General features: G+C 43.3%; 163 protein-coding genes, 6 tRNA genes, 2 pseudogenes and 1 riboswitch (2 of these 172 running past the window's edge). Of the genes and pseudogenes, 87 read left to right on the top strand and 84 right to left on the bottom strand.

Translation table 11 applies throughout. The features are described 5' to 3' along the window. From BF9343_RS02865 to BF9343_RS02825, 9 genes are all read left to right on the top strand, one after another. Positions 1-4, top strand: the end of a protein-coding gene (locus tag BF9343_RS02865; protein WP_009291554.1) for a glycosyltransferase family 2 protein. It extends 1559 nt beyond the left edge of the window; the window shows 4 of its 1563 coding nt (coding positions 1560-1563); the start codon falls outside the window, past its left edge; it ends in the stop codon at positions 2-4. A 228-nt stretch (positions 5-232) separates the two neighbouring features. After that, positions 233-571: a hypothetical protein gene (locus tag BF9343_RS02860; RefSeq protein WP_010992117.1), complete on the top strand. Its 339-nt coding sequence runs from the start codon at positions 233-235 to the stop codon at positions 569-571. A gap of 85 nt (positions 572-656) precedes the next feature. Continuing rightward, on the top strand, positions 657-1376 hold the full coding sequence (locus BF9343_RS24150) for a CPBP family intramembrane glutamic endopeptidase (protein WP_010992116.1): 720 nt from the start codon (positions 657-659) through the stop codon (positions 1374-1376). Positions 1377-1620: 244 nt separating this feature from the next. Then, positions 1621-3792 (top strand): peptidase domain-containing ABC transporter, encoded by a 2172-nt coding sequence (locus tag BF9343_RS02850; protein ID WP_005810559.1) that lies wholly within the window; start codon positions 1621-1623, stop codon positions 3790-3792. An 11-nt stretch (positions 3793-3803) separates the two neighbouring features. Then, a complete protein-coding gene (locus BF9343_RS02845) occupies positions 3804-5117 on the top strand; it encodes an HlyD family secretion protein (RefSeq protein WP_009291553.1) in 1314 nt (437 codons plus the stop codon). A gap of 103 nt (positions 5118-5220) precedes the next feature. Next, positions 5221-6303: an efflux RND transporter periplasmic adaptor subunit gene (locus BF9343_RS02840; RefSeq protein WP_005784707.1), complete on the top strand. Its 1083-nt coding sequence runs from the start codon at positions 5221-5223 to the stop codon at positions 6301-6303. 14 nt (positions 6304-6317) lie between these two features. Continuing rightward, positions 6318-9353, top strand: a complete 3036-nt coding sequence (locus BF9343_RS02835) for an efflux RND transporter permease subunit (RefSeq protein ID WP_005784705.1) — start codon at positions 6318-6320, stop codon at positions 9351-9353. Next, positions 9350-10675, top strand: coding sequence for a TolC family protein (locus BF9343_RS02830; RefSeq protein WP_010992115.1), 1326 nt, complete (start codon positions 9350-9352; stop codon positions 10673-10675). The genes BF9343_RS02835 and BF9343_RS02830 overlap by 4 nt, the downstream gene beginning before the upstream one ends. Before the next feature lie 527 nt (positions 10676-11202). Then, the gene (locus tag BF9343_RS02825; protein WP_010992114.1) at positions 11203-12870 is read left to right on the top strand and encodes an amino acid permease; all 1668 of its coding nucleotides are present in this window, start codon (positions 11203-11205) and stop codon (positions 12868-12870) included. 92 nt (positions 12871-12962) lie between these two features. Here BF9343_RS02825 and BF9343_RS02820 read toward each other — a convergent pair whose 3' ends face one another. The 10 genes from BF9343_RS02820 to BF9343_RS02775 all read right to left on the bottom strand — a co-directional run bounded on the left by BF9343_RS02820 (position 12963) and on the right by BF9343_RS02775 (position 33883). Beyond that, the gene (locus BF9343_RS02820) at positions 12963-15119 is read right to left on the bottom strand and encodes an alpha-N-acetylglucosaminidase (RefSeq protein ID WP_008658446.1); all 2157 of its coding nucleotides are present in this window, start codon (positions 15117-15119) and stop codon (positions 12963-12965) included. 24 nt (positions 15120-15143) lie between these two features. Beyond that, positions 15144-16289 (bottom strand): acyltransferase, encoded by a 1146-nt coding sequence (locus BF9343_RS02815; protein WP_010992113.1) that lies wholly within the window; start codon positions 16287-16289, stop codon positions 15144-15146. A gap of 132 nt (positions 16290-16421) precedes the next feature. Beyond that, positions 16422-18068, bottom strand: coding sequence for a fumarate hydratase (locus tag BF9343_RS02810; protein WP_005813403.1), 1647 nt, complete (start codon positions 18066-18068; stop codon positions 16422-16424). A gap of 423 nt (positions 18069-18491) precedes the next feature. Continuing rightward, a complete protein-coding gene (locus BF9343_RS02805) occupies positions 18492-21005 on the bottom strand; it encodes a M1 family metallopeptidase (protein ID WP_041926166.1) in 2514 nt (837 codons plus the stop codon). A 29-nt stretch (positions 21006-21034) separates the two neighbouring features. After that, positions 21035-23026: a DUF4954 family protein gene (locus BF9343_RS02800; RefSeq protein WP_005796342.1), complete on the bottom strand. Its 1992-nt coding sequence runs from the start codon at positions 23024-23026 to the stop codon at positions 21035-21037. A 24-nt stretch (positions 23027-23050) separates the two neighbouring features. After that, positions 23051-24304: a GTPase HflX gene (gene hflX / locus BF9343_RS02795; RefSeq protein WP_005796343.1), complete on the bottom strand. Its 1254-nt coding sequence runs from the start codon at positions 24302-24304 to the stop codon at positions 23051-23053. 116 nt (positions 24305-24420) lie between these two features. Beyond that, a complete protein-coding gene (locus BF9343_RS02790; protein WP_005784686.1) occupies positions 24421-25815 on the bottom strand; it encodes a RagB/SusD family nutrient uptake outer membrane protein in 1395 nt (464 codons plus the stop codon). 34 nt (positions 25816-25849) lie between these two features. Then, on the bottom strand, positions 25850-28753 hold the full coding sequence (locus BF9343_RS02785) for a SusC/RagA family TonB-linked outer membrane protein (RefSeq protein ID WP_005792393.1): 2904 nt from the start codon (positions 28751-28753) through the stop codon (positions 25850-25852). A gap of 562 nt (positions 28754-29315) precedes the next feature. Further along, the gene (locus BF9343_RS02780; RefSeq protein WP_005796345.1) at positions 29316-30815 is read right to left on the bottom strand and encodes a RagB/SusD family nutrient uptake outer membrane protein; all 1500 of its coding nucleotides are present in this window, start codon (positions 30813-30815) and stop codon (positions 29316-29318) included. Positions 30816-30847: 32 nt separating this feature from the next. Next, positions 30848-33883: a SusC/RagA family TonB-linked outer membrane protein gene (locus BF9343_RS02775; RefSeq protein WP_010992111.1), complete on the bottom strand. Its 3036-nt coding sequence runs from the start codon at positions 33881-33883 to the stop codon at positions 30848-30850. A gap of 453 nt (positions 33884-34336) precedes the next feature. Here BF9343_RS02775 and BF9343_RS02770 point away from each other — a divergent pair, with 453 nt between their 5' ends. The 5 genes from BF9343_RS02770 (at position 34337) to BF9343_RS02750 (ending at position 45566) form a co-directional block, all read left to right on the top strand. Continuing rightward, positions 34337-35518: a Tsr0667 family tyrosine-type DNA invertase gene (locus BF9343_RS02770; RefSeq protein ID WP_005784676.1), complete on the top strand. Its 1182-nt coding sequence runs from the start codon at positions 34337-34339 to the stop codon at positions 35516-35518. A gap of 632 nt (positions 35519-36150) precedes the next feature. Further along, complete coding sequence (locus BF9343_RS02765) at positions 36151-38973, top strand: SusC/RagA family TonB-linked outer membrane protein (RefSeq protein ID WP_032528737.1); 2823 nt, start codon at positions 36151-36153, stop codon at positions 38971-38973. Between the two features lie 21 nt (positions 38974-38994). Beyond that, positions 38995-40497 carry a RagB/SusD family nutrient uptake outer membrane protein gene (locus BF9343_RS02760; protein WP_010992109.1) on the top strand — a complete coding sequence of 501 codons (1503 nt, stop codon included), beginning with the start codon at positions 38995-38997 and terminating at the stop codon, positions 40495-40497. 516 nt (positions 40498-41013) lie between these two features. After that, positions 41014-43959, top strand: a complete 2946-nt coding sequence (locus tag BF9343_RS02755) for a SusC/RagA family TonB-linked outer membrane protein (protein ID WP_032574916.1) — start codon at positions 41014-41016, stop codon at positions 43957-43959. 11 nt (positions 43960-43970) lie between these two features. Further along, positions 43971-45566 carry a SusD/RagB family nutrient-binding outer membrane lipoprotein gene (locus tag BF9343_RS02750; protein ID WP_010992107.1) on the top strand — a complete coding sequence of 532 codons (1596 nt, stop codon included), beginning with the start codon at positions 43971-43973 and terminating at the stop codon, positions 45564-45566. A 103-nt stretch (positions 45567-45669) separates the two neighbouring features. On the opposite strand, the gene BF9343_RS02745 is transcribed toward BF9343_RS02750, so the two are convergent. The 5 genes from BF9343_RS02745 to BF9343_RS02725 all read right to left on the bottom strand — a co-directional run bounded on the left by BF9343_RS02745 (position 45670) and on the right by BF9343_RS02725 (position 49579). Beyond that, the gene (locus BF9343_RS02745; protein ID WP_005778522.1) at positions 45670-46314 is read right to left on the bottom strand and encodes a MarC family protein; all 645 of its coding nucleotides are present in this window, start codon (positions 46312-46314) and stop codon (positions 45670-45672) included. 56 nt (positions 46315-46370) lie between these two features. Beyond that, positions 46371-47063, bottom strand: a complete 693-nt coding sequence (locus BF9343_RS02740; RefSeq protein ID WP_005784670.1) for a YjjG family noncanonical pyrimidine nucleotidase — start codon at positions 47061-47063, stop codon at positions 46371-46373. A gap of 89 nt (positions 47064-47152) precedes the next feature. Next, positions 47153-48010 (bottom strand): Cbp1 family collagen-binding glycoprotein adhesin, encoded by an 858-nt coding sequence (locus BF9343_RS02735; protein ID WP_005784668.1) that lies wholly within the window; start codon positions 48008-48010, stop codon positions 47153-47155. A gap of 35 nt (positions 48011-48045) precedes the next feature. Further along, positions 48046-48720: a 16S rRNA (cytidine(1402)-2'-O)-methyltransferase gene (gene rsmI / locus BF9343_RS02730; protein ID WP_005784666.1), complete on the bottom strand. Its 675-nt coding sequence runs from the start codon at positions 48718-48720 to the stop codon at positions 48046-48048. A 19-nt stretch (positions 48721-48739) separates the two neighbouring features. After that, positions 48740-49579: a hypothetical protein gene (locus BF9343_RS02725; protein ID WP_005784665.1), complete on the bottom strand. Its 840-nt coding sequence runs from the start codon at positions 49577-49579 to the stop codon at positions 48740-48742. A gap of 4 nt (positions 49580-49583) precedes the next feature. Between BF9343_RS02725 and BF9343_RS02720 the strand changes: the two genes are divergently transcribed. The 3 genes from BF9343_RS02720 (at position 49584) to BF9343_RS02710 (ending at position 51552) form a co-directional block, all read left to right on the top strand. After that, complete coding sequence (locus BF9343_RS02720; RefSeq protein ID WP_010992105.1) at positions 49584-50183, top strand: thymidine kinase; 600 nt, start codon at positions 49584-49586, stop codon at positions 50181-50183. 62 nt (positions 50184-50245) lie between these two features. Beyond that, positions 50246-51385 (top strand): AI-2E family transporter, encoded by a 1140-nt coding sequence (locus BF9343_RS02715; protein WP_008769365.1) that lies wholly within the window; start codon positions 50246-50248, stop codon positions 51383-51385. Positions 51386-51479: 94 nt separating this feature from the next. Next, a tRNA-Lys gene (locus BF9343_RS02710) sits at positions 51480-51552 on the top strand. A 430-nt stretch (positions 51553-51982) separates the two neighbouring features. Here BF9343_RS02710 and BF9343_RS02705 read toward each other — a convergent pair. After that, on the bottom strand, positions 51983-52990 hold the full coding sequence (locus BF9343_RS02705) for a helix-turn-helix transcriptional regulator (RefSeq protein ID WP_005813432.1): 1008 nt from the start codon (positions 52988-52990) through the stop codon (positions 51983-51985). Positions 52991-53172: 182 nt separating this feature from the next. On the opposite strand from BF9343_RS02705, the gene BF9343_RS21905 reads away from it, so the two are divergent. The 4 genes from BF9343_RS21905 (at position 53173) to BF9343_RS02690 (ending at position 57189) form a co-directional block, all read left to right on the top strand. Continuing rightward, the gene (locus tag BF9343_RS21905; protein ID WP_005796358.1) at positions 53173-53331 is read left to right on the top strand and encodes a hypothetical protein; all 159 of its coding nucleotides are present in this window, start codon (positions 53173-53175) and stop codon (positions 53329-53331) included. Continuing rightward, positions 53321-55660 carry a TonB-dependent receptor gene (locus tag BF9343_RS02700; RefSeq protein WP_005813433.1) on the top strand — a complete coding sequence of 780 codons (2340 nt, stop codon included), beginning with the start codon at positions 53321-53323 and terminating at the stop codon, positions 55658-55660. Before BF9343_RS21905 ends, BF9343_RS02700 begins: the two co-directional genes overlap by 11 nt. A gap of 33 nt (positions 55661-55693) precedes the next feature. Continuing rightward, the gene (locus tag BF9343_RS02695; RefSeq protein WP_005784605.1) at positions 55694-56917 is read left to right on the top strand and encodes an NHL repeat-containing protein; all 1224 of its coding nucleotides are present in this window, start codon (positions 55694-55696) and stop codon (positions 56915-56917) included. Positions 56918-57012: 95 nt separating this feature from the next. Next, positions 57013-57189 (top strand): DUF4250 domain-containing protein, encoded by a 177-nt coding sequence (locus BF9343_RS02690; RefSeq protein ID WP_005784603.1) that lies wholly within the window; start codon positions 57013-57015, stop codon positions 57187-57189. 195 nt (positions 57190-57384) lie between these two features. On the opposite strand, the gene BF9343_RS02685 is transcribed toward BF9343_RS02690, so the two are convergent. The 8 genes from BF9343_RS02685 to BF9343_RS02650 all read right to left on the bottom strand — a co-directional run bounded on the left by BF9343_RS02685 (position 57385) and on the right by BF9343_RS02650 (position 73933). Further along, positions 57385-58965 (bottom strand): glycoside hydrolase family 43 protein, encoded by a 1581-nt coding sequence (locus tag BF9343_RS02685; RefSeq protein ID WP_010992104.1) that lies wholly within the window; start codon positions 58963-58965, stop codon positions 57385-57387. Between the two features lie 11 nt (positions 58966-58976). Continuing rightward, positions 58977-61760, bottom strand: a complete 2784-nt coding sequence (locus BF9343_RS02680; protein WP_032560740.1) for a beta-galactosidase — start codon at positions 61758-61760, stop codon at positions 58977-58979. Positions 61761-61772: 12 nt separating this feature from the next. Further along, positions 61773-64700 carry a glycoside hydrolase family 2 TIM barrel-domain containing protein gene (locus tag BF9343_RS02675; protein ID WP_010992102.1) on the bottom strand — a complete coding sequence of 976 codons (2928 nt, stop codon included), beginning with the start codon at positions 64698-64700 and terminating at the stop codon, positions 61773-61775. Positions 64701-64718: 18 nt separating this feature from the next. Then, a complete protein-coding gene (locus BF9343_RS02670; protein ID WP_010992101.1) occupies positions 64719-66287 on the bottom strand; it encodes a RagB/SusD family nutrient uptake outer membrane protein in 1569 nt (522 codons plus the stop codon). Positions 66288-66299: 12 nt separating this feature from the next. Further along, positions 66300-69581: a TonB-dependent receptor gene (locus BF9343_RS02665; protein ID WP_010992100.1), complete on the bottom strand. Its 3282-nt coding sequence runs from the start codon at positions 69579-69581 to the stop codon at positions 66300-66302. Positions 69582-69676: 95 nt separating this feature from the next. Beyond that, complete coding sequence (locus tag BF9343_RS02660) at positions 69677-72280, bottom strand: glycosyl hydrolase family 95 catalytic domain-containing protein (RefSeq protein ID WP_010992099.1); 2604 nt, start codon at positions 72278-72280, stop codon at positions 69677-69679. Positions 72281-72285: 5 nt separating this feature from the next. Continuing rightward, on the bottom strand, positions 72286-73284 hold the full coding sequence (locus tag BF9343_RS02655) for a FecR family protein (protein ID WP_010992098.1): 999 nt from the start codon (positions 73282-73284) through the stop codon (positions 72286-72288). A 61-nt stretch (positions 73285-73345) separates the two neighbouring features. Then, the gene (locus tag BF9343_RS02650; protein ID WP_005801526.1) at positions 73346-73933 is read right to left on the bottom strand and encodes an RNA polymerase sigma-70 factor; all 588 of its coding nucleotides are present in this window, start codon (positions 73931-73933) and stop codon (positions 73346-73348) included. A gap of 127 nt (positions 73934-74060) precedes the next feature. On the opposite strand from BF9343_RS02650, the gene BF9343_RS02645 reads away from it, so the two are divergent. Further along, on the top strand, positions 74061-74300 hold the full coding sequence (locus BF9343_RS02645) for a hypothetical protein (RefSeq protein WP_010992097.1): 240 nt from the start codon (positions 74061-74063) through the stop codon (positions 74298-74300). 69 nt (positions 74301-74369) lie between these two features. Here the strand turns inward: BF9343_RS02645 and BF9343_RS02640 are convergent, their stop codons facing one another. Beyond that, positions 74370-75275 carry a mechanosensitive ion channel family protein gene (locus BF9343_RS02640; protein WP_010992096.1) on the bottom strand — a complete coding sequence of 302 codons (906 nt, stop codon included), beginning with the start codon at positions 75273-75275 and terminating at the stop codon, positions 74370-74372. 117 nt (positions 75276-75392) lie between these two features. Continuing rightward, positions 75393-75488, top strand: a riboswitch (TPP riboswitch). Here BF9343_RS02640 and BF9343_RS02635 point away from each other — a divergent pair. From BF9343_RS02635 to BF9343_RS02625, 3 genes are all read left to right on the top strand, one after another. Next, on the top strand, positions 75488-77707 hold the full coding sequence (locus BF9343_RS02635) for a TonB-dependent receptor (protein WP_005801528.1): 2220 nt from the start codon (positions 75488-75490) through the stop codon (positions 77705-77707). (Overlaps the previous riboswitch by 1 nt.) A 3-nt stretch (positions 77708-77710) precedes the next feature. Further along, positions 77711-78283 (top strand): nicotinamide riboside transporter PnuC, encoded by a 573-nt coding sequence (pnuC, locus tag BF9343_RS02630; RefSeq protein WP_005784555.1) that lies wholly within the window; start codon positions 77711-77713, stop codon positions 78281-78283. Continuing rightward, positions 78270-78893: a thiamine diphosphokinase gene (locus BF9343_RS02625; protein WP_010992095.1), complete on the top strand. Its 624-nt coding sequence runs from the start codon at positions 78270-78272 to the stop codon at positions 78891-78893. Before pnuC ends, BF9343_RS02625 begins: the two co-directional genes overlap by 14 nt. Here BF9343_RS02625 and BF9343_RS02620 read toward each other — a convergent pair. The 4 genes from BF9343_RS02620 to thrA form a co-directional block, all read right to left on the bottom strand. Continuing rightward, the gene (locus BF9343_RS02620) at positions 78847-79794 is read right to left on the bottom strand and encodes a DMT family transporter (protein ID WP_032496653.1); all 948 of its coding nucleotides are present in this window, start codon (positions 79792-79794) and stop codon (positions 78847-78849) included. The genes BF9343_RS02625 and BF9343_RS02620 overlap by 47 nt on opposite strands. Before the next feature lie 415 nt (positions 79795-80209). Next, complete coding sequence (gene thrC / locus BF9343_RS02610) at positions 80210-81511, bottom strand: threonine synthase (RefSeq protein ID WP_005784549.1); 1302 nt, start codon at positions 81509-81511, stop codon at positions 80210-80212. A gap of 146 nt (positions 81512-81657) precedes the next feature. Then, positions 81658-82869 carry a cofactor-independent phosphoglycerate mutase gene (locus tag BF9343_RS02605; RefSeq protein ID WP_005784547.1) on the bottom strand — a complete coding sequence of 404 codons (1212 nt, stop codon included), beginning with the start codon at positions 82867-82869 and terminating at the stop codon, positions 81658-81660. Between the two features lie 11 nt (positions 82870-82880). Beyond that, a complete protein-coding gene (gene thrA / locus BF9343_RS02600; RefSeq protein ID WP_005796412.1) occupies positions 82881-85316 on the bottom strand; it encodes a bifunctional aspartate kinase/homoserine dehydrogenase I in 2436 nt (811 codons plus the stop codon). A gap of 493 nt (positions 85317-85809) precedes the next feature. Here thrA and BF9343_RS02595 point away from each other — a divergent pair, with 493 nt between their 5' ends. The 6 genes from BF9343_RS02595 (at position 85810) to BF9343_RS02570 (ending at position 94047) form a co-directional block, all read left to right on the top strand. Beyond that, positions 85810-86859 carry an asparaginase gene (locus tag BF9343_RS02595; protein ID WP_008658388.1) on the top strand — a complete coding sequence of 350 codons (1050 nt, stop codon included), beginning with the start codon at positions 85810-85812 and terminating at the stop codon, positions 86857-86859. A gap of 657 nt (positions 86860-87516) precedes the next feature. Further along, positions 87517-88884: a DNA repair protein RadA gene (gene radA / locus BF9343_RS02590; RefSeq protein ID WP_005784538.1), complete on the top strand. Its 1368-nt coding sequence runs from the start codon at positions 87517-87519 to the stop codon at positions 88882-88884. A 55-nt stretch (positions 88885-88939) separates the two neighbouring features. Further along, positions 88940-89311, top strand: a complete 372-nt coding sequence (locus BF9343_RS02585) for a GxxExxY protein (protein ID WP_005784536.1) — start codon at positions 88940-88942, stop codon at positions 89309-89311. Positions 89312-89355: 44 nt separating this feature from the next. After that, positions 89356-90945, top strand: coding sequence for an NAD(P)/FAD-dependent oxidoreductase (locus BF9343_RS02580; RefSeq protein WP_005784534.1), 1590 nt, complete (start codon positions 89356-89358; stop codon positions 90943-90945). Positions 90946-90952: 7 nt separating this feature from the next. Next, positions 90953-91549, top strand: coding sequence for a response regulator transcription factor (locus BF9343_RS02575; RefSeq protein WP_011202071.1), 597 nt, complete (start codon positions 90953-90955; stop codon positions 91547-91549). Positions 91550-91659: 110 nt separating this feature from the next. Then, a complete protein-coding gene (locus BF9343_RS02570; protein WP_010992092.1) occupies positions 91660-94047 on the top strand; it encodes a TonB-dependent receptor in 2388 nt (795 codons plus the stop codon). 153 nt (positions 94048-94200) lie between these two features. Here the strand turns inward: BF9343_RS02570 and BF9343_RS02565 are convergent, their stop codons facing one another. Genes BF9343_RS02565 through metA form a run of 3 tightly spaced genes read right to left on the bottom strand, consistent with a single transcriptional unit; the run spans position 94201 to position 97912 of the window. Beyond that, positions 94201-95175 carry a hypothetical protein gene (locus BF9343_RS02565; protein WP_005784529.1) on the bottom strand — a complete coding sequence of 325 codons (975 nt, stop codon included), beginning with the start codon at positions 95173-95175 and terminating at the stop codon, positions 94201-94203. Further along, on the bottom strand, positions 95172-96998 hold the full coding sequence (locus BF9343_RS02560; RefSeq protein WP_005801536.1) for a peptidase U32 family protein: 1827 nt from the start codon (positions 96996-96998) through the stop codon (positions 95172-95174). The genes BF9343_RS02565 and BF9343_RS02560 overlap by 4 nt, the downstream gene beginning before the upstream one ends. After that, on the bottom strand, positions 96995-97912 hold the full coding sequence (metA, locus tag BF9343_RS02555; RefSeq protein ID WP_005784524.1) for a homoserine O-acetyltransferase MetA: 918 nt from the start codon (positions 97910-97912) through the stop codon (positions 96995-96997). Before metA ends, BF9343_RS02560 begins: the two co-directional genes overlap by 4 nt. Positions 97913-98071: 159 nt before the next feature. Between metA and BF9343_RS21890 the strand changes: the two genes are divergently transcribed. Next, complete coding sequence (locus BF9343_RS21890) at positions 98072-98242, top strand: DUF362 domain-containing protein (RefSeq protein WP_005784522.1); 171 nt, start codon at positions 98072-98074, stop codon at positions 98240-98242. Between the two features lie 82 nt (positions 98243-98324). Here the strand turns inward: BF9343_RS21890 and BF9343_RS02545 are convergent, their stop codons facing one another. The 5 genes from BF9343_RS02545 to BF9343_RS02525 all read right to left on the bottom strand — a co-directional run bounded on the left by BF9343_RS02545 (position 98325) and on the right by BF9343_RS02525 (position 106058). Then, on the bottom strand, positions 98325-101060 hold the full coding sequence (locus tag BF9343_RS02545) for a glycoside hydrolase family 78 protein (protein WP_010992091.1): 2736 nt from the start codon (positions 101058-101060) through the stop codon (positions 98325-98327). A 129-nt stretch (positions 101061-101189) separates the two neighbouring features. Next, positions 101190-102383: a pyridoxal phosphate-dependent aminotransferase gene (locus BF9343_RS02540; protein WP_005796424.1), complete on the bottom strand. Its 1194-nt coding sequence runs from the start codon at positions 102381-102383 to the stop codon at positions 101190-101192. An 82-nt stretch (positions 102384-102465) separates the two neighbouring features. Continuing rightward, positions 102466-103680 carry a bifunctional 3,4-dihydroxy-2-butanone-4-phosphate synthase/GTP cyclohydrolase II gene (locus tag BF9343_RS02535; protein ID WP_005784515.1) on the bottom strand — a complete coding sequence of 405 codons (1215 nt, stop codon included), beginning with the start codon at positions 103678-103680 and terminating at the stop codon, positions 102466-102468. 4 nt (positions 103681-103684) lie between these two features. Further along, positions 103685-105595, bottom strand: a complete 1911-nt coding sequence (locus tag BF9343_RS02530) for an LptF/LptG family permease (RefSeq protein ID WP_005784513.1) — start codon at positions 105593-105595, stop codon at positions 103685-103687. A gap of 76 nt (positions 105596-105671) precedes the next feature. Then, the gene (locus BF9343_RS02525; RefSeq protein ID WP_005784512.1) at positions 105672-106058 is read right to left on the bottom strand and encodes an START-like domain-containing protein; all 387 of its coding nucleotides are present in this window, start codon (positions 106056-106058) and stop codon (positions 105672-105674) included. 225 nt (positions 106059-106283) lie between these two features. Between BF9343_RS02525 and BF9343_RS02520 the strand changes: the two genes are divergently transcribed. Together BF9343_RS02520 and BF9343_RS02515 are read left to right on the top strand one after the other, a co-directional pair. Further along, positions 106284-106360: transfer RNA gene (locus BF9343_RS02520), tRNA-Met, on the top strand. Between the two features lie 573 nt (positions 106361-106933). Beyond that, on the top strand, positions 106934-107590 hold the full coding sequence (locus tag BF9343_RS02515; protein ID WP_010992090.1) for a lipocalin-like domain-containing protein: 657 nt from the start codon (positions 106934-106936) through the stop codon (positions 107588-107590). A 955-nt stretch (positions 107591-108545) separates the two neighbouring features. Here BF9343_RS02515 and BF9343_RS02510 read toward each other — a convergent pair. The 15 genes from BF9343_RS02510 to BF9343_RS02445 form a co-directional block, all read right to left on the bottom strand. Then, positions 108546-109301 carry a NigD1/NigD2 family lipoprotein gene (locus BF9343_RS02510; protein WP_010992089.1) on the bottom strand — a complete coding sequence of 252 codons (756 nt, stop codon included), beginning with the start codon at positions 109299-109301 and terminating at the stop codon, positions 108546-108548. A 105-nt stretch (positions 109302-109406) separates the two neighbouring features. Beyond that, positions 109407-112355 (bottom strand): glycosyl hydrolase 115 family protein, encoded by a 2949-nt coding sequence (locus BF9343_RS02505; protein WP_010992088.1) that lies wholly within the window; start codon positions 112353-112355, stop codon positions 109407-109409. A gap of 172 nt (positions 112356-112527) precedes the next feature. Next, a complete protein-coding gene (locus tag BF9343_RS02500; RefSeq protein ID WP_010992087.1) occupies positions 112528-114921 on the bottom strand; it encodes a hypothetical protein in 2394 nt (797 codons plus the stop codon). A gap of 123 nt (positions 114922-115044) precedes the next feature. Then, positions 115045-116532, bottom strand: coding sequence for a RagB/SusD family nutrient uptake outer membrane protein (locus BF9343_RS02495; protein ID WP_005784504.1), 1488 nt, complete (start codon positions 116530-116532; stop codon positions 115045-115047). 23 nt (positions 116533-116555) lie between these two features. Continuing rightward, positions 116556-119969 carry a TonB-dependent receptor gene (locus BF9343_RS02490; RefSeq protein WP_009291526.1) on the bottom strand — a complete coding sequence of 1138 codons (3414 nt, stop codon included), beginning with the start codon at positions 119967-119969 and terminating at the stop codon, positions 116556-116558. A gap of 118 nt (positions 119970-120087) precedes the next feature. Continuing rightward, positions 120088-121098 carry a FecR family protein gene (locus BF9343_RS02485; protein ID WP_010992086.1) on the bottom strand — a complete coding sequence of 337 codons (1011 nt, stop codon included), beginning with the start codon at positions 121096-121098 and terminating at the stop codon, positions 120088-120090. Between the two features lie 53 nt (positions 121099-121151). Next, positions 121152-121715: an RNA polymerase sigma-70 factor gene (locus tag BF9343_RS02480; RefSeq protein ID WP_005784499.1), complete on the bottom strand. Its 564-nt coding sequence runs from the start codon at positions 121713-121715 to the stop codon at positions 121152-121154. Between the two features lie 156 nt (positions 121716-121871). Continuing rightward, positions 121872-123311 (bottom strand): sensor histidine kinase, encoded by a 1440-nt coding sequence (locus tag BF9343_RS02475; protein ID WP_005784497.1) that lies wholly within the window; start codon positions 123309-123311, stop codon positions 121872-121874. Between the two features lie 28 nt (positions 123312-123339). Further along, positions 123340-124467, bottom strand: coding sequence for a sensor protein KdpD (locus BF9343_RS02470; RefSeq protein WP_005784495.1), 1128 nt, complete (start codon positions 124465-124467; stop codon positions 123340-123342). A 95-nt stretch (positions 124468-124562) separates the two neighbouring features. Next, entirely contained in the window at positions 124563-125312 is a 750-nt protein-coding gene (locus BF9343_RS02465) for a hypothetical protein (protein ID WP_010992085.1), read from the bottom strand. Between the two features lie 9 nt (positions 125313-125321). Next, on the bottom strand, positions 125322-125897 hold the full coding sequence (locus BF9343_RS02460; protein WP_010992084.1) for a K(+)-transporting ATPase subunit C: 576 nt from the start codon (positions 125895-125897) through the stop codon (positions 125322-125324). 11 nt (positions 125898-125908) lie between these two features. Next, a complete protein-coding gene (gene kdpB, locus BF9343_RS02455; protein WP_005784488.1) occupies positions 125909-127957 on the bottom strand; it encodes a potassium-transporting ATPase subunit KdpB in 2049 nt (682 codons plus the stop codon). A 21-nt stretch (positions 127958-127978) separates the two neighbouring features. Then, positions 127979-129685, bottom strand: a complete 1707-nt coding sequence (gene kdpA / locus BF9343_RS02450; protein ID WP_008658368.1) for a potassium-transporting ATPase subunit KdpA — start codon at positions 129683-129685, stop codon at positions 127979-127981. Positions 129686-129700: 15 nt separating this feature from the next. Beyond that, positions 129701-129781 (bottom strand): K(+)-transporting ATPase subunit F, encoded by an 81-nt coding sequence (gene kdpF / locus BF9343_RS24250; protein WP_077687938.1) that lies wholly within the window; start codon positions 129779-129781, stop codon positions 129701-129703. 344 nt (positions 129782-130125) lie between these two features. Further along, positions 130126-131469, bottom strand: coding sequence for a sigma-54-dependent transcriptional regulator (locus BF9343_RS02445; protein ID WP_005796447.1), 1344 nt, complete (start codon positions 131467-131469; stop codon positions 130126-130128). 304 nt (positions 131470-131773) lie between these two features. Here BF9343_RS02445 and BF9343_RS02440 point away from each other — a divergent pair, with 304 nt between their 5' ends. Further along, positions 131774-133138, top strand: coding sequence for an amino acid kinase family protein (locus BF9343_RS02440; RefSeq protein WP_041926165.1), 1365 nt, complete (start codon positions 131774-131776; stop codon positions 133136-133138). 108 nt (positions 133139-133246) lie between these two features. Here BF9343_RS02440 and BF9343_RS23570 read toward each other — a convergent pair whose 3' ends face one another. Next, positions 133247-133390 carry a hypothetical protein gene (locus BF9343_RS23570; protein ID WP_005784480.1) on the bottom strand — a complete coding sequence of 48 codons (144 nt, stop codon included), beginning with the start codon at positions 133388-133390 and terminating at the stop codon, positions 133247-133249. Positions 133391-133456: 66 nt separating this feature from the next. Between BF9343_RS23570 and BF9343_RS02435 the strand changes: the two genes are divergently transcribed. After that, positions 133457-135937 carry an FAD-dependent oxidoreductase gene (locus BF9343_RS02435; protein ID WP_010992082.1) on the top strand — a complete coding sequence of 827 codons (2481 nt, stop codon included), beginning with the start codon at positions 133457-133459 and terminating at the stop codon, positions 135935-135937. A 9-nt stretch (positions 135938-135946) separates the two neighbouring features. Further along, a complete protein-coding gene (locus BF9343_RS02430) occupies positions 135947-136297 on the top strand; it encodes a MarR family winged helix-turn-helix transcriptional regulator (RefSeq protein WP_005784476.1) in 351 nt (116 codons plus the stop codon). A 158-nt stretch (positions 136298-136455) separates the two neighbouring features. Here BF9343_RS02430 and BF9343_RS02425 read toward each other — a convergent pair whose 3' ends face one another. Then, positions 136456-137754, bottom strand: a complete 1299-nt coding sequence (locus BF9343_RS02425; RefSeq protein WP_032532633.1) for a S28 family serine protease — start codon at positions 137752-137754, stop codon at positions 136456-136458. Between the two features lie 177 nt (positions 137755-137931). Between BF9343_RS02425 and BF9343_RS02420 the strand changes: the two genes are divergently transcribed. Beyond that, positions 137932-138564 carry a DUF4136 domain-containing protein gene (locus BF9343_RS02420; RefSeq protein WP_005784472.1) on the top strand — a complete coding sequence of 211 codons (633 nt, stop codon included), beginning with the start codon at positions 137932-137934 and terminating at the stop codon, positions 138562-138564. Positions 138565-138581: 17 nt separating this feature from the next. After that, positions 138582-139208, top strand: a complete 627-nt coding sequence (locus tag BF9343_RS02415) for a porin family protein (protein ID WP_005784469.1) — start codon at positions 138582-138584, stop codon at positions 139206-139208. Between the two features lie 123 nt (positions 139209-139331). Here BF9343_RS02415 and BF9343_RS02410 read toward each other — a convergent pair whose 3' ends face one another. The 7 genes from BF9343_RS02410 to BF9343_RS02380 form a co-directional block, all read right to left on the bottom strand. After that, positions 139332-140792 (bottom strand): arylsulfatase, encoded by a 1461-nt coding sequence (locus BF9343_RS02410; RefSeq protein ID WP_005784467.1) that lies wholly within the window; start codon positions 140790-140792, stop codon positions 139332-139334. Between the two features lie 194 nt (positions 140793-140986). Continuing rightward, the gene (locus BF9343_RS02405; protein ID WP_005784466.1) at positions 140987-142957 is read right to left on the bottom strand and encodes a RagB/SusD family nutrient uptake outer membrane protein; all 1971 of its coding nucleotides are present in this window, start codon (positions 142955-142957) and stop codon (positions 140987-140989) included. Positions 142958-142972: 15 nt separating this feature from the next. Further along, positions 142973-146164, bottom strand: coding sequence for a SusC/RagA family TonB-linked outer membrane protein (locus BF9343_RS02400; protein ID WP_010992080.1), 3192 nt, complete (start codon positions 146162-146164; stop codon positions 142973-142975). Between the two features lie 616 nt (positions 146165-146780). Further along, positions 146781-149834, bottom strand: a complete 3054-nt coding sequence (locus BF9343_RS02395; RefSeq protein ID WP_041926297.1) for a glycoside hydrolase family 3 N-terminal domain-containing protein — start codon at positions 149832-149834, stop codon at positions 146781-146783. Between the two features lie 29 nt (positions 149835-149863). Continuing rightward, on the bottom strand, positions 149864-152854 hold the full coding sequence (locus BF9343_RS02390; protein WP_010992078.1) for a glycoside hydrolase family 3 N-terminal domain-containing protein: 2991 nt from the start codon (positions 152852-152854) through the stop codon (positions 149864-149866). A 67-nt stretch (positions 152855-152921) separates the two neighbouring features. Beyond that, on the bottom strand, positions 152922-153794 hold the full coding sequence (locus BF9343_RS02385; protein WP_005801566.1) for a bifunctional metallophosphatase/5'-nucleotidase: 873 nt from the start codon (positions 153792-153794) through the stop codon (positions 152922-152924). Between the two features lie 39 nt (positions 153795-153833). After that, the gene (locus tag BF9343_RS02380) at positions 153834-154622 is read right to left on the bottom strand and encodes a 5'-nucleotidase C-terminal domain-containing protein (protein ID WP_005784454.1); all 789 of its coding nucleotides are present in this window, start codon (positions 154620-154622) and stop codon (positions 153834-153836) included. Between the two features lie 156 nt (positions 154623-154778). Here BF9343_RS02380 and rplS point away from each other — a divergent pair, with 156 nt between their 5' ends. Beyond that, on the top strand, positions 154779-155132 hold the full coding sequence (rplS, locus tag BF9343_RS02375) for a 50S ribosomal protein L19 (RefSeq protein ID WP_005778830.1): 354 nt from the start codon (positions 154779-154781) through the stop codon (positions 155130-155132). A 754-nt stretch (positions 155133-155886) separates the two neighbouring features. Here rplS and BF9343_RS02370 read toward each other — a convergent pair. Further along, positions 155887-156867 carry an ROK family protein gene (locus tag BF9343_RS02370; protein ID WP_005784451.1) on the bottom strand — a complete coding sequence of 327 codons (981 nt, stop codon included), beginning with the start codon at positions 156865-156867 and terminating at the stop codon, positions 155887-155889. Positions 156868-157045: 178 nt separating this feature from the next. Between BF9343_RS02370 and BF9343_RS02365 the strand changes: the two genes are divergently transcribed. The 11 genes from BF9343_RS02365 (at position 157046) to BF9343_RS02315 (ending at position 174630) form a co-directional block, all read left to right on the top strand. Beyond that, entirely contained in the window at positions 157046-157762 is a 717-nt protein-coding gene (locus BF9343_RS02365) for an ABC transporter ATP-binding protein (RefSeq protein WP_010992077.1), read from the top strand. Between the two features lie 14 nt (positions 157763-157776). Continuing rightward, positions 157777-159036, top strand: coding sequence for an ABC transporter permease (locus tag BF9343_RS02360; RefSeq protein ID WP_005784445.1), 1260 nt, complete (start codon positions 157777-157779; stop codon positions 159034-159036). A gap of 2 nt (positions 159037-159038) precedes the next feature. Beyond that, positions 159039-160283, top strand: a complete 1245-nt coding sequence (locus tag BF9343_RS02355; RefSeq protein WP_005784442.1) for an ABC transporter permease — start codon at positions 159039-159041, stop codon at positions 160281-160283. A gap of 108 nt (positions 160284-160391) precedes the next feature. Continuing rightward, positions 160392-161492 (top strand): efflux RND transporter periplasmic adaptor subunit, encoded by a 1101-nt coding sequence (locus tag BF9343_RS02350; protein WP_010992075.1) that lies wholly within the window; start codon positions 160392-160394, stop codon positions 161490-161492. A 48-nt stretch (positions 161493-161540) separates the two neighbouring features. After that, a complete protein-coding gene (locus tag BF9343_RS02345) occupies positions 161541-162863 on the top strand; it encodes a TolC family protein (protein ID WP_005784436.1) in 1323 nt (440 codons plus the stop codon). A 445-nt stretch (positions 162864-163308) separates the two neighbouring features. After that, positions 163309-163869 carry an RNA polymerase sigma-70 factor gene (locus BF9343_RS02340; RefSeq protein ID WP_008769331.1) on the top strand — a complete coding sequence of 187 codons (561 nt, stop codon included), beginning with the start codon at positions 163309-163311 and terminating at the stop codon, positions 163867-163869. A gap of 93 nt (positions 163870-163962) precedes the next feature. Further along, positions 163963-164892: a FecR family protein gene (locus BF9343_RS02335; protein ID WP_010992071.1), complete on the top strand. Its 930-nt coding sequence runs from the start codon at positions 163963-163965 to the stop codon at positions 164890-164892. Between the two features lie 208 nt (positions 164893-165100). Next, a complete protein-coding gene (locus tag BF9343_RS02330) occupies positions 165101-168271 on the top strand; it encodes a TonB-dependent receptor (protein ID WP_005813506.1) in 3171 nt (1056 codons plus the stop codon). A gap of 16 nt (positions 168272-168287) precedes the next feature. Then, the gene (locus tag BF9343_RS02325; RefSeq protein WP_005796471.1) at positions 168288-170003 is read left to right on the top strand and encodes a RagB/SusD family nutrient uptake outer membrane protein; all 1716 of its coding nucleotides are present in this window, start codon (positions 168288-168290) and stop codon (positions 170001-170003) included. 107 nt (positions 170004-170110) lie between these two features. Next, positions 170111-172348, top strand: coding sequence for a glycoside hydrolase family 31 protein (locus BF9343_RS02320; protein WP_010992070.1), 2238 nt, complete (start codon positions 170111-170113; stop codon positions 172346-172348). Positions 172349-172461: 113 nt separating this feature from the next. Beyond that, a complete protein-coding gene (locus tag BF9343_RS02315) occupies positions 172462-174630 on the top strand; it encodes an alpha-galactosidase (RefSeq protein WP_010992069.1) in 2169 nt (722 codons plus the stop codon). A gap of 173 nt (positions 174631-174803) precedes the next feature. Here BF9343_RS02315 and BF9343_RS02310 read toward each other — a convergent pair whose 3' ends face one another. After that, the gene (locus BF9343_RS02310; protein ID WP_005813511.1) at positions 174804-175364 is read right to left on the bottom strand and encodes a hypothetical protein; all 561 of its coding nucleotides are present in this window, start codon (positions 175362-175364) and stop codon (positions 174804-174806) included. A gap of 78 nt (positions 175365-175442) precedes the next feature. After that, the gene (locus BF9343_RS02305) at positions 175443-176795 is read right to left on the bottom strand and encodes a MutS family DNA mismatch repair protein (RefSeq protein WP_032555764.1); all 1353 of its coding nucleotides are present in this window, start codon (positions 176793-176795) and stop codon (positions 175443-175445) included. Between the two features lie 61 nt (positions 176796-176856). Between BF9343_RS02305 and BF9343_RS02300 the strand changes: the two genes are divergently transcribed. Then, positions 176857-178779 (top strand): biosynthetic peptidoglycan transglycosylase, encoded by a 1923-nt coding sequence (locus BF9343_RS02300; RefSeq protein WP_010992068.1) that lies wholly within the window; start codon positions 176857-176859, stop codon positions 178777-178779. Positions 178780-178898: 119 nt separating this feature from the next. Here the strand turns inward: BF9343_RS02300 and BF9343_RS02295 are convergent, their stop codons facing one another. The 4 genes from BF9343_RS02295 to BF9343_RS02280 all read right to left on the bottom strand — a co-directional run bounded on the left by BF9343_RS02295 (position 178899) and on the right by BF9343_RS02280 (position 182050). Beyond that, positions 178899-179762 (bottom strand): hypothetical protein, encoded by an 864-nt coding sequence (locus tag BF9343_RS02295; RefSeq protein WP_005796482.1) that lies wholly within the window; start codon positions 179760-179762, stop codon positions 178899-178901. A gap of 9 nt (positions 179763-179771) precedes the next feature. Beyond that, positions 179772-180440 (bottom strand): DUF4476 domain-containing protein, encoded by a 669-nt coding sequence (locus tag BF9343_RS02290; RefSeq protein WP_010992067.1) that lies wholly within the window; start codon positions 180438-180440, stop codon positions 179772-179774. A gap of 14 nt (positions 180441-180454) precedes the next feature. Next, positions 180455-181108: a DUF4476 domain-containing protein gene (locus tag BF9343_RS02285; RefSeq protein WP_010992066.1), complete on the bottom strand. Its 654-nt coding sequence runs from the start codon at positions 181106-181108 to the stop codon at positions 180455-180457. A 102-nt stretch (positions 181109-181210) separates the two neighbouring features. Then, the gene (locus BF9343_RS02280; protein WP_005796486.1) at positions 181211-182050 is read right to left on the bottom strand and encodes a CvfB family protein; all 840 of its coding nucleotides are present in this window, start codon (positions 182048-182050) and stop codon (positions 181211-181213) included. A gap of 220 nt (positions 182051-182270) precedes the next feature. On the opposite strand from BF9343_RS02280, the gene BF9343_RS02275 reads away from it, so the two are divergent. Beyond that, on the top strand, positions 182271-183272 hold the full coding sequence (locus BF9343_RS02275) for a malate dehydrogenase (RefSeq protein WP_010992065.1): 1002 nt from the start codon (positions 182271-182273) through the stop codon (positions 183270-183272). Between the two features lie 91 nt (positions 183273-183363). Here BF9343_RS02275 and BF9343_RS02270 read toward each other — a convergent pair whose 3' ends face one another. Further along, a complete protein-coding gene (locus BF9343_RS02270) occupies positions 183364-184101 on the bottom strand; it encodes a potassium channel family protein (protein WP_005784407.1) in 738 nt (245 codons plus the stop codon). A gap of 216 nt (positions 184102-184317) precedes the next feature. On the opposite strand from BF9343_RS02270, the gene gadC reads away from it, so the two are divergent. Then, entirely contained in the window at positions 184318-185916 is a 1599-nt protein-coding gene (gene gadC, locus BF9343_RS02265; RefSeq protein WP_005796489.1) for a putative glutamine/gamma-aminobutyrate antiporter GadC, read from the top strand. A gap of 92 nt (positions 185917-186008) precedes the next feature. Here the strand turns inward: gadC and BF9343_RS02260 are convergent, their stop codons facing one another. After that, complete coding sequence (locus BF9343_RS02260; RefSeq protein ID WP_010992064.1) at positions 186009-187244, bottom strand: sensor histidine kinase; 1236 nt, start codon at positions 187242-187244, stop codon at positions 186009-186011. Positions 187245-187684: 440 nt separating this feature from the next. On the opposite strand from BF9343_RS02260, the gene BF9343_RS02255 reads away from it, so the two are divergent. The 11 genes from BF9343_RS02255 (at position 187685) to BF9343_RS02205 (ending at position 196094) form a co-directional block, all read left to right on the top strand. Further along, a tRNA-Phe gene (locus BF9343_RS02255) sits at positions 187685-187757 on the top strand. A gap of 12 nt (positions 187758-187769) precedes the next feature. Next, a tRNA-Pro gene (locus BF9343_RS02250) sits at positions 187770-187842 on the top strand. A 326-nt stretch (positions 187843-188168) separates the two neighbouring features. Beyond that, the gene (locus BF9343_RS02245) at positions 188169-188642 is read left to right on the top strand and encodes an arginine repressor (protein ID WP_005784402.1); all 474 of its coding nucleotides are present in this window, start codon (positions 188169-188171) and stop codon (positions 188640-188642) included. A gap of 33 nt (positions 188643-188675) precedes the next feature. Next, positions 188676-189254: a GNAT family N-acetyltransferase gene (locus BF9343_RS02240; RefSeq protein ID WP_005784400.1), complete on the top strand. Its 579-nt coding sequence runs from the start codon at positions 188676-188678 to the stop codon at positions 189252-189254. A 13-nt stretch (positions 189255-189267) separates the two neighbouring features. Continuing rightward, positions 189268-190473 carry an argininosuccinate synthase gene (locus BF9343_RS02235; RefSeq protein ID WP_010992063.1) on the top strand — a complete coding sequence of 402 codons (1206 nt, stop codon included), beginning with the start codon at positions 189268-189270 and terminating at the stop codon, positions 190471-190473. Next, positions 190470-191438: an N-acetyl-gamma-glutamyl-phosphate reductase gene (argC, locus tag BF9343_RS02230; RefSeq protein ID WP_005784397.1), complete on the top strand. Its 969-nt coding sequence runs from the start codon at positions 190470-190472 to the stop codon at positions 191436-191438. The genes BF9343_RS02235 and argC overlap by 4 nt, the downstream gene beginning before the upstream one ends. A gap of 9 nt (positions 191439-191447) precedes the next feature. Continuing rightward, a complete protein-coding gene (locus tag BF9343_RS02225) occupies positions 191448-192572 on the top strand; it encodes an aspartate aminotransferase family protein (RefSeq protein WP_010992062.1) in 1125 nt (374 codons plus the stop codon). A 112-nt stretch (positions 192573-192684) separates the two neighbouring features. Further along, on the top strand, positions 192685-193458 hold the full coding sequence (proC, locus tag BF9343_RS02220; RefSeq protein WP_005796496.1) for a pyrroline-5-carboxylate reductase: 774 nt from the start codon (positions 192685-192687) through the stop codon (positions 193456-193458). A 59-nt stretch (positions 193459-193517) separates the two neighbouring features. Beyond that, positions 193518-194072, top strand: coding sequence for a helix-turn-helix domain-containing protein (locus tag BF9343_RS02215; RefSeq protein WP_005784392.1), 555 nt, complete (start codon positions 193518-193520; stop codon positions 194070-194072). Between the two features lie 17 nt (positions 194073-194089). Continuing rightward, positions 194090-195745, top strand: a complete 1656-nt coding sequence (locus BF9343_RS02210) for an AMP-binding protein (protein ID WP_005784390.1) — start codon at positions 194090-194092, stop codon at positions 195743-195745. A 148-nt stretch (positions 195746-195893) separates the two neighbouring features. Beyond that, a complete protein-coding gene (locus BF9343_RS02205) occupies positions 195894-196094 on the top strand; it encodes a DUF2007-related protein (protein ID WP_005784389.1) in 201 nt (66 codons plus the stop codon). 139 nt (positions 196095-196233) lie between these two features. Here BF9343_RS02205 and BF9343_RS02200 read toward each other — a convergent pair whose 3' ends face one another. After that, a complete protein-coding gene (locus BF9343_RS02200) occupies positions 196234-198603 on the bottom strand; it encodes a glycosyl hydrolase family 95 catalytic domain-containing protein (RefSeq protein ID WP_041926164.1) in 2370 nt (789 codons plus the stop codon). 1081 nt (positions 198604-199684) lie between these two features. Here BF9343_RS02200 and BF9343_RS02195 point away from each other — a divergent pair. From BF9343_RS02195 to BF9343_RS02185, 3 genes are all read left to right on the top strand, one after another. After that, positions 199685-200479: a hypothetical protein gene (locus BF9343_RS02195; RefSeq protein ID WP_010992060.1), complete on the top strand. Its 795-nt coding sequence runs from the start codon at positions 199685-199687 to the stop codon at positions 200477-200479. 260 nt (positions 200480-200739) lie between these two features. Further along, positions 200740-200931, top strand: a complete 192-nt coding sequence (locus tag BF9343_RS02190; RefSeq protein ID WP_010992059.1) for a hypothetical protein — start codon at positions 200740-200742, stop codon at positions 200929-200931. After that, positions 200924-201820, top strand: a complete 897-nt coding sequence (locus BF9343_RS02185; protein ID WP_010992058.1) for a hypothetical protein — start codon at positions 200924-200926, stop codon at positions 201818-201820. The genes BF9343_RS02190 and BF9343_RS02185 overlap by 8 nt, the downstream gene beginning before the upstream one ends. Positions 201821-202064: 244 nt before the next feature. On the opposite strand, the gene BF9343_RS02180 is transcribed toward BF9343_RS02185, so the two are convergent. Then, complete coding sequence (locus BF9343_RS02180; RefSeq protein ID WP_010992057.1) at positions 202065-203207, bottom strand: hypothetical protein; 1143 nt, start codon at positions 203205-203207, stop codon at positions 202065-202067. 592 nt (positions 203208-203799) lie between these two features. Here BF9343_RS02180 and BF9343_RS21575 point away from each other — a divergent pair. Then, on the top strand, positions 203800-205125 hold the full coding sequence (locus BF9343_RS21575) for a GIY-YIG nuclease family protein (RefSeq protein ID WP_158236939.1): 1326 nt from the start codon (positions 203800-203802) through the stop codon (positions 205123-205125). 124 nt (positions 205126-205249) lie between these two features. Here the strand turns inward: BF9343_RS21575 and BF9343_RS21570 are convergent, their stop codons facing one another. The 3 genes from BF9343_RS21570 to BF9343_RS02160 all read right to left on the bottom strand — a co-directional run bounded on the left by BF9343_RS21570 (position 205250) and on the right by BF9343_RS02160 (position 208021). Next, entirely contained in the window at positions 205250-206671 is a 1422-nt protein-coding gene (locus tag BF9343_RS21570) for an energy transducer TonB (RefSeq protein WP_050757543.1), read from the bottom strand. A gap of 351 nt (positions 206672-207022) precedes the next feature. Further along, entirely contained in the window at positions 207023-207610 is a 588-nt protein-coding gene (locus tag BF9343_RS02165; RefSeq protein ID WP_010992052.1) for a tyrosine-type recombinase/integrase, read from the bottom strand. A 108-nt stretch (positions 207611-207718) separates the two neighbouring features. After that, entirely contained in the window at positions 207719-208021 is a 303-nt protein-coding gene (locus BF9343_RS02160; RefSeq protein ID WP_010992051.1) for a hypothetical protein, read from the bottom strand. Between the two features lie 171 nt (positions 208022-208192). Here BF9343_RS02160 and BF9343_RS02155 point away from each other — a divergent pair, with 171 nt between their 5' ends. From BF9343_RS02155 to BF9343_RS24245, 5 genes and pseudogenes are all read left to right on the top strand, one after another. Then, positions 208193-208483, top strand: a complete 291-nt coding sequence (locus BF9343_RS02155) for a helix-turn-helix domain-containing protein (RefSeq protein WP_005778918.1) — start codon at positions 208193-208195, stop codon at positions 208481-208483. A 248-nt stretch (positions 208484-208731) separates the two neighbouring features. Further along, positions 208732-209526: an AAA family ATPase gene (locus tag BF9343_RS02150; RefSeq protein ID WP_224223183.1), complete on the top strand. Its 795-nt coding sequence runs from the start codon at positions 208732-208734 to the stop codon at positions 209524-209526. Continuing rightward, positions 209523-209747, top strand: coding sequence for a helix-turn-helix domain-containing protein (locus BF9343_RS23865; protein ID WP_224223184.1), 225 nt, complete (start codon positions 209523-209525; stop codon positions 209745-209747). The genes BF9343_RS02150 and BF9343_RS23865 overlap by 4 nt, the downstream gene beginning before the upstream one ends. Before the next feature lie 92 nt (positions 209748-209839). Continuing rightward, complete coding sequence (locus BF9343_RS23565) at positions 209840-210001, top strand: hypothetical protein (protein WP_164088336.1); 162 nt, start codon at positions 209840-209842, stop codon at positions 209999-210001. After that, positions 209958-210779, top strand: a pseudogene (locus BF9343_RS24245) (recombinase family protein); the annotation flags it as partial. The gene BF9343_RS23565 and the pseudogene BF9343_RS24245, both read left to right, overlap by 44 nt. A gap of 805 nt (positions 210780-211584) precedes the next feature. Here BF9343_RS24245 and BF9343_RS02145 read toward each other — a convergent pair. The 7 genes from BF9343_RS02145 to prmC form a co-directional block, all read right to left on the bottom strand. Then, positions 211585-211668, bottom strand: a tRNA-Leu gene (locus tag BF9343_RS02145). A gap of 14 nt (positions 211669-211682) precedes the next feature. After that, positions 211683-211755: transfer RNA gene (locus BF9343_RS02140), tRNA-Gly, on the bottom strand. Between the two features lie 144 nt (positions 211756-211899). Continuing rightward, a complete protein-coding gene (gene argH / locus BF9343_RS02135; protein ID WP_010992049.1) occupies positions 211900-213243 on the bottom strand; it encodes an argininosuccinate lyase in 1344 nt (447 codons plus the stop codon). Positions 213244-213248: 5 nt separating this feature from the next. Beyond that, positions 213249-213659, bottom strand: coding sequence for an SRPBCC family protein (locus tag BF9343_RS02130; protein ID WP_005796501.1), 411 nt, complete (start codon positions 213657-213659; stop codon positions 213249-213251). A gap of 99 nt (positions 213660-213758) precedes the next feature. Next, positions 213759-214397: an orotate phosphoribosyltransferase gene (gene pyrE / locus BF9343_RS02125; RefSeq protein WP_005784381.1), complete on the bottom strand. Its 639-nt coding sequence runs from the start codon at positions 214395-214397 to the stop codon at positions 213759-213761. A gap of 95 nt (positions 214398-214492) precedes the next feature. Beyond that, positions 214493-214957, bottom strand: coding sequence for a regulatory protein RecX (locus BF9343_RS02120; RefSeq protein WP_005784379.1), 465 nt, complete (start codon positions 214955-214957; stop codon positions 214493-214495). Next, complete coding sequence (prmC, locus tag BF9343_RS02115) at positions 214954-215790, bottom strand: peptide chain release factor N(5)-glutamine methyltransferase (protein WP_010992048.1); 837 nt, start codon at positions 215788-215790, stop codon at positions 214954-214956. Before prmC ends, BF9343_RS02120 begins: the two co-directional genes overlap by 4 nt. 53 nt (positions 215791-215843) lie before the next feature. Between prmC and ribD the strand changes: the two genes are divergently transcribed. The 13 genes and pseudogenes from ribD (at position 215844) to BF9343_RS02050 (ending at position 229887) form a co-directional block, all read left to right on the top strand. Next, positions 215844-216884, top strand: coding sequence for a bifunctional diaminohydroxyphosphoribosylaminopyrimidine deaminase/5-amino-6-(5-phosphoribosylamino)uracil reductase RibD (gene ribD, locus BF9343_RS02110; RefSeq protein WP_041926163.1), 1041 nt, complete (start codon positions 215844-215846; stop codon positions 216882-216884). A 138-nt stretch (positions 216885-217022) separates the two neighbouring features. Further along, positions 217023-218381: a DUF6242 domain-containing protein gene (locus tag BF9343_RS02105; RefSeq protein ID WP_010992046.1), complete on the top strand. Its 1359-nt coding sequence runs from the start codon at positions 217023-217025 to the stop codon at positions 218379-218381. A gap of 4 nt (positions 218382-218385) precedes the next feature. Then, positions 218386-219120, top strand: coding sequence for an isoprenyl transferase (locus tag BF9343_RS02100; protein WP_005784372.1), 735 nt, complete (start codon positions 218386-218388; stop codon positions 219118-219120). Positions 219121-219143: 23 nt separating this feature from the next. After that, a pseudogene (locus tag BF9343_RS02095) lies at positions 219144-221779 on the top strand (BamA/OMP85 family outer membrane protein). 24 nt (positions 221780-221803) lie between these two features. Beyond that, positions 221804-222319 (top strand): OmpH family outer membrane protein, encoded by a 516-nt coding sequence (locus BF9343_RS02090; protein WP_005784368.1) that lies wholly within the window; start codon positions 221804-221806, stop codon positions 222317-222319. A 57-nt stretch (positions 222320-222376) separates the two neighbouring features. Then, positions 222377-222886, top strand: coding sequence for an OmpH family outer membrane protein (locus BF9343_RS02085; protein ID WP_005784365.1), 510 nt, complete (start codon positions 222377-222379; stop codon positions 222884-222886). Positions 222887-222988: 102 nt separating this feature from the next. Then, positions 222989-223831, top strand: a complete 843-nt coding sequence (murI, locus tag BF9343_RS02080) for a glutamate racemase (protein WP_005801598.1) — start codon at positions 222989-222991, stop codon at positions 223829-223831. 76 nt (positions 223832-223907) lie between these two features. Then, on the top strand, positions 223908-224144 hold the full coding sequence (locus tag BF9343_RS02075) for a DUF2007-related protein (protein WP_005784361.1): 237 nt from the start codon (positions 223908-223910) through the stop codon (positions 224142-224144). Between the two features lie 113 nt (positions 224145-224257). Further along, positions 224258-225340, top strand: a complete 1083-nt coding sequence (gene proB / locus BF9343_RS02070; protein ID WP_008769315.1) for a glutamate 5-kinase — start codon at positions 224258-224260, stop codon at positions 225338-225340. Positions 225341-225352: 12 nt separating this feature from the next. Continuing rightward, a complete protein-coding gene (locus BF9343_RS02065; RefSeq protein WP_010992045.1) occupies positions 225353-226600 on the top strand; it encodes a glutamate-5-semialdehyde dehydrogenase in 1248 nt (415 codons plus the stop codon). A 487-nt stretch (positions 226601-227087) separates the two neighbouring features. Beyond that, on the top strand, positions 227088-228110 hold the full coding sequence (locus BF9343_RS02060) for a L,D-transpeptidase (RefSeq protein WP_005784355.1): 1023 nt from the start codon (positions 227088-227090) through the stop codon (positions 228108-228110). A 38-nt stretch (positions 228111-228148) separates the two neighbouring features. Further along, on the top strand, positions 228149-228877 hold the full coding sequence (locus BF9343_RS02055) for a murein L,D-transpeptidase catalytic domain family protein (RefSeq protein WP_005784354.1): 729 nt from the start codon (positions 228149-228151) through the stop codon (positions 228875-228877). A gap of 53 nt (positions 228878-228930) precedes the next feature. Then, on the top strand, positions 228931-229887 hold the full coding sequence (locus tag BF9343_RS02050; RefSeq protein ID WP_005796520.1) for a Rossmann-fold NAD(P)-binding domain-containing protein: 957 nt from the start codon (positions 228931-228933) through the stop codon (positions 229885-229887). Positions 229888-229985: 98 nt separating this feature from the next. On the opposite strand, the gene BF9343_RS02045 is transcribed toward BF9343_RS02050, so the two are convergent. Both BF9343_RS02045 and BF9343_RS02040 read right to left on the bottom strand, forming a co-directional pair. Further along, positions 229986-230381, bottom strand: a complete 396-nt coding sequence (locus BF9343_RS02045) for a rhodanese-like domain-containing protein (protein ID WP_008658297.1) — start codon at positions 230379-230381, stop codon at positions 229986-229988. A 4-nt stretch (positions 230382-230385) separates the two neighbouring features. Further along, positions 230386-230686 carry the 3' portion of a NigD1/NigD2 family lipoprotein gene (locus BF9343_RS02040; RefSeq protein WP_010992044.1) on the bottom strand. The gene runs 395 nt beyond the window's last position, so only the last 301 of its 696 coding nucleotides appear in the window; its start codon lies off the right edge, out of view — the gene reads right to left on this strand; it ends in the stop codon at positions 230386-230388.

Genomic DNA, 230686 nt, shown 5'->3' with positions numbered 1-230686 from the left:
TTAAAAATATGTTTTCCCGTCATAAGGAAATAAATAATAAAATAAGAATAACTAAACATGTAAACACTGCTAATAAAAACAGAACATTGCAATGCAGATTAAGACAAAAGTTATGTTTATATCTGCCATGGTTTCCCTGACATACCATGCCGCCCAACAGGTCGAAAAGCAAAAAATACTGCTTCACGAAAAAGTCAAGAAACAACCAACGTCTTACTAATATTTTAACAATATGAAAAAACTGAATATAAATAAATTGAGTGAATATCCTGTAGTGAATATAGAAGAGCAGACTTCTCTTAAAGGAGGAGTTAGCCAAGATGAGTTTTTTAGAATGTTAGAGAATAACACTTGGCAAGGTGGTTATGTTGATGGTTATGGTTATGCAGCCCCGGCTGTAACAATCTATGGAACTTCTTGGAACGAAACCGGGAGATGGGATATAGACGGATGCCCGGCCTGCGGTAACGGATTAGGATATGATCAAACCAAGCCTAAGCCGGAACATGATATCGTGACGATTTGGACTCATTTCTTTTGCCATAAACACATTTATTATGGAAGCAAATAAATTTTCTCATAATTAACATTAACAGTTTGCAGATATTCTCTGAAGTTAAAATTGGGTTTATCTGCAAACAAAACTCAAAAAATACATGAAAAAAATCTATCTTTTTTTATCGTTCCTAATTGTCATACTTGCATATCCCTTAATTAGTCTTTTAACGGTATTAATTATTGGAAACTTAGTGCAAAATACAACTCCATGGATACGCCCCATGACGCTATTCAGTCTCGCTACATTTATCTTAATATTCAGAAAAAATATTCGATGTCATTCGTCTTTCAATAGGAGTCTTTCTTTGAAAACAATTCTTTCTGTTTGCATTTTAACTATATCCATGTGTATAGCTATAGGGATGATTACCCCAATTCCTCAAAACATATCATTGGCGAAACAAGAACTACTCAATTTTCCGAGATTCATATATAGTCTATTCTTAATCCCTATTTTAGAAGAATTATGCTTTAGAATCATTATTATCAATAAATTCAAAGGTAAAATGAATCAATGGATTATAATCACGGGAACAGCACTACTCTTTGGTATAATACATACGAGTAGTATCTATACAATGATTTCAATGGCATGCTTTGGGTTTATATTAGCCTATTTGTACGTTAAATCAGAAAATGGTTTCCTTCTTATACTGGTTCATTCTTTGTACAGTATTAGCGTCTACTGTTCATACAGTGTTTTTTGGTCCATTACATCAAGAGTTTTAAATTATGTATATAGTCCTATATATTACATTATAGTTGCTATTTCAATCATGTATATTATTTATTTTTTTCTTAAAAAGAAATACGTTTAAAGAAAGAACAAATACACATAAGCCAAGAACAAATTTAACTGTATATTAACTACTTTCTATTTAATAGGAGACAATATAAATTACAAAGATCATTATATAAATTATTATATCCATACTTATATTTAGGTATAAGAAAATTATATAACCCAGTTCCAAACTTTACCGAGAAAATAATCAGAAGGAATATTTATAAAAAAGGAAAAACCATCTGCAAATCTCGAAAAAGAAAATCCAAAGAACAACTATGAGAATAAACTTTCCATCTTACATTCAACATGACCAAATGGATTGTGGACCAGCCTGTCTGAAGATTATAGCCCAAAATTATGGCAAGAGATTTTCATTGAAATATTTGAGGGATCGCTGTTATGCAACTCGCGAAGGCGTATCATTGTTCGACATTGGCCGGGCAGCAGAAGAGATTGGTTTCCGAACACTGGCTATCAAAGTTACATTCGAAGATTTAATAGAGAAGATGCCATTGCCATTAATTGTACACTGGAAACAAAGTCATTTCGTAGTAGTCCATAAAATCACGAATAGAAAAGTTTATATATCAGATCCTGCACAAGGACTTACCCATTACAACCATAAAGAATTTAGGGAAGCGTGGGAGATGTGCAACGGACTTGGAACCATCATGATATTAGAAACGACTCCCGAATTTCACAACATGAACGAAATGGAAACCCGAGCCTCTTTCAGCCATTTTATGAAATATCTGAAACCTCATCACCGATATTTAGGACAAGTTATAGTAGGTATGGTTGCAGGGATATTGATCGGGCTACTTTCCCCTTTCATATCCCAATCCATTGTAGATTTCGGCATTGGGTCCGGTAATATCCAATTTGTGAACACCATGCTGATAGCAGGTATGATTTTGGCATTTAGTTCAATGGCATCTGACTTTATCCAAAGCCGCCTTATGCTGTATGTGTCAGAGCGGATTAACATGGGAATGGTCAGTGATTTCCTCCGCAAAACCATGAGTTTACCCATTACTTTTTTTGAGCGTAAAATGGTTAGCGACTTACTAACCCGAATAGATGACCACGGACGTATACAGTCATTTATCATGTCCACTTTTCTGGGAATCTTCATCAATATCCTACTCTTTGTCATCTACAGCCTGCTTATGCTCTATTACGAAAGTAATATGTTCCTTGTATTTATGATCGGTAACACAGTTTATACCGGATGGATATTTCTTTTTCTAAAGCAACGAAAGAAACTAGATAATCAACTATTCGGATGCAGGGCCACTAATCAGAACGATCTATTGGAATTATTAGAAAATGTGAACGAAATAAAGATAAATAATATCGCGAACAAACGAAGATGGAAATGGGAACTCAGCCGCTTTAAAATTTATGGTTTGCGGGTAAAAAACATGAATCTCGACCAGATAGAAGCGACCGGAGCCTCTTTTATCATCCATTTACAAGGGCTTTTTATTACTTATATTGCGGCTCTAAATGTAATAGAAGGAACAATGACGCTAGGTATGATGATGGCAGCTCAGTACATATTAGGGCAACTGAATGCCCCCATAAAAAGTATGATTGGTTATGTACATTCCCTACAATTTGCCCGCATCAGCCTTAAACGTGTAAACGAGGTCATTTGGGAAGAAGAACCAGAAATATCTGAATCAAAAGTTTCCATTCCTATAGAAAAAGGCATTAAGGTGAAAGATTTAGATTTTTACTACAACCCTAATTTAAACAAAGTATTAGACAATATAAATTTAGAGATACCGGAGGGAAAGATTACAGCTATCGTAGGGGAAAGCGGAAGCGGTAAAACCACTTTACTAAAATTGTTACTCAGGTTTTATAAACCAACAAATGGTGAAATTGAAGTCGGAGGAGTGCCATTAGATAATATCGATTTATATCGTTGGCGTAATAGTTGCGGTGCCGTATTACAAGATGGTAAACTTTTTAATGACACTATCTTATATAATATCACATTGGAAGATGAAGAAATGAACGTAAATCAAAAACAACTAGTGAAAGCGATTCAACTGGCAAACGCAGAAAATTTCATTAATGCTCGCCCTTTAAAGCTATACACTCCACTTGGAACTAATGGTTCAGGATTAAGTCAAGGGCAAAAGCAACGTATACTAATAGCTAGGGCGATATACAAAAACCCAGACTTCATATTCCTGGATGAAGCGACAAACTCTCTTGACACGAATAATGAAAAACAGATTTCCAAAAATTTGGAAACCATCTTAGAAGGAAAAACCGCCATTGTAATAGCGCACCGATTAAGTACTGTAAAAAATGCCCATAATATAGTGGTCATGGAAAAGGGAAAAATTGTGGAACAAGGGACTCATCAAGAACTTATAAATTTAAAAGGAATATATTACGACCTAATTTCTAGTCAATTAGAGATTGGATAAAATAATACATCATGTCAAAAATTCAGTTACGCCAAGTCTATAGAGACCAGTTGTACAACTATCGTCCTACGTGGATATTAAGATGGGGAATAACCATTTTCTTCGTTTTTCTTTTACTGGTTATTTCCGTTTCTGGATTTATAAGATATCCAGATATTGTACCTGCTACAGTTGAAATTACAACCATAAATCCGCCAGCAAATCTAATTTCCAAAGTAAATGGAAAAATAGAAATCATATTCACAGAAGAAGGAGAAAGTATAACAAAAGGACAAGTCCTTGCCATATTAGAGTCACCAGCACAATGGAAAGACATGAAAATTTTAGATCATTACATTACAGTCCTAGAAAACACAATTGGAAAAGATAGCCTTTCAGTAATTCCCGAACCCGATTTTTTGCGCAATGATCTTGAATTAGGAGAAGTACAGGGACGCTATGCTGATCTTAAGCTCAATTATACTGAGCTATACAATTTTCTACATTCCGGACTATTTGAAGAAGAAGTATTGTCATTACAAGAAAAAAAGCAGGCACAAAAGCAATTATTAGTACAAGAGAATAGAAAGAGAGAACTTTTAAAAACACAAATCAGACTTGCAGACAAAGAATATCAACGAGATTCCATTCTGTTTGTAAAGGAAGTCATTTCTGAAAGTGAAATAGAACAAAGACACCAAAACAGGCTTCAGTTCCAATCTTCACTTGTAGATATGGAAGTCAACATATTGAACATTAAATCCTCATTAAAACAACTACGCTCTGATCTAAAAAAAATAGAATTAAAGCATAACACCGACAGGCAGGAGCTAACAAATAAACTTCTACAAAGCACGCACTTATTAAAAGCGCAAACGGAAACTTGGAAACAAAATTATTTAATTACTACCCCTATAGATGGTAAAGTAAGTTTTACTACATATTGGAGTAAGAATCAAAACGTCAAATCAGGTGAGCTTATTTTTTCTGTTGTTCCCATTGATTCTATGACAACAAAAGCCAGACTACAATTTCCCATACAAAATTCGGGAAAGATAAAAGAAGGACAACAAGTCAACATCAAGTTACAAAATTATCCATATCAAGAGTTCGGAATGTTAGTGGGTCATCTATCCAAAATATCAGAAGTTCCTAATGAACTATTATATAGTGCAGACGTAGTTTTAGATAAAGGACTTATTACGTCTTACGGGAAAAGACTTCCTAAAGTGCAACAACTGAAAGGAGATGCTGAAATCCTAACAGACGATTTGAGTTTATTAATGCGTTTTTTCAATCCATTACGGGCCATTTTTGATCACAGATTAAGAAAACATAATCAATAAGACACCTTAACACAAAAAATAAATCTATATTTTAATTTTCCGATTAAACCTTTTCCCACCCTCTTAGTCTAACCTTAGAACAGACATATACTAATACTAAGACATGGATAAAAAGGTAAAATGGGGCATCGTCATCTTGGTTGGCGCCGGACTGATAGGTTGGGGAATTTACTCCCGACTTCCTAAAGCAAATGAAGAGTTGGCAGCAGCCGACAAAGTGATGACAGGCAAACAGATCAATAAAAGGGTTCTGAACGTAAACGCCAAAATCATAAAACCACAATTGCTGACAGACCAGATTCAAATCAGCGGTAGCTTGATGCCTGACGAGGAGGTGGATCTTTCTTTTGAGACTTCGGGAAAAATTGTTGAGATCAACTTTGACGAAGGAACAACCGTAAAGAAAGGACAACTACTGGCAAAAGTGAACGACCGGCAATTACAGGCCCAGTTGCAACGTCTTGTAGCTCAACTAAAACTTGCCGAAGACCGTGTGTTCCGCCAAAATGCTTTGCTCGAACGGGATGCCGTCAGTAAGGAAGCTTACGAGCAGGTAAAAACGGAACTGGCCACCCTGAATGCAGATATTGATTTGGTAAAAGCGAATATTGCCATGACCGAACTTCGCGCACCCTTCGACGGGGTGATCGGACTCCGGCAGGTCAGCGTCGGCTCTTATGCTTCACCTACTACCATCGTAGCCAAACTGACAAAAATCATTCCTCTGAAAATAGAGTTTTCCGTACCCGAGCGTTATGCCAGTCAGGTAAAAAAGGGAACTAACCTCAACTTCGAACTGGAAGGAAAGTTAAGCTCTTTCCCCGCAAAGGTATATGCCACCGAATCACGAATCGATCAGTCTACTCGTACACTGACCGTTCGTGCACTGTATGCTAACAGTAACGGGGCAATACTACCGGGACGTTACGCCAGCATCCAACTGAAAAAAGAAGAAATCCCGAATGCCATCGCCATCCCATCGGAGTCCATCGTACCTGAGATGGGTAAGGATAAAGTATTCCTCTATAAATCGGGTAAAGCCGAACCGGTAGAAATAACCGCAGGTATCCGTACCGAAGCTGAAGTACAAGTCATAAAGGGCCTACAAATGGGTGATACCATCATCACTTCGGGAACCCTTCAACTCCGTACAGGATTACCTGTCACACTGGATAATATCAATTAACTCCCGACCGCCTTATGAATATATCCGAATTAAGTATACGACGGCCAGTACTCTCAACGGTACTGACCATCATCATTTTGCTCTTTGGACTGATCGGGTACAACTACCTGGGTGTCCGGGAGTATCCATCCGTAGATAACCCTATTATTTCGGTGTCCTGCTCCTATCCGGGTGCAAATGCCGATGTCATCGAGAATCAGATCACCGAACCCCTGGAACAGAACATCAATGGTATTCCGGGCATCCGCTCACTCTCCAGTGTCAGTCAGCAGGGACAAAGCCGTATCACGGTAGAGTTTGAGCTTTCCGTCGACCTGGAAACAGCTGCCAATGACGTGCGTGACAAGGTATCACGCGCCCAACGTTATCTCCCGCGCGACTGCGACCCTCCTACCGTATCGAAAGCCGACGCCGATGCCACCCCTATCCTTATGGTGGCTTTGCAAAGCGACAAACGTTCTTTGCTGGAACTCAGTGAAATTGCCGACCTGACTGTAAAAGAACAGTTGCAAACGATCTCTGACGTAAGTAGTGTCTCCATTTGGGGAGAGAAACGATACTCCATGCGTTTATGGCTCGACCCCATCAAGATGTCCGGTTACGGGATCACTCCTATCGACGTGAAGAATGCGGTAGACAAAGAGAACGTGGAACTCCCTTCAGGTAGTATCGAAGGAAATACAACAGAACTTACCATCCGTACTTTGGGACTGATGCACACTGCAGAAGAGTTCAACAACCTGATCGTCAAAGAAGAGAACGACCGCATCATCCGTTTCAGTGATATCGGACGAGCCGAACTGGGCCCTGCCGACATCAAAAGCTACATGAAGATGAATGGTGTACCCATGGTGGGAATCGTTGTAATCCCCCAGCCGGGTGCCAACCATATAAAGATAGCCGATGCGGTATATGAACGCATGGAGAAGATGCAGAAGGACCTCCCGGAAGACGTGAAGTATTCTTACGGATTCGATAACACCAAATTCATCCGTGCCTCTATCAGCGAAGTGAAAGAAACCGTTTACGTAGCTTTCATCCTAGTTATCATTATTATCTTCCTTTTTCTGCGCGACTGGCGTGTTACGCTGGTTCCCTGCATCGTGATTCCGGTATCGTTGATCGGTGCTTTCTTCGTTATGTATCTGGCGGACTTCTCCATCAACGTGCTCTCCATGCTGGCTGTTGTGCTGGCAGTGGGTCTGGTGGTGGACGACGCTATCGTAATGACGGAAAACATCTATGTCCGCATTGAGAAAGGTATGCCTCCGAAAGAGGCCGGCATCGAAGGGGCTAAAGAGATTTTCTTCGCTGTCATCTCTACCACCATTACGCTGGTTGCCGTATTCTTCCCCATCGTCTTTATGGAGGGGATGACAGGACGACTGTTCCGTGAATTTAGTATTGTTATTTCCGGTTCGGTTATCATCTCCTCTTTTGCGGCTCTGACCTTTACTCCGATGCTAGCCACCAAGTTACTGGTAAAACGGGAGAAACAGAACTGGTTCTATCTGAAAACAGAACCTTTCTTCGAAGGAATGAACCGCCTCTACAGTCGTTCACTGGCTGTTTTCCTCCATAAACGTTGGATTGCCCTGCCTTTTGTAGCAATTACCATTGGCATCATTGCCTTCTTGTGGAATTACATCCCGGCAGAAATGGCTCCGTTGGAAGACCGTTCACAAATCAGTATCAATACCCGTGGAGCCGAAGGTGTGACCTATGAATACATCCGGGACTATACGGAAGACATCAATGACCTCGTAGACTCGATTGTACCGGATGCCGAATCGGTAACCGCCCGTGTATCGAGTGGTAGCGGTAATGTGCGCATCACGCTGAAAGACATGAAAGACCGTGACTACACCCAGATGGATGTAGCTGAAAAATTGTCGGCAGCAGTACAGAAAAAGACGATGGCGCGTTCATTCGTCCAGCAGTCATCTTCTTTTGGCGGACGGCGTGGCGGTATGCCCGTCCAATACGTATTGCAGGCCACTAATATCGAAAAGCTACAGGAAGTACTGCCCAAGTTCATGGCGAAGGTTTACGAGAACCCGGTATTCCAGATGGCAGACGTAGACCTGAAGTTCAGCAAACCGGAGGCACGTATCAATATCAATCGCGACAAAGCCAGCATCATGGGGGTAAGTACACGTAACATCGCACAGACCCTGCAATACGGTCTGAGCGGACAGCGAATGGGCTACTTCTATATGAACGGCAAGCAATATGAGATCTTAGGAGAAATCAACCGCCAGCAACGTAACACACCTGCCAATCTGAAATCGATCTACATTCGTAGTGACAAAGGAGATATGGTGCAATTGGACAACCTGATTGAACTGACCGGTGGCATCGCGCCTCCGAAACTGTATCGTTACAATCGTTTCGTTTCGGCCACTGTTTCCGCCGGACTGGCCGAAGGAAAAACCATCGGACAAGGATTGGACGAAATGGACAAGATAGCCAAAGAGACGCTGGACGACACGTTCCGCACAGCATTGACCGGTGATTCGAAAGAATATCGCGAGAGTTCTTCAAGTCTGATGTTTGCTTTTATTCTGGCCATTGTACTGATTTACCTGATCCTGGCAGCACAGTTCGAGAGTTTCAAAGACCCGCTGATCATTATGCTGACCGTCCCCCTGGCTATTGCAGGCGCATTGGTATTCATGTATTTTGGAGGTATCACAATGAACATCTTCAGCCAGATCGGCATTATTATGCTGATTGGACTGGTGGCTAAAAACGGTATCCTGATCGTAGAGTTTGCCAACCTGAAACAAGAAACGGGTGAGGATAAGATGACAGCCATCAAAGATGCGGCGTTACAACGCCTGCGTCCTATCCTGATGACAAGTGCTTCTACCATCCTGGGATTAATCCCGCTGGCTTTCGCCTCGGGTGAAGGTTGCAACCAACGTATCGCAATGGGTACGGCTGTAGTGGGAGGTATGTTGGTATCTACCCTGCTGACCATGTACATCGTACCTGCCATTTACAGTTATATTTCGACGAACCGAAGTAATAAATTAAAGCAAGAATGAAACAGATCGTCTTATCTATCATAGCATTGTGCTGTGCTCCTTTTGCCATGCAGGCACAGCAGCCACAAATATATACCCTGAAATCCTGCCTGGAGTATGGACTTCAGAATAACTACTCCCTGCAAATAGTCCGCAATGAAGAGCAAGTGAGCAGGAACAACGCCACCCCGGGCAACGCAGGCTATCTGCCGACACTCGATTTTACGGCAGGATACAAGGGGACAGTGGACAACACTAATACCAAGGTCCGGGCCACCGGAGAATCAGTAAAAGAAAACGGTGTCTTCGACCAAACCTTGAATGTGGGTCTGAACTTGAACTGGACCATCTTCGATGGCTTTAACATTACAGCCAATTACCAGAAACTGAAAGAGCTGCAACTACAGGGAGAAACCAATACCCGTATCGCCATCGAGGACCTGATAGCCAATCTGGCAGCCGAATATTACAACTATGTTCAGCAAAAAATCCGCTTGCAGAATTTCCGTTATGCGGTATCTTTGTCGAAAGAGCGCCTGCGAATCGTAGAAGAACGTTACCACATCGGTAACTTCTCCCGTCTGGACTATCAACAGGCAAAAGTGGACTTCAACGCCGACAGCGCCAAATACATGAAGCAACAGGAATTGCTGCATACCTCGCGCATCCAGTTAAACGAACTGATGGCCAACGAAGATGTGGATCAACCGCTCGTGATAGAAGACAGCATTATAAAAGTGAATGCCGGGCTTCGATTCGAAGAGTTGTGGAATGCTACCTTACTGACGAACGCGTCACTGTTGAAAGCTGAACAAAACAACACGCTCGCCATGCTGGACTATAAGAAAGTAAACTCGCGCAACTACCCTTACCTGAAGATGAATACCGGATACGGATATACCTTCAATAAGTACGATATTGCCGCTAATAGCCAAAGAGGTAATCTGGGAGCCAATTTGGGAGTAACGGTAGGCTTCAACATCTTCGATGGAAATCGCCGACGCGAAAAGAACAATGCACGCATTGCCATAAAAAATGCCCGCCTTCAACGTGAACAACTGGAACAAGGGCTTAAAGCAGACCTTAGCAATCTGTGGCAGGCCTACCAGAATAATCTGCAAATGCTGAAACTGGAACGACAGAATCTAGTAGCCGCCAAAGAGAATCACGAGATAGCTATGGAACGCTACATGCTAGGCAACCTTTCGGGTATCGAAATGCGGGAAGCGCAGAAAAGTTTGCTGGATGCCGAAGAACGCATACTTTCGGCTGAATACGATACCAAGTTATGTGAGATTTCACTTTTACAAATCAGTGGAAAGATCACGAAATACCTGGAATAGAATGGGAATATCCGAAGAATGGGTGGGATAAGCCACAAAAGTCTACACTCCTCCCCATACAAACATACGCCCCGTTGGTTTAAAGCCTAAGGCCTATCGGTTTAAAACCAAGCCCCCTTTCCTTTGAAACCAACGGGGCTTTGGTTTTAAAGGTATTTTCACGTTGGTACAATACTATCTATCAGCACATTGTGAGTGAGACATTCGCCAAAGCAGGCTCCTCGGTTCGCATCTTAATTACTGACAAAAAGAACTACAAATCCACTTCCGAGAGATGTGTCGAAACTCTTTTCACCACAGAGTAGCACAGAGTCTTTTTATGAATAATCAACAACTTAGAATCGGCTCAGTGTTACTCTGCGTCTTTTGTGGTGGGTTTTGACACCTCCTCAATCCCTAAAAGTGAACATCCTATGACCGTATGTGTTATGAATTAATTATCTTTGCAACTTCAAATAAATAGCTAAGTCTGGAAAAGAATTACCTATTCCAAATACAACCATAACCAGTAAAGAAAAAACAAGAAGATGGGATTATTCATAAAGAAACCCTTTGAAGCCCTATTGGCAGAGGCCAATGTGTCGGGCAGTAAATCATTAAAACGAGTATTAGGCCCCTGGAGTCTGGTAGCACTGGGCGTCGGTGTTATCATCGGAGCAGGACTCTTCTCAATCACCGGCACCGTAGCAGCGGGCTACACCGGACCGGCCATCACCCTTTCATTCGCCATAGCTGCACTAGGATGCTGCTTCGCAGGACTCTGCTACGCTGAGTTCGCTTCTATGATTCCGGTGGCAGGCAGTGCTTATACGTATTCATACGCCACCATGGGCGAACTGATAGCCTGGATCATCGGCTGGGATCTCGTTCTCGAATATACCGTAGCAGCCACTACCGTCAGTATCAGTTGGAGCCGATATCTCGTCGTCTTTCTTGAAGGACTCGATATACATCTGCCGCAAGCCCTGACCGCCTGCCCATGGGATGGGGGAATCGTCAATATCCCGGCGTTCCTGATCGTAGTGTTGATGAGCATCTTCCTGATTCGCGGAACAGAAGGCAGCTCCATCTTCAACGGCATCGTTGTATTTCTCAAAGTATCGGTGATCGCCATATTCGTTGTCCTGGGCTGGAAATATATCAATGCCGACAACTATACTCCATACATCCCCGCCAATACAGGTACACTTGGCGAATACGGTCTCTCGGGTGTCCTGCGTGGAGCCGCCATCGTTTTCTTTGCTTTCCTGGGATTCGATGCCGTCAGTACGGCTGCACAGGAAACAAAAAATCCGAAACGGAATATGCCGATCGGTATCCTGGTATCACTCTTGGTATGTACCGTACTTTATATGCTGTTTGCCCACGTAATGACAGGAGTAGCCCATTATACCGAATTTAGCGGCCAGCAGGGCATCGCACCGGTAGCCATTGCCATCGAACACATGGGACATGCCGATGCAACAGGCATCATTCACCCGGATTATCCGTGGCTGAACCGTGCCATCGTTCTTGCCATCCTGTTCGGCTATTGTTCGGTCATTATGGTTACTTTATTGGGGCAAAGCCGTGTTTTCCTGAGCATGAGCCATGACGGACTACTTCCCCCCTTCTTTTCACACATCAACGAGAAGTTCCGTACACCGGCGCGCAGCAACCTCCTGTTTATGCTGATAGTGGGCCTGCTAGCCGCATTTGTTCCGGCACGCCTGGCGGGAGAGATGACCAGCATCGGTACACTGATGGCTTTCACACTGGTATGCGCAGCCGTCCTCGTAGTGCGAAAGACCATGCCGAACATACCCCGTTCATTTAAAACTCCGTTTGTGCCTCTCGTCCCCATTCTGGGAATACTCACTTGTCTGTGCATGATGCTTTTCCTTCCAGCCGATACCTGGATACGATTAGTACTGTGGATGCTGATCGGACTGGACATCTATGTCGGCTACGGCATGAAACACAGTAAACTGGAACATGGTGTGAAAAATCGCCGGGGACAATCGGCATTGAACATGATCGGCATTGCACTGTCTCTGCTTTGTGTCATTACCGGCTTATGGCATCAGCAGACTGTAGGTTGGAATGAAAGTAAAGCATTGCTGATCATCTCGTTTGTTTTCGCATTTACGCATTGTGCATATTATATGATGCGGATATGGAAAGGGACAACAAAACAAACGAATGACAACGGTTAACTCTGAGGAAAGGAGGTATATAAAACTGTTTTCACCACAGATTACACAGATTATCAAAAACAATGACCTGTGTTATCTGTGGTAGAAAAGTCTTATTCAACCGCTTGCATCACCTGCTTCGCTACTTCAATGCAGTCTCCTTCCGCCTCGGCAGAATAGGGATTGGCAGCTTTCGTCCAAGGTTCCTCTATGGCATAGAAATCAATTTCCGCAGGGGTCTTTCCCTCTATCCGCTGAGAAAGAAAGTCGAAATATAGTTTCCAACGCATGTAATAGAAATCTTTCAGCAAGCCGTTCCACTCTTTGTGAGCATAGTCTCGGAGACCACCGTAATCGGCCGCGTTCCGGTTACCCCAGGTCGTAATCTGTACACGGGCATTCCATTCGTACAATTCCTTTTCTTCGGGTGTATCACCCAACGCACGCGCCTCTTCAATCCACTTTCCTACTCGAAACTCCGGACGGGTTCCCAACAGTTTATCCTGCAACAAAATCAGGTCGAGGAACTTTCCCGATGCCAGTGCAAAGAGTTGTTTATCACCTGCACGATAAGCGGCAGTCACAGCTTTCTGCATCAGACGTCCCTTCTCTGCCAGTGCCTGGCGGACAATATCTACCAGATCGTATTCAAAATTATTGTTACCTTTAAAGCGATCGGCTACGGAAACCATCAGGCGGGCAGCTTCTATCACCTCCTGCGGACGGTAGTAATCTTTCATTTCCGACCAGCTGGACACCTGGTACACATCTTCCGCCGGACGGGCACAAAATACAGATTCGTGTGTCCCCTGCTGGGTCAGGTTCTTCGGCGAGTTATAAATAGAGTTCGCCAGATTGGTCCAGGCAGCCTGTACCACCGGATCATCAACGCCATAACGGGCTTTTACATACTCCTTCAGCCACTCTTCCTTCGTGAACCGGTCGGGACGCCAAGGCAGCTCCATCACCAGCTCGTACATCACCGGATTGTTTTCAATCCCTTCAGGAGTCATTCCCACCCCTTTCAGCGTAGCGCTTGCATGCGGATCGGCTTTGGCAAGATAGAAGTTATCGATCACATTGTCCATCTTTCCGTGCAATCCCACATTGCCACCATAATTCAAAAGCATACAATAGATCCAATCGTGCTGCCCGTATCCGTTCTTGCGATACCACTCGGAAGTAGAATCTCCCCACTGCGGACGGCACTCACTGGTCAGGTCAAGTATCAGCAAATCTCCAGCTTTCAGGTTCTCAATCATCTTGGGACGCGGATTTGCCTGCCAGGCCTGAGCCACCCAGACAGCCTTCGGATTGGCCTTCTTCATAGCTTTCATCACTGCCTTACCGGCTGCATCGAGGTCGACACCTGCAGTGTTTCCCCCTTCGTGAAAGGGGTCCATAGAGTAAAAGTTAGCTTTGCCGTACAGTTTCTCAAGTTCTTTGTAGTAAAGAGAAGAAATCTCCTCGAAACGCGGATCACTCGGTTGCAGGAACGCCGGACGACGGTAGCCGCACCATGTTCCCGGGTCGGATACGTTCAGGCCGAGTTTCTCTTTCGCATTATGGGGTACCATACCGCAATAGCCCGGAAGCACCGGCTCTATACCGTATTCGCGCATACGCTTCAGGATCTTTTTTTGCAAAGCAATCTGCCGGGTATACCAGCTGTCGGGATTGGGACCACCCCAACCTTCCAAGTTATTCATCAGCCACCAGGCAAAAAATCCCGGACCCGAAATGAATTCATTGATCTCTGTCTTGGTATATCCCAACTTATCAAGTACATTGTGCCACACAGCCTCAGCTCCGGTCACCGCCAAAGGAATATTGATGCCGTGTAGAGCCATCCAGTCAATCTCTTTCTCCCATCGGTTCCAATCCCAGAAAGCCATAGAGTAAGAGAAAGTACAATAATTCAGGTCGTAGCGGTAGGGCAATGTTGTTTCCCTGCGTTCTTTCTTTGTCACCGGCGGAAGTACAGCCGGCAGTTTCGCCTGCATTCCGTTCCATGAGAGATGAATACCTGCGTAATACTTCAGATACCAATTCAGCCCGGTGGCAATGCTTACATAGTTATTTCCACGAATAACGACTTTATCACCTTTCTGGTCGAGTTCAAAGAAGTCGGCATCGGACTTCACCTGCTCGATAATAAACTTCTTCGAAGCTCCTTTGTCAATGCGCTCCAACAATCCGGTTACCGGAGAAGCCATTGCCCAAGAAGCGACACAAAGTAAAATTGTTAATAGTATTGATTTACGATTCATAAATAATATGCTTTAATTACAGTTTTATCCCATAATCCATTTCGCCTTCTTGCCCAGCACACGATAGACAGTCCACACAATCAGCCACGAAGCACCGAAGGCAAAAACAGACGCCACCGGTATCTGAATACCCAGAGGTACACCTAACGTACGTACCAACACTACGGAAGGGCCGGTAAAGAAATAGTGTATCATATAGATGCCGAAACCACACAAAGTGAGGTTGGCAAGTGCCTTCCTGATCCCCTCCGAATGGAAATTCACCTTCTTGCAAAGCATAAACACGGGAATGGTCATCATCACTACATTCAGGGAACAATAAGTGAAGAAGAGTTCGAGCATCTCGTCGCTAAACTCCGGCAAAGCCGTGATGTAGCGGAAGCCAAAGAAGGTAACGGCATATCCTATTACAAACATCGGCAGACCGATTGCCAGGATCTTACCCAAAGACCAGTCAAGGTTGCGCAGATAGTGTCCCAACAACAGATAGCCATTGAAACCGGCAAAGTAATAAAGCATGCCGAACGCATTCCATGAACAGGTTCCCCAAAGGTATTGTGCCACAAACTGGTTGTAGTATGGCAACAACAGAGTGACAGCCCATGCACCGAGAAACCACAGCTTCGCCTTATCGGATGCTTTCTCCACCCAGGCAGAAAAGACGGGGAGGTAAAGATACAGACCGATCAGCAGGTAAATATACCACATGTGTACATCTACTATGGAGAAATTAAAAGGAATCTGAGCAATGTAGTCCAAAGAGACAGGCAGCGACTGGCGCATCACTTCCTCGCCCGAATAAGGGAAAAAGTCGAGAATGACTTCCGGTTTGATGCCCAACACTCCGGTGATCCAGGGAAACAGATTGTAGATAACGGACCAGATCAGAAACGGCCACAGGACGCGCGGAATGCGTTTCTTATAAAAGACAGAGATCTCGCCGCGCACCGGAAGAAGCAGTGCTCCGGTAATCATCACGAACAGGGGGACGCAAGGACGAAGCAAGGCTCCGTAGATGGCACCCCAGAGTTTTATTTCGCCAATATTGGGCGGTGTGCCCGGATAAAAGTTAAAAGGGTCTGTGCAGTGACAACAGACAACGGTAAACATGGCTACGAAGCGGACAACGTCCAGCCAGACAATGTGTTGAGGATTCTTTTGTAGTTCCATCGGTGGTTCGTTTTACTGATAATGATCAAGGTATTTATAATGAGAAAGGCATCTGTATAACACAGCATACAGACGCCTCTCACTCGAGTTAAAATGATAAACAACTATTATTAATAGTCACTTACCCATTTCTTATTTGTTGCTGCAAGAACCGCAACGGGGTTTTATCTGCTTAAAGAAGTCGTTACCCTTGTCATCTACAAGAATAAATGCGGGGAAGTCCTCTACTTCGATCTTCCAGATAGCTTCCATACCCAATTCCGGATATTCTACGCATTCGATGCTCTTGATATTGTTCTGGGCAAGGATAGCAGCCGGACCACCGATTGAACCAAGGTAGAAACCGCCATACTTCTTACAAGCATCGGTCACCTGCTGGCTACGGTTACCTTTTGCCAACATAATCATGCTGCCGCCATGGCTCTGGAACAAGTCCACATAGGGATCCATACGTCCGGCAGTAGTCGGTCCCATCGAACCGCAAGCCATGCCGGCAGGAGTTTTAGCCGGACCGGCATAATAAATCGGATGGTCTTTGATATATTGAGGCAGATCTTCGCCGCGATCCAGACGTTCTTTCAGTTTAGCGTGAGCGATATCACGGCCTACGATGATCGTACCGTTGAGTGACAGACGTGTAGCTACCGGATATTTAGTCAGTTCCTTCAGGATATCCGCCATCGGCTGGTTCAGGTCGATTTTCACTACATCGCCTTCACCTGCGCCACGCAGTTCTGCGGGAATCAGACTGCCCGGATTAGAATCGAGTTTTTCAATCCAGATACCGTCTTTATTGATCTTACATTTGATGTTACGGTCGGCAGAACAAGATACACCCAAGCCCACCGGACAAGAAGCTCCGTGACGGGGCAGACGGATGATACGTACATCGTGTGCCAGATATTTACCGCCAAACTGTGCTCCCAAACCGATCTTTTGGGCTTCGGCAAGTACCTCTTTCTCCAGTTCTACGTCGCGGAAAGCACGACCATACTCATTACCGGTAGTCGGCAACTCGTCGTAATAGTGGGTAGAAGCCAGTTTCACAGTCAGCAGATTCTTCTCAGCCGAAGTACCGCCGATAACGAATGCAATATGATAAGGAGGACAAGCCGCTGTACCCAGTGTCTTCATCTTCTCAACCAGGAACGGAACCAGAGTGCCCGGATTCAGGATCGCTTTTGTCTCCTGATACAGATAAGTCTTATTGGCAGAACCACCACCCTTGGTCACACACAGGAATTTGTACTCCATGCCTTCCGTAGCCTCGATATCGATCTGGGCCGGCAGATTGCACTTCGTGTTCACCTCGTCGTACATGTTGAGCGGAGCATTCTGTGAATAACGCAGGTTTTCTTCCGTATATGTCTTGTAAACACCCAATGACAAAGCTTCTTCATCGCAATAGCCTGTCCATACCTGCTGTCCTTTTTCACCGTGGATGATAGCCGTACCGGTATCCTGGCAGAAAGGAAGTATACCTTTGGCAGCCACTTCAGCGTTGCGCAGGAAAGTCAATGCCACGTATTTGTCGTTTTCACTTGCTTCCGGGTCGCTCAGAATCTTCGCTACCTGCTCGTTGTGCGCACGGCGAAGCATGAAAGATACGTCGCGGAAAGCAGTATTAGCCATCGCTGTCAGACCTTCTTTCTGTACTTTCAGCACAGGTGTTCCTTCGAACTCGCTTACTGACACATAGTCTTTGGTAAGCAGATAATACTCGGTTTTATCTTCCCCATGTTCGAACATAGGTTGATACTTAAACGGAGGTGTTGCCATATCTCTTAATTTTATTACGTAATGTTAGTTAGTGAGGCAAAGGTAAGAATAGTTTTCCAAAGTATGAATAAAGTGGCAGATTTTGTCAAGAGCGGATTTACTTATTATTAACGTTCGGAAGGCGTTTCCACAGAAAAGCGGGAGCCATTCCGGAAGAGAGCCTCTCTTCTGCAAGATGCCGGTGTCTGTTCGGGCAAATGCCAGTGTCTGTTTTGGGCGAAGCAAGGCTCTCCGGAGCACGAAGCAACCGTCTTGAAGGGTTGGAAAGCCACAGGGTTGGAGACACCGGAAGGCAGGGATACAAAAAAAGAGGAAGCTTCGCGGGCTTCCTCTTCTATGGCATTCTAATTTGAATCTAAATCATGAATCTGTTAGCAAAGATACAACATCGGAGTGCCAAAGCCAAGCATTCCGGTGATTATTTTAATTGTTTGCCCGGTACAACGGATAGGCTGCCTGCAGTATCTTGTTCTTCAAAAGCGGTGAATAATCGGGACGCTCGTTCAGGAAGCGTACCACTTCTTCGTAAGCCGATGAACCGAGATGATTGCCCAGCAAAGCTGCCGCCCAATTTTTGGGAAAGAAAATATCTCCGGTGCGTTGTACCTCTTCCAGCACCTCCAGTCCCGGACGAATGTACTTCACCGACTGATCCTCACGCAACGGATGGTTCAGGTATCGAATGACAGCAGTCGTCCAAGGCTCTATCCGGCGGTTTTCTGCCGCCAGCAGGCTGTTGAACAGAGTATCGAGCCGCGCAGTATCGGATACGGCTGCCCGTGAGATAAAGTCGAACTGCCGCAAACGATCCGGATCGTCAATACGTGCCCGCTGTGTGCGGAGTATCTGTTCGCTCTCCAAAGGCATGCGAATAGCCAGTTCGTAGGCTAAAGTTGTATAATCCTGTCGGTTCAGATGTTTGTCGGACTGCTGTTGCCACAAAATGTAGAGCTTCTTCACCATCGGTTCGGAAATGGCATTCTGCATGAAAAGGCGCATCAATTGTATCCGGCACGAAGGCAACGGATGATTCTGTGTCATCGTATAAATGCGGGCTTCTACTTCTGCCCGGTTTGCCGGAGCTATCTCCCACATGACATTCGCCAGATAACCACTGGCTGTAGAAGCCACCAAAGCGTTCTTCTCGGCCGGAAGCCCTGTTATCAGGCTGTTGACCCAGTCGTCCGCCGAGATGTGTTTGGCCAGATAATTTTCATAGAGCACCATCAGCAGCGATTGGCGGGCCGTATCATCTTCTATCTCCCACCAATGTGCCGCCAGCCAATGCAGAGCAGGCTCGTCGGGCACAAATACCCCATAGCCTCTACCATCGGTATTGGGCAATACGCGCGAAGGCACAAACGGAAGTTGCATCCGGAACAGGGTATCTGTCATATTCACCCGGATCACCGAATCGCGCTCTCCGCAAAGAGTAACGGCAAAACGTTGCGGCCAGAACAATCCCCGGTTGTAGGGATCATGCTGGCGAATTTCCAGTTCTTGCCCGTCTGTCCGGAAAGTTAACGTAGGCATCCCTTTCCGGTTCACCCATACATCACTGAAGGCGGCCAGGTCCTCGGTCGTCTTACTGTCCAGAATACGGATCAGGTCGTCCCAGGTGGCATTATCGTACGAGTAGGTCTTCAGGTACTCCTGTATACCACTCCGGAAATTGGTTTCCCCCATCTTGTCGACCAGTTTTTCCATCATCACGGGAGCCTTGTTATAGATGATCTGCCCATAGATCAATCCGGCATTACGCAAGTTATCAAGCGGTTGGCGGATGGCATTCGTCCCCATAGTACGATCCTCGGAAAGTGAAGCTGCCGTAAAGGTCTTGAGTTTATTCTGGGTGTGATTGATCTCCGGAAACAGGGGTTCGACAATCCGGGCTGCAAAATAGTTGGCAAAAACTTCTTTAGTCCATACGTCGTCAAACCAATCCATGGTAACCAAATCGCCAAACCACATGTGCGACGTTTCATGGGCAATCAGCTCAGCCCGATTCAACTCCTCGTCCGGCGTAGGGTGTTCACTCAGGAAAATCCCGTTATCATTATATAAGGTAGCCCCTGTATGTTCCATCCCGCCAAACTGAAAACCGGGCAGAACAATAAAATCGTACTTGGCAAACGGATATGCAATGCCAGTATACTCTTCAAGCCAATGGAGCGATGCCATCACCTGCCCGAAGACAATATCCAACTGAGCTACTTTCTTAGGATCGGTCTCCCGGTAATAAGCAGCGATGGTACGTCCGTCCCGGGTATACTCCCGACGCTCCAACTTTCCGGCTACAAACGAGAACAGGTACGTACTAAGAGGTTCGGTCGGTGCAAAACAGACGGTCTTACGATCGTCGGTTACCGTCTCACTCCGGATGTATGTATTAGAAACAGCTTTCCAGTCTGCGGGAAGTTCAAGCTGTAAAGTGAACTCCGCCTTCAAATTGGGCTGCTCAAAACAGGGGAATACGGTACGGGCACGGTCGGGCACCAGCAATGTGTAGAGGTATTCGTCGTTCCGGTTCAGTGACTGATTGCCGGCGGTGAAACGAATCCGTATTCCATTCGCTCCTTCCACTGTCGACGAAGCAGGCAGAATGATGTGCTCATTCTCAAAACGCACCTTGTCCACCGGCACTCCGTTGGCTATAACCTCTTTGATCTTCTCACGCTCTTCCCGAAAGTCTATCAGGACTTCCTGTCGGGAAGCCAAATCAAAGCGCAAGGTAATATCGCCCTCAATGGCAGCCTCTTTCTGTCGCGGGATATTGAAACTAAGTTCATACTTCAGATTCTTAATCTGGGCCTTGCGGTGCCCGGCTAGTTCCCTGGAAACGCCGGCATCATAAAAACGAGGGTTCTTTTCTGCTGCCCGGTTACAACCGGACAGCAGAATGAACCCGATCATTCCAAATAAGATATGTATTTTCATAGTAAATATTATATAACTCGTACCCTCTCTCACGCCAATTGCCCGATGCGGTTAATCAGTTCTTCTCCCAAAGCGGTCTTATCATCAATATGCTTCAGCACGGCGGTAACAAACGGATTACTCTCAAAATCGCCGCGAACCTGACCGAAGTCGAGCTTCATTTCGTCACGTGAACCGTCGGCACCAAAGCCCGTCATAGACGAAAGTGAGAACTCCTTGCGAGCATCATCGTATACCATGCGGTCAAGTCCTACCACCGCTTCACGCCAGGCGCGAACGATGGCGATGATATCTTTTGCTGTAATGGTTTCGGGATTCAAGCCATAAAATTCCTGTATCTTATGGTAAGCCCATGTCCATTCGTAAGTATAGTAATTATCGTGCATGGCGGCAAAACAGGCATTCATACTCTTCAGACGGTTAATCTCACCGCTTTCAATGCCGTCTATCAGCTTCTCCACTTCACTTTTGGGAGCAATCAAACCGGCAATATCCACCCATTCGCCTACCCCGATTTCCGTATCCGGCTTCAGACGCCGGCGTATCTCTTCATTATCTTTAAAGTTGATCCCTTCAAGACGCTTGATGATGGAGTTGCCAAGAAACTTATGGATGGCTATCTCGTAATAGCGTATACCGCTATTCAACGAGGAGTTTTTAATTTTGGCACTCTGATAAGAGTAGATTTCCGAAGTCTCGCCCGACACCCTCTTCAACTCTTTCAGGATAGAGCGTCCCTTAAACATCTTCTGAATGGTATACGGACTGAGAAGGTTATAGTTGATATAATCCAGCCGGTTCGGGTCTGTACGTTTGTCACGTTTCGGCCACTTTTGGGCATCACGGATGGTACCCACACTACGCAGGTTGACTCCCGGAACCAGATACGTGGTATTCTGTTGCTCAATCAGGTAGGAGAAAGGCAGGTTCGATGTATCGGCATGGTTCACATGACGCCCCATCACCAGCGAAAAAGCGCCTACACGGGCCGGCCATAAGATGTATGAATCGGAAGTAGTCTTAGCTCCCCTTTCCAACGTTCCTTGATGAATCGGTCCCAGTTTATACATGTGATTGCTCTGATTCGATCCTGAACCGGCGTTCATAAACGAGAACATACCGGCTATCAGTAAGGTCGATTTATGATGGGTGACGGTGTACGGCCCGGCAAAAATAGCACATGCTTCACCGTTCTCTCCTTGGCAGTTGCTAAAGAACAGCGAGTCGGAAGCGGAATAATTGTGCCCCAACTGACAGGCTTGTCCCACAAAACAACGGGTCAGCATGGCCCCGTCGTCGACATGGGAACCGGAGGAAATAATAAAATCATCGCAAATAACGCCGTGTCCGATATGCACCGGGGCAGACTCGTTACTGTTGATGCTCCCATTGTACAGACGGCACGTCCCGCAGATCCGGCAGAAATCCCCGATACGCACATTCTTGATAGAACCGGTATTGAGAATCATCACATGGTTGCCGATGGTTCCCACCGCCGAAGCGTGTTTATTGGAATAATAGTCTGTAATCTCTTTCATCCGGCTGATCAGTTCCGGACGATGCCGGTAAAGAGCCAGGATATAGGCTTGATGGGCAGAGAGTTTGTCGTTAATCAGCACTTCACGACCTCCCGTCTCGTTCAGTACGGCAGTTTCTACTCCGTTGCCAAACTGAGTCAAGCCGTCCACCAGGATGATATCTACATTCTCAATGAAAGTATTGTTTCCTATCTCATAGTTGGCAATGTAGTTCTGAATGTTCTCGATACAGCAATTATCACCAACAGTCACATTATGCAGGGTGACATGTCTCAGGCCGGAATGTTTTTTGATTCCACCCGGCAGGATAAAATCCGAATGGAACACTCCCAGTTTCACCTCACCCGAGAAACGGGTGTGATGTACAAATTCGGTTGTGAACTCTTCGGCTACTGCAACCTTATTCCAGTCATCGGCCAGACACGACTGGCTCTTCAACTGAAGCACTTCATCTTCAGTCAGTCTACGGTAAGTCTTTCCCATACTCCTCTTGTTACAAACTACAAATTACTCTTCTTCTTCGTAGGTCTGATAAAGAAAGTCATTATAGGGATACTTCTGTACGTGCAATTCTTTCACTCGCTGATAAACCACACTCTTCAGTTCGTCTATATTGATTTTCTCACGGGCGGAGATGAACAGGCAATTGTCCTCCATCTTGGCCATCCACGTTTTCATCAGTTCTTCGAGTGTCAAGTTTTCCTTTGTTTTGGGGGTAAGGTCGTCCGGCGCCTTTTCTACATAAGTATAGGCGTCTATCTTATTGAATATTAAAATCATCGGTTTCCCGCCTCCTCCGATATCGGCCAGCGTTTTGTTCACCACCTCAATCTGTTCTTCAAATCCGGGATGCGAAATATCTACTACATGAACCAACAAGTCGGCCTCACGTACTTCGTCGAGGGTCGACTTAAAGGAATCTACCAAGTCAGTAGGTAACTTACGGATAAACCCGACGGTATCGGAGAGCAAGAAAGGCAGATTATCGATAATCACCTTGCGCACCGTCGTATCGAGTGTGGCAAACAGCTTGTTCTCCGCAAAGACTTCACTCTTGGCCAACAGGTTCATCATGGTCGATTTGCCAACGTTGGTGTAACCCACCAAGGCCACACGGATCATACGCCCGCGGTTCTTGCGCTGGGTAGACTTCTGTTTATCTATTTCAGCAAGGCGTTCTTTAAGCAGCGACATACGGTTCAGGATGATACGGCGGTCCATCTCCAACTGGGTCTCACCCGGACCGCGAAGTCCTACCGAACCGCCTTTACCACTTCCGGAACCACCACCCTGACGCTCAAGGTGAGTCCAAAGGCGTTGCAGACGGGGCAACATGTATTTATACTGGGCCAGCTCCACCTGAGTTTTAGCGTTGGCAGTCTGGGCACGCATGGCAAATATATCGAGAATCAGCGAAGTACGGTCCAGTATCTTCACCTTCAGTTCCGCTTCGATGTTACGTATCTGCTTGGCTGAAAGTTCGTCATCAAAAATGACCATTCCCACTTCCCGGTCTTCTTCAGCCTCTATCCTTATATATTCTTTTATTTCTTCCAGTTTTCCTTTCCCTACATAAGTCACTGAGTTAGCCGTCGGCAACTTCTGCGTAAACCTTTTCACTACTTCCGCCCCGGCTGTCTCAGCCAGAAATGCCAGTTCGTCGAGATACTCGTTAGTCTTGCGTTCATCTTGCGTCTGCGTAATGAGACCCACCAGAACAGCTGTTTCGACTTTGGCTTCGGATATTACAAATTCTTTCATTCTACTTTATACCTTATTATAATATGGCGACAAATATAGCTATTTTCGTAACATACTAAAAGAAAAAATCGCCCAAGTGTTTCTACCTGAGCGATTCTTTATTATTTATTGACTATTTATTTATTAATATCTTTATTGAGCAACAACTCAACCTGAGGTATGGGCCAAGTATATTTTTCATCGGACGGACCGACATTGATCGTCTCATTCTCGCCTACTTTAATGAAGTGTTCACCACGCCTCATAATGTCGATACCACGAATACCCTCACCAATGAATTCAAGGCGCTTCTCATTGTAAATTGCCTCTTTCAGTGCATCACCCGACAGATTATCGATGTTCAACGGATCGGTAGCCGCATCCACCGAGCGGCCTCTGACTTGTTTCAACAGGCTTTTGGCCGTAGCTTCGCCCCCGGCTTTGTTTGCATAACACTCGGCAAGATCCAGCAATGTTTCGGCATAACGGAAGATGGGTACCCACTGCAATTTAGTTTTTGCATCCGTAAACTTCATCAACAAGTCTTTCTCTCCCTTAAAGGCTATGATACGCTTATCGGTAGCCAACGAATAATCAGGTTTTGACATAATCCCGCTCTTTGTATCGATCAGCATAATCTTGCCATCATAATAATATTCTGCCAATGACTGCTGAGTGTTCGGGATATTAGTGTCTGCCATTGGCAAAGAGAAGATACTCTCCTGACTGAAGTACGGAGCCTTATAAATCAATGTTACGTCTTCCGGCAAACTATATCCGGTCACCAATTCTCCGGCTGTAATGGCTTTGTCCCATTCGTTCATTGCCATATAAACTCTCATCTTAAGCATGTTAGCAGCAGCCTGAGTAGCATGTGTGACCCCTGTATAAGTATTCACTTCGGTATCCAATGCCGAAATGTTCTCCAAGTCAGACAGAATGTGTTCATAAATCTGCTTTACCGTAGAGCGGGGCATATTGTTGTTTTCAGTTCCGGCTTCGGCAGTAAGACGCAACGGAACAGATTTTGCATCGGGATTCACAGAATACGGAGTCGGATACAAATTATTCAAATAGTAGTATGCCAAAGCCCTGACAAACTTAGCTTCCTGCACATAGCGGTCATAATTCTCACCGGCAACTTCCCTGGCACCTTCAAGAGACTGAAGGAAAGTATTTACTTTATTAATGGCCAGATAAGCGTATGTCCAAGTGTCGGCATTCTCGGCATCCGTAATGCCTACATTCATGTTGTAGGTATTGAACAAAGTCACCAGGTTGTTCGAGATATTAATAACATCATCTCCCCTGTTGTCAAACACCAGATAGGACTTACCTCCCATCAAGGACTTAGTCCCCGTGTTCTTGATTGCAGCATACAAGCCGTTCAGAGTTGCCTCGATTCGGGTAGGACTTGTGAAAATATCGTTCTCGTTTACATATAATGGAGGCTCCTGATCGAGGAAGCTGCTGCTGCAACTACCTAAAAAGAGAGAAGCACATAATGTCGAAAATAAAATTATCTTTTTCATTGTAGTTTCTTTTATCTGTTACTATAAAACCATATTAGAATGTCAGATTCACACCGATTGTATACGTACGTGCCTGAGGTAACGTATTCTTATCCGTACCACCTGACAAAGTCGCACTCTCTACGTTGGTTAGTGTCTCCGGATCCATACCGCTATAACCTGTAATCACGAACAGGTTCTGAGCCTGGACGTAAAGACGAAGTGCAGAGATTCCCACAGCTTTCGACCAGTTCTTTGTATTGAATGTATAGCCCAGTGACACATTCTTCAAACGTAAATAATCTCCTCTTTCCACTAAGTCGCTGATAGGCAATGCCGAACCATTAGAGTAATTATCACCGTATATCGGCATAGGATACTCTGCATGTGTGCGTTCCGGAGTCCAGTACTTCTTATATACATCTTTAGAGTTATTCCAGTAACGCATATCGCTCACACTGGCTTTAGTTCCGTTATAAATCTTATTACCTCCCGAGAATTGGAAAAACAGAGAAAGGTCGAAACCTTTATACTTGAAGTTATTGGTCCAGCCACCGTACCAGGTAGGAAGTGTATTTCCACAATCAACAGGTTCAAATTCACCGGCATATTCTGTTCCATCTTCATAGAACCATCCCCCTTTTTCGAACATCAGTAAGGTTCTGTCACCTTCTGGAGTAATAAATACCCTACGCCCCGACTTGGGATCTACTCCGGCAGTTGGGTAGAGATACAGACGTCCGATAGATTTTCCCGGTACAGTGATATTCGTAATCTCTAAACCGCCATTATCCCCTTTCAGAATATTCTCTACACCGTCAGCCAGTGAGATCACCTTGTTCTTGTTAGTCGTAATGTTAAAGCTGGTTTCCCATGTAAACTGACTGTTTCTTATCACATCGGCCGAGACGGTCAGTTCAATACCGCTATTCTTCATCTTTCCGGCATTGGTAGTAATGATATTGCCCGGAATACCTTTGGACGGTGATTGAGGTACATCCAGAATCAAATCGGAAGACTTCGTATAATAGTAGTCAAAGTCCACACTGATTCTATCCAGCAATCGTGCATTGAAACCAATACTATATTTTTCCGAAGATTCCCATTTCAGGTTCGGATCGGCAATCTGAGCCAGGCCATAAGTACCGTTTATACCATAGTTGTAGCTTGAATAGAATGATTTCGAAGCATAATCGTAAATATCAGTGTTACCAACCACACCATAGCTTCCCTTTATCTTCAAGTCGTCGACTACATTACGCAAGGGTTTGAAGAACCCTTCCTCGGATACGCGCCATGCAGCGGAAACACCTCCGAAATTACCCCAACGATTCTTCTCACTCAAAGCGGAATAACCATCGCGACGGTAGTTAAGAGATACAATGTATTTAGAAGCATAATCATAGTTGATACGTCCGAAATAAGAGACCATGGTATTGTTGGACAAGCTACCACCGGCAGTTGCCGAACCAAAAGGACCTTGGAATACAACAAATTTATCATCCTGTAAATCTTTACGCTGTGCGGTCCAACGAGAGTTATTTCTTTCAGACGCTTCCGTACCAGCCAGCAAATTAAAGTTATTCTGCCCTAAAGAGAAATTATAAGTTGCCGTATTAGTCCAAGTCCATCTGTTGTTCTTGGTATTATAGGCATTTGCCAGACCTTTGCTATTTACTCCATCACCATGCAGCGGAGACCAGAAACGCTGTTCCTCAATACGTGCATAGTCCACACCGTACTGAGTCTTCAATGACAGCCCCTTCAACGGAGTTGCTTCGGCATAAAATACTCCGATGAAACGGGTTACGTCAGAACTCAATCCATTGCCCAAAGACAAAATGGCAGCCGGATTAGAGAATGTACTGAATACCGTATTCCCTCCATAACCCAAACCTTGAGCCAGATAGTAGGGAGTACCATCTTCATTATACATCGGCAAGTTAGGCGCATTGATCAATGCCAGACGCGGAAATCCTCCTACCGCAAAGTTGGAACCTCTACGGGCAGCATCTACGTAAGATGTCGTTCCGGTTGTCACGTTGGTATTCATTCCAACCTTCAACCAGTCGGTTGCCTGCACGTTAATATTAGCCTTTACTCCCAAACGGTCATATTTATCACCTTTCACAATACCTTCTTGCGTTGTATAGTTACCGGATAGATAATACCGCACTTTATCCGATCCGCCACTTACAGCAACAGAGTGACTCTGTGACAATCCGTTTTGGAAGGCAGCATCTTTCCAGTCAGTATCTACATAGTTACCATTGGCATCTTTCATCATGTTAAACGCTTTGTTACCATAAGGAGAAACATAGCCGGTAGTCAGTGACAATTCATCTGTCCCATAACGGTTCTTTACGGCCAAATTCTTGAAGTCGACATATTCCTGTGCATTCATCATTTCATAGAAATCGGTTGCATTTGAGAAACCGACAAAACCATCATAGCTTACTTTGACTTTACCACTTTGTCCTTGCTTAGTGGTAATCAAGATAACTCCATTCGCAGCACGCGAACCATACAACGCAGCTGCCGCCGCATCCTTCAATACATCCATAGATACAATATCGGCCGGATTAATATCAGCCAGTGCGTTGGCATTAGCCAAATAAGAGAGATTGCCTGATTCGATAGGAACTCCATCGACAACATACAGAGGAGAAGTACCGGAAGTAATCGAGTTCACACCACGTACCCGCACAATCGGGGCCTGCCCTACACCTGCTGACGGAGTGGTGATACTAACACCTGACGCACGTCCCTGAAGCATCTGATCAAAACTTACACTTGGCACATCTTTCAAAGCGTCCGCTCTTACAGTAGATACAGATGCGGTCACCGTACGAGCACTTTGTGTTCCGTAAGCAACTACCACAACCTCGTCAAGTGCTTTTGAGTCTGTTTTTAATATTACTCTAATATTAGGTGCAATTGCTACCTCAGCGGTCTGCATACCAATATATGAAATCTGCAAAGTCTTTGCAGAACTGTAGTATGTGCTAACTATCTTATAATATGATTATTACAAATTCAGATTGAACTTAGTATAGAAAGAAACTGTATTTAATAAATATCTTATTATCTGCATATTACAGATGATCTGTTTTTCTGAAAACCTCAATTAGTTGTACTTTATATATCTTATAAAAGTTACGTAATAATCTAATTATCAGAAGTAATAAGACCATTTGTCCCATTTATTATTCTACTGTTTTTTCCCGCGGCAGCAAGTGACGACTAGCTTTATATAGATATTTTATTCCTTTCCCAATGGTAGAAATTTATGGCAGTATCACAATTACAGATAGTTTATGAGATAAGTATTTTTCAAAACACTTCCCATAGATATCTCAAAACAGATAATAACTTTCGATTGTAAAATGATTAATGACATCCTTGATTAATATACAACAAATATCATAATGGAGCCTAATAAGAAATTCAATTCATGTGTAATAAAAAAGGCTGCTTCCTTTTTAGGAAAGCAGCCTTTTGATTATGTTATTAAACCACAATTAATATCCGGGATTTTGTTGAGCTCTCAAATTAGGATTCACATTGGTTTCATCAACAGGTATCGGAAGTATAGCTCTGAAGTAGGTACGGTCAAAGCTTTGCGATTCTTTAATCAATGAATAATGATATCCCTTATCACCTTCATCTTTATAGCGAACGATTGTTTCATTATTGCGCAATGCATCAAAGTAACGTTGCCCTTCACCAATCATTTCTTTTCTCCTTTCAAGAATAATTCTTTCTACTGTAGCATCTGCTTCCGAAATGGCTTTGGCCTCCGGATTTGCTCTCTGAACAATTTCATTCAGATATTTGGCTGCTTTATCCTGATGCCCTCCAAGTTTAGCTGCCGCTTCTGCAGCACTCAGATAAACTTCCGAAAGACGAAGTAATGGCAGATTATTTAAACGCATTTCACCTACATCGTCTTTATCCGCCGGAAATTTATTAATGAAGATTTTCGCATCGCCATATTCTTCTTGAAGATCCTTATCATATTGAGCAGGCAGTACCATACCTATACGAACATCTTTAGGATCCTGACTCAACATATTCATAAAGCTCTTTGTCACTATTGCATCCGCATATCCGTTTTCATTCAGCAAATAAGCAATACCATTACGGTCAGTCCAGTCATCATTACTTGCATTTACAACTTCAAAAATCATTTCGTTTGTATGCGCTCCATTGCTTTTATACCATGCATTTACATATTCCTCGTTAGTCCAAAGCTTATATGGAGAATTGGTTATAATATCTTCAGCAACTTTGAGTGCATTCTCATTATCACCTTTAGTCAGATAAACCCTGGTAAGCAAGGCTTTTGCTGCCCATTCATTAATATATCCCGGAGTCTGATCTTTAGCAAGATAACCTGAGTTAATAGCATCAGTCAAGTCTGTGATAACTTGTGTATAAACTTCTGCCACTGTATTTCTGGAGGGCAAATCATTTCTTTCCAAAGGTTTCACGATAACCGGTACCCCCAAAGAAGCTCCGTTGTCGGCCGTATAAGGCATACCATAGATTCTTACCAAGTCAAAATGAACCAATGCCCTGACAACCAATGCTTCTGAATATATTTTACCAATTTGTGCTTCCGTTGCATCAGTTACCTTTTTTTCATTGATCGCTTCGATCAAACGGTTGGCACGACGGATTACATTATAAGGTATATTCCACATGTTAGGAGCGTCATCTACAGTGTAGAGCATCTCATAGCACGATGATGAACGCATACCTTGAGTTCTTGCCTGCATATCGTCAGCACGAACATCGCCGTAATAAAACATACGGGCACCATAATAGCTGGTAGCATTGGAGTTTCCCTGAATGCCATCATACATACCTGTACGTGCAGTCAGAGCGTCATTATAGTTAGTGATAGCATCTTCTGATGGAATCCCGTCGGCAGGTTTTCTATCCAGCCAATCATTCCCGCAGGAAGACAAACTTAAAATAGCAGCAACCAGTGTTATTGATTTATATATCTTTTTCATAAATTCTTTTTTCATAAATTGTTTCTACTTGATTAAAAACCGATTTCAAGACCAAATGTAACAGTCCGGAGAGCCGGAGTTTCGAATGTACACAATCCGTCAACAGGAACTTCCGGATCAACGTACAAGCTCTTTTTCTTCCAAGTCAATAGGTTGTTTCCTGAAACATAAGCTCTTAACTTACTTATACCGGCTTTAGACGACCAACTTTGAGGTAAAGTGAATCCCAAGGTCATATTCTTTACACGTAAATGATCGGTAGACATCAACCAGCGAGAAGAAGCTTTATTGGCATTACCGTATGCAAATTGCGGCAGTTTGGCATTATCACCTGTTTTCTGCCAAGTATCTTCCATTTTATAATAAGCCGGAACATTACCTAAATAATGATAGGTACCTCCATTAGATTGCAGCCAGGTGGCGTAATCATAAGCATGTCCACCCAGTGAATAAGTCAGGGTCAAGTTGAAATCAATAAATTTCCAACTAACATAATTGGTCAATCCGCCTTGTACTTTAGGTTCGATAGAACCAATGATTGTTTTATTAGCGGCAGCAGAATTTGTTGTTGTTTCACGACTGCCGTCTTCACCATTTATATAATACAGTTCTTTACCTGTCTGAGGATCGACACCTGCATACTCATACGCATAGATTGAGTAATATGGTTGACCTACACGATGGATAGAAACTCCACTGATAATTTCCTGTTGTTCACCATCCAGTTTGGTCAGTTTATTCTTGTTGTGTCCTATGTTCAAAGAAGTAGTCCAAAGAAGGTCTTTGTTTTGAATGTTAGTGGACTTCAATTCCAATTCAAAACCACGGTTTCTCATTGAACCAACGTTAACGAGCATATTAGCAACACCCGAACTATTGATAACACCTACTGCTGCAGAAATCGGTTTATCCATTAACAAGTCTTTTGTTTCACGATTATACCACTCTGCAGAAACAGTCAATCTATTGAATAATGTAAGGTCAATACCAATGTTTGTAGCATAGTTCTTTTCCCATTTCAGACTGGGATTATAGAAACGTGCCTCTGACGAACCACCATTCCCATTATAATTATATCCAAACTCATATACCCCCATATATCCATAGTAGTCTTTGGGTTGTGTACCATTTACACCGTAAGAAGCACGTATTTTAGCATCAGTAATAACATTAGATAATGACTCCATAAATGCTTCTTGTGAAAGTCTCCACGAACCAGATACTGACCAGAAATTACCCCAACGGCTGTCTCTTGATAAACGTGAGCTACCATCACGACGGAAACTACCACTTACATAATATTTGCCGGCATAATCATAATTTAAACGTCCCAAGTAGGAGGTCATTCGATAACTGTTAATGTTACTGGCACCTCTAGAAACGCCTGCATTCGTAATTTCCGGTAAGTAAGATGGATAAGTATTACCATTAGTATAGGTATAATCGTACTTATAATCTTCTGTTTCGAAACCTAACAATACATCGATATTGTGGTGTTCCGCAAATGTCTTGTTATAAGTCAGCTGAGTTTGAGTATTCAATTTGCTTCTGTTCATCATATAGCGCTGAAATACTCCTTTTGAAGAACGTCCATCATTAGAACGCGGATCCCACCACACACGATTATTTGTTTGGTTAAAATCATAACCTAAAGTTTCTTTAATATTCAAGTTATCCCAAATATTCCACGTTGCAGACAGTGTGTTCAGGGTACGTACAATTGTACTGCGATCATAATTATATGTTGCAGTTTGAAGGGGATTGGCACCATTCAAAGCAGGGAAACTCGTGCTGAATGTACCGTCTTCGTTATATGGGAATGTAGAAGGAGAAGCTGTCATGGCCAGACACATGATAGGGCTTGAGAAACTTGTTCCTTCCGAGTTTACATTCTGAGTTGAATTCGTAAACATCGTACTTGCCTCGATTGTAACGCGATCCGCCGTATGGCTCATATTTGCACGTCCCGTAATACGCTCGTAACCGGACTGAAGTGTAATACCTTCCTGTTTGGTATATCCGAATGAAGTATAAAACTTAGTCCGCTCATTTCCTCCTTGGGCATTCACTTCATAATTCTGATGAGAACCATTTCTGAAAAGAACATCTTCCCAATCAGTATATCCACTCCAAGGTTTTGCAGCATATTTATCAATATTATTATCTGCATAGTTCACGGCATAAGTTTCATCCTTACCTGAATTTAGAGCATAGTTCTTTAAACCCATATACAAAATGTCACGTCTGTCTTCACCATTCAGAATAGGACGATAATCAATAGCCTTGTTAGAGAATCCCCAGTCAGCCCTTACATTGAGTTTCAATTTTCCTGAAGCCCCTTTTTTCGTAGTAATTACAATAACACCATTTGCAGCACGCGAACCGTAAAGCGAAGCAGCCGCTGCATCTTTAATTACTGTCATTGACTCGATATCATTACTGTTAATAGTAGACAGTAAGCTGTTACCAGACTGAGAGTAAGTAAATTCACTGGCGTCACCGGTCATTACAGGTACTCCGTCAATCACATACAACGGATCATTACCGGCATTGATTGATCCCATTCCACGGATACGCACAGATTCCACAGCACCCGGTTGTCCGGAAGTAGATGTAATCTGTACACCGGCAACTGAACCTGCAAGTTTATCCTGTACACTCAAAGAAGGAACGTCTTGAAGTTTTTCCGTTGTAATACTCGATGCTGCTCCCGTGAAAGATGACTTTTTAAAGTTACCATATCCTGTTACAACTACTTCGTCTAATACTTCAGTATCAGGCTTCAGCGTAATCTTCACAACAGGCTTAATTGCTACTTCAACAGTCTGCATACCAATATATGAAATCTGCAAAGTCTTTGCAGAACTTGGTATACCAGATAATGTAAATTTACCATCTACATCAGTAATAACACCTACAGTGGTGCCTTTAGCCAATACAGAGGCTCCAACAACTGGTTGCCCGTCTTCTTCAGAAATAACAACACCTGTTACCTTCTGAGTTTGGGCAGTTACTAGACCTATACCCATAAAAAGGCAAGTCAATAACAGCATTAATTTTCTTTTCATAAATTCTCTCTTAAAGTTTAACTTTACATTAATTGTTTCTTTACTCTAACAAAATGCAAATATATTAAGAAATATGAAACAGACAATCATTTTTATAAAAAAACCTTGCAAATATAACAAATCGTTATCTAAAAGCACAGTTTTATGTCTAATAACATAGAAATCCGCCTTAAAAAACGTAAACGGAGTTTATATTGCTAACATGTTGCAGGCACTATTCATATACATTTTTGCATATTTTTGTGTGTTTAAGCCTTAATAAGAGCTAAAATAATGCTTGTTTTTCTGTTAAGGAAGTTTTTATAAATATAAATTAGCCACTTTTTCAAAAGTCGAATTAGTTATTTCTATATAAAAAATAGCAGGTTTTAGCAGATATTAAATCTTATTCAATTCTAATATAGTACCCAAGCACGTCTTATTTGTCCATAGTATTAATTAAAAATAAAGGAAATGGATAAAATTATTTACAGTTTGGTGTATAATAGGAAAAAGAGCCTGAATAAAAAGGGTATGGCATTAGTACAGGTTGAGGCCTATTTAAACAGAAAAAAGAAATATTTCTCTACCAAAGTTTACTTGAGTCCCGATCAATGGGATTTTAAGAAGAGAATGGTTAAGAACCATCCTAATGCAGATGCTATCAATCACATGCTTTACGAGTTTATGGCAGAAATAGAGAAGAAAGAGTTGGGATTGTGGCAACAGGGGAAACAGATTTCATTGGATTCATTAAAGAATTCTATGGAAAATCAAGACGACAGCACTTCATTTATTGCATTTTTCCGCAACGAAATAGCAAAATCTTCATTGAAGGAAAGTACAAAACGCAATCATCTCTCAACATTAGAATTATTAAGGAGTTATAAGAAGGATGTGTCATTTTCTGAATTGACTTTTGAATTTATATCCTCATTTGATCACTATCTTCAGCAAAAAGGATATCATACTAACACAATTGCGAAACACATGAAACATCTAAAGCGTCATATTAATGTAGCCATAAATAAAGAATATATGGAAATACAGAAATATGCCTTTCGGAAATATAAGATCAAGAGTGTTGAGAATAATCATACTCACCTCTCTCCGGAGGAATTAGGAAAGATTGAAAGTCTGGAATTGGGGGGACGGTTCACTAAACTGGAAAAGACCAAAGATGCTTTCCTCTTTTGTTGTTATGCGGGATTACGATATTCTGACTTCACCAACTTATCCCCTGAAAACATAGTGAAAATGCATCAAGAAACTTGGCTTATTTATAAATCTGTGAAAACGAACACGGAAGTACGTCTTCCGCTTTATCTTTTATTTGAGGGGAAAGGAATAGAAGTCTTGAATAAATATCAAGATGATCTTGCCGATTTTTTTAAGCTTAGAGATAATTCAAATGTGAATAAGGAACTATTGATCATAGCAAAATTATCAGGGCTAAATAAACGTATTTCGTTCCATACCGCTCGCCATACCAATGCCACATTATTAATATACAGTGGAGTCAATATTACTACTGTACAAAAGCTATTGGGACATAAAAGTGTGAAAACAACACAGGTTTATACTAATATAATGGACATAACTATTGTAAGAGACTTAGAAAAGTCTAAAAATAATCGCAAAGTATCTTATATGTAACAAAGATTTAAGCCTTACGTAAATGTATTGACTATTAACATTGTTAACACGAATCACAGTTCTCAAATATCGCTTCTAGAAAGAACTTGTTTTCTAATTGAAAATCACTAATTCTTTGCATGTAGGAAGTTAGTTTTAACATTGAGTTAAAACTAACTTCCTACATGCAAAATGTAAATGATTTAATTGGCTGTTTATTAAACACATAAGCTTATTAATCCCATTATGGAGAAATTTAGGTTTGTATTCTCTGTCTTTTATATAAATATCAAATTAGTAATTATCTTTTTTCATCTCTAAGCCATTTATGTGAGATAATAATAATAGACTGCTTTATGACTTCTTTTTCGTTTGGAACTATTAAGTATAACATTCTTTTTTCAGTCGTATACTTTTTAATCTATATTTCATTCACAATAAGCGGATTACATTTACAATAGTGGGAGATCGATATAGGGATTATTTGATTTTTATTACTAGCGCTCTTATAATATGTAATTGATATTCAGATATATAATCATTAATATTGTATTATAGGTAAAAGTTCTCGGTATTGCTATAAAACTCTTATAATAAAGAAGTTATGATATAATTGTAGTTCTGCAAAGACTTTGCAGATTTCGTACATCGGAATGCAGACTGCTGAGGTAGCAATTAGGCCTGTTGTGAAAATTATATTAAAACCAGACACTGAAGTCCTTGATGAAGTAGTAGTAACAGGATATGGTACTTTTAAAAAATCAACTTTTACGGGTGCGGCATCTACTATGGCTACAGAAAAGTTACAAGATATACCGACTATGGCCATTGAGGATAAACTTGCAGGTTCTATTCCGGGAGTACAAATCAGTTCATTTTCAGGAGCACCGGGAGCTACTACATCTGTACGTATTCGTGGAATGGGCTCCATGAATGCAGGAAATGATCCTTTATATGTGATTGATGGTACTCCAGTACAGTCAGGGAATATCAGTGCTTTTAATACTCCGAATACGGGGGAAGGATATAATAGTACCGGTACCAATGTATTGGCAACTTTAAACAGTAACGATATAGAATCGATAACAGTTATCAAAGACGCTGCTGCAGCGTCTTTATATGGTTCACGTGCTGCTAATGGCGTTATTGTGATCACCACTAAAAGGGGAGCTACAGGAAAGACTCAGTTCAACTTCCGTAGCGACTGGGGATTTTCCAATATAGCAGTTAATTACCGTCCGACCTTAAATGGAGATGATCGGCGTGAACTGATTAAGTTTGGTTTGAAAAACTATTATATGGATGAAGAAGGCATGACTGCAGCTCAAGCTGAAATTGCCTTGGAAGATGATATTGATGCTTTTGCTGCAAAACCAGTTAATGGTTGGACTAATTGGAAAGAGATCTTATTCAAGAATGGCAGTCACCAAAATTACGAAATCAGTGCCCAGGGAGGAACAGAAAAAACCAAATTCTATACATCTTTGGCTTATGCAAAGCAAGAAGGAATCACTGCACGATCCGGCTTAGAGCGCATGACAGGTAATGCAAATCTTTCTCACGAAACAGGACGTGTAAAAGTGGAAGCTTCTACTTTATTTTCACGTATTCTTCAAAATATGACTAATGAAGGTACTTCTTTTGCCAGTCCTATCATGAATGCTTTTTGGACTGCATCACCTTCCACTGTACCTTATAATGAGGATGGAACATTTAGTTCTAATTTTCCTTTAACGAATGGTGCAAATCCTGTGCAAACTCGGACATATAATTATGATCGTAATGCAATTACTCGTTCTTTCAATACTTTGGCAGCCACTGTTACTCTTTGGGATGAGTTGAAACTACGTGAAAAAATAGCCTTTGATTATACTTCCTCAATAGAGTCTGTATGGTGGGATCCACGTAGTAATGACGGACGTTCCTCCAATGGCGTATTCCAACGTTATAACCGAACATTGGAAACATTGACAACCCAAACCCAGTTGACTTATATTAAAACATTTGCTCAAAAGCATAATTTAGATGCTTTACTTGGTTTTGAAACTGAAGACTTCACAGACTCGTGGGTATATACTCATGGTTCTCAGTATCCTGGCTATAAAAATGAAATAGCAAATGCAGGAGAAACATCTTCTAATAGTAACCGTGATAAATCTCGTTTAACTTCTTTCTTAGGACGTGTAAATTATAATTTTGATAATACATACTATGCAGGCGTTAGTTATCGCCGTGATGGAAGTTCTCGTTTGTCAAGGGATAATCGTTGGGGAAATTTTTGGTCAATATCCGGATCTTGGAGATTTATGCAAGAATCATTTTTAGAGTCTATAAAAAATGTAATAACAGATGGTAAACTCCGTTTGTCATATGGCGTAAATGGGACACAACCAAGTACTTTTTATAGTTATATGATCAATATGTATAGAGCCGGACAAATTTATAACGGCCAGTCAGGTATGGGAGTTATCGGTATTGGTAGTCCTGATTTGAAATGGGAAAAGAATAAGGCTTTTAATCTTGGGTTGGATTTAACCTTTTGGGATCGTTTAAGCCTTACTTTGGATTATTATACGCGTAAAACAAATGATTTGTTAATGAATAAACGGATTTCGTATGTTCCGGGCTATTATGATCCAATAAGTTTCGCCCCTACTACTTTGCAGAATGTAGGTTCATTAGAGAATAAAGGTGTTGAAATTAGTCTGTCATCAACAAATATGCAGACTCAGGACTTGATCTGGACAACTACTTTTAACATTGGACATAATAAGAATAAGCTGGTCAAACTGGATGGTATTCAGACAGATGAGATTGATGGCGCATTAATACATCGAGTAGGTGAACCATATTATTCTTACTACATGTTTGAATATGCAGGAGTTGATCCGAAAACCGGTAATGAGATGTATTATAAAAATGATGGAACCAATGAGACTACAACATTGACTTCTGAAGCGCAGAAAGTAATAGTCGGGCATCATGATCCGAAAGTAGAGGGAGGATTGACCAATTTCGTAAAATGGAAATTTATTGACCTTAATCTGACACTGACTTATTCATTAGGAGGGAAGGCAGTAGATTATGCAACTTGGCTACACGATAATGGCGGTACTTATACGTCTTATGGCGCAGTTCCTTCATACTATAAATTGGAAGATATGTGGAAACAGGAAGGTGACAATGCTAAATTACCGAAATTTAAATACGGTAATTCACGTGTACTGTCGTCACGTTGGTTGATGCCCACTGACTATCTCCGTCTGAAAAACCTGTCATTGGGTTTCTCTGCCCCCAAAGGCTTATTGTCTAAGATGGGTATCTCCAAAGCAAGGGTTTACTTCTCTGCTAACAATCTGCTGACTTGGAAATCAAAAGATTTGCTGGTTGATCCCGAAATGCCGGTAGATGGTTTATGTACTTTCGAAATGCCTGCATTAAGAACATATACATTTGGTCTCGAAATTGGTTTTTAATAATCTAAAAAGAAAATAAGTATGAAGAGTACAATATATAAAGCATTGATAGGTGCTACTTTAATCATCGGCCTATCTTCGTGTGTAAACAATTGGTTGGATGTAGAACCAGGCGATCAAGTCGAAGCAGATGAGGCTGTCACTACAAGTGCTGACCTTTCTTCTGTGCGCGCCGGTATGTATCAGATAATTAAAGGAACATCCGACTTTAAGGACTATTATGCTGCCCGTATGTTTTATTACGGTGAGGTACGAGGTGAAGATATGCAAACGGAAAAGTCCGGCAGCCGTTCTCAGCTATGTTATGATATGACCTATTCAACAGCTGATAATGCACCCAGTATCTGGCAAACACCTTATATTGTGATTGGACGCGCAAACCGAATTATTGAAGCTGCAGAAAGTGGAAAACTGACTGATAAAGAAGAGGCTGCGGATATTATTGCCCAATATGCAGCAGAAGCAAAAGTTGCTCGGGCTATGGCTCATTTTGATTTGGTACGTGTATACGGTAAAACATATACAGCCCCTGATGCTCCCAACTCTTTGGGTATTCCTGTGGTTACCACAGTATTAGGTTCAGATAGTAAGTTAATCAGAAATACAGTTTCTGAGGTCTACACACAAGTGATTAAAGATTTGAATGAAGCTATAAATTCTAAGGCGCTATCAGAATCTTCTACCCCGGGATATATTAATTTATGGGCAGCAAAGGCTTTATTATCAAGAGTATACTTAACTCAAGGTGATAATCAAAAATCATTGGATGTTGCTGAAGATATCATTAAAAATTCTCCTTATAAACTTTGGAAGAATGAAGAATATGTGGGTGCATGGAGTAAAATAAGTGGAGTTCATTCTAACGAGATGCTTTTTGAAATAGCTATCACCGGTTCCACAGACTGGACAGATCGTGAAGGTATTGCTTACTTATATAATGAAGATGGGTATGCAGACATAATTGCCACTAAAAAATTTCTCGATCTACTTAATGAAGATCCGAATGACGTACGTTTGGGTGTGTTTTTAGCTCCAACCACTAAAGATTTCAAGAAATTATATGGGACAAATACTGTATTTCTGAACAAATATCCAGCAGATGGACTGAGCGATTTACGTTATAATAATGTTCCGTTAGTCCGTTTGTCTGAGGTATATTTAAATGCAGCAGAGGCTGCTGCCAAGCTAGGGAATCAGAATGATAAAGCTGTAGAATATTTGGATGCAATTGTTAAACGGGCTAATCCGAATAAAACAGTAAAGGGTACAACCGTTACAGTAGATAGAGTTTTATTAGAGAGAAGAAAAGAATTAATAGGTGAAGGACATCGCTTTTTTGATGCAATGCGTAATAATGAAACCGTTATTCGTTATACATCGAAAGAAGACCAAGGCTGGCAACAAGCATTGAAAGAGGAAGCACGTAGTTTTAATCGTGATTTCTACAAGACTTTATTACCAATTCCTCAAGATGAAATTGATGCAAATCCGTCAATGAAAGATCAGCAGAATACAGGATATTAATCAAGGGAAATATAATCTGTATTTACCATTTAATAATAAGGCTACTATATCTGAAACTGGATATAGTAGTCTTATTATTTATATCTATATGATTATGCTGGACAAAGTAAGAACAGAACCTCTCAAATCAGAAGATATTTAAGAGAATATTCAACATTTATTTTGTGCAAAAATTGAAGAAAGGTAAAATTCTCTACAATTAGAAATTTTATCAGAAATATATACATGTAAAATTGAGATATTATCTGAAGAATAAAAATGGTAGATTTATTATTGAAATGAACAAACATTATAGCATTGAGTTTTAGACTGTTATCAAGATATTGTGAGTACTATATAATGTATCACATGAAGTCTTTTAAAATTTTAGATTACATTATCTAATTGATTATCAAATAACTAACGCAAGCTTTGTGTGTTTTTACTAAGTTCAATTACCGTTGATAACAATCACATTATAAGGAAGTTAGATCGTGTTACAGTTCTGCAAAGACTTTGCAGATTTCGTACATCGGAATGCAGACTGCTGAGGTAGCAATTGCACCGGTAATCAAAGTGATATTAAAGACTGATGCTAAGGCACTTGACGAAGTTGTAGTAACAGCAATGGGTATCTCAAAAGAGAAAAAAGCGTTAGGATATGCTGTGCAGGATGTTAAAGGAGATAAGCTGACTCAGGCTTCAAGCAGCAACCTTTCCAGCGCTTTGCAAGGTAAGGTTTCAGGAGTGGAAATATCTCCGTCATCAGGTATGCCGGGTGCTTCTTCTAAAATGACTATTCGCGGTTCACGTTCATTTACAGGAGATAATACTCCATTGTACGTAGTAGATGGTATGCCTATCTCATCATCTACTGACTTGGACACTTTCAACTCTGTTACAGGCTCCGACTATGCGAACCGTGCGGTAGATATCGACCCGAATGACATTGAGAGCATCAACATCCTGAAAGGCCAGGCTGCTTCTGCTCTGTATGGTATGCGTGCATCAAACGGTGTGGTAGTAATCACCACCAAGAGCGGTAAAGGCGCACGTAAAGGTAAACCGGAAGTTACAATCAATACAGGTCTTTCATTCGATAAGGTCTCTACCATGCCCGATTTCCAAAAAGAATTCGCACAAGGATTCAACGGTGCTTTTAGCCCGTCTGACTCTCGTTCATGGGGACCTCTGATTTCAGAACTTGCCAATGACCCTAAATATGGTGGTAACACAGACAACAGTTACACTCAGAAATTCGGAAAGCATCAGGGACAATATTATGTAGACCAACGTGCCAAGGCAGGACTGGACCCATGGGCTACTCCCCGTGCATACGACAATGCTAAAGATTTCTTCAATACAGGTGTTACCTGGAACAGCAGTGCAAACGTAGCACAAAGCCTTGATAAAGGAAGTTATTCTTTGTCATTAGGCAGCACTACAGCAAACGGTATTGTACCTTCAACCGGTATGGATCGTTATAATGCAAAACTGACTGCACAAGCTCAGCTGAGCAAGAATTGGTCAACTGGTTTCAACGGAAACTTCGTTTACTCTAAAATCAAGAAACAGACCGGCGCCAACAACGGTATCATGGCAACGGTATACGGTGCACCGTCAAGCTACGATTTAGGCGGTATCCCATCACACGCTGAAGGTGACCCTTATACTCAGAACACGTATCGCTCTACAACCGGTTTCGACGGTGCTTATTGGGCAGTTGAAAACAACTCTTTTAAAGAACGTACCCAACGTTTCTTTGGAAATGCATTCGCTAAGTATTCTACCGATTTCGGTACCGAGGATCATAAACTGGATGTAAAATACCAGTTAGGTACCGATGCTTATACCACTAACTATACCGACACATGGGGATATGGACACTCCAACGGAACAGGTAGCATTGAAGAGCAAAGCGTTACAAACAATGAAATAAATTCATTGTTAACTGTTACTTATGACTGGAAAATCACTCCGGAACTTGATTTAAACGTGTTATATGGTAATGAATTAGTCGATAATTCTTCAAAATACAAATACAATCTCGGAAGTAACTTCAATTTCCCGGGATGGAACCATATAGCTAACGCATCAATCTATTCGTCTACAGGAACCTATCATCGCGAGCGTACCGTTGGTAATTTCGGTAACATTTCATTAGCATACCGTAACATGTTGTATTTGAATGCAACTGTCCGCAATGATATTGTTTCGTCTATGCCACGCAACAACCGTTCATTCACTTATCCTTCAGTTTCACTCGGTTTCATTTTTACCGAACTGGAAGCATTGAAAAACGATGTTTTGACTTATGGTAAAATCCGTGCTTCTTATGCAGAAGTAGGTCAGGCAGGTACCTATTATCCTTCTTACTATAGAACACCGGTTTACGGCGGCGGATTCTCATCAGGTACTCCTATACAATATCCTATCGGATCAATCAGCTCATATATCCCATACTACAAGATTTATGATCCGAATCTGAAACCCCAAAACACCAAATCATACGAAATCGGTGCAGACTTCAGCTTCTGGAATGGTTTGATCTCACTGAATTACACCTATTCTCGCCAGAATGTGAAAGATCAGATTTTCGAAGTACCCTTGGCTACTTCTACCGGATATAGCGAATTGATCACCAATGGTGGTTCCGTACATACCAATTCACACGAAATCACTTTGAGTGTGAATCCAATTCAGACAAAGAACTTCAACTGGGATTTTGCATTTAACTTCTCAAAAATCGATAACTACGTTGATAAACTGGCGCCCGGTGTATCAAGCATCATGTTAGGAGGTTTTGTTGATCCGCAGGTACGTTTGAGCGCAGGAGACAAATTCCCGGTTATCTATGGTACAAGCTATCAAAGAAACGAGGAAGGCCAGATTGTCGTAGATGAAAACGGTATGCCGACATTAGGTGAAAACAGAGTATTAGGAAATGTATCTCCGGACTTCAGAATGGGCTTCAATACAACATTTGAATTCTACAAATTCCGTCTTTCGGCCGTACTCGATTGGAAACAAGGTGGATGCATGTATGCCGGATCCGTTTCAACACTCGATTATTACGGTGTTACTCAGAAATCAGCAGACTATCGTAAAGCAGATCACTTCTACTTTGAGAAACCAGCCGTTAAACAATTAGCCGACGGTTCTTATGCACCCAACGATATTAAAATCAGCGGTGAAAATGCTTATAACTATTTCGACAGACTGAGTACAATCTCTGAGGCCGGAGTATATGGTTCTTCATTCCTGAAACTACGTGAAATCGCCCTCAGCTATCCGGTACTGAATAAATCTTATTTAGGAGTTACAGTGAATGTCTTTGCACGTAACCTGTTGCTTTGGTCAGAAATGGATAATGGTATTGACCCCGAATCATCACAGGGAAACAACAACATGGCCGGTGCCTTTGAGCGTTTCTCTCTTCCGGGAACATCAAGCTATGGTTTTGGTATTACAGTTAAATTCTAAAAAGGACAAAAATGAAATCAATATTTAATTTATCAAAAGGTATCTTGTCTGTGGCATTGATTTCCGTTGCATTTGCTTCCTGCTCGGAAGACACAATGGACAACATCAATAAAGACAAAGACCATACAACCAGTGTTCCTGCCAAATTCATTTTGGCGGATGTAATCACAGCAACCGCATTTAGCAACATCGGAGGTGACTTTAATACATATTATTCTACTTATGTAGAACATATGGTTGGAGTGGATAACCAATTGGCAAATGCGGAGAAACGTAACGGAGAGCCCTCGGCATCCTCTACTTTTAACAATGTATGGGGCAATTTATACTCTACATTGAAGAATGCACGTATCGCTATTAATATCAGTTCTAATGAAGTTACGGGCAATTATACGACAAAAGGTATCGGTGAAGTATTGGCAGCAATTAATGCCGGACTGATCGCAGACTCATTCGGTGACACTCCTTTCAGCCAGGCTGCCCTTCCCGAATTAGCAAACGGACAACCTCAGTTTCTGACTCCGGAATTAGACAAACAGGAAGCAATTTATACTGATATTATGGAATATCTGGATGCTGCAATAACCGATCTACCTAAAGGTGATAAAAGTGACAAGATAAGAGACTATGATTTTATATATGGGGGTAAAGGCGAAGCTTGGTTAAAACTTGCCTATGGATTGAAAGCTCGCTATACAATGCACCTACTAGCTCGTTCTTCTTCAAAAGAAGCCGATTTACAGAAGATATTAGAGTATGTGGACAAATCATATACATCTATTGAGGAGCAGGCCGCATTTGCTATCTATGATGCAACAAACATCAACCCCCTATTTGACTTCCAATGGAGTCGTGACGGATTAGCAGCCAGCAAAAGTTTCGCAGATAAGTTGATTGAACGTAACGACCCGAGACTACGCCGCATCTTCTGTATTGGTCAGGGTATGACAACTGAAGAAGATAAAGCCGTATCTGTCCAAGTAACAGGTGCTGACGACCCTAGATTCTTAATGGCTGACAATGGTACAGCAGAGCCTGTTAAGTATACATATAACACTCCTATATTCGTATATTCACAGACATGTCCGACCTTACTTATGAGCTATCATGAGTTACTCTTCCTGAAAGCTGAAGCATTAGCTCGGTTAAATAGAAAAGACGAGGCAGCCGAAGCTTTAAAAGATGCTGTAGTAGCAGCTATTGCAAATGCCGAGACAGGAGTTTCAGCTGCATTCAGCGCCCCCACAGTAGAAATTTACGGAGGTGTTAAAGAAACTACTAAAGCGATTACAGCTACTGAAGCAGAAGAGTATTTCACAAACAATGTAAAACCATTGTTCGATGCCAATCCGGTAAAAGAGGTAATGGTACAGAAATATATTGCATTCCTTGGAGCTTTCGGCGAAACAACAGAATGTTACAACGATGTACGTCGTTTGAAAGCAATGGGTGAAGAGTACATCAAACTAGACAATCCCTATAAATTCCCGCTTCGCGCACCTTATGGAGCAGATGACGTAAGTGCAAACCCGAACGTAGAAGCCGCCTTCGGAAACGGTCAGTATGTATATACCGATCCAGTTTGGTGGGCCGGTGGTAGCCGCTAATTAAAAGAATACTTTCTAAAGTATTGACCCAATCGAAAAGAATGCCCGGATTGCACTATGTAATCCGGGCATTTTATTCCTTAAATAATATCCAATTCTTTATTTAAAGCAGCCCTTCTTTCAAGATACCTACCAATATCGGGTGTAATCCACTAACAAAACACTCGACTGCAATCACCATCAGGATAAGCCCCATCAAACGCATCATCACATTGTTTCCCGTTTCGCCCAACACTTTGACCAATCGGGTAGAAGCGCGCAATATCAGAAAAGTAATAAAATAAATCAAAGCAATAATGCCAATTAGCGTTCCCTTCATCTCAATCGTATGGGCATCTTCCATTAGCACGATAGCATTTGCTATTGCGCCCGGACCACAAAGCATCGGTATGGCAAGTGGAGTAATCGAAATATCATCCGCATAAGTTTTAATCTCTTCGTCTTTCAATTTCATTGGAGTATACCGGGCCTGCAACATATCAAAACCAATCTTAAAAATGATAACCCCACCTGCAATACGGAATCCATTGGTAGAAATACCAAAGAACTTAAAAAGGAATTGTCCGGCAAAAACAAATACCATTAAAGTGATAAACGAAACGAAAGTAGCACGGCGAACAACAGCTTGTCGCTCCTTATCAGTCATACCATGGGTCATGGTTAAAAAGACAGGCATTGTTCCCAAGGGGTTAGTCAACGTAAAGAAAGAGGTAAAACAGAGTAAAGCGAAAGGTAAGAGAGTGTCCATAGTTGTATTTTTATGCGTTCTATATTGAACGCAAAAATACAATATATCTATAAATGTTACAATAGTTCCATCAACTCTTTCAAATCAGTCACTAAATAAGTAGGACGGAACGGAAAATCGGCACGCCCAGACACATTATAATAAGCCTGATGCATCCCTATGCCATTGGCACCTGTAATATCCGCTTCCCAACTATCACCTATCATTAGCGATTCACGCAGTTCGGACTGTGTAGCCGACAAAGCAAAATAAAATATTTCCGGCCAAGGCTTCATCACCCCCAGATCCTCCGAAAGAATTATTTTATTAAAATAGGTATCGATACCTGACGAACGCATCTTGCGGGATTGCAACTCTCTAAAGCCATTTGAAAGAATATATAGATTATATTTGGGTGCCAAATACGAAAGTACCTCTTCTGCATACGGCATTAACCGACTTTTAGTAGGAATGATCGAGAAAAAATCATCAGAATAACGTTTTGCAAGCATTTCATTATCTATACCAACAGCTTGTAAAGGATATAAAAAACGCTGTCGGTTCAGTTCCTCTTTAGTCACCTGTCCGTTTCCGTACTCAACCCACAGCTCCGTATTCCGTCTTTGGTAAAGAGAATAAAAATGAGAGAACGAATCGAAATACTGTCCCAGTCTATATTTGTCATAAACTTCCTCAAACGTATCATACGCATTTTGAGAAAAGGCCCAAAGAGTATCATCCAAATCAAAAAACAGGTTCTTATATTTCATATTAAAGTATCGGGTACAGTTCAAAAAGAAGGCACGGACTACTTGCTGTGCAATCCGTGCCCTTATCAGCTATAATTATTTTATACAATTTACTTAACTTGGATAACCAAATACTTAGATACACTCCAGAATTCTTTCGGGTTTGTAATCTTCAGAGTCAACTGGCCCTTATCATCTTTAACCAGTTCATAAGATTTGGCAGGATGAGTGGTGAGTAACTCAGCACGTTTTGAATATAACTTAATCTCCTTAGTAGTACGGATATCAATCTGAGTAAAATAATCCTTGTTAAAATCGGCACTTTTCAGCACATCTCCTTTTTCAAGAATCTTCTGAGTCTTAAGTTCCGACTTGGTACCGAACACAAACCATGCGCTATTAATTGCTTTATCCTGCTCAGCTACGGTCTTGGCTTTTGCTTCGTTCTCGGCAGCCAACGATTCTTTATCAGCAGTCAGACCGGTTACAGCGGCATCCAATTCCTGAATACGGATATTCTTAGAAGCCAATTCAGCCTGAAGTTCCTCAATACGTTGAGTTTTGGCAACCAATTCCTGAGTCAAAGACTCAACAGCCTTCTTCAGCTGTGCCGAATTATTCTTACTACTCTTCAACATAGCCTGCAATTTAGCGATCTGTGCCTTGTTCTCTTCCATCTGTTTTGTGATGAATTCGATATCAGATGCTATTTGCTGTTTTGCAGTAGCAGAGTTCTCAGAGATAGTTCCACGAGTCAAATCTACGCGACTCTCGGCTGCATTTATTTTACGGAATCCTTCCTGAACCTCATTGAAAGTACCCATCATTTCATCCAATTCGGCGTTCCTCTGGGTCAACTCCATCAAAAGAGAATCATTTTCTGCCTTCAGGTCTTTACTTCCACCACCCAGGCCGTTACACGAAGCCAACATAGCTGCGCATACTAATAAAATTGCTAACTTTTTCATACGATTACATTTTACGTTTTTAAATGAAGTTATTATTAATCGTCTATTCCTGCAAGTACAATCACAATCTCGCCCCGAGGGTCGGTAGCGGTAAAGTGTTCTATCAGTTCACTCAAAGTGCCGCGAACCGTTTCTTCGTGAATCTTTGAAATCTCACGAGATACAGACACTTGGCGCTCAGGCCCGAAATATTCGGCAAACTGTGTCAACGTTTTCAACAAACGATGGGGTGATTCATAAAATACCATCGTCCTGTGTTCATCTACCAGTGATTTTAACTTTGTCATGCGCCCCTTCTTCTGAGGCAAAAAGCCTTCGAAACAAAATTTCTCGTTTGGCAATCCCGACGCAACCAATGCCGGAACAAAAGCTGTAGCACCCGGCAAACATTGCACCTCGATACCGTTACGTACACATTCACGAACCACAAGAAAGCCCGGATCAGAGATTCCCGGCGTTCCAGCATCCGAAATCAAAGCGATTGTTTCGCCTGCCTTTATTCTATTAACAACACTCTCCACCGTTTTATGTTCATTAAACTTATGGTGGGATTGCATTACATTTTTAATTTCAAAGTGTTTCAGCAAGATTCCGGAAGTACGGGTATCTTCAGCCAGAATCAAGTCGGCCTCCTTCAGAACTTTAATAGCTCTGAATGTCATATCCTCCAAATTTCCGACCGGTGTCGGTACCACATATAGTTTTCCCATATCTCTCTTTAAATATTCATTATATAAAATGTTTCCTGAGAAGCTCTACAAAATCATTCATAGCTTCATTTTCTTCATCGACCTTGATCTTTGAAGACAGAAAAACAAGAGCTGCATCCAATGAACTCATTTCACCAATCTGATGCAACACATTATTCATCTGTTCCATACTTCCTCCGAACAATTCACGGGAGAAGCGAAACGAATCATTCAAGCTGATCGAACGACGCAAATCACCTGCAGTTTTGATACGTTCGGCCAAGATGGGTGAAGAAGCCACTCTAGTCTCAACTTTCACAGTCGGTTCCTCTGATTGTGGAACCGATACCGATTCGAATACTTCTTCTTTTTCATCAGCCACAGGATCAAGTTCCACAGTAGGTACCTGTTCGATAACCGCTTCAGACAAACTCAACGGCCCAGGCTCGACTGCCTCCTGGGAGTCTTCTGCTACTGCGGCTTCTTCGTTTTTTTCTGGAATGTCAGCCACAGTTTCTTTTAAAGCCGGGATTTCCACAACCTCTATTGTTTCCGTTACAGGTCTGTTCTCCGGACTTTCAGAAGCGTCGGCCGCTATCACAGGCTTTGCATCCAACAGCTCCAATAATGCATCCAGTCGTCCTCGCATTTGCACAATATTTCTTCGTGCCACTCCGCGCAAAACGGAATCCGGTTCGCGTGAAATGATTTCCATCAGGTACTTAAGCTCCTGAATATCCAGCTCTATGTCGTTCAGCAATGCTTGCATATCTACATCTGAATTTCTCTTTGAATGACTTGGCAAATGTAGAAATAAATAATGAAAAAACACTGAGAAGCCAATAAAACTATTACTTTTGCAAGCAATTATAACATACATCAGCATGGTATTATTTTCAGAAGATCATATACAAGAGACTAGAAGAAGAGGAAGAATCGAAGTAATTTGCGGCTCTATGTTTTCCGGAAAAACGGAAGAGTTGATTCGCCGCATGAAGCGGGCTAAGTTCGCTCGTCAACGTGTAGAGATATTCAAACCTGCCATTGACACCCGCTATTCGGAAGGCGACGTTGTTTCACACGACAGTAATTCCATTTCCTCCACACCCATTGACTCTTCTGCAAGCATTTTGCTCTTTACATCCGAAATAGATGTAGTAGGCATCGACGAGGCACAGTTCTTCGACAGTGGATTGATAGATGTATGCAATCAACTGGCCAATAACGGGGTGCGTGTCATTATAGCCGGATTGGACATGGATTTCAAAGGAATTCCTTTTGGCCCGATGCCCGCTCTATGCGCTATTGCCGACGAAGTTTCGAAAGTACATGCCATCTGCGTGAAATGCGGACAGTTGGCTTCTTTTTCACACCGTACCGTAAAGAATGACAAACAAGTTCTACTGGGGGAAACAGCCCAATACGAGCCGCTCTGTCGGGAATGTTACCAACGCGCTTTACAAGAAGATCGAGAAAAATCATAAGGACCTCACGGCAGTAAAGCCAAGTCATACCGATGAGGTCGCACATCAAATATCAGGTTATCATGGAAAGGAAAAAAATTACATTTGATAGTTTCATACGCGGTTCTATCTGCTGTGCGCTCATTGTGGGATTACTCATACTTTTTAAAAGGCTCAGCGGTGTATTGCTACCTTTTTTCGTAGCATGGCTCATCGCTTATATGATTTACCCACTCGTCAAATTCTTCCAGTACAAATTACGTTTCAAAAGTAGAATCATTTCTATTTTCTGCGCGTTGTTCAGTATTACCATAGTGGGTATTTCCCTTTTCTATCTGCTGGTGCCTCCCATGCTTGCCGAAATGGGACGCATGAACGATCTACTGGTAACCTATCTGACCAATGGTGCCTACAGTTCCGGCACTGTCCCTCCTACTCTTTCGGAGTTTATCCACAAGCACATTGACCTTCAGGCACTCAACCGTATCCTGAGTGAAGAGAATATAATGAATACCATTAAAGAAACGGTCCCTAAACTCTGGGCCCTTGTCGCGGAATCCATCAATATCCTGTTTAGTGTCTTTGCTTCTTTCATTATTCTATTATATGTAGTTTTTATTCTGCTCGACTATGAGTCTATAGCCGAAGGCTGGCTACACTTGCTTCCAGGTAAATACCGTACTTTCGCTTCCAATCTGGTGAATGATATTCAGGATGGCATGAACCGTTATTTCCGTGGGCAAGCCTTTGTTGCTTTTTGTGTAGGGATTTTGTTCAGCATTGGATTCCTGATCATTGATTTCCCGATGGCCATTGCTCTAGGGCTATTTATCGGAGCACTCAACATGGTACCCTACCTACAAATCATCGGCTTCCTGCCCACCATCGTACTTGCCATCCTTAAGGCTGCTGATACCGGTGAAAACTTCTGGGTAATTCTGGCAGGTGCTCTTATTGTATTCATCGTTGTCCAAGCCATTCAAGACGGTTTCCTTGTCCCTCGAATTATGGGAAAGATCACAGGACTCAACCCTGCTATTATTCTCTTATCCCTTTCCATTTGGGGATCTTTACTCGGAATGCTAGGCATGATCATAGCACTCCCACTCACCACTTTGATGTTGTCCTATTATCAGCGTTTCATTATCAACAAAGAAAAAATAAAATATGACAGGCACGAAGTCACTGATAATCAATCAGCAGAGGAAAATACTAAAAAATAAATGAAACTTTTTTCATCCAAAAGCTTGCAGATATAAAAAAAGTCACTACCTTTGCACCCGCAATCAGGAAATAACTGATACGCAAATAAGGATTGATTCGCTAGCTCAGCAGGTAGAGCACAACACTTTTAATGTTGGGGTCCTGGGTTCGAGCCCCAGGCGGATCACTGAGAACAAAAGAAAAATCAATCAAATCCCTGATAATCAAGCATTATCAGGGATTTCTTTTTTCTGGTAGGTGGCAGAAAATAGCCGTTTCAAGCATATTATCGGTGGATAAAATCAAAATTAAGACTTGCAGCAATCTGATTTTCAAAATATTACAAAAAACAACAACAGTACCTTTTAGGTATTTTCCAATCTCACCGGAACTCTAAACAAATTGCACGAAAATCAACAAAAAGATTTCAGTATCCATAAAGGAAATAGAGAAACTGATCTCCGAAAAGGAAACAGTAGTGGAATATCCTCTTTTCAGTCCGGACAAATAGCAGTTCTTATAGACGAACTTTACCACAACTTATGTGATAGACCTCAGCCTACGGAGAAAATATCGCAAAGAATAACAAATGTGAAGGAGGAGTTGAGACAGCCTATTCAAGAACCGGACAATCGGCTACATCTGTATTCCAAAGGAGTAAGTCCGAACTTTCGCTTGAAAGCAGTAGAGAAATGAGCATGATATTCATAACCGACACACGCCCCAATCTCCTGTATCGTCTTACTGCTGTCCAATAGATAGCGACAAGCCATCTTCATGCGATACTCAAAGATGTGACCAAATACGGTTGTACCAAATACTGTCTTAAATCCTCGCTTAAGCGTACATTCATTGGTACCCACCCGCAATGCCAGCTGGTGAAGTGACGGAGGATTTAGATATTCCTGCTCAATAATGGCCCTAGCATGATGAATTTTATCACATGTTATCCCGATAGTACATGAGCAATGAAGATAATTTTCTTCTTCCTGCCCGGCCAGAAAAAGTGAAAGGATCTCCCGTATCTTAGCATCTGCATACATAGATGCCATATTGCCATTGAGTTGTGAAAGTCTGATATCGTGCAACGCTTTATAAACACCCGGACCAAACGGACGATTTTTCCGGTACGCCCTGTACTGACCATTACAAAGGACGGTTTCAAAATCTTTACCGCCCAGCAAATCGGGATAGTGTATGGCAAGTTCACGGAGATAATCATGTGACAGCATGATTTCCATCATATGGAATGGCGTGTTTTTAGGAAAGTGAACACAAGAGTCTACCCCGTCACATTTTAACAAATTGGCATCTCCTTTATTCCACTCCTCACTTCGGATTACAGAGTTATAACAACAGGTAGCATGTCCTGCAAAAGTGGCACAAAACCAAACGGCATGATAGTCGTCAGCCCGAGTATATATTTTAATAGGTTCTTCACTGGATATATGTTGATCCATAATCGAAAACAACGGAGTAGATATCTCTTCAAATGTCGCTTTCAAATACGTATTGTCAATCCGGTAGTTATTTTTTTCCGTCCGTTTTCCTTTTACGATGTTCGGCATGGGCCATTCCAACACCATTTCACACAAATCATGTTTCATTAACCGAGTAACCATCATTATTCCTTTAAGTTAAAGTCAAGTTCCTTTTCGCGTAAGCAGTAAAAGCCGATAAGGCTCTACTTTTGTCCCCAATTGGAGAACTGATACAAAATTACGATAACCCATACATCGGTACAATCCCCATTAATAGGTAAATTACAGTAAATCATAAACATCAACCCAAAACATAAAAACTAAATATGAAAGTAAATTTATCCGGAGTTCCCGAAACTCTGTTTATCACCTTACGGGTACAGGCTGCCGAAACCGCCAAGCCTAACAGTAGCACCAGGGCCCCTTATACCATTGAAGTTCGACCGACATTTATCGAAATAAGGAGAGAAAGCCATGAAATATAGGATACTTGTTTTAACCGCCATCCTGTTTACCGCATGCAACTTACTTCATGCACAAGTGCAGACAGGAAAATTAAGCGGAGTCATCATAGATGCCAATAATGAAGAAACACTGGTGGGGGCCAATATATACGTAGAGTCACTGAAAAAAGGGACTTCCACCGATAAGAACGGTGAATTTTCAATAGAAGTCCCTGCGGGACACTATCGAATTGTTATCTCCTATATGGGATATCGTACCCGACAAGAAGAGGTCAGAATCTCCGAATTGAAAACCAAGAAGTTAGTGATTCGTCTAGAACCGGAAACTCAGTCGTTGGGTGAAGTTGTCGTCACAGCCAAAAGCGAAGCCCGCCAACTGCGCGAACAGGCTATGCCCATGTCAGTGATAAGTATGCAACAGTTGCAGGGAACAGTCAGTAATGTTCAGGATGTTCTGTCGAAAACGGTAGGTGTAACTATCCGCAACACAGGAGGGGTAGGCAGTTCATCCCGTGTTTCCGTACGTGGGTTAGAGGGAAAACGTATCGGCTTTTTCATAGACGGTAGCCCGATGAATGACAATTCAGACTTCATCGATATCAATGACATACCGGTAGACATGATCGACCGAATCGAAATCTACAAAGGAGTGGTACCGGCCAGGTTTGGCGGCTCTTCTGTGGGGGGAGCCGTAAATATTGTCATCAGAGAGTATCCGCCTAAATACCTCGATGCCAGTTACAGTATCGAAAGTTTTAACACACACAAACTTTCGTTAGTAACCAAACGCAACATCGCTACCAAAGGATTAGAATTCGGAGGCGGAGGATTTTATACTTACTCTGACAATAACTATAAGATGGAATCTCCTTTTGAAGAAGGGCTTATCATTAAGCGCAACCATGACAAATTCAAGAAACTGGCTGTTGCAGGTAGCCTGAAGGCTCGTAAATGGTGGTTCGATTTGGCAGAGTTCGAACCTGTCTTTATACACACTTTCAAAGAGATACAAGGTATTGAATATAATATTGAGAAAGCCCACACTTACTCAGACGCCTTCATTTTCGCCAACAAACTGGAAAAAGAAAACTTCCTGACAGAAGGGCTCGATATGGAATCGAATCTGGCCTATGCCTACACGGTATTCCACATGGTGGATACCGCTGCTTACCGATACAACTGGGACGGTACGACTTATCCTGCTGTATCCGAATATGGAGGAGAGATAGGCAAATGGGCCTCGAATGCCAGAAACGAGAAACACACCATCACCCACAAGTTGCATCTGAACTATGTGATCAATAATAATCATTCTATCAACTTGAACTCACTGTTCAGTTTCGCATCCGGACACCCGAAAGATGACCTGAAAAATAAAGTTGTTGGTTATAAAACCAATTTCAGAAGTACGATGGCAAGCTGGATTGCCGGACTGGGATACGATTTCCGCACCGACAATGATATCTTCCTGAATTCGCTCAACGTGAAATATTATATGTATGGTATGAATACTCACATGAGCAGTATCATGTCTTCGGAAGCCGAGAAAGTGGATATGTTGAAACGGGATTTTGGCATCAGCAACGCTCTACGCTATAGATTTACTCCGGATTTCATGGGTAAACTCTCGGTAGGATATGACGTACGCCTGCCGGCCGAAAGCGAACTTTTGGGTGACGGATATACAGTCGCCCCTTCCGGAAACCTGCTTCCTGAACGCAATACAAGCGTAAACCTGGGTTTTCTTTTAGACCGCACCGGAAAGGATGCCAGCAACTTACAGGTAGAAGTAAATACCTTCTATGGATATCTTGAGAATATGATCCGGTTTACAGGAGGATATCTCCAGTCTCAATATCAAAACTTCGGAAAAATGCGTACCCTTGGAGTTGAAGTAGAGGTCAAGGCGGACTTGACTCATTGGCTTTACGGCTACTGCAACATGACCTACCAGGACTTACGGGATGTGCGGAAATTTGAACCGAATACCCATATAACCAACCCGACCAAAGGTAGTCGGATGCCTAACATTCCCTACCTTCTGGCAAATGCCGGACTAGAATATCATAAAGAGAATCTGTTCGGAGGCAAGGGACAGAACACCCGTATCTTTACAGACGGTTCTTTTGTTGAAGAATATTTCTACGATTTTGAACAAAGCCGGTTTCAGGAACGGAGAATTCCACGCACCTTCTCGGCCAATATCGGAATAGAACACAGCTTTATGAACGGACGGTTCATCATTTCGGCACGAATGAATAATCTGACTGATGCCCGAATGATGTCTGAGTTCAATCGTCCCCTACCCGGACGTAACTGGGGAGTAAGGTTAAGATATGTATTGAAATGAAACAAGATTATTTATTTTAAAAACCCAAAAACTATGAAGATTAGAAATTTGATGCTGGCACTTGCCGGCACTGCACTCGTATTTTCTGCATGCGAAAAAGATCCGAACCCTAAAGTCCCGACCACCGATGCCAACATCGCTCTGGCAACCATCCTGCCCAATCCCGACGGAATGACAGGAGCAGCTTACCTGCAACTGATCCGTGACGAGTTTCCACAAAATACAAATAACAACAACGGAATTCCCATTCCGTACGGAGGATCATACCCGATTATCGAAGGGAACGATATTTTCGTTTTTCCGGGATACATGGGCGATAGCAAGAACGAGTTAGTGAAATATACACGGAACAACGGGCAGCTGTCAAGAACGGGAACAATGAAATTGCCACCCAACTCTTCCGCCACCAATATCGTTTTTGCGTCTACCGGCAAAGCTTATCTATCCATGGCAGGATTAGGCAAGATCGCTATCTTCGATCCCACTACCATGACACAGCAAGGAGAGATAGACCTGACTTCATTAGGAGTATCCGACAGCAATCCGGATCCATCCGCCATGTTACTGCGCGACGGACTCCTATTCGTAGGCCTCAGCCAGATGGTGGGTGGATGGATTCCCCCACAGGATCGCCCGTACAGCGACATTGCCATCATTGACACCCAAACGGATAAGTTGCTGAAAATGATAACAGACAAGACCAGCGGCATCTCTATGCCAACCCGCCCAATCGACCGCTATTCCATCTTCATGGACGAGAAGAAAGACATCTACATTTCGTGTATGGGAGGCTTTGGTATGGTCAAAGGGCATAATGCCGGAGTTCTGCGTATCAAAGCCGGAGAAACGGAGTTCGACCCGACTTATCAATGGACAATCACAGGAGCCGCCATCAGCGGAGAAGAAAAGACTGCCGGATTTATCTCCGCCATCCGGTATGTAGGTAATGGAAAAGCGTATGCTTACATCAATATGCCGGGTTACTACAAACCGGGAGAACAAGGACACACAGCCATCGCCGATCTTGCAGTAGAAATAGATCTGTACAATAAAACCATGAAAAAAGTGCAAGGACTTGACTTGTCCAACGGTTTCGGGGTTATGCTTTCCCTTTATAAAGGGAGTATGTTGATAGGTAACTCATCGGCTAAAGCAAAAGGTATCTACTCACTGGATATACAGACAGGTGAAGTGTCTAAAGAACCGATACTGACCACGGTAGGCAATCCGATATTATGTTACTATTTTGAAAAATAAGGATAGTCACCTTTGGATGATTTTAAGAAAGAAGTGCTCTTGCAGGATACACAGAGTTACCGTATCTTTGCAGCCGTTTTAAAAAAAGAATAATTATGGAACTTCCTGAAGATCCGATGATGCTGTTTAGCGTCATCAACATGAAACTTCGCGATTGCTATGCATCGCTCGACGAACTCTGTGAAGATATGAATATCAGCAAGGACATACTGATCGGAAAACTGGAATCGATCGGGTTCGAATACAATGCCGAACAAAATAAGTTCTGGTAAATGTGCCATATACCTGAAATCGCCACAGATTGAAAGTATGTCGAAACTCGCACTCATCACAGCTTACACGGATTTATACTAATAAATATCATTAGCTATCAATAGGTTAAATTCGTTCTGTGGAACTCTATGTTACTCTGCAATGAGTTTCGGCACACTCCCAATCTATGGCGAAAAGGTTATCCCCGCCTTTTATTATTTATTGGTGAAACGGAACCAATTAAAATCGGTATATCCGTCTTCTCCCGCTTTCTCCTTACTAAAATTGAATAAGGCAAAACGATTGGCAGTCCAGACCAGCCCAAGCCCCATACTAAGTTCATTACCGATGGGAAGGAAATACTTGCCATCGGTACTGTAATAGAAAACGGCACGGAAACCTACATCCATCACACGGGCACGTATCCATATTTTGTTCCCTTCAAAACGATCGATTGTTTCAATCGTTTGACCATCATTACACATTACAATTTTCTTTTCACCATTAGTCTGCTCTACAGCCACATAGGCATAGGGGAATTCAAATACACCGAAACCGGCTACATTTCCGTCTTTCAGTCCGGAGACATCCAGTTCGACTGTTGCTTCGGAAGAAGGTCCCTGTACCCTCTGGGTCAATGTATTGCGGGCTGTCTTCAACGATTCGGCATACGAGGCTTTCAGTCGCATATGTCCTTTCCGTTCCTTCAGGGACCAACGGCTATTGTCCGGATTATGGTTCCACTGCCATTGAAGTCCGAGCGAAGATGTATTGAATTCATCCGTTGTGGCAGGAGAAGCGAACGGATAGGTCTTTCCGACCTCAGGTTTCGGATAGGTAATAATGTCTTTACCACCACTGCCAAGCATCGGCCATCCATCTACCCATTTCACCGGTACCAAATGAGGTACACGCCCGATAGGGCCTCTGTCTTGCATGATAATAAACCACCAGTCACCATTCTTCAACTGCACCATCCCCCCCTGATGCAAACCGTTGGGGGGATAAGAACCGGAATCATTCATGATCAGTTTATGTTCGTAGGGTCCATAGATGTTATCGGAACGCAGACATATTTGCCAGCCTTCGGTTCCACCGGCCGGACAAGTGAGATAATACTTCCCGTTGATCTTATAAGCATGGGCACCTTCCATACCATAGCCTCCTCCGAATTCATGGGCATTCTTAAATCGCTTATCCCATATCTTCACTTTCTCTCCCTTCACAGATTTAGCATCGGAAGCCAGCTCTGTAACATACAGTGTCCCTTGTCCGTGGAAAACATATACTTTGCCATCGTCATCGAACAGTAATCCCGGATCATACAGGTATTCCGGAAAGATAGTCCGTTCCCAAGGGCCTTTCACATCATCGGCAATGCAAATGGAAAAGTGCCCGGGGCCCTCTCCTTCCCAAGAAGGAGTGCAAAAGCCAACATAGAATTTACCGTTATGATGACGGATAGTGGCAGCCCATGATCCACGCAGATAACGATCGCCCCCCTTCAAATCATAGCGTGCATCTTCATCGTATCGGTCGACAGCATATCCTGCCATCTTCCAATTCACCAAATCTTTCGATGTGGCAATGGGACAACCGGGAACATAATGCATACTTGTGGAGACAAAATAGAAGTCATCGCCCACCCGGATCACATCCGGATCAGGCCAGTCACCCCACATAATAGGATTAGTAAACGTCCCATTTCCATTATCCGGATTCCAGACCGGAGCTTGTGCATGGATGCTACATAAAGGCAACATCCATGCAATCAATACATACAAATATTTTTTCATGACAGCTCTTATTATTCCATACATTCGACATCCTCTGTATAAGGAGCCACCTCAGCACCAAACAGGCAGGCACCTTTCGTTTCGGACTGACGTAATCCAAGTATTATCACATTCTTTTCTCCGGCACGTAACCAACACTCCGGAAGATAGAACTCTCGTTGCGGCCCCTCTTCCCAATAGCGTCCGATATTGTGTCCGTTCAACCACATATATCCCGTTCCGGTAGCATTTACAATCAGCTTCCAGGGAATCCATACCGAAGGATTTTTCCGGGGCATATTGAATTCGAGACGATACCAGGTAAGCAATGCATCCCGTCCGCCATCGACTGTTCCGGTTAGCTCTCCTTTACGCACCAAAGGATAATCGGCTGATAACTTCACAACAGACCAGCCCTCTGTGCTTCCCGTTCCCAAATTCCAGTCCTGACAGATTCCTCCGAGATCGGTGGAAACTTCCCAGTTCAGCTTCTTGATCACCTCGAACTCCTGTTTTAAACGGACTCCCTTGAGCAGACCACCTGCCCCGCTCCGGTTACTCACCACCATAGCTATCTCATTATCGCCCTCGTGAATGAAAGGGGCCACATTGATTACATAAGGTTTATCCCACTCTTCGTGCGTACCTACTTCCACACCATTCACCCATAAGGTTCCGGCATCATCTATACAACCAAATTCAAGGACAGTCATCCCTTCACGAATCATTTCTGGTGTCCAGCGGATACATGTACGATAGACGGCACAACCGGCTTTCTCCTGTAAAATCCAGGCAGCAGGCCATTTCGGTTTCTCCAATCCGGCAATTTGCAAGGTAGCCAGGTTATCAATCGTTTGCTGATCGAGCAGAATTTTTTCCCACCCCGCATCTTCAGCAAATACAGCGGGCATCAAACGGGGCTCGTCCGTTCCGACAGATTTTACAAACCATTCTTCAATAGGCTGAATACCTGTCTGCCTGCGTCCGAAACCGGCCTGCTTGACTCCGCTTAATTCCTCCATCGGACGGTATCCGTGAGCATGCCCCCGGTTCTCGTAAATGGCAATGATCTCGTTAACGCCTTTGTGTAAAAGCCCGGATACGATAAAAGTATTGTCCAGCTCGTCCTTCGATACACGCTCAGCAAATTCCCCATTCACGCGGACGTAAACAGGATCACCGGTGAAGAGTTCAAAAACCAGCGAACCATAGCGGTCAACTTCTTTCTGGGTAAGATTCACCTGACTACGATACATTGAATAACGGCAATCATTGACTCCCAACTCGGGAAGAGATTTACCTTTACGCAACGGTATCCAGTCTCCACGAAAGTCTTCGTCTTTCCGCCAGACATCTGTAATAGTGATAGGTAAAGGTAAAGCGACCGGACGTTCCGGCAAAGTTTGTTCACGCGGATACCACTCCACCGTATCAGTTCCGGCGTGCACCACCAGCAACTTACTATCCAAAGCTGCCAACTGACAATCTATCCTCATGGGTTTCCCTTCAACAGTCAAATTGACTAATTGACGGAATGCCTGTTTTTTATCACGATTCAACAGAAAGACAAACAAAGTTCCGTCGGCAGCCCGGCGAATCCCAATAGTCAGGTTATCGGCTCCTTGCACATCGAACCGGACAGGCCGACTTCTGACAAGCAGTCCCCCGAACTTATCGACCACCTCACCAATTCCTTTCACTGCAGCGTATTTCTCACCGACCCCTCCGTTTTCCTTTAGCGGAGCTCCATAATCATAAGTAGTAGTCATACGACGGGCTCCCCATCCGGCAAAATGAGTACCGCCAAAGAACATATAATAATTCAATCCGGTAGAACCACCCGCCATAGCCATCAAAGCCATCCCCCGGGCATGACGTCCGTCCAGATAACTGTCTTCACTCAGACGCCCACCGACGGTAGAGAACCAGCCACCTTGCAACTCACACACAAATGCAGGTGCATTGGGTTGTTCGGCCTTTAACTTCTCTATACGTGATTTAGCCTCGTGCATATTCCACCATACATATTGATTATCCATGTCAAACAGCTGGCTGATCACCGGATCATGAGAACCGCGCACTTCGGGAGTCACACAAGTAAAAAGAGGGACATCAATGCCATTTCGGATGCAAGCATCCGAAAGTACCCGCAGAAATTCTTCCTTTTTCTCGGACTCCATATCAAAGTAAATGTATTCATTCTCCAATTGTACCATTATGATACCCTTCTCACCCGGTTGCTTACGAGTGAGTTGTTCCTCACTAAATACCCGGCAAACAGCATTGTACCAATGCTCCGACCATTTCATGTGCTCAGGATGGTTGCTCCGAAGCCAGAAACTGGTATCATAGCTGTCCGGGCAAAATTTGGCAAGCCAGCGCGGATAAGCACCACCGGCCCACTCGGCACAAATAAAAGGACCGGGACGGACAATGGTATACAATCCGAACTCTTCATGTGCCATATGCAGCCATGCTTTCAGATCATCAAAATTGCATTGCGAATAGTCGTCCACACTCTTCGGCATATTCCGTTCATGCCAATTCCAGGGGACATAGGTTTCCACAGTATTGAATCCGGCTTCTTTTATCTTCCGGAAGCGGTCACGCCACAATTCCTGCGGGCAACGGAAGTAATGGAACGCAGCACTGAGTATAAAAATATCCTTTCCTTCGATAGTAAAACAATCTTTGTCATATTTCACCCGGTCGGGATGGAAAAATTGCTTCTCCGGCAAGGTCTGTGCCTCCACAGTGAAATGTACTATCATTCCTAACAGAATGGATAGAGTCAAACTTCGATAATTCATATTCATTACTTTTTTCATTTATTGATACAATGTAACTTCAGCCAATCCGGCTGCTCCCTCCGAGCTTTTCTCAATGGTAAGGCGCATATATTTCAGTTCCTTACCGATCTGCACAGGCTTAAAATCCCATCCGGTACATTCTCGTTCGTATAGAGTCTCCCAATTCTTTCCGTCGATAGAAATTTCGACTTTATGGGTATAAGTAGAACTATCCTTCTGAAAACGAATCCGACTGGCAAACACATTCACAGATCGTTCCAATTCAAGTAGAACGATCTGGGGCTGAGATTCATCATCAGCAATCCACCATGAAAAATCATCTCCATCTGTAATATGAGAAGCCTCATAGCGTTTCTGTTCCGAAGTAGCCTCAACCCGAACCACTTTTAACGGAGTTTTTGTACGGATGACGTTTTCCCAAGCAGTAGCCTTTACAACAACTCCCTCTTCTTCATCTCCGGAATAGGGAACGTGATACCCTTCAGGTACAAATACCCCGTCGTATCTCCGGGTTACAATTTCCCGGGTGTCCCCCCGGAGTCCGTCTGCCGTAACCGAAATATGAATTTTACCGGGACGACAAGTCGTTCGTATCAGCGCATATCCTACTCCGCCTTCCACCAACTGGGGATTAATCCCGATACGCTCTATTCCATCCCCGATCAGACTTCCCTCACCGGATACGGAAATATGTATCCGGACATCCGATGTATTGACAAGAGTACCATTTGAATCACAGACCTTAAAGTAGACAGGAATCATATCCGATCCGTCCGCCACAGGTTGTATATTCTCTTCCTTCAACCAGATTTTGACCTGTCGAGGTTGTTCCGGAGTGCGTACACTGTGGGTAGCAACGACTTTTCCATCTACTATCCCTTCTGCCACTAATTCACCGGCCTCATAAGTACCGGCATTAAAAACATAACAGGGACTCCCACCTTTTTCTACAATGGAACGATAGAGAGGAGTACGCTCCTTACGCATCTGTTTTCCAATCAAATGATGATTACGGAAAAGGCGTACTTCGTCACAATTGGAAAATACGGTGATCTCATTTACTGACGAAACATAACGTGAAGCAGTGTTTTGTGATGCAATAAATACCATCGGCCCATCATATAATCCCGGTTGGGATATTTCTTTATCACGCATGCTCTGCATCATATAGTAACTGAACTTAGGATATCTGTTTATATCGACTATCCCACAAAACATGGTTTCCTGCTCTGCTCCACGTGCATAATCATTATAACTCCACAAAAAATGTCCTCCCATTCTGGGATTAGCATCAAGCATGCACCAGTCGAAATATCCATGCCCGTTAAGTTGCAAAAAACGCCCTCTGCACTGTTTCAATTGCTCTTCTTCATTTTCCATCAGGCTTACCCTAGGTTTTTCTCCTACTCCGTCACCCCACTCACGACAAAACAAAGGTTTCACTGCGATCTGGTCCTCCGGATAATTACTCATCACATCACCGTCTTTTGGAAAACGGGATACCTGTTTATAAAAAACATCGAAACAGTCTACCCGGTCTGCATGTCCAAAGTAGTCGCCGGCAGTGTACATCTGATCTCCGGGATATTCGATATGTGCTATAGCATATAGATTCCGGGCTATCTCTGCCGGATAGCGGCTTTCATTAAGCGCTGTTTCCCATAGTATGACGGAAGGGTGATTCCTATCCCGACGAATCATTTGCTTCCCAACTTCATAAAGACGGGAAATGAATGTAGAATCGTTCTTGAAATACTGCCATCCGGGGATACACTCCACTACCAGCAACCCGTACTTATCACAAGCAGCCAAAAATGCAGGATCCTGCGGATAATGAGCTGCTCTGACGGCATTGCATCCGCCCCGCTTCAAATCGATCACATCTCTTTCTTGCATAGAATTAGCAGCTGCATCTCCTATATGTGCAAATGCCTGATGGCGATTGGCTCCACGCAGATAAAGTGATTCGCCATTAATATAGAAACCTCCGTCGCGGGTATAAGCAATAGTACGTATACCTATGGATTCAGTATGACAATCTACAACCTTACCGTTTTCAACAATCTCATTTTGCAACGTATACAAGTTTGGATCATAGGGATGCCATAACGATGGATGTACTATTTCCAGATTTTGCTCCAGATGAATGGCCTCACCGGCTGACAACCGAAAAGGAGTCAATTGACAGGCCACTATTTTTCCACTCTTATCTATCAGTTGTGTACGAAGTTGGGCTTTCCTCTTTCGTTTCCCTTCGTTTCTGACATGAGCCTTAACATGGGTCACGGCTTTTTCTTTTCCGACTACCGGATAAGTAACAAAGATGCCTCCTCCAGCTACCTCTTCCTCTTCTAAAGCATGAGTGATATGTAACGGATCACTGATAACCATTTCCACATCTCTATAAATCCCGCTATAGTAATAGAAGTCCATACCTGCCTGTGGTTTTCCAGGAGGTGTAAGTGGATCATATTCGGCAGAAACCCGAACTGCCAGCAGATTGTCCCGGTCCCAGTTTATCCGGGTAGTAATATCTGTTACAAAACCGACATAACCTCCCCGATGAGCACTAATCTTCTGTCCGTTCAAATAGACTTCACAAGCATTCATGACTCCTTCAAACGAAATTTTTATTTGTTTGTCTTTGTATTGTGACGGTACTCTGAAAGTACGTCGATACCACCCGACTCCATCATAAATAATATCTCCTCCACAATGCTTCTTCTCTAATTGCATAATATGAGGGATGATAGCTGCTATCCAACCGGAATCATCCAAACCGGGCTGCCCACCGCTTTCAACTTCTCCCCGATGAAAAGCCCAACCGGTATTCATGTTCAACACCACTCTTGCCTCTGCCTCCCCTGCCAATGCAGGGAAGGAGCAGAATACAAGCATACTACAGAAAAAAAATATCCTGAAAAACATCTCTGTTACCTTAACCATATATCAAATAGAGAGAAATTAATAATGGGGATTTTGTACAATTGCCGGAGTGGCATCAATCACTGTCTGCGGAATAGGCCACAGATAATGCTTTGCCGGATCAAATTTCCGGTTCTCAACAAAAATTCGTTCATTTGTCAATGAAAGGGCACCGGTTACAGGATCGACCGTTCCAAGTAAACAACCATATACCTTCCCGTTCAACACTTGTTCACCGATTTTCCAACGGCAAATATCGAACCACCGAAGTCCTTCCATAGCAAGCTCCACACGTCTTTCTCTTCTGAGTAATTCACGCAATTTCTCCTGACCGGTATATCGGGTCCTGTCTACAACCGGCATTTTAGCACGGGTACGTATGTCGTCCAAAATATCGTAAACGGAATTATCAATCTGATTCAGCTCTATTTTACATTCGGCATACATCAACAGCACTTCTGCATAACGCATAACAATGGCATTCATACCACAATCCCACATATCTGCATAATCAGACAAATCGTCCACATATTTACGAACTAGATATCCTGTTTTAGAACGTCCGTAGGGAGCATAATAATCTCCATTCGGATCTTTCACATCGATTGGGTCATAACGTTTTCCTTCGTATAGATTTCCCGGAGCTAATACGGTAACAGCCAAACGAGGGTCTCTGTGCAGGTAAGGTTCTTTCGGATCATATACCTCAGACTCTTCGATTGTTTTTCCATCTTCACACTCAAAAGCATCTACCAGTGATTGAGTAGGATTGATAGAACACCATCCGCCCACACTGGCCGGAGGCAATACTCCCAAAACCCAGTTACCGTACAGGCTTTCTACATATTGTACATCCAGAATAACTTCCGAATTATTTTCATTCGCAATCTTAAACAAACCTTTATAATCAAGAAACAGTTCGTAGCCCAATCCCATTACTTCGCTACAAGTAGCCATACAATCATCATACTGATGTTCGAACAGTTCCAGACGAGCTTTCAGTGTCAAAGCTGCACCACGAGTTATACGTCCGACATCACTTCCGGAGTAAGATTCGGGAAGTTGCGGAGCGATCTCTTTCAGTTCTTTCAAGATAAACTCAACCACTTTCGCTTTCTCAGTACGTGGCAAATTGGCATTTTTAATTTCAAGAACGGAAGTTACCAAGGGCACATCACCATAATGCGCCACTTTCTGAAAATAATCCCATGCACGCAGAAAACGTACTTCGGCTATCAAGCGTTTGCGTAAATCTTCATTCATTTCGGGGCGATGGATATTCTCCAGGAAATTATTATAGCGAACCATGTTTCCATACCCCATATAGCTATAACCCGGATCGGTCGGGGTCGCTGTACCTGCAGCCTGTACCGCCCAGCCTTCCCAAGTAAAAGGATTATAAGCATTATCCGACGCACAGTCGGCATAAATCACTTCATCCATAGAAAACCAACCATTATAACACCCTGTAGCTGCGGCCATGGCATCTTTTTCAGTTCTCCAAAAGGCTTCGTTTGAAGGTTTGTCCAAAGGATTCCGATCTAGAAAATCGGTACTACATGCCGAGAACAAAGCGGCAAACAACAAACTATATATTATCTTTTTCATATGTATTATCTATCAGAAAGTAATGTTTAAACCAAATGTATTTGTTTTGACCTGAGGATAAGAGCTTCCTCCTTCGGGTGATTCCGGATCGAACCCTTTATCAAATTTGGTAAAGGTAAGCAGATTCTGCCCGCTATAATAAACTCTGATTCGTGAAATTCCCATCATATTACACCACTCTTTTGGAAGTGTATATCCCAACTGGAAGTTCTTCAAACGTAAATATGAAGAGTTGACAATCCAGAAAGAAGAGGGATTATAAATACTGTTGTTCTGGCGATAAGAAGAGAATGCTCTCGGAAACTTACCATTCGGATTGGTTTCAGCATCCCAACAATCACGATACATATAAGAAGGCTTTCCCTTAGCTCCAATCATTTCACCTACTACACCCGGACCTGCAAGATAGCCTTGCACATCAGCTGCTCCCTGGAACAGAAAAGTAGCATCGAGTCCTTTCCATTCGGCAAACAGATTCAAGCCAAATGTCCACTTAGGCATGGTGTTACCAATGTAGACACGGTCTTCTCCATCGATTTTTCCATCGTTATTAATATCACGGTACTTGATGTCGCCCGGTGCTGTATCAGTGCCGGGAATCGTTGCGCTATTAGCAACCTCTTCTTCAGTTTTAAAAAGTCCCTCGGCAATGTATCCTCCGATAGAGTTGATGGCATATCCTTCCTGGTTGAAATATTTACCACTCCAAATGCGTGCACCACCATTCTTCAGGTCCATCACTTCATTCTTATTATATGCGGCATTTGCCGATACCTGAAAATTCCAGCCATGAGTATTCAATTTATAACCTGCCGTTATCTCCAAACCGGTATTCTTTACTTTACCTGCATTTTGATAAGGTGCATTTAAACCATATAAGGTACTTACGGGTAATTTCATCAGAATATCATACGTCAATTTGCGGTATCCTTCGATAGATAAAGTATATTGATTGCCCAGAAACCCCATGTCAAGTCCAAAGTTCAAAGTCTCGGTAGTCTCCCAGATCAAATTGCGGTTAGCTCCATCGACCGGTGCTACCCCCTGTACAACAGTTCCGCCAAACGAATAATTAGCCTGATCAAGTACAGATTGGTAAGAATAGTAAGAAATAGCCTGATTACCCAAAACTCCCCAGCCGCCTCTCAGCTTAAGATCTGACAACACATTACGGGTTCCTTCCATGAAAGGCTCATTAATAATTCGCCATGCACCAGAGAAAGATGGGAATACTCCCCAACGTGAGTCCTTAAAGATACGTGAAGTTCCGTCACGACGGATATTTGCCTCAACCAAATAACGATTATCATAGTCGTAAGTCAAGCGTCCGAAGAATGAACGCAAAGCATATTCATTAGCCGAACCATCTGCAGTCTGACCATCAGGTGAACCGGCATTCAACTCCCAAAGATCATTGTTCAGAAAGTTTTTCCGATATCCTTTTGTCCAGTCTTCACGGTAATATTCCTGTTCGTATCCTGCCAATGCACCTACAGTATGTTTTCCAAACGTATTGTTATAGCTGACCAAAGTCTGTAAGTTCAGTTTCAGACCATTTTTACGTTCATCAGTTTGATTGTTAGGTCCCTGATACTTTGTAGGCTCACCTGTTTTCCAGTTATAATATTGAATATCCTTAATGAATTTTTCATCAGAAATTGATTTATATTCGTAACCCACGATTTCCTGAATTTTCAACCCTTTAATCGGTTCATAACTTACATTTCCGATGGCTCTGGTAATATGCTGTTTGGTAGTACGTAAATTACCTTCTTCAATAAATGCAAGTGGATTACCATCATTGGCATATCCATAATATCCATTTGAATATTTATAAGGAATGAAAGGAGCTATCTGATTGATCTGCGAAAAGATGTTAGACATTTCACCGGTAAAACCACTCACCGGTTCTTGTGCCTCCCCATAAGTAAAAGAAAGATTCATACCTGCCGTGAACTTGCCCATCTTGGCATTCATATTGCCTCGCACCGAATAACGGTCATATTTAGCAATATCTATAATACCGTCCTGTCCCAAGTAACCAGCAGAAAACATATAGGTCATTTTATCCGTACCACCTGAAATTTCAGCGCGGTGGCTATGCTGCAAACCGGTCTTATAAAATAATCCCTGCCAGTCTGTATCCGGATAATTGTCAGGATCCGAACCATTTCTGAACTTTTCGATCTCTTCATCTGTATAGATCGGATTCTTTCCTTCGTTAACCATAGCTTTGTTATATAACTTCGCATATTCCCACGAGTGCAGATATTCAGGAAGAGCCGTAGGTTTCTGCCACCCCACATAGCCATCATAACGAAGCGTGGGAGCTTTATCTCCTCCTTTTTTAGTAGTAATCAAGATTACTCCATTTGCCGCACGCGAACCATAGATAGCAGCTGAAGAAGCATCTTTCAGTACCGAGATGTTCTCGATATCGCTGGGATCCACTTCATTTATGCTGGATACCGGCAAACCGTCTACCACATACATCGGATTAGAATTATTCAGAGTCCCGACACCACGTACCCGTATGGTTGTATTATCACTTCCCGGCTGCCCCGTCCCGGAGATAACCGTTACTCCGGGCAAAAGTCCCTGAATCGCATTCGAAACGTTTGTTACCGGACGATTCTGCAACGACTTGGAATCGACAGCAGCGACAGCTCCCGTTAAGTTTACTTTCTTTTGAACCCCATATCCTACTACAACCACCTCATCCAGGGTCTTCGTATCTTCCTTCATGATGATGTTAAACGCATCTTTTCCTTTTGTCGACACATCTTGTTGGAGATAACCGATATAACTGATAATCAAAGAAGCATTTTCCGGAACTTCCAGTGTGAATTCCCCATCCAGATTTGTTATCACCCCATTGGTACCGACTCCTTTTTCCACGACATTCGCACCAATAATCGGTTCGCCTGTAGCATCCTTCACCACTCCGGATACTTTTTTCTTTCGGGAACCGGACTGTTGGTCCGCTTTTTTTTCAATAAAATAAATCTTATTGTTTTTTATTTCAAAAGTTACCTTCGTTCCTGCCAACAGTTTAGACAATGCTTCATCCAGACTGGCATCTTTCACTTGAATAGAAATTTTGCGATTCACATCAATCAACTGATCGCTGAATACCAACCCCATTCCTGTTTGTGCTTTTATAGAAGACAGTATTTTTTCTACCTTCTCATTATTAAAATTCAAAGAAACTTTTTGTGACCATGCCGAAACAGTGAAGCCAAATAAAAGAACTCCTAAGAGCAACAGCATTTTCGTTCTGGTTCTTGTTTTCATTTCATACAGTATTAAATTAATTATTTTTATAGTTTATAAAAAGGCCTTTCTATATAAGCTAACACACCATCGAAAAGAAGGTATGAGTGCTATTTTTATTTTTCTGCAAAAAAAGATGCAGGGAAATGATAGGTCTTGCCCTTATGTAGTTGTACATGCCTTCTAACATCCCCACAAACCACCTCGTACCGTTCATTTTGCCGTGCATACAAAACAGCTTCTATCAATTTTCCCGCTTTCCAGGTAATGTCCAAAGTATGTCCTCCATAGATTTTTATACCTTTTATAGAACCATCGGCATAATCACAAGGCCAGGCCGGCAAAAGTTCTATTTTTCCCTTCTCGGTATAAACCAGCATCTCCATTAGCAGGCGTGGGATGCTCAAGACTGCATCCAAATTGTATACTTGATGTTCCGGATCATGTGAAGTGACCAATCCGTCATATAAATAATGACGACGACTGAAACGGTCCAGATTTGTTTTTACCTTATCTATATCGCCCAGACGCACTGCCTGAAGAGCCACATGAATTAATCCATGGGCAGAACCGGTATCGAAAGCAAAACGTTTGTTTAATGCGATACGTGCTGCATGTATAAGACGAGGATCTCCCTCCGACTTACCCAACTGCGAACCGGGAAAAACCGGATAGAGATGAGAAAGATGTCTGTGATTATATACGTCCTGATAAGCTTCATCAATCCATTCGGCCAAGGCTCCTTCGTCATTAATCCGGTAGGAAGGCAACCGTTGCAGGTAATTATTCCATTTAGCCAATTCTTTTTTGTCAGCACGAAATGTACGCCCCATCTCAAGAAGCAAACGGAACACTTCTTTAGCAATAGCAACATCCATTGTAGCATCTTTGCTCAACCAGGTGTCAGTCCCCGGAGGAGCATTCTCGGGAGAAACACTGGGGCAAATGTGATATAAGCTATCACCATCCATAGTCAAGTAGTCTTCATAGAAGTCGGCCATTTCCCTGTATAGCGGGAACACATGTTTCTTAAGAAAAGCCTCATTACCGGTCAGCATGGCATACTCATAAAAAGAACGTATATTCCAGCCGGCACCACCAGGCCAGCACATCCAGGGAAAAGACCGTCCGAAATGGGTGAGATATCCACTTTCCGGATCATTATAATGGGCAACAATAAAGCCTCTGCACCCCAGATAATTTCGCGCGTTCAGTCTCCATCCGGGAAGCAGACTCTCCACATAACCAATATAAGATTCCGCACATTCATGCAAATTGCCCATAGATGCTGCCGAGACGGCCAAGTTGATATTTGAATCCCATACAAAGCCACCGATCCATCCGGGTTTCCATCCTCCTCCCCAGATTCCCTGTAAAGGAGGAGGATACTTGCCGGATGAAGAAATAAGCAAATAACGTCCCATAGCATGAATCTGCTCAAGAAACAAAGGAGTAACCCCATGCTTATGAATATCGGAAAGCATTTTCTCTGTCGAAGTCGTTTTCCAATCGGAAGAACAGCCTAAATCCAATTGCATGCGGCGAAACATTTCGGCATGTTTCCGACTGTGAGGTAACAACAGAGTATTATAATCGAGCGGTAAACGTGACAACTCCCTTTGCACGGAAGGGCGTACCGACAAATTTGCATTCTCCAACGGAGTAATTCTCACAAGAACGAGTACCTCGTCAGCGTCTGCTATTCTCAAAGAATCACCTTCGGTAATCATACTTCCCCCTTTAAGAGACACTCGGGCCAATCCCTCATAACCACCGGCATCATATTTGTAAGCGGCACGGTAAGATAACCATCCTGAAAATGCTTCTGTACTCACCGATGAGAAAGCACTATCCAGATTATGCTCAAAATGAACTCCTTCACGTCCCGGAGTCTCCTTAAGCCCCAACACTAAATTTATCTTTCTTTGTCCGGTTGCTTTCAGACGGAGCACATTGACATTATGCTCTCTGGATGAGAATACAGATTCCGTCACTCCTCCTCTTCCACCCCAAAAGGCGGAAGTCTCACCCGTTTCCAGATCAAGTTGTCTTCTATAGCCATTCTCTGCCTGTAGAGTGGTATCGGTATACCGAATGCACAGATCAAAAGCTGGATGGGGTATAAGAGGCCAGCGCTGTACGGCTCCCATAGCAACCAATTGCCGGTCAGCTTCATCGGTCATCAACTCATCTGCTGCATCGCTTCTCCCGGATTCTATCAACCGGCGCACTTCCGGAAGAAGCGAAGCTGTTGAAGGAACCGCTACTTTATGACGATCCCATCCTCTTATAAACAATTCCTCGTGGACACAGATTATTCGTTCCGATCCCGGTTGCCCCATCACCATCGTCCCGTGGCGGCCATTGCCGGTGACAAATGCATCCTGCCATGATGTGGCAGGTTTCTCCGCCCAAACCACCCATCGTCCGGACGAAACAGAAGAAGATGGATGATGTACCGTACCGTAAGTAGTTGACAATGACAGACAGGCCATCAAAAGTGTAAACAGATATTTCATATAAACACATATTTGCTGTGATATCTCTTGTGTATAGATATCCGGTTCATACTTGAAATTAAATATTCTTAAAGGCCCTTTTACTACATAAGCTAACACCCCATCCGAAAGAAAGTATGAGTTTCCATATAAGAGCTTATCTAAAAAAATAGATGCAGCTCCTGAACAGGGTCTGCATCTATCTATAGAATAATAATTCAATCAATCTATTTTTCCTTCTGAATTTCGAATCCCCCATCTTCCGTTTGCAAGAAACGTATCCATGAAACCGCTTCCAAATCACGCAATACATCGTCCACATTCACTTTGCTGGTAGATAGAGTAAACCTGTTATTCAATAGGGTGGAATCACGCACCACAAAATGAACATCATACTGCCGTTCCATGACCTTTATAATATCTCTCAGCGGAGTAAGATAAAAATTCAGGCTATTGGAACGCCAGGATGAAATCTGGCTCATATCATCCGGTTTGGTTATCTGGCAAATTCCGGATGTCCGGTTGTATTCGGCACTTTCACCCGGTACAAGAGGATATTCCTTGTTCTTGGTATCTTTCAACAGCACGCCTCCTTCTTCCAAGGTGACCCATACATTGGGTTCTGACGGATATGCCTTTACATTAAATTTAGTTCCGGTGACCTTTACTTCAACACCTTTCAAATCGATGATAAACGGACGCTTCTTATCCTTAGCGACCACAAAAAAGCCTTCTCCCCATAACTCCACACTCCGACTGAACAGACCGAACTTCTTGGGATACCGCAAACGGGTATCCGAATTCAACTGTATAACTGTTCCATCTTGCAGAACAACCTGCATTTGCTCTCCGCAAGGAACCTTTAATTCAGCATATTCTGTGGCAGAAAAGACTCCGGTTCTGTCAGCCAGAAACCAAAGAAATATACTAAGGAATAAAAAAGGAATCAATACCGCTGCCGCTATCAGTCCGCGACGATAAGAAACTATTTTTTTCTCAGGTTTTATTTGCCCGATGAAGCGTTCCCGCATCCGTTCTTCCGGCACCGGATGGTCTAACCATTCCCGGGCCCGTTCTTCGGTGAGCCGTGCAGACTCGCTCTCCAAACGCCCCGACAAATATTCGCTACCCTCTTCTGTAGCAAACCATTCCGCAACCAATCCCGCTTCTTCCACAGAAGCTTCGTTATTGAGCACTTTATCTATAATCGCATCATCTATTTTCATTTCGACTTTTCTTTATCTAATAATAAAAACACTTCATCAACTTAAAAGTATGAGTTGCTGCTCACTCTAAAAAATGAATCCACAATACATGAAGTAATACAATTAACGATTCAATCTCCGCACGGAGTATCTTAATGGCCTGAGTATAATGGGACTTTACGGTAGGCACCGTGATATGCATCTCGTCCGCTATTTCCTGGTTAGAAAGTCCTTTTTCTATTTTCAGGCGGCATATTTTCTGTTTTTGAGGAGGTAGTTTACCGATGGCAGTCCGAAGATGTTCCCTGAAATCTTTATCTTCAAAATTCTTCAGAAAACTGTCATCCGCTTCTTCGTTCCGTTGAGCCATCTCGTAATGCTTTTCAAAGACAATCTGCCGATGTCTCAACTCGTTCATAATGTAGTTTTTCAGGATGGTGAACAACAGGCTTCTGATGCCGGATTGAAATTCAAAACTGGAACGTTGCTCCCACAATTTCATAAAAGTATATTGCACTGCGTCTTCAGCCTCTTCACCTGATTTAAAATACCGATAAGCCAGCGCATACAACAAGCGGTTATACCGTTCGAAAACAGTAACAAAAGCGTGCTCGCTGCCTTTACGGAGTTCAGCATACAGTTTCTGGTCAAAATCTAAAAATTGATTCATTATCGAATATTTCTCACTTGGTGATCTAAGGTCCTGCTTTTAGAAATGGCAAAGATAAGAAAAAACAGTTTGAACCTTATCCTCTTTGAGAATGTTTTAACTGTAGAATCTTAAAACAATAACGGTTATGGAGAAATATCTTATTCACAGTAATGAGCTGCACCTGATCGATCAAGAAAGAATCCACCAGGCAGTAGAGCAGATGGTAGAGTCATTGGATATGGCCGCCGGATCTACATTCAGTTTTGACCTTTACAAAGTGGTGGAAACCTATTTCAAGGATCTGGATAAACGGAGAGAGATAAACCTTCTGTTAGGCATCACAGACAACACGTATGATCCTACAGAAGATTTCGGAGTGTGTTAATTGGTTAAATATAAATTTGCAAAAAGGGTGATTGCTTCTTCAGAAGTAGCCACCCTTTTTGAATATTCATCAATTCGGAGCCTGATGAACCGTAAGTTGCGGGAAGGGAAAATTGATGCCTTTTTCATTGAACGTAGCATAAATCGTCTTGTTTATGTCGAAATAAACGCCCCAATAATCGCCACTCTCCACCCAAACACGGACTACAACATTCACACTACTGGCATCCAGCGTATGCAGAGCTATAAACGGAGCAGGATCATTGAGAATACGCTTATCGGCGGTCAGCACCTCACGTACCACTTTTTCCACCTTATTATAGTCTTCACCATAATCGACGCCAAAGATCCATTCAACGCGGCGGGTCTTCTGGTTACTATAGTTAGTCACCACTCCACTGCTTAAAGCCCCGTTGGGCACATAGATGAGCTTGTTGTCGGCAGTTGTCAGGATTGTATGGAATATCTGAATTTCCTTGACCGTACCGGAAACACTTTGTGCTTCGATCCAGTCGCCTACCTTATAGGGTTTGAACAGTAAAATAACCAGTCCGCCGGCAAAATTTTGCAAATTACCGGAAAGCGCCATACCGACAGCCACACCGGCAGAAGCCAGCAAAGCAGCAAACGAAGTCGTCTCGACGCCCAATGCGCCTACCACGGAAACAATTAATAGTACGGTAAGAAGGATATTAACGAGACTCTTTACAAAAGTCTTGATACTGATATCCACGTTTCTCTTATCCATCACCCGGCCGACCAGACGGTTCAGCATCCGGATCAGAAAACGTCCGACCAAAAATACAATGACCGCTTTCAGAATATGTCCTCCGGCCTGTATGCCCGAGTCTATCAGTTGTTGGGTGATCAGTCCCAACTTATCGAGCCCGTCTGCCTGGGCTATAGCCTGGTCCAGCTTCTCAGCCGCCACTTGCAGGGAATCAGCGACTTGTTGTGTAGTTTGGAATAGTAGCATAATAATACAATTTTAGAGTTTGTCCATTTAATAACAGCGGACAAAGCTACAATGTTTTTATCAAATAGCGAAGTGTTTCTTGCTTTACACAAGCAAAAAGCGTAAATTTGCCGCCGATTCACTTAGTAGGGGTGCCTTAACATGACGGGCTGAGAACATACCCTTTGACCTGATCCGGGTAATGCCGGCGTAGAGAAAAACAAATTAGCAACATGAAAAAGATGATTTTTGCCGGCTGTCTGATGGCCGGAGCAAGTGTCTTCGCGCAAGCGGGCGAGACAGACAGCTTGAAAGTAGTAAATCTGCAAGAGGTGCAGATAGTATCCACACGTGCCACTTCAAAAACCCCGGTGGCATTCACCAACGTTTCGAAAGAAGAACTCAAAAAGCAGAACTTCGGGCAAGACATCCCTTTTCTGCTCAGTATGACTCCTTCGGCACTGACCACCAGTGATGCCGGAGCAGGTATCGGTTACACCACACTGCGCGTACGGGGAACAGACGGGACACGCATCAACATCACAGCCAACGGAATCCCGATGAATGATGCCGAAAGCCATACACTCTTCTGGGTAAATATGCCCGACTTTGCTTCGTCCGTAAAGGATATACAAGTGCAGCGCGGTGCGGGTACATCGACCAACGGCGCAGGCGCTTTCGGAGCCAGTGTCAATATGCAGACGGAAGGTATTTCAATGCAACCTTATGCCGAAATAAACGCCTCGTACGGTAGCTTCAACGCTCACAAAGAGACAGTAAAATTCGGGACGGGACTGCTGAAGGATCATTGGGCATTCGATGCCCGCCTGTCCAACATCGGTACGGACGGATACATAGACCGGGCATCAGTAGACCTGTACTCTTTCTACGCACAGGGTGGATATTTTGCCGACAATACTTCGGTGAAGTTCATCACCTTCGGCGGTAAAGAAAAGACGTATCATGCCTGGAATTATGCAACTAAGGAAGAGATGAAGAAATATGGCCGACGCTTCAACTCATGCGGCATGTACACAGATGACGACGGACACATCCGCTTTTACAAAGACCAGACGGACAACTACCTGCAAATGAACTATCAGCTCTTGCTGAATCATACTTTCTCGGCAGCATGGAACCTGAATGCGGCACTCCATTATACAAAGGGGGACGGCTACTATCAGGAGTATAAAGAGGATCGCAGCCTGAAAGAGTATCGCCTGCATCCGTTTATGTACGATGGAAAGGAAGTGGAAAAAAGCGACCTGATCCGGCAGAAGAAGATGGACAATCACTTTGGCGGCGGCGTATTCTCGGTGAACTACCGGAATGAGAAGCTGGACGCTTCGCTGGGCGGCGCACTGAACTACTACGACGGATGGCACTTCGGACGGGTGATCTGGGTGAAGAACTATATCGGCGAGTTGCTGCCCGACCACGAATATTACCGTAACAAAGCCAAGAAGACGGACGGGAACCTCTATCTGAAAGCCAACTACAATCTGGTGGCAGGCCTCAACGCGTATGCCGACCTGCAATACCGCTACATCAACTATAAGATACACGGTGACAATGACAAGTACGATTACAACACTGACGGACTACAAAAGCTCGCAGTCAACGATCACTTCAACTTTTTCAACCCGAAAGCCGGACTGAACTGGGATATCGACTCCAACAACCGGGTTTACGCCTCTTTCTCCGTTGCCCAGAAAGAACCTACACGAAACAACTATACCGACGGTAACGCAGACGAATATCCGAAGGCGGAAAAACTGTACGACTACGAACTGGGGTATACCTACCGCAACACATGGTTGAGCGCCGGAGTCAACTTCTACTATATGGATTACAAGGACCAGTTGGTGCTGACCGGAGAATTGAACGAAATAGGCGAAGCCATGGCACGCAATGTGCCGGACAGTTACCGGACGGGCGTAGAACTGATGCTAGGAGTTAAGCCATGCCGATGGTTCCAATGGGACATCAACGGTACGCTGAGCAAGAACCGGGTGAAAAACTTCACCGAAAAACTGTACGAAGACGAGTGGAAGAACCCGATCGAAGTGGAACATGGTAACACCCCGATCGCTTTCTCTCCGGACTTTATACTGAATAATCGTTTCTCGTTCAGCCACAAAGGATTCGAAGCCGCCCTCCAGTCACAGTACGTCAGCAAGCAGTATATGAGCAATGCCAAGCAAGCAGAGCAGACACTCGATGCTTATTTTGTGAGCAACCTCAATCTGGCATATACATTCCAATTGCGACACGTGAAGTCGGTTACAGTGGGATTCACCATCTACAACCTCTTCAACGAAAAGTATGAAAACAACGGGTATGCCGGAAGCGGCTATACGCTGAAGGACGGCAAGCCCGAACGCTATAATTATGCCGGCTATGCCGCCCAGGCAGGTACAAATGTAATGGGTAACATCTCGATCCGCTTCTAAGCCATGAACTATCTCGAAATCACAGGTGCCCTTGTCGGGCTGATTTACCTTTGGCTGGAATACCGGGCAAGCATTTATCTCTGGATAGCGGGCATCATCATGCCGGCCATCTATATATTTGTATACTACCAAGCAGGATTGTATGCCGACTTCGGCATCAATATCTACTATCTGCTCGCGGCCGCCTACGGCTGGATGGTCTGGATGCGGGGAAGCGAAAAAGAGACCCGGGCCGAGCTGCCCATCACGCACACACCCTTGAAAAGATACCTCCCCCTATTGCTGGTATTCCTGGCAGCCTTCTTCGGCATCGCCTGGATACTGATCCGGTTTACGGACAGCAACGTCCCCTGGCTCGACTCGTTCACCACGGCGCTGAGCATCATCGGCATGTGGATGCTGGCACGCAAGTACGTCGAACAGTGGTGGGCATGGATCGTGGTCGACGTGGTATGTTGCGGACTCTACATCTATAAAGAGCTTTATTTCACATCCGCTCTTTACGGACTTTACTCAATAATCGCTATCTTTGGCTACTTTAAATGGAAACAAATGATGCATTATGAAAGTAAATGATATCGATATGGACGCCGTCATACTGGGCAACGGCGAATATCCGACCCACTCAATGCCGGAAACCATGCTGATTATGGCGCCTTACGTGGTGTGCTGCGACGGGTCTGCCGACGAACACATCCGAAGGGGATTTACGCCCGATGCCATCATCGGCGACGGAGACTCGCTCTCACCGGATAACAAAGAACGGTTCAGGACCATCTTCCACCAGATAGACGACCAGGAGACGAACGATCAGACCAAAGCGGTACACTTCCTGCTCGACCAAGGCAAAAAAACAATCATCCTCGTGGGTGCAACCGGCAAACGGGAAGACCATACCCTGGGAAACATCAGTCTGCTGATAGACTATATGAAAGCAGGAGCGCAGGTAACGATGCTGACGGACCACGGAATGTTTATTCCGGCATCGGGGAGGAACTGTTTCAAGTCATATCCCGGACAACAAATCTCCATCTTCAACTTCAACGCCACCGGATTGAGGGCCGATGGGCTGGTATATCCACTCAGTGACTTCAGTAACTGGTGGCAGGGTACGCTGAACGAAGCGACAGGCACCGAATTTACGATCCATGCGGAGGGAGACTACTTGGTTTATCTGAATTACTGACCGGTTTCTCCTTCGTCTCGGCCACTTCGACCAGATAGACACTGACGCAGATCATGCCGATGGCAATGGTCTGCGACCAGCTGAAGCGGTCCTGTCCTACGAGTAGAGAGACGATGGTTGCCACGATCAGTATCAGATACCCATAGATGGCCACCACGGTAGTCTTCAGATATTTCAGTCCGATCGGTACCAACAGGTAGCTGACAACCGTAGGGAATATCAGGACAAAGAGGAGCACCGACAGCGGAAACCAGTGTAACGGCCCGGAAAATACCGGAGCATGGAAACCGGTGACAGCCGAAACGACGATGCTTGAAAAAGCCGCTCCGGCAAAGGTATACTTCAATACTGTAAACATTCCGACCGACTTCAGGATTCGGTTACTTGCCACCAGATAGACAGCATAGGCGATCGAACTCAACAGGCAGAGCATATTGCCTGTCAGGGCGTCCGAAGCCAGATCGTCACTCTTCTGAGCCAGAATGCAAAGAATGGCCCCGCCGAGTCCGAGGGAGATGCCGGCTATCTTCATCGCACTGATCTTCTCCTTGAAGAAGACCACGGCGATCACAAACACCCAGATAGGCTGCAAACTGGTGAAAATGGAACTCGAGACCGGAGTCGTTTTACTCAACCCCATCAGATAAAGAAACATGAAACCATAGATGCCCAAGGCTCCCAGGAGAAAAAGGAATATTTTTTCTTTCCGGGTGGAAATTTCGGGCTTGACAAACATCCCGATGATCCAGAAAGCAATGGCGGCAAACACGCACCGGAGGGTAACTCCCGAAAGGGGACTGACCCATACGGGAAGCAGATATTTCAACGCATTCATGTTCAATCCGCTAAAGGTTTTGGAAACCACCATACTCAGATTGGCCTCCACTTTCTTATTCTTCATCATACGAGGGTTATTTTTTTATTCCCGTACAACAAAAGAGGGAGACGGAAAGTTCGGAGAAAGAAAGACGATAAAGTCCGGAGCGGAAAGCAGATTACGATTATTTAGTTTTACACTAAAAACAGACTTTCACCCGCATGCGGAACGAAGAAAATCCGCGGGCAGGCGGAAGCGAAACCGGAGATGCCTGCAGGCAAAAAAAGTGGCGGGAGTTTTTTAAAAAAGTCCCGCCACTCCCCCCCAGAAGTATCTCTGAGACCGTTTTCACAAACAATTTCCCGTCAGCATCTCCATCCGGGAAAAGAGCCGCCGGCTGTGGGAAAAGCATATTTCACCATAGAAAGCGCAAAGCATTCACATTAATAATCCATAACAAAAGTCATCTACATCACCCTGTGCCCTCAAGGGAGAGTCTCTACTTGCCCAGCAGATAGCTCTTGAAATCAGCAAACTCCTTCGTCATCGGCAAACTTTTCTTTTCGCCTTTCATAAAAGCCCGGAGCTTAGCAGGTATTTCGACCTCGGTACCAATGATGCTCTCCACCGTTTGCAGGAATTTGGCCGGATGGGCCGTTTCGAGGAATACGCCTGTCTCACCCGGCTGCAAGCCTTCCTCCAATGCACGGTAACCGCATGCTCCATGAGGATCGAGCAGATAACCCGTCTGCTGCCAGCACGCTTTCACGCTTTCACGAATCTGCTCGTCGGTGTACGTCGTTCCGGATATCTCGGCAGCGATGGCTGCATGCGAACCGCCATACAGGTCGAGCACACGGGCAAAGTTGCTCGGATCACCCACATCCATCGCATTGGCAATGGTGGCAACGGACGGACGGGGATTGTACTGTCCTGTCTGCAAATATTGATAGAAAATATCATTCTTATTGTTGGCGGCGATAAAACGGCGGACGGGCAAGCCCATCTTTTTGCCGAACAAGCCTGCAGTAATGTTACCAAAGTTTCCGCTCGGCACACAGATGACGACATTCTCTGCCCGGCCGGCCTTCTTCAATTGCGCATAGGCATAAAAATAATAGAATGCCTGCGGCAGGAAACGTGCCACGTTGATAGAGTTAGCCGAGGTCAGCAACAACTGTTCGTTCAGTTCCTGATCCATAAAGGCTGCTTTCACCAGCGCCTGGCAGTCATCAAACGTTCCGTCCACCTCCAGGGCTGTAATATTCCGCCCCAGCGTAGTGAACTGTTTTTCCTGTATCTCGCTGACTTTTCCCTTCGGATAGAGCACATACACATGAATACCCTCTACCCCCAAAAAGCCATTGGCTACCGCACTACCGGTATCTCCGGAAGTGGCAACGAGCACATTCACCTGTTTCCGCCCCTCTTTCCGGATGAAGTATCCCAACAAACGGGCCATAAACCGTCCACCTACATCTTTAAAAGCCAATGTAGGACCGTGGAAAAGCTCCAGGGAATAGATGTTCTCCTTCACCGGCACCAACGGGACATCAAAATTCAACGTATCATAAACGATCTCTTTCAGCGTTTCCGCCGGAACATCTTCTCCAAAGAAAGCATCTGCCACCCGGTAAGCGATTTCCCGGAAAGAAAGATTCTCTATCTCGTCATAAAACTCTTGAGGCAAGGGCTTGATGGTCATGGGCATGAATAGCCCCTTATCAGAAGCAAGTCCTTTGACTACCGCTTCTTCAAGCGAAGCAAGCGGAGCTTGTTTGTTAGTACTATAATATTTCATGGGTATTTTTATAAATGGTTTCGGAGTCGGTGCACCACAGATTACACGGATTTTCACAGAACTTTCAATCTTTTTATCAATAAAAATAAATCATTCATCTGTGAAAATCCGTGTAATCTGTGGTGAACAAACTCTGTTCCTATTCCTTAACGGTTCATAAACTCTTTAATAAATTCATCCTCTTTCAGCAATCCGTAACTGCCCTCCACTGCTGCAACTTCATCGAAGGTCTGCACGCTGTCCGGCTCGATACCCGGATACCAGATAAAAAACGGGACCGGCTCGTTGGTATGCGTACGCAGTTCGCAGGGAGTAGGATGATCGGGTAATACGGCAATCGCTACCGGCTCTTCCCACTCCTTCACAGCCTCGTAGATAGGACCTACGGCACGGCTATCCAGGTTTTCAATCGTTTTCAGTTTCAGCGCCACATCACCCTCATGACCGGCTTCGTCACTGGCTTCAATGTGCAGATAGACAAAGTCGTCCGTTTTCAGGGCCTCCAGTGCGGCGGCCACTTTATTCTCGTAATTGGTATCGTACAGCCCCGTTGCCCCTTCTACCGCAATACGGCGCAGCCCGGCATAATATCCGATACCGTTGATCAGATCGACGGCCGAGATGACAGCTCCCCTCTTCACTTGCGGGAAGGTGTCGGACAGACGTTCCATTTGCGGACGGTAACCCGGGCTCCACGGCCAGATGCTGTTGGCAGGGTCTTTCCCCTCAGCCATCCGCTTCAGGTTCAGCGGATGATCTTTCAGCAGTTCCTGAGACTTCAGGATCAGTTCATTGAGCAGGCTAGCAGTCTCTTCGGCCTCCGGTACCAAAGGTTTCACCATCAGCGGACGGAAAGGCTTCAAAGGCACATCGTGCGGAGGGGTGCAGTCGAGTTGCTTGTTTCCGCCTTTCACCACCAGCAGATGGCGGTATTGCACCCCGGTATGAAACCTCACCCGGTCGTCCCCCAGTTTCTCCTGAAGGTATTGAATCAACACATCCGCCTCTTCTGTTGTGATATGCCCTGCCGAATGATTCTTCAGGATATCTCCTTCCGTACAAATCAGATTGCAACGCATTGCCATCTCGCCCGGCTGCAAATCGACACCGATGCTGGCAGCCTCGAGTGGTCCGCGCCCTTCGTATACTTTCGGAAGATTGTATCCCAGAACCGACATATTGGCTACTTCACTTCCCGGATGGAACCCGTCGGCTACGGTTATCAACCGTCCGTTCCGTCCCATACGGGCCAGTTTATCCATATAAGGCGTTTTTGCATATTGCAGGAGCGTCTTGTCTCCCAACGACTTTACAGCCCAGTCGGCCATTCCGTCACCCAGTATGATGATGTGTTTCATAAGCTTCTTTTTTATACGTTTGCAATGCTCATAATGTCAGCAAATACACCGGCCGCCGTCACTCCGGCACCCGCACCGTATCCCTGAATCATCATCGGATATTCTTTATAGCGTTCGGTGGTAAGCAAGATGATGTTATTGCTGCCTTCCAGTCCGTAGAAAGGATGGTTGCGGTCCACTTCCTGCAAACCGACGGATGCTTTGCCGTTCTCCAGCTTGGCAACGAAACGCCAATGTTTATTCTCACTCTCGAGCACCTTGCGGCGAGCTTCGAAATCAGCATCCAGACTAGGCACTTTTTTCCAGAAGTCTTCCAGCGAACCTTCAAAGAAGTCATTCGGTACGAAAAGATTCTTCTCCACGTCTTCCTGTTCCAGCTTGTATCCGGCCTCACGCGCCAGGATCACGAGCTTACGGATCACGTCCTTACCGCTCAGGTCGATGCGCGGATCGGGTTCCGAATAACGCTCTTCCTGCGCCATCTTGATGGTACGGCTGAAGGGAACATCGGCACTGATCTTATTGAAAATATAGTTCAGCGTACCCGAAAGCACTGCCTCGATCTTCAGAATCTTATCACCGCTATGTATCAGGTCATTGATGGTATTGATAATCGGAAGTCCGGCCCCCACGTTGGTTTCAAACAGATATTTCACACCACGCTGGCGGGCTATCAGCTTCAGTTCACGGTAATTCTCGTAAGCCGATGAAGCAGCAATCTTATTGGCCGCCACCACAGAAATGTTATGTTGCAGGAAGTCCTTATATAGAGAGGCAATGTCCGGACTGGCCGTACAATCCACAAATACCGAATTGAATATATTCATGCCGATAATCTCGTCACGTATAGTATCCAGCGAACTGTCCACTCCCTTCTCTTTCAGCTCTTCGCGATAGTTGGCCAGATCGAATCCGGCACGGCTGAACATCGCCTTCGTCGCATCGATAATACCTACCACATGGAGTTTCAGGCCATTTTCTACCATCAGCTTCTTCTGCTGCTGGCGGATCTGCTCGACAAGACTTCCTCCCACCGTGCCCACACCGCAGATAAAGAGGTTGAGCACCTGATATTCGGAGAGGAAGAACGAGTCGTGAATCACATTCAGCGATTTACGCAACGACTTTGAATCGACAACAAACGAGATGTTGGTCTCGGAAGCTCCCTGTGCACAGGCTATCACATTGATGCCATTTCGTCCCAGCGTACCGAACAGCTTTCCGGCAATGCCCGGCGTATGTTTCATGTTCTCACCCACGATAGCTACCGTAGCCAGGTTCTTCTCTGCCTGGATAGGCGAAATCTCACCCATTTCGATCTCTTTGGCAAACTCTTCGTTCAGCACTTCGCAAGCCAGATCGGCATCGGCATTACGCACACCGATAGAGGTACTGTTCTCCGATGAAGCCTGCGAAACGAGGAACACACTGATTCCATTCTTTGCCAGCGCCTTAAAGATGCGGTAGTTGACACCGATCACGCCCACCATACCTAAACCCTGTACGGTAATCAGGCTCGTGTCGTTGATGGACGAAATCCCTTTGATGGCTTTGCTCTTCGTGTGGTCTACGTGTTGTTTGATCACCGTTCCCTGGGCATCCGGGTTGAAAGTATTCTTAATCAGGATCGGTATGTTTTTGTGACATACCGGATAGATGGTAGGCGGATACACCACTTTTGCACCGAAATTACAAAGTTCGGTAGCCTCTACATAAGTCAGCTCGCTGATAGTATAGGCCGTACTGATCACACGCGGGTCGGCTGTCATGAAGCCGTCTACATCCGTCCAAATCTCCAGACTATCGGCATCGAGAGCTGCGGCAATAACAGCTGCGGTATAGTCGGAACCGCCCCTGCCCAGATTCGTTACGTCTCCCGAAACCTTATCCGAAGAGATGAATCCGGGTACCAGCGAAACCCGGGGGATTTCTTTGAAAGCCTCCCGCACCAACCGATTGGTCAGTTCCGTGTCCAGTGTATGTTTATTATGTTTCTTTTCTGTCTTGATAAAAGTACGTGAGTCGAACCATACAGCCCCTTGGATCAGTCTTGACGCAATCAGTGAAGACAGACGTTCACCATAACTGACAATGGTATCGGACGTTTTCGGAGAAAGATCTTTAATCAGATAAATACCCTGAAAGATATCTTTCAGTTCGTCGAGCAATTCATTCACCTGATAGTGCAACAGGGTCTGAGTCTCTCCGGCAGGAATCACTCCCTGCACCATCTCTTCGTGGCGGCGAACTATTTCCCGGTATGCCCCTTCGTAAGCTGCATCGCCCATGGCGGCCATTCGGGAGGTACTGATCAACTGGTCAGTGATCCCGCCCAATGCAGACACTACTACGATTACCGGTTCACCGGCAGACTCTACGATTTTCTTTACGCTTAAAATGCTGTTCACGGAACCTACGGACGTTCCGCCGAATTTCATTACTTTCATGCAGATACTTATTTAATGGAATGCCTTGTACGCTCTTTCAGGCATACAAAACCATCTTTGTTGATACGAATAATAAAATATAAAATTGAGTTTTGCTTACTTCCTGTAAGCGTGAATCACGTAGATACACATCATACTATATATTAACCCCTAGGGGTCATCCCCATTGTCCCCTGTGTCCCAATCATGGTACACATCGATGTGACTGTATGTGGATAGCATTGCATCATTGTTTCTGTTTCTACGTTCGATTTTGATAAGATGTTGCAAAAATAAGAATAATTTCATTCAATCTATCACTTTTTGCGATTATTTTGCGATAAAAGCACAGAAAGCCCCAGAAAGAGGGGTAAAAATGTAACATAGGACAATTACATTTTTATAGTGCCCATTGCTTTTTCTCCGGATAAAGCGGATCACTTTCTTGACACTTTGCTGCCATTTACAAGATATATCATTATCTTTGCAACAATACATTCTTCATTTAAGGACTATGAACCCATCAGATACTTCCATATTGTTAATATACACGGGCGGAACCATCGGTATGATAGAAAACCCTGAAACCGGAGCACTCGAAAACTTCAATTTCGAGCAATTGCAGAAGCATGTACCCGAACTTCAGAAGTTTACCTTCCCGATAGACTCTTACCAATTCGATCCGCCTATGGACTCTTCGGACATGGAACCGGAAGCCTGGAGGAAACTGGTACACGTCATCAGTGAACACTACCACCAGTACACCGGCTTTGTCATCCTGCATGGTACGGATACGATGGCCTTCACCGCTTCAGCCCTCAGCTTCATGCTCGAAGGACTCGACAAACCGGTTATCCTGACAGGTTCACAACTGCCCATAGGAGTGCTTCGTACCGATGGCAAGGAGAATCTGATGACCAGCATCGAAATAGCATCGGCACGCGACAGAAGCGGTAATCCCATGGTTCCTGAAGTATGTATATTTTTCGAAAACCGGTTAATGCGTGGCAATCGTACGACCAAAATGAGTGCGGAAAATTTCAACGCCTTCCGTTCGTTCAATTATCCGGTACTGGCAGAAGCAGGGATACATATTAAATATAACAATGTGCAGATTCACATTGAAGGGGAGAAACGCGAACTGCATCCTCACTATCTGCTGGACACCAATATAGCTATCCTCAAACTCTTTCCGGGCATACAAGAGAATGTCGTAGCCGCTACACTCGCCATCGAAGGATTGAAGGCAGTGGTACTCGAAACGTATGGTTCGGGCAACGCTTCCCGCAAGGAGTGGTTTCTGCGGAGGCTTCGTGATGCCAGCGAACGAGGTGTTGTCATTGTCAACGTAACCCAATGTAGCGCCGGTACTGTAGAGATGGAACGTTACGAAACGGGATATCATCTGCTGAAGGCGGGCATCGTCAGTGGACACGACAGTACTACCGAATCGGCCGTAACAAAACTGATGTTTCTGTTAGGACACGGATATTCGCCGGACGAAGTACGCCGGAGGATGAACGAGTCGATGGCAGGAGAGATTAGTATCGATTTGTCAAAATGATATTCAGGAGGCCTCAGAATCCGTTTTTCCGAACAGATGCCGACGGAGTACGAAAAAAACGCATCCACGCCATTCGGGCAATTATCAGTTTGACAGGTATATTCAGAATTTCTCGCCAAAAGTCAAAGCAATACCTCTTCGTACTATCTCCGACAACGCCCGGAAGCAAAAACAGATTCTTTATGCCATCTCACGGCAGTATCCGCCAAGGGACAAAGCAGACGGAAAGATACCGGAAAATCCTTTAAGGCAAGGCTCTCCTTTCAAGAAACGAAGCCTCTGTCTACAGGAAGTTAACACTCTATTTGCAGGAAGTTAACATCGTATTCCGATGAAGTTAACAGTTTATCGGCACGAAGTTAATAATCCGGAGATCCAAACCCCAATAAACCGATAACAGAAGTGACGGATATGCAGTTATCCGGGAGTATTTATCCGGATTCCATTTCCGGATCACTGTCTTTCTACACAGAGCTTGTCAGCGAAACCGCATGATACGCTCCATAGAGTCAGTAATCCATCCATTTCACTGACAATCGGTCAGAGGCTTTAGCAAAAAGAAAAACGACTTCACGGGGTTCAGGAGTCAAAAGCTATATTCTGTTTGGCAGAAAAAGACGAAATGCGTAACTTTGAGACCTATTTATCAAGAGATCAATGGCAAAAGAGAAAACCGTTTATGTATGCAGTAACTGCGGACAGGAATCACCCAAATGGGTGGGCAAATGTCCTTCGTGTGGCGAATGGAATACCTATGTAGAAGAGATTGTTCGCAAGGAAGTTCCGAATAAACGTCCGGTATCTGGCATCGAATCGCCCAAAGCCAAACCCGTCACCCTGAGCGAGATCGAAGCAGATGAAGAACCCCGCATCGACATGCACGACGAGGAGCTGAACCGGGTGCTGGGAGGCGGGCTGGTACCCGGATCGCTGGTACTGATCGGTGGCGAACCCGGCATCGGGAAGTCCACACTGGTGCTCCAAACCGTGCTCCACATGCCTGAGCGGAGGATACTCTACATCTCGGGAGAAGAGAGCGCAAGGCAACTGAAACTTCGTGCCGACCGGTTAACCCGAACTTCGAGCGACTGCCTGATTGTCTGCGAAACATCGTTGGAACAGATCTATGTACATATCAAAAATACACGTCCGGACCTAGTAATCATCGACTCCATACAGACGATATCGACCGAAAGCATCGAATCGTCACCGGGAAGCATCGCGCAAGTCCGGGAGTGCTCGGCATCCATCCTCCGTTTTGCCAAAGAGACGCATACCCCGGTGTTGCTGATCGGGCATATCAACAAAGAAGGCAGCATTGCCGGACCGAAGGTTCTAGAGCACATCGTAGACACCGTACTCCAATTCGAGGGAGACCAGCATTATATGTACCGTATTCTGCGCAGCATCAAGAACCGCTTTGGAAGTACCGCTGAATTGGGCATCTATGAGATGCGTCAAGACGGGCTTCGCCAAGTCAGCAACCCTTCGGAATTGTTACTGTCGCAGGACCACGAAGGCATGAGCGGGGTAGCCATCGCATCTGCCATCGAAGGGGTAAGACCCTTCCTGATAGAGACGCAAGCACTTGTCAGCTCTGCGGTTTACGGCAATCCGCAACGTTCGGCAACGGGATTCGATATTCGCCGCATGAACATGCTGCTGGCCGTATTAGAGAAACGTGTCGGATTTAAGCTGGCACAAAAAGATGTCTTTCTAAATATTGCCGGAGGACTGAAGGTTAACGACCCTGCCATCGACCTGGCTGTTATCAGTGCCATCCTTTCATCCAATATGGATGCTGCCATCGAACCTGAGGTTTGCATGGCCGGAGAAATCGGATTATCCGGTGAAATCCGTCCGGTAAACCGGATCGAACAACGTATCGGTGAAGCTGAGAAGCTCGGGTTCAAACGGTTCATCCTACCTAAATACAACATGCAGGGCATCGATACAAAGAAGCTGAGGATAGAACTGGTGCCGGTAAGAAAGGTGGAAGAAGCATTCCGGACGCTCTTCGGGTGAGTTCACCACAGAGAACACGGAGTCACACAGAGTTCTTACCATTAAACATTAAAACATGGAGATAAATGAATTAACAGGACTGATACTAAAGAAAGCTTATGAAGTACATACTGTTTTAGGACCCGGATTACTAGAAAGTGCTTATGAAGAATGCTTATGCTACGAATTAATTCAATGTGGATTAAACGTAGAAAAACAGAAAGCACTACCCGTAGTATATAAAAACATTAAAGTAGATGCAGGTTACAGATTGGATATTGTAGTCAACAATGCTGTTATAATAGAGATAAAAGCTGTAGAAGAATTACATCCCGTTCACACCGCACAGCTAATAACCTATTTAAAACTATCAGGAATCAAATATGGCCTGCTTATCAATTTTAATGTAAGAAGCCTCAAAGAAGGCATCAGAAGATATATTGTTTAATTAAAAAAGACTCAGTGAAACTCTGTGTCACTCTGTGGTAAACCATGATACAAGAATACCAACTCCGCATCCTCCCCGAAATTGCCGCCAGCGAGCAACAACTCAAAGCATACCTTTCACAGGAGAAAGGACTGAATCAGCGCGATATTACCGCCCTGCGTACACTGAAACGGAGTATTGATGCCCGCCAACGCACGATCTACGTCAATCTCAAAGTTCGGGTATACCTGAACGAAATGCCTAAGGACGATGAGTACGAACATACTATATATAATAATGTGGAAGGAAAACCGCAGGTTATTGTGGTAGGTGCAGGCCCCGGAGGACTGTTTGCCGCATTACGGCTGATAGAACTGGGGCTGCGTCCTGTCGTCGTGGAGCGTGGTAAGGATGTGCGCGAACGTAAGAAAGACCTGGCACAGATCAGCCGAGAGCATCGGGTAGACCCAGAATCGAACTACAGTTTCGGTGAAGGAGGAGCCGGTGCATACTCGGACGGAAAGCTGTATACCCGAAGCAAGAAGCGCGGGAATGTGGACAAGATACTCAATGTATTCTGCCAACATGGTGCTTCTACGGCCATTCTGGTAGATGCCCATCCGCATATCGGCACGGACAAGCTGCCACGGGTGATAGAGAATATGCGCAATACGATTATTGAATGTGGAGGCGAGGTACACTTCAAGACACGGATGGATGCATTGATCATCGAACAGGGAGAAGTGAAAGGAATAGAGACGAATACGGGCGAAACATTCCTCGGTCCGGTCATCCTGGCAACAGGTCATTCGGCAAGAGATGTATATCGCTGGCTGGCCGCCAACAACGTGACTATCGAAGCCAAAGGAATAGCCGTCGGAGTGCGTCTGGAACATCCTGCAGGATTGATAGACCAAATACAATACCACAACCGGAGCGGAAGAGGTAAATACCTGCCGGCTGCCGAATACAGTTTCGTCACACAAGTGGACGGCCGCGGAGTATACAGTTTCTGCATGTGTCCTGGGGGATTCATCGTACCGGCGGCCAGCGGTCCCGAACAGGTGGTAGTCAACGGAATGTCGCCATCCAATCGCGGATCCCGGTGGAGTAACTCGGGAATGGTAGTGGAGATACAACCGGAAGACATCATCAACGATAAACGGTTAACGGTAAACAATGAAGCAGAAGAAACCTTCCCCGAACTGGCTGTGCTGCACTTCCAGGAAGAGTTGGAACGCCAGTGTTGGTTGCAAGGAGGCAGACGCCAAACGGCACCCGCACAACGCATGGTGGACTTTACACGCAAGAAACTGAGTTACGACTTGCCGGAGTCTTCGTACAGCCCCGGATTGATATCCTCTCCCTTGCATTTCTGGATGCCGGAATTCATTGCCGGACGACTGTCACAAGGCTTCCAACAGTTCGGGCGCAGCAGCCACGGTTTCCTGACCAACGAAGCCGTAATGATAGGGGTAGAGACCCGTACCTCTTCTCCGGTCCGCATCGTACGAGACAAGGATACCCTGCAACACATCACCTTACGCGGTCTCTTCCCCTGTGGCGAAGGAGCCGGTTATGCGGGCGGCATCGTCTCGGCGGGAATCGATGGAGAACGATGCGCAGAAGCAGTAGCACAATTTATGAATCCATAGACTTATGATGAATCACCAACCAGAAATAGCTATCGTAGAGGCGAACACCCTCACCAGCCTGGGACTGAAAACAATCCTGGAGAGAATGATCCCCATGGCAGTCATCCGCACGTTCCATAGCTTCGGCGAACTGACAGATGACACCCCGGACATGTATGCCCACTACTTCATCTCGGCACAGATTTATGTGGAGCACAACGCTTTCTTCCTCCCCCGAAAGCGGAAAACCATCGTGTTGGCGGGAGACAGCCACCAGTTCCAACTCTCCGGCGTCCCCATACTCAACATCTATCAGGCAGAGGAACAGTTGGTGAAAGACATCCTAAAGCTCCACCAGCATGCACACCATGACGGCTATCCGGTAAAGGACATGCCTCCTACCCCGCCGACCACCGGACACGAACTCTCGGCACGCGAAATCGAGGTTCTGGTCCTGATCACCAAAGGACTGATCAACAAAGAGATCGCGGACAAACTGAATATCGGCCTGACCACCGTAATCACGCATCGGAAGAACATTACCGAAAAGCTGGGCATCAAATCGGTTTCGGGCCTAACCATCTATGCGGTGATGAACGGGTATGTGGAGGCAGACCGCATATAGCGAACTATGTGGTGAATCCATGGTGAAAGCATATATCCTAATAAATGAGGATTGCCGTTTAACATTTTTTGCTGCATCTTTGCAAACGAATCAATGAAAAGATACAGCACATGAAGAAAAACAGTATTCTTATTGCCCTTGCCCTCTTTTCTGCCGGTGGCACATGGGCTGAAGAGCTTCCGAAAGACACACTGAAAGTGATAGATGTGGAAGAGATTGTAGTCATCGCAGCTCCGAAAGAAAACCGCAAACTACGCGAACAGCCAACCGCGGTAACCATGCTCTCACAACAGGATATGCAGGCCAATCAGGTGAACTCCATCAAGAGCCTGACGGCACTTGTTCCGAATATCTTCATCCCCGACTATGGCTCGAAACTGACTTCCGCCATCTACATCCGTGGGATCGGTTCACGCATCAATACACCGTCAGTAGGTTTGTACGTAGACAATGTCCCTTACATCGACAAATCAGCTTTCGACTTCAACTATGCCGACATTGAGCGCATCGACGTGTTGCGCGGTCCGCAGGGAACCCTCTATGGACGCAACACCATGGGAGGACTGATCAAGGTACACACCAAATCGCCTTTCAGTTATCAAGGCACCGACCTTCGACTGAGTGCCGGAACTTACGATAATTACAATGCTTCCGTGACTCACTATCACCGCATGTCGAATCAGTTTGCCTTCTCCACCGGAGCATTTTATGAATACGGAGGAGGTTTTTTCAAGAATACCTACCTTAACAAAAAGATAGACAAAAGCCAGGCTGCCGGAGGACGGTTCCGAGGCATCTACCTGCCCAGCGAGAACATGAAGTTGGACTTGAACGTCAGCTATGAGTACAGCGATCAGGGAGGATATGCTTACGGAGCTTATGACAAGCACACGGGAACCTACCTGAAACCGGCCTACAATGATCCCAGCAGTTACTATCGCAATCTGCTGAATGCAGGGTTGAATCTGGAATATCAGGGAGACCACTTCACACTGAGTTCGGTAACGGGACTGCAACACTTGCGTGACCGTATGTTTATCGATCAAGACTTCTCTCCTGCCAATATCTATGTGCTGGAACAGAAGCAGAAGCTGACCACGATCTCCGAAGAAATCGTCCTCAAATCGAAATCCGGACGACGCTGGGAATGGACCACAGGTGCCTTCGGGTTCTATCAGTGGCTCACCACCAACGGACCGGTTACATTCAAGGAAGACGGGGTGACAGAAATGCTGGAGAAAGGCATCAACAGTCACTTCCCCGATCTCTCGGCGATGGGAATGAAAATGAACCTGAACATCACGAACCCTACGTTGTTGGTGGACGGACGCTTCCACACACCGATCCTCAGTGGAGCAGTCTATCATCAGTCCACCTTCCGTGACTTGCTGATAGAAGGGCTTTCGGCTACCGTAGGACTGCGTCTGGACTACGAAAAGAACTGGATGAAATACAACTCGGGCAGTACCATTGACTATCAGTTCAACATGACAAGCCCTTTCATGCCTGTTCGCCTGGAACAGACCAGTTCACCACGCCTGAACGGCAAGTTCAGCAACGACTATCTGCAGCTATTACCCAAGTTCGCCCTGCAATACGAATGGAAGAAGGGTAACAACGTATATGCCACCGTATCACGCGGATACCGTTCGGGAGGATACAATATACAGATGTTCTCGGATCTGATACAGGGTAATATGCAAAACGACATGCAGGGACAGATCAAGGCAGGCACGAAACAGATCTTCGACCGCCTCGTGACTCAAGGCATGCCACAGGCCATCGCGGACCGCATCTTGTCGAATATTCCGGATGCGGGTGAGAATGCGGATCCGAAAGCATCGACCATCTACAAGCCCGAATATTCCTGGAATTACGAAGTGGGCAGTCACCTCACTCTGTGGGAAGGTAAGCTATGGATGGATCTTGCCGCCTTCCTGATGGATACGCGTGATCAGCAAATCGCCCAGTTTGCCAAAAGCGGATTGGGGCGTATTACGGTCAATGCCGGCAAAAGCCGGAGCTATGGGGCTGAAGCGGCACTGCGTGCTAACCTGACCGATGCTCTCAGCATGAACGCAAGCTACGGATATACGTATGCCACGTTCACCGATTATAAAACCATCGACCGGGGACAAAATGAAATCAGCTATGACGGCAATTATGTACCTTTCGTACCGAAACATACTCTCAACGTGGGTGGGCAATACATCTTCCGCATTGCTCCCCGCCACTGGCTGGACCATGTACAGGTGAACGTGAATTATAATGGTGCCGGACGCATCTACTGGACAGAGCAAAACGATGTAAGCCAGTCATTCTACGGAACGCTGAACGGCCGTGTCAGCCTGGCGAAGGGGAACGGGCAAATCGACTTCTGGGTTCGCAATGCGCTGGATAAGAAGTATGCTACTTTCTACTTCGAATCAATGGGCAACGGATTTATGCAGAAAGGACGTCCGGTACACTTCGGGGTAGACATAAGATGCCGATTCTAATATAATAAAACCAGACATAAGATCGACTAATTTTTAGTTTAAAAGGTAAGGGGTGTTGGTTTAAAACCAATGCCCCTTACCTCTCTGGGTAAACTCCTCTTGGTTTTAAACCAACGGAGAGTACCTCCCCAACATTCATACCACATTCCCGATTTATTCGTTAACAGCCCCACAGTGAGGACATTGTCCCTTCTCCCGAAGCTTCTGTCCACAGTTCCCACAACGGTATTTATAGCCGGAGCCTCTACGTACTTTCTTTACAAAAAGCCAGATGAAACAGGCCAGAAAGAAATAGCCGATATAGATGTGTGTGGTGAGAATAAAGAAGAAGTAACAAAAAATGCAGCACGACATCAGTCCCAGCAAGTAGAAAACAGCAGCGGCAGGAGTAAGCTGACGGAACAGATCATCAAGTACGGCCAAAGTGACGATGATAAACAGCCAAATGCCAGTCAGGAATACCGAAAGAATGAAAGGCACCTTGAACGGAGACAAGGTGGGATTGAAGTAAAAATGCTCCCAAGTGTCGGGTACAAACACCTGCATCGTCTCGTAGACTGTAGCGCTGAATGCCATCAACAGGCAAAGAAACAACGGATAGACGCTGTCGATATCATTAAAGTAAACCATCTGTAACCGCTTCTTCATAAAAGCACGGAGCAGATAGACCCCGACAAACAAGGCGAATATGAAAACGAAATATGAAGCGTGGGTATCGCTGAACAGATGGATGAACTGCGAAATACTATCAGTCGGTACGAACGAACGCACCAACTCTTTATTGCGTACCCACCCCTGCACTTCCTGAGAATGGGCTACTTTTACCCAGATACTGTCTACACTGTCCTGCGGATGGACAGAAAACTCTGCCACAACCACACGGTCACCTTTATACAGATTGACATAGGCATCCTTCAACGGAAGATATTCCAGACGAACCGAATCGTCCAACACCTCCAGGTTCGTATTCCACGTATAATGATACTTGGAAAGGTAAGTCAGAGAGTCTTTGGTCTTCCGGCTCATTCCCTCCGCCGGAAGATCGGGCAGGGAATAACGGCAAGAGGCCAACAGAACCATGACCACCGAACAACACAAGGCTACGCAGAACCGGACCTTCTCTCTCATACGGCATTCACTTTCATTTGGCAGTTCTTACAGTCAAACTCCAGGCGGAAGCGTTTACCATCTGTCGACACCAGGTAATAAGGCTCACGGTACGGAGAGCGTTCCCGTTGATGGACAGGACACCATCCCATGCTGTAGCGCAGGCAATGTTTGCAAAACATCAATACCGCCTTTTCTGCCGGTGCCCGCTCAAAAGCAGGAGCGATGCTTGCCACGCCGTGCCCGGCATAGAAAGAAACGGCTTGTGCATTCATCACATTTCCCAGATAGGTAAGCGTGCTTTGTGGAAAGGCATGAGCGGTAGGTTTCAGTACAAATAATTCCCTCCGATAATTGATACGGCGGGCGGAAATCAGTTTCTCAACGGCCTGCCGGCGAAAATCGGCGAGTACCGAAGCAGGTAGAAACCAGTTCCCGGCAAAATCGATATCGATGCGTACCGCTTCGAAAGGGGTGTTGCCAAACTTAGCCAACTGTGTTTTCAAATTCTCTTCCTGTGGTGTACGTGCCGGCTCTTTCTCACGTGCCAGAGACAGGGTTACACTGTTATCATCTTCATCTGTCAGTGTCAGGGCGAATCCGAAAGGAGTATCCGTCAATCGGACAGACACAGCTATCCTGCGCTCGGACGACTTACGAGCCAGAATCTTTTCGAACTCCTGATCGAAATTTCGATATAACACCGTACGGGGCTTGATACGGGGCATCTCCTGCGGATAAAGCTTATTGCCCTCCACCCGGTTGATGCGGAAGCCTTGCAGCCTGCCTTGCTCATCAATGTAGCACACCCCGTCACCGTTATTAAAAGATTTCAATCCCGCTACGGTCAGATAGTTTCCTCTTGCCTCTTTCATCGTACCCATCTCCTCGCCCAACGACTTAGGGGTGTCGAACGAAAAAACGTCCTTGGTACGTCCATGCAGGTAATAATGGGTAAAGCCCCGGCTGAAACTCTTGTCGAGCTGAGGGTTAAAGGCATAACGGCAACTCCCGGACGAGGCACGCGCGTACTCTTTGCGGCGGGCAAAGATGGCATCCAGCTTCCGGCGATAGGCAGCCGTCACATTCTTTACATAAGAGACATCCTTCAGTCGTCCCTCTATCTTGAAAGAAGAGGCACCGGCATCGAGCAGTGCTTCCAATTCGTCACTCTGATTGAGGTCTTTGAGTGAAAGGAGGTGCTTGTCCTTCACGATCACCCGTCCCTCAGCATCGACCAGACTGAACGGCAAACGGCAAAACTGGGCACATTCGCCCCGGTTGGCGCTACGCCCGAAACAAGCCTGACTAACATAACACTGCCCGCTATAGCTGACGCAGAGAGCTCCATGCACGAATATTTCCAAAGGTACATCCGGACAAGCTTCGTGTATCTTGCTGATCTCACGCAGCGAAAGTTCGCGCGCCAACACCACTTGCCGGAAACCGGCATCAGCCAGAAATCGCACCTTCTCCACCGTACGGTTATCCATCTGGGTACTGGCGTGCAGCGGAATAGGCGGCAGATTCAGGCCGGTGATTCCCATATCCTGCACAATCAGTGCATCTACACCGGCACGGAACAAAGCCCAAATCATCTTCTCCGTCTCTTGCAGTTCTTCATCTTTCAAGATAGTATTGACTGTCACATAAATCCGGGCATTGTACAGATGGGCATACTCTACCAAAGCAGCTATGTCCTCCAATGAATTGACTGCCGCCGCGCGGGCACCAAACTTCGGCGCACCGATATACACAGCATCCGCTCCATGATCAATAGCAGCTATGCCACATTCCAGATTTTTGGCCGGAGCCAGCAATTCTATTTTACGTTGTTTTATCATCGGATATCTTCAATATTATAAGGAGTCTCCTGATAGACGAAATAGTTCAGCCAATTGGAGAACAACAGGTTGGCATGTCCGCGCCAACGCACCAGCGGTCCTTTGTCCGGATCATCATTCACGTAATAGTTACGGGGAATCTCGATGGGAAGCCCTTTCGAAACATCCCGGCGATATTCCGTATCCAGTGTCAGTGGAGAGTACTCGGAGTGCCCGGTAACAAAAAACTCACGTCCGCCACGGGCTACCACCATATATACCCCCGAATCATCCGACTCGGAAAGTAATGTCAATTCCGGTACTTTCAGTATATCTTCCTTTCGCACTTCCGTATGCCGGCTATGGGGCACATAGAATTCATCATCGAAGCCACGGAAGATGGGATGCAGCGGAAGCAGCGTGCGATGCTTGAAAATGCCGAACATTTTCTTATCCAAAGCATACTTGGGGATACCGTAATGATGATACAGTCCCGCCTGTGCTGCCCAACAAATATAGAGTGTGGAGGTGACATGGGTACGTGCCCAGTCGAATATCTCCGTTATTTCATCCCAATAGTTCACTTCCTCAAACTCCATTTGCTCTACCGGTGCACCGGTGATAATCATACCGTCATACCTGTCTTCTCTCATCTTGTCGAAGTCGGTATAAAATGTTTTCATGTGCTCTATCGGTGTATTCTTCGAGGTGTGGCTTTTAATCTTCATAAAAGAAATTTCCACCTGAAGCGGAGTGTTTGAGAGTAAACGCACCAAGTCTGTTTCTGTCGTAATCTTCAACGGCATCAGGTTGAGGATAACAATTCGTAGCGGACGGATGTCTTGTTGTGTTGCGCGGGAGTTATCTATCACAAAGATATTCTCCTCTTTTAATAGTTCTATCGCAGGAAGCTTATCGGGTAAATTTAAAGGCATAATTGCATACGTATTTAATAATCAATGCAAAAATAGTGTTTTCCTTATTTAGAAGATATACAAATTAAAACATTTTAATCAAAAACGATACCAACTAATGATTAAAAACTCTATTTTTGTACCTACAAATTAGTACTAATAATTAAAATATCAAACAAAATGGCTTACGTAATTAGTGAAGATTGTATTGCTTGCGGAACTTGTATTGACGAGTGTCCGGTTGGCGCTATCTCTGAAGGTGATATTTACTCAATTGATCCTGAGCAGTGTACAGATTGTGGTACTTGCGCAGATGTATGTCCTTCTGAAGCAATTCACCCAGCTGAATAATACAATCCCCAACAAAAAAGATAAAGGCTGCCTTCCTAATGGAAAGCAGCCTTTATTTATTTCTTTTCAGACGTTTGGCAAATTATAACCGCGTCTTCAATTGATAACTTCCCGAAGGAAAACTAAAGACAGCATAACTACCTTCCATCCGGAGAAAAGTCCCCCCCTCTCCGACGATCCGCTTCTTTTCTTTCGGATCGATACTTTTATCTGCTACCGGCACATAAACCAAAGCAGAAGTATTGCACGGCACCGAGATATCCCAACAGAACGAACCGTCCTCTTTTTTCCAATGACTTCTCACCTCACCGTAGATAGAGTGAAACGAAGTATTCACAAAATCGAGGCCATCTACCGGGTAAGGCTTTAGCTGTATCTGTTTAAAACCGACACTCCCGGGAGCATTGCTGATACCTCCCAGATAGCCATATGCCCATACAATCAGATCGCCCAACAGCATCACATGGTTGGCAGAATTCATAGCCGGATCGGCTGTATTACCATTCCACAGCTCCCAGATTGTGGTTGCTCCATTATCTACCATATATCCCCAACTCGGATAAGTCCGGTTAGTCGCTATCCGATAGGCGAGGTCAGTTCTTCCATAATCCGATAGTCCGCGCATCAACTGCTGGATACCGACCAGGCCGGTACTGACATGCCCATTGAAATCTTTCGTTGTTTTCTCAACTATATTCCGGAACACGACTTCCTTATAAGCCTCAGGAACCATGCCGAACCGCAGGGAAAGGATATTTGCAGTAACTGTATTGTTGCTATAATACCCCAATTCCGTATGAAGGTATTTTGAATTAAAAGCTTCTTTAACCAGTTCACTCTCTTTCCGAAAATCTTCAGCATCCTGCGGATAACCGGCCAACGCTGCAAACCGTACCATCAAATTGGACAAATAATAATAAAAGGTTGTTCCCAGCACCGCAGCTTCCGTGATACGTGAAGGATCTTTAGAGTGGATCAGTTCGGGAGATTCGGGAGGCATACACCAGTCTCCAAAATTATCTTTCGTCATAATATGATCTACCATATACTTATCTTTCATATAACGCATCCACTTCTTCATCGAAGGATAATGTTTGATGATGGGTTGTTTATCGCCAAACTGATCATAAAGCATATTTGCTATGATTAAATAGGCACCGGGCCAGGTCATATTGTCAGTGCAAACGTCCCAGTAGTTAGGAGCCACATCGGGTACAGCTCCATTTTCTTTCTGCGCCTGTTCAATATCATCGAGCCATTTGGCGTAAAGAAGATGATTATTAAAAATATAACTTTCTCCTTGCGAACCAACCGCACGGTCACCCAGCCACCCCATACGTTCGTCACGTTGCGGACAGTCGGTAGGCATGCCGCGATAATTACCACGTATACCCCAATAAGCGTTCTTGTAAATCCTGTTGATCATCGGGTCGGAGGTTTCCAGATTACCCGTAGTCTCCATTTCATCATAAATCACTTGTCCCTCGAAGTCGGATAGAGAAGGTTTTTCCCTGAAACCCGTCAATTCAACAAAACGAAATCCATGATAAGTAAAAGTCGGTTGCCACTCTTCCATAGAATTTCCCTTTAAGATATAGGTATCTGCCGAATGTGCCGTTCGCAGATTTGCCGTATAAATAGAACCGTCTTTCTGCAACAACTCGGCAAAACGCAGTTTCAACGTATCGCCGGATTGCCCCTTTACTTTCATGCGAAGCCAACCGACCATATTTTGTCCCATATCCAGAATATATACTCCGGGAGCCGATTCGGTAATACCGATAGGTTTCACGGTATCCATCACTTTCATATTACGATTGAGTTGGGCCTCCAACTTTCCTCCCGGCAGGCTTACAACTTCTGCCTGAAGCCATTTCGTATCATCAAACGGATATGTATTCCATCCCGGCATCTCTTTTCTTGCATCATACTCTTCACCGTCAAACTCATTATTTGTCCCGATGGGACCTTCGGCCGTTATTTTCCAGGAAGCATCGCTCGCAATCACCCGTTTCTCTCCATCTTCATAGTATACCTCAAGTTGGGCAATCATTTTAGGTACATCAAAATGGCGCACTCCCGGCATACGCATCGAAGTATACCGTCCGTTGCCCAAGATGACACCGATGGCATTAGCTCCCTTTAATAATTGTCCGGTCACATCAAACCGATTATACTTCACCGATTTGGAATAATCCGTAGGCGTAGGAGCCAATACCTGATCTCCAATCTTCTTTCCGTTAATATAGGTCTCATAAAATCCTAATCCGCAAATGTACAGGGTAGCCTTTCTCACTTTCTTCGAGTTCAAATTGAAAGGTTTGCGCAGATAACGGGCAGGGACTCGCGTATTCCCCTCCAGTTTATCTTGTGGAAAAGCTCTCCCTATCCACACAGCCTGCCAGTCCGACGGATGCAACAGTCCCATCTCCCAACTGGCAGGTTCACTCCAAGCGGAAATACCTTTATTGGTTTTTACCCTCACTTTCCAATAACATTGGATACGGCTATCGAGCATATCGCCGCCATACGAAATATATGCGGACTGATCGGACGCCACATCACCCGTATCCCACAAATCACCTTCTTCCCGGTTTAATTTCTCCAACGAAGTGGATACGAGGATATGGTAGGAGACTTGTCTTACATCTCTCACATCAGATAAAATCTCCCAACTCAAACGGGGAGAGGGACAATCAATGTTTTGGGGATTTACAAGCATCTCGGTTTTCAGACAGGAGATACTCACTTGAGCCTTCTTACCGGATACGGCGAGGCTCATGCTTAAGAATAAGCAGATAAAAAAAATGTTCTTCATGTGTTGTGTATATTTTGTGTTGTAATGTCTCTTTAGAGAACAGAGTATCGAAACCAAATACTCTAAAAGTAAAGAAGGATGCACCTTTTCACAGATAACACCCTCCTTTTTTATCTGATTGGCTGAATCTTATTTCAACTTCGCCAATGCTTCTTTAATACGGCGAATTGCTTCAACGATATTTTCATCGCTGGTAGCATAACTCATGCGAATGCATTCAGGAGCTCCGAAAGAAGTACCGCCTACACATGCTACGTGAGCATCTTCAAGCAGATACATCGCCAGATCATCCGAATTCTCAATCTTACGGTCACCCGCTGATTTACCAAAGAAAGAACTGCATTTAGGGAACAGGTAGAAAGCACCTTCCGGTACATTTACCTCAAATCCGGGAACTTCCTTTGCCAATTTTACAATCAGGTCACGACGACGTTCGAAGGCTTGACGCATCTCCTCAACCGGAGCCTGAGAACCTGTATAAGCAGCCTCGGCAGCCTTCTGAGATACCGAACAAGGGCCTGAAGTATACTGTCCCTGAAGTTTATTGCAAGCCTTCACAATCCATTCCGGGCCGGCTATGAACCCAATTCTCCATCCGGTCATCGCATACGCCTTTGACACACCGTTAACAATCACGGTACGGTCTTTCATCTCGGGGAACTGAGCAATGCTCTGATGTTTTCCGATATAATTGATGTGTTCATAGATCTCGTCGGCAACGACTATGACTTGTGGATACTTTGCCAACACAGCAGCCAAACCAGCCAATTCTTCTTTGCTGTAAACCGAACCGGTCGGGTTAGACGGTGAGCAAAGTATCAATGCTTTGGTTTTGGGAGTAATGGCAGCTTCCAGTTGCGCAGGAGTAATTTTGAAATCCTGTTCGATACCGGCAGTCACAATCACCGGTGTACCTTCTGCCAGTTTCACCATTTCAGGATAGCTTACCCAATAAGGAGCAGGTACAATGACCTCGTCACCCGGATTCACCAACACCATAATAGTGTTACATACAGATTGTTTTGCCCCATTTGCACAAGAAATCTGAGCGGCTGTATATTCCAGACCGTTTTCTTTCTTCAGTTTCTCTACGATAGCATTACGCAAAGCCGGATAACCCGGAACCGGAGAGTAGCGAGAGAAGTTGTCATCTACCGCTTTCTTGGCAGCTTCTTTGATGTGGTCGGGAGTATTGAAGTCAGGTTCTCCCACACTGAGGTTAATTACATCAACACCCTGAGCTTTCAGCTCAGCACTTTTTTGCGACATAGCAAGAGTCGCCGAGGGCGACAAGCTGTTCAAACGGTCTGATAGTTGGTTCATTTCGTATCTATTTTATTGTTGTTGAGTGAATTTGATTGCAAAATAAACTATAATATTTGATATATGAAAGCAAATAGACAGTTTACTTATTAAAATGAAGCGTATGACCCATTCTATCTTTCTTAGTCTTCAGGTAGCGTTCATTATAAGGATTCGGCTTAATCTCAATTCCCACATTCTCGGTAATCTCTAACCCATAGGCTTCCAGACCGATACGTTTCACCGGATTGTTAGTCATCAGTTTCATCTTCTTCACTCCGATCTCACGCAAAATCTGTGCACCGACTCCATAATCACGTTCGTCGGCATCAAAACCCAAATGGAGATTGGCATCTACCGTGTCATAACCTTCTTCCTGAAGTTTATAAGCAGCAATCTTATTCATCAGGCCGATGCCACGACCTTCCTGATTCATGTAAACGATCACCCCTTTACCGGCAGCCTCAATCATTTCCATAGCTTTGTGAAGCTGTTCACCACACTCACAACGACATGAACCAAAGATATCACCCGTCATACAAGAAGAGTGCACACGCACCAGAATCGGTTCGTCTGTATCCCAAGTTCCCTTTATCAATGCAATGTGTTCCATTCCATTTGATTTCTGGCGGAAAGGTATCAGACGGAAATGCCCGAACTGTGTAGGCATATCCACTTCAACACCTCTATCGACAATAGACTCCATCTGGAGACGATAAGCAATCAGATCTTTAATGGAGATTATTTTCAATCCGAAGCGACGGGCTACTTCTACCAACTGAGGCAGACGGGCCATGGTGCCGTCTTCATTGATAATTTCGATCAATGCAGCGGCAGGATATAATCCGGCAAGCTTAGCCAGATCGACACTTGCCTCGGTATGACCTGCACGACGAAGTACCCCGCGAGAGCGGGCACGCAAAGGATTGATATGTCCCGGACGCCCCAGGTCGGCAGGTTTTGTCTTCGGATCAGCCAAAGCGCGAATAGTCATTGCACGGTCATGCATGGAAACTCCGGTTGTACACCCCTCAAGCAAGTCGACAGTAACAGTAAACGGAGTTTCGTAAATTGAAGTGTTGGACGACACCTGCATATCCAGTTCCAACTCAGCGCAACGTTCTTCTGTGATTGGAGCACAAAGTACTCCACGACCGTGAGTCAGCATGAAATTTACTTTTTCCGGAGTAATCTTCTCGGCAGCAATAATGAAATCACCTTCATTTTCACGATCTTCATCATCTACCACAATTACAAAATTACCTTCTTTGAAGTCAGCTATCGCCTCTTCAATGGTATTCAGTCTGATTGGTTCCATACTTTTATATCTTGTTTTCGTTATTAATATCTTTTATTGTCAATTCCACATCCCGGTTCAATGCGATAATCCGCTCCATGTCTTTATTCAGACGTATACGAAAAGCCCAAATCCGGAAATAAAAGAACAGACCAATAGGAATCACAATTCCTATTGCCATATTAAGCCAATAATTATGGAATGGGCGCACATGCGCATTTACAGGGATAATCGGATATTTTTCCAACTTCTGAAGTAGTATCAGTGAACGGGTATTAGACATCTCATCAACCAATGCTTCCATACGGCTGTTTATAGCGATAATTTCCTGATCTTGCCCGCCGGACATCCACAGGCTAAAATAATTGGGTGCCTTGGCCAATCGGTTCTTTTGCATATAAGCCCTACACTCCTCTGAAAGGCCATTCAAATCGAACGGAAGACGTTGATAATCCGGATCATGAATAATAACTTCCTTCTTGGACAGATGTCGGACACTACGTACCCCAAACACTCTTTTGAACCAAGAGATATATACATCCGTATTCAATACAACGGAGTCTTTATTCGATTTATAAGTCAGGAAATATCCAAGCGGAGCCAGAATGGCAGAACTCATCCACATCCCCATCCACACAATCCACTTTCCATCACGGGCCATTTTATAACCCGTGTTGTCTATTATATAGTAAATAATAAAGGTAAGTACGGAAACAATAACAGGCATTCCCAATCCACCTTTACGAATAATCCCTCCCAAAGGTGCACCAATGAAAAAGAATAAAAGACAGGATAGAGAAATCGTGATCTTCCGGTGCCATTCTATTTTATGTTTCCTTATACTGAAGTCATTCTGGGTCATCGTAAAGCTCTTAAATCCCCAGTCACTCGACAGATTCTCTGTACGCCCAACAGCTGATGCTATAATCTTCTGCTTATTCATCAACGTAGCAGCCTCAAACAGACTATCTACATTATAGTCACGAATCTGCGCTTCCTGCATTTTCAAGGTATCTTCTTTCGTCAATCCGACTGCTGTACGATAGGGTCCCTTACTTGCTTCAACAAAATACTGTCTTCCGATACTATCGGCCAATACGGTCATAGAATCGATAGATGCCTGTATTTTTATCATATCTTTGGTAGTGGACTGATTGCTCATGATGCTGGCATCAGCCATATTAAAATCTGAGTCGAACTGAATAATCGAATGCTTTTCCCGGAAAGACTCACGACGGTAAGGAACATTCTTCGAACTCATGCTCTGTGCTTTCAGATTCTCAAACATCTCGCCGCTGTACAGATGCAAGTAGAGATGCTGTTTATCAGCGGTCATTTCCAAACGTCCCGAATCAGCAACTATAATGCGAGCATTATCAAAGTTGTTGGAGAAATCATAAATGATCACATCATAAAGCATACCCGTTTTACGGTCTTTCCTTTGTACTTTCAGGTTATAACCATCTATTTCATCATAGAAAACTCCTTCGGGAATATCAACTTCAGGAGATTTCTGCTTCATCGAAATAAGCAGGGTTCCCAACTTGGCTTGCGCCTGTGGACCGATGACGTTCTGGAAATAAAAGGATACACAACAAATGGCAAAGACGAGAACAATAAGCGGGCGCATGATTTTAAGTAATGAAATCCCCGCCGCTTTCATGGCAAGCAACTCAAAACGTTCACCAAAATTACCAAACGTTATCAAAGAAGCCAACAACACTGCCAAGGGTAGTGACATCGGTACCAGACTCAACGCAGAATAAAAGAAGAATTGAGCCAGTACACTCATCTCCAACCCTTTTCCCACCAATTCGTCTACATACTTCCACAAAAACTGCATCATGAAGATGAAGAGGCAGATGAAAAATGTACCGACAAAGAGTAATAAAAAACTCTTTATTATAAAAATATCTAATCTTTTTATGCGTAGCATCTTAATAGTTTCATGCAATTAAGATACAAAATTAGCACAAAAAAAGGAGTGCGAAAAATTTTTGGTCGAAAGTTAACTAAAAACCACATGTTCTCCGTAACTTACTCACCTGAGAATCCCACAATTCCTTCAAATCATCCGCTTCATCCGCTTCAGAAAAGTCAGTAATTTCGAGCACATAGTCACCCGTCAATTCATTATAACTCATCTTAATTTCAAAATAGTCCCTTTCATTTTCGTCATCAAGCCAGTGGAAACGAATGAACGAATATGCCCGAATCGCAACAATACCGGCCTGACGCTGTTCGGTTTTGCCCCAACAAAAGGTCACCGTTTTATCATCTGATACTACTTTGTCTGCGAACCAGTCCTCCAAACCGGTAGGTGTGCTAATTGCTGACCAAAGAATATTTTTAGAGGTCGCATTCAGAAGGTATTCCAAATGTATTTTCTCTTTTTTCATAGCTTCATTCATTATTGATTGTGTGTGCCAAGATAAATACTTTTTTCTAATTACAAGGCATAATTAATTCACTTTCTTCATTACATCTCTTCTTTCCGGGTCAGGAACAGCCTGTCCATCGTACTTTCAAAGATCTTTTTTTTTAAGTTAAACACAAAAAAGATAGAAAATGTTTTGGAGATTTAAAAAAAGGCTCTATCTTTGCACCCGCAATCGAGAAACAATGGCGGGATAGCTCAGCTGGTTAGAGCGCATGATTCATAATCATGAGGTCCCCGGTTCAATCCCGGGTCCCGCTACCAAAAGAAAATTAGCGTTTAGGAGGCTTCCACTCTTGGGCGCTTTTTTATTGCCACATACTCTCCTATAGTTAGATTCTTAACACAGTTATCAACATAGTTATTAACAGATATACACCAAAGTTATTAACAGGTTAACAGACTACAATTCAATAAATTAAGTATTTTACCTCCATATCAATCAACTAGCTTTTCAAAAGGTTATCAACAAGCTGGAAAATACTCAATTTTTCCATTTCAACATTCAAAAGCATTACAAACTCCGTTGCTCACCTTATGAAATAAAAAAGTGACTAACAGATCCCAAAGAATATATTGTATATCAAAACAAAACATTTATTTTTGCATAAATCATGATGCTACAGATACTAAAAATAGAGACACATGACCAAGCTAAAAAGTGTAACAGCTTAAAATAATAAAAAGAAAAGTACCTTCAGAGAGCCATTCTTTGCGTGTCAGCAGCCGTCTGATGTAACATAGTGAACTAATCTTGAGAGTTATTTATGATATTAACCTGAAACCCAGTATAGATATAAATATAGTATTAGGGATATAATTTAAAGAATAACAAAAATGGAGATATTTAGAAATTTAACCGTTGTCCTTGCCATAACTACCTTGGTGGCTTGTAATGATGTTACGATAGAAGGCTCTTGGGTGGAACCGGTTCCCGGAATATCTAATTTAAAACAAGGATTCACGCTTGAAGCAAACGGAAGTGCTTCTTCCATCAATATGGCCACTTTGAAATATGAGAAATGGAAGAAAGAAGGAAACTTATTACTCCTTTCCGGTATAAGCATCGGCAACCACCAAAGTATATCCTTTACAGATACACTAACAGTAGAGCAATTGACTCAGGACAGTTTGATTCTCAAAAAAGGCGAGTTGGTTTTGAGGTATTCCAAGACGAATGAAATACCAGACGAAGAAGCTATACCGACACCGGACACTCCTACCCAGAAACTTTTGTCCGTAAAAGGTAAATTGATCATCGGACATGAAACACGTTCTTTCACTTCAGAAGGGGATTCCACTGATTATTGGATTGTTGATAAAACAGGAGAACTCCTACAAAAGTATGATGGTGAAACAAAAGGAATCAAAAATGGAACACCTGTATATGTGGAATTAGAAGTTATTGATATGGGTAAATCAGACGAAGGCTTTGCCGCCGATTATGCCGGTGTTTATCATGTCATGAAAATCAATAAAATAACTGTAAAATAACATCTTACACCAAAATTGCACAAAGCATGGAAAAAAGGGGAAACAACCTAATTGTCGATAAAAAAAAGTAAATGCGTGGAACGTAAAGAAATAGAAAATCATTGATTAGTATCCAATTCATACCTACGAGTGCCTTAGGCAAATCTCAAATTCCATTAACACCCAGAAATCAGCGTTTAAGAAATTTAGACTCTTAAACGCTGTTTTATTGCCTAACATTTCCAGACACTTAATTCCCCCACGCAGTTGTCAACAAAGTTATTAACATAGTTATCAACAGATACCAACCGAAGTTATCAACAGGATAATTCACTATTGAACAATGAATTATCAATCCAAATACAACCTACAACATCACCATGTATAGTTTCACCCTAACACATTGTTTTTTTTCAAATACACCTACACTATAGATCGCGGTTACTATATGATCTCATTCATCAAAAAGGTACTTCTCACCACGTCTTTGACCTTTAAGCAAATTACTGATAAACTAAATTCAGCATCAGGAAAAGACATATCTAAATGTATCTTGGCTTGAAACAGTCAAGGAACAACACAACAGTCGATATCCTAGAGAATTTCAACAAAGTAGTTTCCACCTCCAAACGAATGTACTAATATAACAAGCATACGGATTCGACTTCAAAAGAGACAAATAAAGAAGAAGAAGTTGAACTTACAATATGTTACTTATTATCAATCTGTTAACGTTCTCCCTTTTGTATTTGGGAAACACCTGATTTAACAGAATGTTAAAATAAGTTCTTTAATAATAGAAAACAAGTCTTTGAGATGCTAAAGACTTGTTTTTTGCCGGTAAAAAAAGAATGAAAGAGAAATGCCATTAACAATGTTAATGAAAACAATACTGCGCTTCTATGCACTTCTGAATATTCGGAAAGTAATACGATCTCAATTCAAAAAGAATAGAAACGCAGTATGCCCAAGAAAACTATTTTAAATTTAAATTGCTCCTTACAGAAACAATGGCCGGTTTAGCCGGTGTAACGGTTTTTTGAGTACAATAATCAAATACAGCCGATTTATCTCCACTAAATGACTTCCATTTCAAAGTCAACGGAACCGTTTTTCCATTCGTATCCGGAAGTCCCACCAGCTTAAAGGCTACCAAACCATCACCAACCGTACCATATGTATCGCCATATGCATTATGGCGAAACTCAACCTCATATGGGTCAGACGGATTTTGCCCCAACAATAAATTTACGAAATGGGCTTTATTATAATCACCCCATTTTGTTCTGAATCGTAGGGTCAAATAACCATCTTCCGCAATAGTCACCCAATCGTTTACTATTTCCACGGGATCTGTTCCATAAACAACGTCATTTTCTGATCCTAAATCCGGGGCAATCGATTTCGTCAAAATACTATCTATCCAGTTCACCTGTACCGCCTTATCATATCTGCCACCAGACTCACTCACTTCATCATAATTCACCAATGCCCTGACTTCTTTATCTCCAAAAGGTGAAGAGGACATATTGGTCGGCAACAAAGTCGTGCTATCATTCAGCTGTAAGAAGAATGAACCATCAGTCGCATTTTTCACCGTAACAAGAGCATTAGGAAATCCTTCCACATAATAATACTTATCATTGTCATCCAGACAAGACTGTAAACTGGCAGAACAAACAACTGCCACTGCAATCATAACTCCTTTATTCAAGCATGAACAGATCTTCATAATAAATTTCTTTTTTCGTTAGATATTCAAAATATGTTCTCTCTACTTATAGAAATAGAATATTCATAGAAAGCCTGCATGCAAGAATGTTAATTAAAAATAATATTAACGGCAAAGAGTTGTTTCAGGTCCTAAATATGACCTTTTGAGCCCACCCATATCAATAACGATTTTCTGAATCACAGTTCCGGGATCTCCACAGCGAATCTGCAATGTATGCTTACCGGGGGCCTTTACATAAAGAGTGGATTTATTCACTCTACAATTTTTCAGCACACTGTCATACCAGATCTGGGAATATTCTATGGCTGAAGTGGATGGAGTAGAAATAGATCCGTCATCGATACGGACACTATATTTGGTATCCGAATTGGTATGCTCCGGTAGTTTATAATCCCGATCAGCATGCAAAGGGAAAGTGGGCAGTACGTAGGTATACACATCAACCATTCCAGCATTGAAAGTATAAAAATCATATTCCACTCTAGGCACCTCGGACGAACGATACATCTGTAAGGGAGCTATCGGACTTCCTATTTGCAAGGCAGCACCTTCAAAGCCCAAACCGGGAAGTACACTCATCTTGACATCTTCACTCTCAAACTTACGGTGGAAGGCTGTAGCGGGCAGAGATACGTAGCCATTTTCCTCTATGAAAAGTCCTTGTAATTCGTCGCGTACCGGAGTCTTCGGATTGAATACGGAAACAAGCACCCGTTCTTTCTGCATTCCGGTAGAGAACTCAATAAATCCTGTGACTTTCTCTCCTGATGGTACTTTATTCCAATCGATCGATACTTGGATACGATCTTCAGTACGAGTACTGCCCGACTGACGAGACAAAACGATCCACTCGTCAGAAAGTTCCGATTTCCAGTCCAACATTCCTCCCCCCTGATTATAAACATCGATCCAGTGACTTTTACGGGAGTAAGTATTGAACACGGGTAAAGCCCGGAAACTAAAACCTCCCCGATTCAATTGCTCACTTTCTACCTGAACGGCCAACTTCGGATCACCCGTTGCTACATAACTTTCTTCCATCAATGGAAGCATAAAATAGGAACTGCTTCCATCATAATTTTGTCTTAGTGACATCATGTATTTCCATTTGCCGTCCAAGAGCGAATTATATCCGTCGGTAATAATCTCCAAACTATCGTGACAAGTCGTTGCTTCTCTCTTCAGATCATCGGCAGCAGCACGTTTCTGACGAACATATTGCCGATAAAGCTGACCGGTCATATTCATACGATTCATCAGTTCGGCCCCTTTCACCGGATAATACAACAACTGATACAGCGCCGGTTTTGCCTTTTTATCTACAGTTGCCAACATTTCCTCTGCTTTTTTACCGATCCGCCGGTACTCAGCCAAACGCCTCCCGGCTTCATTGTAATTTATAAAAGAAAACTCGGTATCGGTACGTTTTTCACCTCCACCCCAATAGTTATTCCAGTATCCCCACCCCATGTATTCCGGTTTTCTGGAAAAAGCCAAATTTATATGTGAGCAGGTAATGTCTTTCAATGTATCGTAATATTGTTCTCCGAAGATTTTTGCCAACCAACGGGCAGGATAAGTATGCACATTATTTTCGTTGAATTGGTCGATATCATAAGCCATATCGAGAAAAAACGATACTTGTGCCTCAGCCCCTTTCAGGTCTCCACAGTTTGCCAACCAGATACGGTCGGCCGTAGTATCATACGCTTTGCGAAGCTCTTCATACATTAATGCCGGAGGAGTGGTACTAAACCATAAATAGCTATGAGGTACACCGAGGTAAGAAATATGATAGTATACACCTGCACGTCCTGTACGTTTTTGTTCTTGAGGGCCACTCAAACGCTTCATATAGCCAAAATTATCATCCGCCCAGATAATGGTCACATCATCCGGCAGTTCCAATCCATTCGAGTAGATTTCCAGCACCTCTTTATAAGGGGTGAATGCCTGCGGGATGGTTTCGGCAGGCTTATCAATATGCCGGGTTAGCAGGCTCCTCTGGTCTTTCAAAGCATTCTCCAGCATTTTCACTTTCTCTTTCATCGGTACGTCTCCTCCACCCATGGCAGCATCGTGCAATCCTCTCAAGGCTAATGTGTATACATTCTCATAAGCACAATTTTCTTTCACACGATTGCCCAAAACTTCATTAATCTTATCCTTATTAGCATTATAATCCCAGGGTCCCATAGTCTTGCTATGCCACTCGCTGGCCGTATTCAACAATAAGGGTTCACAATGGCTGGAGCCCATAACAATGGCAAACGTATCTGCTACGAGTTTATTCTCGGGAATCTGATAAAAAGCGGTAGATACGGGATGCATTGCCGGAGCCAGATGATTAGCTTTCAAACGCAGTAACAGTTCACAAATCTTCGCATAGGTACGGGGACCAATATTACCGCGTTCTTTCTCAAAGGTCTTAGCAGCCCAGGGTTTCAGCCCCCAATCTTCATCGTTCAGGAAAATACCCCTATATTTCACGGAAGGTGTTTTAGAATATGTGGGCGGAGCATCTACATACAAAGCCTTGTGCGTTTTTACCGGGACATCACCCCACCAATACCAAGGGGATACTCCCATCATTTCGGAAATAGAGAACAGGCCATAAGCCGCTCCCCGCCGATCACTCCCTGCTATAACCAATGCTTTGGCTACTCCTGCAGAAGGGTTGTCGACAGTCTGAATCAAATACCGTTCCCAAGCACCCTGCAATGGCCGGATATCAATTTTTCCTTTTTGCGCCAACTCACGGATCCATTGATTCTTTTCAATGGTTCCGACAATAACCAGAGCTTTGGCTCTTTCCCTTTTTTGAATCAGTTCAGGCTTTTGACCGGTCACCATTTGAATATCGCGGGCAAACAATTCTGCCGATCTCTTGATAACAAGCGCATCATTCGCATCGTAATAAATCTTAGCCCGTGCTTTCGCAGTAGTCAAAGCAAAACCGGTTTTACTTTTAGGAAGTCGTTCTTGTACACGAATCTGTGCATAAGAAATGCAGGCACAAAATAGTGCTGCCAATAAAAACAAATGTCTCATTTTGTGTTTATGTTAGTGTTTTTTCATTTTATGCAAAGATACGTATTCCTACTATTTTTCAAGCTTACTACAGAAACAGTTTCTCATAAAAATATCCCATACACTCACAAACTGAAACATATCGTATGTTTCGTCTTATGAGTATATGGGATTAACAGGAGTTATTGTAAAGTCAATAACCGGACTGCCCAAAAGCCCAATCGCAATATCCTTCAGGCAAAGAACAGGTTTTACCATCGAAAGACACAGAGAAAGAATGCTTCAAGTTGCAATGTAGATTCACGATCTGTTTCTCGTCTGCCTTTACAGTCAATGTATTCCCCTTCCGGGTTACACGGCAATTGTATCCTACGACTTCTCCATTCGGACGTTCTATGACAAAAGCGTTAGTCAGAACAGCTTCACCGATACATTTAAATAATTCGTGCACATCATTATCCTGAGTATTGACCGTCTGCCAATCGCTAATCATATTGACATATTGCTCACCAATAACAAACTTACGGGTATCATATAATTTCGGATGCGGATTACCAAAACTAAGATCAGAAAAATCCAGTTTAGTATCAGCGCTACACGCCTGTTCTACTTCAAGATGCGGATCGACAACAAAAGCCCAACGCAACTGCCCCGTTTTATAATCAATCAAATTGGCAAAAGCTCCCATCGCATTAAATGTTTGTTCCAGCCATTTCTCGTCACCTGTCAGCAGATAAGCATAATAAGTAGCATACGCACGCCATCCGCTCCAGCCATGGGGTGAATTAAACATATTGGGAAGCATCTGTACATCGTATTGCGCTTCCCAATAACGCATAGTTCCTTGTCGACGGCGCCCATCGGGTACACGGAGTTGAGTAAGGCAATCATGGCTGTTCAGTATCTTCAACATTGCATCGGTATAATATTTGCGTGCAACAGCATCTTGCTCGATGACTCCCATCATACCTATCTGTAAAGCTGAACAAGAAATCATACCGTCTTCAAAGGTCAATTCTCCCTCTGTCTGAAAATCTCCTTGTGACGCAACCAGTTGGTCAACCGCCTTTTTTGCAGACAGGAAATGACGGTCGGCACATGTTCTCCAAAACAAATCCTGTTCACCCAATTTACGTTCGAGGACAGCCAGTTCCAAAACACTTTTAGCGATATAGATCACACTGGTATAGACTGTTCCATGATTATAATATGCACCATTTTCGCGCTGGGAGGTCGCGATCATCCAGTCAGCCAACTTCGACGCCTTTTTCAGATCTTCCAAATCTCCCTGTGCCTCATATTTATCTACCAACATTCCAATAGTAGTAGAGGTATTTTGAATACGTGTCTTAAAATACAACGGTTCCACTTTTACCGAATCATGCAATTTGTTGTAAAGCCGATCAAAATAATTGCTCAATTGCTTATCCAATGACTCATTCGGGAAATAACGGGCAGCAAGAAAAGCCGAATAGAACCCATACCAACTCTCAGCATGTGACGTCGGTTTCTGATGATAACGGGCTGCATTCTCACGTGCCTTTTCCATCACCCATTGCCAAGGATGATGTACTGTCCATATCGCTTCGGCAACTTTATTGCCCGAACGGACAGAAAGGGTATAGAGACCTGCATCTTCCAACCGGACTTTTCCTATCCAACGATTCCCTTTGGTTTTAGTCAGTACGACAGGCAGTTCTTTTCCGGCATCATTGGTCACCTTTACGTTAGGATTATCGGCAGTAAGTGTGAACGATGCTTCCTCACGTGCAGCATGCGAAGTCTGACGGATATCAATCAAAGGAATATCCGAAACTCGAGCAATGGCATGTTCCAGATTGTCCAAATTACCCACATTGACAAATGTAAAAATCCACTCTTTACTTTCCCCCTGTTTCAGTTCATACAGATTCTGCGGATGACGTGCCGGCAAAGGCAATTCATTCAATAAATCGAGATTTAATGATTCGATGCGATGCCCCATAAACCAAAATGGGGCCGGATCCTGATAGCCCAGATTATAATCTACACTCCAGGATGCTACAGGCTGCTGTGATACAAGTCCCAATGTATGTCCGGAAGGGGTTTGAAGATAGCCATAAAAATGGGTCTTTTCGTTTCTCATCAAGGTTGGAAAGTATTTACCAAACCAATCCGGAAATTTATCCATATATGTATCGATGCCCAACTTCAGACCGGCCTTCTGAGGTTGATAAGGCACCGGTGAGTTGTTTGTCAGCTTTACCCTTAATGCAGGTTGACCATGATCTTTTATATATGATATCCGGCAAAGAACTCCGTCTATCTCGCTCCGATAGGAGGCGTATCCATCCGGAATCCAGGATGCACGCACTTCTTTACCTTCCCGTTTTGCATAAAAGGATGGACCGGCATGTTCTCCTTCACGAAAGAAAGGTATGGTATCATTTCGTTTTTCACCTTTAAATATTAGTTGTTCGGCACATCCGGTTTCTGAAATTTTCCACTCCCAATCAGAGTGCTTCAAAACAATTTGTGCCGACACCCTCAAGCTAAAGCTCAACAGTCCGAGCAATAAGATTGTAACACGTATTCTCTTAAAAAGCATGATTTAATTTTTCAATTCTAGTTGTGCAAGAACGGACTTCGGCAATTTAGAAATCATAAGACGTCTCCATGACACATTGCGAAATCCGTTCTGAATTAATTTATAATAATCTCTAAAGAAGCATTAGTATCCTTCATTCTGAATGACCTGACCACTGCTTTCCGTTATGACACTCTGTGGCAAAGGCATCAGGTTCATATACTCTTTTGCGGTAGTCGATCCTTTGTATTTGATAGCATAGTCGATATACAATCCATAGCGGATCAGATCACTGCGACGACAACCCTCACCCCATAATTCATGCCCACGTTCTTTAAGAACAGCTCCAAGAAAATCGTCCAGTGAGGTAAAATCACTCAACTGATAAGCAGCCAGTCCTGCACGTGTATGTACATCATTCAGACGGTCCACAGCTTCCTGAGTAACCGCATTATTACTACGTGCCAATGCCTCAGCCATCAGAGTCAATACATCGGCATAACGGTAAACAACCACATCGACTTCACTATTTTCACTGGTTTGTGTCGGATCTTCTCCATATTTGATGGGTAAAGCCCCTTTATCCAAATACTCACCGGGATTAGTTTCATTGTATGTCACTCCATCTGTTCCTACATATTCACTACAGATAACTTCCAGGCGCTTGTCTTTAGGATCGAAACTGTGGTAAAACTGCCATGGCATACGATAACCATTCCATTTTTGTATGTTCGGATTAGTTGTAGGATAGTTGCTTGGCAACACATGCGCATGCCACATCTGTTCGTTTACTCCTCTGGTTTCAATGCATGAAAAGATCATTTCATCATTACCCTCATTGTCTAAAGTAAAAATGTCCTTATAATTAGTAACCAACGAATATCCACATTTCATGACTTCTCTGCCACATTCCACAGCCTTGCCCCATTCTTTTTCATGCATATAAAGTTTCATCAACACCGTATATGCCAGTCCTTTGGTGAACCGTCCAAAATTCTCATCAGATTTACTATATTTAGCAGGAAGTACCTCAGCTGCCGCTTTCAAGTCATCTTCAATCAACTTCACTGTTTCCTCTTTTGAAGAACGGGGTACAATAACCTTTTGGGTAGGATTCTGTAAAACTTCTAATGAAGGAATCTGAATAGGGCCATACAAGTCGTAAAGAATATATGCCAACCATCCACGCCCACAACGTGTTTCGGCAATTAAACGTGTTTTTTCCTCTTCTTTCATATCAATACCAGAGATACGGTCTAATGTCAATGTCATCTTTCCGATATGATTCGCCCATGTTCCGTAAAAAGAAGTAGGAATATCAGAGGTAGCAGTGAAATTCAACTGTAATACAGCCGGCCACCACGAATCTCCCCATTTACAATCCAATAGGTCGGTAGACATATCTGTATTAGAGGCCAAACCACCTTTAGCACATTGAAATAATCCGCTATACCCATCTGCACGGAACGGACCGTAAGCTGCTGCAATAACCAATGCATCAGCATCATCTGCATTAGTAGGAAATATAGTTGTATTAATTGAGTCATATGATTCGGATTCCAGGTTAATGCAAGAGCCTAATAAACCAATTACTGTGATAAACAGGGAAAATATATAAATTATCTTTTTCATATCATTCTTTATTTTTTTATTGCTTAGAAAGTAATATCCAGACCAATACTAAAACTACGTACATTGGGATATGCCCAATAAGAATCATCTGTTTCCACATCCAAACCATCATACGGAGTAATAGTAAACAAGTTGTTCACATCGGCGTAGATACGTACATTGGAAACCAGTTTCTTTGCCGACTTAACAGGCAATGTATATCCCAGCGTAATATTGCGACAGCGAATAAACCAGCTCTTTTCCAAGAAATAGTCTCCATATCCATAATTACTCATATACTGAAAATAACCCGGCATCTTACCCGATGTATTATCATGCGACCACACTTCTTTGGCCGAAGTAGGCATGTTATAACCGCGATATAAGTTATTCACCCCGGTCATTGTTCCTGAACCGACAATCCAATAATCTTTATAAGAACCACTCTTTAATAAATCCAACTGACCATAGAAATAAACATTCAAGTCGAAATTCTTATAACGGAAAGTATTATTCAATCCCAGTAAATAACCCGGATCACTACAACCTTTAAAGACAGCGTCCGCATAATCTATCTTTCCATCGGGCTTTCCAGTCCTCAATGGAATGCCATGTTTGTCGGTCTTATAAGTTCCGTCTTCATTGTATGCGTATCCATCAATATCTTTTAATTTCACCTGTCCCGGTAGAGCCCCCGGCATCCAGGATACTTCCTCCCCCGGCTGAATCAGCCCGTCAGACAAATACATATAGTATCCTCTCAACGGAGCATTATACATATCGTATGGATTCGGGCTCCAATTCTCATCACGTTCTTTCCACTTATCACGATAGAACGAGAAAGTAAAATCGGTATTCCAACTAAAATCTTTTGTATCAAAATTCTTTGTATTGATTGTCAACTCAAATCCCTGACTCTGCGTTTTACCGATATTGGCAGCAATCGAACCTACTTCATTATACGAAAGTACACTACGGGAACTAAGCAAATCAGAAACTACCTTATGAAAGTATTCTGCAGTTACATTAAAACGATTGTTTAAGAACCCCAGATCCAATCCTACATTCCACTCGGTTGTCGTCTCCCATTTTAAATCCGGATTACCGATCTGACTGACATAGACTCCTGTATATTCTTTATTACCGAAAACTTTATTATATCCTGTACCATAATAAGTGACTGATTTATCTCCGATATTCGAGTTACCTGTTTGTCCGTAACTTAATCTTAACTTACCGTTAGAGAGCACTTTATCCAAATTCAAAGACCGGGCAAAGTTTTCCTCCGTAAATCTCCAGCCCAGAGCCACAGAAGGGAAATATCCCCAACGGTTATTTTTTGCAAAGTTAGAGGCACCATCAGCACGAAGAGTGGCGGTCACCAAGTAACGATCTTTATAGGTATAATTTACACGACCGAAGAAAGAGGCCATTTCACTTTTAGAAGCGGAAGAACCAACCCATGGTTTTTCATAAGTACCTGCACCCAGATTATTAAACAGAAAGGCATCTGTCAGAAATCCTTGGTTACCCGCATTGAGATACTTACTGGTGAATCTTTGAAAAGAGTATCCAACCAAAGCATTCAGATTATGATCACCCAAACGTTTTGCATAATTGGCAGTCAGTTCTAACAAATAATCAGACCTGTCATATTGCCCGATGTCTGCACGGCCATCAGCCTTTTCTCCGTAAAGAGTTGTTTTAGGCATGTATACCTCACGACGCTGATAGTTACGATCGATACCAAAACTGGCTTTCAATGTGAGCTCATTGATTGGTTTGATTTCAACAAACGGAGTGGCCAGGAAACGTTCTTTAGTCGTCTGATCACTGATCTCAAGTAGCGAAACAGGATTTGGAATATAAGCAGCCTGTTGGTTCAGACTGTAATCACCATTTTCATCTTTCACAGACAATAGTGGACTAAACTGAGCAGCAGACACTAAAATACTGGCATATTCATTTTGCCCTGCTCCCAACGGAACATTGTCCAATGTATTACGACTCACTGTCAGGTTGATACCTACTTTTGCATATTTACTGAGCTTCTGATCCAGATTTACACGGCCAGTATAACGCGACATGCCATTATTCTTTACAATGCCCTTTTGATTAAAGAAGTTACCAGAAATCAGATATTTGGTATACTCCGTACCTCCATTGATTGAGATATTATGCTGTGTCTGAAAACCCGTACGAGTAATACGATCATACCAATCTGTATCATTTACCGGATTCGCAATATCCGCATCCGAATATTTGGGATGATATGCACTGCCGGCCTCCGATTCATTTTTACCACCATAAATGCCGACTTTATTATCATACATCCACTTTTCTTTAAACCAGCGGTTAGACTGAATCATAAAATCCTGTGCATCCAGCATTTCATATTTAGTAGCCATAGTCTGCACAGTGGCAGATCCTGAATAGGTAACTTTCGGTTTACCCTCTTTTCCCCGTTTGGTTGTAATGATAATAACACCACTGCCCGCACGTGCACCGTAAATAGCAGTAGAACTGGCATCCTTCAATACTTCAATTGATTCGATATCATTGGGGTTGATCGAGGCCAATATATTGTCAGTCGTACCATTATCACTGTTATAACCGACACTCACATTACCTGCATTACTTACAGGAAATCCATCCACAATAATCAACGGATCATTGCCTGCTCCGGTCGAAGCAGCTCCACGAATCCGAAACGTTGTGCCGCCACCAGGCTGGGCACTGATTGTATTTACCTGTAAACCTGCTGCTTTTCCGGCTAACGCATGGCTCACTGTAGATATCGTACTTAGGGGAGTATCGTCCATCTTCACTGATGCTACTGCACCGGTCAGGTCCTTTTTCTTCATTGTACCATAACCTACGACAACAACCTCATCCAAGGTTTTAGTATCTTCTTTCAGTAACACAGCCAATTGGTCCCGGTTTTTTACAGCAACATCCTGCTGTACATATCCAATATAGGTGATCTGCAATACTGCGTTACCCGGCACTTCCAACTCAAAACTTCCGTTCATATCGGTGATCACGCCTGTTGCCGTACCCTTTACCAATACGTTTGCTCCGATAATCGCTTCACCGCTGGCATCTTTCACAACTCCTTTTACCTTTTTGACTTTTGAAGCCGGCTTTTGTTCCACGGGAACAATCACAATGTAGTTACCGTTCTTTTTGTACGTATAACCCGTATCTTTCAGGATAGTTGCCAATATCTCCAGTACTTCGGTTTCTTTTTGATTCAACGAAACTTTACGAGAAACATTCAGGTGTGAATCATTATAAGCGATTTTATACTTCGAAGATGCTTCGATCTTTTCAAACGCTTGTTTCAACGACACTGTTCCATCCCGAAATGTTACTTTTTGGGCATGTACTTGCAGAGAACCCGCCAACATCAAACCAAGGCAAAAAGCTGCCACTCGGATTGATCGATTTTTGTTCATAATATTATTTTTTTTAGTTAAACAATAGCCGTCCTTTGGCGGCTTTTACAATAGGACAGTCTGTTGTTTAACTACACCCAACGATATAATGTTAACAAATGATAATATAGGCCAAGCCTTAATCTATATAAATATCTTTCCCCTCTATCTGGTATTCAAGTCCAGGGATCATTTCTTTAATCAACATCATAATATTCTCGATGGACTCATTAGGATAGAAATGAATAGTCAGATTATTGGATTGATAAATAGAAGTCTGCAAATGTACCTGAACCGAATAGGTACGTTCTATAGTCTGTATCACTTCTTTGAATGGACTATTACTGAAATACAAACCTCCACCTCTCCAATCAGAATAATCAGAAGCCTTCACGCGTTTTCTCTCTATATGTCCGGTGGACGGAATATAAACAATCTGATCATCCGGCTCTAACAAATAGGATGAATCGAAACGATTCAGCGACATACGGATAGATCCTTCTTCCAAAGTAGTCACTACCTTATCTATATTCGGATAAGCGTTTATATTGAATTCCGTACCAAGTACACTTACAGAAACAGAGTTCGTTTTTACAATAAATGGGCATTCTTTATCTTTTGTCACCGAGAAATAGCCTTCACCAGCCAGATAGACCTCACGTTCGTTTCCTATAAACGCAGACGGATAGATCAGCAAAGAACCGGAATTAAGCCAAACTTTCGATCGATCGGGTAAAGTGACTTGCTCCCGTTTTCCATTACTAACATAATATTGAATGAAAGTCACATTGCTAAGTTCGTTCTTAATGGTAAGAGTTTCTTTATATAAGTAAGCGGAACCGAACAATAGTAATAAGGGGACGATGATAGAAGCAGCAATCCAACTCCATCGGGGAATACGAAAACGCGAAAAAGAAGATTCCGATTTTAAAGAATCTCCTCCAATCTGTTGTTCCAGCTTTTCAAAAGCTCTCAGCGTTTGATGTTCATCCGCCTGTGGAAAACCGATCTGTTCCCAAATACCGGACAAGACCTCTTCTTTCTCTTGTCCGCTGTTTGTATCGGCCAGTCGTTGATGTACTCTTTCCACCACCCCGTCCGATGCCGGATGATGAAAAAAGTAAGTAATTATATTTTTTAAATAACTCATTCTATCACTAATTTATAATAGGACGCATAAATCCGGATATATCCCCAACCGTATTAACATAAATAGAGAAATATAAAGAATAACAAAGCATTTTTCAGTTCTTTCAACGCTAAGTTAAGATGGTTCTCAACAGTTTTTTTACTAATCTGCAACTTCTCCGCTATTTCTGCATTGGTCAGTCCGGCCTCCCGATTCAACCGAAAAATCATTTGCCGTTGAGGAGGCATATTCTCCACCACCATATCAATCAATAGCTGCAAGTCTTTAGCAACCAACTCTTCATAAGGAGTCGTGTCTGTAGACTCTTCTACCCATTCTGTCCCCTGACTATCCTGACGATTCTGCCGGGAACGCAAATAATTGAAAGTTGTATTTTTAGTCAAGACATACAGATAGGTTCCGAACACTTCTACTTCACAAAATTTCTCACGGTGCGTCCACAGTTTGAGAAAAACTTCTTGTGTCAAATCTTCGGCTTCACTCTCCGATTTAACCAATCCCATTATAAAAGAGCGCACCTTCGGATAATAACGCATAAACAATGCCTTAAACGCTATATGGCTTCCTTGGGAGAATTGGGAGACCAGTAATTTTTCTTCTGCGATTTCAGAATGCATTATTATCCACTTAAAAGATTAACTTAGACAAGTATCATATTATATCAATACGTCGGCAAAAATAATAAAAAACCTTAATATAATAATGTCATAAATAGTTTTTCTAGGAAAAAATCCCACAGAATCACAAGTCTATCTCCATAATTTCCAGCATTATCATGCCTTCAACCTTATCACAAAGCAACTCCCCTTACCCGGTTCGCTCTGTACGGTCAATGTCCCTCCATGTGCTTCTACAAAGTCTTTCGAAATGGACAATCCCAAACCGCTACCCTGAACTTTAGTTCCCGGTACACGGAAATAACGATCAAAAATGCTTTGGTGATATCTTGGATCGATTCCTTTGCCAAAGTCTTGCACATAGAGCTCGATATACTCTTTTTTATGCCTTACGCCAATCACTACTCGGCCATTCTCTTTCGAATAGCGAATCGCATTGCTTAAAAGGTTAGTAAGTACCCAAGCTATTTTTTCACTATCTACAAATAGTTTCGGTATCTTCTCTTGAGGATAGTCAACTTCTATTTGTATATTAAACTTATCAGCCTGTACCTGATTGGCCTTGATGGCGTACTCAATCAGTTCGATAGGTTTCGTAATTTTAGGCATCATTTGAAGCTTGCCGGCTTCCACCTGCGTCATGTTCAGTAACTCTCCGGTAATATCGAGTAAGCGCTGGCTATTGTCCCTTATATTCTTCGATAATTGTTCTTGTTCGCCATTCAAAGAGCCCACTCTTTTGTCCTCCAGCAATTGAAGACTCATCATTATGGCAGAAATAGGAGTCTTCAGTTCGTGGGAGATGGTAGAGATAAAAGTGGTTTTTGCAGAATCGAGTTCTTTGAACTCTGTAATATTTTTCAGCAAGATAACGTCTCCCAGGTTTCGAGCCTCTCCTTCTTCTGCCGCCGCATTCTCAATCGGAATATACGAGGCTTGGAAATAGCTTTCTTTATTGTCCGCATAAATTTTTAAAGGTTCATTCTTCTCACCGGGAGTCACCAACTCACGTATCAGCCTGCGAAGCAAATCATTCTTCAGAGAAAGTTCTTCGGCGGACTTCCGGATTACATTCTCACGCTTCATATTGAGTACATTCAATGCTTCATTATTGATAAAAAGAATTTCCCGTTCGGTATTTAAGCCGATAATCGGCTCATGAATACTGTTAACAACGGCTTCAAGGAATTTTTTTGCAGAAAGAATATCAGCCAATGTACTGTCACGATACTCTGTCAGTTTCTCAGCCATGCGGTTAAAACTATCCGAAACTTCCCTGAACTCTTCGTATCCTCTCATATCCAATCTCTTTTCATAATTATGATTGGCTATTTCCAAGATACCACAAGTCAGTTCTTTTACCGGCCTATTAATAGAACGGGGTAGCCAGATAAGCAGGACCAAACCCGTGAGGATACAAATGCCACCTGTTACGGAGATCCATAAGAGCGCACGCTCCAAAGCAGGCATGGCAACCGGACTATCAGGTTCCGTGGCCGTTAGAATCTGAAGGTTTACTACTGAAAGTGTTACCAGTAAAATAATCATTCCGGCCAATATTCCAATGCCGAAAAGTAGTTTGGTTTTTATATTCATAATGGATAACTAAGACTAAATCATTTTTTTATGCAAGTATAATCAAATCTATGTTCGCTTGTGCCAGATTATTTAAAAATCTGCGATATTTCAGCACGCTACACAATGCTCCCGGCAGGCGAAGGCCTGGGGAACCCATGCAAACAGTGGATATCTGTTTCTCCTTACAAACCTGCACAATACTGCCTAATATATCTTTCGACTGTACCTGGACGACTTCCCCACCCAACTCAGTCACCAACTTAAAATGATTCAGCAGATGTCTCTGGCTGGCCAAATCGATACGTTCCATGCTTTCTTTGGGAACTTGTACGTAAAGAGCGACAAACGAGGTATTATATCGGGTAGCCAAACGGGCTACTTTCCTTATAATACGGCGGGGCGTCTTCTCTTGGCTACTGATGCACGCCATAAACTTTTCATGACGAACTCCCAAACCAATACCCATCACAACCTCATTCTCTACTTTCTTTTCCACTCGCAAGGCAACCTCCTTCAGTGCAAGTTCACGGAGTTGCAGGATATTCTCGGTCTTAAAGAAATTATTGAGTGCAGTCTGTATTTTTTCCGGCTTATATATCTTTCCAGCTTTAAGTCTGGTTATCAGTTCTTCGGCCGTAAGATCAATATTTACGACCTCATCAGCCTCTTGAAGAACGCTATCGGGAATACGCTCCTTCACTTCAATACCTGCGATATCTTGCACCTCTTCATTCACACTCTCGATGTGCTGAATGTTGACTGCCGAAATCACGTTAATCCCTTCATCAAGCAGTGTCATCACATCTTGCCAACGTTTCTCATTCAAGCTTCCTTCCACATTGGTATGTGCCAGTTCGTCTACAATTACAATTTCGGGATGAATACGGATAATCGCTTCCAGATCCATCTCCTCGAGCTCTTTCCCCTTATAAAACAGTTTCCTGCGCCGGATAACAGGTAAACCTTTCAACAGGGCTTCCGTCCCGGCACGACCATGTGTCTCAATATATCCGATCCGGACATCCACCCCGTTATCAATCAGATCATGTGCTTCCTGGAGCATCCGGTACGATTTGCCTACACCGGCAATCATACCGATATAAACCTTAAACTTGCCACGACGGGATTTTTTTATCAAGTCGAGGAAATGCTGTACACTTTCTTCTCTATCCATCTTTTCTTCAATTTTTATACTGCATAACCCGTAACAGTATCGCTACTGCCACGGGTTGACTAACCACTTTTTAAATTCCTAAGTTATATCTGATTTCATGGCTTTAAAGTAATACCAAACACTAAATGCGCATCTTCCATACGGGGATTCCAAACAGCCTGTGCAAATACAGGCAAAGCAAACTTGTCAGTGAACCTGATCTGAGTAGTTCCTTTCAAAGCAACATTGGTTACGGCAAACCCATCACAATTGTATTGGGGAGCGGCATAAGGAACCATTCCACACGTTACGTTTAAATCCACCATTCTCACTCTGAAGGGATAGTTGAATTCAACATAAGACGAATAATTCTGGCCTCCCTCCGCATTCTTATCTTGCCCTGCAAACATGGTATACCATGCAACAGACAAAGGAAATGTTTCGGACTGCACAGTATAAGCCACTCCTGCCTCAAAGTGGTGAGCCGTTTCATGACTCTTAAAATTAAAGTATTTACGTGCTCCCTGTCCTGCCCACCACAAGTCGGCAACCGATACGGTCAGACCGGAACGACCTAATGTGTATGCAGCCGTCAGATCGATCTCCTTGGCAGCAGCTCCGGCCGAAGCAGAAGTTCCGTCAAAATCGGTGGAGCCCCATGCGGTCAATGAAAAGTTTCCGACACTAAATCCCAAAGTCGGCTGGATACTCGCTCCTGTCTGATACATTCCGCGCCAGACATATGAACTTACGAGATCTCCCTGAACATTAAGCTGTTGGGCATTCGCGTTCATACTTCCCCAGAAGCACATCATTCCAATCACCATCAAGGCTAAAATCGTGTTTTTATTTATGACATTTTTCATCTTTACTTTCTATCTGTTTTTTAACTCTTCCAGAGCTATATTCAACTTTAATACATTTACTTTCTCGGTTCCGAATATCCCCAGCAACGGCTTCTCTACAGCTTTATCTACGACTCTTCTCACCTCTTCCACATTCATGCCACGTGCCTGCGCCACTCTTTTCACTTGTACATAAGCACTCTGTGGAGTGATGTCCGGATCCAGTCCCGAGGCACTGGCTGTCACCATCTCGGCAGGTACATCCTTGCGTGCCAGATACGGATGATGAATAAGGAAAGTATCGATGCGTGCCTCCACCTCTGCCAGATATTCAGGATTGGTCGGCCCTTTATTGCTACCTGCCGAACTGGTTGCATCATAGCCATCACCGGCACATGAGGGGCGTCCCCAAAAATATTTTTCTTCCGTAAAAGTCTGTCCTACATTGGCAGCCCCTACCACTTTTCCGTTTAAGGTAACTACTTCTGCATTTCCCCGGTTAGGACCGGCTACCTGTGCAAACAGCCACAGCACGAGGATATAAAATACAGAGAAGAATACACAAAAGACGAGAGTTATCTTGATAGATTTTAATAATGTTTTCATTGCTTGAATATTTAAAAGAATAAACTGACAACCAAATCGATTAACTTGATTCCGACAAAGGGAACGATCACTCCTCCTAACCCATAGATTAAAAGGTTCCGACGGAGCAAAGCCGATGCACCGATCGGTTTATATTGTACTCCTTTCAGCGCCAATGGTATCAGGATCGGGATAATGATGGCATTGAATATGACAGCAGAGAGTATAGCACTTTCCGGACTATGCAGATTCATAATATTGAGTGCACCCAACTCTGGAATGGCCACCATAAACAAAGCAGGTACAATGGCAAAGTATTTTGCCACATCGTTGGCAATAGAGAAAGTAGTCAGGGTTCCACGAGTCATCAGCAACTGCTTTCCGATTTCCACAATCTCTATCAATTTAGTTGGGTCATTATCGAGGTCGACCATATTGCCGGCCTCCTTGGCTGCCTGCGTACCGCTATTCATTGCCACACCGACATTTGCCTGCGCCAATGCAGGAGCATCATTCGTTCCGTCTCCCATCATCGCCACCAACTTACCGGACTGTTGTTCTTTACGGATGTATTCCATCTTGTCTTCAGGCTTTGCCTCAGCTATAAAGTCGTCCACCCCCGCCTTTTCGGCAATGTACTTGGCGGTCAAAGGATTGTCACCGGTTACCATCACTGTCTTCACTCCCATCTTGCGCAGACGTTCAAAACGTTCCTGAATGCCCGGTTTTATAATATCCTGCAACTCGATAACCCCGGTCACCTTCCGGTCGACACACACTACCAGCGGTGTACCTCCATTACCAGAGATCTCACTGATCACTTCTTCTATTTCTTTCGGGAATTTATTCCCAGCTGCTTCCGTAATCTTACGGATCGCATCGAACGCTCCTTTACGTATCTGTGTGCCATCGGCCAGATCAACACCCGAACATTTGGTTTCAGCCGTAAACTGAATCATCCGGGCACCGGCCGTCTGAAGACTCCGCATCCGTACCCCCGATTCACGTCCTAACTCTACAATAGATTTACCCTCGGGCGTCTCGTCCGAAAGCGAAGCCAACAGACAGGTTGTTACAAACTCCCGCGGACCGACTCCCGGTGCCGAATGGAATTTCGTTGCCCTGCGGTTACCAATCGTAATAGTACCGGTTTTATCAAGCAACAGTGTATCGATATCTCCTGCCGTCTCCACCGCTTTACCCGACTTTGTAATCACATTGGCACGCAATGCACGATCCATACCGGCAATACCGATGGCAGAAAGTAATCCTCCGATAGTAGTCGGAATCAAACAGACAAACAGAGAGAGGATGGCTGCAATCGAGATAGCTGTTCCCGGATGTTCAAGACTGGTATAGTCAGCAAACGGGATCAGAGTAACACATACGATGACAAAGACCAGTGTAAAGCCTGCCAACAAAATGGTCAGGGCTATCTCGTTCGGCGTCTTCTGCCTGCTTGCGCCTTCGACCAACGCAATCATTTTGTCAAGAAAGCTTTCGCCCGGTTGCTGTGTGACCAATACCTTGATATGATCTGAAAGCACTTTGGTACCACCGGTCACAGAGCTTTTATCTCCACCCGCCTCACGGATCACCGGAGCAGATTCACCGGTAATGGCACTTTCGTCAATGGAAGCCAATCCTTCAATAATCTCTCCATCGGCAGGGATCGTATCACCGGCTTCACAAACAAAAACATCCCCCTTTTTCAGTTTAGAACTACTTACGGTCTGAACCTTGTCTCCTATTACCAGTTTAGCAGGAGTCTCTTCACGCGTTTTGCGTAAGCTGTCGGCTTGTGCTTTACCACGGGCTTCGGCTATTGCTTCAGCAAAATTGGCAAACAACAAGGTCACAAACAAAATTAAGAACACACACAAATTATATCCGAAAGTACCATATTCCGGAGTGAAGAGAGAGAGTAACGTTACCACCAGCATAATAACGGTAACCACTTCTACCGTAAACATAATCGGGTTCTTTATCATCATTCGCGGATTCAACTTCACAAACGACTGCCTGATACTTTCTATTACTTGCTCCTTTTGAAACATAGAAGCTGACATCTTATTTTTCATAACTTTATTATCCTGCTATTCTTATAGACTTAAATGTTCGGCGATTGTACTCAACGCATGTACAGGGAAGAAAGACAAAGCTGCAACAATGAAAATGACGGCAAAAGTCATTACTGCAAAAGTCACAGTATCCGTTTTCAAGGTACCGGCACTCTCGGGAATAAACTTTTTTTGAGCCAATAGTCCTGCAATGGCTACCTGTCCGACGATCGGAATAAACCGACTCAGGATAAGTACAATGCCACATGTCCAGTTCCAGAAATATGTATTATCACCCAGTCCCTCGAAACCCGAACCATTGTTGGCAGCCGATGAGGTGTATTCGTAAAGCTGCTCGCTGAGACCATGAAATCCGAGATTGTTCAGCCATCCGCCCTCACTCTCCACAAAATCGGGGTGATGTGTATAGACATAACTTGAGATGGCAGTAAATACCAGAATTACAAACGGATGCAACAAAGCGACGAAGGTTGCTATTTTCATTTCCCGGGCTTCTACCTTCTTACCTAGAAATTCCGGCGTACGCCCCACCATCAGTCCGCTGATAAAAACGGCCATGATAATAAAGGTATAATAGTTCAGCCATCCTACACCAACACCGCCAAACCAAGTATTGATCTGCATATTCAGCATCTCGACCATTCCACTGAGCGGCATAGTCGAATCGTGCATCCCATTGACCGAACCATTGGAAGTAACCGTTGTGGTGACACTCCATAGGGCTGTGGCTCCGGCTCCAAGCCGTACCTCTTTTCCTTCCATCGCACCATGATCCTGGGCAATTCCCATTTCGCTGATACGCGGATTACCTCCCATCTCCTGACCGACATTGATAAAGACACCTGCCAGATAAGCAAACAGCATCACTCCAAAGATACTATATCCCAACTTCCTGCGATTGGTATAAAAGCCCAAGGCCAATACCATCGCCATCGGAATGATCAGAATCGACCAACACTCTACCATATTAGTCAGATAGGTAGGATTCTCCAACGGATGCGAAGAATTGACACCAAAATAACCACCACCATTGGTTCCTAATTGCTTAATGGGAACAATCGCAGCCGTAGGTCCCTGGGATACCATCTGCTCCTGTCCTTCGAGTGTAGTCAGTTGCATCCGACCGTCAAAGCCCATCGGTGTTCCCTGCAAAATCAGAATGAAACCTACCACCAATGAAAGCGGTAACAGAATACGTGTGCAACTGATCACCAGAAAGTGCCAAAAGTTACCAATCGTTTGAGTGCTCTTGGCAGCCATACTTTTCATAACTCCGGCCATGGCAGCCATTCCTGTGGCAGCAGTGATAAACTGGAACAACATGATGACAAACAATTGAGTGAAATAAGTCAGACCACTCTCACCGCTGTAGTGTTGCAAATTACAGTTTACCATAAAACTGATGCAAGTATTGAATGCCTGGTCAGGTGTTTGAGCCCCGTTTCCGTCGGGATTGAGCGGAAGCCAACCTTGCGATACCAGTAACACCATTCCCCATACAAACCAAAATGCATTCAGGATCAGTAACGCCTTGAGGAACTGTTTCCAGTTCATCTCCTCCTGCGGATTAATACCACATATCTTATAAATCACTCGCTCTATAGGCGCCATGAAGTCCGACCAAGTCTTCTCTCCCTTATAAACCCGGGCTATGTAACGTCCCAACGGATAAGCTAATACCACCATCAGGACAATCTGCACCGCCACTCCTAAAATTTCTGTATTCATTGCTTTATTTTCAAATTAAAACTTCTCTGGACGAATGAGCACATACGTCAAATAACTGAAAAGTATGATACCTACTACAAATAGTGTTGTGTACATAAAATAAATTCTCCTCTCTAAATTGTTTCAAACCAGTCAACGCATTTCCAAAACAGCCAGAAGCAGGCAAACCCGCTCAACAGGCAGAAAATAAATGAAACTGTTATTCCCATGTTTTTTACCTTTTAATTAAAATGTTTATACTTATGTTTTTTACCTGTAACTCTTCATGCCAAATGCGTGCCAGAAACAGTCAAGGATAAGATAAGTCACTATCATACAGAGATATAAAACAAATAGGGTATCTTCGTCTTGTACGAAGATACCCTATCATTATGAAAAGGTTCGTTTTATTTTGAAAAGGAAAGAAGCATAAAACTCAGGCAACGATATTCACGCGCGACTCAGAGCTTATATTCTTCTATTTTTCGGTATAAAGTAGTCAATCCGATTTTCAGTAAACGTGCTGCTTCTGTTTTATTGCCTTTAGTATACTCCAATACCCTCGCTATATGCCTGCGTTCCATAGCCGAAAGTTCAAAACTGCCCGGCATTCCTTCGTCGGATTTCTCGTAGTGGCTGTTCTGTATTTCCAACGGAAGATCGTCTACATCCAGACGGTCGCCCTCACAAACGATCAGGCTGCGTTCGATTACATTACGTAATTCGCGGATATTTCCTTTCCAGGGTTGTTGGCATAGGGCCTCCAGATAAGCGGGAGCAATCCTATTGACCGGATGTGAAAGTTTTTCGGAGAAGGAACGGACAAACGATTCAGCCAGTATCTTAATATCTCCCGTACGTTCACGCAAAGGCGGAAGATGTACCTGAAACACGGAGAGCCGATAGAACAGATCTTCACGAAAACGTCCCGCAGCTATCTCGGCAGGTAAATTACGGTTTGTAGCAGCAATGATACGCACATCAATGTGGGTCGGCTTCGTGTCACCTATCTTGATGTATTCGCCAGTTTCGAGGATACGCAACAGCTTGGCTTGCAACTCAAAAGCCATCTCACCGATTTCATCCAAAAAGATTGTTCCGTTATTGGCTTCTTCAAAAAGTCCCTTCTTATCTTTCAGCGCACCGGTAAAGGAACCCGCCTTATGCCCGAACATCTCGCTCTCCAGCAACTCTTTACTAAACGAAGAGCAGTTAACTGCCACAAAGTTTTGCCGGGCACGCTTACTACTATAATGTATGGACTGGGCAAACACCTCTTTTCCGGTTCCCGTCTCACCCGTCAGCAATACAGGTACATCAGTCACCGATACCTTACGGGCTAACGAAACCGCTTCTTTCAATGCTTTCGATTCACCGAGTATGGAATCGAACGAATACATCAGTCCCATCTTCTTCTCCAGTTTGTCCAGGCGGATATTCATCCGTGCCTTTTCTACAGCGCGACTGATCAGGGGAATAATTTTATTGTTATCATCTCCCTTCGTTATGTAATCGAAAGCTCCGTTCTTGATTGCCTGCACACCATCAGGTATGTTTCCATGTGCCGTCAGCAGAATAATCTCCACTCCCGGAGATTTTTTCTTCATCTCCGTCACCAGATCCACCCCGTTTCCATCCGGCAGAAATACATCACACAAAGCCACGTCGGGCATTTGAAGTTCCAATTGTCTGAGTGCTGTCTTACAATCGCCGGCCTGACACACTTCGTAACCTTCAAGTTCCATCATACGTGCCAGCAGACCACGAATCTGCACTTCGTCATCAATAATCAGAATTTTACTCATATCTGATAAGTTAAAATGTGAATGGTAAAAAACAGGGTGTGCAAATATAATGGTTTTCTGCTACAACGCAAATGATCGGACTGCTGAAAAATAAAATTCCGAATGGCATGTCTTTTGAACTTTTATTCATGACCCAGCGCCCGATAATCTTCCCTACCCCTTTTCTGATCGCTCAGAAGCGGTTTTTAACGGGTAAGGGATCATCTGAACAGGCAAATGCCACCTTTTCATTTTGATAAAACAAACTAAAATGAAAAGGAGACAGATAAGAAAAAAGAATCGTATAACTAAAAAAAATAGAGAAATGAAAATCTACAAATTCGGTAAGATTCCCACAGGCTCAGTACAGGGAATGAAAGGAATGCTCCGCCTGATTGACAACAGTATCCCCAAAATAATCGTTCTGTCCGCCACTACAGAGACTACGGAACGTCTGGCCGGAATAGCTGCCCATCTTTTCAACAGAGATACAGAACAGGCGCATGACGAGATAAGCAGGCTTGAATTCAGGTTTATCGATTTCGCCAACGAACTATTCAATGACGAATCGATCAAGCAACAGGCGGTCGATTCCATCATCGATCGTTTCCGGACTCTATGGAACTTTACCCGCCAACGTTTTACATCTGTCGACGAGAAAGACATACTGGCACAGGGAGAATTTATCAGCAGTATGCTAGTCAGCCTCTATCTGAAAGAGCAGGGAATCAACAACCGACTACTCAACAGCCTCGACTTCATGCGACTGGCTCCGGAAGAAGAACCGGACATGGAATACATCGGTACAAAGCTACACTTGCTCTTGGCAGAGCATAAGTCGACCAATGTATTTCTTACTCAAGGACATCTTTGCCGGAATGCTTACAACGAAACCTGTTACTTGAAACAAGGCGGAGATGATGTTTCAGCCACACTGATCGGAGCTGCTCTTCAGGCACAAGAAGTATGTCTGTGGACAGACAGCAAAGAGTTGCACAGTTGTGACCCGCGCTTTGTGAAGCATCCGGCAATGGTGAAGCAGCTCAGTTTCGACGAAGCCGAACAACTGGCCTATTGCGGCTGGACGGGATTCAACCCTCACTGCATCCTGCCCGCAAGAGAAAACAACATACCGATACGTTTGCTATGTTCGATGGAGCCTGCAGAAGGAGGAACTTTGATTTCAAATTCACAAAGCGGAGAAAACATAAAGGCCATTACCGCCAGAGACAATATTTATTACATTAAATTCCAATCGAACCGAACGTTACGCCCCTATCTGTTCATCAGCAAAATATTCGATACTTTTGCCAAATACCACACTTCCCTGTGCCTGTTCGCCTCGTCCGGTTCTGATGTATCTGTTGCCATCAACGACAAAGAGCGTTTATCGCATATACTCCACGAACTCTCACGATATGCAGCCACGGTGGTAAAAGACCACATGTGCATCCTTTCGGCCATAGGTAACATGCAGTGGCAATGCGCCGGATTTGAAGCCCGAATCATAAATGCTTTGGCCACCATCCCGATCCGAATGATCTCTTATGGCAGTAATAACAACAATGTTTCACTTGTCATCAGGGCAGAAGATAAGAGAGAGGCATTGCAACGACTGAACGACACGCTGTTCGCTCCCTGCCATGCAAATCCTTCTCAGATACATGTTCCGACATTAAAACACAGTTAGCAAAACATTACGGGCCGGCAGTCTTTCCCTTTAATGGGAGATTGAACAACATGGGGATGTTTTAGTGCAAAACATCCCCATGTTGTATACAAGAACATCCCCATGTTATCACACACAACATCCCCATGTTTTAATATCTAACATACCTGTATCACTCCACAAACGATAAGGAGATAGTAGTATATCTTTTGGTGTAACTGCACTTCCGTAAGTAAGATAACCCATACTTGTTAATTTTTTAAGCTTTTCCATGAACCTTTTTAAGTCGGCAAACGTTTATTTCCATAGGAAACTATTTTAAAACGAAAATATATTCAAATGAAGATTATTATTATTGGAGGCGTAGCAGGAGGAGCTACTACTGCAGCCCGTATCAGACGTTCGGACGAAACAGCGGAAATCATCTTGTTGGAAAAAGGAAAGTACATATCTTATGCCAACTGCGGACTGCCCTATTATATAGGGGACGTTATCGAAGAGCGTGAGAAACTATTCGTACAGACTCCCGAAGCTTTCGGAGTACGTTTCAGGGTAGACGTGCGTACCGAGAATGAAGTTATTTTTATCGACCGGAAGAAAAAGACAGTAACCGTCCGCCTTAAGAGTGAAGACACTTACGAGGAGAGTTATGACAAACTGTTAATATCCACCGGTGCATCTCCTGTACGCCCACCATTACCGGGCATTGACTCAACCGGCATCTTTACTTTGCGGAATGTAGCAGACACCGACCGCATTAAAGCATATGTCAACAATCGGCCTCCCCGCCGGGCTGTCGTGATCGGGGCCGGATTCATCGGACTGGAAATGGCAGAAAACCTGCACGCACTGGGAGCGCAAGTATCTATTGTCGAGATGGGCAACCAGGTGATGGCACCTATTGACTTTTCAATGGCAGCACTGGTTCATCAACATTTGATGGAGAAGGGTGTCAACTTATACCTGGAGCAAGCTGTCGCATCGTTTGAGCAAGCAGGCAAAGAAGTGAAGGTAGTCTTCAAGAACGGACAATCCATCCTGGCGGATATCGTGATTCTATCTATCGGCGTGCGCCCGGAGACAACGCTGGCAAGAGCTGCCGAACTTACGATCGGTGAAGCGGGAGGTATCGCAGTAAATGATTATTTGCAGACTTCCGACGAATCGATCTATGCCATCGGTGATGCCATTGAATTCCGCCATCCCATTACGGGCAAACCTTGGCTGAACTATCTTGCCGGACCCGCTAACCGACAGGGACGTATTGTTGCCGACAACCTGCTGGGTGCACAGATTCCTTATGAAGGAGCCATCGGTACCTCCATCGCAAAAGTATTTGACATGACAGTAGCCTCAACCGGACTTCCGGGAAAGCGGTTAAAGCAGGCGGGCATTGTATATGCATCTTCAACCACTCATCCGGCCTCGCATGCAGGATACTATCCGGACGCTATGCCGATGAGTATCAAAATAACCTTCGATCCCCAAACAGGCAAGTTGTATGGCGGTCAAATTGTGGGGTATGATGGCGTGGACAAACGAATTGACGAACTTTCTCTTGTCATCAAACACGAGGGAACGATCTATGACCTGATGAAAGTGGAGCAGGCGTATGCGCCTCCTTTCTCTTCGGCAAAGGACCCCGTAGCCATCGCCGGTTATGTAGCCGAAAACATCATCCTCGGCAGAGTAAAACCCGTATACTGGCGCGACCTGAGAGATATCGAACTGAAAGATGTGTTCCTGCTGGATGTGCGTACACCGGACGAATTTGCATTGGGTTCACTGCCCGGAGCAGTAAATATACCATTGGATGAAATACGTGACCGTATTGCTGAACTTCCTTCGAACAAGCCAATCTACACCTTCTGCGCCGTAGGGCTGAGAGGATATCTTGTTTACCGCATCCTGATCCAGCACGGTTTCAAAGAAGTATATAACCTCTCCGGCGGATTGAAGACCTATCGTGCTGCTACCGCTCCCATCATCTTGCACGAAAATGAAGAAACAGACGACACGCCTTCTGCGCAAGACAGCCCGGCGGAACCTTCTGTGGCAGCTGAGGCACCCCAAACTACAACGGCTGCAAATCCTAAGACAATCCGGGTGGATGCCTGCGGATTACAATGTCCGGGCCCGGTCCTAAAGATGAAGAAAACAATGGATACGCTTGTTCCGGGCGAGAGAGTTGAAATTGTGGCTACAGACCCGGGATTCTCGCGGGATGCTGCCGCATGGTGCAACTCTACCGGAAATAAATTTATCTCCAAGGATAGTACCGGAGGGAAATCGGTAGTAGTCATTGAGAAAGGCGAACCCCAGGCTTGTAACCTAACTACGACATGTGACAGCAAAGGTAAAACTCTGATTATGTTCAGTGACGACTTGGACAAGGCACTTGCCACTTTCGTCCTGGCCAACGGCGCAGCTGCCACCGGACAAAAAGTAACTATCTTCTTTACTTTCTGGGGGCTGAATGTGATTAAGAAATTGCATAAGCCCAAAGTGGAGAAAGACATTTTCGGCAAGATGTTTGGTACAATGCTCCCATCCAGTTCGCTGAAACTGAAACTTTCTAAAATGAGCATGGGAGGTATGGGTGGAAAGATGATGCGATACATCATGCACCGGAAAGGCATCGACTCACTGGAATCCCTACGGCAGCAGGCTCTGGAGAACGGGGTGGAGTTTATTGCTTGCCAAATGTCGATGGATGTGATGGGAGTAAAACGTGAAGAGTTGCTTGATGAAGTTACGGTAGGCGGAGTAGCCACTTATATGGAACGTGCCGATAATGCTAACATCAATCTGTTTATTTAATAAGGAAGTATGAATACAATATGTAAGATGCGCGATATCTACAAAGCACTCTCCATTTTCGAAACGGCATTTGAAGAGGTGTATGGAATATCGCTGAACGAAGCAATGGTGCTATGTGCGTTGCGCGAAGCCGGAAAGGAAATTACCTCGACTGCTATAGCCGAACGAACGGAAATGGCTCCGTCGCATACGTCGAAAGTCATCCGTGCGGTAGAAGATAAAGGACTCATCCGACGGGCATTGGGTGAAGTAGACAAACGCCAGATGTACTTCAGCCTCACAGAGGCAGGCAAGAAGCGTTTAAACGAACTGGATCTGGACAAAGTAGAGATACCGGAAATGTTAAAACCACTGATATAAGTTTGTAACATCAGAGGTCACCACAGGTTACACGGATTATCACAGATCACCCATACAGACAGTCATCCATTTGACCTTCATCTGTACAGGTTTGTGTAATCTGTGGTGAAAACACCTCTGTAACTTTTCTATTCATCTACAAAGGGGCAAGAATGGGATCACTCTTCCAACCACTTCTTTATCAATCCGATGGCTTCTTCTTTCTCTTTTTGAGGCAAAGTGCCGATACGGGCCAAATGACTTCCGTTGGGTTCCACAAAGACATGAATATTCTTTTTCCCTTTCAGCCAGGTGACACCTGCTGCCGTCCATGGATCGTTCTGCCCATAAATAAAGATCATTTTCGGATCATTGTTCTTCAGGAAATGAATTATTTTCCGACTCAGAGTCTTATCAAACTTCATATCACCGAGTTCTTCGGGAAGCATCAAACGCTTCAAGTAATCTTTACTGGTTTTAATGGTAAGGTATTTTTTGAATGGACGGATATCATACCCATAATATCCCAACTCGCGGGCAGCTTGTACAAAGAAAGAAGTATTGGCACCCTCTTCCTCAAAATAAGACGGTTCGCTGATAGCGAGTAAATGTTTAAAGAGTTCGTCATCCGAAGCTGTAACGGCAGGAATCTGATCGACCGGAGTTCCCCATTGCCAGATAGAAAACGAATATTCGAGCACCGAATAATCATAAATCTCCTCTACAGGAGCACGGAACTTATATTTCTTTCCGGCACAATACTTCTCGAAACGAGGTAACAAAGTAGGTTTACGTTTCAACACCTCCAACTGAAAATCTTCAATTTTCTTACGAGCTTCGGGAGTAGATACCATCTTTAAAAAAGGTTCGTGACGCCCGTCTTCAACTCCATAGCAAAGCGGAGCCACATATGGAACAGAGATATCCACATCCTCGGGAAAGAAAGTACGATAAAGCATTGCCGTCTGTCCTCCTTTACTGATGCCGGTGGCAATCCACTTACCGGGATAGATGGAACGGAAAGCCTCCCGTACGGCATGTAAATCTTCGGCAGAATTCTCGGCTGTCAGATATTGCCAATCTTTAGGAGTAGGAGTCGATTCAAGGAAATAGCGGTATTCCACGAATATCATATTAGTATTAAATAGTTTCGATAATTCCTCCCGGTAATTGGCTCCCAAGGCGTAAGAAGCGCCATAGCCTTCGGTAACCATCACAGTAGGACGATCAAATCCGACATGAGAAACAATAACACGCTGACTGAAAGAACCCTTCTCCGGATGACGATGATCTAACGGCTGTGTGAAATAAGCCACATATTTTTCAACAAATTCTGTAGATTCCAAGGGTTGGGTTCCGGTGATGTCGGCAATCTTACCCAATTTCTCTAATAAAGCTGTTTGGGCAGACAGAGGCAAGGATGTAACAAGCAAGACGAGCCATAAGGAAAGTGTCTGCCAGATGCGTAGGTTCTTCATATTTATTTCGGTTTTAATTTTGTACAAAGATAGATCTTTCACCAAAGCCTCCAAGTAATCATACTGCATTTTAACATTATTCTTTGCGAACCTTTTAACAAGAGTCTTGTTATTTTCTGCAAACGCCTTAAGGTACCAGGGCAAGATTTTTTTAATTAACCTAAACATTATAAAGATATGAAGAGATTAATTCCCATCTTATTGGCGGTCTTTGCATTCGCAGCCTGCGAAAAAGACCCTGACATGGACAAATTGGACAATGACTATTTGGTTTACACCAACTACGACAAGAAAGCTGACTTCAAACAATTCAGCACGTACTACATCCCTGACAGCGTTCTCGTCATCGGAGATAAAAAAGATCCGGAATACTGGAAAGGTGAAGCAGCAGAAGCTATCATCAATGCGTACAAAGAAAACCTGAATAGCAAAGGTTTTACATATACAGACAATAAAGATGCTGCCGACCTGGGTATACAGGTAAGTTACGTTCAAAGTACTTATTACTTCACCGATTACGGACAACCTGAGTGGTGGTGGAACTATCCCGGATACTGGGATGCACCTTACTGGGGTAATTGGGGCGGCTGGTATTATCCGTATGTTGTAAACTATAGCATTACAACCAACTCATTCCTTACTGAGATTATGAACCTGAAAGCTCCTGAGGGTGAAAAACAAAAACTCCCCGTTTTGTGGAGCAGCTTCCTGAGCGGACCTGCAAGCTATTCCGGTAAAGTGAACCAAACTCTGGTTGTTCGCGCAATCAATCAGTCGTTTGCACAGTCACCCTATCTCACTAACAAATAATTTAATCAAGAACCGTTATGAAAACAATGAAATATATTTCTCTTAGAGTACTGGCCATAGCGGCCCTTGCTCTGGCCTTTGCCATGCCGGCCAAGGCACAGTTATCAGATAATGGATACGCTAACGTGGACTGGCAGTTCAACGCACCACTGAAGAATCACTTTGCCGATAAAGCCAGCGGATGGGGTATGAACTTCGAAGGCGGTTACTTTGTAACTCCTAATCTCGGACTCGGACTTTTTATGAACTACAGCAGTAACCACGAATACTTCCCACGCGCAACTTTCCCTGTTGGCGAAGGAACCGTGAATACTGACCAGCAACATACCATCTTCCAGTTACCTTTTGGTGCCGCTGCACGTTATCAAATGAATCGTGGCGGAGCATGGCAACCTTATTTCGGTGTCAAGCTGGGTGCCAATTATGCGAAAGTACGTTCTAACTACAATATGTTCGAAACCCGCGATAATACTTGGGGATTCTACGTATCACCGGAAATCGGTCTTAACGTATACCCTTGGGCTTACGGTCCGGGTCTCCATATCGCCGTTTACTACAGCTATGCTACCAACAAGGCCAATGTGCTGACTTACAATGTAGACAAGCTGAACAACTTCGGCTTCAGGGTAGGTCTTGCCTTCTAAAAAGAGCAGAGGTACCTGACTATATATACAAAAGAGGCTGTTATATCACATGACAGCCTCTTCCTTTTTAAAAGCAATACATAGTATGCTTGCCTTTCATTTGACAACTTTATCAATCACTATTTATCTAAATAAAGGCCAATTGGAATCTTCTATATGGGCTTCTTTCATAATCGCTTTCAATTCATCCGCTTTCTCGGGATATTGATTCAGCACATTGTACTTCTCCGACGGATCAGAAGCCAGGTTGTATAATTCGTAATAGGGCTTATTTCCCCGTATATTCATGTGAACAAGCTTCCAGTCACCTTTGCGGACTGCCTGACGCCCATTCATCTCAAGAAATTCGAAATAAAGATATTCATGTTCTTTCTGTCCTTTACGGTTTTGTAACAGAGGAAGTATACTGACACCATCCATATTCCGGGTATCCGCTTTCGGATTCAACACTTCCCTGAAAGTGGGCATTAAGTCCCAGAATGAACACATGAAATCGGTTTCCGTACTGGGTTGTACGTGTCCGGGCCACGATATGATCATGGGTACACGGATACCACCTTCGTACACGTCACGTTTATACCCGCGCCATATGCCATTACTGTTGAAAAAGTCCGGATCGGCACCACCCTCCATATGAGGACCATTATCACTCGAAAAGATGATAATGGTATTATCGTATACTCCCATATCTTTCAACTTCTGTACAATCTGCCCTACATATACATCCAACCGATAGACCATTGCAGCAAATGTAGCGTGCGGATAGAACTGAGTACAATATCCTCCTTTACGGAAAGCAGGACTTCCGGGCTCCACTCCACGATAAGGCTTCTCGGGGTACTTCCCACGAAACTTCTTAATAATACTATCTTCAGGTACTATCAGTTCGGCATGCGGAATAATGGTAGGATACCACATAAAGAAAGGTTGATCTTTCTCCTTAGCGGCTTCATCCAGAAAAGCCAATGCTTTAGAGTGAATCAGGTCCTGCGAATAAGTACCCTTCCCATATTGCACATTGAGATTATTGTCCGGCAAATCTACCCGTTTATCGTTGTCCCACAAATGATCGGGATAATAGCTGTGTGCCAGCAACTGGCAATTATATCCGTAAAACTGATCGATTCCCTGTTTGTAAGGGTCCCCCGCGGAACCGATATAGCCAAGCCCCCATTTACCAAAGGCACCTGTACGATAACCGGCATTACGGAAATCATTGAAAATAGTCTGTGAGTTTTCCGGCAATGGGAATTGTCCTTCCGGAGCAAGCTCTTTATTTCCACGGATAGCCGTATGCCCGCTATGGGTTCCGGTTATCAGACACGAACGTGAGGGAGCACTAACCGTTGTTCCCGAATAACATTGGGTAAAACGCATTCCGTTCTGTGCCAACCGGTCGATATTAGGAGTCTCAAACTTTTCCTGCCCATAACAGCTTAAGTCTCCGTATCCCAAATCGTCAGCCAATATGAAAACGACATTCGGACGGGTTTGTTCCTTTGCTTTCTTCTGCCGGGCCAACGCCTGCTGTGTAGAAGCCATTCCCACGAGCAGTGCACTTCCGAGTAATAATTTCTGATTCATAATGTTCATTTAAAGTTTTCAAAACAAAAAGAAGAGAATGTTTCAAAAGCCTCCTTACCACAGATCACTCAGATTATAACAGACTATCCATGCGGATAACCTATATTTTACTATTTCATCCGTGTAATCTGTGGTGCCTTTGACACATTCCCTTCTTCTCAAAATTTAATTAAAAAGAACGGCTACAGATCCTTTTATTCCCATCCCGGGTTTTGTGTCAAGTTAGGATTAAGAGCTATTTCTTCTAACGGAACCTGATAGAGATAATATTTCTCCAGCCAGCCTTTTCCTTCCTTCAACGGATCGTTGAATAGATAGATATACCCTTCGGTCATCGATCCGTTCGCCCCGTCTGAAGTTCCGGTCATTTCGTTGAGCAACGTCAGTGAGCTGAGTTCCGTCTTTGAAATCCACATACCTTTCTGCTGCATATTGACGAACCAAGGAGCCATTCTCCAGCGACGTACATCATAAAAACCAAATCCTTCGCCCATCAATTCGATAATACGTTCACGACGGATTTCCCATAATACCGGATCAACGAGTATGCCGTTATCATTTCCTTTCGGATAATATTTTCCACGTTTCGGGTCAAAGTTACCATCAATCTGGGCTACTACCATATCGGCTACACCGGCACGTTTACGCAACTTGTTGATCGTCTCGTCGGCAATGGTTTGTGTAAATTGATTCGTTTCGAACATAGCCTCTGCATAGTTCAACAAGACCTCTTCAATTTTAAAGACAGGTTTGTCGGCAGTATTCACCTGGGCATTATTATAGTTTTCCTCCCAATTATCCCAGTTCTTCCATACATAATATCCCGAACGGGAAGCCACATAGGCATGCGGTCCATATTTCTTTCCTTCAATTGTGTATTGTGCGCCCCCTTGCAGGTTAGGAACACGACGTACCAATGAAGCACTCCAGTTTTGTCCCGGCAAGCGCTTCATGCCAATACCCGGATTACTGCACGACTCGTTAGCTCCCATGATATCAATATATTCGCGATCGGCAGGATCACTGGTATAAGACCATGTGGAATAATCCCCCTTACCATCTTTTACCTTATAAGGCGGCATGATGGTGTGATACATACGCGGGTCACGATTGCGGAAAGTAGCATAAATATCCTTATCTCCCTGATATTGGTCTGAATGGGAAATAGTCTTGCCATCCTTACACAAATACAAGTCTACCGTTCCCTGATGCATTTCTATATCATGTGAAGAGGTGTGTTCATAATAGCACGAATGTCCGGGTTTAATGGTTTCCAGCCACTGCTGATACAGAATGACTCCCTGTACCTTACTCAGATCCTCTGTTGTCCACATTTCACCATATCCGGCTGCCGGCTGTCCGTCGGTACCATAATATAATGTAGGATAATCCGCCATCAACAGCTTCGATACACGGATACATTCATCGAAGTATTTGTCATAACTACCCAATTCATGATATTTGCGCCAAGTTGCTTCGCGAAGTGTGAAACGTGAAAGAGCCGCACGTACACAATCACGGTTGATAGTATTCGAACCGTCCTTTTTCTCGTAAACGGACGCATCACCGATATTTTGTTCGGCCCATTGCAAGCGCTCCAGGACTTTATCAGCCACTTCCAGACGAGGCATCCGCGTTCCGTAAGCTTCTTCAGAGGTTTCGTCCAGTGGTTTATCGATCCAAGGCACATCACCGAAACGGTCTATCAACTCCATATACCAAAATGAGTGGAAGAAATATCCAACAGCTTTCCAGTGATTCTTTTCAGCTTCTGTCATATCAGAATCATCCACATGCGAAAGCATCAGGTTGATACGGCGAATGAATGTAGAGAAGTTCCATCCATTACCCGACGTAGCATTGGTCACTGTCTGAAACGCATATTTATTCTGACTGCTGGCTCCACGCTGATTCAGGTATCCGGCATACACATCACCCATATAGTGAGAGTTACGCCCGATTGCCGTTGTAGAAGTGGCGATATTCGTATTAGAGAACATTTCATAACATGGCCACATAAAGGCCTTAAAATTGTCATACGACTTGAATGCATTTTCTTCCGTCAGGCTGGTTACAGGATATTTCTCAAGGAAGCTATCGTTGCATCCCGCCAGTATCATCCCTGTAAAGAGGGTTAAAAACAATAATATCTTTTTCATATTCATGTATCAGATTAGAGTTTATAATGTGATATTTATACCGAACGAAACTGTACGGAATGCCGGATAGTTCCATTCTATTCTCTCCGGGTCGATACCCGAAGGCAAAGAGGTGAAAGTAGCTACGTTTTCAACACTGACAAACGCCTTCATTTGTGAAAGGAAGATCTGAGACAACCACTTCTTTGGTAAATTGTAAGACAAAGTGATGTTCTTAATACGGAGATAAGAAGCATCAGACAAGTATTTGTCGCTCTGACGGAGGTTTGAACCGGAATTACCTCGGTTACCATACAGACGAGGATACTTCGCATTCGGATTGACTGCGGTCCAGTCACCGTTGTCAGGATCTTTAGGCATCCAGTAATCACTCAAACCGTCAAACAACGGAATGAAGTTATCACCATTCATCGGGAAAGTCAAGACATTCGAAATCCAGTAATCACGCTTTCCTGTTCCCTGAAGGATAACATTGAGGTCGAAACCGGCATAGTTAGCTCCCAGATTGATACCATACTGATAACGCGGAGTCGTATTACCGATCACTTTACGGTCACCCGGATTGTCGAATGTATTGTCACCACTGGTAATTACATTAGTAGAACTTTCATCATCACGGAGGTTTTTGAATTTCACATCACCCGGACGTACGTTATAACCATTGATCGAGGTTATTCCCTCTTTCAGTTTCCAGGATGATGTATCTTCGAAATCGTCCACAGAATAATAACCATCGGCTATATAGCCCCATATCTCTCCCATCACCTGTCCGGGATAGAAACTGCTCAGCAACTTGGTGGTTGCATTATCATCGTATTTGGTAATTTTCGATTTATAATCCGACAAGTTGAATCCCAAACGATATCCCACCTTACCGATCTGGTCACGCCAGTTCAAGCTCAACTCCCAGCCTCGTGTACGCATATCGGCAGTATTCTGATAAGGAGCGCTTGCACCTACGACAGCCGGTAGCTGCACACCCGGAGCAAGCATGCCGTTAGTGTTACGCTGATACCATTCAAATACACCATTCAGGCGATTGTTGAATAAGTTAATATCAAGTCCGACATTGACCGTACCTACTTTCTCCCATGTAAAGTTCTGGCTTACCAAAGCCGGCAACGAGCTGATAGAGGTGACATACGTATTGTCGATAATCCAGGAAGTAGATTTATTGCTGACACTCATTGTCGGAGTGAAAGTATACGGATTCACATTCTGGTTACCGATCACACCATATGATGCGCGAATCTTCAATCCGTCCAACCAGTTACGGGTAGACTCCATAAACTTCTCCTGAGCGATCTGCCAACCGGCTGATACAGAAGGGAAGAAACCGAAACGAGAGCTCTTCGGGAATTTAGAAGAACCGTCATAACGTCCGTTCACTTCCAGCAAATATTTGTCCTGATAATTATAGTTGACTCTAAAGAATCCACCACGTACGGCATATTCACTGTATGAGTCGGTAGCCTTGATGGTGCCGGTTCCCGATCCCATGGCCGGTACGTCTATCACCGCCTGATTGTAAGAATAAGCATCCAATGTTTCCTGATAGCTCGACTCCTGGTTGAATCCTGCCATTACTTTGAAATTATGGTCACCGAATTTCTTACTATATGTAGCGTAAACGTTGATAGCGTTATAATTCGTATGCTGTTTGTACTTTCTCAGATAATCGTCTACAAATGATTTTGAACTTCCTCCCTGAATGGTAGTATAGTCATACTGTCCTGTATACCAGTGGTAATCATAGATGTTTTTATCAAATGTATATTCAAATACAGCTTCCAGTCCCTTTAGTGGTTTCAATATGGATTTCAGGAAGATACGCGGATTGTCATTATTATTGTTTACCGGATTCGACAACAAGATCTGGTTGCGTGGAATGAACAAAGGAAGATCCTCGTTTGCCAACGTATTGACTGATGCCGGCAGATCTCCTTCCGGATAATATGAAACCAAACGAGTATTATACACACCTCCCATTCCACCGGGTGAAGTCTGTAGACTATGCGCATAGCTCATAGTCACTTCCTGAGTGAACCAGTTAGTTACATCTGCCGAAATAAAGGTATTGATATTCATACGTTCAAACTTATCACGATCGGACACCAATACACCGTCATTCGAAGTATATCCACCCGAAATACGATAACGCAGTTTGTCCGTACCTCCTGAAGCGGAAATATTATGAGTCATCTGGAAACTGGTTTCCATAAAGTTCTTATAAAGATCTTTTTCATTCAAATAGTATGGTACACCGGATTCATCCATATAAATACCGTCTCCCACCGTATTGAAAGCAGAAGGGTTCTTCTGGTATTCACTCAGATATTCCATCCATTTGCTGACACTTGGCGAACCGAGCGACCAATAGGCATCTGAATATCCACAATCCAGATAAGCTTGCAGATAGTCCATCAGCGGAGCCTGTTTAGGCAGATTGACAGCTGTTCCGAAAGCAAAGTTATTGTTGTAATTCAATGAGAACTTAGCAGCACCTTTAGGGCGTTTAGTCGTAACGACAATTACACCACCGGCTGCACGTGCACCATAGATAGCTGCTGAAGCTGCATCCTTCAGTACACTGATTGACTCGATATCTTCGGGGTTTACCATATCGAGGTCACCTTCCACATTATCAATCAATACGAGTGGCTTAATGGTGTTTCCGTATGAACCGTCCGAGTTCTTGACACCCACCGAATAGGCTCCACGAATCTGGAACGACTTACTGGTTCCGGGAGCATTACCTCCATTAGATACAAACAGTCCCGGCACGGCTCCCTGAAGAGCATCAGATGCATTCAAGATAGGACGGTCACCCAGTACCTCATCCATTTTCACAGAAGATACGGCTCCGGTCAGATTCGCTTTCTTCTGCGAACCATAACCTACTACCACTACTTCTTCCAGCGCCTGGGTATCATCCATCATAACCACTTTCAGTGAGGTTTGATTAGTTATCTTAATATTTTGTGTTATGTATCCTATATACGAAATACTGATCACAGCATTAGGATGGACCGAAAGAGAGAATTTACCATTGATATCGGTAATCGTACCATTGGAAGGGTTTCCTTTTTCTAAAACAGTAGCACCAATAATAGGTTCACCGACAGCATCGGTCAGTGTACCGGTAATCTTCCTTGCTTGCTGAACAGCAGCTACAGACTGGTTCTCATAAGTCTCTAAAGACGTAGCGAACACATAGTTCGGAGAGAGCAGGCCGGCAGAAATGCCAAGTCCTATCAGAACTTAAAATGACATGAAAGGATTACTTTTCTTTTTATATTACTTTATCATTTATATTAGGTAGAAAAACAAATCAATAAAAGATTTATTTTATATTATTTTTTAGTATTGTTTATTGTATTTATAAAAAATACAGTTAACTTTGTCTTCGAAAGTTAAATCTAATACAGGTAGAAAAGTAGGATCAAGAGGGTAAACAGACACATATAGAAGTCTTCTCAATTAGTCCTATCTCACTATCTAAAAACCAATTAAATATTAATACTTATGAGAAAATGCTCTCCAATTTCCCCTAACTCCTTTCGGAAAGTTCTGATAGAACTTAGAGTAGGGCACTCATTTTACTATTAATTTTAATACTTTTCTCCATCCCTGACTATTCTCAAACTTATTTCTTTACATTTAGAAAGTGAAACCCATATTTATAACCTGAATATCCCGGTGGATCAATAGTACTAAATAGAAATATCAGCATATCAAACATCATGAACCATAGGACGTTATACACAAATTCCTGACGGAGCAACGCTCTATCAGGAATTGATGTATAATAGACCTATATATGTAATGATTACTTTTCTTTCATCGCTTCGTAAATCGTTTCTTGAATTTTTTCCCTAATCTCAAGTTTAGATAATTTGTTCACCCAAGCATCGGGATAGGTACGATTACTAAGAAATACATAAATCAAGCCATTGTCGGGATCTACCCAGGCACAAGTTCCTGTAAATCCGGTATGCCCATAAACAGTAACCGGAACAGAAGCAGCGCACGGACTTTTACTTTCATTCACCACATCCGGCTTATCAAAACCTAAACCGCGACGGCTGATTTTAGACTTTTCGGTAGTGAATAGAGCACAAGTTTCCTTGCTGAGATAACGTCTTCCATCCAACTCACCTCCATTGAGCAACATCTGATAAATACGTCCGACTTCACGAGCATTAGAGAAAAGCCCCGCATTACCCGAAATTCCCCCCTGGAAAGCAGCCGACTCATCATGGACAAATCCCTGCAAAGTAGTCTTACGCAGGAAACGGTCTACTGCAGAAGGTACTACCTCTTTTTTATCGAAGTAACGCAACGGCAGATAGGCAGTATGTTCCAATCCCATCGGCTGATAGAACTCTTGCCATAAATATTCATCCATCGGTTTTCCACTAAGCTCTTCTGCAAGCATCTGCAACAAGATAAACCCGACATCACTATAACGATAACTCTTGTCTTTTAACGGTGCTTCGGCTATTTTCTTCCGTATCTCTTCACGGAACGACCGGTTCAACCATAAACTGTCACAAACCTGAAGAGTATAATCACCGTTCTTCTCTTTAGACGCCATCCCCTTATTAAACCGGAATCTTGGATTTCCCCAGGTACGGACACCCAACCGTACCGTATGTAAGGCATCTTTCGACTGCTTGAACAGCGAACCTTTATAGCTTTTCCCGTCAATGGCCTCCTGATAGAAAAGCAGACCGGAAGGTAAGCCAGACTGATGCATGAGCAATTCACGAATGGTCAGGTTCTCTTTATTCGTCTTGCGCAGGAAAGGCAGATAATCTGAAACTTTATCGGTCAGATTGAAACGACCTTTATCATAAAGCTTCATTATGGCCAACAACGTTCCTGTTGTTTTAGACAGAGAAGCCAAATCATAAATATCCGTCGGCTTCACTTTCTCGCTATTTGTATCTGTATGGTATCCGAAGCACCGGTCATACAAAGCTTTGCCATCCTTCATCACCAGAACCTGACAACCGGGATAAGCTCCCTCCTTGATTCCCTCCAAAGCAATCGTGTCGATACGGCGGAGCACTTCCGATTTCATTCCATATTCTTCGGGTACAAAGTGGAAAGGAGTATGCGGAGTAATCGTAACACCCGAACCGGTAGGAAACAATCCGCCAATACTGGCCGACAGTCTTCCATCTGCCGTTGCTTTACCGAAAAGTAAATCAGCCACACGTTCCTGAACGTCGTCACGAGAGGCATGAGCCAATACCACAGCCTCAGCAGCCGATACAGCCCGCTGTATCTGTAACATCGACTTAGCCGGCGTATAGAATACATATATTACAGGAGATTCCGGAGCAAACTTGGCGAAAAACGACTGATAGGGAGCAAGGCGCTGCTCTGTCACAGTAACGATAACACGCCGGTAGGCAGCAAGAGAGTCACGCAACTTTTGTTGCTCGGCTTCCGGCAGATCTTTACGCAATTGAAAACGGGCAAATGAAGTATACTTTTTCATTTTGCGGTCAAAAGGCTCAATCTCTTCCGGTTTGCCTACATTCAGTATGGCCGCCTCTTTCAGATCGGGATGCAAAGGCAATACATCATTTTTATTATTCAGCACAGTAATTGCAGCCAGATTCAGCCTGCTAATCAAATCACGTGTCTGAGGTGTATTAATACGGGTTCCCAATCCCGATAGTTTCACAAACGGTTTACGTTCCAGCCCCAAAATATATTTGTAAGTGAGTACTTTCCGACATTTTGCATTAATTTCTTCTTCCGGAAGTTCTCCTTTTTCCACCGCTTCCAATACAGCGTCCATTTCTTCTTTCAGCCTGCGGGGAGCCAGCACCAGATCATTCCCGGCTTGCAAAGCTTGCAAACATACGCTCTTATTGCCGGCAACTCCCTTCATAGCAAGGGCATCGGTAAAGATAAGTCCCTTAAATGCCAATTCCTCGGTCAGAAGTCCATAAACCACATTACGGGATAAGGATGAAGGCAAATCACCTATAGGCTCGATGACAGGTACCTGCAAGTGTCCTACCATCATACCACTGACCCCGGCACGAATAGCTTCTTTAAAAGGATACAGTTCAACACTGTCCAAGCGCTCGCGCGTAAATGGTAACACAGGCAGTGCCTTATGAGAATCCACGTCCGTATCACCATGTCCCGGAAAATGCTTGCAGACAGAAAGGACTTTACCACTCTCCAGCCCCGAAGCGTAAGCAATCACCTTATCGGCCACTTTCACCGGATCTTCACCAAACGAACGGGTATTGATGACCGGATTGTCCGGATTGATATTCACATCTGCCACCGGAGCAAAATTGACTTGCACTCCCATCTCACGACACTGTCGGGCCATCTCCCGCCCATATTCATAAATCAAACGGTTGTCCTGGATACATCCTAATACCATGTTTCTCGGAAAGACAGGAGTACCACGCAAACGCATGGAAAGCCCCCATTCACCATCAAAGGTAATCAGCAGCGGACAGCGGGCCATCCGTTGCGCTTCGTTGGTCAATGTAGCCTGATTCTGTATCTTTCCGCCGGAAAAAAGTAATCCACCGACTTTATAAGTATGAACCGCATCACGCAACAACTGCATATTACGCTTGGTCTGCACGGGCGCAATGGTGTAAATAAACAATTGCCCCACCTTCTCTCTCAGATTCATCCGATTGTAGACAGAATCTACCCAGTGACGGCACTTTTCATCCTGGGAAGCCTGATAAAGCAACAAAGGTTCTATAGGAGCAGACATACCGGGAGGAGTATGAAAAACCTCACGGACAGGGGCATCCATAGAAGCAGGAACTTTCGCTCCTACTCCCAAAAGCGCTGATACAACTAAACCAGCCAATAAATATCTTCTTTTCATTTTATATTGTAAAAAGCCATTCACTTCCACTATTCCGGTGTATATAACGACTGATAAATCACTTCCTGGATTGCTTGTCGTATCTTCATGCTGTTCAGCTTTCCATTCCAGGCATCGGGACAAAGACGATTACTCAGGAAGATATAGACCAGGTCGTTCTCCGGATCAACCCAAGCACAAGTACCCGTAAAGCCGGTATGCCCATAAACAGAAGCCGGAGCCGAAGATGCACAGGCATTTGCTTTCGGATCCTTCAGATTAGGTTTGTCATACCCCAGTCCACGATGACTGACAGCTGATTTCTCCGTAGTAAATATACGGCAGGTTTCCGGCCGAAGATAGCGTTTTCCATCCAGTTCACCCTCATTCAGAATCATCTGATAGATTTTTCCCAACTCTTGGGCCGTTGAAAACAATCCGGCATTGCCACTTACGCCTCCCATAAAGGCGGCAGCTTCATCATACACATATCCGCAAAGATCCTGCCGACGTAAGTAATCATTGGCAGCAGTCGGCATAATATCCGCTTTCTTATAACGGTTTAAAGGTTGGAACAATGTATGTTCCAATCCCATAGGCCGATAAAACTCTGAAACTAAATAAGCATCGAGTGTCTTGCCGGTAACGGCTTCCACCACCTGTTGCAACAGGATAAATCCGATATCACTATATACAAAACGTTTACGGTCGAGTTCCGACTGCGCAATACTCTTCATCATCGCAGCTTTAAATTTCTTGTCCAGCCACAATCCATCGGCTATCTGCAACGTATGCCCGGAGGTTTTTGTTGCAGAAACCAATCCTTTCTTAAACTTGAAATCGGAACAGGCATAAGTATATTCTCCCATACGGGTATGGTGCCACTCGTCTACAAATCCTTGTGTAAAAGGGCCGGTCACCGAGTATTCATCGATTGCATCACGATAAAAACGAATATAAGGCACCAGTCCGGATTCATGTAACAACAGTTCCCTGATTGTGATATTCTTTTTGTTCGTAGCCCGCAAAGCAGGCACGTATTTAGAGACAGCATCTGTCAACTCGATCCGTCCCTGATCATAGAGTTTCATCACGGCCAGCAGTGTGGCACTGGTTTTAGTCAATGAAGCGAGATCGAAAAGGTCGGTCGCCCGTACCGGAGTAGTGTCTGTTACAGAGTGAGTGCCGAAACATTTATCATATACCGGTTGTCCATGCCGCAATACCAACACCTGGCATCCGGGAAAGGCTTTCGCCGCCAGCCCGGCAGCTACCACCGAGTCTATCCGGTGGAGTCTGTATGATTTCAAACCATAATCTTCGGGTGCTATGCCCGCTGGGCTACCGGATATCACATCTACACCGGAACCGGCTGCAAATGTATTGCCGATACGCATGGATAAACGTCCCGTTGCCGAAGCTTTGCCCAACACCACATCGGCTACATAGCGTTGCAAATCCTCCTCACCGGAATGTGCCAGGACAACAGCAGCCGAACGGGCGGCAGCCTCTTCAAACGACGCCAGTGCCCGATAGGAAGTAAAGAAAGCGTAGACCACAGGAGCTTGGGGCCTGAACCCGGCAAAAAACGAACGATACTCACCCGCTTCTTTATCCTGCACCGTTATACAGACAACCACCCTCCGATAGTTTCCCAGTTCTTTCACTATCTTCCGCCGCTCTTCTTCCCCGGTATTTTTATCCATCCGGAATGTTTTTAATGGTAATTCACTACGTAACCCCTCGATGAAAGAAGCATCGCTGCCTTCATCTCCCACTGTTAATACGGCTATCTCACCCTTTGTTGCAGTAAGAGGAAGGATCTGAAAATAATTCCCAAGTACGGTCACTGCCGACGTACGCAGCTTGGTTACCAAAGCCTGCGCTTCAGGAGTATGAATACGGTCACTCAATCCGTCTACCGGAATCATCGGTCGCCTGCTTAATCCCAAACGATATTTATACGCCAGAATTCTACGGCATTTCGCATCTATTTCTTCCATCGTGAGACGTCCGTCTTTTATGGCTTGCACCACACTCTCTTGTGCTTTTTCTACATTTTGCTGTACCAGCACCATATCATTACCGGCCTTCAGAGCCTTCACTGTTACATCCGATTCGGCAGCTACTCCTTTCATGGCGAGCGCATCGGTAAATACCAATCCATTGAATCCCAACTCTCCTCTCAATAGATCCGTCACAATGCTATGTGACAATGAAGAAGGGGTAATCCGGTCAGGTTCTAAGGCCGGCACTTGTAAGTGTCCCACCATCACACCTCCCAATCCTGCCTGAATGGCTTCTTTAAAAGGATACAGTTCCACACTGTCCAGCCGTGCACGATTATAATAAACGGCAGGCAATGCCTGGTGTGAGTCGACATCCGTGTCACCATGTCCCGGGAAATGCTTGGAGACAGACAAAATGCCACCGGTCTCCAATCCACGCCCATAAGCTATTACTTTCTCAGCCACAGTTTTCGGATTTTCACCAAACGAACGGACATGGATGACCGGATTTTCAGGATTGGTATTAACATCCGCATCCGGAGCAAAATTAACGTGCGCACCTATCTCACGAAGCTCACGCGCCACTTCCTGCCCATAAGCCTCAATCAAGGTATTGTCGCTGATACAGCCCAATGCTGCATTACGTGGAAACACCGGTGTATTTTCCAATCGCATGGCGAGTCCCCACTCACCATCAAAGGTAATCATTAATGGAATTTTCGACTGGCGTTGCGCATAGTTGGTCAGGTTTGCCTGATCTTCTACTGTTCCCTCAGAGTACAGAAAGGCCCCGACTTTGAACTTGCGGGTCAGTTTGCCCACTAACTTTTCAGTATCTTTATCTGCTCGTGGAGCCAGGGTATAAACAAATAATTGCCCGACTTTATCTTTCAGTTTCATACGGGAGAGCGTCTGCTCTACCCATTCTTTGCAATGTGTATCTTCCTGTACAGGCAGAAGTCCTGCAGCTTGTTGTGCCCACAAAGTGCCTGCACTCAGCAGAAACACAACTGTTAGTAGTTGTTTTAGCATAGTTTGTCTGGGAGGTATTTCATAGACGGTATTTCAGGAATCCGCCACAGATTTTTACAACGTCCTCTTATTTCTTTTTTTCAAGTGTTAAGTCCATCTGCCCTACATAGATACCACTCTTACCGGTATGCATCAGCGACACATTCTTGCCATCCATATTGAGGAGAGTCTTGGGACCTTTCATGAATGTATGCGAATGGCCTCCGAGAACAACATCGATATTACGTGTTTTAGGGATCAACTGATTCTCGTCATACTGCACACCCAGATGAGAAAGACAAACCACTACGTCACATCCCTCTTTTTCTTTCAGGACAGCAGCCACTTCGTTCGCTACAGTTACCGGATCATTGTAAACCACTCCTACACACTTATTGGCTTGTACCATGCCTTCAAGCTGGCAACCCAATCCCAAAACTCCGATCTTGACACCGTCTCTTTCAAAGACGACATACGGTTTCACCAAGTCTTTAAGCACCGTAGCACTTACATCATAATTAGCGCAAACCACCGGAAAATCAGCCATCCGGAATAAACGGGCCATATTATCCAGATCAAAATCAAATTCGTGATTACCGATAGTCATGGCATCATACTTCATTTCGTTCATCATCTTCACTTCGACTTCACCCTGGAACATATTATAATAAGGTGTCCCCTGCGAAATATCTCCGCAATCGAACAATAACATATCGGGATGCTCTTTGCGGAACTCCTTCACAAATGTGGCACGACGTACGAATCCGCCTTTATCATAATTCCGGTCACCTTCCTGATTGATAGGTTCCAGGCGGCTATGCACATCACTGGTCTGCAGAAGAATCAGCTTTTTATCCTGCTGCCCAAATGCAGAAAAAGAAATAAAGAGAATAAAAAAGAAAGTTAGAAGTGTCTTTTCCTTGGAAAAGAACGTATGTTTTTTATTGATTGGGAATATCATAATTTACTGGATTTTATCGTTTTATAATCTATAACGTTTTTATTTCACAGTGATTCTGCCATCCAGTGCCGAAGTGATCTTCTTTCCGGCAGCAGTCTGCTGTCTCACGTAATCAAGAAAAAGCCCGCGTAACGTGGCTCCCTCGGGACACACACGATCATCAGCCTGCAAGAAAGCCTCCATACTTCCATTACCGTCAGCCAGATAATCGATTGTCGCCACGGTATACAGCTTATTGTCATCGATCGGCTGGCCGCCCACCGTAGCATTCAGTAATTTTCCATCCTTGGTAATTTCCATTCGGATACCGCTCACCCCTTCTCCTTTCAACGATGCAATGCTTGTGAGCAATGCTTTCAGGTGTGTTCCTTTCATCTTCATTACACAAAGCGAATTTTCGAATGGCAATATCTCATATACCGTTCCCACCGTAATATCTCCGGCAGGCAAAATATTACGCAATCCTCCCATATTCACCAGTCCCATGTCTGCCGGCTTGTCCTGCACCTTGGTTGCAGCCTGACGCAATACTTCCGCTACAAGATTGGAAAGCAAGCTCTCGGGATGTCCTTTGTCCATCTTCTGCTCGCTGCTACCAATCACCTCATACATCATGTTGTCTATTTTTTCTTTATAAGGCTTTAATATTGCCACGGCATCTGCATCGGGATGGGTGTCCCATTTGGCGTCAATGTCAATCATCCTTCCCTCTACTTTGGCAATCTGGTAATCGGTTTTTGCCATCTCATGCGTCGACTGACAAGAACTAAATGTCAGCAACCCCGCCAGAATGAATCCTGAAATAATCTTTGCGTAATTTTGTTTCATATCCTTAAGTACTTAATAATGCTACAAATATACAAAAACATTTGGCTATCCGGCAAATAATTCGTTACTTTGCACCGCTTTCGCGCAATCGCTGTCAGGAGAGAGTTGCCTGGTATGTTGCGTTGTAACGATAAAACAATTTAATAATAAACAACAATGGATTTAATTAAAATTGCAGAAGAAGCATTCGCTACCGGAAAACAGCACCCGAGCTTCAAAGCAGGAGACACTGTAACAGTAGCATATCGTATTATCGAAGGTAACAAAGAGCGTGTACAGTTGTACCGCGGTGTTGTTATCAAAATTGCAGGTCACGGAGAAAAGAAACGTTTTACTGTACGTAAAATGTCAGGAACTGTAGGCGTAGAAAGAATTTTCCCGATCGAATCACCGGCTATCGACAGCATTGAAGTGAACAAGGTTGGTAAAGTACGTCGCGCTAAACTGTACTACCTGCGTGCTCTTACCGGCAAAAAAGCTAGAATCAAAGAAAAAAGAGTTAACGGCTAATCAGCCCTGCTCTCCGATTCGAGATAAAAAAGAGGGAATCTTCCGGCAAGATTTCCTCTTTTTTATTCGTAACACAAGACAAGTATCACTCCTACCTTTTCCGACAAAAAGACGCTAAATCTTATAAAATAGAATCATTATACTCTCCTTTCAAACAATTTGCTAACCACCCCTTTCTCAAACAAAGAGCTTCTGTGGATCTTTTTGCATAAAAAAAGAATAAGAAAAGAGTATTCATGCAGAATTTGATCACTTTGAGACTATATATACAGAAAAAGACGAAAGAGATTATTAATTTCGTCCAAGTCTTTTGTTAATAACGTCCGAGTCTTTTATTAATAAAGTCGAAACGAATCATTAACTTCCTCCAAAGGAGGTATGAATAGTCTAAAATCAAAGCTATTTTTCACTTATTGGCTCCGGTTACAGAGAAGTATCCTAAGTAGCATTTCGAAGTTCAGTTACAAGATTCGCTATCACACGAAACAAAATAAAAGAATATTCCCTTCTTCCGGTGAGAATTAAGCTCAATAAGACATCTTTTTGAGCTGCCGGAAATCAACTGAAATTCATTTTTTCCACGGATCTCAAACCAAAGATCGGAATATGCCCTCCTTGAAGCGATAGAAAATACAAAATGACATCTTTGACAAAACGATATTGGAGTACATCCCGAAGCTCCCGCCCGTACAGACAAAAAAAGCTCCGGAATGACTTCCGGAGCTCTCGCTAAATAATCACTTTAATAGGGCGTTTAGTCTCTCAAGTCTTTCAGTTCCCAAGCCAATGCACTGGCACCCAGCACAGCAGCGTCAGAGTCCTTCAACTCAGAAACGAGCAATTTTGCTTTACCTTTGTAAATGTTCAGAAGGTTATTCTCCATGGCTTTCATAATCGGCTTCATAATGTAATCACCCGATTTTGCCAAACCACCGAACAGGATAATAGCTTCCGGACTCGAGAAAGCAATAGCGTCTGCCAATGCTTCACCCAGAATATTACCTGTAAATTCGAAAATCTCCTGAGCCAGTTTATCTCCCTGTACGGCTGCATCGTATACGTCTTTCGATACAATGCTCTCAGCCGGGATATTACGCAACAAGCTGGCATCGGTACGTGCAGCGAGGAATTCACGTGCAGTGCGTGCCACACCTGTAGCCGAGCAGTAAGTTTCCAGACAGCCCTTGCGTCCGCAACCACAGATACGTCCGTCACGACGAACAATCACGTGACCGAGTTCGCCTGCAAAACCGTCATGACCGTAAACCACCTGTCCGTTGATAACGATACCACTACCGACACCTGTTCCCAGAGTAATCATGATAAAATCTTTCATACCGCGGGCGGCTCCGTAAGTCATTTCGCCCACTGCGGCAGCATTAGCATCGTTTGTCAAGGCAGTCGGTATACCCAAGCGTTCTTCGAACATAGAAGCCAACGGCAATACACCTTTCCAAGGCAAGTTAGGAGCAAATTCAATGGTTCCGGTATAATAGTTCCCATTAGGAGCGCCAATGCCGATACCCTTTATTTTATCCACCCCGCCATTTGCGATAATCAACGGCAGAAGATTTTTGCATACTTCATCTGCATATTCTTCTACTGTAGGATATACTTGAGTTTTCACTGCACCGCTTGCTATAATAGTTCCGCGCGCGTCAACAATTCCAAAGACAGTGTTTGTTCCGCCAATGTCAATACCCACCACATAGGGCTTCTCCATGCTTGAATTCATGATACTCTTATTTAAAGGGTTAGTTAATATTAAATGTTTATTGCACACAAATTACGTAAAGAAGATTGAGTCTACAAAATCTTTTTTTAAAAAAGTTCACTTCGTTTGCAACTTTTCGTATCAGCCGTACGTCTAATAGAACAAATCATAAGAAATTTGAAACTAAATAGATGAAACTGTGATACACTTAAAAGACATTAACAAAACCTACAACAACGGAGCCCCACTCCATGTACTCAAAGGCATCAATCTCGACATCGAGCGGGGTGAATTCGTTTCCATCATGGGAGCATCAGGTTCCGGCAAGTCTACTTTACTCAATATACTAGGTATATTGGATAATTACGATGACGGAGAGTATTACCTCAACAACGTGCTGATTAAGGACCTGAGCGAAACTAAATCCGCGGAATACCGCAACCGGATGATCGGTTTCATCTTCCAGTCATTCAACCTGATTTCATTTAAAAATGCAGTGGAAAACGTCGCACTACCTCTATTTTACCAGGGAGTAAGCCGGAAAAAACGTAATGCCCTGGCCATGGAGTACCTCGACAAGCTGGGACTCAAGGATTGGGCACATCACATGCCCAATGAAATGAGTGGAGGTCAGAAACAACGTGTAGCCATTGCCCGTGCCTTGATTACACAGCCTCAGATTATTCTGGCCGACGAACCTACCGGTGCATTGGACAGTAAGACGTCCGTAGAGGTGATGCAAATACTGAAAGACCTGCACAAGACCGGAATGACCATTGTCGTAGTCACCCACGAAAGTGGAGTTGCCAATCAGACAGATAAAATTATCCACATCAAGGATGGTATAATCGAACGGATTGAAGAGAACCTGAATCATGATGCCTCACCATTCGGCAAGGATGGATACATGAAATAAAAACAGATATAAATATGATTGACATTTGGCAAGAAATATACGGTACCATCAAGCGGAACAAACTCCGTACGTTACTGACCGGATTCGCCGTAGCATGGGGCATCTTCATGCTGATAGTGCTGTTGGGAGCCGGAAACGGACTGATCCATGCTTTTGAAAAGTCATCATCGGCACGGGCGCTGAACTCCATAAAAATATATCCGGGATGGACAGGGAAACCTTACGACGGATTAAAAGAAGGACGACGCATCCAGTTGGACAATAAGGACCTGGATGCCACCATGGAGCACTTCAGCGACAACATCATCAGTGTAGGTGCCAGCCAATGGCAAAGTAATGTAAACCTGAGTTACGGACAGGAGTACGTTAACCTTTCACTGGAAGGTGTGTATCCGAACTTTACCGAAGTGGAATCCGTAAAATCGACAGACGGACGGTTCATCAATGACATCGATCTCAAAGAACGACGGAAAGTAATTGTACTGCACACCAAAACGGCTGAAATCCTTTTCGGAAAAAGCAAAACAGAACCTATCGGAAAGTTTGTAAATGCCGGTGGAGTCTCTTATCAAGTCGTAGGCCTTTACACCGATCCGGGCGATCAGGGAAGTAGCGAGGCTTATATTCCTTTCTCCACCTTACAAGTAATCTACAACAAAGGTGATAAACTGAATAACCTGACTTTCACCACCAAAGGGCTCACCACCATTGAAACAAACGAAGCATTCGAGGCAGCCTATCGCAAAGTAATGGGCGCCAAACACCGCTTTGACCCATCGGATAACAGCGCACTGTGGATATGGAACCGTTTTACCAATTATCTACAGTCACAAAACGCTATGGGCATCTTGCGTACAGCCATCTGGGTGATCGGCATCTTCACATTGCTGAGTGGTATCGTAGGCGTATCGAACATTATGCTGATCACAGTAAAAGAGAGGACACGTGAGTTCGGTATCCGCAAAGCATTGGGTGCCAAACCATTCTCTATCCTGTGGTTGATAATCGTGGAAAGCGTGACCATCACAACACTATTCGGATACATCGGGATGGTAGCCGGAATCGCCGCTACCGAATGGATGAATAAAGTGGCCGGAGAACAAACCGTAGATGTAGGAATGTTTTCGGAAACCGTATTCCTGAATCCGACGGTGGATATCAGCATTGCCATACAAGCCACACTGACCTTGGTCGTTGCAGGAACACTGGCAGGATTCTTCCCGGCAAAGAAAGCAGTGAGTATCAGACCTATTGAAGCACTTAGAGCAGATTGATTATGAGAGTAGATATGGATACGTGCGAGGAAATCCTCGTCACGATAACAAGAAACAAAACACGAAGCCTACTGACGGCATTCGGAGTATTCTGGGGCATCTTCATGCTGGTGGCCCTGATGGGAGGCGGACAAGGAATGCAGGAGATGATGCAAGCCGAATTTGAAGGCTTCGCAACCAACTCGGGTTTCATGGCCTCACAAAAGACAGGAGAGGCTTACAAGGGATTCCGCAAAGGACGCTATTGGGATATTGAAAACGCAGATATTGAACGAATCCGCAAAAAAGTAAAAGACATCGATGTAATCACTCCATCGATAGCCCGCTGGGGATCGACAGCCATTTATGGAGAGAAAAAGTACGATTGCAGCGTGAAAGGGCTTTATCCGGACTATGCAAAGATTGAAAACCAGGATATGGCTTACGGAAGATTTATCAACGACGTAGACGTACGCGAGGGACGCAAAGTGTGCGTTATCGGCAAACGTGTTTACGAGAGCCTTTTCAACCCGGGCGAAGATCCTTGTGGTAAATATGTACGGGTAGACGGCATTTATTATCAGGTGATAGGCATGTGTGTGTCCGAAGGAAACATGAACATCCAGGGCCGGGCTTCGGAAGCCGTTGTGCTACCTTTCAGTACGATGCAGCAAGCCTACAACATGGGAAAACGTATCGACGTGATATGCTATACCGTGAAACCGGGGAAAAAGGTAAGCGACCTTGAACCGGAGATAGAAGCCATCCTTAAAGAGGCCCATTATATATCGCCGGATGACAAACAGGCAGTTATGAAACTGAATGCGGAGGCCATGTTCTCAATGATGGATAATCTGTTTACCGGTATCCATGTATTGATCTGGATGGTAGGCTTGGGCACTCTGCTGGCAGGGGCTATCGGTGTATCGAACATCATGATGGTGACCGTGAAGGAACGGACCACCGAAATAGGTATCCGGCGTGCCATCGGTGCCCGTCCGAAAGACATTTTACAACAGATTTTATCAGAAAGTATGGTATTGACTACCATTGCAGGCATGGCCGGCATCTCTTTTGGTGTACTGATCCTGCAATTAATGGAAATAGGCGTCAACTCCGGTAAGGACCATTATTCCCACTTCCAGGTGTCTTTTGGTATGGCTATCGGAACCTGCCTGTTACTGGTGACGCTGGGACTACTCGCCGGACTGGCACCCGCTTACAGGGCAATGGCTATCCGACCGATAGAAGCTATCAGGGATGAATAAAGTACGATCTTTCTCTGTCTCCCGCACAAAAAAGGACGACAAGACAGCATCGGTTAACAAAGAATACACAGTCAAGATAGAAAATAATAATTCAAAATATAAAACAAGATGAAAAAGTATCTGAAAATTACATTACTGGTAGTGGTAGTCGCCATCTTCATTGGGACATTCATTTTCCTGTACCAGAAATCAAAGCCTAAAACAACCGTATATGAAACCGTTACCCCGGAGATTGCGGATCTGGAAAAGACTACGGTTGCCACCGGCAAAGTAGAGCCGCGAGACGAAGTACTCATTAAACCGCAAATATCGGGTATCATATCCGAAGTATACAAAGAGGCCGGGCAGACCATTAAGCAAGGTGAAGTAATCGCTAAAGTAAAAGTCATCCCGGAACTGGGACAATTGAACTCAGCCGAGAGCCGTGTACGTGTGGCAGAGATCAGTACCGCGCAAGCCGAAACAGATCATGAACGTATCAAGAAGCTTTATAACGACAAGTTAATCAGCAGAGAAGATTACGAAAAAAGCGAAGTAGAAATAAAGAAAGCACGTGAAGAATTGCAAACTGCAAAAGATGCACTGGAGATTATCAAAGAAGGTATCACCAAAAACAGCGCTTCCTTCAGCAGTACGCTGATTCGTTCGACCATCGACGGATTGATTCTGGACGTACCGATCAAAGTAGGTAACTCGGTAATCATGAGTAATACGTTTAATGACGGTACGACTATTGCCACAGTAGCCAATATGAACGATCTGATCTTCAAAGGCAAGATTGACGAAACAGAAGTGGGACGTATCCATGAAGGTATGCCAGTGAAACTGACTATCGGAGCTTTGCAAAATCTTACATTCGATGCCGAACTGGAATATATTTCTCCGAAAGGTGTAGAAGAGAACGGAGCCAATCAGTTCGAAATTAAAGCGGCCGTTCATGCACCGGACTCTGTACAAATCCGTTCCGGATATTCCGCCAATGCAGAAATCGTGCTTCAACGTGCGCAAAAAGTTCTGGCAGTTCCCGAAGGCATTATCGAATTCAGTGGCGACAGTACGTTTGTATGGGTAATGACCGACAGTATACCCGAACAGAAGTTTGAACGCCGCCAGATTAAAACCGGCATGAGTGACGGTATCAAACTGGAAATCAAGGAAGGTCTGACCGGAAAGGAAAAAGTAAGAGCTTCGGAAAAGAAAGACAAATAAACCTCTCGTATAATATAGGGAAAGTATGAATCACCAACAATGCATAATATGAGAAATAAAATATTGATCAACTTATTGATACTGACCGGACTGTCAGCTTACACTGCACAGGCACAGGAAGGATGGACTTTACGCCGGTGTATCGATTATGCCATTGAGCATAATATCAATGTGCAACAAACGGCAAACTCGGCCGAACAGAGTAAAGTGGAGGTGAATACCGCCAAATGGGCACGCTTACCCAACCTTAGCGGCAGTGCTTCGCAAAATTGGAGTTGGGGACGTACAGCATCGCCGGTAGATAACACCTATAATGATATCAACAGCGGTAGCAGTAGCTTCAGCCTGGGTACAAATATTCCGTTATTCACCGGTCTGGAATTACCGAACCAGTATGCACTTACCAAACTAAACCTGAAAGCAGCAATCGAAGACCTGAATAAAGCAAAAGAAGATTTGGCAATCAATGTCACTTCCGCTTACCTGCAAGTGCTTTTTAATCAAGAGTTAAGCAAAGTGGCACAAAGTCAGGTAGGACTCAGCAAAGAACAACTGAACCGCATCACACGCTTGCATGAAGTAGGAAAAGCTTCTCCCGCCGAAGTTGCCGAAGCCAAAGCTCGCGTTGCACAAGATGAGATGAGTGCGGTACAGGCTGACAACAATTACCGGTTAGCTCTACTCGATTTAAGTCAATTGCTTGAACTTCCGACTCCGGAGAACTTCTCACTTGCCACACCGGATACGGAGTTGGAATTCTCTCCCCTTACTTCACCCGACGAAATCTATAACCAGGCCATGCTCTACAAACCGGGCATCAAAGCAGCCGAATATCGTCTTGAAGGTAGCGAAAAGAATGTCCGCATAGCAAAAAGCAGTTACTATCCGCAATTGTCCTTCTCTGCAGGATTAGGTACAAACTTCTATACGGTAAATGGTAACGCCGGTTCAAATTTTGGCAACCAAATGAAGAACAACCTGAATAAATATGCCGGATTCAGTCTGAACATACCTTTATTCAATCGCCTGGCCACTCGCAACCGTGTACGCACTGCGCGCCTGCAACAAACCAATCTGGCATTGCAACTGGACAATACCAAGAAGGTATTATATAAAGAAATCCAACAAGCATGGTACAATGCCATAGCTGCCGAGAGCAAGTTTAAGTCAAGTGAGTCGGCAGTAGAAGCCAGCCAAGAGTCCTTCCGCCTGATGAGTGAAAAGTTCGACAATGGAAAAGCGACCTCGGTCGAGTACAATGAATCCAAACTAAATCTGACTAAGGCATTGTCCGACCGGATTCAGGCCAAATATGACTATCTGTTCCGTACAAAGATTCTGGACTTTTACAAAGGACAGCCCATTGAGTAAGAGAAGTTATTATTATTATTATTGTAAGTGATAGGGGTGGGACAATGGTTCTACCCTTATTTTTTATCACCTTTCAGGCCATACAAAAAATAAAGGGCGAAATTCCCATTCCACCCTTTACCAATCAAAATTACAATCTAAGAATGAGCTATACCACGACCGGACAACTCACTCCTTCATTGTTATACAAGTAATATGCCAAAAACATAACTTCCTAATAATCAAAGATTCTAAGAAGGAAAAAGATGTTCGACAACGAACACCTCACCTACATTTGCGGACACTATAAAAAAGAGCAAATAAAACATACGATAGCAGACACCATCCCCGGGAAAGAAGCAAAACAGAAATACTCACAACTATTAATCCTCTTTTGCTTTTTTTTTCATACCTTGCGGCACTTTTAGATCATACAGAAAAATATCCCGGAACACAGTATACAAGAATGGACGACTTAAATATCAACAGTTTTAACGCTCTCTATACTCTTTATTACAGGAAGTCTTTCTTGTTTGCCAAATCGTATGTACACGACGAACAGGTAGCAGAAGACATTGCGGCCGAAGCACTGATCAAATTGTGGGAAAAACTGAAAACTGATATCATAAATTCCCCTCAGGCCATGTTACTCACCATTCTGAAAAATAAATCACTGGATTACTTACGTCTGGAACAAAACAAACTGAATGCCATGTCCGAGTTGAGTGAACTTTATGTTCGCGAACTGGATATTCGTGTATCCAGCCTGGAAGCTTGTGACCCGTCAGAGATTTTTTCCGAAGAAGTTAACCAAATTATCCAAGCCACCCTACGCACACTCCCGGAACAAACCCGAAGAGTCTTTAAAATGAGTCGTTTCGAGAATAAAATGAATAAGGAAATAGCTGAAAATCTGGGCATCACAGTCAAAGGAGTGGAATATCACATATCAAGGGCGCTTAAAGAATTCCGGATTTCACTCAAAGATTATCTTCCCTTGTTTTACTTCTTTTTCTATTTCCACTAAAAAAAATCAAGAAACAGACTAGGGTTGTATTCACTTCTATCGTCTTATAGATGTAACGGAGTAAAAAACGTTCATCAAGAACTCGTATAAATTATGAATCAAGAGATACTAAACAGATATCTTACAGGAGATGCCAGTGCGGAAGAAAAGCAAATGGTAGTCCGATGGCTGGATGCCGATCCACAACACATGCGTGAGTATCTTGCCCTGAGAAAGTTGCACGACATCACCCTTTGGCAAGAGAAACCGGCAGCAACGGTTGATAAAAAGAAATGGCTGACACTTCCTTATATCAGGGAGTTCATTAAAATAGCCGCTATTTTCCTCATAGCAGTTACCTCTGTTTATTTCCTGGCTCCGGAGAGAGGAAGAGATACACCTGATTTGAAAGCAATACATGTCCCATCAGGACAACGGGCAGAATTAACATTAGGTGACGGAACCCGAGTATGCCTGAATTCAAATACGACACTTACGTTTCCCGACCACTTCGACCGGAAAGAGCGTAGAGTGACACTGGACGGTGAAGGTTATTTCCAGGTGGCAAAAAATGAAAAGAAACCCTTCATCGTACAAGCCAAAGAATATGAAGTAAGAGTATTGGGTACCGAATTTAATGTGATGATGTATAAAGATCAGGACTTTTTCGAAACAGTCTTGCTGAAAGGCTCGGTAGAAGTAAACGAAACCACTACCGGCAGGAAAGTAAAACTGCAACCTAACGAACGGTTATTCGGCAAAGCCGGTCAACTCCGGAAAGAGAGTATCAACGAGTGGAACCGGGCATTGTGGATGCAAGGAATCCTTTATTTCGACAATACGCGCATGGACGAAATTATCCGCCAGTTAGGTCTATACTATGATGTAAAATTCATTTTGGAAAAAGAGTCCCTGGCAAATGTACGGTTCACCGGAAAATTTCGTATCAGAGACGGTGTAGAGCACGTATTAAAGGTGCTTCAACTGAAATGTAAATTCACCTATCAACGGGATGAAGACAGTAATACCATTACTATAAATTAAAAACAAGTATTAACTTTAAACTAAAAACAGGAACCAATGAAAACATAAGAACAAAAAGAGCCGAAAGTGGTGGCACACTTCCGGCTCCGGGTTAACAACACCCCAGTCTGCGAAAACTTAGTGAGTATTAATTAACACAGTGTACAAATGTATGAAAAACACTCTGATAAAAACAAGTAAAATCGTAAATAAATCAATTTCACATACTATGAAAATGATAGTTTTATTCCTTTTCGTTTTCATCTCGGGAGTATTCGCCGGCAATGCGAACTCTCAGGAAACAAAGGTATCTATCTCGAAAAACAATAAACCGATACGGGAAATCCTGGGCGAAATCGAACGCCAGACAGATTACCTGTTCGTATATTCCGAGAAGGAGGTAGATGTAAATCAACGCAAAACCGTCAATGTAAGTCAGCAACGGGTAGCTGATGTACTTTCTTCTCTATTCCGTAGCACCAATGTAGGTTATGCCATGGAAGGACACAACATCATGCTGATGGCAAAAACAACTCAAACAGACGCTGCACAGCAAAAACGTCATATTACAGGAGTGGTGAAAGACATCAAAGGAGAAACTATCATCGGAGCCAACATCATGATAAAGGGCACAGGTACAGGTGTGAGTACTAATATCGACGGAGAATTTTCCATCGAAGCAGCTGCCGGTGAGGAACTGATTGTTTCTTTCATCGGATACCTGACACAAACTATCAAAATCGATTCACAAAAAACGCTCAATATCAAATTACTGGAAGACACTAAAACACTGGAAGAAGTTGTCGTAGTAGGTTACACCGTACAGACGAAGTCGGCCGTAACCGGATCGGTAGCCGTAGTGAAAGCCGATAAATTGAAAGACGTAAACACACTGGAAGTAGGAAGTATGCTCCAAGGAAAAGTATCCGGCGTATATGTCTCAGGTTCATCCGGCGAACCGGGCCAAGCCAGCAAAATCCGTATTCGTGGTAAAGGCACACTGAACTCGTCTGTCTCTCCACTTTGGGTAGTCGACGGTGTGATTGTAGGTGAGGATCCGGGACTGAACCCGAACGAGATAGACAATATCAGTGTGCTGAAAGATGGTTCGGCTACCGCATTGTACGGTTCGCGTGCCGCCAACGGTGTTATTGTAGTAACCACCAAAAGAGGTGAATATGATGCCAACAAATATAGTGTATCGGTCAATGCCGGTGTATCCTTACTATCGACCGGGCGCCTTGAGATGATGAATTCACAAGAACTTTATGACTATCAGAAATCCTGGAATAATCAGTCGTGGTTCACAGAAGAACTTCTGAAACACAACACAGACTGGTTTAAAGAAGCTTCCAAACCAGGATTATATACCAACGCAAACATTACCTATACCGGAAGCAGCGGTCGTATGCGTTCCTTTGTTATGGCAGACTACTACCGCGAAGAGGGAGCCATTAAGGACTTTACATTGGACCGCTTCACTTTCCGTTCCAACAATGATGTGAAGTTTACAGACCGCTTCACCATGTCAACCAAGATTTCAGGTTCGCTCTCGCGCACAGACAGTCAGCAACGCAGCGTGTACAACACTTATCTCTACCTCCCTTGGGATTTCCCTTACAATGAAGACGGTTCTATCCGCTCGGGACAAGAACAAGACTGGAGAGGACGTGACGGAATCAACGACATGTATGACCTGCAATGGAACTGGAGCCGTTCGAAAAAACTGACGGTTGACGGAACCATTAATTTCAATTATCAGATTACGGATTGGTTGCGTTTCGAGTCAAACAACTATATTCGCTATATCAGTAACCGCTCCGAAAGCTACACGGACAAGCGTTCGCGTTCGGGGCAATCGGACAAAGGGTCGTTATCCAACTCTAATTCACTACTGACCAAGCAATTCACCAACCAAATGATACGTTTTGAGAAATCATTCGGCAAACACAAAGTCAACGCACTGGGAGCTTACGAATATACCCGCCACTTTTACGAATCGACTTCCGCCGAAGGACGAGGCATACAGCCCGGCAGAGAGATTCTGGACGTAACAACCGGTATTAAATCCATCGGTGGATACAAAGACGCCATTGCCACCCAATCGGCACTGTTCAATGCCAACTACGACTATGATAACCGCTACATGGGACAAGTATCGTATCGCATGGACGAATCATCTTGTTTCGGTAAAAACAATCGTATGGGACACTTCTTCACAGTCAGTGGCGGCTGGAATATCCAGAACGAAACTTTTTTCGAATCTCTTCGTGAGTCTGTCAACCAACTAAAAGTGAGAGTCAGTTATGGTTCTCTGGGTAACACTCCCGGAGCATACTACGGACACTACCCGCTCTATTCCTCAATGATGTATAATGACGAAGTAGCTTACTTCCCTTCACAGATGGGGAATGCCGACCTGTCGTGGGAGAAATGTTACACCACCAATATCGGTATCGACGCACGGTTCTTCGATCGCTTCGGAGTCACCATCGACCTGTACAATAAAAACACCTCGGACTTACTGTACTATGCCCCGCTACCCAATATATCAGGCTACACCGGACAATATAAAAATGTAGGTGCCATCAATAATAAGGGCCTCGAAATCAGTCTTAATGCAGATGTCATCCGTACCTCAAAATTCCAGTGGACCAGTGACTTCAACATTGGATTCAACCGAAACCGGGTTACCGAACTTTATGGAGGGAAACCGGAATTGAAGGGATTGAAACGCTTGGAAGAAGGACGGGATATGGATGAATGGTATCTGAGAGAATGGGCCGGTGTAGATCCTGCTAACGGTTCTCCATTGTGGTATACCACCGATGAGAATGGCAAACGCACAACTACCGACTCTTACAATAAAGCCGATCGTGTATATTGTGGTTCTGCCGCACCGAAGTTTACCGGTGGATGGATGAATTCGTTTAGCTATAAAGGTTTTACACTGACTGCCAACTTCGACTTTGTATACGGGAACCTGCTTTATAACCAATCCCGCGAATTGCTCGATTCCGACGGTGCTTATGCCGACTACAATTCAATGAAACTGAAAAGCGGCTGGAAACGCTGGGAAAAAGAAGGAGACATCGCCACGCATCCGAAAGCCATTAACGGAGGTAACAAAAACTCTAACAAATCGTCTTCACGCTATTTGGAGAAAGGCAATTACTTCAGCTTGCGCAACTTATCACTGGGGTATTCCATACCGGAGAAGTTATGCGGGAAACTGGGCTTGCAACGGGTCAACGTCTCTTGCAGTGCTGATAATCTATTCACGCTTACCCCATTCTCGGGGGTATCTCCCCAATTGTCGGACAGCAGTACCGACGGTTATGCAGGTACTATCTATCCGTTGAGCAGAAGAATCGTGTTCGGCCTTAATGTTTCATTCTAAAAAATCACGTCATATTATGAAAATCAAACATATCGTATCTTGCTTTTTCGTTTCTCTGATCGGACTTTCGGCTTGCTCCATAGAGGAACTCCCCTACAACCAACTGACAGAGGACGAGCTGGATGGCAGTTATGAATCTCTGCTGTCTGCCACCCGTGGTAACTATGCCGTATTTAAACAGACAGCCTTCCACCAGGGGTGGCACTATGCAGGCGAGTTGGCCAGTGATAACGTTTCGTTGAGCGGAGTGTCGTCGGATGCATTAATGTATATCTACAACTACCAGCGCATCACGGACAACTACCATATGTCGAACATGTGGGGATGGGCCTACCGCTCCATCATCAACTCCAACAAAATACTTGAGAAAGCACAGGAAGGAGAGAGCAAAGAGATGGACCAGCTGATTGGTGAAAACTACTTCCTCAGAGGATGGCTGGAATTTGTACTGGTCAATGTCTTCGGTCGTCCTTACAATCAGTCACCGGAAACCAACCTCGGGATTCCCCTGAAACTGACGGCAGACATAAACGACTATCCAATGCGCTCCACCGTAAAGGAATCTTACGAGCAAATCCTGAAAGACCTGAAGAAAGCAGAAACACTGCTGAATTCGGAGTCGAACATCTACGCCGGTCCCAGTGCAGCCAAGGCTCTGTTGTCACGCGTCTATCTGTACATGGGTAACAATAAGCTGGCTGCCGAATACGCTACCGAAGTAATCGAAAGTTCAGGACGTACTTTACTGGAAGGAGAAGCTTATGCTACAGCCAATGTTTTGGTACCGGAAGATAATCCGGAAATCATCTTTGCCATCCGTTGTACTAAAGATAAAGACGACTACGGTTGGAACTCTATCGGAGGCTTTTATGCCAATATCGATGGGGTAGGCTGGGGAGAGTTGTATGCTTCCGAACCACTCCGGGATGCGTATGCGGAATATCCGGAGGACTTGCGCTCACGATATATCGTTCCGCAATACCTGAAAGATGACGAGACAGGTGAATATCGTAAAGAATTTATCTATATCGAATCCTCCGAAGAAGATGGAGTCCCCAGAAAGTATTACCGCTGGAACGAAATCATAGAAGAAAACGGAAACTACCGGATCAAAGATGCCTATTTGTCGAAGTATGAATACAAAGACACACTGACCATGAAGCAGGATGCCGGAGGCTATTACGTAGAATCGAGACTGAAATCGGGTAAAGACAATCCCACCCCGGGCACATACGAAAAACATTACGTGACCATCCAAAATCTGATGGCAAAACGCAATGACTATCCGAAGTACTACGTATACAAATGCTCCAAACAAGAAAACCAACCCCAGCTGTGGTCACCAACTGTTCTCCGTCTGGGCGAAATGTACCTGAACCGTGCGGAAGCCTATGCCAAAGAACCGGCATTGGGTGATGCTTTGGCAGACCTCAACGTAATCCGTACCCGGGCACACATACCCGCACTTTCGGCCGGTGACATGAAACCCGGTAAAACCATGTTGGAATATGTATTGGAGGAACGCCGCAAGGAGTTGGCTTTCGAAGGACATCGCCGCTTCGACATCTTCCGCAACGGACTGACCATGAACCGTACCTATCCGGGCACTCACGACCGTGGAGCCGCAACTTCGGTCCGCCTGACCATTTCAGCTGACGATCCGGCAGCAATCGAATTCATCCCTCAACGTGAGATCGATTCATATCCGGGAGTCTTGGAACAGAATCCATAAAGGGAGAAACATCCGGTGAACCCTTGTCCGAGTATACGAGGGTCTACCGGATAAAAAGAAGATATAGAGATAACCTGAACAGTTCATTTAACAAAAATAAAAACGACATGAGAAACATCCAACGAACCATCCTTTGGATAGCCGGGCTACTCTTTTGCCTGCCATCCTCCAGTTCAAACCCAGTAGTCATAGGCAATAGCCGTTTTACCTTTATCACCGACCATCTGGTACGTATGGAATACGCACAGCAGGGAAAGTTCCTGAACGACTCTACCCTCTTCGCTGTAGACCGTACCCCCAGATGTACCGAAGTAAAAGTAGAGCGTAAAGAAGGCAACCGTTACATCATGACCACTCCCGCCATGCGTGTCGAGTATTACAATGACGGATTTCCCTTCGGACAAACCAACTTGTTTGTCTATTTCCGAAACGGAGACTCCCCTAAAGAAAAACGTTGGTACATAGCCAGCCGCCAAAGCCGGAATCTATTGGGAGCAGTGACAACGCTTGATGACGTAGAAGGTCCCATCGACCGCCAGGAAGGGTTATTGAGCCGGGACGGCTGGTATCTTATTAACGATACCGGTAAGGAAGTCCTAAAAAACGGATGGGTGGCGACACGTGACCGTAACCATGTTCAGGATCTGTATTTGTTTGTTTACGGTAATGACTACAAGGCAGCCTTGAAATCACTTCAGACAGTCAGCGGACCATCACCGATGACCCGCAAATATGTACACGGATCTTGGTATTGCCGCTGGTGGAACTACACAGACGAAGATTATCGCCAGTTGGTACGGGAATATCGTGAACACGACTTTCCCCTCGATATCATGGTGTTCGATATGGGATGGCATACACAAAATGCCAAAGTCGGAACCGGACATGCCGGCACACGGGGTTGGACAGGCTATAGCTGGAACCGTAAACTGATTCCCGAACCGGAGAAACTGATAAAAGACTTCAAAGACGATCATATCTACGTAGTACTGAACGAACATCCACATGACGGCATCCGTCCGCACGAAGATAGTTATCAAGCTTTTGTACGAGATTTGGGAGTCGATACCCAGCAAACAGGTGTACCCCTGTTTGACGCAGGTAACCGTGACTATATGAATGCTTTCATGAAACATGCTCATCAGGAAAGTGATTCCATGGGAGTAGCCTTCTGGTGGCTCGACTGGCAACAAGATTATCTATATCCTCTGGTACGGGGAACAAATATGAAACATCTTCCCTGGATGAATCACATCTATTATAATTATTCGTCCGGTAACCACCTTCGCGGTGCAGGTTTCAGCCGTTGGGCCGGATGGGGCGACCATCGTCACCCGATTCAATTCTCCGGTGATGCTGTGGGCAACTGGAACTTACTCCGCTTTGAGGTCGACCTGACTACCACCAGCGGCAATGCAGGTTGTTTCTTCTGGGCACATGACCTTGGCGGATTCTACGACGGAACCGACCCGGAACTTTACACTCGCTGGACACAGTTCGGATTGCTGAATTCTTCACTCCGCATCCACTCGGTGTACGACGAAAAACTCGACCGCCGTCCCTGGCTCTGGGGCGTAGAAGCAGAAAAGGCAATGCACCGGATTTACCACCTACGCTCTCAACTGATGCCCTACATCTACTCTTCCGTCCGCCAATGCCATACAGATATGTTGCCACTTAACCGGGGAATGTACATTGAATATCCGGACGAAGAAAAAGCCTATCAGTATCCGGGACAATTTCTCTTCGGTGACCTCTTGTTGGGTGCTCCCATCACCGCCAAGGGAGAAGGAGAAAAAAAGATAGCCACACAAGAGGTCTGGCTGCCCGGTGGAACCGACTGGTATAATTTCTTCACCGGAGAAAGACAAGAAGGCGGACAAGTGATCAAAACGAAAAGCCCGCTGGAACAATTTCCATTGTTCATCAAGGGAGGTTGTCCTCTGCCGATGCAGCCTTATACGGAACGAATGTGTTCCACCCCGCTCACAGAATTGATCGTACGTTGTTATCCGGGCAAAGAAGGAGCAAACAATACTTATATCCTGTACGAAGACGACGGACTGACCCAAGACTACCTGCAAGGGAAGTATGCCACCACACGCCTCAACTATCAGAAATCAGGGGGACAGACGATCATCACTGTATCTCCGGTAGAAGGGACTTATGAAGGACAGCCCCGAAAACGTGCCTACCGGATCGAACTGCCGGGGATTCCGGTACAGGCCCGTGTGTCGGTAAACGGCAAAAAGGCTCGAACAACTCCCAATCAAGAATTAAACGGAGTTATCGTACCTATTAAGGTAATGGATATCCATAAACCGGTTGTAATCAAAATACAATAATAATACGGCCTTTTCCCACTCTCCTCCCCCCACAAAGCAGATTGGAAAAACCAATAGCAATTCCTACCCGCCAATTGGGAAAGTAGCGGGATAAGGCCCTCAAATAAAGTACAATGCTAAAAAGAACATTTATATTAATCGGCCTTGTCCTGAGTTTTTGTTCACTGCCAGCGCAAGAACTGATTCAGATTACGACACGCAACACAGCACTTGTTTTCAGGGTTGCCAATCAGTCACTAAGACAAGTTTATTATGGCCCACGCCTGGCAGACACCGATGTATTACAGAAACAGGGCAATAACTTTCCGGCATATTCGACTTATGGAATGGGAGAACAAAACGAAGTGGCCCTTCATGCAGTACATGCAGACGGTAATACCTCTACACTACTGAACTTTGAAAACGTGAAACAAGAGTCTCCGGAACCCGGCATAACACTGACTACGATTTCACTGAAAGACCCGCTATATCCTTTTCAAGTGAAACTTTTCTATAAGGCATACGAAGAGAGCGACCTTATAGAACAATGGACTATATATCAGCATACTGAAAAGAAACCGGTAACACTTTACCAGTTTGCTTCCGCACAGCTCTCCTTTAAGTCTTCCTCCTACCGACTCACTCACTTTGCCGGTGACTGGGCCGGAGAATGCAACATGAGTGAAGTAGAACTGACAGAAGGCATCAAAGTGATAGATTCCAAATTAGGAACCCGTGCCACATTCTTTGCTCATCCCATGTGTCTGCTATCCCTGAACGGACGGATGACTGAAGACAATGGAGAAGTGATAGGGATGGCTCTGGCATGGCCTGCCAACTTCAAGTTGGAGTTTGAAAAAAACAACAATCAGGAACTCCGTGTACTTGCCGGAATGAATCCGTACGCATCACACTACAAACTTAAAAAAGGAGATGTATTCCAAACTCCTTCGTTCCTCTACACATACAGTACAAAAGGAAACGGACAGGTCAGTCGTAATTTCCACCGTTGGGCACGTAAATATGGTTTACGCCACGGAGAAAATTCACGTTATACCCTGATGAACAACTGGGAAGCCACTTACTTCAACTTTAACGAACCCAAACTGAAATCAATTATAGAAGATGCTGCAGGGATGGGCTTCGAACTCTTCCTGCTGGACGACGGATGGTTTGGACAGAAACATCCCCGCAACAATGATGACGCAGGACTTGGCGACTGGGTGGTAAACAAAGAAAAACTTCCCAACGGACTGGGATGGCTGGTAAAACAATGTACGGATAATGATATCAAGTTCGGTATCTGGGTGGAACCCGAAATGGTAAACCCCCAAAGTGAACTATTCGAAAAACATCCTGACTGGGTAATCCAGCAACCGGAACGTGAACATATTCTCTTTCGCCGGCAACTGGTACTCGACCTGTCGAATCCCGAAGTACAAGAGTTTGTATATAAGAGTGTACACGACATTCTGAAAGATAACCCTCAGATAGCTTTTGTGAAATGGGACTGTAACCGTGCTGTAACCAACCCGGGATCCACTTATTTACCTGCCGACGAACAGTCACACATATGGATCGAATACGGACGGGGATTACTGAATGTTTTTAAGAAAGTACGCGATTCACATCCCGACGTACACTTTATGCTTTGTTCTGGTGGAGGAGGCCGTCTGGATTACGGTTCACTGCGCTACTTCGAGGAATACTGGCCCAGCGATAATACCGATGCCTTGCAACGTATCCTTATTCAATGGGGCAATTCACAGTTCTTTCCCTCGATAGCAATGTGTTGCCATGTTTCTGCCAGTCCGAATCATCAGACCGGGCGCACTACTCCACTGAAATTCCGCTTTGACGTAGCTATGCAGGGAGCTTTGGGAATGGATTTACAACCGTCCACCATGAATGAAAAAGAAGTAATCTTTGCCAAAGAGGCTATCAAGACTTACGAAAGTATCCGTAACATAGTGTTTACAGGCGACCTGTACCGTATTTTATCTCCTTACGAAGGTAACCGCACCTCCATGATGTATGTATTGCCGGACAAGAGTCGTGCCGTATTCTATGCTTACCAATTAAAATCACATATCGGTGAAGTTAGTGCTCCGATGCGTTTCAAAGGTCTGATTCCCGACAAGAAATACAACGTGAAAGAATTGAACATCTATCCGGGAAGCCGTGCTGCAACAGGGTCAGCCAACGGACAATCTTTCAGTGGCGATTTCCTGATGAATCAAGGCTTGCCTATTGGTTTATCCGGTGATTACAGTAGCGCTGTCATTGAGTTGGAACAGCAGTAGCCGACAAGAGGTTGTTTCATAACTCACCACAGATTACACAGATTTACATAGATAAATATTATTGGTTATCAGTAGATTTAAAATCGTTTTGTGTAAATCGGTGTAATCTATGGTGAATACGAGTTTTGACACATTTACATTTGCAGTAATAGCAATCCGGCTATAAGTGTTTATTATTGATCGATTCCAAATGAAGCCACAATGATATTTTTTTCATCCAAAGAATTAGGATTACGAACCGTTATCCCATATTCGCCCACCGGCTTTTCTTTCAATGTGATCAGATAAGAACTTTCTCCATATTTTTTAGCTGTATACGGAAGTAGTTCCAGATTATTGCTAGAGGCTCCTCCAAATGTACTCAAAGAAGATAACTCGGCCTTACGTACCTTCTTACCCGTTTCGAACTGAAAGATATTAATAATAGACATTGGATCGGTATTGTTGTCCACAGCTCTCACAATCAACTTAAAATCATCTCCCTGATGTAATCGTACCTGAGCGCTAGGACCATCTACATTTATCTTTGTTTTCACTTTACCCATACCTACCAAATATACCGAAGCATTGGCTTTTGTTTTGATTTTAACAGTAGCTTTTTCCAGCGGAGTCGTGCTGTTATCCGGATTTAACACTAACACCTCACCTATAAAATCAGGTTCGGTAACCGTCTCTTGTGCATAACTACCTGTACAGAACAGAATGCTTATCAAAAATAATAATTTAATTCTCATACTTGTCGTTGTTTTTAAATTAAAATAATCTACAATTATATCTATTATTCACAATTTTTCCTATAAGAGTCAGTTACATTATTTCTCAAATCCGGCAAGTTCTTTCTTCACAATCCAATATCCAACTCTTGACTCTGAAATACCCGGCTTCACTTTATGGTTACATATCAACTCGTCATCCACTATCGCAGATTCTAAATAATAAAAACAACAGGCGTCATCTCCATCCAATTTACGGGCCAATTCTATGATATGTGTAGATATCAAAAAACGGCTATATGCCTTTGCTTTCAACACCTCTGCTACGGCAACCGATGCCTCAAAAGCATCCCGCGCATTGGTTCCCCTAAACAATTCATCGAAAAGTACAAAACAGTGATGCCCCTTGTTAATCTGTTCCAGCACCTCTTTTACTCTCAATACTTCCGCATAGAAATGGCTGCGACCATCTCTCAGAGAATCCGGCAGATTGATAGAAGTAAAAATACCATCGAACATAGGGCAAACCATCGAGGAAGCCGGTACCGGAAATCCGGCATGAGCCAACCATACAGCAGATGCTATTGCCTTCAAAGTCGTGGATTTACCCGCCATATTCGACCCGGTAAAGATACAGATATTCCCATTCTCCATCTCCCAATCGTTCGCTACAGCATCTTTCACTTGCGGATGATAGAAATTGCACAGCATAAACTTGCTATCATTAGTAAAAGAAGGAAAGCACCAACCTTTCGTCACTGCTGTCCGATGCATGGTACGAATGGCATCCAATTGATATACAATAGAAAGAAGAGCTGCAATGGTATGATTTCGTCGATAACGGAAAATGTAATCCAAACGGTCGGTCCGGTAAAAGCTATCTTCCTGCCCGCAGGAATCAACCATTTTTCCCAATTCTGTAGCCTGATAGATCTCTGAAATAGTGGCGGCAATGTTACGGATCAACCGGGGAGAGAGTTCCGTCACATGATCTGCAAAAGTTTTCAGCTCCAACAAAACGTTTTCAAGCAACTTCGTCCCCCTACGGATGACATAACGCTCGGGAGTAGCCCTGAAATGCCGGAAGATATATGAAAAGGCAGATTCCAAATAGCTCACTCTCGTCGGACGATCTCCCTGGCTGAGATAAAACTCAATGAAATCCAGTTCTTCCCTACAAATACGTATCTCCGGAAAGTCCGGATAGCGGATCGCTTCCTGCCTTTCGTGCAATGCTTTCCAATCAGACAAAGGGTGAACCAGCCACTCTTCCAGACACCTCTTTCCTCCATCACTTTCCGTCATGTCAAAGAGCGAGAAAAGAGTTTTCTCGCCATACGTACTTTCCACAATTCCTAAGTCATTGAGGGTCTGTCGATCTGTTCGCAACTTTTTCACGGTACCTCCTATGATAGATTTCCCAAAGATATAATATTTTTCCGGGAATAGCACTATTCATCCTCCGGGAATTGTATAACTTTGCAGCCGATAAATCCATAGTTTACATATTGAAATGGGAAAATATCGCACGAAAGGGAGCATTGCTCTCATCATTACAGGAAGTGTCCTGATCCTCGTACTGGCAGGTTTATATCTGAGGCGTAACGGAATTCTCTGCCGGACGGCCGACAAACGAATACTATATGCCGAACAAAAATACGGATTATCTATCTGCTATGAGGACCTGCGAATGAAAGGATTAAACGAAATCGAACTGAAAAATCTCTCTATAGTTCCCCGCAACCGGGATACCCTTCTCACCCTGCATACTTTGAACATGCACCTCAACTTTTGGAAATTGATTCGGGGAAAAATTGAAGTGCGTAATGTAACCGTCGACCAACTGAAGGCCTCATTTATAAAAGCAGACAGCATGGCGAATTATGATTTTCTCTTCTTGAAAAGAAAACGAGAGACTTCATCCGGACAGGTTCAGACCGACTATGCCCACAGAATAAACCGGATACTGAATCTTTTCTATGGCTTCCTGCCGGAAAACGGGACCTTGTGTCAAATAGACATTACTGAACGGAAAGACCGTAACTTCGTAAACATCCATATTCCCAAACTAACGGTCCGGCAAAATCATTTTCGCTCGGATATCGAAGTACATGAAGACTCGACAACCCAACATTGGACCACCTGCGGAAAAGTAAACCGAAGCAGCCATACCCTGAAAGCAGAACTCTATGCACAACAGAACAACAAAATCATCCTACCCTACCTCAAACGCCGTTTCGATGCCGATATTCGTCTGGATACCCTGACTTATAGCCTGACAAAATCGGAAAAGAATGGCGGACAGGTTCAGTTGACCGGGCAAGCGGCTGTCAGTGGACTCGAAGTATATCACAAGGCTCTTTCTCCTGAAACGGTCAATTTGGATCGTGGTCAAGTATCTTACCGGATTCTTGTAGGCAAAGAATCCGCCGAACTGGATAGTACTACTGTGGTACAGTTCAATCAAATGCAGTTTCACCCTTACCTGAAAGCCGAAAAGAAAAAACAGCAATGGCATTTCACAGCAGCCGTAGACAAACCCTGGTTTCCGGCAGACCAATTGTTCGGTTCACTTCCCAAAGGATTATTCAGTAACCTGGAAGGTATAAAGACAAGTGGCGAATTGGCCTATCACTTTTTTCTAGATGCAAATTTTGCCCTGTTGGACAGTCTGAAATTGGAATCGGAACTGAAGGAAAGGAATTTCTGCATTGTAAACTACGGGGTCACAGATCTTGGTAAAATGTCGGAAGAATTTATCTATACGGCTTACGAAAACGGCCAACCGGTACGTACTTTTCCAATCGGCCCTTCCTGGGAACATTTCACACCATTGGACAGCATCTCTCCGTTGTTGCAAATGTCTGTGATGCAAAGTGAAGACGGAGCTTTCTACTTCCACCGGGGATTCCTTCCTGAAGCCATGCGCGAAGCGTTGATACAAGATCTGAAAGTGAAACGTTTTGCCCGCGGAGGGAGTACCATCACCATGCAGTTGGTGAAAAACGTATTTCTGAATCGAAACAAAAACATAGCCCGTAAACTGGAAGAAGCTCTGATTGTCTGGCTGATAGAAACAGAACGCCTTACCTCCAAAGAACGAATGTACGAAGTATATCTGAATATAGTAGAATGGGGACCGCTCGTTTATGGGGTGCAGGAAGCAGCAACCTATTATTTTAAAAAGCGACCGTCTCAACTGACAGCCGAAGAATCTATTTTTCTGGCTTCCATTATTCCAAAGCCGAAGCATTTCCGGAATTCGTTTAACAATGATATGCAACTGAAGGAGAGCCTGGAAGGCTATTACCGTTTAATAACCGAACGATTAGTGAAAAAAGGAATCATCAGTGAAGTGGCAGCCGACAGCATCCGCCCGGAAATTAATGTAACCGGCGAGGCAAAGAAAGATCTGCAAAGAGACAGCATACAATAGTTTGCCAAAGCCTCGAAGCCAAGACAAGAGGTAGATGTTCTGACCTCTTATCCTGACTGGTTCAACTCCTGAAATTTTAAAGAAATAATACGGAAACAGAAAGGAAAGGCAAATAGCACTTATCTTTCTCTGTTCCCCCTCTCTGCAGAGCGGGATGAAGTACTACGGCTATTGCTACGTTTGCTATCCGTACGCTCCGGTGTTACTCTATGAGGAGTAGATATGTTTTCACTCTTCCGGACAGTATTCGTCCTCCGGTTATTTTCCGTACTTCTGGTTTCTCTGCCGGTACGGGTAGCATTCCCAGGAGTCACTCTGTTGTTATCCCGTGAAGATGAGCTTTCTCTTTGGGACACTCCTCTTCTCACCTCATCTCTCCGTCCCGAATTGGAACGTATGGTTACCGATCCGAAATCGGAACGGCGATGCGTGTTATAATTTCGATGATCTCTTATACTGTGCGAACCCGAATAGAAATCATGTCGATAGCGTCCGCGATAATAGCTGTTATGATAATGAGTACGATAGTGTCCACCGCAATAGCTGTTATAGTGGTACGGTTTGCCAAAGTAGAAATGATTATGGTTTGTATACCGAATATAGATACGGAAACTCCAACTGCCACCACTGGCATAAACCGGTCGATAAAAATAATCGACCCCTATAAAACGGCGATACTGTGAAGCAGTCAGCACCCAACGCAAATCATCATTACGAATGTCCAGGGTACGATAATATTTATCGAGTGCCCACTCTTCTCCCCTTATCACATCGTCCATCAGATAACGAATGGAGTAAATAAAATCGTAATTGATTTCGTATACATCATTATATTGCCCTGTGCTCAGGTTCAGTTCATAGGCCATCTTATCGGTCAGGAAACGAGTCTCCTTGCGAATGCGGCTATTGCTCATGGCTGCCATACTCACACTGCTTATAGCAGTGATTCCTATGACCAAAAAGAATATCAATATTCGTTTCATATCTTAAGTCTATTTAATTCTATTATAGTTCCTCACAAAGTTCTTCACTGTATCCTGATTCGACAGAAAATCCAATCCGTCTATTGCTGCGGAAAAATTATCTTTATCCACTACGCTCGGATAAAGTATCTTCAGTACCTTAGTCCGATCATCATCAAAGCTATAAAGTTTTATCAATCTGCAGCATTGCTCTGATGTAAATCCGGTAGAGCGGGTTGCTTTCTCAATGAAATCTGTCCGGTCCGAATCAAAAGTTTTACTCTTTACATCATTTAAAAAGCGGGCAAACTCATCGTTTCTCATGGCTCTATAGTCACAAGCGGGAGCTATGTCCGAAGCAGTGACTGTACCACCTATGCCTAAAGAAAAGGAAGGGGCAGGAGGAGCAGTCGGTGCACCGTCTCTAAATGAATCCAACCCAACAACACGGTTGTCGATAAAGTTAACACAAATCACCGAATGCCCTGCTTTGGAAAGATACCCGCGATATTCCCACTCTTCCATTGCTCCATCAAAGCGTCTGTAATTGGGCTTTCCAAGAATCGTCTTCACTTCCTGTTGTGTCATTCCTTTCTGGATACTCATTAGCTGACTGTTTTTGAAGTTTATGATCAAGCCTGCACAACTACTCATAACAACAAGCAAGATTAATATCGCCGAAACATGTATTTTTTTCATAATTCTTATAGGTTTTAGTTACGTTGATTATGGTATTTTCTCACAAATTCGTTCATCTTGTTTTTATCCGACTGAAAAGTCAGGCTTTCGATGACCAGATAGAAATTGGGTTTATCAACAATCCGTGGATACATAGCCTGCATCAGTTTTATCTTTTCACTATCGAAACTGAACAGATTTACTAATTGGAGACATTGGTCGGAAGTGAAGCCTGTCGAAACAAGTGTAGTTTCAATCAGCTTGTTACGGTCTGAGTCGAAATGTTTGTCTTTCACAGTTCTCAGAAAACGGTCGAACTCTGTACGGTTCATCACTACATCATAGCCGGGACGCACCGGACGATCGGGACAGAAATCAGGACGATCATTATAGCCCACCCGAATATTCCTGATATTCATACCGGGATTTGAGACCCATTCCTGAAACAGCAAGTCGCCTTTCACACTTTGTCCGGTACGTGGTATATAACGTACTGCATATACTTCTATCCGGTGCCTGCCCGAATAATTAGCAATGAAACAAGTCTCCGTCGGAGTGCAGATTTGCTCGCCATCCACAAAGACAAGAATCGCTTCACCTGAGCTTTGGATATTTATTCCGCTGATTCTTCCGGCTTGTGCAACAAATGCAACAAACAAGAAACAAAGAGTTATGATTACTTTTCGCATGTCGTTTAGTTTTTATTGTTTCTAATATCACAAAAATAGGGTGAGGAAACTCCCCACCCTAATGATTCTATCTATTCATACGTAGGGTTTTCCCTATTCAACTTAGGGACGTACCAACTCGATGCCGTCTTCATGAAGAAGAATCAGACGCTTCTTGTACAAATCGCCAACGGCCTTCTTGAATGTCTTCTTACTAACACCGAACGTGTCATAAATCTCCTCGGCAGGACTCTTATCTGTAAGTCCAATCCATCCCCCATGCTCTGTGATGTAGCGATGAAGTGTCTTTGAAAAATCATCTATCTTTTCAAAGCCCGGCTTCTGGAGAATCAGATCTATCTTGCCATCTTCGCGTACCTGCTTGACGTATGCTTTCAGTACATCGCCGGTATGTAAAGTCTGAAATATTTCACTATCATACAGCAAGCCGCTATACATATTCTCAATAATAGCCTTAAACCCGAGGTCTGTCTTCTGCCAGATAAGGATGTTCACTTCTTCACCAGGCTGATAAGAAGCTTTCTCTTTAGATAAGTAACGGTCTACTTTGGCCGAAGCTACGATCCGGAAACTTTCATCATCAATATGGGCATGGATAACGTATTTATTCCCTACCTGCATCTTCATCTTCTGCTCGCTGAAAGGGACAAACAGATCCTTCATCAATCCCCAGTTAAGAAAAGCTCCGAACTGGTTGACCCACGATACTTCCAGGCAGGCAAACTCCCCTACTTGTACCAAAGGTGTCAATGTAGTAGCTATTAACCGTTCTTCATTATCCAGATAAAGGAAGACGTTCAACCAGTCTCCCAACTTACAATCTTCGGGTACATAGCGGGTGGGCAACAGGATTTCTCCCTCTTCTCCCCCATCCAGATACATACCGAAATCGACCTGCTTGACTACCTCAAGCTGGTTGAATTTTCCTAATTCAATGCTCATAATCTTCATTCTGTTTACTGCAAAGATAAATAAAAAACAGACGTAAGAATGATTAGCCGCCGAAAAACATATTGCCGCATCTGCTTGTTATCATTGGCAAATGATAACTTTTCATTATAGCGCAAAACTTTTTTCGATAAACAACCTGCACATAAACAAGTTATCTTTGCATCGGAAACAAAAAAACAAAGCAATTGTCGAATTAAAAAAGATATAAATTATGGAATTCTTAACCAACGAAAAACTTACGATTGTAGGAGCTGCCGGAATGATTGGCTCTAACATGGCACAGACTGCCTTAATGATGAAACTGACTCCGAACATCTGCCTGTACGACCCCTATGCACCCGCTTTGGAAGGCGTGGCTGAAGAGTTGTATCACTGTGCGTTCGAGGGGGTAAACCTGACCTACACTTCAGACATCAAAGAAGCTTTGTCGGGAGCCAAATACATTGTGTCCTCCGGTGGTGCTGCCCGTAAAGCAGGCATGACCCGTGAAGATTTACTGAAAGGTAATGCAGAAATCGCCGCCCAGTTTGGTAAAGATATCCGCCAATATTGCCCGGACGTAAAACATGTGGTTGTCGTATTCAATCCTGCCGATATCACCGGATTGATTGTCTTACTCTATGCCGGACTGAAACCGTCACAAGTATCAACATTAGCAGCTTTGGACAGTACACGTCTGCAAAACGAACTAGTGAAATACCTTCATATTCCCGCATCTGAAATAGTAAATTGCCGTACGTATGGCGGACACGGAGAACAGATGGCCGTATTCGCTTCTACCACCAAAGTACAAGGTGAAGCGCTTACTAAAATTATAGATACTCCACGTATGCCTATGCAGGATTGGGAAGACCTGAAAATACGCGTCATCCAAGGTGGAAAGCATATCATCGACCTGCGCGGGCGCTCTTCATTCCAAAGTCCGGCCTATCTGTCTATCGAAATGATTGCAGCAGCCATGGGCGGACAACCTTTCCGCTGGCCGGCAGGAACGTACGTATCCGACAAAAAGTTCGATCATATCCTGATGGCAATGGAGACTTCTATCACGAAAGAAGGTGTGAGCTATAAGGAAATACAGGGAACTCCCGAAGAGCAAAAAGAAATGGAAGAGAGCTACGCTCACTTATGCAAGTTACGTGATGAAGTGATCGCTATGGGTATCCTTCCGGAAATCAATAAATGGCATGAACTGAACAAGCATATTAACTGATGACATCATACAAAGTTTAATTAGTTGGGATACTGCCTGTCTGCTACGTGCAGATGGGCAGTATTTTTTAGGCATACTTATTCCTGAACAGTTATTTTGGCTTACTTTCGTCAGCTGCCTCCAATTGTTTATAATACTCCTCTTTCTCTTTGTTCTTTTTTTGAATCAGGCTGGTGACATAAACCGTAAAGATCGGGAACATCATCATACCCAGTGCCGCCAGCAACACCGAAAGTACACGTCCCGTCACGGTGACAGCAATAATATTGGAACCTACCGTAGTCACATCCATAAATGCCCACCAAAGCGCATCTCCGTAACCGGTCACCAAGGGATTGACCTTGTGTTCGAGTACAAAAAAAGCCAGGCTTGAAAAGTAAACAGTAGCAAGCAACATAGTCAGATAGGAAACAAACAGTCCGGAAGCCTTATTATAAGTAAGCCACCCCACCACAATAGCCATCGCATAGCCGCCCCGGACCAAAGGAACAAAACGAATCATATAAGTCACTTCGGGTGAAAAAGTCCATCCCATATAGGATATAATATTCTGGTAAGGTATCGCCACCAACAAAAAGATGAAATGCGTACTAAGATAGTGCCACTTATTTTTCGAAAGAAACAACTCGAGAATGAAATCAAACAGAAATAAGACACAAATCCATAGCTGAACTTTCATATAAACCGATTGGGTATAAAAAGGGATACCCTTAAACGTATCTATCGAGATGCTGATGACCAGAAACAGGGAAAGCAGCAGGATGATGACATGTAAAATGCCGTAAATCCCTTTCTTCCGCAAAGCAAAATCAGAAAGAGCCATTTTCATAAGCGCTGATATTTTATAGGTTATTTTATTATGCAGAAGGAACAAGAGTCCTACACGATTTGTTTGATACCCACCCGGATTCAATAGAGGAACCGGTGATTTCACTCTTCACCGATGTTAATTAACCAAGTTTGACGTTAGTAAACTAAAACATCTCACGTTAAACGTTGTTATAGACACTGACTTAAAAATATTTTTCACTTAAAACCTTAACTTATGGCAAATATTAAACAAGCAGTGAAACTAGGGGTATTCACCCTGGCGATCATGAACGTAACGGCAGTAGTATCCCTACGCGGACTTCCTGCCGAGGCCGTATATGGAATGAGTTCGGCCTTCTATTATCTTTTCGCAGCTATCGTATTCCTTATTCCGACATCACTCGTTGCGGCGGAATTGGCTGCCATGTTCCAGGACAAACAGGGTGGTGTGTTCCGTTGGGTAGGCGAAGCGTATGGAAAGAAATTGGGATTCCTTGCCATCTGGGTACAATGGATTGAAAGTACGATCTGGTATCCGACTGTATTGACATTCGGTGCTGTATCTATCGCTTTCATCGGAATGAATGATACACACGACATGACACTGGCCAGCAACAAATACTATACACTGGCCGTTGTGCTTATCATTTATTGGCTGGCTACCTTCATCTCACTGAAAGGAATGGGATGGGTAGGTAAAGTAGCTAAAATAGGCGGTATGGTGGGAACCATCATCCCCGCTGCCCTGCTGATTATCCTGGGTATTGTTTACTTGGCATCCGGAGGGCATTCCAACCTTGACTTCCATAGCAGCTTCTTCCCCGACCTTACGAATTTCGATAACGTGGTATTAGCGGCAAGTATCTTCCTCTTTTATGCCGGTATGGAAATGGGCGGTATCCACGTAAAGGATATGCAAAACCCTTCAAAGAACTATCCGAAAGCAGTATTTATCGGTGCACTTATTACTGTAATCATCTTCGTCTTGGGTACATTCTCACTAGGTATCATTATCCCGGCCAAAGATATCAGCCTGACACAGAGTTTACTTGTTGGCTTCGACAACTATTTTAGATATATCCATGCATCCTGGTTATCACCGATCATCGCCATTGCTCTTGCATTCGGTGTGTTGGCAGGTGTATTGACATGGGTTGCCGGTCCGTCCAAAGGTATCTTTGCCGTAGGTAAGGCCGGTTATATGCCTCCGTTCTTCCAGAAAACCAATAAATTGGGTGTACAGAAAAATATCCTGTTCGTTCAGGGTGGTGCTGTTACCGTATTGAGCCTTCTGTTTGTGGTTATGCCTTCCGTACAGAGCTTCTATCAGATCTTGTCACAGCTGACAGTTATTCTTTATCTGGTGATGTACTTACTTATGTTCTCCGGTGCCATCTACCTGCGCTATAACATGAAGAAAGCTAACCGTCCGTTCCGTATCGGTAAAAAAGGTAACGGCTTGATGTGGATTGTCGGCGGCCTCGGCTTCCTCGGTTCATTACTGGCGTTTATCCTCAGCTTTATCCCGCCCAGCCAGATTTCTACAGGTAGCAACACGGTATGGTTCTCTGTATTGATTATCGGTGCTTTGGTTGTTGTGATTGCTCCGTTTATCATTTATGCAGCTAAAAAGCCATCATGGGCTGACCCGAACAGTACTTTCGAACCGTTCCACTGGGAAACACAAGCTAAACCACAAGTTGCTCCGGCAACAACAACTACCGCCGGTCCGGCAACAAGCAGCGCTACCACTATCGGTAGTACAACTTCTGCCCCATCGACAGGTTCCGGCTCTGTTTCATCCGATAAGGACACCCCACAGAAACAAAGTTAAAAGTGTATCTATCTACCTGAATGAAAGAGGTTGTATCCGAAAGTTTATTCTATATTCTACCGGATACAACCTCTTATTTTTCATAAATCTGCTCAGGATTTCAAAGGAAGGGTAAACCAGAAGGTAGATCCTTTTGTCACTTCCGATTCGACTCCCATTTCTCCCCCCAGATTCTGTACGATAGTTTGTGAAAGAGTCAGTCCCAGCCCTGTTCCGGGTACTTCATGGTCCAATTTGGTAAATCGGTCGAATATTTTATCCTGTTCTCCGGCAGGAATGCCAATACCTGTATCAGAAACATAAAAGTAAATCTCGTCCTCTCCTTGGGGACGACATCCGAAACAAATCTCCCCACTGTGGGTAAACTTCATCGCATTATGTACCAGATTTGTGATTATCTGTACGATACGATGTTGCTCGGAATAAATGATCCATTCATCTGTTCCTGCCTTACAAATCAGTTTAATTTCGGGCTTGTCTTTCAGACGTATGTTTAAAATGCCATGCAGAGCACATAATAAATCGTTTACATCAAATTCGGAATAATGGAAATCCAGACTACCCGACTCTATTTTTGAAAGGTCGAGTACATCCGTCACTATCTGCAATAAACGATCATTGTTTTCCGCTACAATATCCAGATACATCTTTTTTTCCGTATCATCATCCGCAGAAGCCAACAAACCGGAAAAACCGACAATCGCATTCAGTGGGGTACGAATTTCATGACTCATATTAGCTATAAAAGCAGATTTCAACTTTTCGGCAGAAACAGCGTTCTCTTTTTCAATATTCAGCAACCGCTGCATATTCTTCAATTCAGTAATATCATAGACAGTCAGTAACATCTGTTCGTGACCTTCATTATTCAAGTAAGTACCCGAGACAGAAACATCACAAGGAATAATCTGTTGATGATCCGAACTGAGCAGCCTCATGGATGCTTCTAATTTATGAAAACCCTTTTTATGGCAGAATGCATTCTCAATAGTATGGCGAATCATGCAATTTTCGCAATTTTTATGTGCCCCGCATCCTCCGCCACTACGAACAGCGTTTTTACAATTCAGTAGATCACCGACTCTACCGGAGGACTCAGGCTCTTCTGAGATTCCACTCAAATCATAATAATTGGTCCTTATCACCACCAAGTCACTATTTATCAAGATAAAGCAAGCGTTCATACTACGTAAAATCGTATCTGATTCCTTGGTTTGAGCCACCCATTCGTTCTTTTGCACACTTATCTTTCTCCACAAATACCAATATCTGGCACAAATAAAAAGAATAATGATTATAAAGACTCTAAAGATAATGTAGATCATCATATACTTCTAACTGGAAATCTTATTTGTTTTGTTTGTTATGAACATGTCCGCAGTTACCCGCTACATAATTTTGCGGTAAAGATAAGGAAATAGCATTATACATATAATAAAGACAAACGTTTATTTTATTGAGGATGACCACATTTTAAGAAACCTTTTCTTCCGGTTGCATCTATGCATATTCATACAGTCTCTAACCCAAAGATACTAAGTCTTACAGATTTTCATACATCTTCTTTGTCTGCTGTCCATTCCTAACTTCATTAATTCACCGACAGAAACGTATTAATATCATTTTCGTTGAAGAAAGACGTAAGATCATCGTAAAATCAAAACAAGAAAAAAGATTTCCACTCCCTTTGGACAAATATTTCATATTTTCTTTGCCAAACTATTGCAGTATTAAAAATTATACCTATCTTTGCACCCGCAATCACAAAGGTGCCATAGCTCAGTTGGTAGAGCAAAGGACTGAAAATCCTTGTGTCCCCGGTTCGATTCCTGGTGGCACCACTTTGCAAGTAGCGGAATGTAGCGCAGTTGGTAGCGCACTACGTTCGGGACGTAGGGGTCGGGCGTTCGAGTCGCCTCATTCCGACATTCGCACAAACAAGCCACTCTATTTGAGTGGCTTGTTTGTTTTTAAGAAAAAGAATCGGAATTAAAGGATTGTGGCTCAGTTTGAAAACTTGGGATCATACCTAAATTCTGAGAGAATTCCCGGATCAATCTAAATTCCTCTTTTTACTTTCACCCCAAAAATTACTCCCCCCCTAAATTATATATCACTTCCAATCCAAATTCTGCATATTTCTACATCACATGCTATTTTTATGTATAAAAAGAGTAAAAAAACAGCTTTTTATGCATACTATTTCCAAAATATTGCATACTTTTGCGTCGTTCTTAGAATAATTATACAAGATGAAGAAGAAAGCAAACCGGTTAGACGCCATCAAAATGATTATCTCCAGTAAGGAAGTAGGTTCACAGGAAGAACTCTTGCAAGAATTAGGTCAGGAAGGATTTGAACTGACACAAGCTACTCTTTCACGTGACCTGAAACAACTGAAAGTGGCCAAAGCCGCCAGCATGAACGGAAGATATGTATACGTATTACCCAACGACATCATGTACAAACGTGTCGGCGACCAGAGTGCCAGTGAAATGTTGATGAACAATGGCTTCATTTCCCTTCAGTTTTCCGGAAATATCGCAGTAATCAAAACTCGCCCCGGCTATGCCAGCAGCATGGCTTACGACATCGACAACCGTGAATCTGACACCATTTTGGGAACAATTGCCGGAGACGATACCATTATGTTGGTACTACGTGAAGGGGCAACGCCCACTGCCGTACGACATTTCCTGTCTCTCATTATTCCGAATATCAACTAACTAACAACAATTATACTCTATACTAAATCAACAATGGACACTCAACAAATAGATGTTATGGTAGCCGACGCCTCGCATGAGGTTTACGTTGACACTATTTTGGAGACAATCAGAAACGCAGCAAAAGTACGCGGAACCGGAATAGCAGAACGTACACACGAGTACGTAGCCACCAAAATGAAAGAAGGAAAAGCAATCATAGCTCTTTGCGGAGATGTATTTGCCGGATTTACCTACATTGAATCATGGGGAAACAAGCAATACGTTGCTACTTCAGGATTGATCGTACACCCTGACTTCCGGGGATTAGGACTGGCCAAACGTATCAAACAAGCCTCTTTCCAATTGGCTCGTTTACGATGGCCCAGAGCTAAAATATTCAGTCTGACCAGCGGCGCAGCCGTGATGAAAATGAATACGGAATTGGGATATGTACCGGTCACTTTTAACGAGCTGACCGACGACGAAGCCTTTTGGAAAGGATGTGAAGGGTGCATAAACCATGAAATACTGATGGCGAAGGACCGTAAATTCTGCATCTGCACCGCTATGCTATATGATCCGACAGATCCGCATAACATAAAAAAAGAACAAGAAAGAAATAACATTTAAAATATACAGCACTATGGAACAGAAAAAGAAAGTAGTGGTTGCATTCAGCGGAGGCCTCGATACCTCTTTCACTGTAATGTACCTGGCCAAGGAAAAAGGATATGAAGTGTATGCAGCGTGTGCCAACACAGGTGGCTTCAGCGAAGAACAACTGAAACAGAATGAAGAGAATGCCTACAAACTGGGTGCTGTGAAATATGTCACACTCGACGTCACTCAGGAATATTACGAAAAAAGTTTGAAATATATGATATTCGGTAACGTACTACGTAACGGTACCTATCCTATTTCTGTCAGCTCCGAACGTATTTTCCAGGCATTGGCCATCGCACGCTATGCGAAAGAGATTGGTGCGGAAGCCATTGCACACGGTTCGACAGGAGCCGGTAACGACCAGATTCGTTTCGACATGACATTCCTTGTCATGACTCCGGGCATAGAAATTATTACGCTGACCCGCGATATGGCACTCAGCCGTCAGGAAGAAATCGACTACTTGAACAAAAATGGCTTCGAAGCAGACTTTACAAAACTAAAATACTCTTATAATGTCGGACTATGGGGTACTTCAATCTGCGGCGGAGAAATTCTAGACAGTGCACAAGGATTGCCCGAAACGGCCTACCTGAAGCAAGTAACGAAAGAGGGAAGTGAACTTCTGCGCCTTGAATTTAAGAATGGTGAACTTCACGCCGTGAATGGAGAAGTGTTCGAAGATAAAATTGCCGCCATCCAAAAAGTGGAAGAGATAGGTGCTGCTTACGGTATTGGCCGTGATATGCATGTAGGTGATACTATCATCGGTATCAAAGGACGTGTAGGATTCGAAGCCGCCGCTCCAATGTTGATCATCGGTGCACACCGTTTCCTTGAGAAATACACATTGAGCAAATGGCAACAATATTGGAAAGATCAGGTAGCTAACTGGTATGGTATGTTCCTTCATGAAAGCCAATACCTGGAACCGGTGATGCGTGATATCGAAGCAATGCTTCAAGAATCACAACGTAATGTGAACGGTACAGCCATCCTTGAGCTCCGTCCGTTGTCATTCTCTACTGTCGGTGTAGAATCACAAGACGACCTGGTAAAGACCAAGTTTGGTGAATATGGAGAAATGCAAAAGGGTTGGACGGCCGAAGATGCAAAAGGCTTCATCAAGGTGACTTCTACCCCACTACGTGTTTACTATGCTAACCATAAGGACGAAGAGGTATGATAAAAGCAGGAATCATTGGTGGAGCAGGATATACAGCAGGCGAACTTATCCGCCTGCTTATCAATCATCCCGAGACTGAAATCGTATTTATCAACAGTACCAGTAACGCCGGAAACAAAATTACTGATGTACACGAGGGACTTTACGGAGAGTGTGACCTGGCTTTTACAGACGAACTTCCGTTGGAAGACATCGATGTACTGTTCTTCTGTACAGCCCATGGGGATACGAAGAAATTTATGGAAAGCCATAATATCCCGGAGGAACTGAAAATTATAGACCTTTCAATGGATTATCGCATAGCTTCACCGGATCATGACTTCATATACGGTCTGCCGGAACTAAATCGTCGTGCAACCTGCACAGCAAAGCATGTGGCTAATCCGGGATGTTTCGCAACTTGCATCCAGCTGGGACTGCTCCCACTGGCAAAACACCTGATGCTAAATGAGGACGTAATGGTAAACGCCATTACAGGAAGCACGGGAGCGGGAGTAAAACCCGGTGCAACCAGTCATTTCAGCTGGCGTAACAACAATATGAGTGTATACAAAGCTTTCGAACACCAGCACGTTCCTGAAATCAAGCAATCGCTGAAACAACTCCAGAACAGTTTTGATGCGGAAATTGATTTTATCCCTTATCGCGGCGATTTCCCCCGCGGCATCTTTGCCACTTTGGTAGTGAAAACAAAAGTAGCATTGGAAGAGATCGTACGCATGTATGAGGAATATTATGCCAAAGATTCGTTTGTCCACATCGTTGATAAAAACATAGATCTCAAACAGGTAGTAAATACCAATAAATGTCTGATTCACCTGGAAAAACACGGCGATAAATTACTGATCATTTCTTGCATCGACAATTTATTGAAAGGTGCATCCGGACAGGCTGTCCACAACATGAACCTGATGTTTAACCTGGAGGAAACGGTAGGCCTGCGCCTCAAGCCCTCTGCATTCTAAGAAGAAACAATGAACTTATTTGATGTATATCCACTTTTCGATATAAACATAATAAAAGGAAAGGGTTGTCACGTCTGGGACGAGAATGGAACCGAATACCTGGATCTTTATGGAGGCCATGCCGTTATCTCTATCGGACATGCTCATCCCCATTATGTTGACATGATTAGCAAGCAGGTGGCAACCCTGGGCTTCTATTCAAACTCCGTAATCAACAAGCTGCAACAACAGGTAGCCGAACGTCTCGGAAAAATATCCGGGTATGAAGATTATTCCCTATTCCTGATAAACAGTGGTGCCGAAGCAAATGAAAACGCGTTGAAACTGGCTTCGTTCCATAACGGACGTACCAAAGTGATCTCTTTTGGGAAAGCTTTTCACGGACGCACTTCACTAGCAGTCGAGGCCACAGATAATCCTAAAATTATAGCTCCGATCAATGCCAACGGACACATCACCTACCTTCCGCTAAATGACATAGAGGCTGCGAAAACCGAATTGGCAAAAGAAGATATTTGTGCTGTCATCATTGAAGGTATACAGGGAGTTGGCGGTATCAAAATACCGACTCCCGAATTCCTGCAAGAGCTCCGCAAAGCCTGTACAGAACACGGAACAATCCTGATTCTGGATGAAATACAAAGCGGTTACGGACGTAGTGGCAAATTCTTCGCTCACCAATATGCCGGAATCAAACCGGATATTATTACAGTTGCCAAAGGAATCGGAAACGGATTCCCGATGGCCGGAGTACTGATCAGTCCTATGTTTACACCCGTATATGGCATGCTTGGAACAACTTTCGGGGGCAATCATCTGGCTTGCTCGGCTGCATTGGCAGTAATGGATGTCATCGAACAGGAGAATTTAGTAGAAAATGCAGCCAACATCGGCTCCTATCTGCTGGAAGAACTGAAAAAATTCAATGAAATCAAAGAAGTGCGCGGATGCGGATTAATGATCGGAATGGAATTTGACCAACCGGTAAAGGAAATCCGGAGCCGCCTGATCCACGAACAAAAAGTATTTACCGGTGCCAGCGGTACGAACGTAATCCGATTGTTGCCTCCTCTCTGCCTCAGCAAAGAGGAAGCCGATGAATTCCTCGCCCGGCTAAGAAAAGTACTCGGTTAATAATCAGCATCCTTATAAGGAAAGTGAAAAAGTGAAAATACCTGCCACGTTTGCTCGTATTTTCACTTTTTACTTATACCTTTGTCAGAAACAGACTAAATAATTATATAATATGAAAGTAGCTATCATTGGTGCAGGAAATATGGGGGGCTCCATTGCCTGCGGACTGGCAAAAGGTAAGCTGATTCCGGCTTCCGATATAATAGTATCCAACCCCAGCATTGGAAAGCTGGAAGCACTAAAGAAAGAATTTCCTTCTATTGCTATCACTCGCAATAATGCTGAAGCTGCTACTGGTGCTGATATCGTGATTCTAGCTGTGAAACCTTGGCTGATCAGAGGTGTACTCCGAGAAATGAAACTAAGAAGCAAACAGATTCTGGTCTCTGTTGCTGCCGGTATCAGTTTCGAACAATTGGCTCATGATGTAGTAGAACCTGAAATGCCTATGTTCCGTATTGTCCCCAACACAGCTATCAGTGAATTACAGAGCATGACACTGATTGCTTCGCGAAATGCCGGCCAAGAATTAGAAGCACTGATGGTCAATCTATTCAGCGAGATGGGTATGGCAATGATTTTGCCTGAAGACAAATTGGAAGCGGCTACCGCCCTGACTTCCTGCGGTATCGCTTACGTGCTGAAATATATTCAGGCTGCCATGCAAGCGGGCATCGAAATGGGAATCCGACCATCGGATGCCATGGATATGATTGCCCAATCTGTAAAAGGTGCCGCCGAACTGATACTGAACAATGACACCCATCCAAGCGTTGAGATCGACAAAGTGACTACACCCGGCGGAATTACCATTAAAGGCATCAACGAACTGGAACATAATGGATTCACCTCTGCCATCATTAAAGCAATGAAAGCATCAAGATAGTGGCCGGACACTGTAATCACAAAATATAAAACAAATAATCACTAAACACTAAAATTGATATGGACGACCAAATTAAACAAATAGCAGAACGTCTGCGCGGATTACGTGACGTACTCGAACTGACGGCCGAAGACATCGCCCGTGATTGCGAGATTTCAGCGGAAGAATATCGCCTCGCAGAAACGGGAGATTACGACATTTCAGTGAGTATGCTGCAAAAAATCGCACGTAAATACGGAATCGCTCTCGACGCTCTGATGTTTGGCGAAGAGCCCAAGATGAGTAGTTACTTCCTGACCCGTGCAGGAAAAGGAACCAGTATTGAGCGCACAAAGGCTTATAAATACCAGTCACTGGCAGCAGGTTTTATGAACCGGAATGCCGACCCGTTCATTGTAACTGTCGAACCCAAACCCGACATCGAGCCGATACACTATAACAGTCATAGCGGACAGGAATTCAACCTGGTACTTGAAGGCCGCATGATGATCAGTATAGATGGAAAAGACTTGATATTAAACGAAGGGGACAGCCTGTACTTCAATTCAAAACTACCTCATGGAATGAAAGCACTCGACGGGAAAACAGTACGTTTCCTGGCAGTAATCATGTAATTATTTAAATAAACAAGATGATAGATAGATTTTTATCTCAAACTTCCTTCAGTTCACAGGAAGACTTTGTGAAAAACTTAAAGATACACGTTCCGGACAACTTCAACTTCGGATATGACATAGTGGATGCCTGGGCTGCCGAACAACCAGACAAACCGGCCTTATTATGGACTAATGACAAAGGTGAACACCACCAGTTCTCTTTTGCGGATATGAAACAATATACTGACCGGACAGCCTCTTATTTTCAGAGCCTGGGTATCGGACATGGTGATATGGTCATGCTGATATTGAAACGACGCTATGAATTCTGGTTCAGCATCATTGCCCTGCACAAACTAGGGGCAGTCGTTATTCCGGCTACACACCTGCTAACCAAGAAAGACATTGTATACCGTTGCAATGCAGCCGACATAAAAATGATTGTGGCTGCCGGAGAAGAAGTGGTCACCAAACACATAATAGATGCTATGCCGGACTCTCCTACTGTAAAGCATTTAGTTAGCGTAGGGCCCGAAATACCCGAAGGATTTGATGACTTCCATCAGGGCATCGAGCATGCGGCGCCTTTCGTAAAGCCGGAACATCCGAACACCAACGATGACATTTCACTGATGTACTTCACCAGCGGAACAACCGGAGAGCCTAAGATGGTTGCACACGACTTCACTTATCCATTGGGGCATATCGTAACCGGTAGTTTCTGGCACAATCTGAAAGAAAACAGCCTCCATCTCACCATTGCCGACACCGGCTGGGGAAAAGCAGTGTGGGGAAAGCTCTACGGACAATGGATTGCCGGAGCAAATGTATTCGTATATGATCATGAAAAGTTCACTCCTGCCGATATATTGGAAAAGATACAAAATTACCATGTCACTTCACTCTGTGCCCCTCCCACCATTTTCCGTTTCCTCATCCACGAAGACCTGACGAAATATGACCTTTCGTCATTGGAATATTGCACCATTGCAGGTGAGGCCTTGAATCCGGCTGTTTTCGACACATTCAAAAAGTTAACAGGCATCAAACTGATGGAAGGCTTCGGACAGACCGAGACTACACTGACAGTAGCCACTTTCCCATGGATGGAACCCAAACCGGGAAGTATGGGGGTGCCCAATCCACAATACAATGTTGATCTGATCGATTACGAAGGACGGTCGGTAGAAGCCGGAGAGCAAGGACAGATCGTAATCCGGACTGACAAAGGAAAGCCACTGGGACTGTTCAAAGAATACTATCGGGACGCCTCGCGTACACACGAAGCATGGCACGACGGAATATACTACACTGGCGACGTAGCCTGGAAAGATGAAGACGGTTATCTATGGTTCGTGGGACGCGCCGATGACGTAATCAAAAGTTCCGGTTACCGTATCGGTCCGTTCGAAGTGGAAAGTGCATTGATGACACATCCCGCCGTAGTAGAATGTGCCATAACCGGCGTTCCCGACGAAATACGCGGACAGGTAGTGAAAGCTACCATCGTTCTGGCCAAAGAGTATCGTGAACGCAAAGGGGAAGACCTGGTAAAAGAGCTCCAGAATCATGTGAAGAAAGTCACAGCTCCTTATAAATATCCACGCGTCATCGAATTTGTCGACGAATTGCCTAAGACCATTAGCGGTAAAATCCGACGAGTGGAAATTCGGAAGAATGACGAGAAATAATCATGTCTCAAAAACAACAAAAAACAATCAAATACGAAATTGAGCAAACGTTTGCAACAAAAGTGTTATAATCTGAACAGAAATTGTTCTTAAATGAACAAACAACCTGCTATATTTGCATCCGTAACCATTAAACAATTAAGAGCAAATGATAGTAAGCAGAAAGATTTCTCAGATTGAAGTGTTCGCGGGCAGTCCATGGGAAGTAGCAAGTGTCAAAAGCCTCCTGAAAGCCGCATCTATCGAAGTGGCTATGAAAGACAAAGGTATAGGCAGCATATTGCTTTCCGTTCCATGTGAATATTACACGGCAGCGATGCGGGTAATCGGCGGCCGGACAGCTTCATAAATGGTTTGTTAGATTAGGTTTGATTAGGAAAGTAAAGCCGGAATGTATCGTGTTGCATTCCGGCTTTTTTTTTGATTGACAGCACTTATATTCCATTAGTACCACTTTTGTTCTCACAAAAGAATGACGCTTCTTACCGTTAAAGACCTACTATCGTATAAGTGCTTCCTTTTCGGGTAATAAATGAACAGACATTGTTTTGTTCTTTCACGGAGACAGGTTTTCCATTCTCGGTGACCCGAAGTTTTCTTCCCCTCCAAGGATTGCTCAGTCTGCATATACCTCCTTTCTCACTAAAGATTTTCAGACCGCCCACTGACGTTCCGTCATAATCGGCAGAAACGAGAAAGGCTCCTTTTGCTCTAAGCCTCGTAAACGCAGCCGGTGTTTGTGTCCAACATGGAAAAAGATAGATGACACCCTCCACCGTTTGGAGCATCATTGAGTTTACCGTCTCTATAACAGCAGTTTTCTCAGTACAATGATGCCCGTCGATAATCAGAAAATTAGTTCCGGCCGTTTTTATCAAAGTCTTCATATTTTCCAATAAGAGATCGGGATCAAATCTGATACGGGCCCCCATCACAAAAGCACTCAATCCCAATTCGTTCATCGTATTGGTAAATCCCTTTTGAGAAACCTCATAATAATACAATGTGTTTCGGGCTATCTGCAAGGCTGTAGAGTCCGAATGTAAATTCAGTATTTCACAGGGATAGGCAGCATGCAGCTGTATGGCATGGCTTGGCAAATCCCATCCGGCCTCGTTCTTCGCATAGACAGGCAAGCCTTGATTAGGTGTTTTGGTCGGCATTATCACCTTATACTCCGGAAGATGAGACAAAATGTCGTTCCATTTCTTCCGTCGTTTTTGATCTACTCCCAACAACTTACTGTACCTCACTAACAAACCGAACGTCTGTTTCACAAAAGCTAAATCGGAAGGAGGGTTCAGATCCCACGAATCCTCGTGTCCTCCTGTCGTTATGGTATAACGATATGATTTGCCGTATGTCTCCTTCTGCATATAGTCTTCATAAAAATCGCCACAAAGACGAATATAAGGATACGCCCGATACCGTAAAAAGTTCAAATCACCGGTGTATTCATAATACCAACTGAACAGAGGAACATTGAACGGAGCATTCATGGTTTGTTGCCAATAATAATTATAAAATACCCCGATACCCAAGGCCCCCACAGGAAATAGTATTCCCCTGCAAGACTTTCCTTCCCATGATGGATGCATAATTCCCATTTCTTCCTTTGCCCGCCGTCTTCCTTCGGGTATCAGCAACTCTATCGTTTTATAGAAAGGCAAGGCTATTTCCGGACGATTGGATGAAAAAGCACTATAGAATCCCGCCTGACTGTTATAGTTCAGGTGGATATCACCATGGTACATCATTTTGTCATCCATATTCCAGACTCCATACATGCCACCGGATACCGGTGAATGTTCGTTATAGGCAGAAGCCAGTAAATAAATGGACGACAAGTAGTGACGATTCAACAACTCGTCATTCGTTTCCACATACGAACGGGTCCACATATCTTTCCACCATGCTTTTTTCGCCATTTTCAATTGAGTCACATCCGCTTTATTTAAAGTCAACAGTTTGTTATAGGCCGTTGGCAGTTGCGGATCATTTCCTTTTCCACCTCCCGAAACATATACCACAACGAGAACCGTATCGGAAGCTGTCAGCTGAAAATTTGATCGGACCATCGACTCGGACAGGCATTCCGGTTTAGACATAACTCCCACTATTTTAGTGGATATACCGGCACAGGAAATCCATCTCACCGCATCAGTCTTCGTTTGCCGAGTGACTTGAGCTATTTGTCCATTCACCTGTGCTGTAGTTGTATAAGAAGCAGATTGATTATCAGCATAAGTATCTACCGAAATAGGAACCGGAGTTTTTGAAGAGGTGGTCAACTCAGTTATTATCATATTTTCATTCACTCCCATCCAACTGACCATTTTAACCTGCTGAGCAGTAGCAGTAGTCATTCGTAACTCACTATTTAACTGGTCCATCTGATAACTAAATCCGGAAGGGTCCGCCCGGTTGACTGTGACAAAGCCGGAATATACCGGAGAGTTTACAGTGATATTCACCCCGCCAATGGGCAAAGCAGCCGGACCACTGCCTGCCCAGTCTGTCCAGCCATCCGTAACAAAATCCACTTTCGATATCTTTAATGTCTGACTATTGTCCGATGTAAATGCCACTACCCCTACATCTCCATTCCCCATATAGGGGCCTAAAGGAGTATGATTGCTCTGAATACTGCTATAACTGAAAGGTTTATGCCATGTTGCCGTAAGCAGTGCCTTTTTTTGTTCAAAAAAAAGCGAATCTTTTGACGAGTCAGCATACAATAAGTTATTTTGCGAATGTATCGATAAGCTATAGCTTAGAAACAGAAAGAGAAACTTTAACTTCATATTTAATGCGTGTGTGTTTAACAGTCGATTATACTTCTCAGTAATACAAATCACTGATAATTAGAACATATATAAAAGTATCAATATCCTTTTTACAAAAAGACAAAGGCTTATTACAAAAGTAGTACTTTTTTAGGTATAAAAAAGAAGAAGAATCTCAAGAAAGTCCATGCAATAGCCTAAAAGCATAAAGATCCTCAGAAGTATTTTCAAAAGAGAATACAATAACCCGACTAAAGTAATTCACATTAGAAGTGTGATACGTAATCCCAGTCTCAATTTATGGATCGGAATTAAAAAGAAAATGATCTTAACCAATATAACCTTATCCCAATTACCATCCCGATAGAGCATAACGATTCTTTTCTTCTTTACAAATCATAAACCAAACAACTATATTTGCCCCTACTCTTAAGACATTGTATTCAAGCCTATTATAATGAATCTCAATATCTTTATCTCAGCCCTGGTACGCGAGCTCATGGTCTCCGGTATGCGGACCTATGGGCACAGATACGTGGGCTCGTGAACACAGACAGCAGGGACAGGATAAAGAACAGAGTATTTTCGACTAAACAATAAAAGAAAACAAGATGCTTTAAACAACGTATTTAGTTAATCAACATGCTTCTTAATATTGTAAATCAGCATATTATCGATTATAAGGTTCTCTAATATTCAGGTGGAAGATGGAAGATACGAGCAGAAGATAAACGGACTAAAAACGCGATTTTCCACCCATTCATCACATTGACTATTAAGGGAGTAAGTATAAAAAGGTAAAAGATGGAAGATCGAAATGTATGTTTGTAAGAGAAGCTAATATACGCACGTAGAACATGAACTATTTCTATATATTGCCTGTAATAAATTTAAAAAGCCTCGTAAGCATTTGGCTTACAAGGCTTCTGACTAGACGCTCGTACCCTTAACGGATGAAATATTGAACCTTTGGAATCATTTTCTAAAGATAGTGGATTATTTGCAAACGACACCACAAATACTTAAACTAATCGAATCATTATAGAGTTTAGAGCGAAAACATCAATGCCTACATTATTAAAGCCTTCCTATAGGTTTTAATGATTTTAATTTATTATTTTTGTTTCCAGACAGAATCAACAATTAGCAATTTATGGAAGAAAACTCAAAGCGGATTTGTTTATTATGTAAAATACGTGAAGCTAACAAAAGGAATTCACACATATTACCTAAATTCTTTAATGATAGGCTATTCTCTGATGGGTTCATGTACGAGATTGATAAAAATGGACAAAAGCGCAAAATACAGAAATCTCCCAAAGAAGATTATATTCTGTGTGACCAATGTGAAAATAGAATTGCAATAGTAGAAACTTATTGTAGTAATCATTTCTTTCATGCCTTTCACAATATTAATTCGAATATAAAGTTCCCACTAAAAAATGAGATTAGAGGAAATAATTGTTCGCAATTATACAAAGAAGGGCAATACCTAAACCCTAATATATTCAATCTGTTTATCATATCATTAGTATGGAGAACTTCAATATCCTCTCATAAATGGTTTTCTGAATTAGATATTGATGAAAAGCTAAAAGAGCAGATGAGGGCAGATTTAAATGATAATCTTAAATATTCACGCAAAGAGTACGACAATCAAGACTGTTCACATAAAGAAGATAATGATTATTATTCGTATGAAATTATCTCAAAGCAATCTACCACAAAAAATCCAGAAGGCACACTATCAATATTTAATATAAAAAAGCATGTTATCATGCTGAACCTCGTGGATTTTAGCGTGTTCTTTTTTATGAATGAGAAAGCAAGCGAAGATTTTCGTCCTATTTTGAATAAGAAAAGTTCAAAAATAATCAAAGTTTGTATATCTGACGATAAAATTTGGAAAAACATACACAATGAGTACAAAAGTAGAATTATAAAGTAAAATATTATAGCCTTTTTAGCAAGTACGGTAATATACACAACAAATAAGAGCACGCTCGCAAAAGTGCAATTAAACACTTATTTATCAAAACATTACCACTGTAACCTCGGACTGAAACAATAGTATTTTAGTAGGTGTGATAAAGAGCCAACCGTTAGCCATTCATAAAAAATTCCCAGATATTTTTTTGAAAAATCAGCTTATTAGACTTTACTTTCTTATCTAACTACATATTTATATATACACTAAATGAATAAAATATGGATAACAATTACAAAAGGCAGTATCGTCAATTGGATGATACCACTAAACAAAAGATTAGCCAAAGCCTAAAAGGCAGAACCAAATCAGCAACACATACACAGGCTATTTCTAACGGACTAAAAAAGTACTGGACTAATGTTCCAAACCAGCCCAATAATAACGAAAATAAAATTGAAGAACATGAATAAGGTATATGGATTGAATATAGATATGCTACGGTTATGTTATGAAATCAAAGAACCGTACAATATTAATATCATCAAAACAAAGGAAGTAGGAGAAGAAATTGATTTTATGTACTTCTATCTGCGGAGAATACAAGGCAAGCATTTTAAGTTCGTCTACGAAATTCGTTATGACGATATGGGAAAAGATAAACTATTTGGAGAATTAAGGCTTGGTATCAACGATGATGAAGAGGCAAGCAATATACACACCAATGGATATAATAAAGCATGGATTAGTATTTCTAACCGTGTCTTATATACAGATGAAATATACTATCTAGATTTCATAGAAAGCAATTTGGGACTAGAATTGCACAATATAACGACCTTAGACTTATGCTTGGATATGTCAATAGACATAGCCCGACTAATACGAAGGCTTATCCGAAATCCGCAAATAACGACAATCCTGAATGGGAAAAGAATTATAGACCGCAAACAAGACCGCCCTGAAATAACTTACACCTCTAGCGGCAACATGGACAAGGATAAATACTTAACCGTCAATATTAAACAGAAAAAGGCGATTAAAGACAAAAGCAAAGGTAGTACCCTTATTGCATATAATAAAAAAACGGAAATAGCCAATAGTTCAGATAAAAGGTACATAGATGACTACTATAACAATCCATCAAAATTACATCGCTTGGAAGTTCATCTCAATAACGAAGAAATAAGGGACTATATAACAAAAAACAGGCATGAATTATCATTCTACTCTTTAATTGATAAGAAATTTCTATCAAGACTATTTGGCTACACCTTAAACAGTCTCATTAGATTTGAGAAAGAAGAAAAGCCAATAGATTGGGCAAATCTCTTATTAGAGGGGTATAACAACCACCCCTGACGACGGCAGTATTTCAATGATAACTCATTCAAAAACAACGAAAAAGCTACTTAAGAGTATAACTTTAAAAACTATATATTGAAAATTAAAAGTGTATCAGAATATCCTCTTACAGATATAAAGTGATACACTTATTTTCATTATATCAATTCAATATAGTATTAACTTCGGATATGCGGAATGCGGAATCAAGTTAGCAACTGCAATAAACCTACTCCGCGCCTCCGCACTTCCGCACATTATATCAAAATTGGTTATTCTTGCGCAAGTATAAATTCCAAAAAGCCCCATTATCATTATATAATTCATCGAAACGAGAAAGACTTGAACCCTTACTAACAATACAATCATTTTTCTTATAAGAAGGATTAACAACTCCATAATATAAGCAGACATATTCTTTAAAGTCTGAAAAGTTCCTCATATTCTTGTTGAATAAGCTGCACTTTTCTTTCAGTATAAGGCAAAGAGTAGCTATATCCAGTTTTGAACACTCACCGCTGCTTATTTCAAACCTTTCATCTACTTTTTCAAGTATTTTCTTAACTTGCTCACGATTGTTAAAAGAAGGGCACAATTTTTCTAATATTTTCTCCTTATCTATCTCTATACCAACTTTGTTTTTTTCATTAGATATATCTTTGGATGATGAACTACCGACAGAAGCCTCTTTTTCAATTTCAACAATAGCATCATCATTAAGCAAAATCGCTTCATTAACAACAATCTTCTTATAACAAATACCTGCTGTTCTTTGGGCATAGAAGAGGAATGATTGTAGTGTATTTGCTTTATCTTCTATAATTGGCTGCTCCTGATTTTCGATAATTAGCATATTGATATAGTTATACTTAACCTTATGCTGCATATCATATAAGAAGTATTTTATGAATATAATTAGAACATCTTTATCGTCTTTACCAATCGCATTGACATCCGAATACAATTTCTTTAATCCAAGTATCAATCTAGCATCCAATTCTTTAAGAAATGAATTTTCATAAATATACTGGCAAATAGCTTCTATAGGTTTGTTCTTCACAAACTCATTATCAAGACTTTTAAAGGTTGCAAGACTTATTTTTATTTGTCTTCTAAGCTCCACATCCAACTCTTCAATATTGTCATATAGAACAATATTTTCATTGCCAAGCATAGATATAACACCATTAACCAAGTTTTTTAGATACTGAGCATTTTGAATATCATTATTCCTTTTACGCATCTTCTCCAAGTGCTTTGACATACTTGAAAATATCTCAGCCTCTTTTGCTATACATTGGCGGCAAATATCTTTAAGTGGCTCTACAGTATTATCCGCATATAGAGCCACAATCATATCATTGAATAATTGAAAGTATTCTTTTTCTTCTTGTGATAATATCATATTAACAGCATTTAGACTGCCGTAAAGATATGAATTATATTGTATGGCTACAAGAAATCATCTTTGATAGCCATCGACTTATATTCAAAAAGATAGCTTATTGGATAAAAGTGAATATCAATTTTACCTCCATTTTCCACAAACAGCATAAAACATTATTAATCAACAACATACATCAAATCACAATATTCACTTATATTCTTTGTGAATATCACATAATCATTTTATTTTCAAGTTGCAGTTCTTTTGACGAGGAATCTTCAAAAAAAAACCTATATTAGCATTGAATTAACTTCTAATATTAATTAACTATGACGCGAAGTGACAGAATGAGCTTTCTTAATATGATAGCATTACCCACAAAAGATAATCCAAGATATGACAAAATCCTAAAGTCATTGGATAGACATCAAACAGATGAACATAGAAAAGATTTCTCTCTTAGACAAAAAAAGCTATTGCTATTTTAGAAGCTCAACAAAAAAATGGTGCTGGACTTTATATAGACCAAGACCTAAGATATTATTTAGAAGAATTTAACTCAAGAGCTTGGAATACTGGCTTAAGAACAATGCCATCCTCATTTAATGTTATGGAAGCTTTTTTCAGTTATCAAGCTGAATTAAATACTTTTTTATTGCTTGAAGAAGAAGATTTTTTGATTGATTTTGTTGACTTTATAGATTATGTAACATCCACAGATTGTCCCAATTTAGACGAGTCAGTTAAAGCATTTGAAGATAATACTATATATAATTTCAATGTAACAAATAATCCGATTGATATTGATTTTGCATTAGAGAACAAAGATATTAAATATATAATCGGAGGGGTTTCAATTATTAAAAGAGTAAATGAAATATCTGTGATAATTCTCGCTGGAGAGAAAAACTCTGATGTAAATATACCCAAGATTACTGAATTAATGCGCTTCCCAAGTAAGCAAGAAATACAACCTTCTCCAGAGAGCAAAATGGAAAAAATTCGTTTTTGGGAAAATAAAGAATATTGGAAAACTTTTATTCTCCTTCGTTTTAATATTGAAACTTTAGAATTAGAAGCCAAGTATGTACAAAAAGATTTGGGTAACGCTTTTGATACAACAACCGATGACTTAGAAGCTTTTATGTATCGAGATAATAAGTTTCCATCTGAACAGTGGGAACAAATCTATAATGAAATAAAAGAGAAAACAAAAAATTATGTTCCTTTATTTGAGGTAGGAAGACTTTGTATCCATCTTTTATCATATATAGAAAATTATGAAGAAAATTTAATATTAGAAGAACATACAACTATTTTAGGTACTGAACCTAATAAACCAAAGATTTTTAAAAGAGACAAACTTGTTCCGCCATCTTATGAACTAAGAAAAAGAGACGTTTGGTGCTTAAAAAAACAGAGAGAAAATTATGCTTCTCAAACTATAACATACAATGAAAGTTTTAAACTTGAATCTGACGGTTTTTGGAAGATACTTAAATCAAACGAAATAGGTGAAGACAAAAATGGTAACACAATTCATGGAAAAACTTGGGTGAGTGTTCTTAAAACATGGCATGAAGTAACCAATGAACCTATTAAAATAACGAATAATCTAAAACCGTTGATAAACTCTAAAAACAAAGGATATATATATATCATGAGAAATGCTTCTCATGACAAAGATATTTTTAAAGTAGGATTAACTAGAAGAGAAACTGAGACTAGAGCTAAAGAATTATATAGTACTGGTGTTCCAGATAAATATTTAGTTGCTGAAGAATTTGAGACTGTTGATTGTGTTTTAGCCGAAAAACTTATACATCAAAAATTGGAAAAATATAGGCTAAATGATAAACGTGAATTTTTTAAAGCTCAATATTCTACCATTAGAAAAATAGTAAATGAGATTGTGAATGAGGTAAATAACTCATAATATTCACTCCCAAGATTTGTGAATATTATCTTATAAACAAGCGGTGGAAAATACCACCGCTTAACACTCTCACTTCTTCTTGAAGTCTTTACTACTTGATTGTTTAGTTGTATCAATAACTCCATTACAGATAACCTGTTTCGAAGGTAAAAGAAATTGTGGCATACGCTTTGATAGGATTACCTTTTTCATCTGATGCAGGAATAAATTCAGGTAATAACATAAGTACACGCAAAACTTCGTTATCAAGGGATTGATGTACACTCTGAACAATTTTAAAATTAGATAAACTACCATCCTCGTTTACAAGAAATTGTACTACAACTTTCCCTTTAATATTACTTTCTTGTGCTAAAGTAGGGTACTTTACGTTCTTCATAAAGAAACGGGGTAAACCTGATTCACCTCCCGAATATTGAGGCTTTGCAACCGATTGTCTCCCTCCAAAAGAATAGGAGATTGAGAAGCTATATTCTGTAACTGATTGTTCCAAATGCCCCTCCTTTCTATTAATTTCGGAAGATATTACCTTGTTATCATTACTTTTTATTTTTGTGGATATTGATTGTAATGAATTTACAGAACCATTCCCACCCTTGACTGCTTTTATACGAAAGTGCGAACTTCTTTTTTGATACCCTATCCCCCACCCATCAGATGCAAACATCAGCGATGCAGCATATCGAAAATCGTCATTGTATAATGTTCCTGTCCAATAACTTAGCTTTTGGTTATTGTTCATAATTAAAACACCACTTCCCGTATTTACTGCACTATATGAATGTGATACAGGAAAAAATAATTTATTACCGTTTATTTTGCTTGTAAGCATGTAACCACAAATTTCCATTGAGTTGGATTGACTTGAAACTTTTTTAAAATACTCACCCCTATTATCTTTTATCAGCTTCCTATCCATATCCAAATAAAGAGTAAAATCCCAAAATTTCAATACACCGTTAGAATAACTATACAACCCTTCAAATAAGACCTTACCTTCAGATGAAAGCACATTTACTAATAAACCATCTATCTTAACAGAAAGCCATCCTCCAAACGTTCTTTTCTGAGTATGGATAACATGCTGCCACATCCATTGACCTTGCAACCATAATGGCACTCCATTTTCATCCACACTATTCAATTTACGTGGAATTTTCACAAACTCCTCTGAGCAATTCTTAAATAATCGGTCTATTTCTGTATATGTAGGTAATCGATATGGTTTTCCTAATTTCGCTCTTACAATATCATAATCTTTATTACCTGATATTTCTTTAAGAGAATTGACTCCACCATAATCATTCAAATTATCCCCCGTTACTTTTCCTGTTATATCCCCCCAACCAAACTGACTGCCAAATTCTCCATAGTCAGCAATTTTAATTTCTCCGTTTTGTAACAAGACCATATCTCCTGTTGACCAATAAAGAATATCTCCATTATCGGCACGAACTCCCATATCCACAAAATCCCAATTATCTGCATACATGTTCAAAGATAACAGACTAAAAAAAAAGCAAAGATTAACAATGTGTTTCATCATATTAAAATAAACACCTTTGGCTCTATCAGTATGTTTTTTAGGTTTATAAAAAGAAGTGTGAGCCAACTTAACTTATCCCATTAGTAGGCTCTCGACTGCCCTGTGACGAATAAGAAAAAGTCGCTCACACCTTAGGCAGTATATATTGTTGGAAACATATATAACAAACCTAAGGAGAACGTTTTCCGTTATTCCTGCCACATGGTGAGTTGTCGAGATTCACTAATGCAGAATAGCTAAACGCTTCCTAAATTATGTAGTTGCTATTTGCAACGGTACAAAAATAGTAAAAGTTCAGCGAAAACGTTATCTGTGAACGGCTTATTTTAATGTAAAAGAACTATTCTCTGATTAAAAAGACAACATATCATACGTTTCAAGTAATTCCTCTGTCCGCAATCCCAAATACCTACGTGTAGTCATTACATCAGCATGATTAAACAATTCTGATAGTTTGATGAGAGCAAATTCAGAATTTTCTCCAGCAGCCTCAACAACTTTGCGCCCAAATGTTTTTCGCATTGAATGAGTAGAAAAGTGTTCCACCTTCAATCCATATTGGTTTTTTATTGACTTGAATAACACATTGATTCTTTGTGTAGAATACACCGTCTTTTTGCGACTAATGAAGCACTTCTCATTTTTATCTGTTACACCTAAAACCGTATAACAATCAGCAATGTGTTTTTGAAAATTTGAATTGATTTTTATTTCACGTCTTTTTCCCGTTTTCTTTTCTATGATAACAAACTTTTCATCATTTAATAACATAGACCACGTAAGAGCGAGAATATCTGATATACGTAATCCGAAGAAAGAGCCACAGCCAATCAATAGAGAAAAACGGTATTCCTTATCACGGTACAACTTTCTGACTAACGAAAGCATTGTGTCCCACTCTATATAATCACTTGTTACATAACTGTTCTTTAAACTCATAATATTCTCTTTTAATGGAAATCTATCGTTTTTGAATCTAACACAAACCTATTTGTCATTAAATCACTGATAATCAATTCATATTCAAAAGTTACAGAAGTGAATATTTCAATCTCCACAATATCGACCAGTACCATAGCCCATTGCTTTTGATATTTCATCACTTGTGAGACCTCTCTCCCAAGCTCTTTCATCTCTTCTTTGGTCTACTCCCTCTTTATGTGCAATCCAGCTCCCTGCAATCATAGCATCAAGCTTTGCTGCTTTTTCTTCACGAGCTCTAACAGCATCATGTTCCCAACCCCAAGCTGCTCTCAGACATTCACTCCAAGAACGACCTTTTCTATGAAACTCACTACCATATAATCTATGGGCATCTTTCATTACTTGTTGCTTATTGTATCGTCTCATAAATCGTAGTGTTATTGATTACTTATTACACTACAAATGTAGCGCTTTCAATATACATATCAAAATAAAAATGTATATTATTAGAACTACATTAACTTCTTTTATGTATTGCAATCAATATACAATTTAAAACTAAACGTATATTTGCATACATAATACAAAAGAAGAGTTATGGGACTACGAATAAAAGAAGTTATCAAAGAAAAAGGAATGACTGTTCAGACATTGGCTGACAAAATGGGAATTAATAGAGTAGGATTATCTAACCATATTAATGGAAATCCTTCCGTAGCCATTTTGGAGAAGATTGCCATAGCACTAGAAGTATCAATTCAAGAGTTGTTTGAAAAAGAGCCAAATAAGAATATTAATGGCTATATTGAGATTGGAACAGAAATCTTTAAGATTACATCCTTTCAAGATATGAAGAACATTATTAACCGCTTTAATAGTACTGAGTAAGTAAACTCAGTACTTCAACAATCACTCCTGCCCCTAAAACCCCATCCTCCTTCCCTGAAATCCCCTCAATTTCTCCCCAAAATCCCCTGTAAAATCCCCTGCTTATTCATAACACGCTGTATATCTGAACAATACAGACTCAACTCGCAAAATAGTAGTTATTAGCCCATTTCATAGCTATATCTTTGCAATATCGAAAGAGCTCAAACGATAATAAATGATATTGTAAAACGAATAAAATCAGAATAATGAAAATAGATAATAACGAGACTGTATTTGATTACAGCACTATGAATGAGATTATTAATGAGGGTATGAAAGAAGAAAAACGCAAAGCGTTATATAAGAATTTATGGTTTGAAAAGGAACTTACCATTTTATTCGGAGAAACAAATTGTGGTAAAAGCTTACTTGCACTTCAAATAGCAGAAGAGATTGCCAAAGGTGGCGAAAAAGTAATGTACTTCGATTATGAAATGAATATGTCCCAACTATGCGATAGATATTCCAATGAAGAATGTACAAAACGATATGAATTTTCCGAAAACCTAATCAGAGCAAGAATTGATTTTGATTTGGAATGTGATTTTAAAGCACGAAGAGAAAGATTATTTATGCGACTGGAAGAGGCTGCAAGCAAATCTAACATAAAAGTCTTCATCGTTGATAACATCACGTGTCTACATCCTAATTTATCTGATACGGAACAAGCTGCAAGGTTCACCATTGAATTTAGGACATTTATGAACAAGTTAGGCGCAAGCATTCTTTTGTTAGGACATTCTCCAAAACTGCAAAGTAAAGGAGTTATCACATTAGATAGACTTGGAGGCAGTAAGCAAATTAGCAACTTTATAGATGCTTGCTTTTGTATCGGGAAGACCACAGGAGAGATAAATAAAGTTTATATAAAACAACTAAAAGCCCGAAGCTGTCCCATAACTTTACATGAAGGGCGTGTCCTTGTCTGCTCTATAGAGAAACGAGATGATTGTTTTATTGAATTCAAGGAAGAAGGCTATGCCGATGAAAAAAATTATTGAAGGGGGAAGCTGATATTACCCCTGAAAAAGAAAAAGCCCATCAACTTTACAAAGAAGGCAAAAGCTATAGAGAAATAGCTAAAATCATCGGTAAAAGCGATAAGACTATCAAGAAATGGATAGAGGAATATGAAGAATATTGTGCCAAGCACGAAGCTAATGAAGAAGTTGAGAACGAATTTTCTGAGGTGGATAGTGCGGAAATGCGGAGTGCGGAATAGTGAAATGCAAAATAATACTAATAAACAGTCTAACATTCACTTTCTTTTTCCCTTTAATTTACTAATAATGAACTTTGTAATAGAAATACAATATGAATGCACAGTATTTAAACTTAGATACCATCAAAGAGAACCGCAACTTCAAAGGAATATCCCAAGAGGATGCAAAAGAATTAATTGATACACTATATGCTTTTTCACTTTTGAGCTATGAGGCATATAACAAAAAAGATACACAATATGGAGAATTTTGAATTAAAAGGCTTTGCTAAAGGCAAAAAACAGCAAAAAGAACAAGTAGGCGGCAATGCCATCATCTATACCCGTGTTAGTTCCAGTGAACAAGTAGACGGTCAAAGTCTAGAGGTGCAAATAGACAAATGCAGAGAGTACGCAAACATGCACTCATACAATATTGTCGGTGAGTTTGGAGGAACATACGAATCAGCAAAGAGCGATAAGGAACGCAAAGAATTTAGCCGTATGTTAGCCTTCATCAAGCAGAGTAATAAAAAAGGCAGTAGCCAAGTAATAAAAACCGTCATAGTGTTCAGTACCTCCCGTTTCAGTAGAACGGGAAGTACAACCATTATTGAAGAGGTAGAAGCTAGAGGAGCATACGTAGTATCTGCAACATCAAATTATGACCCACGTACACCAGTCGGAAAGTATATGCAACTCATGGAACTTGCAAATGCAAGGTTTCAAAATGACGAAAAGAGAGCAACAACTGTTGAAAACAGCGTAAAAGCATTACTAAAAGGTAGATGGATTGGTAAAGCTCCAAGAGGATATGACCAAAAGACAACAAAGAAAGAGCAGATTATAACCATCAATGAAGAAGGGAAACTAATAAGAAAAGCATTCCTTTGGAAAGCCAATAACAAACTATCTAACGAAGAAATCAGGCATAGACTGGCAGCAGAAGGTTTCCATATCTGTAAACAGAAGCTATCAGAACTGTTCAAGAACCCTTTTTATTGTGGCTATATGGCACATAAATTCTTGCAAGGGGATATTGTACAAGGAAATCATCCTCCATTGATACCAAAAGAAATTTTCTTGAAAGTAAATGGAGAGTTATCCAAAAACCATAGTGGATATGAACAAAAGATAGATAAGGAGTATGCACCATTACTAGGCAGCATCAAATGTCCCTGTTGTGGCAATAATCTATCCGCAAGTATATCAACTAAGATGCGAAAGAAATTCGGGCGTACCGATATTGGTTATTATGTTTGCAGCCGCAAAGGATGCAAGTATAACAGTTCAACCAAAAACGTACATGAAGCCTTTGAGGAAGAAGCAAACAAGTATGTACTATCTGATAAAGTCTCAGAACTTTTAAAACTGCAACTAACCATCACCTTTGAAAACATGAATAAAGAAAATAAAGAAAGAGCCCAGTCCATCAAATCCAATATCAAAGCAAAGGAAAAAGAACTGGAGCAAGTCGAAACCAATTATGCACTTTGTTCCGATACAAAGAAACAAGAGATTTGCGTAAAGGTAATGACGAGATTAGAGGCAGAAATCAGAGGTTTACAGGTAGAATATTCAAAGGTGAACACAGAAATATTGAACCTTGATAAATTCATTGATTATGCGTTCGCAATGCGTTCTAACTTATTCAATTTATGGGAATTACAAGGATTAGAAGGAAGAAGGAGATTGCAGAAATTGGTATTTCCTGACGGATTTATCTACGACAAAAATAACGAGCATATTGAACCTAAAACAGTCAATCAATTCTTTATGCTAAACTACTCATTTCCAACGAATAATAGGGATAAAAAGAGAGAGACGAACAGTGAAAATCACCGTTCGTCCCTTCAAGTACTCGAAGCGGGACTTGAACCCGCACAGCCGCAATGGCCAAAGGATTTTAAGTCCTTCGTGTCTACCATTCCACCATTCGAGCATCCTTTCAAAGAGAGCGGAAAACGAGACTCGAACTCGCGACCCTAACCTTGGCAAGGTTATGCTCTACCAACTGAGCTATTTCCGCATTTTTTCAACGGGTGCAAAGATAAGTAGTTTCTACCTTTCTGCCAAACTTTTTCCGATGAAAATATTTCAATAAAGGTGGAAAAGGATATTTTATAATCAAAGACCATGCAAAAGAGATAACTCTATGCATGGTCTGGATGGATCATTTACGCCCCAACAAGGTCTTCTCCGCCTGTTCCATACCTTGAAAGTTGAAACCCTCGATGGTACGTTGCATCAATGCGGAAATCTCATCATTACACAAATTGCCAATACTTCCTTCATGGGTGTGATGTACTTGCTTGTCATGCGAAAAGTGACCGGCTTCAATATCCAGCCCTACTTTCTTATAAGCATCCCGGAATGGCATACCTTCACGTGCCAGACGATTCACCTCTTCTACACTAAAAATAAAAAGGTATTTATCATCATCGAGGATATGCTCATTCACCTTAATTTCATTCATGATATAGGTAGTCATCTGCAGACAATCTTTCAACTCCTGAAAAGCCGGTAAAAAGACTTCCTTTATAATCTGTAAATCACGGAAATATCCGGAAGGCAGATTATTGGCAATCATCATAATCTGCTGCGGCAACGATTGTAACTTATTACATTTGGCACGTGTCAGTTCGAACACATCCGGATTCTTTTTATGTGGCATAATGCTTGATCCGGTTGTACATTCATCCGGCAACTTCACGAAACCAAAATTCTGGCTATTGAATATACAAGCATCAAAAGCCAATTTAGAAATCGTTCCTGCAAGCGTAGCCAAGGCAAAAGCGACATTGCGTTCCATCTTTCCACGTCCCATCTGGGCATACACTACATTATAGTTTAAAGAATCGAATCCCAGCAATTCCGTAGTCATCGTGCGGTTCAGCGGGAATGAAGAGCCATATCCGGCAGCGGAGCCCAAAGGATTCTTATTGCACATCTTAAAAGCAGCCTGCAGGAAAAGCATATCATCTACCAAACTCTCAGCATACGCTCCAAACCAAAGCCCGAACGAAGAAGGCATCGCAATTTGCAAATGAGTATAACCCGGCATCAGAACATTCTTGTAACGCTCACTTTGACGAATCAGAACATGAAACAATTGCTCTACAGCCTCTGCTACTTCTCTGATCTGAGTACGAGTGAAAAGTTTCAGATCAAGCAACACCTGATCATTACGAGAACGCCCGCTATGAATCTTCTTACCGACATCACCCAAACGACGCGTAAGCATCAGTTCTACCTGCGAGTGCACGTCTTCAACTCCTTCTTCTATTACAAACTCGCCTCTCTCCGCAGAAGCATATATATCTTTCAGTTCGGTCAGCAACTGAGCTAATTCTTCCTTTGTGAGCAATCCGATACTTTCGAGCATCGTGATATGAGCCATCGAACCAAGTACATCATGCTTTGCAAGATAAAGATCCATCTCACGGTCACGTCCAACGGTAAATCGCTCTATATCCTTATTTACCTCAACTGATTTTTCCCAAAGTTTCTGTGCCATAGCTATTAATATTGTATCATAGATAACATATCAGCCATCTTTTCCAATCCTTCATTCAAAGGTTTCTGTACCATCGCTTTCATAAACGGATTGATTTCCAGCCCAATAGTTACCTTTAGTTTACATTCTTCTTCGGATACAGCCACAAGCTGAATCCACATATTAAAAGGTAGAGGCGAATTGGTAGTCTCAAACTTAATACATTTACTGGGTTCCCGTTCAATAATTCTCAGGGTCAGTTGTCCTACAGGATCCACATTGAAACTAAGTGTATCAGTATCGAAACTCATATTTTTCACTTTGTCTTCGGGCAAACGATCTTTAATAGCTTCCAGGTTACTAAGATCGGCAAGTTTCTCGTACACACGTTCCTGGCTATAAGGTATCACCTTGACACTACTTTCAAATTTAGTCATCTTATTTATCTTACTTATAAAGAAAAAAGAAGAACAATCCGAACAGATTCTGTCCGAATGGCTCTTCTTTCTATATTTTAATCATCAAAAAAATCAGTTTTATTTTCCGGTTTCCCAATGAGCCGGATCCTTGCGCCATTCGTTTAACGTTGCAATGTCTTCTTCTTCAATATAACCGGTACGAAGTGCAACATCTAACACAGCTTCATAATTAGTCAATGTTACCAAAGGCACTTTAGCATCTTTAAAGGCCTGTTCGGCAACAGGAAATCCGTAAGTATAAGCAGCTACCATACCAATAACTTCGCAACCATCCCGACGAATAGCTTCTACAGCTTTTAAACTGCTTCCACCGGTAGAGATTAAATCTTCCACAACAACGACTTTCATTCCCGGACGAAGTTCGCCTTCGATAAGATTTTCCAGACCATGGTCTTTCGGGGTAGAGCGAACATACACAAACGGAAGATTCAATGCATCAGCCACTAAAGCCCCTTGAGGGATAGCCCCCGTCGCAACTCCGGCAATAGCATCTACCTGTCCGAAACGTTCCAGAACCAAACGTGTAATCTCGAACTTAACAAAACTACGAAGAGAAGGATAAGAAAGGGTTTTACGATTGTCGCAGTAAAACGGTGATTTCCATCCGGAAGCCCATGTAAACGGATTTGCCGGTTGAAGCTTAATAGCTTTAATCTTCAACAACTTCTCGGCGAATAATCTCTCTAAATTTTTCATAACTAAACTAACTATGATAATTACAGGATGCAAAAATACGGAAATGGAACGAGACTAAAAAGAAGAATCCGTATTATTTTTTTGTTATTTGTCACTTACTCTTCTTCTACCTGCACACAGCGACGGATATCGTCCATTTCAAATCCTCTACTCATGGCAAAACGAATCAATTTCCCATTCAGCTCGAATTCATCTTTGGCATGTATACTTTTACGTTTTGCTGCTATCAGATCTCCTAAAATCGCAAGATATTCTTCCCGGTCAATGTCATTCAGATACCTGTAAGTTACCTCACGAGGAATTTTTTTCATATACAGAGCTTGTGTAATCTTCATTTTACCCCATTTGGCAAAACGGAACTTATCGTTGACAAACGCTCTGCAATAACGTTCTTCATCAATAAACTTCTCGACAACAAGACGATCGATGATTCGGTTAATCACTTCATAAGGTAAGCCCCATTTCTGGAGTTTTTCATTCACTTCGGCTTTACAATGTTCGGCTGCGGAACAATAGGCAGCCATGCGATTTAACGCTTCTTCTTCTGTTATTGTATTCATCGTTTGGCGGTTACAATTCGATCATTACCCGATATATCTTTTATCAAACGGAGTTCTTCGTACCCTTGTTCGTGAAGCATTTGGAGAACCTCTTCACCATAAGCCCGATTGATCTCAAAATAGAGCCTGCCGTGCAGGCGTAACATTTTTCTTCCTAAAGATGCGATACGCCGATAAAAGCGCAACGGATCATTGTCCGGCACAAAAAGGGCCAGTCTGGGCTCCCAATCTAACACATTGGGTTCCATTTCGTTTTTTTCGCTCTCTGTAACATAAGGAGGATTACTGACAATCATATCATATTGATCATCACCAACAGGTTCTGCAGACAGAACATCCATTTTCTCAAAATGCACTCCGGCCTTCAATTCCCGATTATTCTCCCCGGCAATGGCAAGAGCCTCTTCCGATACGTCCCATGCGGTGACCACAGCCTGCGGAATATGTTTAGCCAGACTGATGGCAATACACCCGCTACCGGTTCCTATATCCAGCAAACGGGTACCGGTTGCAGCTTCTTTCACTATCAGATCAACCAGCTCCTCAGTTTCAGGACGAGGAATCAACACACCCGGAGCTACCCGAAACATAGACCCATAAAAACAGGTTTCGCCCTGAATATATTGGATCGGCTCGTTTTTCTTCAATCGTTCGACAATGCTTTCTAAATCACACTGCTCGTTTGCAGATAATGTTATATCTTTGCCCAGATAATAATCAATAGCATCCTGACCCAGCAGATCACAACAAATGATTTTTGTGAGACTCCTGAGTTCTCCCGGTGGATAAATATCGTGTAAAGCCTGGCGGATATAAGTGGTGACGTGGTTCATTCTCCTTATTTTGGGGTGCAAAAGTACAAATAATATAGCTATCAGCCTAAAAGATGAAAGAAGAAAAATACATGAGGCGTTGCATCCAACTGGCAAAAAACGGTCTTTGCAACGTATCTCCCAATCCAATGGTAGGAGCTGTCATCGTATGTGAAGGACAAATAATCGGTGAAGGCTATCACATCCGTTGCGGAGAAGCACATGCCGAAGTCAATGCGATCCGCTCTGTAAAGGATCCGTCTTTACTGAAACACAGTACTATATATGTAAGTCTCGAGCCTTGCTCCCACCATGGAAAAACTCCCCCATGCGCTGATTTAATCATAGAGAAACAAATTCCCAGGATTGTAATCGGATGCCAAGACCCATTTTCCAAAGTAGCAGGCAAAGGAATCCAAAAGTTACGGGATGCCGGATGCGAAGTCATTGTCGGAGTTCTGGAAACGGAATGTCGCGAACTTATACGGAAATTTATCACTTTCCATACCCTTCACCGCCCTTACATCGTTTTGAAATGGGCAGAATCAGCCGATGGTTTCATCGACCTGGAACGTACGGAAGGACAACCTGTCATATTATCGACTCCTCTCACTTCCATGCTGGTACACAAAAAAAGAGCAGAGTCGGACGCTATCATGGTCGGTACGCGAACCGCACTACTGGACAATCCGGCACTCACGGTACGCAACTGGTACGGACACAATCCGGTGCGAATAGTGATGGACCGTAATCATTCACTCCCTCAAACCTCCCATTTGTCGGATAACAGCGTATCTACGCTCGTTTTTACGGAACATCCCCGTTCCGGAAAAGAAAACCTGGAATACATCACACTCAATTACCAGACAGATATTCTGCCACAAATATTGTCTGCCCTCTATCAACGCAACCTACAGTCGCTGATGATAGAAGGAGGAAGAATTCTTCTGGAGTCATTTATCCGTTCCGGAATATGGGATGAAGTCATCATAGAAAAGAGCGATAAACTGATTTATTCCGGTGTTAAAGCACCTGAAATAAGCGATAAAATTAGTTATTCGGAAGAAAAACATTTCTGTACGACCTTCAGGCATTACTTGAAGAGAAATACCTAAATTCGCTGCATTCAAGGAGTTTTATATCGACAAAATCGAGCAGATTATCTATAATTTTATATAAAACTTCCCTCCAATGTTCAATATAGAGAAAAATGTTCCTATTTTTGCAACTTGTAAATAAACACAATCTTTCAAATGAGAATAAAGTTTTTATCAGTAATTGTAAGTTTCTTCCTTGTATCGTTTGCCGTTACTTCGTGCCTTGACACAGAAGAAATTGAATATAGCCCGGATGCTACCATACACGCATTTGCACTTGACACCATACATGGGGTAAACTATAAATTTACAATTGACCAACTTGGTCCCGATGGAGTAGGACTTATTTATAACCAGGATTCACTACCTGTAGGCTCCGATACAATTATTGACCGTATTCTTATCAAGACACTGACCACAACTTCCGGAATAATCACTGCCAAAAACGCAGAGGGTCAGGATACTCTGTTCAACTATTCCGATTCTATCGACTTCAGAGGCACTATGCAAAAACCGATGAGAATAAAAGTGTGGGCTGCCGACATGCAATATACCAAAGAGTATACTATTTCGGTACGTGTACATCAACAGGACCCGGATTCCATGAACTGGACCAAAATGACAGATAACTTCGCAAACTATAGCGGATATCAGAAATCAGTTACCCTGAATGAAGATCTGTTGATCTATACATCGAATACGACTGCATACCAATCATCCGGAGATGTTATCAGTAAAGGAAGAAGCTGGACACCAGTATCCATAACAGGGCTTCCGGACAACATCAAGCTTTCCTCCATTATTTCTTTCGGCGGAAAACTATATGCCACAAACGGTGAAAGTGCATACGTTTCATCTGATGGAGCATTATGGAATGTTGCAACCGATTTGAATAAAAACGGTAAAGTAGAGATGCTGATCGCCCCTTTCCCGAAAAATGAAGGTAATCTGTTGGGTATCTCCGGAATTGCCGGTATTATTAATAATGGTGATCAATCTACATTTGCCATAACTAATCCTGAAGCAACAGCGTGGAACATTGGTTCCGAAACAGTAGGTGCGGACTTCCCCTTGGAGAATTTGTCTGCAACTTCTTACCTGACAGCAACAGGAATCCAGACAATAGCCGTAATGGGTAACAATCGTAATGCAAACGATACGACTTCCATCGCATGGACCTCACAAGACGGTTTGCTTTGGATACCTTTAAAAACTTCCTCGAGTACCGCCTATTGTCCGAAACTGGACAATCCGTCTTTCTTCTATTATGATAATGCTTTTCTGGCATTCGGAGGAAATTTTGAAACGATCTATACATCGGAAGCAGGTATTGCCTGGTATAAAGCCAACAAGAAAATCTTCCTGCCGGCCGAATTCAAAGACAGAGGAAACAATTACTCAACCGTAGTAGACAAAAATAACTTTATCTGGGTAATATGGAGTAACGGTGGTGCCAACGAAGTATGGCGCGGACGAATCAATAAATTTGGTTTTAAAAGACAGAACAACAACTAACGAAATGTCCTATAAAGAACAAATAGATTTAAACCGGATACCTAAGCATGTAGCAATTATCATGGACGGTAACGGACGGTGGGCCAAACTACGCGGACACGAACGGAGTTTTGGACATCAGGCCGGAGCCGAGACTGTGCATATCATTACTGAAGAGGCGGCCAGGTTAGGAATCAAATTCCTTACTTTATATACCTTTTCTACAGAAAACTGGAACCGGCCTTCGGATGAAGTCGCTGCATTGATGAGCCTCCTTTTCGACTCTATCGAAGAGGAAACATTTATGAAAAACAATATCAGTTTCCGTATCATCGGAGACATCAACAAACTACCTGAGAATGTACGGGAGCGCCTGAATGCTTGTGTAGAACATACTTCCAAGAATACAGGTATGTGCCTGATACTTGCCCTCAGTTATTCTGCCAGATGGGAAATAACCGAAGCTACACGGCAGATTGCCACATTGGTACAAAATGGAGAAATGAACCCTGAAGAAATTACTTCAGAAAGCATTCGGACACATCTGACAACCAACTTTATGCCCGACCCGGATTTGCTGATCCGGACAGGCGGAGAGGTTCGTTTAAGCAATTATCTGCTTTGGCAATGTGCTTATTCGGAGCTCTATTTCTGTGAAACTTTCTGGCCCGACTTTAAGGAAGAAGAATTGTGCAAGGCTATCTGTGACTACCAGAAACGCGAACGCAGATTCGGAAAAACCAGCGAACAAATCAGTTAACTCAAAACTTAATTATAACATAAATGCATTATCGTATTTCCTTCATATTCGTAACGTTTATCAGCCTGTTTTGCTTTGCATTGCCGGGCGTAGCACAAGATGCTAACACTGACGAATCAAACCCGTTATCATGTATTCCGGGACACCGAAAAAATATGAAATAGCCGACATCAAAGTCGAAGGTGTCAAGAACTACGAAGATTATGTTCTTATCGGACTGTCCGGACTCTCTGTAGGACAAACCATTACTGTACCGGGAGATGAAATCACAGGTGCAATCAAACGCTACTGGCGTCATGGTCTGTTCTCTAATGTATCGATTACCGCTGAAAAAATAGAAGGTAATAAAATATGGTTAAAGATCACTTTGGCCCAACGCCCACGTATTTCCGATATACGCTATCACGGTGTGAAAAAGTCGGAACGTGAAGACCTGCAAACCAAACTGGGCATGATAAAGGGTAGTCAGATCACTCCGAACCTGGTAGACCGTGCGAAAGTTTTAAGTAAACGCTATTTCGACGATAAGGGATTTAAGAATGCTGAAATCACTATCACCCAAAGAGATGATCCTGCCAATGAAAATCAGGTATTAGTCGATATTGACATCGATAAGAAAGAAAAGGTAAAAGTACATGCCATCACTTTTGCCGGCAACCATGCCATCAAGACATCTAAGCTGAAACGCGTGATGAAGAAGACAAACGAAAAAGGAAAACTGCTGAACTTATTCCGCACCAAGAAGTTTGTCAACGAGAAATATGAAGAGGACAAACAGTTGATTATTGATAAGTATAACGAATTGGGTTACCGCGATGCACGCATTGTGAAAGACAGTGTATCCAAATTTGACGATAAGACCGTAGACGTATTCATCGAACTGGAAGAAGGCGATAAATATTATCTCCGCAACGTTACATGGGTAGGTAATACGCTTTACCCTTCAGAGCAATTGAACTACATGCTCCGCATGAAGAAAGGGGATGTATATAACCAGAAATTGTTAAATGAACGCTTATCAACCGACGAAGATGCTATCGGTAACCTCTATTATAATAATGGTTATCTGTTCTATACACTGGATCCGGTGGAAGTAAACATAGATAATGACTCCATTGACTTGGAAATGAGAATTTTTGAAGGTCGGCAAGCCAGTATCAACAAGATCAAGATCAATGGTAATGACCGTTTGTACGAAAACGTTGTCCGCCGTGAACTCCGTACTCGTCCAGGTGAGTTGTTCAGCCGCGAGGACCTGATGCGTTCTATGCGTGAAATCCAGCAAATGGGACACTTCGACCCGGAAAACATCAAGCCGGATATCCAGCCGGACCCTGTAAACGGAACGGTAGATATCGCTTACGATCTTGTATCGAAAGCAAATGACCAGGTAGAGTTCTCTGCCGGTTGGGGACAAACAGGTGTTATCGGTAAGTTAAGTCTGAAGTTTACGAACTTCTCTTTGGCGAACCTGTTGCATCCGGGAGAAAATTATCGCGGTATCCTGCCTCAAGGCGACGGACAGACACTGACCATCAGTGGACAAACCAATGCACAATACTATCAACAGTATAGCATTTCGTTCTTTGATCCCTGGTTCGGAGGTAAACGCCCGAATTCATTCTCTCTGTCAGCATTCTTCTCCGTACAGACCGATATCAGTAGCCGTTACTACAATTCAAGCTACTATAACAACTACTACAACAGTTATTACAGCGGCTTGGGTGGCTACGGTATGTACAATTATGGTAACTATAACAATTACGAGAACTATTATGACCCGGATAAGTCAATCAAAATGTGGGGTCTGTCAGCAGGATGGGGTAAACGTCTGAACTGGCCGGATGACTACTTCCAGCTTTCAGCCGAGCTCTCTTACCAGAGATATATCTTGAAAGACTGGCAATACTTCCCGGTGACCAACGGTAAATGTAATGACCTGAGTATAGGCTTGACATTGGCCCGCGCCTCTTACGATAACCCGATCTATCCCCGTAGTGGTTCTGACTTCTCGCTGTCCGTACAGTTCACACCACCTTACTCATTGTTCGATGGAGTAGACTACAGCAAGTACAACGAGTACAACCAGAACGATATGAACAAGATGCATAAATGGGTAGAATACCACAAGTGGAAATTCAAAGCAAAAACATACATCCCATTGCTGAACCCGACTGTAGTGAAAAAGACTCCGGTATTAATGACACGTGTTGAATTCGGTATATTGGGTCACTACAACAAATATAAGAAATCACCGTTCGGTACATTCGATGTCGGTGGTGACGGTATGACCGGATATTCAAGCTACGCAACTGAGAGTGTCGCCCTCCGTGGTTATGAAAACAGTTCTTTAACTCCGTACCGCGGACAAGAAGGTTATGCTTATACCCGTATCGGATTTGAATTAAGATATCCGCTAATGCTGGAAACAAGTACCAATATTTATGCGTTAACATTCCTGGAAGCCGGTAATGCTTGGCATGATGTGAAAAACTTCAATCCGTTCGACCTGAAACGTTCGGCAGGTGTGGGTGTCCGCATCTTCCTTCCGATGATTGGTATGATGGGTATCGACTGGGCATACGGTTTCGACAAAGTACTTGGCGACAAGAGCGCAGGTGGAAGCAGATTCCATTTCGTATTGGGCCAGGAATTCTAATTGTTTCACTAAAAACTAAGCGTTATGAAAAAGTCTGTTCTATTTATCATCTTGCTGTTTGCCGTAGGTATGACAGCCCAAGCACAAAAGTTTGCCCTGATCGATATGGAGTATATCCTGAAGAACATTCCGGCTTACGAACGTGCCAACGAACAATTGAGCCAGGCAACCAAACAGTGGCAGGGTGAAGTCGAAGTATTAGCCAAAGAGGCACAAACGATGTTTAAGGACTATCAAGCTGCATCTGCTAAACTGACGGCCGCACAAAAGACCCAGAAAGAAGATGCCATCGTAGAAAAAGAAAAAGCTGCTTCAGAGCTCAAACGTAAATACTTTGGTCCTGAAGGTGAACTTTTTAAGAAAAGAGAAGAGTTAATGAAGCCTATTCAAGACGAAATATACAATGCGGTAAAAGCTGTAGCAGAGGAAAACGGTTATGCAGTAGTGGTAGACAGAGCATCTGCTTCAAGCATTATTTTTGCCACTCCCCGCATTGATGTAAGCAATGAAGTGCTGGCGAAATTAGGATATTCAAATTAATTTCATACATTTGCACCCGATAACTTAAAAGTAATCATTCAAATAAATAATAAAACTATGCTTAAAAAAATTGCACTTTTAATGATGTTAATACTCCCGATGGGCGTATTTGCACAAAATCTTAAATTCGGTCACATCAATGCGATGGAAATTGTTTCGGCCATGCCGGAATATACCAAAGCACAATCTGAGTTACAAGCATTGAACAAACAACTCGGACAAGACTTACAGAGATCTCAGGAAGAATTCAGCAAGAAATACCAGGAATTCATGCAGCAAAAAGACTCTCTTCCTGCTGTCATTGCAGAAAGAAGACAAAAAGAGTTGGAAGACATGATGCAGAGACAAGAACAATTCCAGGCTAAGGCTCAGCAGGATATGGAAAAAGCCAACAATGACCTGATGGCTCCGGTATATAAGAAGCTGGATGACGCTATCAAAGCAGTAGGTGCAGCAGAAGGTGTTATCTACATTTTCGATATGGCACGTACTCCGATACCTTACGTAAACGAAGCTCAAAGCATTAACCTGACTCCGAAAGTAAAAACCCAATTGGGCATCAAATAAGAGTTAAGAGCAATAAGTTACGAGCTACAAGCTACAAGTACCATGCAAAATGCGTTATGACTTGTTACTTGTAGCTCGTAACTTTTTAACCATATCCCCATTATGAAACAATCCCTTCCATACCAACCTGGTCCTATCGGTGTATTCGACTCCGGATACGGTGGGCTGACCATCCTGAGCAAAATCAGGGAAGCGCTGCCGGAATACGATTACATCTATCTGGGCGACAATGCACGGACTCCTTATGGGACCCGTTCTTTTGAAATCGTATACGAGTTCACCTTACAGGCTGTCAACAAATTGTTTGAGATGGGCTGTCATCTGGTGATACTTGCTTGCAACACAGCCTCGGCCAAGGCACTGAGAACCATACAAATGAACGACCTTCCGAATATAGATCCGGACCGGAGGGTGCTAGGAGTCATTCGCCCAACTGCAGAGTGTATCGGCAGTATGACCCAAACGCGCCATGTAGGAATATTGGCTACAGCCGGTACCATCAAATCAGAATCATATCCGCTTGAAGTGCATAAGTTGTTTGAGGATATCAAAGTAAGCGGAGAAGCTTGTCCCATGTGGGTTCCACTGGTTGAAAACAATGAAGCCAACGGCGAAGGAGCCGACTTCTTTATTCGTAAATACATCGACAACCTACTTGCCAAAGACCGGCAGATAGACACCCTTGTTCTGGGATGTACCCATTACCCGATACTATTGCCCAAGATACAAAAATTCATTCCCCAAGGAGTGAAAGTGGTGGCACAGGGAGAATATGTGGCTACCAGTCTGAAAGATTACCTTCACCGTCATCCCGAAATGGACATGAAGTGCACTCGGGAAGGTAAATGCCGCTTTTACACCACAGAGGCCGAAGACAAATTTATTGAATCAGCCTCCATGTTCCTCAACGAGAACATTACAGTGCAACGAATAACTTTAGAATAATCTATCGGTAAAACAACTTTATCTAAGTTCTTTTTGTTATATTTGTAAGAGATAAACACATTATATCCCTACCATTATGAAAGAAGATAAAGACACCCGCGTAGTAGAAGTCTTCACCGGTTCGCCTTGGGAAGCAGAGTTCATCAAAGGATTGCTCGAAAGCAATGGAATAGAATCTATCCTGAAAGACGGAGGTGGGCTCGCAGCTTTGGCACCTTACTACATCGGACAGGAAATAGCTGTCCTCGTCAATGAAGACGATTATGAAAATGCAATGGAAATAGTGAGAAACCGCGAAAAGGCAAACGAATAAATTCCCCCCGATCTCCTCTCTGCCATACAGACATTCTCTTTCAAGATATCCGTATGGGAGAGGTAACATATCGACAAAAATCCATATATTTGTGCTTTCAAATCGTCAGCATAATGAAAAAGGAGTTTACACGAATAGCCATAAAAGTGGGAAGTAACGTACTGACCCGACAGGACGGAACACTGGATGTCACCCGGATGTCTGCGCTAACCGATCAGATAGCCGCCTTGCATAAAGCCGGAGTAGAGGTGATTCTTATCTCTTCGGGAGCTGTTGCCTCGGGACGAAGCGAAATACGTACCCTCAGGAAACTCGACAGCGTAGATCAGCGCCAATTGTTCTCGGCAGTGGGTCAAGCCAAACTCATTAACCGATATTACGAGCTGTTCCGCGATCATGGCATTGCTGTAGGACAGGTACTCACCACCAAAGAGAATTTTGGTACACGCCGTCATTACCTCAACCAGAAAAACTGCATGACGGTGATGCTTGAGAACGGCGTCATTCCTATCGTCAACGAGAACGACACCATCTCCGTCACCGAACTGATGTTCACAGACAATGACGAACTGTCGGGCCTCATCGCCTCAATGATGAATGCACAGGCCCTTATCATCCTGAGTAACATCGACGGCATTTATAACGGTTCCCCTTCCGATCCGGACTCATTAGTGATCCGGGAGATTGGACAGGGAAAAGACCTGAGTAACTACATTCAGACCAGCAAATCGAGTTTCGGGAGAGGAGGCATGCTGACCAAAACCAACATTGCCCGCAAAGTGGCAGATGAAGGTATTACAGTAATTATTGCCAATGGCAAACGCGACAACATCCTTATCAACCTCATAGAGCATCCCGAAGAGACGGTTTGCACTCGTTTTATCCCCGCATCCCAACCCGTATCGAGTATCAAGAAATGGATAGCTCATAGCGAAGGTTTCGCTAAGGGAGAGATACATATCAACGAACAGGCTACCGAAGTGTTGAACTCCGACAAGGCAGTCAGCATTCTTCCCGTCGGAATCACCCGCATTGAAGGAGAATTTGAGAAAGACGACATCGTGCGCATCATTGATTACCGGGGTACTCCGGTAGGTGTAGGCAAAGTCAACTGTGACTCCATGCAGGCACGGGACTCCATCGGAAAACATGGAAAAAAAGCAGTAGTCCATTATGACTACCTTTACATTGAATAAACGAACTGCATTATGAATCTGAATGATACTTTTGCTGCCGTACAGGCAGCCGGCCGCCATCTGGCACTATTACCCGACGATCGGATCAACCAAATACTGAATGCCGTGGCAGAAGCTGCTTTGGAACAGACTTCCTACATCCTCTCTGAGAACCGGAAAGATCTGGAACGGATGTCACCCGACAATCCGAAATACGACCGACTGAGGTTGACCGAAGAACGACTTCGGGGAATCGCTTCCGATATACGCAACGTGGCCACTCTCCCCTCCCCTCTGGGCAGGATATTGAAAGAGAGCATTCGTCCCAATGGCATGAGACTCACTAAGATAAGTGTTCCTTTCGGGGTCATCGGCATCATTTACGAAGCTCGTCCCAATGTCAGCTTCGACGTTTTTTCGCTTTGCCTGAAAAGCGGTAACGCCTGTATCCTGAAAGGGGGAAGCGACGCTGACTATTCGAATCGTGCCATCGTAGAAGTGATACACCAGGTACTCCGACAGTTTAACATAGACACTCACATGGTCGAGTTGCTACCGGCCGACCGTGAAGCAACCCGGGAACTGCTGCACGCTACCGGATACGTAGATCTGATCATTCCTCGCGGCAGTAGCGCCCTGATTAACTTTGTACGGCAAAATGCTACTATACCGGTAATAGAAACCGGTGCAGGCATCTGCCATACCTACTTTGACGAATACGGAGATACGGCCAAGGGAGCTGCCATCATCCATAATGCCAAGACACGCCGCGTGAGTGTTTGTAATGCACTCGATTGCGTGATTGTTCACGAAAGCAGATTGTCCGATCTGCCTCTCCTTTGTGAAAAGCTCAAAGCCGACAAGGTGATTATCTATGCAGATCCGTCAGCCTATCAGGCACTCGAGGGACACTATCCTGCCGGGTTGCTGAAACCTGCCACCCCCGAGAGCTTCGGAACTGAATTTCTGGACTACAAAATGGCAATCAAAACTGTGAATAGTTTTGAGAACGCACTCGGACATATCCAGGAATACAGCTCACGACATAGCGAAAGTATCGTCACCGAAAACCCGGAACGCGCCGCGCTTTTCACCCGCATGGTAGATGCAGCCTGTGTATATACCAATGTATCTACCGCTTTCACCGACGGAGCACAATTCGGGCTGGGAGCAGAAATCGGCATCAGCACACAAAAGTTGCATGCCCGCGGACCGATGGGATTGGAAGAGATCACTTCCTACAAATGGATCATAGAGGGTGACGGACAGACACGTCAGTGATACTTTCGGCGAAAGTCAGGAAAATAATCGGTTCAAAGCTTGACTTAACCTCCGGATTGTACTATCTTTGTAGACACAATCATACCATAGATTCAATTTAAAATGCGATAATGGGGAAAGGCTCTTGCTTCTCCCCTTTCTTTTTTTACAGCCGATACCCCTCGTGAACAGAGCCGGGATTACGCTTCAACAGAGCCGGGGTTTCTTGTCGGAAGAGCCTGCGTTCCGACCCAAAGACGGTTGATCCGGCAGTTGGAGACGGTTGATCCCTCTACCCTTCCGACTGCATCCGGGCCTACACCACCGGACAAGATTCGAAAAGTATAAATAGTATAATCCGGAGAGCGCTTATGTTAAGGAAGCGTAAACTTACTCTTGACAAAAACGGAGGCAATTATGCAAATTATTAGTAATACGAGAACAAAACGCCTTGCTATTCCTTATAAAAAACATTATATTTGTAAATGAACTCCAAACCTATCCCATTATGAAGCAAACAGCCTATATATACCTGCTCACCCTTTCTTGCCTTCTCTGCGCATGCAATAGAGAAAACAGAACAAATTTGCCACAGCCCCAAGTCACCGGTGTAGCGGATTCACTGGAAACGGTGCCTCCGGAAGAGAAGCCCAAAGCCATCTCCGCAGAACAGATAGAGATCAAGAAAGATTTGCTCTATGATAAATATACTCTTGAAGATACGTATCCGTACAAAGATACGACCCGCAGTTTTCAATGGGATAAGATCAAAGAACGCCTGGCACTGCTCGAAAACATTCAGCAGACACCCTCGCAATGGGGCATCTTGCAGAACTATAAGAACCGGAACGGCGAGGCTCCATTGGTACGCCATTACAAACGGAATGCCTATAAACGCATTGCCGACACGCTGGGCATAGAGCGCTACCAGTCCGTCCCGCTCTATTTGCTCACCGATACGCTTGTGCCCGAACGTTATGGAGAAGACGGTTCGCTGGTCCGCTTCCTGGCCGACGGAGAGAATTTCGTCAAGGTATCCCCTATCTATATTGGCGAAGAGTGGTATGTACCCAAGAGGTACGTCAAAGTGCTCCCGGATACGACACACTTCATCAAAACAATCATGATAGACCGAAGAGACCAGAACATAATGACTTTGGAACAAACCGGTGAAGCCCAATGGACCGTACGGAGTATGAACCCCGCCACTACCGGAAGGCATCGCCCTCCGTATGCACAAGAGACACCATTAGGGATATTCGTCCTACAGGAAAAAAAGACACGCATGATATTCCTCAAAGACGGTTCCACCGCCACCGGAGGTTTTGCGCCTTATGCCAGCCGATTCTCAGACGGAGGATACATTCACGGAGTCCCGGTAAACGAGCCCCGTAAAGCACTTATAGAGTACAGCCCGTCTCTGGGCACCACGCCCCGCTCGCACATGTGTGTACGGAATGCAACATCACATTCCAAGTTTATTTTCGACTGGGCTCCTGTAAATGAGACAATTATTTTTGTTTTGGAATAGAAATCCGTATCTTTGCGCCGTTATTTTCTCAGTTTCCTATGCAAAAAGTATTTCTATTCCTCCTATTGTTTCTGCTCCCACTGGCAGAAGTACCCAACCATGCACCGGCCAGTGAGCCTGTTTCTGTAGCCTCTACTCCGGAGACAGACGAAATAGATCAACTGTTCGATGATATGCAGCTGGACGGGATTGTCAGCTATACAGCTTTCCGACAGGCAGTGACCGGCTATCAGAAAATCGAGCAGAAAAGCAAGTCCATCATGACCCTGATCGATTTTTCAAAACCATCTACCGAGAAGCGCCTTTACGTGCTCGATATGAAAAACAAAAAGTTGCTATATACTTCCGTCGTATCACACGGCAAAAATAGCGGAGGAAACTATGCAACCTCATTCTCCAATAAAAACGGTTCGTACAAAAGTTCGCTTGGCTTTTACCTGACCGAAAACACTTATCAGGGACGCAACGGTTACTCCCTGGTGCTGAACGGGCTGGAAAAAGGAATTAACGACCAAGCCAAACAACGCGCCATCGTGATGCATGGTGCCGCATATGCCAATCCCAACATCACCGCTTCTGCCGGACGCTTGGGACGGAGCCTCGGATGCCCCGCCTTGCCGCAAGCACTCGCCAAACCGATTATCGACACAATCAAAAAAGGTAGTGTGCTCTTTATCTACGCCAACAACAAGGACTATCTGGCCAACAGCACCTTCCTGTCTCCACGGCAAACGGAGTATCTTTCATGGGCGCAGCCTGCCAATTGAAAATTTTATCATACCTTTGCGGAAAAGGTATATTCATTCTAACAAAGACAATTATGAAGAAATTTACTTGCGTACAAGACATCGGCGACCTGAAATCAGCCCTTGCCGAATCATTCGAGATCAAGAAAGACCGGTTCAAATATGTGGAACTGGGACGTAATAAAACTCTATTGATGATCTTCTTTAACTCCAGCCTCCGCACCCGTCTCAGCACCCAGAAAGCTGCTCTCAACCTGGGTATGAACGTAATTGTACTGGACATCAATCAAGGGGCCTGGAAATTGGAAACCGAACGCGGCGTCATCATGGACGGTGACAAACCGGAACATCTGCTGGAAGCCATCCCGGTGATGGGATGTTATTGTGACATCATCGGTGTACGTTCGTTTGCCCGCTTCGAAAACCGTGAGTATGACTATAATGAAGTGATCATCAATCAGTTCATACAACATTCCGGACGCCCGGTGTTCTCTATGGAAGCAGCTACCCGTCATCCGTTGCAGAGCTTTGCCGACCTGATCACCATTGAAGAATACAAAAAGACAGCCCGCCCTAAAGTAGTAATGACCTGGGCTCCCCATCCGCGGCCATTGCCACAGGCAGTGCCCAACTCGTTTGCCGAATGGATGAATGCCACAGACTATGAGTTTGTCATCACCCACCCCGAAGGTTACGAACTCGATCCGAAGTTTGTAGGAAACGCACGGGTAGAATATGATCAGATGAAAGCTTTCGAAGGAGCCGACTTTATATATGCCAAGAACTGGGCAGCTTATACAGGCGACAACTACGGACAGATTCTGAGTACAGACCGTAATTGGACCGTAGGCGACCGTCAGATGGCCGTCACCAATAATGCCTACTTCATGCACTGCCTCCCTGTAAGACGGAATATGATTGTGACGGATGATGTTATCGAGAGTCCGCAATCCATTGTCATCCCGGAAGCCGCAAACCGTGAAATCTCGGCGACAGTGGTACTGAAAAGACTGCTGGAAAATCTACCATAACGATTTTTGAACGATCCATAATAAATGATCAACGACGAACGATAATAATACATAGCCTGTTCATCGTTGATCATTCATTGTTCAATAATCGTTCATTCTTATTTCTCCACTTTCTCGCCTGCTTCCTGCCAGGCATTGAATCCTTTATCCAATTCGTACACTTTATATCCTTTCTCACTGAGAATGGCAGCCGCCTTCTTGCTTCGCTTGCCACTGCGGCAATATAAAGCCACCGGTTTATCTTTTTGAAGTGTGGAGTCTGCCATAACCGCAAACGAATCATCGAGCACATTGATATTGATCGTCCCCGGAATGTGGCCTTCCGAATATTCAGCCATGGTACGGACATCCAGCCGTTGCACACTTGCATCCTCAATCAGCGAAGCAAACTCCTTCACCGGCACTGTCTTGAAATTCCCTTTCGACTGCTGGCAAGAAAAGAGAGAAGACAAAAGAAAACATATTCCCATAAGCATTGAATTCATTTTCGACATATAATTAGTAATTAATGGTTAAGTGACTGGGTACGTATTCAAACTGATAGGTCTGCACCTCCCCGTCATACGTATGAAAACTGAAATAAATGATCACTGATTCCCCGATATCGGACGTGTACTGCCTCAACGGTACCGAGACATAAGCCCGCTTGGCATAAGCCTCCACATCTCCCCCATCGTCATGATAGAGCATTAAATGGACTTTCAGCTTTCCGGTTACAGCATCCCGCTCCACAGACTCCTGAATGAAATGAAACGTATGCCGCGCATTCTGTGCCCGGATAGAGAGAGTCATATTCAGA

Source organism: Bacteroides fragilis NCTC 9343 (genome assembly GCF_000025985.1).
Taxonomy (GTDB): Bacteria; Bacteroidota; Bacteroidia; order Bacteroidales; family Bacteroidaceae; genus Bacteroides; species Bacteroides fragilis.
The sequence above is the reverse complement of the archived record's forward strand: the minus strand, read 5'-3'. Positions and strand labels throughout refer to the sequence as shown.

Bases quoted from the DNA above. Each gene is read 5' to 3' on its own strand.
- BF9343_RS02715 (WP_008769365.1), top strand. From the start codon at position 50,246: ATGGAAAGGAAAAAAATTACATTTGATAGTTTCATACGCGGTTCTATC.
- BF9343_RS02670 (WP_010992101.1), bottom strand. From the start codon at position 66,287: ATGAAAAAGATAATATATAGTTTGTTGTTTGCCGCTTTGTTCTCGGCA.
- BF9343_RS02185 (WP_010992058.1), top strand. From the start codon at position 200,924: ATGAATAAGGTATATGGATTGAATATAGATATGCTACGGTTATGTTAT.
- BF9343_RS02385 (WP_005801566.1), bottom strand. From the start codon at position 153,794: ATGATATTCCCAATCAATAAAAAACATACGTTCTTTTCCAAGGAAAAG.
- BF9343_RS02425 (WP_032532633.1), bottom strand. From the start codon at position 137,754: ATGAAGAACCTACGCATCTGGCAGACACTTTCCTTATGGCTCGTCTTG.
- BF9343_RS02860 (WP_010992117.1), top strand. From the start codon at position 233: ATGAAAAAACTGAATATAAATAAATTGAGTGAATATCCTGTAGTGAAT.
- BF9343_RS02635 (WP_005801528.1), top strand. From the start codon at position 75,488: ATGAAAAAGATGATTTTTGCCGGCTGTCTGATGGCCGGAGCAAGTGTC.
- BF9343_RS02130 (WP_005796501.1), bottom strand. From the start codon at position 213,659: ATGACTAAATTTGAAAGTAGTGTCAAGGTGATACCTTATAGCCAGGAA.
- BF9343_RS02800 (WP_005796342.1), bottom strand. From the start codon at position 23,026: ATGGGAAAGACTTACCGTAGACTGACTGAAGATGAAGTGCTTCAGTTG.
- BF9343_RS02700 (WP_005813433.1), top strand. From the start codon at position 53,321: ATGAAATATAGGATACTTGTTTTAACCGCCATCCTGTTTACCGCATGC.
- radA (WP_005784538.1), top strand. From the start codon at position 87,517: ATGGCAAAAGAGAAAACCGTTTATGTATGCAGTAACTGCGGACAGGAA.
- BF9343_RS02475 (WP_005784497.1), bottom strand. From the start codon at position 123,311: ATGAATATAAAAACCAAACTACTTTTCGGCATTGGAATATTGGCCGGA.
- BF9343_RS02315 (WP_010992069.1), top strand. From the start codon at position 172,462: ATGCTAAAAAGAACATTTATATTAATCGGCCTTGTCCTGAGTTTTTGT.
- BF9343_RS24150 (WP_010992116.1), top strand. From the start codon at position 657: ATGAAAAAAATCTATCTTTTTTTATCGTTCCTAATTGTCATACTTGCA.
- BF9343_RS02440 (WP_041926165.1), top strand. From the start codon at position 131,774: ATGAAAATCTACAAATTCGGTAAGATTCCCACAGGCTCAGTACAGGGA.
- BF9343_RS02235 (WP_010992063.1), top strand. From the start codon at position 189,268: ATGGAACAGAAAAAGAAAGTAGTGGTTGCATTCAGCGGAGGCCTCGAT.
- BF9343_RS02585 (WP_005784536.1), top strand. From the start codon at position 88,940: ATGGAGATAAATGAATTAACAGGACTGATACTAAAGAAAGCTTATGAA.
- BF9343_RS02415 (WP_005784469.1), top strand. From the start codon at position 138,582: ATGAAAACAATGAAATATATTTCTCTTAGAGTACTGGCCATAGCGGCC.
- BF9343_RS02745 (WP_005778522.1), bottom strand. From the start codon at position 46,314: ATGGACACTCTCTTACCTTTCGCTTTACTCTGTTTTACCTCTTTCTTT.
- BF9343_RS02050 (WP_005796520.1), top strand. From the start codon at position 228,931: ATGAAGAAATTTACTTGCGTACAAGACATCGGCGACCTGAAATCAGCC.
- BF9343_RS02680 (WP_032560740.1), bottom strand. From the start codon at position 61,760: ATGAATATGAATTATCGAAGTTTGACTCTATCCATTCTGTTAGGAATG.
- BF9343_RS02580 (WP_005784534.1), top strand. From the start codon at position 89,356: ATGATACAAGAATACCAACTCCGCATCCTCCCCGAAATTGCCGCCAGC.
- BF9343_RS02165 (WP_010992052.1), bottom strand. From the start codon at position 207,610: ATGAGTTTAAAGAACAGTTATGTAACAAGTGATTATATAGAGTGGGAC.
- BF9343_RS02605 (WP_005784547.1), bottom strand. From the start codon at position 82,869: ATGAAACACATCATCATACTGGGTGACGGAATGGCCGACTGGGCTGTA.
- BF9343_RS02320 (WP_010992070.1), top strand. From the start codon at position 170,111: ATGAGAAACATCCAACGAACCATCCTTTGGATAGCCGGGCTACTCTTT.
- BF9343_RS21905 (WP_005796358.1), top strand. From the start codon at position 53,173: ATGAAAGTAAATTTATCCGGAGTTCCCGAAACTCTGTTTATCACCTTA.
- ribD (WP_041926163.1), top strand. From the start codon at position 215,844: ATGAAAGAAGAAAAATACATGAGGCGTTGCATCCAACTGGCAAAAAAC.
- BF9343_RS02665 (WP_010992100.1), bottom strand. From the start codon at position 69,581: ATGAAAACAAGAACCAGAACGAAAATGCTGTTGCTCTTAGGAGTTCTT.
- BF9343_RS02225 (WP_010992062.1), top strand. From the start codon at position 191,448: ATGAACTTATTTGATGTATATCCACTTTTCGATATAAACATAATAAAA.
- hflX (WP_005796343.1), bottom strand. From the start codon at position 24,304: ATGAAAGAATTTGTAATATCCGAAGCCAAAGTCGAAACAGCTGTTCTG.
- BF9343_RS02725 (WP_005784665.1), bottom strand. From the start codon at position 49,579: ATGTATGTTATAATTGCTTGCAAAAGTAATAGTTTTATTGGCTTCTCA.
- BF9343_RS02815 (WP_010992113.1), bottom strand. From the start codon at position 16,289: ATGGAACTACAAAAGAATCCTCAACACATTGTCTGGCTGGACGTTGTC.
- BF9343_RS02460 (WP_010992084.1), bottom strand. From the start codon at position 125,897: ATGAAAACATTATTAAAATCTATCAAGATAACTCTCGTCTTTTGTGTA.
- BF9343_RS02150 (WP_224223183.1), top strand. From the start codon at position 208,732: ATGAAAATAGATAATAACGAGACTGTATTTGATTACAGCACTATGAAT.
- BF9343_RS02720 (WP_010992105.1), top strand. From the start codon at position 49,584: ATGGTATTATTTTCAGAAGATCATATACAAGAGACTAGAAGAAGAGGA.
- BF9343_RS02335 (WP_010992071.1), top strand. From the start codon at position 163,963: ATGAATCAAGAGATACTAAACAGATATCTTACAGGAGATGCCAGTGCG.
- BF9343_RS02760 (WP_010992109.1), top strand. From the start codon at position 38,995: ATGAAGAGTACAATATATAAAGCATTGATAGGTGCTACTTTAATCATC.
- argC (WP_005784397.1), top strand. From the start codon at position 190,470: ATGATAAAAGCAGGAATCATTGGTGGAGCAGGATATACAGCAGGCGAA.
- proC (WP_005796496.1), top strand. From the start codon at position 192,685: ATGAAAGTAGCTATCATTGGTGCAGGAAATATGGGGGGCTCCATTGCC.
- gadC (WP_005796489.1), top strand. From the start codon at position 184,318: ATGGCAAATATTAAACAAGCAGTGAAACTAGGGGTATTCACCCTGGCG.
- BF9343_RS23570 (WP_005784480.1), bottom strand. From the start codon at position 133,390: ATGGAAAAGCTTAAAAAATTAACAAGTATGGGTTATCTTACTTACGGA.
- metA (WP_005784524.1), bottom strand. From the start codon at position 97,912: ATGCCTTTAAATTTACCCGATAAGCTTCCTGCGATAGAACTATTAAAA.
- BF9343_RS02515 (WP_010992090.1), top strand. From the start codon at position 106,934: ATGGAGATATTTAGAAATTTAACCGTTGTCCTTGCCATAACTACCTTG.
- BF9343_RS02395 (WP_041926297.1), bottom strand. From the start codon at position 149,834: ATGAAAAGAAGATATTTATTGGCTGGTTTAGTTGTATCAGCGCTTTTG.
- BF9343_RS02510 (WP_010992089.1), bottom strand. From the start codon at position 109,301: ATGAAGATCTGTTCATGCTTGAATAAAGGAGTTATGATTGCAGTGGCA.
- BF9343_RS02830 (WP_010992115.1), top strand. From the start codon at position 9,350: ATGAAACAGATCGTCTTATCTATCATAGCATTGTGCTGTGCTCCTTTT.
- BF9343_RS02410 (WP_005784467.1), bottom strand. From the start codon at position 140,792: ATGAATCAGAAATTATTACTCGGAAGTGCACTGCTCGTGGGAATGGCT.
- BF9343_RS02190 (WP_010992059.1), top strand. From the start codon at position 200,740: ATGGATAACAATTACAAAAGGCAGTATCGTCAATTGGATGATACCACT.
- kdpF (WP_077687938.1), bottom strand. From the start codon at position 129,781: ATGTACACAACACTATTTGTAGTAGGTATCATACTTTTCAGTTATTTG.
- BF9343_RS02575 (WP_011202071.1), top strand. From the start codon at position 90,953: ATGAATCACCAACCAGAAATAGCTATCGTAGAGGCGAACACCCTCACC.
- murI (WP_005801598.1), top strand. From the start codon at position 222,989: ATGAAACAATCCCTTCCATACCAACCTGGTCCTATCGGTGTATTCGAC.
- pyrE (WP_005784381.1), bottom strand. From the start codon at position 214,397: ATGAAAAATTTAGAGAGATTATTCGCCGAGAAGTTGTTGAAGATTAAA.
- BF9343_RS02420 (WP_005784472.1), top strand. From the start codon at position 137,932: ATGAAGAGATTAATTCCCATCTTATTGGCGGTCTTTGCATTCGCAGCC.
- kdpA (WP_008658368.1), bottom strand. From the start codon at position 129,685: ATGAATACAGAAATTTTAGGAGTGGCGGTGCAGATTGTCCTGATGGTG.
- BF9343_RS02540 (WP_005796424.1), bottom strand. From the start codon at position 102,383: ATGAACCAACTATCAGACCGTTTGAACAGCTTGTCGCCCTCGGCGACT.
- BF9343_RS02705 (WP_005813432.1), bottom strand. From the start codon at position 52,990: ATGATGGTTACTCGGTTAATGAAACATGATTTGTGTGAAATGGTGTTG.
- BF9343_RS02300 (WP_010992068.1), top strand. From the start codon at position 176,857: ATGGGAAAATATCGCACGAAAGGGAGCATTGCTCTCATCATTACAGGA.
- BF9343_RS02485 (WP_010992086.1), bottom strand. From the start codon at position 121,098: ATGAGTTATTTAAAAAATATAATTACTTACTTTTTTCATCATCCGGCA.
- BF9343_RS02490 (WP_009291526.1), bottom strand. From the start codon at position 119,969: ATGAACAAAAATCGATCAATCCGAGTGGCAGCTTTTTGCCTTGGTTTG.
- BF9343_RS02780 (WP_005796345.1), bottom strand. From the start codon at position 30,815: ATGAAAAAGATATATAAATCAATAACACTGGTTGCTGCTATTTTAAGT.
- BF9343_RS02790 (WP_005784686.1), bottom strand. From the start codon at position 25,815: ATGAAAAAGATAATTTTATTTTCGACATTATGTGCTTCTCTCTTTTTA.
- BF9343_RS02330 (WP_005813506.1), top strand. From the start codon at position 165,101: ATGAAAATGATAGTTTTATTCCTTTTCGTTTTCATCTCGGGAGTATTC.
- BF9343_RS02735 (WP_005784668.1), bottom strand. From the start codon at position 48,010: ATGAAAAAGTTAGCAATTTTATTAGTATGCGCAGCTATGTTGGCTTCG.
- BF9343_RS02535 (WP_005784515.1), bottom strand. From the start codon at position 103,680: ATGGAACCAATCAGACTGAATACCATTGAAGAGGCGATAGCTGACTTC.
- rplS (WP_005778830.1), top strand. From the start codon at position 154,779: ATGGATTTAATTAAAATTGCAGAAGAAGCATTCGCTACCGGAAAACAG.
- BF9343_RS02120 (WP_005784379.1), bottom strand. From the start codon at position 214,957: ATGAATACAATAACAGAAGAAGAAGCGTTAAATCGCATGGCTGCCTAT.
- BF9343_RS02825 (WP_010992114.1), top strand. From the start codon at position 11,203: ATGGGATTATTCATAAAGAAACCCTTTGAAGCCCTATTGGCAGAGGCC.
- BF9343_RS21575 (WP_158236939.1), top strand. From the start codon at position 203,800: ATGGAAGCTTTTTTCAGTTATCAAGCTGAATTAAATACTTTTTTATTG.
- BF9343_RS02075 (WP_005784361.1), top strand. From the start codon at position 223,908: ATGAAAGAAGATAAAGACACCCGCGTAGTAGAAGTCTTCACCGGTTCG.
- BF9343_RS02530 (WP_005784513.1), bottom strand. From the start codon at position 105,595: ATGCTACGCATAAAAAGATTAGATATTTTTATAATAAAGAGTTTTTTA.
- BF9343_RS02595 (WP_008658388.1), top strand. From the start codon at position 85,810: ATGAACCCATCAGATACTTCCATATTGTTAATATACACGGGCGGAACC.
- BF9343_RS02355 (WP_005784442.1), top strand. From the start codon at position 159,039: ATGAGAGTAGATATGGATACGTGCGAGGAAATCCTCGTCACGATAACA.
- BF9343_RS02480 (WP_005784499.1), bottom strand. From the start codon at position 121,715: ATGCATTCTGAAATCGCAGAAGAAAAATTACTGGTCTCCCAATTCTCC.
- pnuC (WP_005784555.1), top strand. From the start codon at position 77,711: ATGAACTATCTCGAAATCACAGGTGCCCTTGTCGGGCTGATTTACCTT.
- BF9343_RS02775 (WP_010992111.1), bottom strand. From the start codon at position 33,883: ATGAAAAGAAAATTAATGCTGTTATTGACTTGCCTTTTTATGGGTATA.
- BF9343_RS21570 (WP_050757543.1), bottom strand. From the start codon at position 206,671: ATGATGAAACACATTGTTAATCTTTGCTTTTTTTTTAGTCTGTTATCT.
- BF9343_RS02750 (WP_010992107.1), top strand. From the start codon at position 43,971: ATGAAATCAATATTTAATTTATCAAAAGGTATCTTGTCTGTGGCATTG.
- BF9343_RS02215 (WP_005784392.1), top strand. From the start codon at position 193,518: ATGGACGACCAAATTAAACAAATAGCAGAACGTCTGCGCGGATTACGT.
- BF9343_RS02060 (WP_005784355.1), top strand. From the start codon at position 227,088: ATGAAGCAAACAGCCTATATATACCTGCTCACCCTTTCTTGCCTTCTC.
- BF9343_RS02340 (WP_008769331.1), top strand. From the start codon at position 163,309: ATGGACGACTTAAATATCAACAGTTTTAACGCTCTCTATACTCTTTAT.
- BF9343_RS02390 (WP_010992078.1), bottom strand. From the start codon at position 152,854: ATGCTAAAACAACTACTAACAGTTGTGTTTCTGCTGAGTGCAGGCACT.
- BF9343_RS02240 (WP_005784400.1), top strand. From the start codon at position 188,676: ATGGACACTCAACAAATAGATGTTATGGTAGCCGACGCCTCGCATGAG.
- BF9343_RS02765 (WP_032528737.1), top strand. From the start codon at position 36,151: ATGCAGACTGCTGAGGTAGCAATTAGGCCTGTTGTGAAAATTATATTA.
- BF9343_RS02570 (WP_010992092.1), top strand. From the start codon at position 91,660: ATGAAGAAAAACAGTATTCTTATTGCCCTTGCCCTCTTTTCTGCCGGT.
- BF9343_RS02560 (WP_005801536.1), bottom strand. From the start codon at position 96,998: ATGATAAAACAACGTAAAATAGAATTGCTGGCTCCGGCCAAAAATCTG.
- proB (WP_008769315.1), top strand. From the start codon at position 224,258: ATGAAAAAGGAGTTTACACGAATAGCCATAAAAGTGGGAAGTAACGTA.
- BF9343_RS02445 (WP_005796447.1), bottom strand. From the start codon at position 131,469: ATGAGTAAAATTCTGATTATTGATGACGAAGTGCAGATTCGTGGTCTG.
- BF9343_RS02470 (WP_005784495.1), bottom strand. From the start codon at position 124,467: ATGGATAGAGAAGAAAGTGTACAGCATTTCCTCGACTTGATAAAAAAA.
- BF9343_RS02105 (WP_010992046.1), top strand. From the start codon at position 217,023: ATGAGAATAAAGTTTTTATCAGTAATTGTAAGTTTCTTCCTTGTATCG.
- BF9343_RS02525 (WP_005784512.1), bottom strand. From the start codon at position 106,058: ATGAAAAAAGAGAAAATACATTTGGAATACCTTCTGAATGCGACCTCT.
- BF9343_RS02280 (WP_005796486.1), bottom strand. From the start codon at position 182,050: ATGAGCATTGAATTAGGAAAATTCAACCAGCTTGAGGTAGTCAAGCAG.
- BF9343_RS02370 (WP_005784451.1), bottom strand. From the start codon at position 156,867: ATGAATTCAAGCATGGAGAAGCCCTATGTGGTGGGTATTGACATTGGC.
- BF9343_RS02640 (WP_010992096.1), bottom strand. From the start codon at position 75,275: ATGCTACTATTCCAAACTACACAACAAGTCGCTGATTCCCTGCAAGTG.
- BF9343_RS02380 (WP_005784454.1), bottom strand. From the start codon at position 154,622: ATGAAACAAAATTACGCAAAGATTATTTCAGGATTCATTCTGGCGGGG.
- argH (WP_010992049.1), bottom strand. From the start codon at position 213,243: ATGGCACAGAAACTTTGGGAAAAATCAGTTGAGGTAAATAAGGATATA.
- rsmI (WP_005784666.1), bottom strand. From the start codon at position 48,720: ATGGGAAAACTATATGTGGTACCGACACCGGTCGGAAATTTGGAGGAT.
- BF9343_RS02505 (WP_010992088.1), bottom strand. From the start codon at position 112,355: ATGAGACATTTGTTTTTATTGGCAGCACTATTTTGTGCCTGCATTTCT.
- BF9343_RS02785 (WP_005792393.1), bottom strand. From the start codon at position 28,753: ATGCAGACCGCTGAGGTAGCAATTGCACCTAATATTAGAGTAATATTA.
- BF9343_RS02350 (WP_010992075.1), top strand. From the start codon at position 160,392: ATGAAAAAGTATCTGAAAATTACATTACTGGTAGTGGTAGTCGCCATC.
- BF9343_RS02205 (WP_005784389.1), top strand. From the start codon at position 195,894: ATGATAGTAAGCAGAAAGATTTCTCAGATTGAAGTGTTCGCGGGCAGT.
- BF9343_RS02160 (WP_010992051.1), bottom strand. From the start codon at position 208,021: ATGAGACGATACAATAAGCAACAAGTAATGAAAGATGCCCATAGATTA.
- BF9343_RS02325 (WP_005796471.1), top strand. From the start codon at position 168,288: ATGAAAATCAAACATATCGTATCTTGCTTTTTCGTTTCTCTGATCGGA.
- BF9343_RS21890 (WP_005784522.1), top strand. From the start codon at position 98,072: ATGGCTTACGTAATTAGTGAAGATTGTATTGCTTGCGGAACTTGTATT.
- thrA (WP_005796412.1), bottom strand. From the start codon at position 85,316: ATGAAAGTAATGAAATTCGGCGGAACGTCCGTAGGTTCCGTGAACAGC.
- BF9343_RS02310 (WP_005813511.1), bottom strand. From the start codon at position 175,364: ATGAGAATTAAATTATTATTTTTGATAAGCATTCTGTTCTGTACAGGT.
- BF9343_RS02065 (WP_010992045.1), top strand. From the start codon at position 225,353: ATGAATCTGAATGATACTTTTGCTGCCGTACAGGCAGCCGGCCGCCAT.
- BF9343_RS02690 (WP_005784603.1), top strand. From the start codon at position 57,013: ATGGAACTTCCTGAAGATCCGATGATGCTGTTTAGCGTCATCAACATG.
- BF9343_RS02260 (WP_010992064.1), bottom strand. From the start codon at position 187,244: ATGATGATCTACATTATCTTTAGAGTCTTTATAATCATTATTCTTTTT.
- BF9343_RS02650 (WP_005801526.1), bottom strand. From the start codon at position 73,933: ATGAATCAATTTTTAGATTTTGACCAGAAACTGTATGCTGAACTCCGT.
- BF9343_RS02645 (WP_010992097.1), top strand. From the start codon at position 74,061: ATGGAGAAATATCTTATTCACAGTAATGAGCTGCACCTGATCGATCAA.
- BF9343_RS02850 (WP_005810559.1), top strand. From the start codon at position 1,621: ATGAGAATAAACTTTCCATCTTACATTCAACATGACCAAATGGATTGT.
- BF9343_RS02565 (WP_005784529.1), bottom strand. From the start codon at position 95,175: ATGAGAGAGAAGGTCCGGTTCTGCGTAGCCTTGTGTTGTTCGGTGGTC.
- BF9343_RS02835 (WP_005784705.1), top strand. From the start codon at position 6,318: ATGAATATATCCGAATTAAGTATACGACGGCCAGTACTCTCAACGGTA.
- BF9343_RS02290 (WP_010992067.1), bottom strand. From the start codon at position 180,440: ATGAAAAAAATACATGTTTCGGCGATATTAATCTTGCTTGTTGTTATG.
- BF9343_RS02275 (WP_010992065.1), top strand. From the start codon at position 182,271: ATGGAATTCTTAACCAACGAAAAACTTACGATTGTAGGAGCTGCCGGA.
- BF9343_RS02245 (WP_005784402.1), top strand. From the start codon at position 188,169: ATGAAGAAGAAAGCAAACCGGTTAGACGCCATCAAAATGATTATCTCC.
- BF9343_RS02100 (WP_005784372.1), top strand. From the start codon at position 218,386: ATGTCCTATAAAGAACAAATAGATTTAAACCGGATACCTAAGCATGTA.
- BF9343_RS02295 (WP_005796482.1), bottom strand. From the start codon at position 179,762: ATGAAACGAATATTGATATTCTTTTTGGTCATAGGAATCACTGCTATA.
- BF9343_RS02055 (WP_005784354.1), top strand. From the start codon at position 228,149: ATGCAAAAAGTATTTCTATTCCTCCTATTGTTTCTGCTCCCACTGGCA.
- BF9343_RS02430 (WP_005784476.1), top strand. From the start codon at position 135,947: ATGAATACAATATGTAAGATGCGCGATATCTACAAAGCACTCTCCATT.
- kdpB (WP_005784488.1), bottom strand. From the start codon at position 127,957: ATGAAAAATAAGATGTCAGCTTCTATGTTTCAAAAGGAGCAAGTAATA.
- BF9343_RS02695 (WP_005784605.1), top strand. From the start codon at position 55,694: ATGAAGATTAGAAATTTGATGCTGGCACTTGCCGGCACTGCACTCGTA.
- prmC (WP_010992048.1), bottom strand. From the start codon at position 215,790: ATGAACCACGTCACCACTTATATCCGCCAGGCTTTACACGATATTTAT.
- BF9343_RS02045 (WP_008658297.1), bottom strand. From the start codon at position 230,381: ATGTCGAAAATGAATTCAATGCTTATGGGAATATGTTTTCTTTTGTCT.
- BF9343_RS02845 (WP_009291553.1), top strand. From the start codon at position 3,804: ATGTCAAAAATTCAGTTACGCCAAGTCTATAGAGACCAGTTGTACAAC.
- BF9343_RS02210 (WP_005784390.1), top strand. From the start codon at position 194,090: ATGATAGATAGATTTTTATCTCAAACTTCCTTCAGTTCACAGGAAGAC.
- BF9343_RS02285 (WP_010992066.1), bottom strand. From the start codon at position 181,108: ATGCGAAAAGTAATCATAACTCTTTGTTTCTTGTTTGTTGCATTTGTT.
- BF9343_RS02405 (WP_005784466.1), bottom strand. From the start codon at position 142,957: ATGAATATGAAAAAGATATTATTGTTTTTAACCCTCTTTACAGGGATG.
- BF9343_RS02090 (WP_005784368.1), top strand. From the start codon at position 221,804: ATGAAAAAGTCTGTTCTATTTATCATCTTGCTGTTTGCCGTAGGTATG.
- BF9343_RS02270 (WP_005784407.1), bottom strand. From the start codon at position 184,101: ATGAAAATGGCTCTTTCTGATTTTGCTTTGCGGAAGAAAGGGATTTAC.
- BF9343_RS23565 (WP_164088336.1), top strand. From the start codon at position 209,840: ATGAATGCACAGTATTTAAACTTAGATACCATCAAAGAGAACCGCAAC.
- BF9343_RS02810 (WP_005813403.1), bottom strand. From the start codon at position 18,068: ATGGCAACACCTCCGTTTAAGTATCAACCTATGTTCGAACATGGGGAA.
- BF9343_RS02770 (WP_005784676.1), top strand. From the start codon at position 34,337: ATGGATAAAATTATTTACAGTTTGGTGTATAATAGGAAAAAGAGCCTG.
- BF9343_RS02495 (WP_005784504.1), bottom strand. From the start codon at position 116,532: ATGAAAAAGATAATTTATATATTTTCCCTGTTTATCACAGTAATTGGT.
- BF9343_RS02545 (WP_010992091.1), bottom strand. From the start codon at position 101,060: ATGAAGAACATTTTTTTTATCTGCTTATTCTTAAGCATGAGCCTCGCC.
- BF9343_RS02465 (WP_010992085.1), bottom strand. From the start codon at position 125,312: ATGAAAAATGTCATAAATAAAAACACGATTTTAGCCTTGATGGTGATT.
- BF9343_RS02820 (WP_008658446.1), bottom strand. From the start codon at position 15,119: ATGAATCGTAAATCAATACTATTAACAATTTTACTTTGTGTCGCTTCT.
- BF9343_RS02755 (WP_032574916.1), top strand. From the start codon at position 41,014: ATGCAGACTGCTGAGGTAGCAATTGCACCGGTAATCAAAGTGATATTA.
- BF9343_RS02085 (WP_005784365.1), top strand. From the start codon at position 222,377: ATGCTTAAAAAAATTGCACTTTTAATGATGTTAATACTCCCGATGGGC.
- BF9343_RS02655 (WP_010992098.1), bottom strand. From the start codon at position 73,284: ATGAAAATAGATGATGCGATTATAGATAAAGTGCTCAATAACGAAGCT.
- BF9343_RS02435 (WP_010992082.1), top strand. From the start codon at position 133,457: ATGAAGATTATTATTATTGGAGGCGTAGCAGGAGGAGCTACTACTGCA.
- BF9343_RS02805 (WP_041926166.1), bottom strand. From the start codon at position 21,005: ATGAAAATACATATCTTATTTGGAATGATCGGGTTCATTCTGCTGTCC.
- BF9343_RS02740 (WP_005784670.1), bottom strand. From the start codon at position 47,063: ATGAAATATAAGAACCTGTTTTTTGATTTGGATGATACTCTTTGGGCC.
- BF9343_RS02685 (WP_010992104.1), bottom strand. From the start codon at position 58,965: ATGAAAAAATATTTGTATGTATTGATTGCATGGATGTTGCCTTTATGT.
- BF9343_RS02195 (WP_010992060.1), top strand. From the start codon at position 199,685: ATGGAAGAAAACTCAAAGCGGATTTGTTTATTATGTAAAATACGTGAA.
- BF9343_RS02180 (WP_010992057.1), bottom strand. From the start codon at position 203,207: ATGATATTATCACAAGAAGAAAAAGAATACTTTCAATTATTCAATGAT.
- BF9343_RS02625 (WP_010992095.1), top strand. From the start codon at position 78,270: ATGAAAGTAAATGATATCGATATGGACGCCGTCATACTGGGCAACGGC.
- BF9343_RS02155 (WP_005778918.1), top strand. From the start codon at position 208,193: ATGGGACTACGAATAAAAGAAGTTATCAAAGAAAAAGGAATGACTGTT.
- BF9343_RS02345 (WP_005784436.1), top strand. From the start codon at position 161,541: ATGAGAAATAAAATATTGATCAACTTATTGATACTGACCGGACTGTCA.
- BF9343_RS02500 (WP_010992087.1), bottom strand. From the start codon at position 114,921: ATGCTTTTTAAGAGAATACGTGTTACAATCTTATTGCTCGGACTGTTG.
- thrC (WP_005784549.1), bottom strand. From the start codon at position 81,511: ATGAAATATTATAGTACTAACAAACAAGCTCCGCTTGCTTCGCTTGAA.
- BF9343_RS02840 (WP_005784707.1), top strand. From the start codon at position 5,221: ATGGATAAAAAGGTAAAATGGGGCATCGTCATCTTGGTTGGCGCCGGA.
- BF9343_RS02675 (WP_010992102.1), bottom strand. From the start codon at position 64,700: ATGGTTAAGGTAACAGAGATGTTTTTCAGGATATTTTTTTTCTGTAGT.
- BF9343_RS02360 (WP_005784445.1), top strand. From the start codon at position 157,777: ATGATTGACATTTGGCAAGAAATATACGGTACCATCAAGCGGAACAAA.
- BF9343_RS02620 (WP_032496653.1), bottom strand. From the start codon at position 79,794: ATGAAGAATAAGAAAGTGGAGGCCAATCTGAGTATGGTGGTTTCCAAA.